A 230,686-nucleotide genomic window follows, 5' to 3' on the forward strand; every position below is an offset into this window, starting at 1 on the left:
CCCCAACCGATTTACCTGCGCGTGCCTCAAGGCCACCGGAAAACCTGGCGCAAGCACTGCCAAAGGTATGGTGCCTGTGGCCAGCCAGTCTATTTTGTTCAAAATAATTGGTATAACAATGTTTATGTTCCTAGCTATCGTGCACATGGCAACTATCAAGGCGAGGAGAGGGGTGGTTATGGCGGAGGCCGTGGTAATCATGGCAGGGGTCATGACAGGGATTAAATCACTCTGAAGGAAAATTACGTAAATACATAACGCAACAATCAATTCATCTAGATGAGAGGTTGAAAGACTGTATTGCATTGTTTTTTAAATGCCGTGATATTCCTTACTGCTATAGTAAACAATCTGTTAGTGTTGCACCGTATTCAACGTGACGCAATCATCTTGCGCCAGCCAAGATTGCCTTCGAGTTAATGTGTGGCTACGGCATTAAATGCCGCTATTCATTGCTTCCGTCGACTGCCATGGTGTTGACCCTTTGAACAGGGTAGACGCATATCAGGTTGAGAGCATTGCAAAATTGGCTAACTGCGGACTCAAACTGGGATTGTGGACTGACTATTAGTAATCGCTTCGCTACTCTAAGTAATTGATAAATTAGTCGGTTGTAACCTACTCTAATTTAAGCAAATCTGATTGCTAATCAGATTCGCACAATTAGTCTCTTTGGCTCTACCAAACTCATATAGGGGTTGGAATACTTTTTGTTCAGGGATATTGGGTGTGGTTGCTTGGAAGCGGCTTGGGTCTGATCTGATTATCAGATTCCATTATTAGGAATATAAAAAATTGGAAATGGAGCCTTACGTATATTGGTTTTTGTTAGCTTTTGGCCTGCTCGCATTAGAGATGGTTACGGGAACGTTTTACATGCTAATAGTAAGTATTGCTTTGGGCCTAGCAGGTATTGCGGCATTACTTGGGCTTAATTTACCGTTGCAAATCACGCTTAGTGCGATGGCCAGCATAATTGGCACAGTGATTCTGCGCCGCATGAAAGGCATGAGTACTGGCAAGATGATTAGCCAAAGCTTGGACATCGGCCAGTCGGTGCGGGTTATATCATGGCGTGAGGATGGTGTTGCGCGGGTGCATTACCGCGGTACAGAATGGGATGCGGAATTGGAGTCCTCCAGTTTGCAGCGCGATGGTGTGCTTTACATAAAGGCAATACAGGGCTCAAAATTAATTTTGACGCCATACAAGCCGCAACAACAATAACATTAGGAAGCAATATGGAAATCGCACTGTTTATTCTTGTAGCTGCCGTTATTTTTGTCGTCAAGGCTCTCAATGTTGTGCCACAACAGCATGCCTGGGTGGTTGAGCGCTTGGGGAAGTTTCATGCTGTGCTAGCACCTGGCTTGAACATTGTGGTTCCATTTATCGATCGTATAGCATATCGCCATATGCTCAAGGAAGTCCCGTTGGACGTCCCCAGTCAGATTTGTATAACCAAGGATAATACGCAGCTGCAAGTGGATGGTGTCCTTTATTTTCAGGTTACTGACCCTAAGTTGGCTTCTTATGGCTCTAGCGATTATCTCAGCGCTATCACTCAGCTTGCACAGACTACTTTACGCTCGGCCATTGGCAAGATGGAATTGGATAAGACTTTCGAGGAGCGAGATGATATCAACCGTGCTGTGGTCGCGGCTCTGGATGAAGCTGCAGCCAGTTGGGGAGTGAAGGTGTTGCGTTATGAAATTAAGGATTTGGTACCACCCAAGGAAATTCTGCTTGCCATGCAGGCGCAGATTACTGCGGAACGAGAAAAGCGTGCATTGATTGCGGCCTCCGAAGGGCGCAAACAAGAGCAGATTAATATTGCCACGGGCGAGCGCGAAGCTTTTATCCAGCGTTCCGAAGGCGAGAAACAGGCGGTGATTAATGCCGCTCAAGGCGAAGCAGCGGCCATAACGGCAGTCGCCACAGCTACCGCCTTGGCTATTCAGCAGGTCGCATTAGCCATCCAGTTTCCCGGAGGAATGGAAGCAGTTAACCTCAAGGTAGCGGAAAAATATGTGGAAGCGTTCGGTAATGTTGCCAAGCAAGGCAATACTCTGATTCTGCCAGGTAATATGGCAGACATGGGGACTATGGTAGCTGCGGCGATGAGTATCGTTAAGACGCAGAAGTAGAGATTCTGTTCGCCGTGGAAATGGTTGCTGGATAATATATGGGCAATACGAGTTATTTGAAATTCCTGAGTCATTATCAAAGTAGTGGTTATTAAGACTAAGGGAGATTTTGATGGATTTTTGTTTGAACGCCACTGACGGTTTTGCTCGTCGTGGAACTTTATTTTTAGCTCATGGTACCGTTGAAACCCCCGCTTTTATGCCAGTCGGCACTTATGGAACAGTGAAGGCGATGTCGCCTATGGAGTTAAGAGAAATTGGCGCCCAGATTGTGTTAGGCAACACTTTTCATTTATGGCTTCGCCCGGGCTTGGATGTGATTGAAGCGCACGGTGGCTTGCATGGCTTCATGGGCTGGGATGGTCCGATCCTAACCGATTCCGGCGGTTTCCAAGTATTTAGTTTGGGCGCGTTGCGCAAGATTACCGAGGAGGGAGTGAAGTTTCAATCTCCAGTGAATGGTGATAAATGCTTTCTGACGCCGGAAGAATCCATACGAATTCAGAAGGTACTGAATTCCGATATTGTGATGATTTTTGATGAGTGTACACCTTATCCTGCGGATGAAAACCGAGCAGCTGACTCAATGCGTCTTAGTTTGCGCTGGGCGGAACGTTCAAAACATGCGCACGAGGGCAATCCCAATGCACTCTTTGGTATTGTGCAGGGCGGCATGTTCGAAAGTCTGCGCGATGAATCGTTACGTGAGCTGGTAAATATCGGCTTTGACGGTTACGCCATAGGTGGATTGTCGGTGGGAGAGCCGAAAGAAGACATGCTGCGCATTCTGAAGCATACCTCGCCGCAGCTGCCCATCGACAAGCCACGGTACCTGATGGGCGTAGGTACACCGGAAGATTTGGTGGCTGCGGTCGCGCATGGCATAGATATGTTCGATTGTGTGATGCCCACACGTAATGCGAGAAACGGTATGCTTTTTACACGCCATGGCGATATTAAAATCAAGAACGCTAAATATCGTGTAGATACTCAACCACTTGATGAACAATGCATTTGTTATACTTGTCGTAATTTTACTCGCGCCTATTTGCATCACTTACATCGCATCGGTGAGATACTTGGTGCGCGCCTTAATACCATTCACAACTTGCATTATTACCATGAGTTGATGAGTGAAATTCGAGCTGCTATCACGATCCACCAGTTCGATGACTTCGTTATCCGGTTTAGGCAAGCCCGCGCCAGTTCGTGCTAGAATTCGCCGCTGCAAAATTTTAACTGGGAGAAGTCGTGTTGATTAGCAACGCTTATGCACAACAAACCGCTGCACTTGCGTCCGGTTCCGGCTTCATGGAATTTCTACCTGTGGTCGCAGTGTGCGCAGTATTTTATTTTCTTTTATTGCGTCCGCAACAGAAGCGCGCTAAGGAACAAAAGGCCATGCTGGCTGCCCTGCAAAAAGGTGATGAAATCATCACTGTGGGCGGAGAGTTAGGTCGTGTGTCCAAGGTGGGCGAGAACTATATCAGCTTGGATATCACCGAAAACGTTACGGTACTGATTCAGAAAAGTGCAGTTCAAACGGTGCTGCCCAAGGGAACAATCAAGTCGATTTAAGGTACTGCAATGAACCGTTACCCGCTGTGGAAATACCTGCTTGTTCTCGTTGTATTTATTTTTGGTCTGGTTTACACCCTGCCTAATTTTTATGGTGAATCTCCTGCTGTGCAAGTATTGCCCTTGCGTGCCAATCTCAAGGCGGATAGTGCATTGCTGCAGCGGGTGGGTGATGCGCTTAAAGCGGCAAATCTGAATGTGGAAGGGATTGCTTTAGATCCTACTAGTGTTAAAGCGCGCTTTAATAACACCGATAGTCAGCTTAAGGCTAAAGACATTCTGCAGGCACAGCTGGGCGATGATTACGTGGTTGCCCTCAATTTGCTGTCACGCTCGCCGCAGTGGTTAACCGCTATGAATGCACGGCCCATGTATCTTGGATTGGACTTGCGTGGCGGTGTGCATTTCTTGTTGCAGATAGACATGAAGGGTGCGCTGGATAAGGCGATGGAAGCCGCTTCCGGCGATATGCGGAGCATCCTCCGTGATCAGAATATTGCTTATTCTGGTGTCAGCCGTGATGGCAGAGTGGTGACGGTTAAGTTCCGCGATGCGGATACGCGCAGCAAAGGTGCGGTAGAACTCAAACAACGTTTCGGTGGTTTGGCCTTCAACGACAAGAATGAAGGCAACGAGATGTTCTTGCTTGCCACCTTAAAACCGGAGGAAGAAAAACGCATTCAGGAATCCGCTGTGCAGCAGAATTTGATTACTTTACGCAACCGTGTCAATGAATTAGGCGTGGCCGAGCCGATAATTCAACAGCAAGGTATAGATCGTATTGTAGTGCAACTCCCCGGTGTACTGGATACGGCACACGCGAAAGATATTCTTGGTCGCACCGCGACACTGGAAGTGCGTCTGGTGGATGATGAGCATAAGCTCAGCGAGGGCTCCACTGCACCGTTTGGTACCGAGATGTTCAAGGATCGGGACGGTTCTATGCTGCTGGTGAAGAAAAGTGTGCTGCTCACCGGCGAGCGCATCAATGATGCGCAACCCGGGTTTGACAGCCGTAGCAATGAGCCAGCAGTGCATATCAATCTAGATAGCGCGGGTACGCGTAAATTTAAAGAAGCAACGCGCGAGAATGTAGGCAAGCGTATGGCTATACTGCTTTTTGAAAAGGGTAAAGGCGAAGTGATTACTGCTCCAGTGATCCGTGAGGAAATTGGCGGCGGGAGAGTGCAAATTAGCGGCCAGATGAATACCAAGGAAGCAAACGATATATCCTTGTTGCTACGCGCTGGTGCACTGGCAGCGCCAATGGAAATCATTGAGGAGCGCACTGTTGGTCCTAGTCTTGGTGCGGACAATATTGTGCGTGGCTTCCGTTCCACTCAGATTGGTTTTGTCGCCATTGCGATTTTTATGATTTCCTATTACCTGATGTTTGGTGCGGTTTCCGTGCTGGCACTAGGCGCTAACTTATTATTACTGGTGGCACTGTTGTCCATGCTGCAAGCCACGCTGACTTTGCCTGGTATGGCCGGCATTGCGCTGACGCTGGGCATGGCGATTGATGCTAACGTTTTGATCAATGAGCGCATTCGGGAGGAGCTGCGTAATGGTAATACGCCGCAAGCATCCATCCATGCCGGATATGAGCATGCGTTCCGTACCATACTTGATTCCAACATTACCACTTTGATCGCGGGTATAGCGTTGTTCATGTTTGGCTCCGGTGCGATACGAGGTTTTGCTGTTGTATTGTGCTTGGGCATTCTTACTTCGATGTTCAGTGCGGTGTTGATATCACGTGCACTGGTTAACCTGATTTATGGGCGCAAGCTGCGGTTGACCAAGATCTCCGTAGGTTAAGTATAAAGAGGTAATAAATGGAATTTTTCAAGATCAATCGCAACATTCCGTTCATGAGCTATGGGCGGTATACCACCACAATTTCTTTGGTGACATTTATTCTGGCGGTATTTTTTATCGTAACCAAAGGGTTGAATTTCGGTGTGGATTTCACTGGTGGAACGGTGATGGAAGTGCATTACTCTCAGACTGCTGATTTGGACAAGGTGCGTAGGCAACTGACTGAGATGGGGCTGCATGATGTGTTGGTGCAAAACTTTGGTTCTAGTCATGATGTGCTGCTACAGGTATCGCTTAAGCAGAATGTAGTGGGCGCGAAATTGAGCGAGCAGATTCTCGACAAGTTGCGTCAGCAGGATGCCAGTGTGGAAATGCGCCGCGTCGAATTTGTTGGGCCGCAAGTGGGCAAAGATCTGGTGGAAAATGGTGCACTTGCGTTGTTGCTGGTCTCCATTGGTATCGCGTGCTACCTCTGGGTGCGATTCGAGTGGAAGTTTGGTCTTGCCGCGATAATCGCCAATTTGCATGACGTAATTATTATTATCGGTTTTTTTGCATTTTTTCAGTGGGATTTTTCACTCACTGTGCTGGCGGCGCTACTAGCCGTGCTGGGCTACTCGGTAAATGAATCAGTGGTAGTGTTTGATCGTATCCGGGAAAACTTCCGTAAGATGCGCAAGACGGAGGTTGCTGAAATAATCGACAATGCGATTACGCGCACTATGTCGCGTACGATCATCACCCACCTCTGCACCCAGATGATGGTGACAGCGATGCTGTTTTTGGGTGGGGAGACATTGCATTATTTTGCGCTGGCGTTGACTATTGGTATTCTGTTTAGTATTTATTCCTCGGTGCTGGTGGCTAGCCCATTGCTTATGCTGATGGGTGTTTCGCGCGAGGATTTCATTAAGACGGACAAAGTGGCTGAAGAAGTATTACCCTAGGCTGTGGAACTGCTTACTTCTTTTATAGATATTGTCCTGCATCTGGACGTTCATTTATTAGCAATCATGCAGGCATATGGCATGTGGATTTATGCCATCCTGTTTATGATTATTTTCTGCGAAACCGGGCTGGTGGTAATGCCTTTTCTACCGGGAGATTCGCTGTTGTTCGTGGTAGGTGCGCTGTGCGGAGTTGGCGCGCTGGAAATCCAGCTGGTTTTACCGTTGCTGATAGCTGCATCGTTTTCGGGGGATAGCACCAACTACTGGATCGGTCGGTTGGTAGGTATACGTTTAGTCAAGCGTGCTAATTCGTGCTTTCTCAAACATGAGCATTTGGAAAAGACGCATATGTTTTACAAGAAGCACGGAGGCAAGGCGATCCTGTTTGCCCGCTTTTTGCCCATCGTAAGAACATTTGCACCATTTGTAGCTGGCATTGGTTTGATGCGCTATCGCATTTTTATGTTATTCAGCGCGTTAGGGAGTATCGCGTGGATTAGCCTTTTCATCCTAGGAGGCTATTTTTTAGGCAATATCCCAGTGGTGAAAGATAATCTGACCCTGATGGTGGTCATTGTCATTGTTATTTCATTTTTGCCAGCATTGCGCGAGTTCATTAGGCATCGTCGTACGTATAGGGCATAGACTAACTATATTGTATCGAAAGTTGTACTTGGCCGGATTGATGGTAAAGTGAGCTATGGTTAATGTTAAGTTTGAGGAACTCAAGGCGAAAGATCATTTACCCTCCCCTAAAGGGATGGCTCTGAAAATAATTCAGCTCACCTTGAAGGAAGATGTAACAACTCAGGAGATTGCACACGCGATAAAGACTGACCCCGCATTGTCAGGGCGGTTGATTAAGATGGCCAATGTGCTCATGTCCTACCAGACAAGACCTATTGTATCCATAACAGATGCGGTCATGTCATTAGGTTTGAGCATTGTACGTAATATGGTGTTGAGTTTGTCGCTAGTGGAGGGTAGCCGTGATGGGGCTTGCCGAAAATTCGATTATCAAAATTTTTGGTCGCAATCGTTGCTGATGGCAATTGCTGCAAAAAACTTTGTAGAAGGCCGTAGAATGGGAGCAGCTGAAGAAATGTTTATTCTCGGCTTGCTGGGTCAAGTTGGTTCCTTAGGACTAGCAACGGCATATCCTCAGGAATATTCCCTCATTCTTGAAAAAGCCCAAGCAGTAGACACAAATACCACATTAATTGATCTCGAACGCACTGAATTCGGGCTTGATCATAATCAACTGAGTAAAGAAATGTTAGCAGACTGGGGTCTGCCACAAGTATTTCAGATAGCCGTTTTACATCACGAAAATCCAGCTTTGTCTGATCTTGCTGAAGGCAATCGAAGCTGGCACATTTTAAATACATTGCATATCGCAAGCTATTTTTCCAAGGCGTGTTTATCGCATGAACGACAACGGCACAAAATGGTGCAGAAATTGATTCTTAGCGCTGCCAGGCTGGGCTTGGAGGCCGATGTTTTTACTGAGTTAGGTGATAAGACGGTGCAGGAATGGCGTGAATGGAGTAAATTATTCGGCATCCACTCGACAGACATACCCCTCTTCAAGGAAATTTTGCAAGCCGCGCCACCAACTGAGCTGGAAATATTTGATATCGGGACACCGGGGATTAGTTTGGAGACATGTTATGCATTGCGTATCCTGCTGGTGGAGGACGATTATGCAACGACGTTGGTGCTGAAACTTTTGCTGACAAAGGCCGGGCATACGGTTACTACTGCAGGTGATGGGGTAGAAGCGTTAAGTATGCTCGATAAATTTATGCCCCAGCTTATCATTACAGACTGGCACATGCCTAAAATGAATGGCATTGAATTTTGCAAGGCGCTTAGATACAACGAGCTTTGGCGCAATATCCATGTGTTTGTCATGATGACCCAAGAAAATTCGGATAGGATGGAAGAGATATTTGAGGCTGGAGCCTCCGATTACTTAACCAAGCCGGTTAATTCAAAAGTGCTGGGTGCGAGGCTGTGTGTCACTCAGCGTATGGTGCAGCTGCAGGAAGAACTGAAGGTTGAACATCAGCAGTTACGCACCATTGCCGCGCAGTTGGCGGCATCAAACCAAAGATTGCAGCAAATGGCACTTACTGATGTCCTCACCGAGTTGCCTAATCGTCGTCATGCAAATGATTATCTAGAGCAGCAGTGGGCGATGGCAGAGCGCAGTGGTCGTCCCCTGTCGTGCATGATAGTAGATGTAGATTTCTTTAAGAAGGTTAACGATACTTATGGCCATAAGGTAGGGGATGATGTACTGAAACAGGTGGCGCAAATTTTACGCTCATCCGCACGCAAGCAGGATATGGTGTGCCGTTTTGGTGGGGAGGAATTTTTAGTGATTTGTCCGGATGCACAAGCGGAGCAGGCCTATCAGTATGCGGAAAGATTGCGTCAGAATGTAGCCGCGGGAAATACACATCTGAACTTGATAGTCACTATTAGTGTCGGGGTGGCCAGCAAAGCCCCAACATTGTTAAATGCTGAAATGTTACTGCAACTTGCAGATAAGCACTTGTTTATGGCTAAAGAAATGGGGCGCAATTGCACTGTTGGGAATTAATTTTTCTTGCATCCTGTAAAATTGCGATGATAATTGTTGGTATTCGTTAGTTACGCGACATAGTATTGATTAAATCTACGAGACAGCGCCAGTTAAAATAGCCATATATTGCAATTTACCTATTTGCAATATAAAGGTTTTTTTGCCAATTTCCCCTCGTGAGTTGAGTAAAGGTATTTCGTTTGTGACGCGTGCGTTCATTGAAATTTGTTGAGTGGGTGTACTAGTAATTACGGCATCACTCAACAAATTTAATATTAATCAATATTCAACACAATGTGAGGTTATTTGGCGAATTTATTAAGGTAACGTAATAAAATTAAACAACAACAATTTCTTCCGTAAATTCCAATTGTACCTTCTCGTCCTTATCTATCGTGACAATCACTTTGCCGCCATTGGATAGTTTGCCGAATAATAATTCATCTGCCAGTGCGCTACGTATGGTGTCCTGAATCAAACGTGCCATCGGGCGTGCGCCCATTAGTGGGTCGAAGCCAGTTTTGGCGAGGTAGTCTTTGAGTGCATCGGTGAAGATGACTTCAACTTTCTTCTCATGTAGTTGTTCCTCAAGCTGCATCAGGAATTTGTCTACTACGCGCAGGATGACTTCTTTATCCAGTGCGGCGAATGAAATGGTAGCATCCAATCGATTACGGAATTCTGGGGTGAATAGTCGCTTGATTTCGGCCGTCTCGTCACCACTCACTCCGCTCTTGGTGAAGCCTATCTGTGCTTTGCTTAATGCATCGGCACCTGCATTGGTGGTCATAATAATAACCACATTACGGAAATCTGCCTTGCGTCCATTGTTGTCAGTGAGTGTACCGTGATCCATCACTTGTAACAGAATATTAAAAATGTCCGGGTGTGCTTTCTCGATTTCGTCTAGTAGTAAGACGCAATGAGGCTGCTTGTTGATTGCTTCCGTGAGTAAACCACCCTGATCGAAGCCGACATAGCCAGGTGGCGCTCCAATAAGGCGTGACACCGCGTGACGTTCCATATATTCAGACATGTCAAAGCGGTTTAGCGGCATGCCCATTGCAAAGGCAAGTTGACGCGCTACTTCGGTTTTGCCAACACCGGTAGGGCCAGAGAACAAGAAGCTGCCGATGGGCTTCTGCGGATTGCCCAATCCACTCCGGGACATTTTTATGGCGCGTGCCAGCACGTCAATGGCGGCATTCTGGCCGAACACTACGGTCTTTAGGTCGCGGTCCAGCGTTTTCAACAGATTGCGATCATCCGAAGAAACGGTGCGTGAGGGTACGCGCGCAATTTTGGCAATGATGTCCTCGATTTCATGCTTGCCGATAAGTTTTTTCTGCTTTGATTTTGGCAATATGCGTTGTGCCGCACCCGCTTCATCTATTACGTCAATTGCTTTGTCAGGAAGATGTCTGTCATTGATAAAACGCGATGACAGCTCGGCCGCGCTGGTTAGTGCAGCGGCGCTGTATTTGATACCATGATGAGTCTCGAAGCGAGACTTTAACCCTTTTAGAATCTCGATGGTCTGCACGACTGAGGGCTCCGGCACATCTACTTTTTGGAAACGGCGAGATAGCGCATGATCTTTCTCGAAAATGCCGCGATATTCTTGATAGGTAGTAGCACCGATGCACTTAAGTGTGCCATTTGAAAGTGCGGGTTTGAGTAAATTGGAAGCATCCATGGTGCCGCCCGAGGCCGCGCCCGCACCTATCAAAGTGTGTATTTCATCGATGAACAGAATAGCGTGAGGTTCATCGGCTAATTCTTTGAGTACAGCTTTCAGGCGTTGCTCAAAGTCGCCGCGATATTTAGTGCCGGCCAGCAGTGCGCCCATGTCTAATGCATAGATCTGAGCATTTTTGAGAATTTCTGGCACGTTGTTTTCCTTAATTCGGCGTGCCAAGCCTTCGGCGATAGCCGTCTTCCCCACGCCAGCCTCACCGACCAGTAGTGGATTGTTTTTACGGCGGCGGCACAAGGTTTGAATAACTCGCGTCAGTTCGGTTTCGCGTCCGATTAGCGGGTCGATTTTTCCAGCTAAAGCTTGTGCGTTGAGGTCAAGCGTGTAGTCGGACAAGGCGCTCTTCTGGCTCGGCTCTTGCTCTATTTCAGAATCTGCTGATTTATTGGTACTTGATTGAGTTGTTTTATCGATTCCATGTGCAATATAGTTTGCTACATCCAAGCGAGTGATAGCACGCTGGTTCAGGAAAAACACGGCATGGGAATCTTTTTCACTAAACAGGGCAACTAAGATGTTGGCGCCGGAAACTTCTTTTTTGTTAGATGATTGCACGTGTAAAATGGCGCGCTGAATAACGCGCTGAAAGCCGACAGTGGGCTGTGTGTCTACTTCACTACTACCTGGCGCTACTGGTGTATGAGTATTAATAAAATCGGTCAGTACCGCGCGCAACTCTTCAATATCTGCCCCGCAGGCGTGCAACACATGGACCGCAGAAGAGTTATCCAGCATAGCAAGTAGCAGGTGCTCTACCGTGATAAATTGGAAGCGTTTCTGGCGTGCTTCGACGAACGCCAAGTGTAAGCTGATTTCAAGTTCTTGCGCGATCATAATTATGTTTCCTCTAATTCGCATCGTAGCGGATGTCCGTGCTGTTTGGCAAATGCCGATACCTGTTCCACCTTCGTTTCTGCGATATCCTTAGTGTAAACCCCGCATATTGCCAATCCTTCATGATGTACTTTGAGCATCAATTGGACGGCGCGTTCACGGTTCATCGAAAAAAAAGTTTGTAAAACTTCGATTACAAAATCCATTGTGGTGAACTCGTCGTTAAAGAGCAGCACCTTATATAGTTTGGGTGGTTTGATCTTGCTTTGTTCTGCTTTCAGCAGGGATGTATTTTCATATTTTGTTGCCATGGTTGTTATTGTTACATTTATTTATGATGGTATGTTCGATGATTCATGAGGTTTTTTCAAGTACTTTTGAAAACAATGTCAGCGCAAAGTAGTAATATCCCCTTTCTCCTAAATAGAAATGTCCCCTTGAGTTTGCGTTGAGTAAGCTCAGTGCCCGATTAAAACCATAGCGGCGGACACTTTGAAATGGACATGATGATGAGTCAAAAGGAAGCGAAACGTGGGCAGGTAATGGAGCTACTGTTGGCAGGTAAAATCGACCAAAAGGAAGCTGGCAAAATGCTGGCTGTCAGTGTGCGTCAAATCAAGCGTATCTTGCGACGTTACCGTACCTTAGGCTTGCCGGGACTCATCAGCAGAAGCGTGGACGAGTCTCGAATCGGCGGGTGGACGAAACAATCAGGACAACCGCGATAAAGATGATCGGCGAACACTATTGCGACTTTGGGCCGACACTCGCAGCAGAGAATTTGACCGAGCTTCATGATATACATCTTTCGGTTGAAACCGTCCGCCAGATCATGATTGCGGCGGGCTATTGGAAGCCCAAGAAAGGCGCAGCCATCTGCGTGCATCCCATGCGTGAACGCCGTGCCAGACTTGGCGAACTGGTGCAGATTGACGGCTCTCCACATGATTGGTTCGAGGGGCGAGCTGATCGATGTACGCTACTGGTGTTCATTGATGATGCGACAGGCAAACTCTTGCAGCTGCGCTTTGCGCCGACCGAGACCCCGCTTGGGGTACATGCATACCCTGCATGATCATATTGTGGCGCACGGGCTGCCTGTGGCGCTCTACAGCGACCAACACAGCATCTTCCGGATCAATGCCAAAGGGGCTGATCCGGAGTCTGAAACACAGTTTGGGCGGGCGACACGGGAACTGGGAATTGAGTGCATTCATGCCAATAGCCCGCAAGCGAAGGGGCGCGTGGAACGTGCCAACCAGACATTGCTGCAAGACAGGTTGCCCAAGGAAATGAGGCTGGCCGGAATATCTGACATCGCCGGTGCGAACAATTGGTTGCCCGGCTTTGCTGCCAGTTTCAACTGGCGCTTTGCGGTGATACCGAAAGATGCGGTTGATGCACACATCGCCTACCCAGGTAGCGCAGATGAACTCACGAATATCCTGTCCATACAGATCGCCAAAACGCTGTCAAAGAACCTCTCGTTCCAGCATGAATGCAATCTGATACAAGTAAAAATCAGCGGAACCGGATTGGCCATGCGAAGTGCCAAAGTAACCCTGCACGATCACTTTGATGGAACACGGGTGTTACGCTGGAGAAATCGAAAATACCCCTATACGACACTGACAAAAGTGCAAAGAAAAACAGCAGAAGCAGATGGTAAATCAATTAATTCTCGGATAGAAGAAGCGATCGCAAAGCGTGGTACAACAGACATCAAGGGGCACAAACCAGCAGCTGGTCACCCTTGGAGAAAAATGCACATCGGCAAGTCCGCCACTGATAGCAAAACCGTTATCCAATAACACCGATGACGAAGGGAGAAAGGGACACTTCTACTTTGCAGTGAGGGGACATTTCTATTTGGCGTTGACAGTACTTTTGAAAACAATTCAGAAAATAAAATGCATAAGTCTTGACGAAATTGCTTAAACAGGAGTAAAAAGTGCATGGGTGTTTGAATGCAAGTTACCTGCAGTACTGGTTTTGCCATGTACGCTCTTGGAATTCAAACAGTTTAACGGGAATCCACCCGGTTTTTAGCTAAGGAAGTGAAACATGGCAAACGGTACAGTTAAATGGTTTAATGATGCAAAAGGCTATGGGTTTATTACTCCGGATGATGGCAGCGAAGATTTATTTGCACATTTTTCCGCAATTACTATGAGTGGCTTTAAGTCTCTTAAAGAGGGCCAAAAAGTTACTTTTGATATTGTTCAAGGTCCTAAAGGTAAACAAGCTGCTAATATTCAGGCCCCTTAAATAGGTTCTTGGTGTAAAAAAGCCTGCTTAAGCAGGCTTTTTTATTAATTTAAAATTATGAAATAACACTAAAAATACAGATTTTTAGCAAGAGTTTATAACCGCAGAACGAATCTTCTCCCGTTTATACCGCATTTAATGTTTGCAACGGCTCAAATAGCATTGCTAATTCTTCTGTAGAAAGAGGAGCGATAGCTTCTCCGTTATCATTCAGAATGCCTTGTGCCAAGTCACGTTTTTTCCCTTGCATTGCAACAATTTTTTCTTCCACGGTGCTTTCAGTGATCAGTTTGTAGACGAAAACAGGGTTTTCCTGGCCTATCCGATGGGCGCGGTCAGTAGCCTGATTTTCTACCGCGGGGTTCCACCATGGATCATAATGAATTACGGTGTCGGCGGTGGTGAGGTTCAAGCCTACCCCACCCGCTTTGAGACTGATCAGGAAGATGGGTACTTCTCCGTTCTGAAACCGTTGTACTGGTGTGGCGCGATCGCGAGTGTCTCCGGTCAGCTTGACATAGGGCAAGTTAAATTTGACAAGTTCCAATTCGATTAATGCCAACATAGAGGTGAACTGGGAGAACAACAGGATGCTCCGTCCTTCTTCCACCATATCCGGCAGCAAAGACATAAGAAGCTCTAGTTTTGCTGAATGTGTTACCTGTTTCGCAGCAGGCAATTTAAGCAGGCGTGGATCGCAACAGGTTTGACGCAATTTAAGCAGTGCGTCGAGAATAATAATATGACTGCGATTCATGCCCTTCTTGTCGATTTCCAAGCGTATCTTTTCATGCATCGCTACCCGGATAGTTTCGTATAAGTCGCGCTGAGCGCCGGATAGTTCGCAGGAGCGTACAATTTCTGTTTTGGGTGGTAATTCTTTGGCTACCTGTGTTTTGGTGCGGCGCAGCAGGAATGGAGCGATGCGGCGTGAAAGCACAGCGCGCCGGGTATTATCACCTTGCTTTTCGATAGGCATGCGGAACAGCTTACGAAAAATTTTGTCATTGCCTAATAATCCTGGCAGTAGAAAATGAAACAGCGACCACAATTCACCAAGGTGGTTTTCCAGCGGTGTGCCAGTGAGCGCAAGCCTATGGCGCGCTTTGATTTGATGCACAATTTGAGTGGCTTGCGACTTTGGATTTTTGATGATATGACCTTCATCAAGGATCAGCAAATGAAATTCTTGCCCGATCAACACCTCTTTGTCGCGTGGCAGCAAGGGATAGGTGGTGAGCACCAAGTCATATGCCCCGATAGATTCGAAATGTTGCTTGCGTAATTGTCCCTGTAATACTAATACGCGTAAATCCGGCGCAAAACGCTCTGTCTCCCGCAGCCAGTTGAACATCAGACTGGTGGGTGCGACCACCAAGCTGGGATGGTTCATGCGCCCGGATTCTTTTTCTACCAGAAGATGAGCCAAGGCCTGCACGGTTTTACCTAACCCCATGTCGTCAGCCAGAATGCCGGCCAATTCATATTCGCGCAGAAATTGCAGCCAGTTAAGCCCTTCTTGTTGATAGCCCCGCAAAGAGGTCTTCAGACCAGCAGGCGGTGGAACCGGCTGAATTCCATTGAAATCGCGCAGCTTGCGTCCTAATTCACGTAAACGCTCGCCGCCCAGCCAGCGCAAACCGGCAACCTCTTCCAGCTCTGCCAGGCGTCCCGCCTGAACCGCAGACAATTCGATCCGCTGCAAATTATGTACTGCATCCTTATCGAAAAGCTCCACCAATACTGACAGAATGTTTTGTATGCGGGAAATCGGTAACGTCACCAAGCGGCCATCAGCAAGGCGTGCTATGAGCGGCATGTCCTCAGCGCTAAGCTGTGCCAGCGTCTGCATGCTCATTTGTTCTGGAAACTGGCGAATTAAATCCAGCAGGACGGGAAGTAGGTTGACTGGTAGACCGTCTATCTGAATCCCCAGCTCTATGCTGAACCAGTTATTGTTATCACCGTCCTCATTGACGGTGGCTGTCCAGTCTTCAATCTCGGCGAAACGAAAATTGAAGCTTGGTTCCATTTCGATTTGCCAGCCAGACGCTCGCAGATCGGGGAGGTTGGCAAGGCAAAAGTTAATCCACTCTTTATCATCCCCACCCAGAATAAAAGAACCATTGTGTTTGTTATGTAATTCGGAAAAAATTGATAAATCAACAAAGAAAAATCCCAAACCGGTGAGTTCGTGGGAATAACTTTCTTCGGCGGTAGCATCGCGATCGATGCGCAACAATTCCTCACCACTACGCTGTGCTATCGATTTTTCGGTTGACATAGCGTCAACTCGCACGCCGCCATAGTCGAATTCAAGGCGCACCAAGTCGAGTGTTGTTGGCTCATCGTGGTGGTCATCTTTAGCGTGGAAAGAGCCCAAATAAGGAGGCGGATTCAATGCTACTGTATAAAAATGTAAACATGGAATAGGGTGTCGATCGCTTACCTTTCTTTCTTGCAGCACCTTTGGCAATTGAACTTTGATACCGGGTAGTTTTTGTGTCAATTCATTGCCGATACGGCCAGCCAATGCTGATGGGATCGCTGGTGCGCTGACCAGAGCGTAAGCAATTTCGTCGGGCAGGCCGATATCCAATTCGCCGCAGACTGATTCGATTTCATTGACATACCAAGGGGGAGAAAACGGTAGCACCTGTGATGGTGGTGTGGTTTCAACATGTAGCCGTTGGTTTCCCTGTGTGTCCATGGTCCAAACAGGCTGCGTGACGCATTTTTCACCAAAGGATAGAGGCTCGGAATCAGGTATTTCCCAGAAACACCTGCCAGTGGTGATCATTTCTGTCGTCCACCGGGCCCCCTGTGCACCAGCTAAATAGCCACCTGTCGCACGCATCAGGTTTAATGCAGCGATGACTTCCTGGTCCCGCTCGGTAAAATAGGGTGGCGCCGCGCCGATAAAGATATTGGCTATGGAATTATGAAGCGTTTTTTTGCCAAACCCCCCCGCCTTGAGTAATCTGGCAGTGAAAAATGTCACCTCCACTCTAGCTGGCTTGCTATCACTTAATTTTAATACGTACAGTAAACGCTGCAACACGTTCACTGGCAGACTATCGCGGCTTAGTGTCGGCATGGCCGCACGCGACACTTCGTTTAGCCAGATGGAAATTTCATATGGCAAGTCCGTCACATTCGGCGATGCTTTATCAGCTGGCGCAGGAACTTCAAGTGGGGATTCCGCTTGAGCCTTGATCAGCGTTGCGACAACATGCTTGCAGTTGTAGCCCACCGGGCAACTGCATTCCCCGTTGACCAATACATGACCTCCCGGTTGTACTTGCAGAAGGATATTGACGTGATAGCGATTTTTATTTGAACCTGCGACAAGCGCAGTAATGAAGGCGCCGTTTTGGCTAATGCCTAGCGCCGTGACCTTGTTCTCACGATAATATTGATGTCCTCGCGTCAGATATGCGCTCGAAAAAGATGAGATTATGTCGATGGATGAAACAAGAGAGTGCACTGTATTCTAGAACCTTAAAGTTAAAAACACCGTTTTCAGCTGATTGATTTTAGTGGGGGACGTCAAGATGAATTCTTGATCTTGCCCAACCAACTTACTGTCGTTTACATGTTTTTAACTATTGCTTCACCGAATGCAGAGCACGATATTTGTTGTGCCCCTTGTGTCAGCCGTGCGAAATCATAGGTGACGGTCTTGGCGGCGATTGCCCCGTTCATGCCCTTGATAATTAGATCCGCGGCTTCCGACCAGCCGATATGGCGTAGCATCATCTCTGCTGAGAGAATCAATGAACCTGGATTTACGTAATCTTTGCCAGCATATTTCGGTGCGGTACCGTGGGTGGCTTCAAACATGGCAATGCTATCAGACAGATTGGCGCCCGGCGCGATACCGATACCGCCGACTTCTGCCGCCAGTGCATCAGATATATAGTCGCCGTTGAGATTCAAGGTAGCGATAACGTCATATTCTGCAGGACGCAACAAAATTTGCTGTAGAAACGCGTCGGCAATTACGTCTTTAATGATGATGCCTCCGCTTCCATATTTTTCGGGTAATTTCAGCCACGGCCCGCCGTCGATTTCTACCCCGCCGAATTCTCGCTTGGCGAGTTCGTAGCCCCATTTTTTGAAGCCGCCTTCGGTGAACTTCATTATGTTACCCTTGTGTACCAGGGTGACGGACTTGCGCTTATTATCTATGGCATATTGGATAGCACGACGAATTAAACGTTCACTACCTTCAATAGACACCGGTTTGATGCCGATAGCAGAGGTTTCTGGAAAACGGATTTTCGTGACGCCCATTTCATTTTGTAAAAAATGAATTAATTTTTTTGCTTCTGGTGACCCAGCTTCCCATTCGATACCCGCATAAATATCTTCAGTGTTTTCACGGAAGATCACCATGTCCACTTTTTCTGGTTCTGTCACTGGGGTAGGAACGCCTTCGAACCAGCGTACGGGACGTAGGCATACGTATAGGTCAAGAATTTGGCGCAATGCTACATTGAGCGAGCGCATTCCGCCGGAAGTAGGGGTGGTGAGCGGGCCTTTAATGGACACAACATGGTTGCGCACTGCTTCTACTGTTTCATCTGGTAGCCATGTATCGTTGCCATAGGTATTTACGGCTTTCTCGCCAGCATATACTTCCATCCATACGATTTGGCGTTTACCATTGTAAGCCTTGGCGACTGCCTCATCCACTACGTGTCGCATAACAGGGGTGATGTCCACGCCTGTACCATCACCCTCAATGAAGGGAATAATGGGTTGATCCGGTACGTTTAGTGTGTAGTCTTTGTTAACGGTAATTTTCTGGCCTTGAGACGGCACCTGGATGTGTTGGGTCATGTATTTTCGCTCCCCGATGAAAAGCTTGGGGTAATATGGATCGCTTTAATTGAGTGGAAAAGTCGGATGAGTCGCATCCTGTTGTTCAACAAACCTTATGGCGTGATTTGTCAGTTTAGCCGTGACGGTTTGCGCCCAACGCTGGCGGATTATATCGCGGTTCCTGATTTGTATCCAGCGGGACGGCTAGATGCCGACAGTGAAGGTTTGTTGTTGCTTACTGATAACGGTTTGTTGCAACACCGTATTACGGATCCACTGCACAAGTTGGCCAAGATTTATTGGGTGCAAGTGGAAGGCAAGCCCAGCGAGACGGCACTAGCGCAATTGCGGAGTGGGGTAAGATTGCCTGATTTTGTTACTTTGCCTGCTATGGCAAGATTGATGGAAGAACCGGTAAACTTATGGCAGCGCACCCCTCCGATCCGCCAGCGTAAAAATAAACCGACCAGTTGGCTGGAACTAATTATTTGCGAGGGCAAAAATCGTCAGGTACGCCGCATGACAGCCGCGGTGGGTTACCCTACCTTGCGCTTGGTCCGTTACCGGATCGGCGAGTGGGCACTGGATGGGTTGGAGTCAGGCATCTGGCGTGAGGCTGCGTTATAATGTACGCCTTTTTGATTCCTAACAGGAGGATGCCATGCCTATTTACGAATATCGTTGCAGCAGTTGTGGTGTACAAAAAGATGTCATGCAAAAGATCAGTGATACACCGTTGACCGTATGTCCTGCATGTGGCAAACCTACATTCAGCAAACAGCTTTCAGCTGCTGGCTTTCAACTCAAGGGGAGTGGTTGGTACGCCACAGACTTTAAGGGTTCGGGCAGCAAACCAGAAGCTAAATCAGAATCAGCTACTAGCACAGTGAGTTCTGCCACGTCGACTGCGGGTGGCAACGGGTGAAGAAATATTTGCTCACCGGACTATTGGTGTGGGTTCCGCTTGGCATAACCATCTGGGTTCTGAACCTAACGATTAGTACGCTAGACCAGAGTCTGCTGCTACTGCCGGTGAATTGGTATCCAGATAAATTACTTGGTATTCACATTCCCGGGTTGGGCGTGATTCTTACCGTAGTGATCGTGCTCGGTACTGGTTTGCTGGTGCACAATGTTCTCGGACAGCGTCTGTTGAGTTACTGGGAAGGTCTGCTACGCCGCATTCCTGTGGTAAGTAGCATTTATCACAGCGTGAAACAAGTTAGCGATACCTTACTGTCCAGCAACGGACTTGCCTTTCGTAAGGTGCTGCTGGTGCGGTATCCGCACCCCGAGGCATGGTCGTTGGCATTTCAGACCGCTATCCCGGGCGAGGTGACGCAACAACTTAAAGATGAGTATGTGGGAGTATTTATTCCCACCGCACCCAGCCCGGTAAACGGGTTTTATTTCTACGTACGTCGTGCTGATACCATCGAGCTCAACATTAGCGTGGACGTGGCTTTGAAATCCATTATTTCAATGGGCGTAGTGGCTACCCCCGCTATGCCTTACGCGCCAGAAAATCAACGCAATTCACCAATTTATTAGATTAACTTATTGAAAATATGCGAACTCATTACTGCGGACATCTTAACGTTTCAAATCTTGGCCAAGCTGTTTCTTTGTGTGGCTGGGCACACCGTCGCCGTGACCATGGTGGGGTGATTTTTATTGATCTTCGCGACCGCGAAGGGCTGGCCCAAGTAGTATGTGCCCCGGATCGTGCGGACATGTTCAAAATTGCTGAATCTGTGCGCAGCGAATTCGTGCTGCGTATTAGCGGACGTGTGCGGCGCCGCCCGGAAGGGAGTTCCAACAGTAATCTTGGTAGTGGTGAGATCGAAATTCTATGCCATGAAATCGAAGTGCTGAATGCTGCGCTTACGCCGCCGTTCCAGTTGGATGACGAAAATCTGTCGGAAAACGTGCGCCTGACGCATCGCGTGATTGACTTGCGGCGTCCGCAGATGCAGAAAAATCTGATGCTACGCTACAAGACGGCAATGGCGTTCCGCCGTTTCCTGGATGCAAAGGGTTTCATCGATATCGAAACGCCGATGCTGACCAAATCCACACCGGAAGGCGCGCGCGATTATCTTGTGCCATCGCGCGTTCATGCAGGCGAGTTTTTTGCGTTGCCGCAGTCGCCGCAGCTATTCAAGCAGCTGCTCATGGTGGCAGGTTTCGACCGTTACTATCAAATTACTAAATGTTTCCGTGACGAAGATTTGCGCGCAGATCGCCAACCGGAATTTACGCAGGTGGACGTTGAGACCTCATTTCTGGGCGAAGAGCAGATTATGATGCTGATGGAGGAAATGCTTCGCACCGTATTCAAAGAGGTGTTGGGTACCGTTTTACCCAATCCGTTTCCGCGTATTTCTCACGCTGAAGCGATGGAGCGCTTCGGTTCAGATAAACCCGATTTGAGAGTAACACTGGAAATCACCGATGTTACGGATGCGGTAAAAGATGTGGCATTTAAGGTATTTTCTGCGCCTGCCAATCAAGCTAACGGGCGTGTGGCAGCGTTGCGTGTGCCGGGTGGTGGCTCATTTACGCGCGGTGAGATTGATGAATACACCAAATTCGTTGGCATCTACGGTGCACGTGGCTTGGCCTATATTAAAGTCAATGACGTGACGCAGTTGAATGAAACTGGCCTGCAATCGCCTATTGTGAAGAACCTGAATGAAGACGCGCTGAAAATAATCATAGCTCGTACAGGTGCACAGAATGGCGACTTGATTTTCTTCGGGGCGGACAAGGCCAAGATAGTGAATGACGCGCTCGGCGCATTACGCACCAAGATTGGTCACGAGAAAAAATATGTCAGTGGCGCAGCATGGACCCCGCTGTGGGTGGTGGATTTCCCTATGTTTGAATACGATGATGAGGCCAAGCGTTGGAATGCTTGCCATCATCCGTTCACTGCACCCAAGGACGAACACCTTCACCTGTTGGAAAATGATCCCGGACGTTGTCTGGCGAAGGCATACGACATCGTGTTGAACGGTTGGGAACTTGGCGGTGGCTCGGTGCGTATTCATAAGGAAGAAACTCAGTCATTAGTATTCCGCGCGCTCAACATTGGTGCGGAAGAGGCGCAACTAAAATTTGGCTTCTTGCTCGATGCATTGCAATATGGCGCGCCCCCGCACGGCGGGTTGGCCTTCGGCCTGGATCGCATCGTTACGCTGATGACCGGTTCGGAATCGATCCGTGACGTGATTGCTTTCCCCAAGACCCAACGCGCACAGTGTCTGCTAACCCAAGCGCCCAGTGCCGTTGACGAAAAACAACTGAACGAGTTGCACATTCGTTTGCGTCAGAAAGTGCAAACGACGGTGGAAGTGACGAAGGAATAGTGTGGTAGTGTTGACCGTTTGTGTTGCAAAACAGGGAAGAAGTTGAAGCCATATAAGATGAGAATGGCTAGTGCACGGCTAATCCTGCATCTATTTTTCTTGTTTGCAATGCTGTTAGCATTGGCTTCAGTACAAACTTATGCTGATGTGTTTGGGTCATATAATGACCGTGAAATGCGGGTTGTCGCCGTGTCCGCGTTGCCGCTGGAAGGGCGAGAAACCTTGCATCTCATTAAGCAAGGCAGTCCATTTTTGTATGCGCGTGATGGCGTGATATTCAGTAATTTCGAAAAACGATTGCCCAAGCGTCAGCGTGGCTATTATCGTGAATTTACGGTGAAAACGCCTGGAATACGCAATCGTGGCGCACGGCGCATTGTTTGTGGCCAGCCTGTTGAGTGTTATTACAGCGCTGACCATTACCAGACTTTTCGGCGCATTGTGGAATGACATGGATAGTTTGTCACTACGCTTAAAAGATGTAAGAGAGGCGGGTGCATACCGGCTGGGTTGCCGCTTGGATGAGTTGTATGCAGCAGTTGCAGAGGTAGGTTACGTCTTGTTTGAGGTTGATCTGGCTGAGATAGAAGGCAAGGAGAACTTTATCGCTGCCCTCGCTCAAGCAGTCCGTGCGCCGGATTGGTTTGGTAGCAATTGGGATGCGCTGGCCGATACATTGAGTGGTCTTTCTTGGCAACCTGCTTGCGGTTATGTGCTGTTGTTGCGTAATGGTAATGACACCCTCGGGATGGCTGCTGAGGATCACAATATTGCTATGGAAATTTTTGCTGATACGATAGCTTTCTGGAAATCGCAAGATAAACCATTCTGGATTTTTTTCTGCTAGCGCCATTCATGCAATATAAATTACCAGTTTCGGTGTTAGTGGTGATTTATACCTTGGATTTTGAGGTGTTGCTTCTGGAACGCGCTGATCACCCAGGTTCTTGGCAATCAGTCACCGGTAGCCAAGATGAAGGTGAATCTTTGCGCGAGACAGCTGTGCGCGAAGTGTTTGAAGAGACCGGCTTGGATGCCAATCACTATGGTTTGGTGGACTGGCAGGTTCAAAATATCTATGAAATTTATGCAAAATGGCAGCATCGCTATGCACCGGGTACTCGGCACAACACCGAGCATGTATTTGGATTGGAATTACCTTGCGTGCTTCCTGTCCAATTGTCACCGCGGGAACATCTCAGTTATAAATGGTTGCCTTGGCAGGAAGCTGCGGGGCTGGTATTTTCGCCAAGTAACCGCGAAGCGATTTTGCAGCTGCCTGCAAGAGAAAAAGCGAGGGGCTGAAACGGTCCATACAAAGTGAACGAAAGATTTTCAAATGAAGGAAATTGAGAGGCAGGGTGGCATGATATCGATTGCCTACGATCATCCCGGCTGCGCCACTTCGACAGCGTGGGCGAAGAAGCCGCGCGAACCGGAACTCGGTGAAAAAACTATACTGATCGAGCGCATCAAGCGACTGTTAAAAGAACAGGATGCGGTGCTGGTGGCGCACTATTACGTACATCCAGACTTGCAGGATTTGGCTGATGCTACGGGCGGTTGTGTATCTGACTCCCTTGATATGGCCAATTTCGGCCATCAGCATCCGGCGCAAACGTTAGTGGTGGCGGGGGTGCGTTTCATGGGTGAGACAGCGAAAATCCTCAACCCGGAAAAGCGAGTGTTAATGCCTGATTTGGATGCAAACTGTTCGCTCGACCTTGGTTGTCCGGTGGAGGAGTTTACTGCTTTCTGTGACGCACATCCGGATCGTACCGTGGTGGTATATGCCAACACCAGTGCGGCGGTGAAGGCACGTGCCGACTGGGTGGTAACCAGTTCTATTGCGTTGCCCATCGTTAAGCATCTTAAGGAGCAGGGGCAGAAGATATTGTGGGCACCGGATCGTCATCTGGGCCATTACATTCAGCAACAAAGTGGCGCCGACATGTTGCTGTGGCAAGGTTCATGTGTGGTGCATGACGAGTTCAAGGCCAAGGAGTTGGCTGACCTTAAGGCGCAACACCCGGATGCCAAGGTGCTAGTTCACCCGGAATCTCCCCCGGCAGTGGTGCAGCTTGCTGATGTGGTGGGCTCCACCACGCAGCTCATTAAGGCAACACAGAATTTGGCTGCGAACAAGTTCATTGTGGCGACCGATAACGGTATCTTGCACAGGATGAAAACTTTATCGCCTGACAAGGTGTTTCTTGAAGCACCTACGGCTGGAGAGGGCGCGACTTGCACTAGCTGTAATCACTGTCCGTGGATGGCGATGAACGGGTTGCTGAATCTGGCCGAAGCGTTGGAAAAAGGGAAGAATGAGATACAGGTTGATCCGGTAATCGGGCGTCGTGCCAAGGTTTCTATCGAACGCATGCTGGATTTCGCGCGTCAAATCGGCCTTCCCACCCGAGGCATCGGTAACGCCTGACGAATGTTTGCGGCTAACAACACGCTCATTGCGTATATTTAATGATATGTGGTCTGCTGATGCGGTATTGATGAGCCACTTATGATCACACTGAACATCGTCACCTACAATATTCACAAGGGTTTATCCCATTTCAATCAGCGTATTGTGCTGCACGAAATGCGCGAGCGCTTGCGTGAACTCAACGCCGATATTGTATTCCTGCAGGAGGTGCAGGGCGAGAACAGCCGCGACATAAGACATCCCCATAGCTACGCTACTTCGCCGCAGCATGAGTTTCTGGCTGACCAGATATGGCCGCATCATGCGTATGGAAAGAATTCCGTTTATATAGACGGTCATCACGGAAATGCACTCTTGAGCCGTTACTCGATTGTGGAGTGGGATAATCTGGATATTTCCGCGCACCGCTTCGAGAGCCGAGGCCTGCTGCATTGTGTAATTGACCTGCCAAAAACCGATCAGAGTGAAATCACTCAGCCTCTGCATTGCATTTGTGTACATTTTGGTTTATTCAAACGCGGCCGCAGAGTGCAATTTAATGCGCTGATTGAGCGTATCAAGCGGATGGTGCCGGTGGATGCGCGTCTGATTGTCGCGGGTGATTTTAATGATTGGCGTAACAATGCCAGTCGTCTGTTAGCCCATGAATTGCAATTGCATGAGGTATTTGAAAAAAATCTCGGCAGGCCGGCACGCAGTTTTCCGGCGGGTATACCGCTACTGCGCATGGATCGTATTTATGTGCGGGGGCTGGAGATCAAGCGCTGTGAAGTGCATTCGTGGAGAAAAATTTCAGACCATGTAGCGCTGTCCGCGACGCTCGCTCTATGAGCAGTACGCATCTGGTTGATGGTCATATTCTGATTCTGTTGCGTAATGGGGAAGAATATTTTCCGCGCCTGATTGCGGCGATAGACGCCGCGACCCGCACGGTCTATCTGGAAACTTATATTTATGCCGCCGATAATTGCGGTCGCCAGGTCTCGCAGGCGTTGCAGCGTGCGGCCAAACGTGGCGTGAGGGTGCACTTGCTGCTGGATGGTTACGGCTCGGCCGATTTGCCGGATGCGTGGGTGGATGAGCTGCGCGGAGCGGGCGTAGAGGTGTTGTGGTATCGCCCGGAAATCGCGCGCTTTAGTTTGCGCCGCCACCGCCTGCGCCGTTTGCATCGCAAGCTGGCGTTGGTGGATGAGCATATCGCTTTTGTAAGCGGCATCAATATCATCAATGATGTGCCGGGTGGTCGAATTGTAGCGCCGCGTCTGGATTATTCGGTTGAGGTCCGGGGAGCTACGGCAGGACATATACAATTTGTAATGCGGCGTTTATGGACGCTGGTGTCATGGATAAATTTTCGGCGACAGCGCGAGCGCGTAAAACTACTGGCCCCGCACAAGAATCCTGAGCCACAAAAAGTGGCGTTCGTGTTGCGCGACAACTTGCGTCATCGTCACGATATTGAACACGCCTATCTCAAAGCCATTGCCGGGGCGCGGCGAGAGATCATCATTGCCAACGCCTATTTTCTGCCGGGAATGCGCTTCCGCCATGCTTTATTAAATGCGGCTAGACGCGGAGTGCGCGTTGTGTTGCTGTTGCAAGGGCGGGTGGAATATCGTCTGCAGCACTTTGCTACGCGTGCGCTGTATAATGAGCTATTGCGAGCAGGTATTGAAATTCACGAATACCACGCCAGTTTTATGCACGCCAAGGTGGCGGTGGTGGATGGCTATTGGGCAACCGTAGGTTCATCCAATATAGATCCATTCAGCCTGTGGCTGGCGCGCGAAGCTAACCTGGTCGTTCGCGATGCAGGGTTTGCTGAATCATTGCGTGCTGATTTGTTGCAAGAGATTGCGCATAGCGCTCGGTTAATTTCCCATTCTGTGTGGCGCAAGCATAGTATATGGATGCATTTTCTGATGCGTATTAGCTATGCAATGGTTCGTTTCTTGACTGGCGTGATTGGTTACGCACGCGGACATGATAATGTTTAGCCGCTATCTGTCTGGTAGATTGGTTGGTCTGGTACAAATCACAAAAACTCGACCACACGGATTTACGTGAACGTAAAACGCGCGATGATCCTGTTCAATCCGGTCGTTCATGTTTCAATTAGCAAGTCGTTTGCGATTTCGAAAAAGCACCGCCGCCCCCACCAGTGACATTGCCCATACGATGGCTGCCCCACTGGGTAGATCTAGCCATACTGACAGCAACAGTCCTCCAGCATAACCTGAGGAGCCTACCGCGAAGGCAATGATTATGCGTTGTCGTTTCCGTTGCAGATTGTGTGTGGCGAGTGCGGGGACGATGAGGCTGGCGAATACTAGATAAACTCCAACCAGTTGTACCGAGGCGGTTACAGCCAGCGCGAATAGCGTATAGAAACCCATGCTGCCAAATCGTTTATTAACTACGTTCCATAGTGCCAGCAACGTGGCAGTGAGAATCGCCGTTGCTATGAGCTGGTTTTTGCTCACCCACAGGATTTGCCCGACCAGCAAGTCTTTAATATGCTCGCCGGCTTTGGTGTCGTGGCTCATCAGCAGGATGCTGCCACTGGCGGCGAGTACGAACAGCAAGCCAATGCAGGCTTCTTGAACTTCTGGTAGTTTGCGTTCTATGACGGTTAGCAGCTCTGCGCCTAGCAGGGCGCTGGTGGCTGCCATTACTTGCACTGCGAGCGGATATTCGGTCAATCTCAGCAGTCCCGCGATGACCACGCCGAGCCCTGCGATCTGCGCCACGGTGATGTCAGCGAAGATAATGCCGCGCGCCAACACCTTCATGCCGAGTGGGACATGGGTGGCGAGTACCAAAAGCCCGGCAATGAAGGCGGGCAGCAAAATTTCAAGATCGACTATATTCATCTTGTGTACTCCTAAAACCTTCTTCTCCACATGCTATTGAATGGAAGATGGGAGGAGAGAATGTTAAATTTAACGAGATGTCATTCCCGCCAGCAAACGCGCGATAGTATCGTCAAACAGGCCGAACAAATCTTTCGAGCCTTCCGAGCCACCTACACTGAATGGCAAAACTACTTCAGGAATGTGTGCGCGATCGGCAATCCATTTTGATGGTTTTGGATTTTGATAGGCTGAACGAACTACCATTTTTGCCGGAGATTGTTGTAACTGTACTATCACTTTCGACAGGTGCGACACGCTGGGTTCCATACCGGGCTTGGGTTCCAGTACGGCAACTTGTTTCAGCCCCAACCATATATTCATATAAGAATATGCTTGGTGCTGTGCGACAAAGGGCTGCCCTTTTAGTGGTGCGGCTTGCTTTTCCCAGCGTGTTATTGCGGTTTGCCAAGTTTGAGTGAAGGCCTGTAGGCGGCTTACGTAGAACGCTGTGTTGGCGGGATCAAGCTCGACCAGCCGCTCCGACAGCGCTTTTGCAATAGGGAGAAAGTTGCGAGCATCGAGATGGATGTGCGGATTGCCTAGGGCATGCAGATCGCCCAAAGCGCGATCCAGGCTAACGGGGATTTCCAGCATGGTCACATAGCTTGCGGCGTTGAAGTAACCCGGTTTACCGGGGACGGCGTTGACATTCCCAGATTCGCGCAGCATGAGCGGTAGCCAAGCTAATTCTAATTCCGCGCCGGTGCACACCACCAGTTGCGCACGGCGTGCCCTGGAAATTAGACCGGGGCGTGCTTCCACATAGTGTGGGTCTTGCAACGCGTTGGTAGCGGTATAGATGTTAACCTTGTTTGCCGCCAGCTCCTTTGTCAGCGCTGCCCATTCGGGTTCGCAGGCTAGGACTTCCAGGGCTGCATGTACCGGCTTGGTGAGCGCCACTAGCAGCAAGTACATTAAAGGGAAGAATATTTTTTTCATGGTGTTGTCCTTTGGGTTTTGTCAGACAAACAAGGAAGGCATCGTGTTTTCCATTGCCTGCATAGCCTCTTTCATGGCCCTGACGGTTAATTAAAACTTGTGTACGCCGTGCGCACCCAAACTCATAATATATTGCATAAAGATTTGCGTATCGGTCAGACCTTGCCGAGAATTGTCTTGAGCCAACTGCATGCGCATGCGCGAAAATTCGCTTGGACTGTAGTCAAACATTATTGTAGTGCGGGTGGGGGTATAGCCATAGTTGCTGATAATATTGGAAGTATTCAGGAAGCCGACCTGAGCTATGCCAGAATTAAGCCGGTCATATCGCAGCCCTACACGCCAACGTGGCTTGAATTGATGAACGCCTTGTACATACCAGCCAGATTGGGTCACTGAGTAACTGTCTGGAGTTGTAAGGTTGTAAGTGAGCGTGCCGTCTTCACGACGCCGGAAATATTCACCTTGCAGCTTAAAGTTCGTTAGACGGATATTACCGTTTGGCGCGTATTTCCACACGAAATCTACTCCGGCAGTCTTGCTATTACCATTGAACAGGTTACTTACGCCACCTGTTGTACCGAGTAAATCGGGCACAGCATCAAATTGTGCGTTCTCACGTTTGGTCTGATGCAAAGAAATACCCGCGAGGAAACTGCTGCTGTCACCCACGTCAGAACCGACATGCGCGAACAGTACGCTGGAACCCACGCCATTTTTTTGCCGGCTAGTGCCCGGGTAACTGAGTCCTCGGCCGATTTCGGCACCGAGTTCAATAAAGGTATCGGTTGGCGCCAACCATCTTAATTGCATGCCGTCTTCACTTAACTGGTTGTTCCAGAATGTGCGATAAACGAGGGGCTGATCAACGAAATCCCATGCATGGGCATGTACCTCGTTCAAGTAGCCCAGATGGGAAAAAAATCGTCCAAACATTAGATTGAAGCCATCGCCCAGCGTGGTGGTCTGTACATAGGCATTCTCCACACCCAAACCGTTGTCAGGCGATAAGGCAAGTTTAGCTTCACCACGGAACTGTGGATCGATGTTGGCAATAAGGCTTAGCTCTGTTTCTTGCAGGCTGAACCCTTTGCTATACCCGTGGTTGTTGGGAGCCATGGCAAAGCCGGTGATGGGCACCGCCGGATCTTGTTTTAAGTTTTCATAGGTGCCCGTCAGGATCAGCGAGGTGGCCGGATTGTACGCGCTCACACTAGAGGCAGGAGCACGGTTGGGCTGTGGTGCGGGGGCTTGTACTTGCGCTTGCGTAATCGTGGCTTCGGCTTGGCGGCTGGCCTCGGCTTGTTGCAGACGTTGTTCAAGTTGCGTGATGCGTTGTTCGTAACTGTCTTTCAGTTGTTTGATCTGTTCGCGAATGTCGTTTAAATCTTTATCACTTGCAGCATAGACGTTCAGGGGCAAAGACAGTGCTATACATAACATTGCATGCTTAAGAGAGTCGCTATAGATTGCCATTCCATTTCGCCCGATTGTAATCTTCTACAAATTTTTTGTATTTCAGTTATTCAAGTGGAATACAGCTGCCCTAAGTGAAATTTATTCCTTCATTTATTTTTATAACCAGCTGGTATTTTATTCTACTGTATGAATCTGTCCGTGCGTTGAGCCATATAACAAAACCACAGCGATATTTAAAGAATCATCATATGCACGCTTAACCAGTGTTATTGGGTAATATTTTTGCTGATTTTCGTATCGGTTAAATAATAGGGTAGCAGCCAAAAAAAGAGAATAAGCAAATTCCTTATTTATTATTTAACGGAAATCCACCAGTTATTTTCAATCTTGCTCTGGTAGATCAAATGCAAGCAAGCGGTGAAATGGATGCTAGTAAATTTGAATTTTAGAGGTACTCAAATATGACGTTCTTCAAAAATTGGAACGGAGGTGAACCACTGTCTCATTCGAAGGCAAACGAATTGGCAATTGTTTGAGTACTTTAATATGGCAACACAACTTTTCAGGCAAGCGCAGGATGATGTCGAAGCATTGGTCATCCTGGAATAATACGCTGGCTTTCCGCCCATCAATATCCACCACGTTGTGAATCTTAGCTGGTGCCTTTGAAATCTCGTGGGCGGAAGGGTTCATCATGTTCATGCCGTAGCCGAACACTTTCTTTTTGGTGGGCCAATTGATACAGAATTGGCAGGACCAGCAACGTCAGTGCAGTTGAGGACAAAATGCCTCCAATCACAACCGTCGCGAGCGGGCGTTGCACTTCGGCACCTGTACCCATGGCGATCGCCATGGGTACAAAGCCCAGGGATGCCACCAGTGCGGTCATCAGCACCGGGCGCAAGCGGGTGAGCGCCCCCTCCTGGATTGCTGCATCAAGATGCATGCCTCCATCGCGCAAAGATCGAATGTAGGAGATCATCACCAAGCCATTGAGCACTGCAACACCTGACAGCGCAATGAAGCCCACACCCGCCGAAATAGAAAGCGGAATCCCCCGTAGCCACAGCGCCAGTATCCCGCCGGTCAAGGCAAACGGTACGCCGGTGAACACCAGCAGTCCATCCTTCACGTTATTGAACATTATAAACAACAGTATAAATACCAGCAGCAATGCGACAGGAACCACAATCTGCAGACGCTTTGCCGCTGATTGCATTTGCTCGAAGGTGCCGCCCCAGGTTGTCCAATAGCCAGCAGGTATCGGAACCTTCTGTTGAATCTCCTGTTTGGCTGCGGTGACGAACGAGCCAATATCCCGTTCTCGTACGTTAGCTGTTACCACCACGCGGCGTTTGCCGTTCTCGCGGCTGATCTGATTCGGTCCAGGCGCCACATGAATGATCGCGACGTCACTAAGTTGTATATAGTTGGAGGGGGGACGGCCAGTGGCCCCAAAGTGTTCAATGTCAGCCAGTTGCAAATAATTGGAGCGAAATTGGCCATTGGCTTGATTGTCAGGCAAACGAATCGGCAGTCGTTTAAGCGCCTCCATATCACTTCGCAGCTTTTCAGGCAGGCGCACGATAATGTCGAAGCGGCGGTCGCCCTGGAATAATACTCCGGCTTTTTGGCCGCCCATCGCAATGGCAACCGCATCTTGTATATCCCCCACACTGACGCCGTAGCGAGCGGCTTTTTCACGATTTATCTGGATAGTAAGCATTGGCAAACCTGTGGTTTGCTCAACTTTGACATCCGTTGCGCCGGGAACCTTAGCCAACACGTTTGAAATTTCTTCGGCGGTATGGTTCATCGTATCCATGTCATCGCCAAATACCTTTACGGCCACGTCGCTGCGAACGCCGGATAACAACTCGTTGAACCGCATCTGGATCGGCTGGGTGAACTCATAGTTGTTGCCGGGTACTTTGGTTACCGCTTGCCGCATGGCATCGACCAGGTCGACTTTGCTACGCCCTGGATCAGGCCACTCAGATTGCGGTTTCATCATCACGAAATTATCGGCGACGTTAGGCGGCATGGGGTCGGTGGCAATTTCGGCGGTTCCCATCTTGGCAAAAATCGTGTCAACCTCAGGAAACTGCTTGATTGTCCGCTCCAGTTCAGCTTGCATCTCGATCGCCTGCGACAGGCTGGTTCCGGGAACGCGTAGTGCATGTAGCGCGATATCGCCTTCGTTTAAGCTCGGCACGAATTCGCTACCCATGCGTGTGGCAAGCAGGCCGCTAAGTATCACGGCGACCATTGCAATAATTAATATCAACTGCTTGTTAAGCATTGCAAAATTAAGCATCGGTTGGTAGCCGCGTTTGGCCAGGATCATCAAGCGACTTTCTTTTTCGCTGACTTTGTGGCCGATGAGCACCGCCACCGCCGCAGGAATAAAAGTAACCGATAGAATCATGGCTCCCAGCAAAGCAGCCACTACAGTGAACGCCATCGGATGGAACATCTTTCCTTCCACGCCGACGAGTGCGAATATTGGCAGATAGACCACCATGATAATTAACTGGCCAAACAAGAGGGGTCTACGTGCTTCTTTGGAGGCTGTAAATACCTCATGAAAGCGCTCTTCGGGAGTTAATTCTCGGCCGACCACGGCTTGCGTATGGGCAAGCCGCCGTATGCAGCTCTCTACAATCACCACGGCACCGTCGATGATAATGCCGAAGTCCAGAGCCCCCAGGCTCATCAAGTTGGCGCTGACTTTGTTAGCGACCATGCCGGTGAAGGTGAACAGCATAGCCAACGGAATTACCAGGGCAGTGATGATGGCGGCGCGGATGTTGCCGAGAAATAGAAACAGGATCGCAATCACTAGCAGCGCTCCCTCGATCAGATTTTTTTTGACGGTGTTGATAGCCTTGTCGATCAGAATCGTACGGTTATAGACCTCATGGGCTACCACGCCTTGCGGTAGCGTGCGGTTGATTTCTCCCAGACGTTTGGCGACGGCCTGGGAGACTGTTCGGCTGTTCTGGCCGATCAGCATGTACACGGTGCCGAGCACCGCCTCGCGCCCGTTCTCGGTCGCGGCGCCGGTGCGAAGTTCCTTGCCGATGCCGACTTCGGCCACTTCTCGAATTCGGATAGGCACGCCTTGTTGGCTGTTAACAATAATATTGCCGATGTCTTCGACGGTGGCGACCTGACCCGGCGCGCGGATCAGATATTGCTCGCCGCGCTTTTCGATATAACCAGCCCCGATGTTGTTGTTGTTGCGCTCAAGGGCCGTAACCAGATCTTGCAGTGACAGACCATAGGCCACCAATCTGTCCGGGAACGGCGCCACTTGGAATTCCTTCACGTAACCGCCAATGCTGTTGATTTCGGTCACGCCGGGCACATGGCGCAGCTGCGGTTTGATGACCCAGTCCTGGATTTCGCGCAGGTCGGTGGAAGTGTAGGGTGTGCCATCGGCCTTGCGTGCACCTTCCTTGGATTCGACCGTCCACATGAAAATTTCCCCCAGGCCAGTGGAGATTGGTCCCATACTGGGTTCGATACCCGCCGGTAAGTTGCCCTTGGCCTGCTGGATGCGCTCATTGACGAGTTGGCGCGCGAAGTAGATATCGGTACCGTCCTTGAAAATCACGGTGACTTGCGATAGCCCATAGCGCGATAGCGATCGAGTCTCCTGCAGATTAGGTAGACCGGCCATTACGATTTCGATCGGAAACGTGATGCGCTGCTCGGATTCCAGCGGCGAATATCCAGGTGCTGCAGTATTAACTTGAACTTGCACATTGGTAATATCGGGAACGGCGTCGATCGGCAAATTCTGGTAACTAAAGACCCCCAACACAGCCATTCCAACCGTCATCACCAGCACCAGCCAGCGCTGATCAATGGCAAAACGAATTATTTTTTCGAACATGAAGGTCTCCTAATGGTCATGGCTTGCGCCGGCTTTGCCCAAGTCGGCCTTGATCAGGAAACTGTTCTTCGCGGCGTACCGCTCGCCTGCACTCAAACCCTTGACCACTTCAATAAACTTGCCGTCGCTACGTCCCAGTTCCAGCGGGTGCGCTTCAAAAAAAGTACCATAGCGGACGAAGACAGCCGTCCAATCGCGCACTGTCTGGATGGCATCTGCGGAGACTGCTATCGGCACCTCCACCTCATCAGCCACCAGCTCGATATTGACGGGCAGACCGGGTCGCCAGATGCCTTTGGGGTTGGGCAAAATGATATGTGCTTCTGCTGTGCGAGTCTGCTCGCCCAGCAGCGCGCCAAGATGCTCTACGCTGCCACTGCTCTGGAAATCAAAAGAGCTTGCTTTTACTATAGCCTTCTGCCCGATTTTTACGGTATTCAGATCTTTGGAGTAGATGGTCAATACCGCCCAGACTGTGGATAAATCAGCCACGACAAAGATGTTGGCATCTTCCTTAAGTACTTGGCCGACCGAAATTTGCTTCTGCATCACGATGCCATCGATGGGCGCGCGGATTTCATAGCGCGTGAGATTACTGTTGTTCGTCAGAGAGCCGCCGAGCGAAGCCAGCTTCTGTTTTACACTCTGAACGATGATTTCAGCTTCCTGCATTACGTTGCGTGCTTGTAGATAGTCCTGCTCGGCGGAAATTTTTTCTTCCCATAAGCTTTTTTCGCGCTCGAACGTAGTGCGCGCCAAGCTCAACCGTTTTTGTGCTGCTAGCAGTTCACTTCGCAGGTCGGCCAGGGCTTGGCTGGAAATCACTGCCAGGACATGGCCTTTGCGCACTGGGTCACCGGCATTCGCGCCTACCGACTCAACCACTCCGGCTAGTCGCGGCACAACATACACCACCCGATCTTCGTTGAAACTGATGTGGCCAATAAGTTGCAATGTGCTCTTGATGCGCGCCGGTCCAGAGGTCAGCATTTCGATGTTGCCTTGCTTGATCTGTTGATCGGTCATGCTCACGCGTGCTTCGATCTGCTCATAGGTAAACGAGTAAGGCTTATTGCCCAATTGAGCGTCGATCGTTACTTTGAAAGAATGCGGCTCCTCAACTACTGCATTGCCTTTTAGATAATCATTTTGCTTGACGAAGGTGATTTTCTGAGGCTTGCGACCGAGGCGTTCGAGGGTGATGGTAACTTTACTGGTGGCAGGATCGAGCGGCTTGCCGTTTTTGTAGGTATAGACGCGAAACTCAGGTTCCACGCCCTCTTCGAAGATTGTTATTTCAACCCCATAGCCGTTTTGTGTGAATAACTTTCCACCGTGTTGACCTGTCTGCGGTTCAGCTTCTGAGTGATTTTTTGAGTGATTGTCGTGTGAGTGGCCGTCATGCTCATTTTTATCCTCTTCGTGCAGCTTTGTGCCGCCTTGGCTGCTGAGAATCAGCATGGCGATTACGATGCCGATCGCCAGAACAACGGCAATGTAAATAGTTTGTTTTTTGTTTAGATTCAGTTTCATGTCGATTTCCCTATGGCGTTGTGGCGGCCAGCTTTAACGGTTATCAGAGCGGTGAACCATCGGGCGCTTCGCCAAGAACACGTTCGATTTCGGCAGCAGATCGATGCGCTTCTGCCAAGGCGCGCAGGTATTGAGATTTGGCTTGGAACAGCGTGCGCTGAGCGTCGAGCGCCTCAAGGAAGCTAAACTTACCCATAAGGAAACCTTTGGTCGCGGCATCGTAGGCACTTTGCGCACCCGGTAGAATCTCTCGCTGTAAAATTTCAATTTCTTGACGGGCAACATTAAGACGCTCGAGCGCTTGAGCGATCTCATTATTGAGACGGATCTCGGTTCCAGACAGCTCGTCCCGTGCCTTGTCGGTGCGGCGTAGCGCCTCCAAAATATTTCCTTGGTTGCGATTGAAGATCGGGATCGGCAATGACACGCCAAGAAGCGCTTGGTTGAGGCCTATTTCAGCGTTGCGTCTACCACCCAAACTAAGTGTCACGTCCGGAACGCGAAGAGTGCGTTCTACTTCCACCAGTGCCTGTCGGCGGTTCACTTCAAGCTGCGCGCGAGCCAACCCGGGTGAATTTGCCAAGCGGGCCGTTAAATCTTTCAGCGTGGGTAGTGCAGGCAGCGCCTCAACTTGGCCCTCAGCTCGTTCGAAACGAGGCGATGCATTTCCCCATATAGCCGTGAGGCGTTTGCGTGCCATTTTCAGGCTGGTGGATGCTTGACTTAGTTCGACGCGGACGCTCGCTTCGGCAACACGCGCCTTTGTTTCTTCGACCGGGGACACCTTGCCGGCCGTGACTCGTTTTGAAGCAGCAGAAGTTGCCCGTTGAGAGAGCTCGACCAATCCTTGCGTTAAAAGAGAACGTTCTTGCGCCACAAGCACATCAAAAAAAGCCACCATGACGGCTGCGCGAATTTCTGCGCGCATGGCATTCAATTCTGCCGAAGCTACATCGAGGCGCCGCTCGGCGGCGGCAATACGCGCGGGTCGCTTACCGCCGAGCTCTAACGGCTGGTTGATGTAGACTGCGGTGAGACGATTCGCGGGCCGTGTATCCTCGATTAACGCCTCAACTCGCGGGTTCGGCCGAAGGCCAGCTTGAAGGATTGATCCAGAAACTGCTTCGAGTTCCCGTCTGGCGGTAGACAGGGCTGCATTGGCGCCATAAGCCAATTCGAGAGCGGCTTTTAGCGTAAGTGGGGCGGCTGGCTCGGTAACGCGGAGTGCGTTACCCTCGACAGCCACATAATTGCTGAGGCTTCTCATTTCAAGAGCTAATGAGGGATTGAAAATTATCGCCGCCAACCCAAGCGGTAAAAGCAGTTTCATCATCCAATTCTCCTGATGAAGTAGGGAAGAAGTCCGGCGAGACCTCGAAATAGGTTAAATGTAAAAATTAACGTCTCGCCAATTTAACCCGAATATTCATAAATGTGCGCCGGCTCCCTTGCCCTTAAAAATTTGTTAAGCATTTTGTTCGTCGGATGCATGAATAACTACACCGCTCCTTCACATTGTTGCCTACCAAATGAGCGAGGTTCGCAGGGGCGAGTGGTTGTACGAGTTTTTACCATATAAATCCTGCGAGAAAAATTTCGCTTAACTCGTAAAAACTCTACGCACCACTATTCAGTTTTATGACAGGAGGTGCCTGAGCTGGAGGGCGGTAATATGAAAAACGAAAAGAAGTTTGTTTCGTTTGGCCAATAATGGTCAGAGGTATTGCATTTAATAAAGAAGTCGGCAATCTGGTATGTGATGCTCCCTGATAATCTGTCAGCAACAGGATGTAATCATTTTTATATCCCTGCGCCATGCCAATGGTTGGAAATTCCGCCTTGACATCGCTTAACTCTGGTTGGGCAGTTGCAGCGTCAGCATGGTCGAGTATGTCACCATTGAGATGGAAATGTATGCTGCCGGAATGGAAATCATCGCTGACATGTGCATGCACTAATGGCGCGATGCATTGCAGCATCGACAGTAGTGCAATCAAGCTTAAGTTTTTCCATTTTCGTGTCATATGATCAATTCTGAACAGGTCAAATAGCTGTCTTCAATGCAGTTTCGTAGTTTAGAGTCCTAATAATAGGGCGAGAGGCATAAAAATAAAATAGGTAATTTGCTTATTTATTGGTGTTTACTAAGCGAAATATACTGGCAATTTCTATTTTAGAAAAATCTGTTATTCACTTTGCAGAGTGTCAGCCGAAGTAAAGGTCCAAGTACGTGTGATATTGAGAATATCCGTGTCTTTGCGGATGTCCGGCGGGAGCGGGGAGAAAGGCGCAGCCAGTTTTACGATACGCCGTGCTGCAGCATCCAGGATGGGCTGCCGGGATGAGCGACTCACCTCCACATTTTCCACACTGCCGTCTGCACGGATGGAGACGCTGAGTTGCAGTGTGCCATAAATATTTTTCTGGCGCGCAATTTGGGGATAGTTCATGTTCCCTACACGTTCTACTTTGATGCGCCAATCTTCAATATATTTTGCGAAGCGGTATTCTTGGGTGCGCGCACCGATAAACTTTCGCCGTGGCAATTTTTGATAAGCATCAAAATCCTTGCTAATCTGTGCTTCCAGGCGTGCGATCTCCAGCCTGCGTTGCATCATGTCTAGGTTATTTGTATTGTCACTGGCACTTTGGTGTTGTTCTTGTCCTTGGGTTTTTTGTTGCGGTATGCGGTGTGTGCTTATGGCCGCCTGTGCCAGCAGGAGTTTGACTCCTTGTTCGAGCTGCTGCACGCGTTGCGCGGATTGTTCCGGCGTGAATTGTTTATCATCGGTCAAGGTAGGCAGCGGGCTTTTTGCGTGACGATCTTCAGTTGTATTACCCCCGCCGTCGAGGTTGTTTTGTGCCAAGGCATCGGCCTTAACAGGGCGCGATTTTGCTTTACTGTTTACCAGTACCACTTGCAGCGGTTGTAGGGAATCATTAATTTTGCGTGGGTCAGGCAGGGCGAAGCCGATGCCAAACAGCATAAAAGCATGCAGCACTAGCGAAAATGCCAGGGCAATGGCGATTGGCTGTTTGAACAGAACTAGCAAGCGGTGGCCTCCTCCTCAATCTTGGAGATAAAGCGGGCATTGAAATTCAGGTCAAGCAGGTCAATTTCGCCTATCTCCAGAATTACACGCGTGTTAGGTGGTAATTCCGGTAAGGATGGGATGCGGCCCACCAGTGGAATGTGGACGAATTTCACCAGATTTTCGCGTAGTACCAGCGCTTCGGCTTGCTGAATGTTTTCCTGCAGCAGCCAGCGTAAGCACCAATAGCGTTCCATATTGCGTTGGAATTCGTTGTAAAGCGTATAGGCAGTGTCGAAGTCGCGCATCACGGCGAACAGTGTTGTGTCGTTTTTAGTATAGGCGGGTGGGTCTTCGCGCAACAGGCTGATAATCTGGCGCTGGTTTACAAAGTCTATGTAGCGGCGCAACGGCGAGCTTGACCACATATATTGCGCTACGCCCAACCCTTGGTGTGGTGCCGGCACGGTACTCATTTTCACCTTGCCGTTGTTTTGCGTGCGGTAGATGCCCGCTACATCGTGCGTCGCGAGCAGTTTTCCCCATTCAGAATTTACGAAAATCATCAGCTCTGCTACCACCTTGTCAATGGGTGAGCCACGCTGCCGAGTACTGATACTGACGCGATCGTTTTCCACGTGAAAATTGTAATCCACCTGCTGAATACTATTGTCGGCGGATTTGCCACGTGTTGCTTCCAGCTTTTGCGCTAAATTCCATAATAGCGTGAGCTCTGCCGCAAAGAGAAAATCCTGCTTGCCGGCAGCCAGAGTCTCCTCATTGAATAGCGGTTCCAGCGTGTCATGGCGCAGGTTGGCGGCGATATGGATGCGCTCAATGCGGCTTTCCGTGCTGAGCACGGCCAAGGTGTCGGCATCCACTTCGAGGTACATGGAAAGCGACGGGCAAACTTTGTCGGCACTTAGGGTAAATGCCTGCACCACGCTGTCTGGTAACATGGTGATCTTGTCTCCAGGCATGTATACCGTGGACATGCGCTGCATCGCAATATCATCACCTGGTGAACCAGGCGCTATGCCCAAAGACGGGGCGGCAATGTGCACACCGATACGCCAGTTACCGTTGGCAAGTTCTCTAACCGACAAGGCATCGTCGATTTCTGTGGTAGTCGCATCATCTATGCTGAATGCAGTATCCACTGCTAGTGGCAGGTCGGGCCAGACAGCTAAATCGATCTCACCGAAACTGGTTCCATGCGGGAAATTTTCAAACAAGAAGCGCTGCAGATGATAAGCCTGCGTGGAAGGAACTGCTCCGCAGCGTTGCAACAAGTGCGCGGCCGACAAGTGCGTAGCGGTGCAGGCGGCCTCCAGCGCTTTCACCTCAAGGGTGTTGCGATCCGGTTTGTATAGTAGATACGATAATTTGTCGGTGAATTCCGGCGGCAGGGTGAAAGCGATTAGCTCGTTGGTGTAACGCGCTTGCAAGGCGGCTTGCAAGCGTTTTTTTTCGGCGCTGGCTAGCGCAGATTTGAGGGCGTCCGGTGGTGCGGCCTTATAATATCCCTTGCCTTTTTTGTAAAAATACATTGGCGAGGAATGCAGGCGAATCAAGGTGCCCGCTGCCTCGATTGAATGGGGCGTGTGGCCAAAATATTCACTGGCCAGTTCATTAAAGCCGAAATCATCCGGCGGGCTACATTCCCACAAAAATTCTACATCTATGTCTGCTGCGATGTCTTCCGCCTGCGTCATAAATTCAGTTAGCCCGGGTTGGGCAAAACGTAACAGCACGTTGGCGGCTTTGATCTTGCTGCGCTTGCCATGCGTGCTTTCTACTTGCAGCGAGGTTATGCTGTCAGTGAGTATCGATCCGACCTTGAAAGCGCCGTCTTCTTCGTAAAAAATGTTCATAGGGGATGTAGCGAAAAGAGTGTCGCGATTATACCCCAGCGCTGATCATGGCCTGGAATTTCACTTCAGTTACGAATATCAACTAAGCTTTGACCTTACCAAGCCAATTGATAGAGGTCTAGATTAGATGCACTCTGAATGGCAAAGAGAATTGTGTCCATTAAATATTCTGTGGAATTGGTTTTATGCCATGAATATGATTGCAATTATTTTTGTATGTGTGCGATATCGCACAGATTCTGCATTGTCTTACTGTTACTGTCTGCCCTAGAGTCAACTAAGTTATTAAGTAGTTAGGCTCGGTTTAAATGTGTAGCAGTGCAGTATTTTGCCTCTACATGAACTGTCTAAGTAATAACTTAATATTAAGGAGATTATCATGAAAAAAACTGTTATCAGTCTGGCGATTTTTTCCAGTTTCGCTTTGGGTGTTACATCGGCGTATGCGGTAACGGATCCAGCCGGGTGGCAAAGAGAAGGTCAAAAAATGATAGAAAATCCGAAGGATAAGAGCTTTGACGACATGTCAAATTCGATTACCAATAGCGAGTATAAGTCTTATTTTGATAAACGTTTCCAGCAATTAGGAAAAAAGAACGATGGCAGAGTTTCGCATGAACAAGTGCTATTTAGAGACTTCGCTTTTGCAGATACTAGTGGTGATGGTGCACTGAGCGTGGATGAAGCGGCAACTGTTCCGTTGATAAAAGAACACTTCGATGCAATCGATACCAATAATGATGACAAAGTAACAGGAGATGAATTAATAGCATTCATGGCGAACTGGAGAAAAACTCATGAGGGCAAGATGTTGCATTAAGTCTGGCTAGATTTGTTTTAAGCAACATTTAGCGACAAGGTGGTTTTATATGCCTTGTCGTTTCTGTATGGAATGAATTGCAGTATTAAAATTAGAGAATCTCATAAGCACGAACTTTTTTTGACTTGGTGGTCTCAAAGTTCTTGACATATTCCGAAGCTGACCCGTAGTATGCCACTCTGAGTCTGCCAAATTTGGAGTATGGGTAGGCTCCGTAAAAGCCTGTGGCGTAGAAGCTTGGCATGTCTTGATTCTATTCAACTAATCTCGCAAGTTTTATATTAAGGAGCTTCTCATGAAAAAAAGTATTATTAGTCTCGCTATTGCTTCCTGTTTTGTATTTGGCGCTTCGTTAGCGCAGGCGCAAGCAATTTCGGCGCCTAAGCCAGCAATGACACAAGATAAAGCTACCGCCTTTTCAGGGAAAGGTCTGAACACCCCATGGAATTGCTGCAAACAGTATGATGATCTTGGCATTACCGGTGAACGCGATCAGCCTGCAGAAGTTAATGCACCTGGAAAAAAGATAAACAATGTTGTTAATCGATCCGCTAAAATCGATCCTGGTTATAAAAATGATGATGGAAACCGTATGCCAGAATTCATGCGGAAAAATTCATTGTCTGCAAATAATGAGCCTACCGACTCTAAAGCGTACGGTGCAGGGAAAGATGCTGCAACCACAGGTAATGCACAGGGAACGGGCGATACTTTAGGTAAATCACATTTTGGTGCTGCTTCAGGTTTTAACCAGTGGCAAAAAAGATAATTATCGTATTATTAATATAACGTTAAGGCCAGCTTAAAGCTGGCCTTAACGTTTATTAAACAGGTATTCTTGTACTGAACAGTCTCTTAGTGGCCACTATGCCCGTACCTGTGCCATTAATTATTTGTCAGCAGGCAGATAGCTGTTAGCGAGTATCAATGTTGTAAATTCTCGGTTGGCGTTCTTGCCAAACCGTGGTAGTCCACTTTCGTTTAATCCTCCAGTCGTTTTATTATCATAAGGACAGGCCAGGATCTGGTTTGTAATTTTTGATTCTTTCCTGTTTTTGCTGCGCCTGATCTCGTCCACTTCTCCGCCGTGCTTAAGCATTCTCAAGCCTCTTCCAGTTTTATTGATCCATTCGAGCTGGACAAGGTTCGCTGATTCCCACAAGTTCAATGGCTTTTTCCGGAAGATTTAAAATCTGCTGTTTTAGTAGTCGCCACTTTTATTTCCACGGTGAAATTATTAATAAATGGAAGATACGTCACGTTAGCAGGTGGCGGCGAATGGGGGTGGAAATTTCTTTGAGTTATTGATGCGCCCTAAAGTTTCCAGTCGTATCGCCGTTACAAGTAGCTGTAAGAAGAATATTTTTTACGTAGATTAACGCCACATGATATTTCGTGAAACAACCTGATGTATGTGAAGCGAAGGTAATAAAAAGTGGGGGGTAATATTTTTTAAAACTGATAATTTTAGATTCCAATTTAGTCTATGGAACTAAGAATTTTAATCATTACGCAGCATAGACAATTAAGTGATTCAGGTTGAAGTCAAAAAAATAATTCGAATTAATTTTTGCTGTGTAATAAATAGTTACTTTTTATATAAGGCATGTGGCAAATCATGAAAAATATTTCTATATCAAAAAAATTGATACTTTTACTGGCTCTGCCGCTTATTGGGCTGATTATTTTCGCGGCCATTAATGCTCAACTAAGTTATGGGCAGTGGAGAAGTCTGACGCAAACCGAAGCATTGATGAACTTTGCTGTTGCTATAGGTGACGCTTCGCATCAGCTGCAAATTGAACGCGGTGCCACGGCTGGTTTTGTTCAGTCCAAAGGAGAGCGATTTGCCAATGATCTACCGGGATATCGCGCAGAAACGGATCAAAAGTTAGTGCTGCTCAAGAGCAGTTATACCCATCTGAATGCGACTAGTATGCCCACTTCTCTCCGCACTACGGTGGAGGCCGCAATGAGCAAACTGGATGGTCTTAAAGATAACCGCGATGCAGCTTCACAGTTCAGAATCACCGCGCCGGAGGCTGCCGGTTATTACACCAAGACCGTCGCCACTCTGCTTGAAATAATGCCGGTAATCACTGAGCAGGCCAGCGATTTGCAGGTAGCCAAACAAATGACGGCATACCTTGCTTTTCTGTACGCTAAGGAACGTACCGGACAGGAGCGCGCGTTAATGGTACCGGTATTTACAGCCAACAAAATTGAACCGGCACAGTATCGGACTTTCATTGGTCACATCTCCGCGCAGCAGACGCATCTGGATACTTTTGTTAATTATGCGACCGATGAGGCTCGCGCATTTTACAAAAGCAAGATGACTGGTTCATATGTGGATGAAGTGGAAGCCATGCGCAAGGTAGTGATAGAAAAAGTGGCTGTGGGTGATTTTGGTATTGAGCCAACCAAGTGGTTTAACAGCATTACAGCCAAAATAAATGGCATGAAAGAAGTTGAAAATATGCTTGCCGAGCGCATACGAGCATCCTCTGCTGCTGCTGCAGCCAGTGCTCGCACGGCTTTCATGGCCAGTGCGATATTCGGCTTGTTGGCTATCCTGGTGACCGTGATGGCGGGAATGTTTATCGTCAGAAGTATTGCTTCCGAATTGCATTCTTTGCGGGAAACGATTGCCCTTATTCAGAGCGACAATGATCTCACGCACCGCATCGTGGTAGAAGGCGAGAATGAAATTGCCGAGACGGGTAATTCCTTCAATCTTCTGATTGGCAGTATGCAGGTAATTATTAATAATGTGATCGAAAGTTCCAAGCAGGTTCGTCAGAGTACTACTCAGCTTTCAGCAGCCTCTCTGAAAATTACTCACAGTTCACAGTCGCAGAATGAGGCAGCAGCTTCTACAGCTGCTGCGGTGGAACAGATGACGGTGAGTATTTCGGAAGTGGCGGCGACTGCTGCAGATGTGCATAAGCTTTCCGAGCAAAGTCTGCAACAAACCAAGCAAGGTAATCAAAGCGCAGAAGTCATGATTCTCGAAATCGCCAGCATTGAAAAAGCGGTGAATCAGATTGCAGCATCGGTCGGTGATTTTGTGCAAAGCGCGCGAACCATTGCCAGTATGACTCAACAAGTTAAGGATATCGCCGACCAAACCAATCTGTTGGCGCTGAATGCGGCGATTGAAGCGGCGCGTGCGGGCGAACAAGGGCGAGGTTTTGCGGTGGTGGCGGATGAAGTTCGCAAGCTGGCTGAAAAATCTGCGCAATCGGCCCGTGAAATCGACAAGGTAACCAGCACGTTGGATGTGCAATCCGGCAATGTGGAAAAAGCCATTGAGCATGGCTTGCAGTCCTTGAAGTCTACTCAGCAGCAGATTAACACGGTATCCAGCATGCTGGTCCAGGCGGGTGCTTCGGTAACCAATGTTAGTAGTGGAGTAAGCACTATTGCAGCATCGGTGGATGAGCAAAGCAAGGGCAGCCATGAAATTGCTCGTCATGTCGAAAATATTGCGCAAATGGCGGAAGAGAACTATGCGGCGATCGAGCATGTCGGGCAGGACATATTACGGTTGGAGAAATTGGCTGAAGATATGGAAGCCGCTGTGGCTCACTTTAAGGTGTAATTTCTAAAACAATAATGCCGCGTGCTCTCGACGTATCGTCCAATTTGTAACCTCTCACCTTCTGTGGTGAGAGTGAATACGGGGAACGAAGTGTTAGGGAGAAGGGCTTACAGTAACGGGGTTAGTCATGTCTGAATTGCTTAGAAATATTGATGGACGCACCAAGCTGGCAGGTACCAACAAGTTGGAAATTTTGATGTTCACGCTTGGTTTGGACAATCGCACGGGACGTTGCGAAATATTTGGTATCAATGTGTTCAAGGTGCGTGAGGTGATGCGTGTACCGGCCATTACTCATGCGCCAGAAATGCCGGACTCAGTGGAAGGCATGGTAAGTTTGCGTGGAGTGTTGGTGCCAGTAATTGATTTGGCAAAATACACTGGCGTGCAGACTGACGTTAAACCAGGAATTATGGTGGTCACTGAATACAATGGGCACACTCAGGGCTTTTTGGTCGATGCAGTGGATACCATTTTGCGCCTCGATTGGGCCTCTATGAGGGTGCCACCAGAAATGCTTAATGCCCAAATGGGAGGATTGGTGACTGCCGTCACAGAGTTGGCCGATGGGCGGTTGGTGATGATGATGGATGTGGAAAAAGTGTTGGCTGAAACCGGACATTTTAATGATGACCTTGCACTGAAGGCTGTTAAGCCCATAGGTGTGTCTGATCGCACGGTGTTTTTTGCTGATGATTCCGCAGTGGCGCGTAAGCAGATTGTCAGCACATTAGAGGCAATGCAAGTAAATCATCTTTCTGCTATTAATGGTCGCAAGGCGTGGGAAGAATTGCAAAGGATTGCTAGTTATGCCGAATCGGCGGGGTTACCTGTAAGCGATATGGTGCAAGTTATCCTCACCGACGTAGAAATGCCTGAAATGGACGGCTACATGCTTACGCGCCTGATCAAGGAAGACAAACGCTTTGCCAACATCCCGGTGTTGATGCATTCGTCGCTCTCCAGCGAGTCCAATCAGCAACTCGGCAAGGCGGTCGGGGTGGATGAGTACGTACCCAAATTTGAACCGCATAAGCTTTCGCAGACGCTCGCTCGCCTGCTGACCAGAAACGGAAAGGACTGATTATGTCGATTGCCGAATATCAATCACAAGCAGAGAACACTTCTCTGTCGCAGAGCACGGGTAGCCTGTTCGATACTGTGGATGCCAGAACCAGTTTGGCTGGTTCTAATAAGATGGAGATACTGCTGTTTTCGTTGGGTACTCCGGAAACGTTTGGTATCAATGTATTCAAAGTCAAGGAAGTATGCCGTGCGATGGCGATCACCAAGACACCCAATATGCCAGCGGGTGTGGACGGTATTGTGTCATTACGTGGACACATTCTTCCCGTATTGACCTTGGCTAGATTCATGGGGCTTGATGGAACAATGTCGAACGACCAAAGCACCATGATGGTGGCGGAATATAGCCGTCATATTCTTGGTTTTCTAGTGCATGACGTAGATCGCATTATTAGAGTTGACTGGAATAAAGTCCGCCCGGCAGATGACATGTTTTCCGGCAACAAGGACATGATTACTGCGATCACTGAGCTGCCGGATGGCAAGCTCGTTTCGATACTGGATGTCGAGCAAGTTCTTGCCAGCGCATTTGGTGAAGATGTGGTGGGCAGCGTGGATAAGATCGAAAATGGCCATGAATTATGTATCTTTTTCGTGGATGACTCTGCAGTAGCACGTAAGAAAATAACCGAAGTCCTGGATAAGATGGGTGTCAAAAATTTGCAGGCGAATAACGGGCTGGAAGGATGGGAACGCTTGAAGGGGTTGGCAGATACCGCGCAGAGCAGTGGTACAAATCTGCATGATCAGATTCAAGTGGTGCTCGTAGATGCGGAAATGCCGGTGATGGATGGTTACGTGCTGACGCAACATATCAAGGCTGACAGGCGTTTTGATGGTATTCCGGTGGTTATGCATTCGTCTTTATCATCTGATGCCAACCGCGATATGGGAAAGCGGGTTGGAGTGGATTATTACGTGCCCAAGTTTGATGTGGCGGTATTGAGCAATACATTGCGGCCTTTGCTGGTTTGATGTATCTGAAAATGGTTAACGGGATAAGGAATAAAAGTAAAAGTTAGAAAAATGTAACACCTTGAATGGTATTAGATTTCTTCCTGTCGTTCCCCTGAAGACTAAAAGTAACTGGAGGTATATCGTGGTAGATGCAAATATGAAATTTTTGGTGGTGGACGATTTTTCCACAATGCGGCGTATTGTGCGTAACTTGCTCAAGGAGCTTGGTTTCGTCAATGTGCAAGAGGCGGAAGATGGTGTCGATGCATTAAAAAAGTTACACAGTGAGAGTTTTAATTTTGTGGTGTCGGATTGGAATATGCCTAATATGACCGGCATTGATCTGCTTATAGCTATCCGTGCTGATCCAACGCTGAAACACTTGCCGGTATTGATGGTGACCGCTGAAGCCAAGCGCGAAAACATTATTGCGGCAGCACAGGCAGGTGCCAGCGGTTATGTTGTTAAGCCGTTTACTGCCGCCACACTAGATGAAAAACTAAAGAAAATTTTCCTGACTATGCAAAAGTGAGTGATGCCATGACTAAGAAAGCAGTTGCAGGAGATTCAGATGATTTGGAAGCGTTGTTTGACAGTATTGTCTCGGCGAGTGATGGTGGAGAGGAAGAGACTGCCGTCGCCACATCGTCTTCGGCTAATAGGGGATTGACCCAAAGTGGTGATGAGAGTAGCCCATCGGACAGCGTGGTAAACAAGCTTGGGCAAATGACGCGCAAGTTTCATGACACTCTGCATGAACTTGGTTACGGCAAAGATCTTGAGAAAGTCGCATCTTTTATTCCTGATGCTCGCGACCGTTTGAGCTATGTCGTTACCATGACAGAAAAAGCTGCTGAACGAGTGCTGAATGCTACTGAGGCTGCACAACCCATTGTGGCAAAGATTGAAGTCGATTCCCAACGGTTGGCGCGGGAATGGCAGATGCTTTTTGATAAACAACTCGATACTGAGCAGTTCAAGAATTTGGTCACGCAAACCCATGCTTTTTTGATTGAAATTCCGAAACAGACCAAGGTTACCAATGCTTACCTGACGGAAATCATGATGGCACAAGACTTTCAGGACTTGACTGGACAGGTCATCAAAAAAATTGTGGATGTAACACAGAAAATGGAAAAGCAGCTGGTGGAGTTACTGGTTGAGAGCTCTCCCCCTATCGCTAACTCAGATATGCATGCCGGGCTACTGAATGGCCCGGTGATAAATTCGTCAGGACGCACCGACGTGGTGACCAATCAGAATCAAGTAGATGACTTGCTTGAAAGCATGGGGTTCTAAAATGAATGATTTCGCGGGCATGGAAGAGTTAATGCAGGATTTTTTAACAGAAGCATCTGAGCTGTTGTCTGATGTCGACAGTAAGCTGATTGACTTGGAAAAGCAGCCTCATGATCGCGACCTGCTCAATATCATCTTTCGTGGCTTTCACACCATCAAGGGTGGCGCTGGATTCTTGAATGCGACGGAGCTGGTTACGTTATGTCATCTCACAGAAAATCTGTTTGATAATCTGCGCAACGGTGAGTTAGTTCTGAATGCGGATCTAATGGACGCGATTTTTGCAGCGACAGGAGAGGTCAGGCAGATGTTTGACGCATTAGCACAATACAGGCAACCAGAAGCCGCCCCGCCTCACCTGATTTCCGCACTGCACGCCGCCTTGAATGGAGAAGCGGTTGTAACTCAGACTGTTGCACCGCAGGTGGCTGTGCTCGAATCTGCGGCTGATAATTCTCTATCTTCATCAGTGGCTAGTCAAGACTGGAATGTTTTGTATCAGGCCTTGGTGGGTACTTCACCCGTTCAAGTTCAGGCTGGATCTGATGCGGGGCTAGCTTCTCCTTCTCCAGCCGCAACACAGGCGCCTGCAGGTAACGTGGAAGCGTCATTGCCAGAAGCTCGTTCGTTTGGCCGACGTGGCAACGATATTCCAGGAAATAAAGCTCCAGCTGCCGGGCGCCGCGAAAATGAGGCGGGTAAGGACAATACAATTCGTGTTGATACTGACCGGCTGGATCAAGTGCTCAATCTTTCTGGTGAAATTGGATTGACCAAAAATCGCCTGACCCATTTACGCACTGACATTCTGCAAGGGCGATCTGACGCGGCCACATTGCTTGCATTAGATGAGTCGGTCAGTCAGCTCGATATGCTGGTGGTGAATTTGCAAAATGCGGTGATGAAGACGCGTATGCAACCTATCGGCCGCCTTTTCAATAAATATCCTCGTTTGGCGCGCGATTTGGCGCGTCAGCTGGGTAAGGATGTTGAGTTGGTGTTGTCCGGTGAAGAGACCGAGATCGATAAAACCATGATTGAGGATCTTAACGATCCGCTGGTGCACTTGATTCGCAATGCGGTGGATCACGGCGTGGAAAGTTCGGAACAGCGCGCGGCGGTGGGTAAGACAGCAAAGAGCTTAGTGCATTTAAGTGCTCAACAGGAGGGAGATCACATCATCATTAGGATAACCGATGATGGCAAGGGCATGCGTCCCGAGGTGATCCGCAACAAGGCCATCGAGAAGGGCTTGATCAATGCGGAATCTGTGAGCAGCCTGGATGATGAACAAAGCTTAGGTTTGATTTTACTCCCAGGGTTTTCAACTAAAGATGAGATTTCCAGTGTGTCCGGTCGTGGGGTTGGCATGGATGTAGTGAAAACCAACATTGAGAAATTGAGTGGCAAAATCAGTATTACATCGGTGCCGGGTAAGGGTAGTGAGTTCACCATTTCATTGCCACTTACATTGGCGATTCTGCCAGTGCTGCTACTACGCTTGTGCAATCAATCATTTGCTGTGCCGCTGTCATTGGTGCGGGAGATTTTATCGGTTCCACCGAGTGATTTGCAACAGATAGCTGGCAAAGCCACCATGGTGGTGCGCGGTGAGGTCCTGCCGGTGCTTTCATTGGCCAGTTTGATTGGCTGGGAGCAGACTGATAAACCTGAAGTGGGTGTGTTGATGCAGATTGAAAAAAACAGTTTCATCCTCTCGGCAGATGGCTTTGCCGGACACGATGATGTGGTGATCAAATCATTGGATACTTTCCGGCCAAAGGGAGTAGCAGGTGTGACGATGTCCAGCGAGGGTGAGATTATATTAATTTTGGATATCAAAGAATTGCTTGGTGAGCTATGCAGATGAGGCAGGGAATATCGGATCTGATCAAAAAGTTGCTGTGAATTAGTTTCGTCCGACCGGCTTGTTTACTGACAGGCGTTAACTGGCAAGCCCATACAATTCTTCTGAGGTTATTTAACGGCTGAGTCTAAGGCATGGAAAATTTATAAATTTCCACCGTGTTAACTATCTGTTTACCCTGCCTTCGCAGGGCTAAAAGCACGGGAATCACTTATCCAGCCAGATAAATGTTCCCATCCTCCCCGTCACACTATCGCGCCGATACGAGAAGAAATTTGCGCTGTCTGTATAGGTACACAGGCCGCCGCCGTATACACGCGTAACACCCAATGCATTCAGGCGCAGACCTGCGAGTTGATAAATGTCGGCGAACCATTTTCCTGATGTATCAGACACGAAGGCCGCCGCCGCTTGTTGATCTTTGCCAATAAACTCTGCCCGCACTTCATCGCCTACTTCGAAAGCTCGTGGGCCTATTGCAGGTCCAAGCCAGGCCATGAGCGTATTAGGAGGTACGTCCATGGCACGCACGGTGTGTTCAATGACCCCATCGCACAATCCACGCCATCCTGCATGTACTGCGCTGATTACGCTGCCTTTATCATTGCACAGCAGTACGGGCAGGCAATCTGCGGTCATTACTACACACACTGCGCCGGGGTGTGTCGATACACAGGCATCGGCCTCGGGCCAACATTCGGCCTGAGCCGCATCAGTTACTACCACACCATGCACTTGCTTCAGCCACACCGGCTCACTTGGCAGCATTGGTTCCAGCAGCATGCGATTGCGCGCTACGGCTAAAGGCGCATCGCCTACGTTGCTGCTGAGATTGAGACTGTTATAGGGGGCAGCACTGATCCCTCCATTGCGTGTGGTTTGTAGCGTTCTGATATTTTTTGGAGCCGGCCAGTCAGGGATAATGCAGTGTTCAAGCAGGTTCATTTAATGTGCTCCTGATGTTTTTTAGTAGCTGTGTTATGTCGTCTGGCATGGGGGCTTGCCATTCCAACCATTCACCCGTTGTGGGATGTTCCAGCCCAAGTTGCGTCGCATGCAACGCTTGGCGTGGGAAAACGGCTAAAAGGGGGCGTAATTGTGGTGCGCATTTCTGTGCCCCCTTGATATATACCGAGTCGCCAACCAACGGATGGCGAATAGAGGCAAGGTGAACGCGGATCTGATGGGTGCGCCCGGTTTCCAATTTGCAGCGAAGCAGGGTGCAGCCGGGGAAACGCTCCGCTATGGTGTAATGCGTAGTTGCAGGTTTGCCGTCTTCCACTATTGCCATTTTCGTACGCAGCGTAGGATGGCGGCCTATAGGTACATTTACCGTACCGGCACGTACCACTTCGCCATATACCAGCGCATAGTATTCGCGCTGTACGCTACGTGCCTGCAACTGGCGTACTAGCGCTGTCTGCGCAGTAAGTGTTTTTGCAACGACCAGCAGTCCGCTGGTATCCTTGTCCAGCCTATGCACAATGCCGGCGCGCGGTATTTCTGAAAGTTGCGGCGAATGATGGAGCAAGGCATTGAGCAGAGTGCCATTCCAATTTCCACTACCTGGATGCACCACCAGTCCTGCCAGTTTGTTGATGATGAGTATGCTGTTATCTTCAAACAAGATGTTTAGCTCGATATCCTCAGCCTGATAAGGTTGTTCGGCAGGATTCGATTGAAGTATGACTTCTATCTCTTCGCCGCCCCATACTTTTTGTTTGGAAGTGGTTGCCGCGCCATCGAGTTTAACCTGCTGCTGCGTGATCCAGTCTTGCAGACGGCTACGAGAATACTCTGGCAGCAGCTTGGCTAATACCTGATCAAGGCGCATCCCCGCGCATTCGTCGGGAACTTTGAACAAAAGTGGGGCAGTCTTCAATGTAAGCGGGTTGGGTGCAGAAAGGTTTGCGGTATAATTGGATAACATTTTTTTGGATTCTGCCATGCGCCATAGTTTAACTTTAATTCTGCTGCTCATGCTAACTGCGTGTAATATTTTCTCTCCGAAGGATGAAAAATCCGCTTCCGCGGCAGCGGATTCCGCCGAGGGAATGTACGCTCAGGCCATGGAACAGATAAATAATGCCAATTACCCTGGCGCTATAAAACTATTCGAGACTTTGCAATCTCGATATCCTTATGGCCGTTATGCGCAGCAGGCGCAGATGGAGATTGCATACTCATACTACAAGCAAAGCGAACCGGAATCAGCACTCTCTGCGGTGGAGCGCTTTATTAAGCAGTACCCAAACAGTTCGCACGTGGATTACGCCTATTACTTGAAAGGATTGGTCAATTTCGACGAAGATCTCGGTCTGTTTGGCGCGGGATTTCACCCAGACGTATCCGAGCGTAATTCCAAGGCGCCGCGTGAGGCTTTTGATGCTTTTAAGGATCTGGTTACACGTTTTCCTAACAGCAAATATGCAGCCGATTCAAAATTACGCATGCAATATTTAATTAACGCGTTGGCGCGCCATGAAACGCAAGTTGCAAGTTATTATTTACGCCGCGGAGCCTATGTGGCCGCTGTCAATCGTGCTAATGGCGTACTCATTGATTTTCCGCAGGCTCCGGCTACACGTGAGGCTCTGCAAGTTATAGTGCAGGCCTATGATGCGATGGGACTGAAAGATTTACGCGACGATTCACAGCGTGTGCTAGACAAAAACTTCGCGAAAGATGGTGTTAAGCCAGTTGTCAATCCACGCCAGTGGTGGAAGTTTTGGCAAAGCTGAACATTGGCTCTAGCATTTACATAGTTTAAGGAAGGCATCGTTAAACTGCGCGACCTTCTCCAAACTTAGAAGGCGGAGTCCTACCAAGCTTAGTATTAGTAACAGACTCTAAAAAACTTAAAAAATATGGCACGCGAAGAACCGGCATTCAAACTTAAAATTGCCAATCTTTCTTTATTTGTACTCTATATCAATACAACCGATATGGATCAACTAAAAAAACAGTTGGATATGCGTTTTAATCAAACGCAGAATTTCTTCTCCAATACGCCTGTGGCTCTTGATCTCTCTGCTATCGCGAATTTCAACCTATCGCCAGACTTTACCGGTCTGATGTCATTCATGCTGGATCATGGCATGCATGCCACGGGTGTTGTTGGGGGTTCCGCTGAACAGCGTGAAGCCGCTGTACAGGCAGGTTTGGGACTCTTTCCTGACACGATTATCAGACCCCCATTAAAGACGGCATCGATTCCCGCGACAGCCCCATGCATTACCTCTGATGCAGAAGACAATCAACCAGAACTACCAGGATTGGGATTGGCGATAGAAACTGGAGCGGGTGAACCCAATAACAATCGCATCCTAGACTCAGATACCCAACTTCAAAAACCAGTTTCCCAAGCACTGCCCACTTTCCGTCCGACTATGATTATCAACAAACCAGTTCGTACGGGTCAGAGAATCTACGCAGAAGGGGCTAATCTGGTTGTACTGGGTGTTGTCAATGCAGGAGCCGAACTGATTGCTGACGGGGATATTCACATTTACGCCCCATTACGCGGTCGGGCTATCGCGGGTGCTCAAGGTAACGAGAGTGCGCGTATTTTTATGCATAGCTTGGAGGCAGAATTAATTTCTATTGCTGGCTGTTTCAAGGTATTTGAGAACGGTATTCCCGAAAATTTGCGCGGCAAACCCGTTCAGGTGCATCTGGATTGCTCTGATTTGATTATCCAGCCCTTGCTGAGCTAAAGGAATTTTTTAGCATCCTCATTTACGGGTAAAATATACCTAATTTTGTTCAGGAATATAAACGTGTCTAAAGTTATTGTAGTTACCTCAGGGAAGGGTGGTGTAGGTAAAACCACAACCAGCGCTAGCTTCTCCAGCGGTCTCGCCTTACGGGGAAACAAAACGGTTGTCATCGATTTCGATGTGGGTTTACGTAACCTGGATCTCATTATGGGCTGCGAGCGGCGTGTGGTGTATGACATCATCAACGTCATCAATGGCGAGGTGTCCCTTAAGCAGGCACTCATCAAAGACAAGAACTGCGACAACCTATACATTCTCCCTGCATCTCAGACTCGAGACAAAGATGCACTCAACCTGGAAGGTGTTGAGCGTATTCTTAACGAGCTCAAAGAAAGTTTTGATTGTATTGTATGTGACTCCCCGGCAGGCATTGAATCAGGCGCATTCACCGCAATGTATTTTGCAGATGAAGCTTTGATCGTAACTAACCCGGAAGTTTCGTCGGTGCGAGATTCGGATCGCATTCTCGGAATTCTTGCAGCCAAATCCAAACGTGCGGTGGATGGCCTCGATCCCGTGAAAGAACACTTGCTGGTGACGCGCTATGATCCCAAGCGGGTAGAGGCGGGGGAAATGTTGTCGGTTACTGACATCCAGGAAATTTTACGTATTCCGTTGATTGGTGTGATTCCGGAATCGGAATCAGTGCTCCAAGCCTCTAATGCTGGCACCCCAGCCATCCATCTGGATAAGAGCGACGTGGCTGAAGCCTACCGAGATGTAGTGGGACGTTTCATGGGCGATGAAGGATTGCCGATGCGCTTCGTTACCGCAGAAAAAAAGAGCTTCTTTAAACGACTGCTGGGAGGCCGCTGAGATGTCCATGATTGCTGGCTTGATCAGCTACCTGCGCGGCAACGATAAAAAAACTGCCGTCGTCGCTAAAGAACGTTTACAGATTATTCTCGCCCACGAACGTGCCGGAAGAGGTGCTTCCACTCCAGACTATCTACCTGCACTCCAAGAAGAACTGATGGTTGTGATTGCAAAATACATTCATATCGATCGCGAATCTATCAATGTTCAATTAGAGAAGCACGGTGAATATGATGTACTTGAACTTAACATTACATTGCCGGACAAAATGCGCAACAACCGATGAGTATTCTCCCGGGATTTGCACTGGGGACGGCAGTAAAACAACGTACCTGATTGATCGCGAAATTCAACAAGTTTACCGGATGAATCTGCAGAGGCTGATAGTAAATAACCTCCGGCAAAGCCGGAGGTTATTGGGTGAGCTTCTCAAAAATATCTGCTGAAGCCTGTAATTTTAATTCATGCCTTCCTTCTACATGCTTCCCACGGCTAGCCAGGCTGCATCGGATATACAAAGTGTACCCGGCCGCGCCTCGATAGAAGGGGTTAGACGCCTGCTGGGTGAGTGAAGGGCTGTGAGTTCACTTTGCGGACTTGATCCACTCTATAGCTTGGACTCGAGCGATCGGGATTGGCTTTCCCGCTCCATCCGGTTGAAAGATCGAGGCCTCTCCCTCCTTTACTTCGAACCAATCTTTCCCGAAGGCGTCGATGATGTTCGGTTTATGCGTGACCAGGAGCGTGTTTTTTCCATCTGCAGGGGGTGTCGCTGCCATCTTTCTCAATGCCTCAGCTCGACGATCATTTTCGATTGGCGTGACGACGAGGCCGCCTTCAGTGATATCTGGAGTGGATGTCACTTCAGTGCCACTGATCAACCTCCCGGTTTCCACCGCCCGATTGAATTTGCTGGTGTGAACCCTGCCAATCGGAATTTGCAAGGCCTTGAAAGAAGCACCCACCTGGGTGGCCAATGCTTTGCCGCCTTCACTCAACAAGCGCTGCTTGGTAGTGTTGCCGTAATTTAGGGGGTCAGTGTCCGCCTGATCGCGATTGGTCGCTCCGTGGCGAAAGACAATGACGTAGCCACCCTGCTTCAAACGCTCGGCCAACGCCTTCACATCGACTGTCTGCGCGTGCGCGGTGGCCGATGCCAAAGCAAGAAGGACAAAGATCCTAGAAATCCATTGCACGTTTACTTTCATGCATACTCCTTGTTTTGGTGAAAAGTGGAACTCGGTGACGAAATGATAGAGCTTATGCATCATCTTATGTATCATGTAGTCCAACTGCCACTGCCTATCTAGCTTGATTTTTCCACGTAGCGTAAAGCGATGCAGGCGTTTATTGCTGCGCAATTCGTTATGGGTGAGCACGTTTAGTGCGTCAACTGGATCGTTTCTCGCAGCTGACCGATTGGGATACCCAGGAAACGAATGCTGCCGTAGTTCACTACAGTCCGGCCATCGTTAGTGAGATCAAGAATTTGATGCATTACCAAGCCCCAACCCTTCAGCGGGTAGCGCAAAGTTAGTCGGCTTCCATCGGTGCGACCTACGGCCAGTCCTGAAGCTTCGGTAAGCGTTGCCGAGTAATGACCTGGGGTGGTTTGCCACATCATCCAAGAACGTGACTGAATGGGCTCTCCTTCAAACTGCACGTTTTGCTCAAGCCTAAAGCGGCCATCAGCTTGTGTCGATCCAAGGCTTTCAACGGTAAATGGGCGAGTTTTTCCTAGAAACAGCTGCATTTCTCCTTTGCCCTCAGAACGCCCGGCGAAGACCTCGTCTGGCACAAATGCTTTTCCTTTGGTTTGGGAGTGAGCGGTTAGCGACATCAGCAGTGAAGCTACAAGAACAATTTGTTCGAAGCGCTTTTTCATTTTGTTCGCACTCTCCGCAACAGAAATCATGACAAATTATGGATGTTGAAACGGGCGCTTTCAGAATGGCTTGTTAGACATCGACCTGGAATGATGGACATCGTTAGTCATCGTCCAACGGGATACAGTCCGTGGACTTGAGTTGGATTCTGTCCTTGGATGGCCCCGATGTAGTGCTCCATCTGGAATTTCAGGCGCTCAATGCGCGCGCGATCCTGCATGAAGGCGCGGAAGCGCACCGGATAGGTAGGGTAGTTGATGACCGGTTCGAATCCCTCCGGTGGCGACATGTCCCGCCGCACTGGCCATAGTCCACGACCTTCCTGCATCTCCTTCGACAGCAGCCAACTCATGTAGAGCTTCGCTGCCGCCGGATGACGCGCAGCCTTGAAGATGGCGCCCGTCTGAGGCCAGGTGAGAAAGCTGTCGTTTTTCGGCAGGATGAGCTTGAACGGGCTGTCGGGGGGCGTGGTCAACGGGCCCGAAGCGGTAAAGGTCGCGGCCTTGTCGCCCTTGGCAACGACCAGACGCGCCGGCACCGTACCACGAATCCATTGCACATCCTGCGTCATCAGCCGGTCCATATAGCCCCAGCCGCGCTCGCTGATGATACGGTCGAACTGGTACAGCACGGCGTCGTCGTCGTGCGGATAGGTCAGGACGATCCGCCCTTTCCATTTGGGATCGAGATAGTCTAATGCGTCGCGTGGGGCTTCTGCTTCAGGGATCAGCCCGGTATTGATGATGTTGCTGAAGCAAAAAACATTGACAGCTACATATGCCCCGTCGGGATCGCGAAAATCCGGGTAGACGTGCTCCCAGCCCAAGGGCTTGTAAAACAGCAGATGTCCTTCTGCTTTCCATCGGTCGTAGTCATGCAGGGTTTGCAGGTGCGCAACGTCGCATTCGAGCTTGTCGCGCGCGAGTTGATTGTCTATCCGCGCGTCGTGATATTTGCTGAGGTCAACCAGGATGCGGATGTTCATGCCAGGAAAGCGTGTTTTGAAGGCCTGTTCGACGGCGGCCTGTGCATTGGGCAGATCCCCGCCCGCATAGACGATCAGGTCAGCGCCTTGGGCGAGGGCGGTTTTGTGTAGCTCGTCGAGCGTCCTTGTTTCCACCTCCGGGGTGAGCAGCGGCAGAAGCGGTGCTTCTCCGCTCGCCCAGCTGCCAGTAGTTTGGGCGAATGCATGGCTTGATGCCTGAAGGGCCAGCGATCCTGCGAGCGTCAATTGAATAAAATGTCGCCGGGAAAGTTTTGTCTCCGTTAATACGTCCATTGTGCGCTCCTTCGCCGTTTTAATTTAAGTAAAAACCTGCATTACACCCGAATTTAGTTGATAAATGCACTATTTAATTCTCGTTGTGCATCATCTGCATTTTTCCCGTCCAAGTACACGGGGGGGACTATAAATACATCCGTTAGCAATCTTACAGTAATGACAGCCGAGCGAAATTATTTCCTGTGAGCTGATTTTTTAATACTCTTTTGGTTGAATTAATCGTGCTTGTACGGTTGCAACAGTTTTGCTACCAAGCCACTCCAGCCGGTTTGATGCGAGGCACCTACCCCGCGACCGGTGTCGCCATGGAAATATTCATGGAACAAAATGTAGTCCCGGAATTGCGGGTCTTCCTGAAACTTGGTTTGATCGCCGAATACCGGCCGCTGCCCTGAACCATCGCGTCTGAATAAGCGCGTCAAGCGCAGTGCCAGTTCGTCGGCAACGGCATGAATAGAGAGCATGTTTCCGGAACCGGTAGGACATTCAATTTTGAATTCATCTCCGTAAAATTCGGCGAAGCGGCGCAGCGAAGTCACCAACAGATAATTGACCGGGAACCATATTGGACCGCGCCAGTTGGAATTGCCGCCGAACATCCCTGATTCCGATTCGGCCGGTTGGTAGCTGACGCTCATCGGATTATCGATGCAGTTGAAGATATAGGGCGCATCTTTATGGGCGCGTGAGAGCGACCGTATGCCATAGTCGGAAAGGAATTCGGTCTCATCCAGCATACGTCGCAGAAGGGCTTTCATACGGTGGCCGCGCAGCAACGACAGCAGGTGACGGTTACCCCGTCCCGGCTCCTGCCAGCGAGAGACGAGCGCTGCCAATTCGGGACGGTTTTTCATGAACCATTCCAGCCGCCGTTTGAAATTTGGCAGCCGATCAAGTATCTCCGGCTCCAGAATCTCCACAGCATAAAGCGGGATGAGACCCACCATGGAACGAACCTTGAGCGGCATCATCCCGCCATCAGGGGTACGCAGCTCATCGTAGAAAAATTGATCCTTCTCATCCCACAGGCCGACACCTTGATCGCCGATATTGTTCATCGACTGGGCAATGTACAGAAAGTGCTCAAAAAACTTGGTGGCAATATCCTCATAGGTGCGGTTGTGCTGCGCCAGCTCGAGCGCGATACGCATCAGGTTGAGCGCATACATGGCCATCCAGCTGGTGCCATCGGCTTGATTGATATAACCGCCGGTGGGTAGCGGCGCACTGCGGTCAAACACGCCGATGTTATCCAAACCGAGGAAACCGCCCTGAAATACGTTGTGTCCATCGATATCCTTGCGATTGACCCACCAAGTAAAGTTCAGCAGCAGCATATGCAGTTCACGCTCAAGAAAATCCAGATCACCACAGCCATCGTTTGCATCGCATTCGGCCTTGTACACCTCCCACACCGCCCATGCATGTACCGGCGGATTAACGTCGCCGAAAGCCCATTCGTAAGCGGGAATCTGCCCATTCGGATGCATGTACCAGACGCGCGTCATGAGCAGGAGTTGGTTCTTTGCGAATACCGGATCGATGTCTGCCATTGTGACGCAGTGGAAAGCCAGATCCCATGCGGCATACCAGGGATATTCCCATTTGTCCGGCATTGAAATGATGTCTGCATTGTTAAGATGCTGCCATTCGCTGTTCCGTCCGTGGTGTCGCTCCTTAGGCGGTGCGGGCATGCTCGGATCACCTTTCAGCCATATGGGAATATCGATGTAGTAGAACTGCTTGCTCCAAATCATGCCGGCAAAGGCTTGACGCTGGATCAGGCGCGCATCTTCGTCAGCAATATCAGCTTGTAGCACGGCATAAAATTCATCAGCCTCGGCCCGGCGCAAATTGAAAATAGAATCAAAATCCTTGAAGGGCTGCGTGTTCACGGCCCGGGTGAGACGCAAGCGAATCTCAATCTTCCCCTGTGCCGGTATTGTAAAAATGAAGTGCCCTGCCGCCTTGGTGCCGCTTTGCAACGGATTGACAGCCTGGGGTTTGCCATGAACGACATGCTCGTGAAAGGCATCCTTGAAATAGCCTTTATTTTCTGTGCCGTACAGGCGTTGTACGTTGGTCTCGTTATCGCAGAACAGCAATTCCGTCGCACCATCGAAGTGGCAGTAATAAGTGCCCAATTTTGGGTGCTGCAACACGATGGCATCCTGTTCAAAGACTGACATCTCCGGCTTCTCGGTTTGTCCGTCCCATGTCCACTCGTTTCTGAACCATAGCTGCGGCAAAATGTGCAGCGGTGCGTCTTCGGGGCCGCGATTGTGTGCGGTAATCCGCATCAGAATATCGTGCGGGTCGGCCTTGGCGTATTCCACGAACACATCGAAGTAGCGGTCATCGGCAAAGGCGTCGGTATCGATCAGTTCGAATTCCGGCATGTCCTTACCCCGCCGCCCGTTTTCCTCCACCAGCCATGCGTATGGATACGCCTGCTGGGGATATTTATAGAGCATCTTCAGATAAGAGTGAGTCGGTGTTGCATCCAGGTAGTAATACAGCTCTTTGACATCTTCGCCGTGATTGCCCTCACTGTTGGTCAACCCGAACAGGCGTTCTTTCAGAATCGGATCGCGCTCGTTCCACAGTGCCAGCCCCAGACATAAGTGCTGGAATTTGTCGCTGATCCCGGCGATGCCATCTTCACCCCAGCGATAGGCGCGACTGCGTGCGTGATCATGGCTGAAATATTCCCAAGCTTCACCGTGCGGGCTGTAGTCCTCACGGACCGTTCCCCATTGGCGTTCGCTCAAGTAAGGTCCCCATCTGGACCATTCCGGTTCATCTTTTTCTCGCGCGATGAGCCGTTTCTTTTCCTCGCTGAGGGGCGCGTTCTGGCTGCTCGGTTTTTTTGGCTGTAATGTGGGCGGAGTCGAGGCGGTACTCATATTCATTTCCTTTTTCCAATTGAGGCGTTATGTAAATCCAGCCATGCGCGCAGCACTTCCGCAACACTCCATGCCTGGGCAAAGCAACCGCGCGGTGTAAATGGTGGTTCGGCATCGAATATCTCGCTGACATTGCCGATACATGCCTCGCCAAGGTGCAGCCCGAGCGGCTCAAGAAAAGAACGCGCTTTGTCCGCATCTTGGTAAACACGATAGTGCGCATCCACGAACGGCCCGATGAGCCAGGCCCAAACGGTACCTTGGTGATAAGCTGCATCGCGTTGTACGGGATTGCCCCGATAATAAGCAACGTAACCAGGTTGATTGCGCGCCAAGCTGCGCAAGCCATGAGAGGTCAACAACTCGCGTGCGCAGACATCCACGACTGCCTTTTGTTGGTCCTCGTCCAACGGACTATTGGGCAACGCTACCGCGAGTATTTGGTTGGGGCGCAGGCGCGAGTCATACTTTCGTCCATTAGAATCAGGCATGCCTTCCGGTCCATCGATCACATCATACAAATAGCCTTGTTCGCCATTCCAGAAACGCTGGAAGCTTGAACGCACGTGCGCCGCCGCTTCACGATATTCGTCAGCCGATTTTATCTTGCCCAGCTGCTTGCTCAAAGCGGCCATGATAGCCAACGCGTTGTACCAAAGCGCATTCACTTCGACAGGCTTGCCGATGCGCGGCGTCACTACCCAATCACCGATCTTGACATCCATCCAGGTCAATTGCGTACCATCCTCGCCAGCAGCCAGCAAGCCATCTCGGATATCGACCTTGATGCCATAGCGTGTGCCTTTGTGATGATAGTCGATGATATCGACGAGTACCGGATAGAGTTCTTTTGCCAGTGCGATGCCGCCGCTGCGCCTAGTGTATTGATCCACTGCGTGGAAATACCACAACGTTGCATCGACCGCGTTGTACTCTGGCGTTTCGTCATGGTCGGGAAAGCGATTTGGCAACATGCCCTCGCTGATGTGCGCGGCAAACGTGCGCAAGATGCTGGCGGCCATATCAAAACGCTGTAACGCCAGGGTCAGACCGGGCAATGCGATCATGGTGTCACGACCCCAATCGCCGAACCAAGGATAACCGGCGATAACGGTTTTGCCCGCCGGATGGCCATCACGGTAACGACCGACAATAAATTGGTCGGTGGCCAATGCCATCTGTCTTATCCAGCGTGGCGCATCAGAGGGAAGCGCGGCAAACAACGCTTGCGAGGATTCGTGAATTCGCGCACTGACAACAGCAAAATTTTCCGGTGAAGCCGATTCGGTGGAGATCACCAAGGTCGCATCCTGCCCATCATCAAGGGCTAGGGTAAGACGACCGGGACAAAATAGATCTTCGCTATCGTCCAGTCCGCGCATGGTCTCCATTCGGTGTTTGAAATTCCAGTACCAGGCGGGGTCAGCAATAAACCTGGCGCCATCGCAGATAACGCGGTAGGGACGCGCGCCCTGGAATGCATGCACTTCGAAGCCATTCGTTATCCCGTGGATATCCATATCCCAACCACCATGGCTGTGGCTGTGGTAATCCCGGTATGTGCATAGTGGCATCAGTTCGAGTTCGAGCGTATCGCTCGCTCGCAACACACGAAAATGCAGATAGGTGGTGTTTTGCCCAGGTGCCATCAGCACACGTTTTTCGATCAATGCGTCTGCCAGTGCGTAATGCCACACCGGGACAGTGCCATCCAGAAAAAAAGACTCGAGGTGAAGATATCCGTGCGGCGTTACCGTACCGTCAACGAACTCGTTGCAGGAAAGATGATAGGTTTTGCCTCCATAACGCACCGTCGCATCCACTTTTGCTACCAGCAAGGTGCGTCCCGCGGGAGGTGACAACGCGGCCATGAGCAGACCATGGTAGCGGCGCGTATTCAGATCGCCTACCGTGCCGGAAGCGTATCCTCCCATGCCGTTGGTGACCAGCCATTCGCGCTCGACTGCCCGTTCAAAATTTCCACAAACGCCCCGTCCCAATTGAAATATTGTCTCGTCCATCGCTTTAATGGAAATTGATTGGATCAATTTTTAACTCCTCTGCAAAACAGGCCGGATCGGCTAAGTCAAATTTTTGAATACAGAGACTAGTCTGCCAAGACAGTGAAACTTTACAGGACGATATCGCAATGGGATAGTTACTTGACGCGAAAACAAAAACACAGGCGCATGTTCAGCCAATTGGCCGGCAATGCGGCGATGATTTAAAGCCAGTCGTGCTGGGTAGGAGAAGAAACGCCAGAGCGAATTACGCCGATATTGCGGTCATAGACGATGCACGCTGTTGCCTATCAGTAGCCCGCCGAGCAAAGCGGCGAACAGCGGTAGTCATGCCACGCGAAAACTCAGTCGCAGCTTACCCGCTACCAATAATGCTCATACGATCGCACCTCGCAAGCATGTCGATATTGACATACACTCCAACGCGTGTGTAAGCAGCTAAACAAACACTACAAATCAATTTAGCATGAGGATAACTGCAAATGAGGCCGGCGCGATGTCGAGGTAACGTCTCTATCACCTCGCCAGTTACCTCACGCTCAGGACAGCGGGCAGTGAAGCAGGTGGTTTATTGACGAAATGACGAACAAATCCAGAAAGGGCGAAGCATGACCGAACCTACCATTACCTGTCCAAGTTGCAAAACTGAGATCAAACTCACCGAATCGCTGGCAGCACCTTTGATCGCGGCTACACGTAAGCAATTTGAGCAACAACTGGCGCAGAAGGACAATGACATCGCACAGCGCGAACAGGCGATGCGCGACAAAGAAAAGCAGCTTGCAGAAGACAAGCGAAAACTCGACGATCAGGTGGCTGATCAAGTTGCGACACAGTTAAAAGCAGAACGCACTCGCGTTATTGCCGAGGAATCCAAGAAAGCTAAACTTGCCAGTGCCGTCGAACTTGATAACAAGGCACGCGAGCTGTTCGAATTGCAAGAGGTGCTTAAAACAAACAATGAAAAACTGGCCGAGGCACAGAAGGCGCAAGCCGAGCTCATCAAGAAACAGCGTGAACTCGATGATGCCAAGCGCGAACTGGAACTCACGGTAGAAAAGCGGGTGCAGGATGGATTGACCCACGTCCGCACGCAAGCCAAAAAAGAAGCCGAGGACGAACAGAAGCTCAAGGTAATGGAGAAAGAGCAGACCATTACTGCGATGCAAAAACAGATTGAAGATCTCAAGCGCCGGGCCGAGCAAGGATCACAACAATTGCAGGGCGAAGTCCAGGAACTGGAGCTTGAAAACCTGTTGCGCACCAAATTTCCTTTCGATGCCATCGAGCCAGTACCAAAGGGGGAATATGGCGGGGATGTGCTGCACCGTGTTGTCGGAGCCGGCGGCCACTCCGGCGGCACTATTTTGTGGGAGTTCAAGCGCACCAAAAACTGGAGCGATGCCTGGCTGATAAAGCTTCGCGGAGACCAGCGCACCGCGAAGGCAGAAATCGCCGTGATCGTGAGCCAGATTTTGCCAAAAGGTGTTGAAACCTTCGAAATGGTAGACGGCGTCTGGGTAACGCATCCGCGCGCCGCATTGCCGGTGGCGATGGTTTTGCGGCAGTCATTGCTGGAGCTTGCTCTTGCGCGGCAGTCCACTGAAGGTCAACAGACCAAGACCGAAATGGTCTACCAGTACCTTACCGGCCCGCGTTTCCGCCAGCGCGTTGAAGCCATCGTTGAAGCCTTTTCCACCATGCAGGAAGACCTCGACAAGGAAAGAAAAGTCATCATGAAACAATGGGCCAAGCGCGAAGAGCAAATTGAGCGCGTGATGGGGGCGACGGTGGGAATGTATGGTGACTTGCAGGGGATTGCGGGGAAATCGTTGCAGGAGATTGAGGGGTTGAGCCTTCAGGCATTGGATGCCCCGGTTGCGAACAATAGGAATGCGGCGGAATGATGACAACAGGTTTCGACAACAGCAGCAATAAGACTATCGTCCTGAACGGCGATCCTCGCAAAACTGCACCGATGTTTTGCTTGATGTTTTCGCCCGCGAGAACCAATGGACAACTATGCCACTAAGTGGCACAATTAACAAATGAAACGAGTTTTCAAAACCCGCCATTTCAGTCGCTGGATGCGAAAAACAGAGTTAACGGACAGCGCGTTATTAAATGCGGTGGAAGAAATGGTTCAGGGGCTGATCGATGCCGACCTCGGTGGCGGTGTTGTAAAGAAACGCATCGGGCTTGCAGGCCGGGGCAAGCGTGGCGGCGCCAGAACACTGGTTGCGACCAACAAGGGAAACAGGTGGTTCTTCGTCTTCGGGTTTGAGAAAAATGAGCGCGCCAACATCGCGGACGATGAACTGGAGGCGTTGCGGGACATCGCTGAACAGTTGCTGGTCAGAACAGGCCGGCAGCTTGATGAGGCAGTTGAAGCAGGTGCGTTACAGGAGATTTGCCATGACCAAAAAAACCAAAACTAAAAGCCTAGTTTTAGAAGCCGTGCATGAGACGGCCAGTGATCTGAGCCGTCTGGGTTTTATCGACAAACGCAAAATGCGCAAGTTCGACGTGCTGTGTCTTGACCCGATACCAGCCTACGACAGCGAGAAAATCCGCGCGCTACGCGACCATCTACAGTTAAGCCAATCGGTGCTTGCCGCAGTGTTGAACACCAGCCTATCGACAGTGCGTAAATGGGAAATCGGCGAGAAGCATCCGAGTGGGCCGTCACTGAAGTTGCTCAATCTCTTGGAGCGCAAAGGGCTGGAAGCTGTTCTTTAATTCGGGATGCCGTGGATAGCGGGCGCATCAAACGTAAAGACCCACATTCGAAGTCGTCTAAATTCACTTAATATCTGCCTTATTGGGGCTAGGATTTTTACTTGACTCGAAAACGGCATATCTAAAAAAACACATATAATTCAAATGCTTTTTATGTGACTGAAAAATGGCGCAGTAATTTTATGAGCAAACGAAAACTCGAATTCAACTGGATCGAAAAATACGAGCCTCCGATTCTCTCAAGGAACAAGTCATGACCGACCGACCTGATGAAAATTTAGATGGCGATCAGAAGCCTAAAAAGTCTCTACGTTCGTTAATCCTCAAGAAAGAGCCGACTAAAGTATCGTCGCTTGGAAATGTGCTGGTAGATAGATTGACTCTAGGAGTGATGCGGAAGCTTGCAAAATTACTTGATCGAGAAAAAAGCGCATCAAATATGGATATAGCACGCACACTATTCGGTGCAGTGATTTATTTCCCCGGAACGGCTGAAGGCGAAGAGGAAAGATTGCTGAATAGTGCAGAGCTTGCTCAGGTTCCAGATGCAGACATACATGCTTTCGCACAGGCATTTAATGATCGACAGGGCTGGTCAACAGATTGTGGAGATGTGTCCTCGATAAAGTTGCTCGCTGAAAAACTTCGCGAAGAACTCAAGAAGCTTTCCGACTCTATCAATAAGTCACTGAATCTCGGCAACTCATTATTTTCAGAAAGCACACGGCGCTTGATGGCGGAAAGCGCTTTAATTGCAGAGCAATTAAAGGCTTATTCTGGCGCTAGTGAAATTGCCAAGCAATACGAAATTGCCAAACAATATGAGAGGGCCATATCCCCGGAAGAGAAGCTACTAAAGTCGATGCCCGGACTTCAGGCAGCAATGAAGGCAAATGCAGATGAGGAGAAGTTTAAATCTTCAATCTGTGGGCTGAATATAGAACAATTAGCTGGAATCAATCGCTCGGCCATACCAGATTTTTCACCGACTCTGCCAAGACACGATATTTCAGAATCACTCCACAGATCAGTGGAAAACAGCCCGATGGCTAGAAGTGCAAGGACACTAACTTCCTTGGATACTAAAATTGACGAAGTTCTTGAGATAGCCCAAGGCATCGCGGAGCTTCATGGAAAAACCAATGAAGCCATTCTCTCAGGTCTATCTGATCTTTCAGATAAGCATGAAAAGACCAATAAGCATATTCAAGATGGGCTTGAAAAATTTACAAAAAAATGGCAACAGGACGAAGCATCGGCAACAACGAGTCTTAAGTGGGTTGTGCGCGGAATCTTTTTTTCTGTTTTATTTTCGGTTGTTGCTGTTACTCAAGATTACTACACCAATCGGAACAATGACCGCGAACAGCAAGCAACAAAAGCGTTGCTAATGGAACAAGTCAGTTTGGCAAATGAGGTTGCCATAAATCAGAATAAGACTGCAAAAGCCCTTGAAGGACGAGTGAAAGAACTCGAAGGCAAGTTGGCAGCACAAGCGTTACGCGAAGCTCGCGCAACGAAGAAACCACCATCGGAACAGAAATGACTAAGAAACAAAAACTCGAACTCACCTGGATGGGTAAGGAAAACCGGCCCAAGTTGGAGCCGCGCATTTTGCTGGAAGACCCGGCAAAGAGTTATCACGCGAAGCATCGGGTGGCGGATAACGACATCTTTGACAATCAGCTCATCTTCGGCGACAACTTGTTGGCGTTGAAGGCTTTGGAGGCGGAGTTTTCGGGGAAAGTGAAGTGCGTTTACATAGACCCGCCATTTAATACACAGCAGGCATTCGAACATTATGACGATGGGATTGAGCACTCTTTGTGGCTTGGCTTGGTTAGAGATCGGCTTGAAATAATTCGTAGGTTAATGGCTGACGAGGGAACGCTCTTTGTCCACATCGACGATAACGAACTCGGATATTTGATTGTTCTGCTAGATGAGATTTTCGGTCGGACAAATAGAGTATCTGTGGTGACATTCAAGCAGGGTTCTGCGACAGGGCACAAGTCGATTAATCCCGGTGTCGTGAGTACCACGAATTACATTCTCATCTACGCAAAAAATAAATCTGTGTGGGCACCGAACCGTGTGTTTACCGCTCGCGCTGAGCGAGACAAGCGGTACGGGCAGTACATCGAAAACTACGAGGATTCTTTTGAGGGCTGGCGATTTACGACGCTCGCCAGTGCCTTCGCCGCGAGCCTTAGCTTGCCAGAGCGAGGCCTCAAGAAAAGCTTGGGGGATGAGTATGAAGAAAAAATTGCGAGCTTCGTCTTGCGGAACGCTGGGCGGGTTATCCAGCTCGCGAGGCCAGATTACTCTGCTGTAAGCAGTGCCGCACGCGAGATGATTGATGCGTCAAGAGCTGCCCCTGATGTTGTGATGAAACTGGGACGAGATGGATATTCCGATATGTATTTTATCGGAGGTCAGCGCATCCTCTTTTATTCCGACAAGCTAAAACTGATTGACGGCGAGTACGTGGCCGGCGAGCCCCTCACGAGCTTGTGGGACGATATTCTGTCTAACAACTTGCACAATGAAGGCGGAGTCGAGTTCCCGAAAGGGAAGAAACCGGAAGCACTGATCAAGCGATGCTTTGACCTTGTGACAAAGCCAGGCGATATTGTCCTCGATTCTTTTTCTGGTTCCGGCACCACAGGCGCAGTCGCCCATAAAATGGGTCGCCGCTGGATCATGATCGAGTTGGGCGAGCATTGCCATACGCACATCATCCCGCGTTTGCAAAAAGTGATCGACGGTGAAGACCAAGGTGGTACCAGCAAGGCGGTGAACTGGCAAGGGGGTGGCGGCTTCCGCTATTACAGACTCGCGCCCAGCCTGTTGCGGCAGGATACTTATGGGCAGTGGGTCATCAATAAGGAATATAACGCGGAGATGCTGGCGCAAGCCTTGTGCAAGCTGGAAGGCTTCACCTATGCACCCAGCGATGCGCATTACTGGATGCACGGGCATTCCACCGAGCAGGATTTTATCTACGTCACCACGGCGAACCTGAACCACGAGCAGTTGCAGCAGGTTTCTGATGAGGTGGGGGCGGAGCGCAGTCTGTTGGTGTTATGCACCGCTTTCCGTGGGCGTGGCGATTACCCGAATCTCACCGTGAAGAAAATTCCAAAACAGGTGCTGTCGCGCTGCGAGTGGGGGCATGATGATTATTCGTTGCAGGTTGAGAATTTGCCGAAGGCGCCACCACAAATCCCTTCGACAGGCTCAGGGCGAACGGTTAATGGAGCAAGGATGCGCGGGGTGAATGTGGCACAGGGTGGATTGTTCGAGGAGGGCGAGGTATGAGTGAACTGACTACCCGCATGACCAGCCCTGTCATTCTTTATACCACCGGGGATGGCAAGGTCACGGTGGATGTCTGGTTTGCCAACGATAATTTCTGGCTGACCCAGAAGACGATAGCGGAGCTGTTCGGGGTGAAAACGCCAGCCGTGAATAAACATTTGAAGAACATTTTTACCACAGGCGAGTTGGTGGAAGATGCAGTTGTTTCCATTTTGGAAACAACTGCGGCCGACGGCAAGACCTACGCCACCCGTTTCTACAATCTTGACGCCGTGATTGCAGTGGGTTATCGAGTGAATTCGATCAAGGCCACGCATTTCCGCATCTGGGCGACGCAGACCCTGCGCGAATACATGGTCAAGGGCTTCGCTCTCAATGATGAGATGCTCAAGAACGGGCGCGCCTTTGGTCAGGATTACTTCGACGAACTGCTGGAGCGCATCCGCGAGATTCGCGCCAGCGAACGCCGCGCTTACCAGAAGATAGCCGATGTGTTCGAGCAGTGCAGCAGCGACTATCAGGGCAACAGCGAGGAGACGCAGTTGTTCTTCCAGATGGTGCAGAACAAGCTGCATTTCGCCAGCACGGGGAAAACCGCTGCCGAGATTGTGCACAGCCGTGCCGATGCGAACAAGCCCTTCATGGGCCTGACGACCTGGAAGAATGCCCCGCCCGGGAAAATCCTCAAGGGCGATGTCACCATCGCCAAGAATTATCTGAACCAGTCTGAGCTTGATAAGCTGAACCGGCTGGTTTCCCTGTTTATAGACTTTGCCGAAGTGCGTGCGCTGAATCGCCAGGTCATGACCATGAAAAACTGGCTGGAGTGGGTAGAGCGTTTCTTGAATTTCACCGATCAGCAGGTGCTGGAGAACGCCGGAAAAATTTCGCAGGAGATGGCGCGTACCAAGGCTCATGTCGAATATGACAAATTTCGCGTGCAACAAGATTTGGACTACCAGTCCGATTTCGACTTGAAGTTGGCGCGCTACTTGAAGGGCGAGGAGAAGCCATGAACCGCCACGTTAATGCTATTGCCGGGCGCTTGAGCTTGCGTGCTCCGCAACGCCACTCGTTGGAGATTCTGGATCGTATAACTGAAATCATTCCACCCAAAAAAGGGGCGGACGTTGCTGCCGCGCTGGAGATTATCCGCAGCGAATTTCCATCGGTGACCGACTTCGAGCGCGACTTCCCGTCGCTGTGCTTTGCGTTGGCTACGGGTGTGGGTAAGACGCGGCTGATGGGGGCGTTCATCAGCTACCTGCATCTGGCGCACGGCATCAATAATTTTTTCGTGTTGGCACCGAACCTGACGATCTATAACAAGCTGATCACAGATTTCAGCGACCGCACGCATCCTAAGTATGTGTTCAAGGGCATCTCGGAATTCGCCATTGATGCGCCTTCCATCATCACTGGCGATAACTACGACCAGCACGACCCGGCCAGCGGCACATTGTTCGGCGGGGTGCGGATCAATATTTTCAATATCTCAAAAATAAATTCCGAGGTGCGCGGCGGCAAAGCTCCGCGCATCAAGCGGCTGTCGGAATATATCGGCGAGAGTTACTTCGATTATCTGGCCGGGTTGCCCGATCTAGTGCTACTGATGGATGAATCGCATCGTTACCGCGCCAGTGCCGGAATCAAGGCGATCAACGAGCTGAAGCCAATCCTGGGGCTGGAGCTGACGGCTACTCCGTTCGTGGAAATCGCTAAGGGGTCGGTGCAGTTCAAGAACGTCATTTTTGATTACCCGTTGGGCAAAGCGATGGCGGATGGCTTTGTGAAAGAGCCAGCCGTGGTAACGCGCAAGAATTTCAATCCGGCGGGGATGTCGCCTGAAGAGATCGAGCGCATGAAACTGGAAGACGGTGTGCGCCTGCACGAGAGTGTGAAGGTGGAGCTGGAAACTTATGCCCGCGAAACCAGTAATCCCATCGTTAAACCTTTCCTGCTGGTGATCGCCCGCGATACGACCCATGCCGGGCAATTGCTGGCCTTGATCCAGTCGGATGGGTTTTTCGAGGGGCGTTACAAGGACAAGGTCATACAGGTGGATTCGAGCCGTACCGGTGCGGAAGAGGAGGAGATGATCGCACGGCTGCTGAAAGTAGAACATACCGATGAGCCAACGGAGATCGTGATCCACGTCAACATGCTGAAAGAAGGTTGGGATGTGACTAACCTTTACACCATCGTGCCATTGCGTGCGGCCAATGCGCGCATCCTGATCGAGCAATCCATCGGGCGCGGCCTGCGCTTGCCATATGGCAAACGCACCGGCGTGACGGCGGTAGACAGATTAAACATTATCGCGCATGACAAGTTTCAGGAAATCATCAATGAGGCGAACCGACCTGGTTCTGCCATTCACCTGAAGGAGGTGATACTAGATGACGATGTCTTCGGGCAAAAAACGGCGACCATCGTTTCGCAATCGCAACTCGCCACCAAGCTGGGGTTGAAACCAGCCGATGCGACTGGCAGCACGCAGATGGCAGGGCAGGATGTACAGCTCATCTTCATCAGGCCGGAAGAGCAGAAGGTCGCACAAATCGCTTATGAAGTGATTCGCAAACTGGAGAATCAGCCGACGACTGTGCCAACGCTGGCTCACTTGAAAAACCCGGAGATTCAGGCGGCCATCGTCAAGGCTGTGCAAGAGCAGCATCGGCCTGCGCAGATGGAGTTGGAAGGTGTGACCGAGCAACCGGATTTCGTCGCCATTGTGGCAAAAACGGTGGAGTTGGTGACGCAACAGACAATAGATATTCCACGGATTCTGGTTGTGCCCAAGGGCGAGGTGAAAGCCGGATTCAAACCGTTCATACTGAAGCTGGAGGCGCTGAAGTATCCAGCTGTCTCAGAGGAGCTATGGATCCAACACCTGCGCACAAGCCAGCTTGAAGTGGTGACGTTAGGTAATGGCGGTATTGAAGAAAAGAATATGGAAGATTATGTCGTCAGTGGTCTGGTGGACTTCGACGATGTTTCTTATGACGATCAGGCTGATCTTCTTTATGAATTAGCATCGCAAACCATTAAGCATTTTTGCTCATACTTATCCGAGGATGACGCGCGCAAGGTGTTGCGTTGCTACCAGAGACCGATTGCGCAGTTTATCCATGCACAAATGCAGGAGCATAGCTGGGAAGATTCCGTTGATTACGAAGTGGTAGTGAGTAAAGGATTCACGGAATTTAAACCCAGTGCCTACACCTATGCTGTTAATGAGCCGTCCGCTGATTACCGGGTTTCGCCTGCAGATAAGAGCAATATGTCGAAGTATGTGTTCGGCGGTTTCAGGCGTTGCTTGTACCCGGTGCAGAAGTTTGACTCGGAAGCGGAGCGCGTGTTGGCGGTTATCCTTGATCGCGATGCCGACAAGTGGTTCAAACCTGGCAAGGGACAGTTTCAGCTTTTCTACAAGCAGGGCGCAAACCATCTGGAATATCAGCCTGATTTCGTGGCCGAGACGAAAAATGCGATCTACATGCTGGAGCCGAAGGCCAGCAACCAGATGGAAGATGCCACTGTTCTAGCCAAGAAGGAAGCGGCAATCAAGTGGTGCAAGAATGCTTCGGACTACGCGGCAGCCAATGGTGGCAAACCTTGGCGCTATGTGCTGATCCCGCATACTGCGATTGCGGTGAATATGATGCTGGATGGATTGGCAGGACAGTTTGGATGCTATTAGGACTTGCGAAGTTGATGATGGCAGTTGCTTAAAACGTGAATTGTATTTTCAATGAATTTCGATTTTGCCACTCTTGATCTATTGCGCCAGAGCCATCCAGCGTGGCGTTTGTTGCGCTCGGATCACGCACCACTGGTAGCGAGTTTTTTGCAGCGAGTGTTTATCGTGCCGAATGTGCGCGTTATGGCGCAAGCTGATTTGGCAGAATCACTCGAAGACGAACTGTTTGCCTTGCGCGAGAGTCTAGGCTTAGATGCTTTTCCCAAGTCTGCACTTGAATACCTCAACGACTGGGCAAGCACTGAGAAGGGGTGGTTGCGCAAATTCTATGTTCAAGGGTCGGATGAACCGCATTTCGATCTTTCCCCACCGACAGAAAAAGCGATTACTTGGCTTGCAACGCTCACCCAGCGCAGCTTTGTTGGTACTGAGTCCCGCTTGCTTACGCTGTTCGAGTTGCTTAAGCAGATGAGTGAAGGATCTGAAACTGATCCTCAAACGCGTGTTGCTGAATTACACAAACGGCGTGATGAAATTGATAGGGAAATCGAACAAATATTATCGGGTGACATTCCGCTGTTAGATAACACCGCATTGAAAGACCGCTTCCAGCAATTCACGCAATTGGCGCGGGAGCTGCTAAGCGATTTTCGTGAGGTAGAGCATAACTTTCGTGGTTTGGATCGACGCGTGCGGGAGCGCATCGCACTGTGGCAAGGCTCTAAAGGAGCGCTACTGGAAGAAATCATGGGCGAGCGGGATGCAATTTCCGACTCGGATCAGGGACGCAGCTTTCGCGCATTCTGGGATTTTTTGATGTCCAGTCGACGGCAGGAGGAACTGTCGGTATTGCTTGAGCGCGTGTTGGCCTTGCCACCTGTCATTGAACTCAAGCCTGACAGCCGAACACGTCGTGTACATTATGATTGGCTGGAGGCTGGAGAACATACACAGCGGACCGTCGCCCAACTTTCGCAACAGTTGCGGCGGTTTCTTGACGACCAGGCTTGGTTGGAAAACCGCCGCATCATGGATATTCTGCACGGTATCGAAACTAAAGCGTTAGCAGTGCGCGAATCTCAGCCGTCAGGTGTGATGACGGATATTGCAGATACGGCTGCTGATATCGAGTTACCGATGGAACGACCACTACACACACCTTCCATCAAACCACAAATCGCCGATATCGTGCTGGAAGAGGGTGATGTCGAAATAGATGCAGGAGCTTTGTACTCGCAAGTCGTTATCGATAAGGCGCAACTGGTTAGACATATCCGACATGCTTTGCAGGATCGCTCGCAAGTCACGTTGCGTGAGCTGTGCGAAATGCAGCCGCTACAACGCGGACTGGCAGAACTGGTGGCATACCTCCAGCTTGCGGGTGACACTTTCAAGGCTGTGGTGGACGAAGAGGTGACCGATGAAATTTTCTGGCGCAGAGAAGAATTGGATGGCCAAGAACAAGTGAAACGGGCACGTTTGCCGCGCGTGATTTTTGTGAGATGAGCATGACAGAGCAAGAACTTAAACCAGAAAATACCGCTGCAACGAATGAGTTGTCAGCCTTGGTCATTGCTTTGCTCAAAGGCGTGATTTACCAAGAAGGAGAGGCCAGCCTTTGGAATGCCTTGCTTAATCTACAAGCTCGCGTGCGTGATTACGTGACTGTGTTGGGCCTGGAATTGGTGCTGGACGAGTCAGAGGGGTATGCATTCTTGCGAGCACGTTTGGAAAGTGAAGGCGAAGGTGTTGCCAAGCTACCACGACTGGTGGCGCGCCGTCCGCTGACTTTTCCTGTGAGCTTGCTACTGGCGCTTTTGCGCAAGAAGTTGGCTGAGTTCGATGCAAGTGGTGGAGACACACGCCTCGTGTTGACTCGTGATCAACTCGTCGAGTTGGTTCGCGTGTTTTTGCCCGACAGCAGTAATGAGGCGAAGCTTATCGACCAGATTGAGACGCATCTCAACAAGATTGTCGAGTTGGGATTTTTGCGCAAGCTTAAAACTGGCGCAGGACAACCCACAGCATTCGAGGTGCGTCGCATCATCAAAGCCTTTGTGGATGCGCAGTGGCTGAATGATTTCGATACGCGGCTGTCAGCGTATCAGGTACAGATCAATGCAACTTCAGCAGGTGATTCCAATGGATGAGATGCAAACATTGGGGCTGGATTTTGTCAGCGATGATGCGCTATCCGGATTCCGCTTGCACCGTTTGGAAGTGTTCAACTGGGGGACTTTCGATGCACGGGTGTGGGCGCTGAACCTCGACGGAAAAAATGCCTTACTCACTGGCGACATTGGATCGGGGAAATCCACGCTGGTGGATGCCGTTACCACACTGTTGGTTCCGGCGCATCGTATCGCTTACAACAAGGCTGCCGGTGCTGACAACAAAGAGCGCACGCTGCGCTCTTATGTGCTTGGGCATTACAAGTCCGAACGCAATGAGGTGAGTGGAACGGCCAAGCCTGTGGCACTGCGCGATCATAATAGTTACTCGGTGATTTTGGGTGTTTTTCATAACGCGGGCTATGACCAAACGGTGACGCTGGCACAGGTGTTCTGGATGAAGGATGCCCAAGCACAGCCTGCACGCTTCTTTGTCTGTAAAGAACGGGCGTTGTCCATTACGGCTGACTTTGCACATTTTGGTTCGGACATCGTTCAACTCAGGAAAAAACTGAGAGGAATGGGCGCGGAAATATTCGACAGCTTTCCTCCCTACGGGGCATGGTTTCGGCGTCGCTTTGGCATTGAAAACGAACAGGCACTGGAGTTATTCCACCAAACTGTGTCGATGAAATCGGTGGGTAACCTCACTGATTTTGTGCGCAGCCACATGCTGGAACCATTTGACGTTGCGCCGCGCATCACCGCTTTGATTGGCCACTTCGATGATCTCAACCGCGCACACGAGGCCGTGCTGAAAGCCAAGCGGCAGGTTGAGATGCTTACCCCTCTGGTTGCAGACGGAGATCGTCATGCGTCGCTGGTTGCCCTGGTCGATGAATTTCGTGCTTGCCGCGATGCGCTCAGTCCCTACTTCGCTGGATTGAAACTCGGCTTGTTGGAAAAACGCGCAGCTAACTTGCTAGAGGAATGGACACGACAAGACACCCAGGTCAAACGTGTTGAAGCCCAACGTGATGCACAGCGCGTCGAAGTGGCTGAACTCAAACGCAGCATTGCTGACAACGGCGGTGACCGTCTGGAACGGCTGACGATTGAGATCAACAAGAAGGAACAGGAGCGTGAGGTGCGTGAACGAAAGGCGCAGCGTTACGCTGAGCTGGTGCGCGCAGTTGCTGAAAGTCCCGCAGATGATGAGGACGGATTTTTGCGGCAACGACAACGATTTATTACATTGACTGAAACCACGCGGGCGCGAGATGCTGGCTTGCAAAACAATTTGACTGAGCACAGCGTGAGCTTGCGTCAAGGTAAACAAGAGCATGACGCGCTGACTGCCGAGATCAACAGTCTGAAAGCGCGACTCAGCAACATTCCATCGGAACAAATGGCCATGCGGGCAGCCTTATGCAAAGCACTCAACTTGTCTGAAGAAGAGATGCCCTTCGCCGGCGAGTTGCTCCAGGTACATGAGGACGAGCGTGACTGGGAAGGCGCGGCCGAACGGCTGTTGCGCAGCTTCGGCTTGTCCTTGCTGGTGCCGGATGAACACTATGCAGCGGTCGCTGAGTGGGTCGATAAAACGCACCTGAAAGGTCGTTTGGTTTATTTCCGTATACGTCAGAATTCTCGGAGCGAATTGTTTAGCCGGCACCGCGATTCCTTGGCGCGCAAGCTGGCGATTAAGCCTGATTCTGCCTTTTACGATTGGCTGGAACGTGAACTGGCACATAGATTCGACGTGGCCTGCTGCATCACCCAAGAGCAATTTCGCCGCGAGACGCGGGCTATCACTCGTGCAGGACAAATCAAGGCAGGGGGTGAGCGGCACGAGAAAGACGACCGCCATCGGTTGGATGATCGTAGTCGTTACGTGTTGGGCTGGACCAACGCAGCCAAGATCGCTGCGCTTGAAGATAAAGCCAAAAGTTTGGAGAAACGCCTTCGTAAGGTGGGCAGCCTTATTGGAAAGATTGAATCAGCTCGTAGGGAACTTCAAGCGTTCATCACGGTGCTTTCGAAGCTGGATATGTTTGCCGATTTTCGTGAAATTGACTGGCAGCCCCTTGTTCTAGAGGTGGCGGCATTAACCGACGAGAAGCAAAGGCTGGAATCGACTTCCGATGTGCTCAAACAACTGGCAGAGCGGTTGAGTGCGGGTGAGGCAACATTGATGACTACGGAAGGGTTGCTTGAAGAACACAAAGACAAGCGATCCAAAGTAGAGCAGAAAAAAATAGATGCCGAAGCATTGCGAATGCAAACGCAAGCAATACTTGATGAACCGGCATATGCAACTCACTCAGCGCGCTTTGAGCGTCTTGACACGATCCGAGGCGAGGCGTTGGGCGAGCATCAGCTCACGGTTGAATCTTGTGATAACCGTGAGCGAGATTTGCGGGAGTGGTTGCAGACCAAGATCGATGCAGAGGATGCAAAACTCAAACGTTTGCGCGACAAAATCATTCAAGCGATGGCAGCCTACAAAGAGGCGTTCAAATTGGAAACCTCAGAGGTGGATGCCAGCATTGAAGCTGCCTTCGAATATCGCGCCATGCTCAATGCGCTGCAGGCCGATGACTTGCCGCGTTTTGAAGCGCGCTTCAAAGAATTGCTGAACGAAAATACGATCCGCGAAGTCGCGAATTTCCAATCGCAGTTAGCGCGCGAGCGAGAAACGATCAAGGAGCGTATCGCTCGCATCAACGAATCGCTAACGGGGATTGACTACAACACGGGGCGATACATACAACTTGAAGCTCAGCCTACGCCGGATGCTGACATCCGCGATTTTCAAACTGAACTGCGCGCCTGTACTGAAGGGGCAATCACGGGTTCAGACGACAGCCAATATTCAGAAGCCAAATTTCTGCAAGTGAAGCTTATTATCGAGCGTTTTCGCGGACGTGAGGGAATCTCTGAACAAGATCGACGCTGGACAGCTAAAGTAACCGATGTGCGTAATTGGTATGTGTTCGCAGCCAGTGAACGTTGGCGCGAGGATGGTAAGGAGCACGAACATTATTCTGACTCTGGTGGCAAATCGGGCGGACAAAAAGAGAAGCTGGCTTACACCATTCTTGCCGCGAGTTTGGCCTATCAGTTCGGTCTTGAATGGGGGGCAGTACGATCTCGTTCCTTCCGGTTCGTGGTGATCGACGAAGCTTTCGGACGAGGCTCTGATGAGTCAGCGCAATATGGCTTGCGCTTGTTCGCCCAACTCAACTTGCAACTTCTGATTGTCACACCCTTGCAAAAAATTCACATCATCGAGCCTTTCGTGTCCAGCGTCGGATTTGTTCAAAACGAAGATGGTCGCGCCTCCAAGCTGCGCAATCTTTTGATCGAGGAGTATCGCGCAGAGAAGGCGAGGATTTCGGGATGAGTTGGACAAGACCGAGAGACTTCCGTATTCAGCTAGAAAAGCTATGGGAACGAGGGGATATGTTGTCCAGCCTTGTCACAGGGGAGTCACTGTTTCCGCGACGTTTAATACTCAAGTGCCCCACCTCGGCTGAGATGGCTGATCGCTTTGACGAAGTTCGTGCCTGGGTTGGAGAGATTCGAACCGTTCCGCACTGTCGGGTGGAGACGCGGGAGTTCAAGCACCGCATTTTAGGGACGAACTCTGTTCCCGCCGAGGTGTGGATCGATAGCTTCGATGTTGCCGCAACAGTCATATCCAAGCGCAAAGACGCTGCCCGATTTGTTGCTTTGATAGAGGAAACAAAGCAATTTCAGCCGAAACTGTTGGACTGGCTAGCAAGACGTCCCATGCTCGCGCTGGCTTTAGCAGATGATTGGAGTCGGTTATTGGAGATTGTCGTGTGGTTGCAGGCTCATCCTAGACCAGGCGTGTATCTGAGGCAGGTCGATATTCCAGGCGTTCACAGTAAATTCATTGAAGCGCGCCGCAACGTGCTGACTGAGTTGTTCGATATGGTTTTAGATCCCGAAACAGTTGACTTTACTGCGTCTGGCGTGAACGGATTTGCAACGCGTTACGGATTCCGTGACAAGCCGCTGCGCATTCGATTTCGTTTGCTTGATCCTAATCAAATTCCATTGACACACGTACAAGACATTACTCTTGATGCTGCGAGCTTCGCTCAGCTCAATCCTATGGTTTCACAGGTTTTTATTATTGAAAATGAGATCAATTTTTTAGCCTTCCCGCTACTAAAGGACAGTTTGGTAATTTTTGGTTCGGGGTATGGATTTGAAATGTCAAGACAGGCCAATTGGCTATTGCGCTGTCGTATTTATTATTGGGGTGATATTGATACGCACGGATTTGCAATTCTCGATCAACTTCGCAATCAGTTTGCACACGTGGAATCGTTATTGATGGATCGAGCCACTTTATTAAAATTCGAGCCACTCTGGGGTGAGGAAGAGAAGCAAACGCTGCGCGACTTGCCTAGACTAACCCTCGAAGAGCTTTCTCTTTATAACGACTTGCGTGATAACCGGATACGTAAAAATATTCGGCTTGAGCAAGAAAGAATCGGCTTCGGATGGTTCGAAACTGCATTAAAAAGGCTCTCGGATAGTCGATAAATTTTAATTCGACTGGATCAGCGGCGGCAGCACGGATGGGGTGGTCTGACTGATGAATTCGTTTAAGAGCAATCCCGGAGTTACATGTATTACAGCCAATGCTTCTGGAGCCGGTTCATCCCCCCACGAGCGTGGGAACACCGATCCAGATACAAAGGCAGTCAATGCGTCGTTGGTATCTTGCGGTTGGTTATTGAGCGCGCCAGTTGATTGGCATGAAAAGCCCGAGTAAAGCCCGCCGTTAATATTCGGCGGATTCAAGTTCGAAGTGCAGCCTAATTTAAATGTTAACAGTGTTTAGGATGCTGCTTCGTTTGCAAGATCAAATGTTGAAAACTTTTGATTTGATGTCATCAAACTTTGTACTGAGACTGTGATTGAAGTCCGCTCTAAATTGGTTAGTAACTGATTATTTTTATCAATATGTCAGTACACACTCTTTCGGTCAAGCAGCATACAAAGTCCCTGTTGCTCTTTGGTTCCTTGGTCTTTGGATTAACAGGATTACCGCAATATTTAAATAAGAAACAATACGGTTTTTTCAACAATCATTGAAACTTTTACCTTGTTTCTATACTCTGAAACTTGTATTAATCCAAGATTGTCCATTGAAAGCGCGAATCCAATAAAATCAACGGGGTGTCTAATGGTATCCATTAGAAATTTTCCTTGATGTCGTTGTACTTGGATTTGTACTTGAATATTGATAATGTTTTCGTAAACTTGCTAAGCTTGTTGATGGCATTGGGTGGTAAACGCGATTAAAGCCGTAAAACTTTAACTCGAAAGGACGGCAATTGCGGTTTTTTATTATCCTAGGCAAAGCGTACCCACATACTAAGGTAAAAATCTTTATTTCGTAAAATGGGTTGATAAGTATGCCGAGCGTCAATTTGAAAAGTGCAATCATTAAAAGAACGGGATTCTATTATTCTTCGAGAAGCAAATTACTGTTCATGGAATCAAGATGAAATGATCATCGAGAAACAAGATGATGAAGAGGTTCACATGCTTATGGAAAGTATTTCCCTGGCTAATTCGCACCATTCAAGATTCTGTGAAGGGGTAGAGCTTGATATAGTTTAGAGGCGATTCCTAAAGCTGTGTTTCACCGCAGATATCTCTCAGACTATTATCGTATTGTGCAATCGCTCACATTTCTTGCTATCGAATGCTGTCGATTGGCTATGTCACTTTGCACTTGAAGTCTCCTTCCTGGCGTGTATTAAATTTAGAGCAATAATCGTTTATGGATACCCGTGGCAAAATTTATTAGTAATTTTCTATTTGATCGCTGGTCTCTACTGTTACTCCTGACTATTACATTTGCTAATCAGCCTGCATCAGCGCAATCAATCCTTAAACAGTTAACACAACCGTTATTTAACAAAAAGAACTTATCCAACGTAACACTGTCTGCACCAAATTCAATTAATGCCTTGCTACAGGAACATTTTGAACTACCTCATGCACCACTCGTTGATGAAACATCAAAACATGTTTTTTTACGCCGAGCTAAACGTGAGATCAGTGAATTATTAGCTACTGAGGGCTATTTCTCGCCTACAGTAACACTAACCCGTAAATTGTCTGAAGACTTCGAGATTGTTGTTCAACCTGGGCCACGCACACTCGTCAGCGAAGTAACCATTGAGTTCAGGGGCGAACTCACGGCCAATACAAATGCACAACAAAAGCGGATCCAACAGTTACGTGAGGCATGGCCATTAAAAACAGGCAAACCTTTTCGTTCTCACGATTGGGAAGAAGCTAAGGCCAAGTTATTGTCAGACATTAAGCATAAAGATTATGCTGCAGCAGAGATCATAGATAGTAAGGCTATCGTAGACCGCGAAAATAAACATGCACAACTTATCGTCGTTGTTGATTCGGGACCTGCCTTTTACTTTGGGGAATTAATCGTTACCGGTCTGGAGCGTTATCAAGATACTAAAATTGAGAATTTTTCACCCTTTAAACCTGGCGATCCTTATCGCAGAGAATTACTTTTCTCATTTCAAGATTCCCTACAAAAAGTGCCCAATTTTAGCTCTGTCTCCGTGAGTATTAACCCTGACAGATCATTGCACAAAGCTGCGCCTATTCTCGTCCAACTGAGTGAAAAAAAATCAAAAAGCATAGCACTCGGTGCGGGCTACAGCTCAAACAATGGTGGGCGAGGCGAGATCAACTTTCAAAATTATAATTTTCTTGATCGCACTTTAAATCTCAACTCCACATTGCGTTTAGAACAAAAGCAGCAAACCTTTTTTGCGGGTATTGATACCTTTCCAAACCAAGACCACATTCAATACTCTTTAGGCTCACGCCTACAACTAACAGACATTGAAGGTCTGGAAACCATCAACCAAAGTACCAACTTTACAAGAAGGTATGTAACCAAAACTATTCAACGTCAACTAGGTTTAAGCTGGCAACGAGAAAAAAGAATCCCTTCTAGTGGTATCAGGGAAAACAACGAAGCACTTGTCATAGATTGGCAGTGGCGCAAAAATAAAGTCGACAATCCACTCAATATTCGACAAGGTAGTATTTCAGAAATACGCATTGGTGGTGCCAGTCAACAGGTTTTGTCTGACCAAACTTTTTTACGCACATACGCACGCCAACAATTCTGGTGGCCTATTGGCAAACGTGATGTGCTATTCATACGTGGCGAAGCAGGTTTTACAGTGGCTGAATCACGTTTTGGTATTCCACAGGAATATTTATTTCGAGCAGGAGGAATTAATTCTGTACGTGGTTATGATTTCCTGAGTTTAGGCGTCCATGAAGGGAATGCCATCGTGGGTGGACGCACAATGGCAACCGGCACCATTGAATACACTCACTGGCTATTGGACAAATGGGGTGGTGCGGTATTTACCGATATTGGTAACGCTGCGGATAGTTGGAAAAAATTTAACCCTGCAGTTGGATATGGTGCGGGCTTACGCTGGCGTAGCCCGGCTGGCCCATTGGCACTGGATTTAGCTCGAGGGCATAAAACAGGCTTGTTTCGACTTCATTTTTCTATAGCCGTTGCTTTTTGATTTTGTCAAAACAAATAACCACAAGTCCAGACACTATAAAAAAGAAACGCAGAATACTGCGCTGGATCGTTACTGCATCGCTTATTGCGACATTATGTGGCGCAGCCTTTGGTACCTGGGTATTAACCACCACACCTGGCTTGCAATGGCTACTTGCAACGGTTTCATCCATTAGCTTAGGAAATTACAAATTTTCTGGTGTAAGTGGCACGTTCAGCACTATCAAGATTCAATCAATTCATATCACCAGCAAAGATAAGCAATTCAAACTTACCGAGTTTGCATTTGACTGGCAACCGGACGCACTTTTTTCAAAGCAACTTATTGTCAAACGATTATCTGCGCGAGAAGTCGAAATACTCACGCCGCCTTCTTCAGCCCCCTTATTATTACCTGAACACATTAACCTACCATTTGCTATTTCAATAAAAAATATTGAAATTAACTCTTTAAGTTTATTATCCAATAATACAAAGAAAGCTGATTTCACTATATCAAAGTTAAAAGCAGCGCTAGAAAGTGATGGACAGCAATATCACGTGCCCCATTTAAGTCTCGATTCAGAATTTGGGTCACTTTATGCTTCCGCTAATCTAGAAGGAAATAAGCCCTTTAAACTAACCGCTCAGGCTAAGCTCGTCGGTTTAATAGAAATTGCAGAAACATCATTATCAGAGACCCGTATCAACGCAACTATTAATGGCAATTTATCTCAACTAAATTTATCCATTACTGCAGCGGGCGACGTTCTTAATGGTGACGGTGATATATTAATACAGCCCTTTGCATTATTTCCGGTTGGCAAATTGCGTTTATCTTTGGATGGATTTAATCCCCAACAATTTTCACCCAAAACACCCAAAGCTGATTTATTGCTATCCATTAACTTACAAGAAAACCATCAGTCGCAATTAGCTGGCAATTTACTGATTAAAAATAAATTAGCAAAAGCTTTAGATCAAGGAGGCTTGCCGGTACGTGATATTAAAGCGCGTCTTAAAATAACCCGGAATTCACTACAATTTGACGATCTTTTGTTACATTTGATAGACGACGGAATGATCTCTGGTAATTTTGCATGGAACACTAGCCTATCTTCCGGCTCAGCTAATTTAGACATTAAACAACTTAACCCACTTAAGTTGGATACGCGTTTGCAAGCTGCCCGGCTTAATGGTCATATCAAGCTGGGTGGCAATACGGAAAAACAACATGGCATCATTGTCCTTAAAGACGAAACACTCAATCTGAACGCCCAATTTACACATGCCGCAGCAACCATCCAATTACAAGAACTCAAGCTAACTCGCAACCAATCTACGCTGACTGGACATGGTGAATTTGGCCTTGGCGATCAACAACGGTTTAATTTTAACGGCCAGCTAGCGCATTTTAATCTCGCTGAATTTATTCAAACACCTGAATCTGATCTCAATGCGCAGCTGACCCTGACTGGTAATCTCAGTCCACAGCCAGCCGGTTTGTTAAGTTTTAAATTCGAAAAAAGCCAATTCGCTAAGCAACCAGTGGCAGGCCATGGCGATATTGATTTCGTCAACACTGGCAGAGCCAAAGCGGATGTTGAGCTTTCCATTGGTTCAAATCACCTTCGTGCGCATGGCGAAATCGGTGCACCAGATGACCGTATGTACTTAGAAATAAGGGCGCCCGTGCTGGCTCAAATAGGCTTTGGACTCGGCGGCGCACTCAATTTACAAGGTAATTTTGGTGGTTCTTTAACATCACCAGTCTTACAGTTTGATCTCACGGGCGATAAGTTTTCTCTACCTGGCGGACATTCTCTAAACCATATAACTGCGCAAGGAAATCTACAAAATACTGCCATTAAACTTAATCTACAGGCGAATAACTACCGCAAGTCCGAGAAAATGCTTGCGCAACAGTTGAACATCACCATTGCTGGTCAGCAATCTGATCATGAGATTAAAGCCAAGCTACAACTTGATGATAAAAATAAAATAACTTTACAAGCAGTCGGTGGATTACTACCAACTGATAAAATTAATCCCACATTTTATTGGGCTGGCAAGTTAACTGAACTGTCGTCAAGCGGTGCCCTACCCCTAAAGTTGCAAGCTGCTACACAACTCAAAGTCAGTACAAATCACGCATCACTAGACACCACTAAGTTATCCCTTGGCAAGGGTGAAATACGATTGAATACCACCCAGTGGACACCTGATCAATGGCATACCCAGGGTCGATTCACCGGGATTTCTTTACGCCATGGAAGTGATACTGAAGAAACTCAAGGAACGCTAGAACTTGGCGGCGACTGGGATGTGAAAGCGGCCAAGCAATTAACCGGCAGCTTACAAATTAAACGTGAAAAAGGTGACTGGATCCTACCCGGAGAATTCCCATTTTCATTGGGTTTGGAACAATTACAAGTCACCAGCCAAGTAAATAATGGCATCCTGACGGGAGAATTAGTTGCCAAAGGTAAGCACATTGGCACAACCCGGGCCAGTATCGCATTGCCACTCACGTTATCAGGCTCGGGCTGGGGCAGCTTACATGACACGGCAATTGAAGGTAAGCTTGCCATCAAAATGGATGATATTTCCCGCATTGGAGCATTACTCGGTGACAATATAAAAAGTGGGGGTCAGCTCGATTTACAAGCAAAACTAAGCGGGACGATAAAGAAACCTCTGTTCTTTGGCAATGTTCAAGGAACAGATTTAACCTTTGCGTTAATGGATCAGGGATTGCAGCTACAACAAGGCCAACTCGACGCCCATTTTGACCGCACCTCACTGCACATAAATACATTTAACTTCACATCACCTTTCGTACCCAATCCCCGCGATAACTTACTGGCGAAAGTAAATATCCCAAAGAAACCTGGAAACCTTGATATAACCGGCACGATAGGTTTGGTTGGCAATGATAGTCGTTTAAAAATTAAACTCGACCATCTCCCTTTAGCACTAAAATCACAGCACTGGATTATTGCTTCAGGAAATGGTCAAGCCAACTTCAGTGGTAAGACACTGACATTAAATAGCAACATTACTGCAGACGCTGGTTTTCTGATACGACCACCAAACAACCGACCACAGTTAGCTGATGACATTGTTATAAGCGGGCAATCATCACAAACCACACAGAAGTTCAACATCAATTTAGATTCGACCATTGATCTTGGGAAACAGTTTTATGTACGTGCGGCAGGACTTGAGGGTCAGCTAAAAGGTGCATTACATCTAAAAACAAACGACCAAAACAAGCTAACGGCGACAGGCACCATAGCGACTGAAGGCACCATAGCGACTGACAAAGCCAAATACTTGGCTTATGGGCAGCAATTAACCGTTGAGCGCGGCATCGTGAATTTTAATGGCCCTTTGGATGATCCCGGATTAAACATCCTTGCAATGCGTAAAGGACTCGCTATTGAAGCAGGCGTTGAAATTTCAGGCTCAGTTCGTCGTCCCGTCATTCGCTTGGTCTCCACACCCAATGTATCGGATGCAGAAAAACTTTCCTGGATTGTATTTGGACGCGCACTCAATTCAGGCAATATAGACACATCACTGCTACTCACTGCTGCTAAGTCAATTCTCGGCGGACAACCATCAGGCGAAGGACTCACGCAACAGTTAAGCCGAACATTAGGCGTTGATGAAATATCTTTCAGACAAGACACTAGCAGTACTAGTAATAACCCCCTCACCAGCCAAATTGGCACTGTCGGCAAGCGCATTTCTTCAAGCGCATATCTTAGCTATGAACGTGGCCTCACCACCACAAACATTGGCATTACAAAACTCACTTACAATCTCACGCCAAAAATTAAAGTTGTCACTCAAGCCGGATTAGATAGCGCGGTTGATGTGTTTTATGTGTTTAAATTTGATTGATATAAAAATTATTATTAAGGATAACTAGAGGGGCAAGTGCTCTGTCGAAATAGTAAACCGGCCAGCGTGCGTGGGTCGTAGACGGTTCATCCCCGCGAGCGCGGGGGAAACTGCCGGTGGTCTCGCGGATGGTTTTGATGATGGAGCCTATCCCCGCCAGCGCGGGGGAAACACTTCAGCGGATCGGGATACTACGCACCCATCGGGCCTATCCCCGCGAGCGCGGGGGAAACATTAACCCATCGGTCAGGCTCTTTCTAATATCGGGCCTATCCCCGCGAGCGCGGGGGAAACTTTTTGCAACCGTAGCCAAATCGTAACCAAGAGGGCCTATCCCCGCGAGCGCGGGGGAAACTTTCTACCGAATTTTGCCGCCGGAACCTGGCCGGGCCTATCCCCGCGAGCGCGGGGGAAACGTGTTGCTTGCGTCAATCGTTGCGGCTATACCGGGCCTATCCCCGCGAGCGCGGGGGAAACTCTCGCCAGCCGCTCACGGTAGACCAGGCGGAGGGCCTATCCCCGCGAGCGCGGGGGAAACGGGACGGCCACGCTTGGCACTATACGCTCCCAGGGCCTATCCCCGCGAGCGCGGGGGAAACATGGCAAGCGCCTTGTGGTAGCGGATAATGATGGGCCTATCCCCGCGAGCGCGGGGGAAACGTCTTCATGAGCTTTGACAAGTGGCTGCATAAGGGCCTATCCCCGCGAGCGCGGGGGAAACATGAGCTTATCAAGAAGGGCAAAGTGTCCTACGGGCCTATCCCCGCGAGCGCGGGGGAAACTTATGAGAAAACAAAATGAACGCTAAACAGGAGGGCCTATCCCCGCGAGCGCGGGGGAAACCAAGTTGAAAACGTACATCGCATAGCTCACAGGGGCCTATCCCCGCGAGCGCGGGGGAAACAACACGACTGGGCCTCGCATGGAGCAGACGCGTGGCCTATCCCCGCGAGCGCGGGGGAAACGCTAGCGGGCGACCTAAGCGCACACCTGAAGAGGGCCTATCCCCGCGAGCGCGGGGGAAACCAGGCCGACATCTTCTTTCATCTGCCCCATTTGGGCCTATCCCCGCGAGCGCGGGGGAAACACGCTGACGCTTTAGTAATGGGCTAGGATATCGGGCCTATCCCCGCGAGCGCGGGGGAAACGAAGTTCCAGGCCCGGTAGTTGTCTGCGTTGAGGGCCTATCCCCGCGAGCGCGGGGGAAACACCACTTGACCGGTTTGATACGCGATTATTTTGGGCCTATCCCCGCGAGCGCGGGGGAAACTGCCAAAAATGTGGAATCGCGGAAACAAGACAGGGCCTATCCCCGCGAGCGCGGGGGAAACGCTAATGGTGATGGCAAGGGGTGGAAGCAACAGGGCCTATCCCCGCGAGCGCGGGGGAAACGCAACCATGTCGCCAATGCCAATGTCAACTATGGGCCTATCCCCGCGAGCGCGGGGGAAACATAGCTGTGCATTTCGAACGGCTTGGTAGCTGGGGCCTATCCCCGCGAGCGCGGGGGAAACCACCATGAAAAAGATAGTCCATGGCTGGGTAAGGGCCTATCCCCGCGAGCGCGGGGGAAACTATCAACAAGCAGAAAAGTTCGCGCTTGGCCAGGGCCTATCCCCGCGAGCGCGGGGGAAACCTCTCCAACCACTCGTAACGTAACCATTACTGGGGCCTATCCCCGCGAGCGCGGGGGAAACTTATCAGTTGCTGGGCCGATACTATCTCGCGTGGGCCTATCCCCGCGAGCGCGGGGGAAACCGCGGTGCTGCATGCCATGGATCAAGTGCATAGGGCCTATCCCCGCGAGCGCGGGGGAAACGCCGCCAAGTTCTTTGTTGGGTCAATAGAAGGGGGCCTATCCCCGCGAGCGCGGGGGAAACCGATTGAGAAGTTGCCTGATGGCGGTTATCAGGGGCCTATCCCCGCGAGCGCGGGGGAAACATACCTAATTTGTTGAACATCTCCGCAGTGAAGGGCCTATCCCCGCGAGCGCGGGGGAAACCATTTCGTCCACGAACATACCGTCGATTCCAAGGGCCTATCCCCGCGAGCGCGGGGGAAACTGGGCCTAGTTTTGTTGCGATGGCTCCAGATAGGGCCTATCCCCGCGAGCGCGGGGGAAACGATGTAAAAAAATCCGCTAGGCGGCTGGTATTGGGCCTATCCCCGCGAGCGCGGGGGAAACTGTTGCAGGCGCCCAGCCTGTACCGGCTGGACGGGCCTATCCCCGCGAGCGCGGGGGAAACATAACTCAACAACCGCTGCAGGCGTCCTATCTGGGCCTATCCCCGCGAGCGCGGGGGAAACCCCTATCTCATGCATGTAGCGCGAATATTGATGGGCCTATCCCCGCGAGCGCGGGGGAAACTGAAATAGCGATGTTTTTCCCAGTGTCCACGACGGCCTATCCCCGCGAGCGCGGGGGAAACGGTGCCCGATTACGGGCGTCATCGCTTTTTCCGGGCCTATCCCCGCGAGCGCGGGGGAAACATTTCAAGGAACAGCGAGACTGACTATGACCAGGGCCTATCCCCGCGAGCGCGGGGGAAACCCCAGACAGCTCCATTACTCTTTGACACCACAGGGCCTATCCCCGCGAGCGCGGGGGAAACCAACGCTCAAGGCGCGGACGTTGGCTGCTAGAGGGCCTATCCCCGCGAGCGCGGGGGAAACATCAGCGAGTTTGGGCATGTTACTGATATAAAGGGCCTATCCCCGCGAGCGCGGGGGAAACGGGCGGGGAATGCTATAGCCGCGTTATTACTGGGGCCTATCCCCGCGAGCGCGGGGGAAACGCTTGATGCTTGACTGCTTGGGCTGCTTGCTAGGGCCTATCCCCGCGAGCGCGGGGGAAACAATTTTGGTCTGATGAGAATTTCGACCCGCCTGGGCCTATCCCCGCGAGCGCGGGGGAAACAATGCCACTACCCACGGTTACATATATTCTGCGGGCCTATCCCCGCGAGCGCGGGGGAAACATCAGCGAGCTTTGGGATGTGACTGATATAAAGGGCCTATCCCCGCGAGCGCGGGGGAAACAAGTTGCCGGGAGTCCTGCTGAGATTGCATAGGGGCCTATCCCCGCGAGCGCGGGGGAAACTTAGTCTTTAGCTTGTGGCAAGGCAAACATAAGGGCCTATCCCCGCGAGCGCGGGGGAAACCAACACGAGCATAACTTCCGCTTGACGCTTCAGGGCCTATCCCCGCGAGCGCGGGGGAAACGCAATAGCAGTTGTTGGGGTGCACCTGATATCGGGCCTATCCCCGCGAGCGCGGGGGAAACACCAACGAATGATCTTTACCGAGCGCCGTATCGGGCCTATCCCCGCGAGCGCGGGGGAAACCATTTCGGATAATGCATGGTCTTCTGTTACCTGGGCCTATCCCCGCGAGCGCGGGGGAAACCACTCCGTTTCACCGATTTCTCCTTAAGCTTGGGGCCTATCCCCGCGAGCGCGGGGGAAACGGCAACTCAGGCACGGCGGTGACCAGCGGAAGGGGCCTATCCCCGCGAGCGCGGGGGAAACTGGATAATGGCAAGCCGGTAGGAATGCTGCCAGGGCCTATCCCCGCGAGCGCGGGGGAAACTATTCAGAAGCAGATATATCTGCTATAGGATAGGGCCTATCCCCGCGAGCGCGGGGGAAACGCCATTCCCATGTTCATCATGTTTAGTACCGAGGGCCTATCCCCGCGAGCGCGGGGGAAACAAATACTTTTGCAATTACCGATGGTGCCGGATGGGCCTATCCCCGCGAGCGCGGGGGAAACTAATAGCCGGGAACCATTAATCAGCACCTTTCGGGCCTATCCCCGCGAGCGCGGGGGAAACGTCTACTACCACGGAATACCATTAACAGCTCAGGGCCTATCCCCGCGAGCGCGGGGGAAACAAGGCTGCTGACCATCGCAACGAGCGGCCCAAGGGCCTATCCCCGCGAGCGCGGGGGAAACGGGTGCAGTTTGGAAGTCTGACAAGCTAAGTGGGGCCTATCCCCGCGAGCGCGGGGGAAACGTATTGTTTCAACGTTCAATTTTCCAACATCGGGGCCTATCCCCGCGAGCGCGGGGGAAACACAAGGGGCATAGAGCAGATAAAGTGCATAAAGGGCCTATCCCCGCGAGCGCGGGGGAAACTCTCATAGATAACATAATAATTTATAAAAGATAAACACAAAACGCATCCGTTTTTTTAAAGAACATTTTATAGAGACCGCTTGGTCAACCACAATCCATCTATCTCAACTAGATCACGCGGAGGCAAACCTAGATTCGCAATACCAACACCACCTGTTTCATTCACATCTCGCCAAATCATTACAATGCTGCCGCGCGGTTCGGCACCATGCCAATCCGCTAGCACTTTCCATATTCGCGAGCGTATGCCCGCGTTCATGCGCGGGGAGATGTACACCGTTGGAGCCACTTCCAGCATGGTTGATGCCAGAAATCCCCGGAAACGATCTGCTACATCACGCGTCACTATCATTACTAGTGACATCCTGTTCCTCCGTGCGCAACACCAGTTTTATTTTGTCGATCATGGATGAAATTACACTTTGCTTCCGAAATACAGTGGAGGCTTCTCGTCTTACCAGTCGGTCAATGGTCGTGTCATCACCAGCCGCCACATTTTTTGCAACACTGAACGCAATTTGCAAGGTAACGGTGTCGCGATATAGATCAGCAATGTCCAGCACGAAGGCTTGCCCAGAATCTTCATGGATAAAGCCGAGTTGTGGGATTGCGGCAAGTGATTGCACGGCAATTGCTGCGGCAGCCTGCACTGCCGTTGCGGCATGATTGATCGCTTGGTTTGGAGTATCCGTTGCGTTTGGGTTGCTGCGGTCGTAATGTCGGCCATTCCATTCAATGCCATATTTATCTGCCATGAGACGATAAATGGTCTTGACCCGCGCCCCTTCGATTCCTCGTAAGGTATCCAAATCCCGATGCGGCAGAACTTCCCCCAGTCGCATGGCATACATGTGACGCGCCACACTGATGCGGCGGCGTGGGCTGCCCCACAACTCTGCTTGGCGCCGTGCCACATCGGAACGATCTGGCATTAAAGGCGGAGCGGTGTAGGTACGCACCCCGTCCACTCCGACAGCCGCCATCAAAGTGCCATGACGCGCCAACAGCCGCAGTGCGTCGTGGGTGACACTGCTGCCCGGCCCAAGCAATATCATAGATACCGCTTGATGGGGCACTTGGAGAATGTGCGGCGTGAGCGAATCTTTGCCTGCCATAAAATTCAGGCAGCCGTCGATTACGCAGAGCTCGCCGCGTTCCAGCCAAATTAAACCGTGGCGATCAGCATGGGGAATGCGGGCTGTTTCCAGCCCGAGGCGGCCTTTTAGCACGAGGAGGCAGGCCGAAGCAGCAACATGCCAAACCCAAATGCGCGATGCCGTCCCACACCTCGCGCCAGCAGGCGCGCAAAAGCTTCTGGGTTGCCTACTTGCAACTGCCCTTTGAATACTGAGTCTGGGCCAGTAACAGCGTGCGATTTGCGTTTACCGTTTTCGCCAGTGTTTGCTTTGCGCAACACACGGGTTAAACGAAACTCATCCATTTGTGCCTGGATAATTTGCGCTGCGCCATCTACGGCAAACTGCTTGGCAAGCCAGTCGCTATAAATCATGGCGCGCTGGGCAAGTCCACCCCCTGCCGCTGCCGGTATCGCATCAGCGGCGTGCAAAAAGGCATCGCGTTCGCGACCATCTTTTGCGCGAATCACCGGACGCACGCGCACTTCAAAGCCCAGTGCCTGCCCTTCTTTCCATATACTTGGAAACGGGCGTGCATCCAACGCGTCCAGCCCTAAAGCCCGTGCGACATCCGGCGTAGCCAAGCTGGCATGGTGGCGCAAAGTTTCCAGATTCTCCAAGGTGTAGGCGAGCAATCCTTGCTTGTTACCCATGTAACGAAACGGCTTTGGCGCTTGTTCGCCAAATACCTCTCTGAGCAAACTGTGCAAGGCGTAACCGTAATCACCGTCTGGCGATGACTCGCGGCGGCGAATCGCACAAGCCGCAAGTGCTTTAGCATCAGGTTGCAAACGTAATAATTGAAATGTCATGTTTGCGCTCCTTGTGGGGTGAAGCTGCCTTCCCGAACGGGTCGCCAGCCACCATGCACACCGCTCGTCCAGTTACGTTCATCGCACAAGTCAATCAGGCGATCACCCGCAAGACTGCCTTCACCGTCCGGCCATTGCATACGCAACGATTGCTTGCCATCAGTTTGCGGTAGGTGGGCGAGTTGTAATGCATGTAGCACGTTGTCGGCCTCTTGCCATCCGGCAAAAATCCGTTTGCTGGGCAGGCAGGGTTTGCGCCCAACAAATAAAGGGCGCGCGGGGTGGTCAAGCGCAACAGCAAGATCGTCCAGCGTGGGCGCATCATCCGATGGTTCAAGGCGTAGTGCGACGAGCACATTTAGGCTTGCGTGATAGTCGCGGTAGCGCAAATGGGGTCCTTTTTCATAGGTTCCATCCCCTCCTTGCCGTCCTTCTGGAACACCCCAGCTAGTCCAACCTTTATCGTCTTTCCCCAGCTGTGCGGTTTGAAAATCCGTGAGGCGTTGTATCGGCGTATTCAGTCGCGCTCCAACCAACAAGCGGTTCTGCAAACGATCATGCAATTCGCAATCCTCACGCCGCCAGCCCAGCGCGTTGGCAAACAATCCGGTCATCATGGAAAGTGCCGGGAAGTCGCGAATCACGCCAAAGTTATCGATGGTTTCGCCACCAAAGGCGATGAGTGGCGCTTCCAGCCGCAACAAAAGATGGCGCGGCATCTCAACATGCTCCCTGCCGCACAATCGCACTAGCCCATTCGCCCAGCTTGGTCAGGTTGGCGCGTTCCGCTCCGGCGATTTCAGCAGCATCTAACGCCAGAAAACGTCGCGACAGTGGCGCACCATAGGCTGCATCCATCGCGGCAATTTCCTGAGTGATACGCGACACGGCACGTTGCCGGATGGTGTCGGTATTACCCTTAACCTCCAGCGGCAACGCATCATGGAAAGCCCCCGCCAAACTGCGCGGCTGCCAATCGCCTGCTTCCACCAGCATGAATTTTGCCCAATCGAAGGGTGCGGTCGAGCCGCGTTTTGCGCCGGGGCTGACGGTCGCAATCAAATGCAACAGGTGTTGCACCACGCGCCCCGCCAGTTCGCGGCGTTCTGCTGGCGTGCTATCTGCAAAGCAATCTTTAGCTGCAATGGCTTCCAGATTTTTGACCAACTGCGGCACATCTACTACCACGTAGCCGTAGTAAAGACCGGAGGCCAGTTCGGTATCGAAAATGCCTGCTGATCCCAAATCGCCTGCTTCACGCATCAGGTCATCAACGACGGTAAAGTAGTCGTTCTCTGTCTGTTCTTTATGAACAGTGAATGAATGCGAAACATAGATAGAAGCATCGCGGTTAGCAAGAGCATCAGAAGTGATCATTCGTCCGAATAAAGCTGAAACCAGCCCACATTGCTCCATCATCACATTGAGGTTGTCTTTGAATGACTTTTCACCCTTCGGTGGTTTTTGAGCAATTTTTTCTTTAACGGCTTCAACTAAGGCTTTTTTATCGCCATGTGTCTTCGCAAGCTCAAGGCAGAAATCGGTGAGGAAGTTTATCTCACTGATGCCGAGCAGTAGCACTTCAAGAGTTTTGAATTTATCCTTTTTCTTTTTATCTTGATTTAAGCCTAAACCATCACACAACCCCTCAACTGCCGCCTGAGCCAATTCAGCAGAAATACCTGCGAGTTCCAAGCGGTCGCGTATGCTATTGAGAAAATAGGTTGACCTTTCTTCAAGCTGAAAGCCCAGTTTTGAAAGAGAGAAATGGTCATCTACATCACGCCAATGCCGTTTCAGGCACTGCGAGGAAATGCGTGTGCGCATGGCATTGCCCAGCGGCAGACGTTTCGCCAAACCATCAGCATCACGGTTCAACAAAGCAGCGGGGTAAGTGTGCAGGGTGTGAATTTGAATAAAGCGTGGCAGTGGCATGGTCAATCTCCTATCGTTAAATTAGCATTACTGTTTTTTAGCTTGAGCGGAGAAAAATCGCCCTGCGATTTTGAGGCGTATGTCTTCAGCTTTCTCCTCATCGTGTTCTTGGTTAAGAATCAATCCGCCCAACTCGTTCCAGTTTGGCTCAACGCCCTTGCTGGCGATCAGGCGCAACAGGCGCGGAAGCAGTTGGCGGAAAGCATCCCCACGGGCGGTAAGCAACTTGGTGACACGGGGTTCGGATACGCCAGCATCGCTGAGTTGCTGCCCCAAAGTCTTGTTGCTGAAATCGTGTCCAGCCAGGGCCATGCCACGCGCAATCAACGCCCAGCGTCGCCATGTTTCAGGCTTCCAATTTTCAGTATCTGGATGAAGATCGGCATAAATCAATGCTCGCGACAGTGCGGCGATTTGATGAGGACGCAACTCGCCATCGGGGTCGAGCCGTGCCAGTGCGGCACGTTCGCCGTTATCCAGCCCGTGTACGTCGCCCACAAAGCGTGCTTCTTGGGTAATGATGCGCGCTAAACGTGTGATGGGATTCTCTTTGGTTGCAGGAGCGGCATCAGGCTGACTCATTTGCGATTTCCTTGTTGAGGGTTAATTGGCTGCGGTAATGGTCGGCAAGAGAGGGAAATTCTTGATTTACAAGCACACGGAATTTGTCTAAAGCAACGGAGCGGGCACGATACCGCTGTTCGCTGCTTTGCGGCCCAGCAATGAAAGCATTTTCGAGAACGGCTTCTGCACGGTCAACCATAGAGCGTAGCCATTGCAAACGTATACTGTCTGGGTCTTCAGAATCAATTTCCGCGTTAAGCTCTTCGAAAAAGATGGCATCTTCTGCTTGCTCGAATGTCTTGGCAAAAACTCCTGCTTTATCTTTGGTGCTATCGGAAAAATCATTCTTCGCACCTCGGTTGAAAAGGGTAGCCAATGCAGTCCACAGTACGCGACGACGTAACTGACCTATTGCATGAACACGCTCCTCCGCAACCGTCGCCAGTTGTTTCTTGGTTTGCTTTTGACGAAGCATGTTACGTACTTTGCGTGAGATGGGAATGCGACGTTCGTGGTAGCCCTCTGTAACGCTCTTGTTACCCGTTGGCCCACCTCTTGACAAAGCCTGCATAACAGCAAATATCCCATCATCGCCATCAGAGTCTATCAAAGTCATCGTGGCGGGTTGCCGATACGAATTCTTGCGATACTCATTACCGAAAAGAAGCGCCGCAGCCAAGTCATAGCTAAACCCATTTGCTCGTATTTTAAGAGCCTCACCATCAATGGCGTTAATGGGTGTCCAAGAATCCCCTGTCCCACCCTTGCCATTATTTGACGCGACTCGAATTTCTTTGCTGGTTGTGGCTTTGGCATACAAGACGTGAGCATCATCGCTCACCAGTCGAATACGCCGACAAATTTCTATATAAAACGGGTCAAGGCTGGAAAATGCGAGACTGCCTGATCCATCCCATGGGAGTAGCCACAATAAGCCATTGCTGTTTTTTGTCTCAAATCCATAATCATCAACAACTGATGGGCGAGAATTTAGCAGTACAGCCAAATCACGTCCCCACCGTTGTCCAACATTACCTTTCGGTACAGCTCCCATTGCTACGCGACATCCACAGCCACCGGCCATGCGAGAAATGCCATAGTTGCCCGCGCCGGAGTAGCCTTCCTGCGTTTGTAGGCTGATTAACGCCATCACCCAATCATCCAACTCACCCCGTCGCATCCGAGCTGCTTTGAGGTCGTGATTTTTTGAAGTCACCAGCATGTCCAATTCGTCTGGCGCATACAGTGTATTTTTCCAATCGCTTATCTTGCCATCCGGCACAGGGGCCTGCATGAAAGCTGGTTTGTCATGCGGTGCAATCAGGCACCAAGCAGCGCCGTCCGTGTGTTCCGGCGTAAGCACCAGCAGCGCGTCTTTCCATTCTTGTTCTGTCTCAAAAGGCTTGTCTCGTCCAGCATGATGCAAGGCCATAGCGGCGAGTTGCACCAAAAAGGCGTGCCACGGGTGGCGTTGGTGCGGGCGTAGCGCGGAAAAGTCTCGCACCTCATCACGCGCCAGTGCCACAAACAAGCCGGGCAGGCTGTATTGCACGGGTTGCCCGCTGCCCACCAACCGGGCGCGTATTAGCGGTTCATCGAGCAGGGAGTATTGAAGCGTCACGGTAGTTCTCCAGCATCAGAAAGTTAATCATCCTTGAGGCGTTCCAGCCCAAGGCGAGTATAGCGAAATTGCGCATCGCCCAAGCGAAAGGTAAGACTTGTTTCGGTTTGGCTAATGTCGCTTGGCTCTGCATCGGGCGACAAGCCTTTGGGTAGCAGATGGTAACGAATCGGCAACTCTTTGAGAGGCTGTCCAAATGGGCTGGGCAGCTCAAGGTTAAAATTAAGTATCCGGTCTTGTGCGCCAAGGCGTGTGGCAATTTGAACATCGTTGGGAAACTCTTGCTCACCAAAAGCCTGCTCAAAATCCAGCGCCTGCAAACGCGCAATGGTTTGACGTGCGCCGGTATCGCCTTCGACTTTCTGCCCCAATTTTTGCCAAGCTTCCCCTTTCGCGACTTGTACGCAGTCCAGCTTATCGGGGTGCGTCGCAGCCTCAACCAGATAACGGTTGTCGTCAGGAATTAGCACGGATGGCTTCTCGGCAAGCAATGCTCGCGTTGCTTCCAGCACACGCAAGTCGGTATAGACTCCTCCGCCATTGTGAAACATCCCCAAACCATGTTTTGATTTTGCCAGCAACGGTTCGAGGTCGTGCCGCGCTGGCGTTAACACCCATGCTTGTGCGGATTGAAATTTCTCAGGACGTTCAGTATCTGGGCGACGATGGCGATGCAAGCGTCCCACACGCTGCAACAAGACATCCATCGGGCACAAGTCAGTTATCAGCACGTCAGCGTCTATATCCAGGCTTTGTTCCAGTGTTTGTGTGCCAACCACAATGCACGCGCCAACAGGGCGATTTCTGCCTAGTTGCGCTTCAACCGCTTTATCCATCACGGGGCGATCTTGCCGACTGAATCGGCTGTGATGAAGCGTGGGAATTCCGTTCACCGTGAACAGCCATGCTTTATCCGGGATACCTTCTTCAATCGCCATGAGCGTGGCAATCGCCGTAGGCACGGTGTTGCGAATCACCAATACTTTTGCACCCAGCTTGGCGGCATCTATCGCCAGTGTTGCAATTTTATCTGGTGCGTCAATGATGTCGTGCGTTGTCCATGTCACACGTTTTGCATTGCCTGTTCCCTCAACGGCGCGCGTTTTATTTTGATCTGAAATCGCGGGGTAAGGTATGGCACAAGCCGCTTCAAAGGTCATGGGTTTTGCCTGTGGCCGCTTCACACCAGGTGCAAGCGCAAGGTAACGATTGCGGGCACTGGAGCCAAGCGTGGCAGACAACAACAATGCTTGACCGCCATTATTGATATGCGCTTTGAGCAAGTGCTCAAGCAGCACGGTCATATATGGATCAGAGGCATGGACTTCATCCACCACCAAAAAACTGCGCGCCAACATGGCATGGCGCATGTGGGCGTGTCGTACCTGCAAAGCGCCAAGCAAGGCTTGGTCTATCGTACCGACGGCAATCGGTGCGGCAAGGAAACGCTTGGCTGATTCGGCAGCCCAACGTTGGTGGGCTTTTGCATCGTCTGGGTGGTCTGACCACAGCACTTTAAAATTGGGCAACTGCGTAACATCCCCGCCATCTGCGTTCACATAACCGGGCAAGGCTCGAATGGTGAGCGGCGGATTTTCCGGCCATAGATTTTTGATGGCAGCTTGAACACGGTCATAAACCTGCGAAGCGGCCACACGCGTTGGCAAAGCGAAATACAAGCTGTCCACCAAACAAGCACGGAACAAATGTACAAATCGCCATAACGCGGCCTCTGTTTTGCCACTGCCCGTTTCAGATTCAAGTATCACCAACGGCCCGAGATCGCCATCACTCATCTCGTCTTGAATCGGATGGGGCTTGAGAATGCCGAAGGTGGCGGCGAAATTGGGCGCGCAAGCATTCAGCTTGCTGCGCCAATTATCTGCATCAAGGCCAATGACAGCGATTGCCTTGCGCGCTCTTTCCTTGGCGGTGACGGCTCTATCCTCGCCTTTTTCAGAGAACGGGAAAAAGTTCGTATCCGATCCCAGCCAGTCGGCCAGTTGCACCAGTCCCGCGAACAGATGAGCAAACGCGTGTGCGTTAGGCAATGGCTCGCCACCTGATTCAAAAGCTTGGGGAAAAATTGCTTCAGCACGTTTGCCAATTTCTGTTAGTACGTCGGCGGGTGCGTAAGTGCCTGCCACTGCCTTCCAGATGTTTCTGTTCCAATCGCCAGGGTTGTCTTTTTTGATCGGACGCCCGTGGTGGCTGATACTTGCAATCAGAAGAGGTTCACCAGCATCACCCCATGCACAAATTTTTTCAATTAACGGAGCAATTGATTTTTGTGCGTCAGTTTCAAACAGTCTGATGGCCTCGATCCCATGTCCCGCATGAAGAGGCCAACCTTTGGGAATATCCTGTGAATTTTTCCAGCGTTTGGCTTGGAATCCGCTATTTGCTTTGCCAATATCGTGTAAGAAAACCAGCACCGATAGGCGCGCAATATCACGTTCATCCAACTCTCTGCCCGCAGCTTCTTTCATCGCTCGACGAATTGAGTGACAAGTGCTTAAACATTCAAAGCAAGCAGCCACATCAATCATGTGATCTACCAACGGATGCCAGCGGATAGCCACGCCAAGATTGTCTCGTTCGAGCTTTCCAAAAGCGCGCTGATGCATTGCCACCATTAAAATATCCATCTCAAGACACCATATTCACAACAGCCAATACAATTCCCCCGAGCATGCATCCAAAAAATACCAGCCGGTCTGGGTCAATTTTGATTTCTTTCCACATGGGTTTCTCCTTGTTGAATTAATTTGGATGTGCCCATGATAATGGGGGTAGTAGCTCATAGCGTGAGCTACTGAAATAAATTTCAGGTTTTATATTGCGCCAAAGCAGATTCAAGCAATTTGCTGACACTACCTCTCAGTGCCTTAGGTGTGATTACTTCTACTTCAGTACCGTGCTTGAGTATGTCCATCAATAGTTCGCGGTCATCGGAATAGGGGACTTCCAAGCAATAATATCCCTCTTTATCAAAACGAGATTTTTGCTCGGGATGCCATTGTTCAGTGGAAACCCATCGTGCCCGTTCTGGGGTAAATCTGAGTTTTGCCCAAGCCACCTTCGTGCCTGAGAATATGCCGTAGCCCTTTTTGAAATAATTTTGGAGTTCAGGTTGCGGCAATTCAATTGCGGGTGCCGCTATCAATTCCGCATGACGGATGGCATCAATGGAAAAACTGCGGATTCCTTCTCTCAGATGGCACCATGCGTCGACGTACCAGTTATCGCGATAGAACAGAAGTTGCTGGGGTGAAATAATGCGGGTGTTTTCTTGCCCGTTCTGGCGATTGAAGTGAGTGATCCGCAATTGTTTGCGTTGCAACGTTGCCGTGGCGATAGTCTCAAAACATTGGAGGGGCAGGGTGCGTCTGGTGGCGTGCTCCAACTTGATACGCATCTCGATTTCTTCAACACTATGATCAGCACTGCCCAGCAAGGCTTTAAGACGGGTTTGCAATGGTGCGATATGGCTGCTTAACAAACCATTGCCAAGATTGGCGAGCAAGTGTTGCATCGTCAAGAGGGCATGTACTTCTGAGGCAGTGAACCACAATCCAGGTAAGGTGGAGGATCTGTCATTGGGATTGGTTGATACATACCGATACCCTCTGGCGTCTCGATCCCACTCGATGGGCATATTCATTCGGTTACGCAGATACTCCAGATCACGCTTAAATGTAGCCAGCGAAATTCCAAGTACTTCGAGAAAGATGGAAATTGGTACGATCCGACGTGAAATCAGTAGTTGCTCAATTTTGTAAAAACGTTCTGTCCGATTCATAGACTGTTCACATAAGGTGGGCTGTGACGGGATGGTAGTTCATCTAGTGTCAATCCTAAGGTGCTTCAGGCGGATACCTGAATTGGAAAATGCTATGCCTATAAGCATAAAAGTCGTGATGATAACAAGGATTAGTATGGTGAAAGCCCAAGTGCTACGCTATACACTGTTATACAAATTTATGTTCCAACCTCAATAGGGCTGGAATTGAGTACGAAAAATTGAATCAGCTGTTTTTAGACGAATTGTCAGAATTTTTAGAGATATTCATGTAATGAGAAACGATGACGATTTTATGCGCGTCGCTCTGGCGCTGGCGAGGCAAGCCGAACTATCTGGAGAGGTTCCGGTGGGTGCTATTGTAGTGAAGGATGGCGCTATCATAGGGCGCGGAAGTAATGCGCCGATCATTCGCCAGGATCCTTCCGCGCATGCCGAGTTGCTGGCCATGCGTGAAGCGGCCCAATATATGGGCAATTATCGCCTGGTTGGCTGTGAATTATTCGTTACGCTGGAACCTTGCGTGATGTGTGTCGGCGCCATATTCCATGCACGCATTGCACGTGTAGTGTTTGGGGCAAGTGATTTTAAGACCGGTGCGTGTGGCAGTGTACTTAATTTGTTCGCTGAGCAGCGTTTGAATCATCATGCTGAAATAACTGCCGGAGTGCTTGCTGAAGAATGCGGGCAAGTATTGAGTAATTTTTTTGCTGCGCGCCGCGCGCAAAAACAAGCAAGTGGTTCCGTGAAGTAACTATTTTTAAAGGAAAAAGGAGTCGATTTTTCAAACTCAATGTTCGCTCCCTCTTTATTTTCCTACTCAATTTAATCTTTATCATCCATTTACGTAAAATTAATAAATAAAGTGCGGTACCGCACAGATAATTAATCACGATTCAACTATTCTGTAATCACTCCCGCTTCTTGCTAGTGAGTGCAGATAATTTCCCCAATAATTATTTGTAACTCGAAGTCTCCCCTGACACGCATTAAGCGGAGAGTATTTTTAAATTTCTGCTTCCGCTCTCTTCATTTTGATAGATAGCGGATTTTTTTGTGTCTTAATAATAATTTTTTTGGAATACCTGAACTCATTGCTTGTTTTTGGGGCTTAAATCAATGGCTTTGGTAGCTGGAAGCATGAAGTGATAGCCGTAAGATAATTCGCTTACGATAAATGTTATTAATTTTAATTGGAGCAACTAAAAAATGCTTTCTTCAGATACAAGCCGCATGATAGAAATGCTGAACAAGAGTCTAAAAGTGAACGTAGGATTGATCAGTTTCTGGGAATAAGCACTACGTTTATTATGATCCTGGCAAGTATGTTTATGTTGTTTGTAGTAGTGGCAACAACAACCGATTGGCTACCATGGAAAATAGACGTGGCTCACTTGCTGGAATACTGAAATGGTTTAAGCTGGGGCCATAAAAATTATGGCCTGGTATTGGATCAAAAACGTTGGGAAAATATACCTGAAAGAATACTAAAAGTTAAAACGGCGCGAAAGGTCAAGCGTTAACGCGAGTCTGTTCGCCCAGCTACTTTTTGTTTTGTTGCATCTTTATTATTTCTAATAACCCAGCTCCAATGACTGCTCGAATTATGTCTTGCTTTTATCGACACTTTTTTTCATTTTCTCCTGTTATTCAGTTGGCGGATCATCATCTGGATTCCACGGAGAAGGGTCTGGATCGTAAGGCGGTGGATCGTTAATGGGATGTGGTTTTGGGTGTATGTGTGGCTCTGGGGGTATTCTAGGTTCTTGACCGGGGTGAGGATTTGGGAAGTTTTGTGACATTATTTACTCGCTATAGACGAATATCAAACCCCATCTATTGATGGGGTCTAGGTTATTGTTTCAATGATGGCTCCGTTTATTTCCTTTTAGCTGACCGCGTATTTCTCCGTCCTTATTGGCTACGCTATGAACGTTTAGGTAGAGTTCTCCAGCTTTGTAATTAGCATATTGCCCGTCTGTTAACGATGTGCCAGATGGAATTTCCCAAACGTTGGTAGACGTTTTCTTAAGGGTGATGATAACCGGCCCATTTTTTCCTGCCGGAGCTTGATGAACATGAGCCGCTGTACCATCGATCCCCGTAGTTGTTATCGATCCACGAATTGATTTGTCACCCGCTACTTCTATTTTCCCTACACCGGACGCGGAAGTGCTTACAGTTGGTACTTCTTCGTCGCCACTCAGGGTTACATTCATTGCATCAGCAGATGCAATACCAATGCCACCAATCAAAACGCTGACTGCTAAAGTACCGATATAAAAAACGGATCGTGTTTTGTTAAGAATAATATTCATTAGATTACCTCTATTAAGATTAAACAAATTACCAATTTATGATGAGAATGAAGATTCAATCTTTCTGAGCATCATTTCGAGATGGATTATGATTCTCACTTAATAGGAAATCTGTGCGGTAGGGCACTTATAGGGTCCAAATATGGCTTATTAGGTAAAGTTTATCGCCGTTCTAATTTTTATGGACTGAACCGATTTTTGCGGACTGATGTTTGAAATAATGTTTCAAGTATTTTATAAATTTAGTTAAATTTGATATTCTTAAAACATCACAAACTGATTCGTTCACAGTCGTGTAAGGTTATATTATAAAAATTAAAATTCATATCACCACGCAGACGCTTGAGTTACTCGATGATGCAGGCATGCTGTTGCATCGTTACCTAGTTTCTACAGCTGCTAATGGAGTGGGAGAGAAATTCGGCAGCTACTGCACGCCGCGTGGCAAGCACAGCATTCGCGCTAAAATCGGCGCAAGCCAGCCGCTCAATACTGTGTTTGTCAGACGTCGTCCCACCGGCGAAATCTATACGCCGGAACTGGGGGCGCAGTATCCGGGTCGGGATTGGATACTGACGCGCATATTATGGTTGTCTGGCAGTGAGGTTGGTTTCAACCGCTTAGGTGCCTGCGACACCATGCGTCGCTATATTTATATACATGGTACGCCGGATAGTACTAAGCTCAGCGAACCTGGCTCCAAGGGCTGTGTGCGTATGCGCAATGCTGACCTTCTGGAACTGTTCGATCTCGTTCCGGTAAATACCGAAGTTTATATTGCCATCTGATCTACAGTGTATATCGGGTTGTTTGATGGGGAGCGAATGTTATAAGCAATTTTTTTAGCGTACATCTGCTTTCTTGGGATAACGGTCAACTTTTATTACGCGCGGTACGCGAAACTGTATTCATGCGTGAACAGGGCGTGTCTTCCGAGATGGAATGGGACGGGCTAGATGAAGCCTGCCACCATGCAGTGGCATTAAGTGCTACGGGTGATGCAATTGGTTGCGGACGCATTTCTCCTGAGGGCTATATTGGACGTATAGCCGTGTTGTCAGAATGGCGTGGCAAAAGGGTTGGCAGTTCACTACTGGAGTTGTTGCTTGATTATGCGCGCAGCCAGCACTATGCTCAGGTGGAACTAGGTGCTCAGATACAGGCTGTGCCATTCTACTTGCGTTTTAACTTTGCGGAAGTTGGTGAAATTTTTATGGACGCCAACATACCGCACATCAAGATGCAGTTACGCTTAAAAAATTGCTAACACCAGCCTGTCGTTCTGTGAATGTAGGGGCGTACTTTATTGAGTAACCCAGGGACAGTTTTGTTCCATTGAGAGTTCCTTCACAGGATGAACTCTCAAAAAAATACTGTCCGATTTTTTTGCTACATTCTTACTCGATTTTTAGTAGATTGGATAAGGCAATTTCATGAATCGTAGCGGCGCACCTTGCAGAGATTTCCAGTGCACAGTTTGGTCTTTGTGGCTGCTAATCTGCACCACTACCAGCATGTCATAACCGCTGTCCGGAGCGGATGATGCGTTGACTACCATGCCACTGGCCTGACCTTCCATATCCGCGCTGTAGAGCTCGTCACCCGGTAGAGGAGGGGTATCGCTTTCGATATGCGCCAGATACATGCGTCGCTTGAGTTTGCCGAGGTATTGCATCCGCGCCACAATTTCTTGGCCCGGGTAGCACCCCTTTTTAAAGTTCACGCCACCGATCAGTTCCATGTTGGCCATTTGGGGCACGAATTGCTCTTGGGTAGCTGGCATAATGACAGGAATACCATCACGGATTGTGAGCCAGTCCCAACAGGGTGATCCAACTGGACGCCCAGCGACGATGAGTTTTTGCCATAGGGCTAATGCGTGCTCGGTAGTTGTGTTGATTTGAAAGCGCTGTTCACCGAGACGAATGACGCCAGTATCATTGTGTTCAGATATCCGATTGCCTACTTCTTCCGCTCCCCAAGGTTCCACCGGAACCGAGCCTAAGTATTCCTTTAGTTGTTCCTCTGAACCCTCCCCTGCCCAACCAAAACTGATCTGTTGATCGGTCACATCCTCAATTTTTACTTTGGAGCGCAGGATATATTTGGATAGACGTTGCTGGATGTCAGCACACAAACTGAGCGGCAGTTGGAGGAAAAAAGCCTTGTCTGCGTCATCAAGTACTCCTTTGCGCCAGATAAGGAAGCTTGCCAGCATGCGTCCTTTTGGGCTGTTCAGGCTGCTGAATTGGGCATGCCATGGCGTGACTTCACGCACATCACTGCTAAGCAGGTTTTGCAGAAAGGTTTCCGCATCCTCGCCAGAAACCTTGAGTACGCCTAGCTGGCTTAAAAAACACAGTACCATGCCATTTTGTGCAGCAGCCAGTTCGCCTTGCCCAGCACCGAAATACTGCACGATGCCATCTTGTATTTCTGCTCCTTGTTCCCGCAAATAATCTTGCCAAATCGAATTCATCTTGCTGCCCATTCATAAGTTTAAAGGTGATTGCAACTTTACCACGGATAGCGGTATTTCGGATAAACTCTCGCGCCATGAAATACTTACATTACTTACCGCTGTTCCTGATGCTCGCGGCCTGTGACGGCGGTTTGTGGAATAATCCCTACCCGGTCAGCGATAAGGGCAAGTCGATTTATTATTCTGCTTTTACCGAACGGCCTAAACATCTCGATCCGGCGTCAGCATATAGCGAGAATGAATATATATTCCTTGCGCAGATCTATCAACCGCCGCTGCAATATCATTTCCTGAAACGCCCATACACGCTGGTGCCGCAGGCAGCCAGTGAAATGCCGGCAGTGAGTTATCTGGACAAAAATAACCAGCTGTTACCAGATGATGCGCCTGCCGATAAGGTGGCGTTCAGTGTTTACGAAATTCATTTGCGTACTGGTTTAAATTACCAGCCACATCCGGCTTTTGCACGCGATGCCAAAGGTGAATTGGAATATCATGCGCTTACAAGCAATGATTTACGTAATATTCATGCACTGAATGATTTCCCGCATAGCGGTACGCGTGAAGTGAAAGCGGCGGACTATGTCTATCAGATTAAACGGCTAGCCCACCCGACCATACATTCGCCCATTGCTGGACTCATGGTGGATTACATCGTCGGTCTTAAAGAGTACATCTCAACTTTGCAGCTAGCTAAAAAAAAGAGCCCCAATACTTTCCTTGATCTCCGTGACTATCCGCTGGAAGGTGTGCAGATAGTGGACGACCGCACCTACCGTATCAAAATTTACGGTAAATATCCGCAGTTTGCATATTGGTTGGCGATGACATTTTTTTCACCCATGCCAGTGGAGGCCGAGCGCTTTTATGAGCAGGATGGAATGTCCGAACGCAACCTGGTTCTGGATTGGTGGCCGGTAGGTAGTGGGCCATATTATTTATCGGAAAATGATCCCAACCAGCGTATGGTTCTGACACGCAATCCCCATTTTTCCGGCGAAGTCTATCCGATGGAAGGTGAGGCGGGAGATAAAGAAGCCGGGCTGCTGGCTGACGCGGGTAAACCTCTGCCGCTAATCAGCAAAGTTGTGTTTAGTTTGGAGAAAGAGACCATTCCCTACTGGAATAAATTTCTGCAAGGTTATTACGATGCTGCAGGCATCAGTTCCGATAGCTTTGATCAAGCGGTCCAGGTGAATGTTGGCGGCGAGACTAACGTTACAGACGAGATGAAAGTACAAGGCATTAAGCTTTCTACCTCGGTAGCCACCTCCACTTCGTATATGGGTTTCAACTGGCTCGATCCGGTTGTGGGAGGGGCGAGTGAACGTGCGACCAAGTTGCGTCGTGCTATTTCTATCGCGGTGGATTTCGAGGAGTTTATCTCCATTTTTGCTAACGGCCGTGGTATTAGCGCGCAATCACCTATTCCACCTGGTATTTTCGGCTACCGCGAAGGCAAGGCAGGCATCAACCATTATGTGTATGACTGGGTCAATGGTGCACCTCAACGTAAATCAATTAATGAGGCGAAAAAGCTGCTGGCCGAAGCTGGTTACCCGGGTGGTTTGGATGAAAAAACAAAACAGCCGTTGATTATCTATCTTGATACGACCGCCACGGGCGTTGGCAGTAAATCGCGTCTGGACTGGCTACGCAAGCAACTCGATAAACTTAATTTACAACTGGTGGCGCGCAGCACTGACTACAACCGCTTCCAGGATAAGTTACGTAAAGGTGATACGCAGATGTTTTATTTCGGCTGGAACGCTGATTATCCCGATCCGGAGAATTTTTTATTTTTGCTGCACGGTGCGCAAGGCAAGGTCGTGAAGGGCGGTGAGAACGCCTCGAATTACAATAGCCCTGAATATGATCACCTGTTTGAGAAGATGAAAAACATGGAAAACGGCCCAGCGCGCCAGGAAATAATTGATGAAATGCTGGAAATTTTGCGCCGCGATTCGCCTTGGATATGGGGGCAACATCCTAAGGATTATGTATTGCGCCATGCTTGGCTGCATAACAGCAAGCCTAATAAAATGGCAAATAACAATGTTAAATATTTGCGCATAGACGCAGCACAGCGTGATGTACTGCGTAGTAGCTGGAATCAGCCTAAGCTATGGCCATTGTGGTTGATTGGTATCGCGCTTGCCTTACTGGGCTGGTGGTTGTGGCGTGTGTTACGGCAGCGAGAAGAGGCACGATGATTATATTTTTTGCCGGGACAATAAAACCTCCGGTTTGCCGAAGATAATTTCGGATTAAGTGTTAAAGTGCAAGGTGATTTTATAAAAATGCCTGATAAAGTTTTAGCTGTTTTGAGATTAACATGCAGGTGTGCGGCAACACCTTTTTTGCCGCAATTTTAAAGAAAGGAATAATTTTGAGTTATTTTGGAAAAACAACATTTAGAGTCGTGTCGATAGCAATTTTGGCTGTTGTGCCCGTGATTAGTTACGCTTATCCTGCCGACCCTGAGGAATGCAAGGCAGCTGAAGGAGTATGGATAGATTTTAAAACTACGCCTTCTGATGGCTGGTGCCGCGGCCCGAAAGCAACGCCTTCAGGCCCTATAATGGTCTGTGCCAAAGTTAAGGGAATTGAACAGAAAATTGGTTCGGAAATGGTATGCATCCCGCGTGATGTAGCAAGACAAAAATTGTTGTTGGAGCATGACGTTCCAGCTAAAGCTAATTAAGAATAAAGAAAAACGGAAGCTGGGCTGGACGATGCTGAATCAGCGCTGCACACTAAACAAACTGGCAAACCAGGTTGATTGAAACAGAGGCAGACGATCAAGGCGGTAGCCTGTAATTGAAAAAAGTACTTGAAATAAGTACTTGGAAAAAGGTCGGTCAAGCCTCTCGGTCGGTTTAGGATGATGAGAATGTGAATAGCGCCTTGCCTGTATTAAATAATACAGCAAGTTGTTAACTTAAAATTTGCAACTTATTTTCTTTGGCGAACATAGATACGTTTATGTATCGCCTTTTATTCATTATGGTGGGTAAGTGTACCCTACAGCTCTCTCTCAATGATCGCTTATCTTATTCGCCGCATTTTATATGCTATCCCGATTTTGATCGGTGTGAACCTGCTCACTTTTTCTCTTTTTTTCGTGGTGAACACGGCAGATGATATGGCGCGGATGCAATTAGGCATGAAGCGTGTTACGCCTGAAGCGATCGAAAAGTGGAAGCAGCAGCATGGTTATGACAAACCGCTGCTATTTAATGCCCATGCAGAGGGTGTAAGAAAAATCAGCGATACGATTTTTTTCCAGAAATCGGCCAGGATGTTTGCATTTGATTTTGGTTCATCCAACGACGGGCGTAATGTTGCGCGTGAAATCCAGACCCGCATGATGCCTAGCCTCGCCATCGCGCTACCCACTTTTCTTATTGGCCTACTCATTTACATTACGTTCGCGCTGTTGATGACATTGTTCAGAGCGACTGCGCTGGATATGCTGGGGGTGTCACTATGTGTTTTGCTGATGTCCATCTCCGGTCTGTTTTACATTATTGGCGGTCAGTTCGTAGCGAGTAAATTGTGGCACTGGGTGCCGATTTCTGGTTATGCGGGCGGTATGGACAGTATCAAGTTTGTGCTGCTGCCCGTGTTGATTGGCGTAATGGGTAGTGTCGGCGCCAGTAGCCGTTGGTATCGAACGATTTTTCTGGAAGAGATCGGTAAGGACTATGTGCGAACCGCTCGCGCCAAGGGCTTGTCGGAATTGCGCGTCTTATTCCAACACGTGCTGAAAAATGCAATGATCCCGATTTTAACCGGTGTGGTGGTGGTAATACCGCTGCTTTTCATGGGTAGTTTGCTGACCGAATCTTTCTTCGGTATCCCCGGTCTGGGTAGTTACACAATAGACGCAATCAATGCGCAGGACTTCGGCGTGGTGCGTGCCATGGTATTTCTTGGTTCGATGTTGTATATCGCTGGTTTAGTTTTGACAGATATCTCGTATACCATTGTTGACCCGCGAGTGAGGTTGCAATGACCTTTATAAATATATTTCCCGTTCGCAATGAGTCACTCGATAAGCTCAAATCGAGCTTAATGTGGGAAGCAAGCCGCCCATGTTTCAATTTTATTCTATGCTCAGAACGAGCGATTTTCAGAATTCAATGTCGGGGTAAGTAATATGCCCGTTATTCTTTGGACAGATGCGATGATCTACCTGCTGCTCGCAACGGTTCTTGCTGCGGCATTGTGGATACGAAAACGTCCTCATCTTGTTCTACCTTGGCAACGCGTGGCTAAGGGTAGTGTGGGCATGGTGTCGCTGCTGCTGTTATCGTTATTCGTGTTGGTGGGGTTGCTTGACACCATGCACTACCGCGCTGCGTTGCCGGAGAAGAGCAATGGTCAGACAGTTTATTCGGCTGAGGTGTTGAGTGTCTTCGATGCACTTGCCAAAGGCATAAAAAGTCGTACCGAGAAAACATATTCTGCGCCACTGGCGGCCTATCTGTATGCCAAGGAAAGTATGGAAACGTCGGAGGGCAAGATACTTCGAGATTATCCGCGCTTGCATTACGGTGGTGCCCATCTGGCTGATCCACAGCGCGAACTTCTGGGCGATGTGCTGAAACGTATAGGGATCGGTGCTTTAGAGGGGTTGCTAATCGGCGTGTTATTGATTGCAGCCAGCAATATGTTATTCCATTTTTTCGTTAAATTCAGGACAGTCTTGTCATCGACAGGACGGGAAATCAGTACAGGTAATGGGATATCCACCTTTACGAGAGCGATGAAAAACAGGCCTTTCAGAGCATTATTGATAACGGCTTTGTTAATAGCCATGTTGCTTGGCATAACTGTCAATCTGGCCGCGAGTTACCACGTGCTGGGTACTGACAAAGTGGGGCAGGATGTACTGTATCTCGCGCTGAAAAGTATTCGCACCGGGCTTGTGATCGGCACTGTTACCACGCTGGTGATGTTGCCGTTTGCATTGCTGCTGGGTATAGCGGCAGGATACTTGCGTGGGTGGGTGGATGATGTGATTCAGTATCTTTATACCGTACTAAGTTCTATCCCCAGCGTGTTGTTGATTGCGGCTGCGGTGTTAATGATGCAGGTTTATATTGAGATGCATCCCGAGTGGTTTGAAACTTCTGCTGCACGCGCAGATTTACGCTTATTGTTTTTGTGTCTGATTCTCGGTGTGACCAGTTGGACCGGACTATGTCGCCTGTTACGGGGCGAGACACTTAAGTTGCGAGAGTTGGAATACATCCAGGCGGCGCAGGCATTCGGCGTTTCATCTTCGCGTATCCTTACTCGTCACATCGTGCCAAACGTGATGCACATCGTACTGATTGCGGTGGTGATGGATTTCAGCAGCCTGGTACTGGCCGAGGCGGTGCTGTCCTATGTCGGTGTGGGGGTTGATCCTAGTACCATGAGCTTTGGCACGTTGATAAACTCCGCGCGCCTGGAGATGGGGCGAGAGCCGATGGTGTGGTGGACGCTGGCGGCTGCGTTCGGATTCATGCTGGTGCTGGTGCTGGCCGCCAATCTGTTTGCTGATGCGGTACGCGATGCATTTGATCCGCGCTTGAATCGGACGTAGGCAGCTGCATGAAATCTGACCTCTCTCTTAACCAGCTTCGCCCCCTTCCCAGCGCTCCCTCAGAAATTGGACGAGGGGAATTTATACTGAAGGTAGATGGTTTGGTGACGCGCCTGAACAATGGTGCGCGCATTGTGGACGACATATCGTTCAGTATTAAACAGGGCGAGACCTTTGCGCTGCTTGGTGAATCCGGCTGTGGCAAATCTATGACGGCATTATCACTAATGCGTTTGCTGCCGGATGGAATACGCGTCGCCAGCGGTGATATTAAACTTGACGAAGAAGATATTTTGGCGCTGCCAGAATATGCCATGCGCAAAGTGCGTGGTGGTCAGATGGCAATGATTTTTCAGGAGCCGGGGTTGAGTTTGAACCCAGTGATGACGGTCGGCGATCAGATTGCCGAGGTATTGACATTGCATCAGCAACTGCGCGGTAAAGAAGTTCGTTCGCGTTGTGTTGAATTGCTGGAGCAGGTAGGTATTTCCGATGCCCCTCGCCGTGCGTCTGAATATCCATTCCAGCTTTCCGGTGGCATGAAACAACGTGTGATGATTGCAATGGCGCTGGCCGGACAGCCAAAGTTGCTGATCGCAGACGAACCGACTACTGCTCTGGACGTGACCATACAAGCGCAGGTGCTTAAACTTCTGCGCGATACGCAGCAGAAAACCGGTATGGCGTTGTTGCTGATAACGCATGATCTGGGCGTAGTCGCTCAAATGGCACATCAGGTTGGGGTGATGTATGCCGGACAAATTATTGAGCAGGCATCGCGTGAGCAATTGTTCGCACGTCCCGCTCATCCCTATACCCAAAAACTATTTGCCGCATTGCCGGATGCTGGACGCACTGGACAACCCTTAGCGGCCATTCCGGGCAATGTCCCCCCATTGGGTGCGCCACTTGCAGCTTGTAGATTCGCTCCGCGCTGCGATAAAGCGTGGGCATTGTGTCACGAGCAGGTGCCGGAGTGGACGCAGCTGGAAAATGGCCAGGGGGTAAGATGCCATCTGTACACATCGCAGATGGGGAGTGAGAAATTAAACTTGAAAGCACCTCTCTCCCACGCTCCGCCTACCATAGGTGGGAAAGGGACTGGGGAAGAGGGGAGGGGCACTTCACTTTTGCAAGTTGAAAACCTGCAAGTCCACTTTCCCATCCGCAAAGGCATATTGCAGCGCACGGTAGGTCACGTTAAAGCGGTAGATGGGGTGTCAATGAACATTCCAGTGGGTCGTACGCTGGCGCTGGTAGGTGAATCCGGTTGCGGTAAAACCACGGTAGGCAAGGCGCTGCTGCAACTTATTACACCTACCGCAGGCAGCGTGCGTTTTGCGGGCCACGAACTCATTGGTATCAATGCGAGGCAATTGCGCAAACATCGTGCCGGGATGCAAATGATATTCCAGGACCCCTATGCATCTTTAAACCCCAAGATGCGTGTAGCGGAGATTTTACAGGAGGGCATGGATGCACTGTCTATCGCCAAAAATAGCGATGAGCGGCAACGCCGCATAGATGAATTGCTGGAACAAGTTGGGCTGGAGAAAGCTTCCAAGTGGCGATATCCGCATGAGTTTTCCGGTGGGCAGCGGCAGCGTATTGCTATCGCCCGGGTGCTGGCAGTTAATCCGAATCTGCTGATTTGCGACGAACCGACCAGCGCGCTGGATGTTTCGGTGCAGGCGCAAATTTTAAATTTGCTTAAATCACTGCAGCAGCAATTAAGATTAAGCTACCTGTTTATTTCGCACAATCTGGCGGTGGTGGAATATCTCGCGCACGAGGTATACGTAATGTATTTGGGACGTATCGTCGAGCGCGGCACGGTAGAGGAAGTATTGCATGACCCTAAACATCCTTATACTCAGGCCTTACTGTCTGCAGTACCGAGAATAGATGGTCAGGGTATGAAAATTGTTCGTCTGCCTGGGGAAACACCCTCTCCCTCCCATCCGCCGCAGGGCTGCCACTTTCACACACGTTGCGCACAAGCCATGGCGGAATGTTGCGAAGTTTATCCAAGTGAAACCATAATTAGCGTCACGCACCGCGTACATTGTTATCTTGCGGCGAAGTAAAGTTATGTAATTTGCACTACCATAAGCATGATGCCTATACTGAATTGTCAAAAAATAGAGGTAAAGCGTAAAGTAAGAAAAGCTTAAGGATATTGAGCTATGCGTTGCGTCGTGTACATAAACTTCTTCGTCCTTTTGCTGGCCATGCCAAGTTTGCCGCGGTTCTTATCGGCACGGGATAGGTGAGGTGTTTTGTCGAGTTTTACGATGAAGATGTGTTGACCTGGATTGAGTGTTTTTATGTTGTTATTCCAGTCTTGCAGCTTTTCCACACTTACTTTGTAGAGGCGAGAAATGGTACTCAACGTGTCACCTTTACGCACCGTGTATCTAACAGTGTTCCCAAGTAACTGATTGGTAAGGGCAGGGTGTATATTAAATGCCTCGAATTCATTTTCTGTATTCTTACCATTAAGTGGTACCAGTAGCATCTGCCCGGTACTCACCTTGATTTGCGTTGGCAGGCCGTTGATGGATCGAAGTGTCTCTGGTGACAGGCCGAAGCGTGTTGCGAGTCCGTTTAAGTGCTCGCCTTTCCTGCTCTTGTAAGCCTGCCATGATACGAGTGGCAGGCTGTTGCTTGCCAGATTGGCCCGAAAGGTTTCCACCTTGTCCACGGGCAGCAATAGCACCTCGGAATTTTCTTGCAGGATAACCGGACGGTTGTGCGCGGGATTCAACGCGCGAAATTCATCCAGTGTAACGCCCGCCAACCCTGCGGCAAGCTCCATGTCAATATTTTTTGACGTACTGACAGCAACGAAATACGGTTGATCCGGAACGGGATGTAACACCAGGCCAAAGCTGGCTGGATTACTGATAATATTTTTTATTGCTTGCAGTTTCGGGACATAATTCCTTGTTTCTGATGGCATTTTCAGGCTGGCGTAATCCGCGGGCAGGCCTAGTTTGCGGTTATGTGCGAGCGCTCGCTGTACTGCGCCTTCGCCCCAGTTGTAAGCGGCAAGTGCCAATTCCCAATCGCCGAACATGCCATGCAGTTTTTGCAGGTAGTCAAGCGCGCCAAGGGTCGCACTGATGATATTGCGTCGCCCGTCATACCACCAGTTCTGCTGCATGCCAAAATGTTTGCCAGTAGATGGAATGAACTGCCAGATGCCAGAGGCGCTAGCGGTGGAATAGCCTCCTGGATTAAACGCGCTTTCGATCATGGGTAGCAGTGCGATTTCCGATGGCATTCCGCGCCGCTCAACTTCTTCCACAATAAAGTGGAGATAGCGCTGCCCGCGCTCGGTCATTCGTTGCATATAGTCCGGACGTTTTGCGTACCATTGCTCGTGGCTTGCCACCAGCGGGCTATTCAATTGGCGCAACGCGTAACCATTACGAATGCGTTGCCATAAGTCGTTTTGCGAAAGGTTAAGGTTAGAGTCGACGGTAAGTATCAGATCCGGGTCATCGGAAGCCGTGGGTGGTTGTGGTATGGCATCTTCTTGTAAGTCATCGAGCGGGCTATTCAAAAAAACTTTTTCCTCCGCATGGACCGCAGACATTGCGGAGAGCGCAATGCAAGCGGAAAAAACGAATAAGTAAAGTTTGTTTAACTGCACGGGTGGTGACCTATATAAATAAAACTATGTCGATGCAGCCGAGTGTGGAAGGGAGATTCAAGTATTTGTCGAACCAGTTTTTAACGGCAGCATCAAGGAGCAAGGGAATTTATGGGATTGCTATTCGCACGAATTGGTTATATTTGAAGCTTGTTCCCTTGCTTTAATAAACGCTTGTTCGGCTAACATTATATCGCGGCTTTGTGGTGTTTCCAGGCTGATGCGTCCAAGTGCTCCAGTGCGGTAATCCTGTAGCAGCATGAGAGCAGCTTTTTCCAGGTCTGGAACACCGCCTTTGAGCAGATAACCGCGCCGCTTTGCGACTGCTGCGACAATGCCCACCCCATCCAGACCTTCAACGGAGAATCCATAACGGTTTGCAAGCAGTTTGGGGTAGGATCCCAGTAGAATGTCGCCCAGAAAACTGGCTACTTCCTCGTCTATTATGGCATTTCGTCCTACCGCGTGGCTTGCGGCCAGCATGAAGCCGTCGCTGTCATACTCAATCTTGGGCCACATTAGCCCCGGCGTATCGATCAGCGTCATCCGTTCATTCAGGTCAAATCCCTGTTGATTTTTGGTCACCGCCGGCTCGTCTCCTACAGCTGCCACCCGACGCTTCAGCAGCGCATTTATTAGTGTGGATTTCCCTACATTGGGAATGCCCATGATCATCATGCGCAATGGCTTAAGCCTGTTATCACGATGGGGGGCAAGCATCTCGCACAAACCCGGAACTTTTGCGACATCGCCCGGTTTTTTGCAGGATAGCGCTACGGCCTTAATTCCTTTTTGCTCATTGTAGAAGTTCAGCCAAGCTGTAGTGACAGCAGGATCCGCCAGATCGGCTTTATTAAGAATTTTCAGACAGGGCCTTTGCCGATGCAAGCGCAGCTCTTTAATGACAGGATTGCTGCCTGCTTCCGGCACGCGTGCATCCAGCACTTCTATTATCATATCGATGCGCTCCATGGTTTCGGCTGCCTTTTTGCGCGCCGCAACCATGTGACCGGGAAACCACTGAATGGACATTCGTAATCAACTATCTATCTAAAGGTGTATTTTACTCTTCGTTGACTGATACGTCATGTTGTCGTTACTTTAGGTGTACTAAAGCCGGACGAGTCGGAACAAAAATGGATAAAGCACAACTAATTTCTGATGGAGGTCGAAATATTGCAGCCTTTAACCAAACGATACAAAAATGAACTGTTAGGTTTTTTATCTGCTTTGACCGCATCGTGATCACCGATACTGAGGTAAGCTGAACGAAATGGACGTTAGCATTTTGTTAAACTTGAGCCGAAGTGTCAAATGAAGTAATGAATACTGACTCAAACGTTGGGGAGTTAACCTGCAAAAGCTGATCAAGAATGAAAGCCGCGGAAACAGAGCAAATGCAAACATTGGAGCAACTACCTGAGTGTGTCAAAAAATTTCCAGGATCCTCGCGTAAAATGTGCGGCATAAAAACTTCAAATTTCACTGATTGGGTTAATAGTTAAAAATTGAATTAACACGCCACGCATTGTAATGTAGCGTTGTTTTTATCGAGTCAAAGTTCGGCAGGGTGTTTATTTAGAGGAAATCAAATGAGAACGCATACCAAAGAAACTCAAGCATCTCTTACGCCGGAGATGGCATTTCAAATTCTTAAAGAGGGAAATGAACGTTTTGCACAAAATCTCACCGTCAATCGCGATCTATTAGGGCAATTAAAAGATGCTTCAGAAGGGCAGTTCCCTTTTGCAGTAGTTTTGAGTTGCATCGATTCCAGGACATCGGCTGAACTTGTTTTTGATCAAGGTTTAGGCGATCTCTTCAGCATTCGGATAGCAGGAAACATCGTTAACGAAGATATTCTCGGCAGCATGGAGTTTGCGTGCAAAGTCGCCGGAGCGAAAATAATTGTTGTGTTAGGGCATAGCGGTTGCGGCGCGATCATGGCCGCATGCGACGATATCAAGTTTGGTAGCTTTACCGCTTTAGTTAACAAACTTAAGCTAGCAGTGGCACGTGTTCGCGAGCCAATAACCGATCGCAATTCGCAAAATTCAGAATTTGTAGAGAAGGTTGCCATGACTAATATATTCCTGACAATTGCCAACATTAAACACCGAAGTGAAGTTCTGCGAGAGATGCTGGAGAAATACCAGATAGCAATTGTGGGCGGCATGTATGACACTCAAACAGGAAAAATTGAGTTTTATCAATAACCATAATATAGCCATTCAAGGCCAGCCTAATCTTTGTTTGCGTACTAAAACCTTGCCATTCAAAAAATGGATATTACATTTGTGGTTTACATCAATAATTATCGTAAGTGTTTCTTGTTGATGAATATAATCCTTCAGGATTTTTATAAGTCAATCCTGGTTAGAAACCATATTAAGAATAATTATTCATAGGGCTCTTGCATAACACACAGCGAAAATCGAGAGTAATCAATCCACGCATTAAAAGCGTACACACTAGACGAGTAAATGCTTATGACAGAACAAAAAAATCTTCCAGCCAAGGTGTCCACTCAGGAAGTTGTGGTGCATAGAGAGCAACGCGGCCTTGTTGCGAGAGGAATGGCGGCAGTTATGAGTAGTAAAGATCCGTCACTGGCAGAAGACCTCGACGCGTTTTATCGTCAAGCACGGGCTGCCTATAATCATATTACAGAGCTTGGCGATAAATCAGGTTTTGGTATCGTCTGGACACGCAGTGACCTCGACGATCTGAAAGATGCCTTGGATGCCTTCACGCAATTGACGGATAAACAATATGGCAAAGCCTATTTCCCATTATCGCTTCTCCATAATGGTGGGCGGAGCTTCCCGGTGCACAAGGAACACGCTCAGCATTACGCAAGGCTGGCCTTCGATTGGTGTATAGCCAATCAAAATAAAAATGACCCTGAAATATGGAATGACTTGGGCAGGCTATATTGGCTCGGCGAAGTGGTCAGCACAGACTATGAGCAGGCGCTTTATTGGTATCAGAAGGCCGCAGAAGCGGAGCTTGAGCAGGCGCAATATAATCTGGGGGCAATGTATTACAACGGGCAGGGCGTCAGTCAGGATTATCAGCAGGCAAGATTATGGTATCTCAAGGCCGCAGAACAAGGACATACGCGGGCACAATATGCTCTAGGTACCCTGTACTACAACGGGCAAGGGGTTACACAGGACTATGAGCAGGCCATGTCTTGGTACCACATGGGTGCAGAGCAAGGAAATGCATGGGCGCAACAATCCCTCGGATATATGTACGAGAAAGGTCAAGGCATCACACAGAACTACGAACTTGCTTTGCCTTGGTATCGCAAAGCCGCAGAGCAGGGACATTCACGTGCGCAATTCAATTTGGCAGCTATGTACAACAGCGGTCAATTGGCTGAGCAAGATCACGAACAGGCTAAATTTTGGTATATGAAGGCCGCAGAGCAGGGACATGCGCGTGCGCAATACGAACTAGGCTTTATGTACAGCAAAGGTCAAGGCGTTATACAGGATTATCAGCAGGCCGCGTTTTGGTGTCTCAAGGCCGCTAAGCAGGGACATGTGCGGGCACAATATGCAATGGGAGCCACGTTCAGTAAAGGGCGGGGCGTGCTCCAGGATTATCAACAGGCCGCATTCTGGTATGGCAAAGCCGCAGAACAGGGGCATGTGGAGGCACAATTCAATCTAGGATTCTTGTATGAAAAAGGTCAAGGCGTTACACAGGATAACCAGCAGGCCGTGTCCTGGTATAACAAAGCCGCAGAACAGAGACACGCTTCGGCCCAATTAAATCTGGGATTCATGTACAACAACGGGCTGGGGGTTACCCAAGACGACCAGCAGGCTGTATTTTGGTTTCTAAAGGCTGCAGAGCAGGGAGATATGTGTGCGCAATACACGCTAGCAATTATGTACGGCAATGGCCAAGGCATTATACAGGACGATCAGCAGGCGGTATTTTGGTACGGCAAAGCTGCAGAGCAAGGGCATGCAGAAGCACAATTCAATCTGGGATTGATGTACAGCAAAGGCCAGGGTGTTACACGGGATGAACAGCAGGCTGCGTCTTGGTATCGCAAGGCCGGGCAGCAAGGTGAAACTAGAGCGTTGGAGCAATTGAAAGAATTAGGGATCGGTACTAGAGAGAAAATCGATCTCGCCGCGTGGGAGCAACTTAACGAATTCACTCTCAGTTGGAAAACACCTGAATGAAACCCACTTTAGATCAGGAGCTTACCCGTTTGGTGAGCGATCAGGCTAAGCTTGCAGAGCAGGTTATTTCGGCTGAATTGGAACTGGAAACAGCCAAAACAGAAACAGCACAGTTCCAGCGCCGCTATTATGAAATGGTTGGGAGATTCTACGCTCAGTTAGATGAACTGGACGCGCAAATTGCTAACGCACAGGCGGGGCTATCCCCCGATGATGCAGCTGCTCAAGTCCATGCACAAGCAGCGCAAGAGCAGGCTAGAAAGTCAGCCGAAGAAGCGGGTTTGATAGAAGCTCAACCTCCTCCCCCACTGGTTATTACGCCGCAACTTAAGCAGGCATTTAGGCGCGCTGCCATGATGATGCACCCCGACCGCGCCACCACGGAACCCGAGCGCCTGCGTCGACATGGATTGATGATAAAGGTGAACCTTGCTTACGAGCGCGGGGACCAGCAGGCCATTGAAAAACTGGTGCTGGAATTTATTCAGGATCCTGCAATGCAGGAAGAAACTGAGGATCCCGAGTTAATTGCTGATCAGGGCGTGGAATTAAAAATCTTGAAAATCATCCGTCGTACTGGACAATTACGCCGCCGCATGGATGAAATTCAGCAAGAATTGCAAGAAAAAAGACAATCGGATATTTATAAACTTAAAGCCACAATTGAAAGAGCTGAGTTGAGAGGTGGCGATCCGATGGGCGATTTGGCGGAACAGTTATTACAGGAATTGTCCGAGCGAAGAATTCGACTGGAAGAAACCGCCAAGCATGAATAGTTCATGTGGATATTTTAGAATTTATTTAATAAGTATAAGATAAACAACAAGAAATAGTTTTTTACATGTATTTGGATGTACTACATATATCCAGTTAGCATTGAATATATGTGTGCCAGCGAACAGACCGAAATTAATAAATGTAAGATACTTAACCTTAGCTTTTTTGCCATAAAATTCATCACTAATAAAATATAAGGAGTTTAGCTATGCAGAATACAATTTCAAATAAAGTAGAAGGTGCAGTGGCAGCCGCAGAAAATATGGCTCAACGGACTGGAACGGCTGTAGGCAATGTTGTGGACGCTACGAAATCCGCTGGAAAACAAGTAGGGGCAGCCGCCAGTAGCGAAATGTCCAATCTGCGGGCCGATTTAGACGATTTGATTTCTCGTATACCTAGCTTATCTGATATTGACTTAGAAGAGGCCAAGGAAAAGTTGATGACAAAAATGGCATCTGCAAAAGAAGTTGCGAAAATTGTGGCGGCCGATGCGCGCAAGCATTTTAATGATGGCGTCGATTGCTCCAGAGGATATGTAAAAGAAAACCCTTTGCAAGCAGTTGGATATGCAGCGGCAATTGGTTTTTTACTGGGCCTGTTAATTTCAAGGCGCTAATTTGATTCACTGCAGAGCACTTAAATTCTTAAGTTGAGATAAATGTCATGTTTGAAAAAATCAAAAAAGCTAAACAACTTGGCATAATTGCGCGTCATCGTATGGGCGATTACATAGAATTGGTGCCGATCTTAATGAAGATCCAATGGCATTACTTTAGCGCCCAGATAATTAGTTATGTCGTTTTGTTTGTGTTGGCATTGTTAAGCCTGATTTTTTTAGGTGTGGCTATTATCGTTAGCTACTGGGAGACCCCATATCGTGTGGCATCTGCATGGAGTGTTGTGGCTTTATATGCATTGTCAGCCTGTGGGGTTTTTCTGGTAAGCCAGAATAGAACACGTCCAATATCTCCATTTGAAACGTTACGCACCGAATTAGAGAAAGATGCACAGCTGGTAAAGGATACGATATGACAATGTCATTGTCTCTCGAAGAGCAAAAAAAAATTCTCTTGGATCGGATGGAGGAAAATCGGCGTAACTGTCGAAATAATTTTATTCAGCAATTTTCTAGTACTGAAACTGCAACGGCTTTATCTGGTAATTCGGGAGCGTTTCCACGAAGCCATACTTTTAAACTTTTAACGCATCATCCCTATCTTATTGGCATAGCATTCATTGCAGCGTTGGCAGGATCGCGTGGGTCATTGCGAAATCTTTTAAAGAAGAATCTTGCCTTCAGTAAAAATATGTTAATAAGCAAGGTGAAAATGTTGGTTGTACCCGCAATAATTCGTTTATTCCGGTCATATATTCGCTACTAATAGCATGAAGCTTTACTGATCCTAAAGCTACTTTCTATGGAAAATCTCGGACGCTACTTTATGTCAAGCGAGAAGACTAGCCGCTGTTATGTTGCCCATCGAACCCTTGTTTCATTCGCAAGATAATCTATTAACAATCAAGGAAATCCGATTGCATCGAGCGCGTGGCCCTCAGCAGTATTGCCCTCGCGAGTGCAGCCCATGTCTGTATGGTCGGCACAATGTCCGCCTATCAGGGAAGTAGATATCAATTCATTACAACAGACGCACTCGTTGCTATACGGGCTCCAGGTCTAGATCGAATGCTTTATGAAGCACACGCACAGCCAGCTCCAGGTATTTTTCATCAATAACAACAGAGATTTTAATTTCCGAAGTGGAAATCATCTGAATATTAATTCCCTCCTCCGCTAAAGTACGAAACATTTTGCTGGCGATGCCGACGTGCGAACGCATTCCGACTCCAACTACTGATACTTTGGCAGTCTTATTGTCACCCACCACATTTCGTGCACCAATGTGATGTTGTACTTGGTTTTTCAGAATATCCATCGCCTTATCGAATTCATTGCGGTGTACGGTAAAGGAAAAATCGGTGGAATCATCCACGCCGACATTCTGAATTATCATGTCCACGTCAACATTGGCTTCACTGATGGGCCCCAGTATCTGGTAAGCAATGCCCGGTTTATCCGGTACACCACGCACGGTGATTTTGGCTTCGTCACGGTTGAAGGCTATACCTGAAATAATCGCCTGTTCCATCTTATCGTCTTCCTCAAAAGTAATTAACGTACCATCGCCTTCTTCCTCGAAGCTTGATAGCACGCGCAACTTAACCTTATATTTCCCGGCAAATTCAACTGCGCGGATCTGCAATACCTTGGAGCCGAGGCTAGCCATTTCTAGCATCTCCTCGAAGGTAATGGTCTTGAGGCGGCGTGCTTCCGGCACCACGCGAGGGTCGGTCGTGTATACGCCATCAACATCGGTATAAATCTGGCATTCGTCGGCGTGAAGCGCTGCGGCAATAGCTACCCCAGTAGTATCGGAACCGCCCCGTCCCAAGGTGGTAATGTTCCCCTCTTTGTCTATGCCTTGAAATCCAGCCACTACAACCACGTATCCGTTAGCTAAATCGGTGCGAATGTTTTGCTCATCTATGCTAAGAATACGTGCCTTGGTGAATGCGCTGTCGGTGATAATTTTGACTTGCGCGCCCGTGTAGCTTTTAGCCTTCAGTCCTTCTTGAATCAGCCCCATCGACACTAACCCAACGGTCACCTGTTCGCCGGTAGAAACTACCATATCAAGCTCACGTGGATCAGGCTGAGCTTGCATTTCTTTCGCCAACCCGATAAGTCGATTGGTCTCACCGCTCATGGCGGAAACCACAACGACCAATTGATGTCCGAGTGCTTTGTATTTCGCTACGCGACGCACTACGTTTTTAATGCGTTCCGGACTGCCTACCGAAGTGCCACCATATTTCTGAACAATTAATGCCACGGATTCCTATACCCAGATTACAAAACGGAGTGAATTCTAACCTAAAACAAGAATACCACCCAAGCTCCAAATGCTTCTGGCACGACAATAAGCCATGAAACGCTGTGCCCTGGTATCTGCTTCATTTAGAAAAATTGAAGAGGATTTTCACCTTCAAGTATGTGCGTGCGCTCTGCCTGGGACATAAAAAAGGCGGCTTGCGCCGCCTTTTCGAATTAAGGTCATTCGGCTTTAATCGCGTTCACCACTAAAGGCCATCAGCAGGCTTAGCAGGTTGACGAAAATATTATAAATATTTAAATATAACGACATGGTTGCCATTACATAGTTAGTCTCGCCGCCATGTATGATCTGGCTAATGTCGTAAAGAATGTAAGCCGAGAAGAGCATCACGGCAATAGCCGAGATGGTTAGCGATAAAGCGGGAATGGCAAAAAAGATATTGGCCAGTGAAGCGACTACCAGCAAAACCAAGCCAATGAACAGGAATTTACCCATAAAGCTGAAATCTTTTTTGGTAACAGAAGCGATGGTCGCCAAGCTAAAGAAAATTAGTCCGGTTCCACCAGCAGCCATGCCCACAAGTTGGGCGCCATTTCGCAGATGCAGTGCATGTTGCAGAATTGGCCCAAGGAAAACACCCGCGACAAAAGTGAAGCCCAGCAGCATGGCAATGCCCCATACGCTGTTACGCAACGCAGAGACAGCAAATAGCATACCCATCATTACGGCGAACATCAGCAGCGGAGCCATGATGGGATTCTGTGCCATGAACGAGAAGTTAGCGGATGTGCCAATAAAGGCTCCCATAATGGTAGGAGCCATGGTGAGAGCCAGCATCATGTAAGTGTTGCGCAGGACTTTATTTTGTTCCAGCCCTAGCGTGCCTAGTTGCGAAATGGTTTGGTATTGCATGGTATTTTCTCCAGAAGGTGTGTTAACAACATACGTAAGAGTATCGAAGCGGGAGAAAAGTTGCAATGTTTGTGTTGATTAATGTGTAATAGTTGAAAGTGACTTTAAATTAGTAATGTATTTCGGGTATCATGCGCCCACTTCAGGTGCGCGCAACTTCAATATGATTTGTTTAGTTATGTTGTAACACAGTCGCATACTTAGTGATGTATTCAAACTTGGAAGCTTGGGTGAGTGGTTTAAACCAGCAGTCTTGAAAACTGCCGAACAGCAATGTTCCGTGAGTTCGAATCTCACAGCTTCCGCCAGAACTCGTTATTAACCTGTCTCAAATAATCTCTCAAACCCGCATGGCATATGGCTTTAGCGGGTTTTTTAACGCCCAAGCGGTATCAGGCGATCTCAGCGAAGCTCTGTTTTTTGTGGGTACATTTGCGGATACATGGTAATCTATCTTTTGCAATGTACCCGCAGGAGCAAAAAAATGGAAATAAAAGCAGCACTGACAGAGCTTATTGCAACGCAAGCTGAGGCTAAGGGCAAGCAGTACAAGATCGGAGACGGCGCAGGCATGTACCTACTTGTCATGCCTGATGGTGCAAAGTATTGGCGCGTGTCCTATCGTTTCGGCGGGAAGAAAAAAGCGCTTGCATTAGGCATATATCCAGACGTGACACTAGAGGATGCACGTATACGCCGTGATGAGGCGCGCAAGCTACTGACCGATGGTATAGACCCCGGCGAGGTTAAGCAGGCGCAGAAGGCTGAGAGACAGGCTCGGAAGGACGCGCAGATTGCTGACGACGCCAGACAGATTGCCGCAACCCGTTTCATTCTCGACAACGAAGGCGCGCTGGCCTTTCGTTTCGGTTCTCGCTACATCGCATTAACCCCGATTGAAACAAGCGAGCTTCGCACTTTCCTCGATGCAACCCGCGCTGTTACTCCAAAGGACACATCATGCCGCTAACAGAGATGGAGATAAAGAAGGCCAAAGCTACGAATAAGCCCTACAAGCTAACAGATGGGGGCGGACTGTTCCTGCTGGTACACACGAACGGCGGCAAGTATTGGCGGTTAAGATATCGTGTCGGCGGAAAAGAAAAGCTTCTAGCAATCGGCGTCTACCCAGACGTAACCTTATCTGAAGCACGGGAACGGCGCGAACAGGCACGCAAGCTGCTGGCGAACGGGGCAGACCCAAGCGCGGTAAAGCAAGAAGCGAAGCAAACTAACAACAAAGCTTTGCAGGTTGCCCGCGAAAATAGCTTTGTCACACTTGCCATTGAATATCACAAAGTTAAGTCTCCGATGTGGACACCCGGACACGCGAAGCAGTGGCTTGGCAACTTGGAAAAATATGCTTTGCCCGTCATCGGTAATCGCCCGATAGCTGAGATTGAGCCGATGGAATTAGTTGGCATCATGCGGACTATAGAGGAGCATGGCACATTCGAGACACGGGATCGCTTGCTTCAATCAATCGGCGCGGTATTCAAGTATGCAATCGCCACAGGCAGGGCTAAATACAATCCGGCAGAAATCCGCATGGCATTGGTTGACAGGCCAAAGGTAGAGCATTTCCACTGCATTCCAACTGAAGAACTACCCACATTCCTGCGCTCTGTAACCGCCTATCAGGAAATGGATAAAGTCTCGCCCATCGCTATATCTGCCCTACGCCTACTGATGTTGACGGCAACTCGCACAAGTGAAGTACGCTATTCGAAGTGGAAGGACTTCGACCTAGACACCAGATGTTGGGTTATTCCTGCAGAACAGGTTGGACGCAAGGGCAAGGGCGACAAGCGCAAAGATCATGCTGTGCCGCTATCCACTCAAGCGATGGCAATTTTGCGCGGATTAATACCTTTCACAGGGCAGGGGGAGTATGTATTCCCGAACCGCAACTATTCGGGCAAAGTAATCAGCGAAAACACGGTGCTGAAAATCATTGAGACCATTGGCTACAAAGGCAAGATGACTGGCCACGGTTTCAGGAGTTTGGCGCGCACTGTCCTGGGTGATATGGGGCATCGCTGGGAAGTACTAGAGGCAGTGCTATCCCATGCGCTGGTGAACCAGACGGCGGCGGCATACGTGCGGACTTCATACTTTGAGGAGAGGCGCGATATTATGCAACAGTGGGCGGATTATCTTGCCAAAGTGGAGGCAGGCGCGGAAGTGATACCGTTACGAGCATGATAATTGACGCCATGGCTGACACCTATTAGATCAACACGTCCAGCCGTCACTCTGAAAACTTGGTTCGTAGGATCGAAGACTCACGTACCTACATTATTTATCAATACCTTACAGTGTTCGTCACACTCAAGAACAGTCCTAAACAGCTACAGCAATACCCTCAAAAGTGTAAAAGTGATACGTTTTTGACTACAGTATTAAACTCATGCTAACGCAAGCGAGTGGTAATATTTAATATAGGAAGGAGTAGTTTTATCCTTCAAATGTTCTGCAAAATGACAGCACCGCCCGCGATTAAATCAGCACAAAGCATCGCCCTTGTGCATGTTATCCACTGCACCAAAATTGCATAGTTTTCCTCCACAGAAAAACCAAAGCAATACGATTGTTCATAAAAGAACTAGAAAGTGGATTGCTATGTGGATATGGAATACAAATTTGTATTACTCAAAATTGCGACGGATGGGACATAATTGTTGACGACTTTATACTCAGTACTATAATGGGCTTAACTTTGGTTATAGAGTTATCGTTCAGATCGATTACCAAATTATTCTTAAAATAAAAATCCGAAATATCCATCAAGATTATCGTGCTATCTTCAGTCAAGTATTTACATCGCACTTAATATAATTAATTGGAGTTTTTAATGATCAAACTACATTTGGAATCCCTCGATAACCTTGACTTAGAGCCAATCATTGTGAAGGCGATCGACGCAATAGATGGTTATGGATGGAGCTTCGACAAAGCAATAGAGGTCGCTGAGGAATATCGCCGATTCTTAGCTTTGTGTTTGTTATTTCCAGATGATTCCATGGTGCCATCCAACGTAGTGGATGATTTTTGGCATTTGCATATTTTGGATACACAAAAATATGCGGTCGATTGTGAAAATTTCTTTGGTTATTTTCTCCATCATTTTCCATATTTTGGAATGAGGGGAAATCATGATGAAAAAAACTTGGAAATTGCATGGTACGCAACACTTGATGCTTACAAGATGACTTTTGGTTCCACACCCTCAGCGGAACTCTGGCCACGTTCAAACCGTTGTCCTAACTGTGGGAAAAGAGCAAATAGTATGTCAGTAGATATCCGACCAACACTAAGAGATATAGGTTTGGCTATTGTTTAACAATAATGATTTACTGGTTTAGATGTTGCTACAATTGGGCTAAAGAGAGCCATTTTTGGTTTTGGGCGATTTCTGTTATATGGGTGGTTTTGATAGGCGGGTTGTGGTATGTGCTTTTTATAGCGCATCTCGTGGAATTGCCTATGGATGAAACTGGTCAGACAGTTGGCTATTTTATAGGCGGTATCGGCGTAGCAACTATCGCCATGGTGACAGCAGGTCGACGCACCCATGCACTGATGAATCAGGTAAAAAACGATCAAGCCCGCGTAATAAATGAAAATTTTACAAAATCTATTGAATTATTAGGAAATAGTGATGAAGCAGTGCGCCATGGAGGACTTTTTTCACTCCAGAGAATGATGCGTGATGAAAGCTTTTATCCAACAATTGTGAAAATTGTCACTTCTTACATACGACATAAAAGCCAACACTACTTTAGAGAAGAACTAAAAATTGTTAATAGTAATGAAGACAAAGCAATAGAACAGTTAGACGGCATGCCAATGAGAATTGATGTTGAAGCAGCCTTATCTGTACTTAAAAATCGACTACAGTACGATACTGGCGGGTTTGAAGATTTTAAAAAAAATAAACAAAATAATACATCTTTTGACCTTTCAAATTCAAAGCTTTTCAATGCGGATTTGTCCCATACTCGGTTCGTTAACTTTAACCTTTCAGATAGTCTGATTCGTAATTGCGTGCTTACTCGATCAAGTCTTGCGGGAGCTAATCTAACTAAAACGGATTTTAGCGGAACGGATTTTAGCGACACAGATTTATCTGGTGCAGACTTAAGCAGTACCATAGGACTGACTCAAAAACAGATAAACCAAGCTGTAGGAGACTCGACTACAAAGCTACCTAAAGGATTACAGAATCCAGATACTTGGTTGACGTGTAGTTAAGGAATACTATAGTATTCTTACCCTAGCGTTTTCGGTGATTCCCATGTTTTATTACTACGGCAGAAAAAAACAGATTGCTAGACATTATCCAGCACCAAATTATGGTTGTATAATTGAGCCATTCGCGGGCTCTGCCGCTTATTCTTTCCATAACGATAACTGGCGTAAGCAAGTAATTCTTATTGAAAAGGATGTGCGAGTTTCTGCAATTTGGGAATGGCTGATTAACGAAGCCACACCAAACACTATAAAAAAAATGCCTGATCTTCATCCCGGAGAAAAAAGCTCAGAGTTTCTACATATAATCCATGCTGCAACTAAAATGGCATTCAAATACAAAACCATAAAAGTTACCCCTGTTTTAGCAAGAAATTGGGAAATAAGCAAAAGAGTAATGGCAGAGAATCTGGGTAAGGTAAAGCACTGGCAAATAATATGTGGAGATTACACTTCAGCCCCCGATATTGAAGCAACGTGGTTTATTGATCCGCCATATAGGTTCGAACCCGGCATGGGATATGGGCATAGTAGTGCACGTATGGATTATGAACAATTGGCTAAATGGTGCATGGCAAGGCATGGCGAAATAATCTGTTGTGAAGGAGAAAATGGGAATTATTTGCCGTTTGTTACACTCCTAGAGTTGAAGGGTATTGCAGGAAAATCAAGCAAAGAGAAGCTTTTTTATAGGTCGCCTTATGGAGCAAGGCAACTCGAGCTGATCACGTAATTAGTTTTTATTGGGCTATGTGATGCTAAATCTCAAAAATCGGGAGTAGGCCGATACATACTCTTGATTATCGATTAATACTACCCAGCCATTACCCATTTTTTTCTTTCCGCTTATACCCATTCCGGTAACTTTCGTGTTCCTTCCCGTAGTACCGCTTATTTCCCCCCAATCATCAGTACAAAGTTCATTGCTATAAAACGCCCCGGTAATTGTGGGAAAGTTAAAGGAGTGCCCGTCCTCAACAAAATCCCACACCAGACCAAGTAACTCAGAAACCTCTCTATGATGAGCCTGCCATGTAATACCAGTCAGCATTTCAATCCGAGTTTGGCCCGCGCGAAGATTCGCGCTCGTTTTTATGTTGCCAACGGTACATTTAATTTCCAATCCTTCTGGGTAGTTTCTTAATTGTTCTTCTGAGCATGTTGCTGCTTTGGGAGGAATCAAATCAGGATGCCCTTTTTCGATAGGGTTGACAATGGCATCAATAAACGACGTTAGACTATCGCAGAATACGGAACCAATCATTGCGCTAGTTGTTTTGTAATCAATGCTTTTATATAAGGTGGATGGAAGATCAGACAAAATTTGATTTGTTTGAACTATGCCGCTGCGTATTGAATCACTGCTTACCAAAAAGCCACAATTAATTTCAAAACCAGTATTAACTATAAAGTTCGCCATGTTGCATTTCAATTTGCTGTACAAGATCACTCGGCTTAATCTTTAAAGCGCTTGCTATTTTGAACAATATTGCAAGAGTGGGCATCTTCAAACCCCTCTCTATTTGGCTCACATAAGTACGATGAATACCAGCCAAATCTGCAAGATCTTCTTGAGACAGCTGAGATAAATGCCGATATTTAATCAATGCTTGAGCAATTGATTGATTCAGTGTTCTCATAATTAATAATCCCATTATGGATACTAATGATCTACAGCCCATAGTATTCAATTTGGCATAACGATTTTCCTTGCCTCCCCAAAAATGCACAATAAGAGAGGATTTCTAAAATATCGTAAGATAAACGCAAGTGCTTCCCCCTTTGGTTTCGCGTGCTATGGATTGACTCTGTAATTAGCGACTAATGAGTGACCTGAACGTTACCCGATCTGCTCCCGGGCGTTAGGCCGTATGTGCAACCCCACTCGATATCGGGGCAGTTGGGTCAGGCTTCGATGCTTTTTCCGCCACTCCCCCTGCAAGTCGGTTTTTCCATAATATCCGCTGACTTTCTACAACGTGCCGCCTGAAAATGCTGTAGCGGTATCCCGTTTTAAGTGCCTAGTCATATACGCATCCTTTAGCTTTTGATTTTTTCGTGATGTGGTATCTTGGGTTTGTCGACGATATGCACTGACTGGAGCCCGCATGACAGAACAAACGCGAATCGGAAAACTTACAATTCACCATATTCAACATTTGATTCAGTTTGTCCCTATCCTAGAGCAGATAAAACCTGATCTTGCAGAGAAATTAATTTTGCATCCAGACAACGCTGTGGAGTTTTGGAAGCCAGGTCTAGCATGGGGTGATTATTATGATCTATCTATAACACAACATATTGCTTGTTTCTTGATGATCGCTGGTCTTGCCGACTATGTAATTGCTGCCGCCCAATCATCCGATCCTACTAGCGAAATGATGAAACTAGACGACCACCCAGACTATCAGGAATGGAATGGTGGGGCTGAGAAGCTATTCGAGTATCACAAACTTCTAGGGGCACTCTACGCATTGGTAGGATCTTTGGAATGCCTTGTTCTTTATGGCTATTACATCAATGAATACATCGCTATTTCTGCTGAACAAAACGATGATACAGCGCTCTTTAATGCAATTCGAATTGACCCAGTTGTGCTGACATGTAAAACCTCTTCTCACCGCATTAGTCGTGCTGTCGTAGAAGCTGACACTGCTTTCTTTCATGGCCTTCAAAATGCACTTAATGGGAAAACAGGAAGTCAGGCAAGTTATCTCAAAAAATTTAAATTATTGATGCAAATATTACTCGAACAAAATTTACTAAATGAACCTATTAGCGAGTTGAAAAAGTTATGCCTAGAACTCGAAGTCTATGCAGATAATCCTAGCGCTGAAAAGAATTTGGATGAGTTAATTCGTAAATTTCGCAAAAAACAAACCATTTCAAAATGACTTTTGAGATGGTCGCCCGATAACATCTTGATCCATAAAGTTCGTATCCGTCGCAGGAAACAAATGTATGCCTGCCGAAACGGAGAACTATATGTTGAAATCGTGGCGTCACAATTCAGAAAATTTAGCTAAATCGAAAGTGGTTAAGGCAGCCGACGAGGTTTCAACTGCGGCCGGCGTAGCCGAACGCGGGGGAAACTTCGACGGCTTGCAGGGTACGTCGCCTAGTAACACAGTACCCTATAACAGCAATAATGAGTATTTCAAGCTTTTAAGGTTTGGGGTTGATAGTCTTTATCTTTCCTATCAGGGTGAAATTTTCCCGCAGGTTCTGGAACGTCTAACCAAGCTTAAGCAATTAGCACAGCATCCGGAAATAGATCAGCAAGCTCTCGCGCAATACACCATTGCAGGTCATATCTTTGAAGTTAAAGATAAGGGCTCGTCGGTATTCCCATATGTCCTGGAAGACGGTGCATTTCGTATAAGCATATCCAAAGCCAGTAAACGCACTCCTATGGCCTATGTAAAGCTATCGTCGCAGTATCTGTCCAGCGTCACACCCAAAGAGGCAGAACTGCACCTGCGCTCAATTTTGGAAAAATTAGGCAAACTTACGGATTCGGCCCACGTTAGCCGCCTCGATCTGTGTGCTGATTTTGTCTCAAATGAAGATATGGAGTCTTGGGATCGTAAAGCTTGGGTAACACGCGGCAAAAATATAGCTGCCTACGCTGTTGCGGAAAAGTTCACTGGCTGGACGGTTGGTCTGGGCGGAATCATGGCGTGTCGGCTGTATAACAAACTGTTGGAAATATTTTCCAGTGGCCGTGGTGACCTTATTCCTTTGTGGCAAGCAGCGGGGTGGAAGTATGATGAATCGACTTGGCGCATTGAGTTTCAGTTTAGACGCGAAGTATTAGCACAGCACGGTCTTGTCAATCTCGATAATGTATTAGCGAATCTGAACGGCCTATGGCGTTATGCCTCAACGGAATGGCTGCGCTTAACTATCCCTAACCTGGACGACCAGACGCGCTCGCGCTGGCCTGTTCATCCACTTTGGGGACATCTATCCTCGATTGATTGGGAAACCGATGGAGGGCCTCTCACAAGGTCATTTAATGCCACAAGATTACCCGAAGATAAAAGAATATTTTCATTGGGGGCAAGTTCGATTGCCTCCTACATGGCGAAGCATGGCATCACCGATTATGGCGACGGTCTTGATCGGTTTCAATGCGACTTGTACGGATATCTTCAAACCCGTGGAGAGTTTTTGGGGTTGTCAGCGGAAAGTTTTCTTATCGAAAAAGTTCGTCTGCGTGCCAAGGAATTCAACACGATCCAAAATTGTTTAGATGCGGAATGGACGCAGTTAGAGAGGAATAAATCTGCTGTCGAATACGGCAGGGCATCGAAAGGTGGTAATGATGCAATCTAATTTACAACAAAACGCACCTGCACACGGTCAACAAAATCAAATTATTGACTACCTCATACCACGCAAGACCGTTGAAAAATTGTCCGGGCTAAGCAGGGCAACAATCTACCGCTTAATTAAATCAGGAAAGTTTCCACGACCATTATCCATCGGCACGGGATCAGTACGTTGGAGGCAGTCGGAAGTGATTGCTTGGCAACAGTCACTTAGTCAAAGCCTCTAGCAGCCGATAATTGGAGGCAAGCCAAAACATTTGGGGGTATATTTGCGGGTATATTTAATATATATAAAATTGGAACCCAATAGTGGCAAAGCTTCCAACTAACTATTCGACTGACACAGCTTTTTGCCCATGTTGAAAATCGAGCTATGGAAAGTTGTTGCTGCCAGGAGTCGGAGCAAATAAAGGCCTACCAACTCAGGGGCCATCCGACCGGGGCAATTTAGGGAGGAGTTTTGGAGTTACCTCATTTCCATCCGCACTATCAAAAAAGGTTCGCATTCAACAAAGACCATCCTGCCGTATGATTACCCGCCCAATCAATGTCCCTGTAAAAATGGAGAGAGCTTTCCAGAAACGAAATGGTTCGGACGCCATCCGGAGAGCAGTTTCTCTACAATGAAGTTATCAAGAAATCCTGAGGCTAACCCCACTACCGGGTTTGTTGCATCTAGTGCTAGGGTCAACACGTAGCGAAGACTTTTTACAGGAAGTCGCTGAATCCAGCCTTCTGAGGAAACGTCACGCATATAAGTTCGAATCAAATCCTCATCTGGGTTGACGGCTTTGAGCCAATCCTTAAATCTTGCTGCACGATCCAACAAGCTGAGAAATTCATCGAACGAACGCTCTCCTGAGTCGATTACCTCTGCCACGCTGGGTGAGTCCGGCAAAATGACTTCTGTGAACTTTCGACGCGAGTCAACATTAAGCTTTGATCTTCTAAGAAGTTCGGCGTGCCGAAGCTGAATGATCGAAGATGTGACAGCGGAAGTTACAAAATCGCCACCATAGAAAGATGCCAAAGCTAGATCAGCGCGCGCATTCAAAATGTTATTCAATAGGTAAGCAATCGTCAGAGGGTCAAGGGGTGGTACAAATTTGCTACGTTCTCTATTAATTGAATTTAGATCGATGTTTGTAAAAACATAGAGCCCTATAACAGAGTCGATTACTTCGAATTTCATATCATCTCCAATTACATAACCTCCCGGTGTGAGGGCAATGGCTTGACGCATCGCTTGTGCCGCGTACTTGGTGTCCAACACATCACTTTTAGCCGCTAGAGTAATGCCGTTTTGGAGAAAGTGATTCCCAGAAAATTTACGAATCGGAACTAGTTCTAAAAAGGCTTTGGAGAAGCGCTTTGCTTCCGCTTTAGGAATGCTTTGCCGTTCGAGTTCGTATTGCAGGCGCTCTGCCGGTGTCTTTAATTTACCTACATTCTCATGACCGGCCAGCCTCGTTGTAATGAAATTGTGGTACTGAGATACCCCGGCTGATTCTGTTTGCGTAGCGAGCATCTCCTCGCAATAAACGGCAGATACGTCGGTGCGATGTAGCAAGGTTAAGATACGACCTGTTCCTATCTGCTGGATGAGATTAAACAATGTTTCACGGTCAATAAAGAGTTGCACTTTTTGGTAGTAAAGCAATGTTTCAGCGATGCGGCCCGCTGAAATTGGCAAACCGCCTTCAGCGCGGCGTAGGACGACGTGTTCAAACATTGGGGATTGTAGGAGGGTGAATTATTGATAACCTCACATAATTACGGCAAGGCAAGATGGATAATCGAAATTTTTTTATAATTCTGTTAAGCATTTTGAATTATTTATTAAAAATAAAGTACTACGATTGAATAACCCTAATTAATTAATTGACTGGCTTATCTTTCACAAAACTGTTGAGGAATTGTCAGGTTTAATTTAAGCAGAGCAACAATTTATCGTTTAATTAAAACGGGTAAATTTCCCCGCCCGCTATCAATTGATACCGGAGCAGTGCGGTGGAGACAATCAGATATGATAGCTTAGCAGCATTCTCTTAGCGTCACTTCTGTAGAATGAAAATTTGTCACTAGCCGTGAATGTTAGGGGGCATAACTGGGGGATTTATAAAGATAGTCTTCTTAGTCTCTAGCATTCATGGACTGCGCGGTATTCTTCGACGGATACAGCCGCTGATGGCGGCGACATGTATTTGCTGATACAAATGTCAGGATCGAAATGTTGGCGGGTGGATACCAGCTTTGCTGGCAAGCGTAAGACGTTGGCAATTGGAGTATATCCCGACATATCCTTATCTCAAGCAGGTTTTCTTCGCCCTGTTTTGAGCGTGTAGCGTTCAATACCGTAAAATAAAGAACTTCTTCTATCTGTGCTTACCTCTGACAGAGGAAGTAATCTTAATAACAACGAAAAGGAATCTACATGGACGTTCAGAATGAACTGAATAACGAATTTAGAGATGCTCTAAAAGAATTGTTATCTTTCACCAAGGAAACAAGCGATCTCGTAAATGAATATAAAAAACAATCTATTCGAAATCACGAAAGAAATACGCTCTTATTTACTGCTGCTTTTAGAGAGATTTACCGTCTTGATCCTGAATCGAAGCAACGCATCCAATTATTTATTGATGAAATTCTCTCGGATAATGACGACCCTGAGTTTATCTTAAGCATCGTTAAGGACGCCCAGGAAGTTTTAAAGGCCCGTTGATCACGTAGTGTTTACCGGCGAATCCGCTTAATTTTAAAATGCAATCTTTTAAAACTGCTACCCGCTCATCATTCGTTCTTGGCTGAGCTGGTACGTCAAGTCCATCTTAAGTCGTCCTTACCGCTGTGGTTGTTAGGGAGACGCTGATTAATTCAAAATTTCGCGCGCAACAAATTGATTCTTAACCGTGCGAATTCTGAAACGCGAATTAATCAGCGCTTCCTTAGAACAAAAATGCTGAAGATTAACTCTTTGCTAGCAGAGATTGATTAGGCAGTCAGTTCATTTCAGACCAGAAAACCTTCAGGCCGCTCGGAAACCCACCTTCAAAGGTTACGTTCGCTTTCGCACATATTCTTTATCTGTCTTCAGGTAATGTTGACTTACATTCCAGGAGAATAAAATGACAAAAAAAACTTGCAATCAAGCACTCGAATTACTAGCAGCCGACCATGATAAGGTCAGAGGTGCGTTTCAAGAGTATCAAAAACTTGGACCCAGAGATTACATTTCAAAAAAAGCTCTGATAGATACAACATGCTCGGATCTTAAAAAGAATGATGTTCTTAAAAAGGATGATGTTCTTAAAAAGGATGATGTTCTTAAAAAGGAAATTCTTTATCCAGCTGTTACGCGAGGATCCCAGAAAGCACATGATACTATTTTTGGAGCAATCAATAAGTTTGCGAAGGTAAAGTTTTTTATGGATTTAATTCAATCTTTGACCCCACAGGATCATAAATATGACTCTACAGCAGCGCAATTATTTGAACATGTAGAAATTCATGCAACAGATGTAGAAAGTGAAATCTTTCCCTTGTTGGGGGTAACGTCTATGCGTTTACCCACTCTAGGACAGAGGATGGCAAAGCGAAAAGAAGAGTTATATTTGGACGAGGTGGGTTGGCAAAGTGTTTTTAACTCACGACAGTTGAAGTTTTCTTATTAATATTTCCATGTTTAAAGACGTTAGCAATATATTCAAGCAATCTGAGCTTATTGGCCTTTGTATTAAATATTAAGGAGTTCACATGAAACTCATCGCTTGTGTCACATTAACCTTGCTTACCGGTTGCGCTATGAGCGCTGACCATAAACCGCTTCAAATGAGTGAGCAAGAAAAAAAGGATCGATCTACATGCATGGATAAGGCAAAAGAAGAGATGGCTGCCAATCCCACTCGATATGGTATGGAAAGCAGCACAGTAAACGACTCCAATTTTTCTTTGCGTGAAGGCGACTTAATAAATATTTGCATGAAAGCAAAAGGTGTTTATTAAGTAGTTATGAAGTCTAAACGCACGGGGGGTAGAGGGAGATAAAAAATCGTCCCCTAGGGAAAGAGCGGAAAAGAGAGATGACATGAAGCCCTCCGCTTAATGTCACCTAGGAGTTAGAGGCACAAATAGAACTGTGAAACTATTTGCATTCCTAAGCAACAAGCGGAGAACGATTGCATAGTAACCGCCGTCTTTAAAATTATCCGTGCGGTATCAAACAGAGCTGCGCTTATTGTAATTAATTCACCAGGGCAGCAACTTGGGATCAATTGTTGCCACAACTAGCAAGGCTATTACTATTGCTGACGCTATAGAAAAGAAGAAGCCTTTTACATTAATAGCTTCAATATTTCGTTTGTTTAAGTTTTGATTAGATATCAACATAATTTTCCTCTGGAAATCAGTTTAGATTTTTAATCTCAGCAAATTCTAAACTTCTGTTAACTTCTGGATGTACCTGTGAAATCGCCTTCCGCTTAATACTTAGTCAGTGGAGACTGAAAGTGCACATAGGGGCTTGGATCTATCTGCGCTCTCTAGCAAGAAGCAGAGAACAGTTACAGAATAAGTGTGAAGGATGATGGAGTGTCTGTGCGATGAGGCACAATCGATGGGGTTTTACGTTGCCAATATTAAATAGTGATTGTCAAATACGTTACTTTGTCTGCTCCCGCAATAACATGACAGCAGTTTTCAGATTCTCAGTTTGGGACGGCTATATCTATGATTTCGGGAAGGCCGAAATTGATGGTTGCGCCATAGTGCAGTCAAGGAACCCATCGTGCCAATCCACGTAGTTTAAGTCTTTGGCGCATATTCCTACTTTTTCTTATTCGAGATGGTTTAATCGCTGGGCTTCGCCTTCCAAAAAACAAAGCGGGCATGGAGTAGGCATACTTGGGCGCTCATTAGCCATGTTCCATTCAGCCAAATACGCATCGACCTGTGCTTCTGTGCCGCTATTAAATCTAATTAGTTGTAGTAATTCTACGAGCAAATATTTAAGTGCCATGTTTATCTATCCATCTTGATTCGATAATGAGAATTATTCTAATTAGAGATGAATAAGATTGCAAGCTTAACTTGAAATATTGCGTCGTCTAAATGTAATTCTCTATATGATTCCCTGTGGCATTTATGACGCGATCCACTATTGGTATTTGGCAGAAAACCCCATAATATCCGTAACTCATCCTTGTCTATTTCTAAGTTTTAGAATATTAGTAACTTACGCAAGTCTCAGCTCCCAGTTTCAGTGTAATCTCTCAATCGATGTGCCGCTATGAACGATATCGCACAGACTAGCTTTTAAGATCGATTAGACTATTAAAAATTAAAAAGGAGTAACTTCATGAAAATTTACATATTTTTAGTTTTTATCGTTGTTTCTGCAAATGCCATCGCGCAACAAGTTCCAAGAGAAATTACTGACAAGCCCACGCCGGTCAAAATATTGCCGAAACCATCGCCGCCTCCCCAAATTCTAGGATCGGCGCATCAGTACAATCAGCTAAGAGATATGGTTCAGACTCAGGCAAATGAAATAAAAGTACTATCCAGCAAGATTGATTCGCTTGAAAAACAGATGAGCAGGATGGAGGGGCGACGACGATATTAACAATATCTGTGTGGTGCTGTCTTCTACGACAAAGGCTATACTGTTCGGGGAGTATTAAGCTACTCGAGATCGCAATCACCAGTAAAATTAAAAAAAGTCTCGAATGAAATTGCAACAAGTAAACTTCAAAATTCAAAAGACGATTTAAAACAGGAAATAATTGAACTGCCAGGTTATGCTAATAGCTATATAAAACGAGGCGAACACATGAAAATTATCGCATTAATTACATTAATCTTACTCATAGGTTGTACTCCTAAATCTGACAAAGCGCCATCTACAAAGAGTGAACAATATAAAAAGGATCTGGCAATTTGTAAACAAGATGCTGACAAAGAAATGGCTAGAACTGCTGGATCAGGTAGCACTACCTTGAACAATATGAATGCCGAGGTGCGCGAAGAGGAGCTAACTAATCTTTGCATGATGGCAAAGGATGTTTATTAATTTTTATATAAAGCTTAGGGGTGAGTGGGGAAGTTGCTTAGGGTATCCTGAATCGTAAGAAATTAACAAACAATATATTGACCAATGAATTTATATGATTCTGAAGAAGTAAAAAAACGCGTAGAGAAAGTTTGGGAACGGGTCTTTTTAAATTGTAATTCAGTATTAAGACAATCAAAGATTTACGGTTTTTATTGCCGCCAAGAAGTACCGCATCCCAATATGAATGCGCTAATAGTCCATTTGAACATTTTTTCTGCGGTAATGAATATTTTGGTAACCCAAGGAATGGAAGCTGGAGTGGATTATGCTCAATTAAAATCAATTTTAAATGCCAAAGAGCAATTAACGAAAATGGAACGGGTAGCGGTTGCTATCAATGGGAATAATAAAACAGATTATGAAAGCGCAATTTTGAATATTGAAAATGTTACTTCGCTAAGAGTTACTGATTAAAGAAAAATAACGCCCGGTTTTGGCTAATCACTGTTAGGCCGGAAACACGAGAGAGTGTGGAATGAAAGTTCACCCGTTTCCATCATTTGTGCGGGATCACACGCATTGATAATAACTAGAACACCATTAATAATTAAAATCTGCTTCCTATTCAAGCAAGTATGCTACTCATGCTGATAGTCCAAGGAAACCAATCGGTGACTGCTATCAGCATAAATCCTAGCGCCAAGACTGTCACCAATATCGTTCCTATTTCTATTGATTTCCCCCAAGCGTTGTTTCCTACAACTGGAGTTTCTAAATTATTTTTGCTTGGTAACATATTTAATACGCCCAATCTTTGTGATGTAGTTAATTATAGTTGTTTCAACTTTTAGATGAAAACATCTAAGGTGCTCATTTTTCTAAAAGATGCTCGCACAAAATATGTGCGCCTTAGGAGAAAATAAGCACATTAGCAGCAATAGTGAAATCTTGATATTCATCGCCCTTGTGAAAATCACGAAGACCGTCAAGTATTACGAATACTGCCACACAGATAATTTGGCCTAATATCCCAAAGAAATTCCATGAAGGGCCGATATGCAATTTTTCATAAATTCTACAAGATAGTGTGGATGATTAAAAATCAAAAATGGCGAAATTCAATTCGTGTACGAAGTAGCATGGCCACAAAATTTAAATGGAGAAAAAATGAGATCACCCAAATTTGCATCAATCAAACATTTAATCACTCGCATCCCTGAAGATGGGCAGCTTGGAACTGAACTTCGGGGCCTAATGCAACGCATTGAAAAGGATGCTTTCGTGGTGACAGAATTGAGAGAACATCCAGACCCTATGATGACGGCGCTCGCCATCAGTCAGGACATTGCAACCGCGCAAGACAAACTTAAAGTTACCATCGATGCGGTGCGTGATCTCTTACGTTCTAGCATTACCCAATTTCGCGAGAACGTGAAAGCTGAGCAACTTAAATCGGCAAATTTGGTGCCAAATGAGTATGCCACAGAGATTCGCTCGATTTACCGTTGTCTTGACGATGCAGGGAAAGCAAAGATGCTTGCTGACGCCTTCACCCAAAACGACGGTGCAACAGCAGCGGCTTTGATTAGCGTGCCAGCGGTGCTCACGGGTATAAACCCTGATCGAGTTGCCCAGCTCCGTCAACAATTCCTTGATTTAGTTGCGCCTGCAAAGAATGTCGACTTTATAAATAAGTTTTCGGATACGTCAGAAGAAATTCTCCGCATCGCCAGCGAAATAGCGATTGAGCCCGCATAAATTAAGAGGTGACTTAGGGGTTGTTTAATTCAATTGAACTTACCCTTGGCTAATTAGTGCCCCATTTAAACGACCGGGCACACATTATGGAACAATCCATAGTCAAAGCAGCAGCAACAAAAAAGCGGGTGGTATAGGGACTGCCTATCTCGTCCTGTGTGATCATATCCCGGTACGTAATTAATGATTCCATGCACTACGCAAAAAAATCCACCGCTTCACTTAAATCCCGCGTGCGCTTGAATGGTGGTAAGCTCTGCCATATTCGTTTGCCGTAGGATTTTGCTATCAAACGCGGGTCACAAATCATCAGTACGCCACGATCGGTCTCATCTCGGATCAAGCGTCCCGCACCTTGCTTAAGATTAATTACCGTGCGGGGCAACTGATATTCCATGAAGGCGTTACGTCCCTGACTGGTGATCTGTGCAAGGCGCGCCGCCAGTACCGGGTCATCCGGCGGAGCGAACGGCAGTTTGTCTATTACCACTAGCGAAAGAGCTTCACCGCGCACATCCACTCCTTCCCAAAATGACTGACTGCCCAATAGTATGGCGTTGCCGTGTTCGCGGAAGCGGCTCAATAGCTCATTACGCGAACCTTCGCCTTGCAACATCAAGGGATAGTTTAGCTTCTTGCGTTCGAACTCAGTCGTTAAAATTTCATGCGCGCGTTGCATGGCGCGCAGGCTGGTGAACAGCAAAAATGCCCGTCCTTTACTGGCCTCGATCAACGGAAGAGCCGCCAGCACCACCGCTTCGGTATAACCAGGATTATTCGGATCGAGCATATTTTGGGGCACATATAACAGCGCCTGCTCAGGGTAATTGAAAGGACTGTCCCAGCAGGCAGTTTGAGCCTCAAGCAACCCCATCTCGGATTGATAGTGCGAGAAATCCTGCTTAACTGTAATCGTGGCTGACGTAAAAATCCAGGCACGTGGATGACCATTAATTTGCTTGGCGAATATTTCTGCGATGGACAACGGTGTGGTGTTGAGTTGCACGGATTGGTGAAATATTTCCAGCCAGCGCACCATATCCACTTGCTCTTTATCCCGCCATTGCAAGATTTTTTGCGCCATCACCTGCCCCCGTTGCCAGCAACTCTCTAGTCCCTCGCTACGCTCTGCTTGCTTCTCCAGCAGACTGTTAACCTGCTTGAGCTTATCGCTTAACACGACCATGGCGTCCGTCCAGCCGGATAAATCTTCCATGGCGATGGCAGTCATGCGGCCCTCGCTTTGTTTAAACACCAGGCGCAAGTCACGTGCGGCTTTGTCCAACGAGTCGGTAGCAGTGGGAAGCGCGGCAAAGTCTTTAGCGGAAATCGCCGCCTCCAACCGCGCGTCTCGTGCCAGCTCGATGATTTGTGAAGTCGAAATACTCTCGCCAAAAAACAAGCTGGCGGTTTCAGGTAATTGGTGTGCTTCGTCGAAAATAACCGTATTGCAGGCTGGCAGCAATTCCGCCAGACCTTCGTCACGCAGCATCAAATCGGCGAAAAACAAATGATGGTTCACCACCACCACATCAGCCCGCATCGCCTCCTTGCGTGCCTTAAGTACAAAACAATCTTTATGATGCGGGCACTCCTGGCCCAGGCAGTTATCGCGCGTTGAAGTCACCTGCATCCAGATAAGTGCATTCTCTGGCACATCGCTCACACCACTCTTGTCGCCGGACTGGGTAATTTTCGCGTACTTCACAATTTTGGCTAGATGGCGTGCATCCTCGCGCGTGGTAAAGCGGCCATCAGATTGCGTGCGTTCGAGGTGATAATGGCACAGATAATTGGAGCGGCCCTTGAGCAATGCTATCGAAACCGGTACTTTTAGCGCATCACGCACTGTGGGTAAATCGCGTTGGAACAGTTGGTCTTGCAAATTTTTTGTGCCGGTGGAAATAATTACCTTGCCGCCTGCGAGCAGGGCAGGGACGAGATAGGCGAAAGTCTTGCCTGTGCCTGTGCCTGCCTCTGCGATCAGCTGTCCATTCACGGTAATCGCCTGTGCGATGGCTTGTGCCATTTCCACCTGTTGTGGACGCGCACGAAAATTTGGGATGTGCTCTGCCAGCGCACCATCAGGCGAAAACAGGAATGCGATTTTTTTATCTATCATTGTTAAAACAGTAGTCCAACGAGTCAAGCAGCGAATTGATTTGCATGGTATCACTGCATGAAAGCAACGGGTGACAGATAACCGGGGCAGGTCTGTTTCCGTTGCCGGTTATGGATGACACAAATGTCCCCGGTGATTTCCTGGAGCCTGATTCAGAGAACGGTAGCCCCGATGCGATTTGTACCAGATACCCTCTTAAACAGCTATTACCGTTAATTGAGAAGGTACGGAACTTCTTCGGCTTTTGCCACTCAGAACTGCTACAATCTGCGAAGTTTTGTAGCAGATCATATCGAAACCGGGGGCGACTTGGCTTCGACGTGGGTTGCAAAGCAGTGTAGGGCATACCGAGGACCCGCAACCTCGTAAATCAGCTGGAAAACCAATAGTCGCAAACGACGAAAAGTACGCTTTAGCCGCGTAAGTGGTTAGACCTCACACCCTGCTGTCCGTGGAGGGGCTCAAGGCCGCAAGGCCGCGATGAGTGAGGTCATATACACGGAATCGTGTCATGCAGGGTTACTTTGTATGGCATTAAATTTAGGTAACTCGTTCGGTAGCAGCCTGTCGGTTGGCGTCTACCGGATAAAATTAAATAACTTGACTAAGTATGTAGAACTGCCTGTAGAGTGCTTGCGGACGCGGGTTCAATTCCCGCCGCCTCCACCAATTGAGTGTTTTAAGAAGTCCAGTAACATCCTTAAACCCGCCTAAGTGCGGGTTTTTTCTTGTTTTTAGCTTCCAATACGGGGTAACATCATCCAATAGCATCCGGCTTTAAATAGGGGTAACTCTTCGGGGTAACCTCAGAACTGAAAAAGGAGTTACCCCAATGCCTTTAACTGATACCGCAATCCGCAATGCCAAGCCTGGCGCAAAGCCTGCCAAGCTATTTGATGAACGTGGTTTGTTTTTAATTGTTACCCCAGCCGGGGGTAAGTGGTGGCGCTTCCGCTACAAGTTCGATGACAAGGAAAAATTGCTGTCTCTTGGTGTGTATCCCGACGTGGGGCTGAAGGATGCTAGGCAACGACGCGATGACGCGCGCAAGCTGCTTGCTGATGGCATAGACCCCGGTGAAAATCGCAAGGCTATGAAAGCTGTAAAACAGGATCGTGCAGCAAACAGCTTTGAAGTGGTGGCGCGAGAGTGGTATGCCAAACACGCCCCCAATTGGGTAGAACATCACGGCGATCGCATTATACGGCGATTGGAGCGCGATATTTTTCCATGGATTGGCGGGCGACCGATAGCTGACGTGAACGCCCCCGAGTTGCTGGCGGCGGTGCGCCGGATTGAAAGCCGTGGCGCACTGGAAACCGCACACCGGGCGCTAGGCAATTGTGGGCAGGTTTTTCGCTATGCGGTTGCGACCGGGCGGGCAATGCGCGATCCATCCGGCGATTTGCGTGGCGCACTCCCCCCCGTGAAGGGCGAACACTTTGCTGCAGTGACTGAACCAATACAAGCAGCGGAATTACTGCGGACACTCGATGGCTATCAAGGTACGCTCACTGTTTCCTGCGCGCTTCGCCTTGCGCCCTTGGTTTTTGTGCGGCCAGGCGAACTACGCAATGCCGAATGGGCAGACATTAACCTTGATGCGGCAGAATGGCGCTACCACGTCACAAAGACCGATTCAGATCACATTGTCCCTCTGGCAATGCAAGCAGTGACGATCTTGCAGGAACTTCATGCATTGACCGGCACGGGGCGTTTCGTCTTTCCGGGGGCGCGTAGCAACGGGCGACCAATGAGCGATAACGCCATTCTTGCGGCCATGCGGCGTATGGGCATAAGCAAAGATGAGATGAGCGGGCACGGCTTTCGAGCAATGGCGCGCACCATCCTTGATGAAGTGATGGGTGTGCGCCCTGACTTGATCGAGCACCAGCTTGCCCATGCCGTGAAAGACCCGAACGGGCGAGCCTACAACCGTACGGCTCACCTTCCAGAACGGAAGAAAATGATGCAACAGTGGGCGGATTATCTGGATAAATTGAAGGCGGGAGCGGAAGTCGTACCTATTCCACAGCGGGCGGCATGATAGCAGGCAGACAGTTGGTCGCCCCGAACCCCCACTAAGGTACTTCCAGCCAAACCGGCCGCCAAGGGCAATTCGAAGCCCGATTTCGCGCTGTTTATTGGGTTTGCTAAGGGGGTTATGTAATATTGTTTGATCTATCCCGACTGCTGATATCCAAAAACACTGCGACACTGAGGGCAAACCAACAAAACCAAGAGACCCTGCAGGTTTCAAGCCTGTTAGGGACTGGAGACAAAATGAGAACAGTCTGAGAACAAAGTGAGAACACTTTTATTAAATGAATTGATTAACTTTTTCTCTTACTAATTACGTTTTTACTTTTTCCGTGTCTTGTTGGTATGTTCTTGCCCTTTCTTGGAATTCAGCGCGAGAAGGATTTCCCTTTGGCGCACCGCCCCACGTCTGGGTATTTGCAATATTCCTTAAATGTGTTAAATTAAACTTTTATTGCATATTTAAGGGAATATGATCGAAATAAAAACAGGTAACAAAAGAGAACCAATGACAGTTGAAGAGCTTGACACTGCCTTGGCTGCGCTGGAATGGAAGGTAAGTGATTTTTGCCGGGCAACAGGTCTGCATCGCAATACCCCGAGCCGCTGGCGTAATGAGGCGGTACCTATACCTGAATGGGTGCCCAAGCATTTATCACTGCTACTGGAAGTAAAGCGATTGAGTGCCCTTTATGTGGTGCCCCCAAAGATAGAGGAATAAAGCGATACCCTGGCGCTTTACCAGGGAAATAATGACGGAGCCGGGAAGTGCCGACAAACTGACCAGCCCCTGACCATATTACAAAGGACCTTGCAATATGATTGCGAACATTTTAACCCTTGCCAATATCTCCCACAAAGTTAATACACAGGTTGAACGCCTGATGATGATGCAAGACCTCACGCGATTGACTATCAAATCTGTAGAGCCAGATGGCAGCGATGCCACATTGGCTTTATTGAATGGAATACTATCGATGTTGAGTATAGACACTGAGAATATGCACCGATTTTTTGAGGATCTTGAAATCCAATTAGAAAGCGAGGTGGCTCATGCTTAAGCCAAAACGGGAGCTTACTATTAATAAAGACGAGTCTGTGATCCTGAACCATGACCGGGTCACTATTTGCCTTGGTGCAGCATATGAGCTTGATGCCTTGGCAAAGCTGCTGCCAGACGTGGTCGAAGGCAACGACAAGATGGAACATCTCGTGGTGCGTGGAATTGCAAGCCGCATCAAGTCACTGTCAGAATTATTAATGAGTGGATTGGATGAAGAAGTGAAGACCAACGCCCATTTAACGCGGATATTGAGAGTGACGGACTAAATAGTTTTGCCACGTCTAGCCCCGGGTAATTCCCTGGGGCGAACAGCCGGAAATCCCTTCACCGGCTTGGCGCTGGTACCTTTGAAGGCTGTACCTTGAAGGGAGGCATAATGTTGAGCTTGAGCAAGTAAGTGAAAATAGGATGATGCGCTGTTCACGAACAGGAGGCTGAAATTGACCACGGAGAAAACCACTCGTAGTGACTGGACACTCAATGACTGGGCTGCAGCATTGGCCAGGGATGCGCCGAATCCAGTACCGCGTGCTTGCCTGCCCTGTTTCTGGTTTTCAAGAACTGCAGCATTGGCCAGCGATGCGCCGAATCCATTACCGCTGTGGCCGGATGCCGTGATTGAGGACAAATCTCAAACCCATACGCACTTCGAAAACAATGCGGTTCACAGAGCTTGTAAAATGTATGTGATATCCGCTCAGGTTGAGTTAAAGCTACAAAACCTTGTGAAAGATATGCGCATGGTCAAAGACCAGGTTTGGTCAAAATCAAAGACGGCAGGGCAGCGCAAAAATGAGCTTAAGCTGGTAAAAGAAAAAGCTGCCGAGTTAAAGCTGTTAGTTATGGGGTTGACGTTCGAGGATCGTTTTAACTTGGATGATGAGTATTTTGGGCAGCCAGGGGATCCGCGCTTTGATCTTGCACTTGACCTCATTGAAGACCCCGCCATCTTGAATTTGGCGGGTAAATTGATTCCAGATATCGAAAACGCGGCAATGAATGTTCGAGCCAGGATCAAACATGTTGTGAAACCAGAGCGTCATGCTGACTTTATCCGATGCATCGCCCAAGCCTTAAAATCGACCAATATAAAGCCCGGTGTATTTCAGGAGGTTTCTATCGCTGTTTTTGCGGATGCCGGTGTGATGATGTCAGAGCGTGCATTGCGAGTAAAATGATGCTACTGCTAGCATAGTTGTTAAGACTTAGTCAAGTACAAATCCACATCTAAATTACATCAAATTTGTCCTAGATTGTGTGGCTCTCGCCGCGCAAAATCCTGCCCGTCAATTACATGAAGGGTCAAACAAATGAAAGTGAATCCAAGCGGAAACAACCAGCCTGAGCGTTTGCTCAGATTGAATGAAATTGTATATCTCGTGGGGCTGGGGAAATCCAGCATTTATGAGATGATGAGCAGAACCCCTCCCGCCTTTCCCCGTCCCCTAAAGTTGTCCCGCCGGGCCGTGTGCTGGCCAGCATCGGCAATTGATGCGTGGATTCAAGAGCGCATCAAAGCTGGGGGCCAATGATGAAAAATTCCTCAACTCGAAAAAGTAAGGCAAGAACAGGGCAAACTGGCAACGTACACGAACGCATCCAGTCCGAATCCAAGCAGGCAAAAAAATCCCATTCCTTTATGCCGTACGATGCCGATGAAACACCGGCCTTGGCTGCACTGCTTACTGATGCCTTTAAGGCCGTGATCGAGGCATTGCCGACCAAGTTTGAAATGGAGGGCCGCGTGTACTGGGTACGCTGTTCTATTGGTCTGGCACGGGTTGATGTATTCGACAACCCCACCACGTCGCAACCGCTGATAAGGGGAATTGTTGGAAACCAAGATGCCTTCGGGCATAACCCCGTCCATTGATCGGCTCATGAAAAACAATATAACACCCGAGTTGATCCGTTCCGCCCTGCACTTCATTTCAGCAAAACTGCCCCGCGATGAATGGGCGCGGGTGGGAATGGCGATCAAGTCAGAGTTTCCAAATTCAGCCGGCTGCAATCTGTTCACTGACTGGAGTTCAACCGATGAAGGCTATGACCCGAAGGCCACGCGTTCCACCTGGCAAAGCATTAAGGCAGGCGGTGGCGTGGGCATTGGGACGCTGTTGCACCTGGCCAAACAAAACGGCTACAACCTGCCCAAGTCAGTCCAGGCCCCAAGTACACCAGACCCGGAGATAGCGGCCCGTCTGGCCCGCGAACGGGCCGAACGACAGCAAGCCGAACAAGCCACACGACAGGCCGCCCACGCCCATGCAGCCAATGAAGCGGCGCTACTATGGGAGCAAGCCAGCGAAACCGGCGAAAGTCCCTATCTGACACGCAAAGGTGTACATCCCTACGGCGTGCGCTTTACGTCTGACGGCTGGTTACTGGTGCCCATGCGCGATGAAGCGGGAAAGCTATGGAATATGCAGCGCATCGCACCTGCAAAGCATGTAGACGGTGGCCCTGATAAGTTCTTTTTGAAGGGCGGACGCAAGTCTGGCCTATATCATGTGCTGGGGTCTGTGGCCAGCGATCTCGCCCGGCCAGCGGTAGTGCTGGTGGCGGAGGGCTACGCCACGGCCGCAAGCTTGCATGAAGCCACGGGCCGCCCGGTTATTGTGGCTTTTGACGCTGGCAATATGGCGCATGTTGTCAAGCTACTGCGCAAGCAATACACCACTGCTTTGCTGGTGATATGTGGCGATGATGACGCGCAAAACTTGTCACGCACTGGCAATAACCCCGGTCGTGACAAGGCTAGCGCGGCGGCCCGATCCGTGCAGGGGCTTTCGGTGTTTCCTTCGCCTCTGAGCGATGGTGGCAGCGACTTTAACGACTTACACCAGGGAGCGGGACTGGAAGCGGTGTGCTGTATCGTGGAGGCTGCAATAGATGTGCACCAGGCAAGCCAAACGGTGGCCCACGCTGCGCAATTGGACACGGAAAGCGGAGCCAGCCAGAACAAACGGAGCAAGCCCAGCGGAGCCGATGATGCTGGTGGTGATCGCGCCCATGATCCATTCACTGTTAGCGCTTCTGGCGTGGGGTTTACGGGTGCTGACCAAGACGGCAAACGCAAGCCCCCTGAGTGGATTTGCAGTCCCTTAAAAGTGGAAGCATTCACCCGTGACCAGGACGGCAACGGCTGGGGCTATTATTTGGTGTTTGACGATCCATTAGGCAACGAAAAACGGTGGGCAATGCCCGCCCGTATGTTGTCCGCTGATGGCGGTGAATACCGTGCCATTCTGTTGAATATGGGTTTGCGTATCGCTACAACACCCCGCTCCCGTAACCTGCTGACTTACTTTATTCAGACACGCACCCCTGAAGAATTTGCAAGCTGTACCGACCGCATTGGCTGGCATGGTCTGGCCTTTGTGTTGCCCCGCGAAACGATAGGGGATCATGCTGAACGTATTGTTTTTCAGAGCGATAACGCTGTAGAAAATACATTCAAAGTCAAGGGTACGGCTGAACGCTGGCGGGATGGGCCGGGGGCCTTGTGTGTGGGTAATTCGCGCCTTTCTTTTGCTGTGGCCAGTGCTTTTGCCGGGCCACTATTACGCCCGGCGGGCATGGAGTCCGGCGGCTTTCACTTCCGGGGCAATTCATCCAGCGGAAAAACTACGGCACTGAAACTGGCTGCGAGTGTGAACGGTGGGGCGAACTACCTGCAACGGTGGCGAGCGACCGATAACGCTTTGGAAGCTATTGCCGCTCAACATAGCGACTGCCTGCTAATTCTGGACGAACTAGCACAGATTGATCCCAAGACGGCAGGCGAATGCGCCTACATGCTAGCGAATGAACAGGGCAAAGCCCGCGCAACCCGCGCCGGGACTCCACGCACGCGGCAAAGCTGGCGGGTGCTATTCCTAAGTGCGGGTGAGGTGGGGCTGGCTGACCACATGGCAGAAGGACAAAAACGTGCCCGTACCGGGCAAGAAGTGCGTATGGCAGACATTCCAGCGGATGCCGGGGCTGGTCTGGGGGCGTTTGAGAATTTGCACGGATACGCGAGCGGAGCTGCCTTTTCGAAACGCATTACAGATCTAGCACAAGCCATGTACGGGGCACCGGGCCGCGCCTGGCTGGAATGGTTGACTACCAACGCGGACACCATTAAGGGCAGCATTCGCGCCAAGTCTAACGCCCTGGCCGCGCAGATGATCCCCAAGGATTCAAGTGGGCAGGTTGAACGCGTGGGGGCGCGCTTTGCGCTGGTGGGTGCGGCTGGTGAGATGGCCACGGCGGCGGGTCTGACCGGCTGGCCAGTGGGTGAGAGTGAGCGGGCCGCTACGGCCTGCTTTAATGCTTGGCTGGCAGCCCGTGGGGGCAACGGTAACGGCGAAGTGGTGGCCATGCTCCGAGCCGTGCGGCGCTTTCTTGAAGCCCACGGCGAAGGCCGCTTCTCTATGTGGCATCGGAGCGCAGACGATCACGCCCCCAAGACTTTGCAACGTGCTGGCGTGCGGCGTATGTTGAACGCTGACGGCAAGCCTATTAAGACCAATAACCACCACGCCATTGAATTTGGCGACAAGATGCCAGCTACCTTGGGTGAGGATGTGAGCTTTGAATATTTCATCCTTGCTGAAACATTCCGTGCAGAAGTGTGCCAAGGCTTCGATTATCAGGCCGTATGCCGTGTCTTGCTCGATCATGGCTGCCTTTCTCCTGACAAGGGCCGCCCGTTCGATTGCAGACCTCGTTTACCGGGTGTTGGGCCTGCTACCTGCTACCGGATCACGCCCGCGATATTTGATCTGGAATGTTAAGAATAGATTTAAGTTTAAATAACCCGGTTGAACTGGCTGCCAAGCTGGCAAACGGCGACCCTGACCAGCGCGTTTTGCGCTGGGCGGAAGAGGGCTTCGCGGTGTTTTTTCGGCATGGTGGCATGATCCCACTTGAACGGTGTTTGTGCTTGCCAGGGGCACAAGGATTGCGCCTAGCACAGCGTAATATCTGGCTGGTTCAAGCAGCAAAATTGTTACCTAATGTGCAAAGCCTGGTGCATGAATACGATACGTTTCTAAGCAGTGGGCCATGGCGAGCCTGGCGTGGATTGAGCGCCGCTCCTGATGGCACAAGTAAGCTGCGAATAGCATTATTTCATGCGGCAAAAGCTACCAACGGTAAGAGTCTTTCGGTGAAGCAGATGCGGCGCATCGTGGGACATAAATACACCCAGCAATGTCCCCGACAAGATTTTATTATTCAAGCTTAATGAACGCTACCAGAGGTACAAATGAAAATTAAATTTCTTCAACAGTGCGATAACGGACTAAGAATTTTTCAACCCGGGATCGTTGCCTTTCTGCCTGATGCAGAGGCTGAAATATTGATACAAAATGGCACCGCCGAACTTGTGGCGCTTCGCTCTACCACTCCCATCCGAATGAGTGTTGCAATTGACTACAACGAGGAGAATAAGCATGGCGTTTGACTTCCAATTTTTTGCAAAAAGCCTCAAGGGATTTGCTGCCGAATTGAGCCAAGTTAGAAACAACATTGAAAAGCTTGAGCGCGAGCGTGAAGATATTCTTTATGCACCTGCCTGCCGTTCTGATGTGACCGCTGGTATGACAGCATGGGCCGAGCGGCGGCGTGTGGAGTACGCAGGACGCTTGGAGAAAATCTTGAGAGCATTAATCAATGTTCCTGGGACTGCCTCTGATCCCGCTCAAGTGGACGTCCGGCTTAGAACTGCGGGTCTATCGGGAGATGGAATCCAGTTACATCACATCGACATCGATTTGGCGATGGCTGGTTTATTTGGAAACCTGCTAAAGGAGTCACTGCAAAAAACTATTGATGCCTTGCCTTGGCCAGCTAATGCTGGGCTGCCGATGTCTCAAAGGGGCAATGAAGTTGCCAATATAGATGCACAATTGATAAAGCTCAGAGCGACTGAAGCCAAGCTAGTGGATGACGCCAAGAGTGCAGGCATTAACGTCGAATAATTGTATTTTAATCACGCAAGCCGAGAGTCGGAGCTCATAGGTGCGTGCAGAGCCATACCGTTAGTTCGATTTGTTCGGTGCAGTGTGGTTTAGAAATAATGGGCTTCGACTGGTATCCGTTGTCTGCTGCAACGGGCAGTGCATTCCAGGTATGCAATCTGATCGTACCATTTGCCGTTTCTGGTGGTAGTACTCACCATTTTCTGCTTCTGATGGTAGCGCTCAGTCATACGGCGATGCGCATTCCTACTTAAGATCATCTTCAGACGTCCACGGACTAACCTGGGCGGCTTTTAATATGCTGACCATACGCAACTACCCAACCTTATTTTTAAAGCAAGCGTCGGCTTGTAGATCGGTCACGTTTTAATCAAACATAACGGCCAGTTTTATTATTTGCAGAAGTTACGATCTTTTGATTCTCCGTACTATGTTTATTCCGTTACCCACATACATTAAAGAAAAGGAAGAGTGATGCAAACAGCATTAAAAATATCATTGGAGCATCCCGAAATTGCAGAATTTTTCCGTGCCCAGGGAGCGGCTGCAGAACGCGCCCGCATCCAAGCTATTGAAGCCCAGCTTATTCCGGGCCACGAAGCGATGATCAATAGACTAAAGTATGACGGCAACTCCACCGCCGGTGATGCCGCCCAAGCGATTCTTGCAGCTGAATACATTACCCGCTTCGCAGGGCAACAACACTGTCCAGGCGATGCCGTCCAGCCAGTGCTTGCAGTGAATAAGCTAACCAACAGCGACCAGACGGAAGCACTGGCCAGCGATGCGCCGCCCTTCTTGCCATGGTTCCATCTTTGATGTTTATCTATGCTGCGTTTTATTCAGTCCCGCCGCCGGTAGGCGGGGCCTGCGGGAACTTTCTTCGCGCTGCAAATCACGCAATACCTGATTTCATACTCCCAGAAAAAGAATCACCATATTCCCACGGACGAACATGGAATAAATTGCCCTCAGTTGTCGCACGGACTGAGGGCGACTGCGGACAAATAAAATTCAATGCAATCAATATTGTCGCACTGCCCTCAGTTGTCGCAGTCCAAACACAATACCTCGATGACCCCTCATCTAGGTACTTCCACCAAACCGGGTGGCAAGGGTAATTCGAAGCCCGAAGTCGCGCTAGTGAATAAGTTTTTTTATTAGGTTAATTAGTGATCAATCCGAGCCTTTATGGTTCATTTTTTACGTTAGGTAAACCATGCAACAAAAAGAACTTGCGAAGCTACTAGGCGTATCCACCTCCATAGTTTCTCGCCATGTAAAAAGAGGCATGCCCACGGATACCATTGAACGTGCCGAAAAATGGCGCAAACGGCATCTTGAACCAGGCCGAGTAAAGGGCACACGCTTTACATCCATTCCTAATCCGGCACCCACGCCAGCAAAACTGGCCAGCCCGCCTGATGCTGAGTTCTACGTGTCGATGGCTAACGTGGAAGAAGTGGCGGACTTGATCGATAGCGCTCTGACACGTGGCAATCAAGACACGGCCGCAACTCGAATAACGCAGTTACGCGGGCTGCTGCGACAAATCCAAAACGATGCCAGCATGCGCCTATCTTTACGCGTGTGGCTGGCACTGGTTGATTACATGCTGCATGAAGAAGCAGAGATACGCCATGCTCCCGACATATGGACACCCTTAACACCTGGCGAATTTGGAGCGCGTGCCTGCCCCGAATTCCCGTGGCCCGTCCAATGTGTACTTTATGACGCCTGCGACTGGGATGACAATGCCATTCATGGTTATCCAGAATATCCCGGTGACGACGATGATGATTAAAGAAGAGGCGGCGAAATGATGCGAAGAATTCTACCGGTGAGGTAGCATAAATTTTTGAGGGGTAACTTTCGGGGTAACTCTGAAAATAAAAAAGCGTATAATGCCTGTCTATAAGGCTTGCAGCGCGTTATTCGGTAGGCGCCGCCCCACCAATCTAAAGGTCTCCAGAAACCACCGGGGATCATTGCAGCCAAGCCATTTCAGTGGTTTGGCTGTTTCTTTTTGTGCGCCCGGAAGGGCACACTTACTTTGAGGTGAAAGTCTTTTACAGGGAGATTTGATCTGATGATTTTTAGTGAAGACTCAAGAGTCAAAATCCCATGCATTCTGCATCTGGTGCGGCTTGGCTACCGCTACCTCTCGCTCAAGAATGCCGTATGGGACGAAGAGACCAATATCTTTCCAGACTTGTTTCGTGCCGCCATCGCCCGGATCAATCCCGGCATTGAGAGTGACGACATCGACCGACTGTTGACCGACGTCAAACTCCTACTGGATAACGAAGACCTCGGCAAAGCCTTCTACGAAAAGCTCACGGAGCGCTCAGGTAACTGGCTGATCGACTTCGAAAACTTCAGCAACAACAGCTTCCATGTCGTCACCGAGTTAACCTGCAAGAATGGCGACGACGAGTTCCGGCCGGACATCACCCTGCTCATCAACGGCATGCCGCTGGGCTTCATCGAGGTCAAGAAACCCAACAACCGCGAAGGCGTGCTGGCCGAGCGCAACCGCATCATCACGCGCTGCCGCAATCCCCGTTTCCGTCGCTTCATCAACATTACCCAATTGATGGTTTTCTCCAACAACATGGAGTACGAAGACGGCTCGCCGCAGCCCATCGAGGGCGCGTTCTATGCCAGCCCCTCGTATGACGCGCCGATCTTCAACTACTTCCGCGAAGAGGAGGAGCTGAATCTGGCAGACCTGCTGGCCGACGAGGATGACGCGCTTGAAAACGAGGTGCTGCGTGACAACAACCTCAACGTCATCAAGCACAGCCCTGAATTCATCAGCAATAAATCGCTGGACTCGCCGACCAACCGGATCTGCACCTCGCTGTTCAGCCGCGTCCGCTTGTCGTTCCTTCTGCAATACGCCCTAGTCTATGTGAACGAAGCCGACGGTCTGCATAAGCATGTCATGCGTTATCCCCAGATCTTCGCCACCAAGGCAATTGAACGGAAGCTGGATGCCGGTGTACGCAAGGGGATCATCTGGCACACCCAGGGCAGCGGCAAGACCGCGCTGGCCTACTACAACACACGTTTTCTCACCGACTACTTCCAGCGCCGGGGCATCATCTCCAAGTTTTACTTCATCGTGGACCGGATCGACCTACTCACCCAGGCGCAGCGGGAGTTTGCTTGTCGTGGGCTGACGGTGCACACCATCGACTCGCGCGAAGCCTTTGCCCGTGAAATTAAGGCGACCCAAGCCCTGCACAACCACTCCGGCAGGCCGGAGATCACCGTGGTTAACATCCAAAAGTTTCAGGATGACCCGGATGTGGTTCGTACCGAGGATTACGACGTCAGTATCCAGCGCGTTTATTTTCTCGATGAGGTGCACCGCAGCTACAACCCGCAGGGCAGCTTTCTTGCCAACCTGAGCCAGTCCGACCGGAACGCCGTCAAGATCGGTCTCACCGGCACGCCGCTGTTAGGTGACGACTACAACTCCCGCGCCCTGTTCGGCGACTACATCCACAAGTACTACTACAATGCCTCCATCGCTGACGGCTACACCCTGCGCTTGATCCGCGAGGAGATCACTACCAACTACAAGCTTTCACTGCAAGAGGCTCTCGCCGCAGTGGAGCTTCAGCAGGGCGATATCGACCGCAAGCTCGTCTATGCGCACCCGCGTTTTGTCGAGCCGATGCTCGATTACATCATCCGCGACTTTGAAAAAAGCCGAAGTGCGCTGAACGACGCCACCATCGGTGGCATGGTGATCTGTGACAGTGCCGAGCAGGCCCGGCAGATGTTCGAGATCTTCAATACGGTCTATGCGGCTCAGCCCCAGCCTTCCTACGTAGCGCAAGACTCGGCACAAGAGTTAATCGCAGCCCGTCAGCCTGACAGTTATGCCGCCAGAATGATGCTTGAAAACAAGGCCAAAAACGGCGCGCTGATCCTGCACGATGTTGGCAGCAAGGAGGAACGCAAAGACTGGGTAGAGGACTTCAAAGCAGGCAAGATCGACCTGCTGTTCGTCTACAACATGCTGCTCACCGGCTTTGATGCCCGGCGGCTGAAAAAGCTCTACCTCGGCCGGGTGATCCGCAAGCACAACTTGCTCCAAGCACTCACCCGTGTCAACCGCCCCTACAAGGATTTTCGCTACGGCTACGTCGTCGATTTTGCTGACATCCGCAAGGAGTTCGACGCCACCAATAAGGCCTATTTCGACGAACTGCAAGCCGAGTTGGGCGACGAAGTGGAGCATTACTCCAACCTGTTTAAGTCCTCCGAGGAGATTGCTCAGGAAATCGAGGCAATCAAGGACATCCTGTTCAGCTTCAATGTCGAAAACGCCGAGGAATTTTCACGGCAGATCAGCCAGATCCAGGATCGCGCCACGGTGCTGGCCTTGAAAAAAGCATTGGCCGATGCCCGCAGCCTCTACAACCTGATCCGCCTGCAGGCCGAATACGGACTCCTCCAGCAACTCGATTTCCAGAAACTGAATCAGCTTTACCGCGAAACCTGTAATCACCTTGACCTGCTCAACCTCAAGGAAAGCATCGAATCCAGCACCGACACCAGCAACCTGCTCAATGTCGCCCTCGAAGACGTCCTGTTCATGTTCACCAAGATCCGAGAAGAGGAACTGGTGCTGGCCGACAAGCTGAAAAACACCCTGCGCCAGACCCGCGAGGCTCTGGTTGACAACTTCGACCCGCAAGACCCCAAATTCATCACCCTCAAGGAAGAGCTGGAGCGGCTGTTCAAGAAAAAGAAGCTGAACGAAGTCACCCAGGAAGAGATGACTGCCAATATCGGCGCGCTCAACGCGATCCACGACAAGGTTAAGGAACTTAACCGGCAGAACAATCAACTACGTGCCAAGTATCTCGGAGACGCCAAATACACACGCATCCATAAACGCCTGCAAGAACGCGGGACAATCATGGAGACCGAGCGCAGCCTCTGCGATGCGCTCTCCGGCGTGAAGCAGCAAGCCGACGAGCAGGTATTGCAGAACACCCAGCTTCTGGTGAACGAAAGCTACTTCGAGCGGATGATGATGCCGCTCGTGATCGGCGAATTCCAGACCCGTAAGAAAATCAAGCTCGACCCGGACGCCGCCCACACCATCAACCATCTGGTGGTAGCCGAATACATGAATGAATTTGTCTCAGGCACCAGAACAGGAGCACGCACTTGATCACGCAGGATTTTGAAATACGCACCCGACAATTGATCGACAACCTCAAAGCGATCTGTGCCGCCTATGGACTCGGCAACGACGGCAACGAATTCAAGATCATCACCCAGGTCTTTCTCTACAAATTCCTGAACGACAAGTTCGCCTTCGAAGCTAAGAAGATCCGGCCGGCGCTAGCCCAAGCCGAAAGCTGGGAACAGGCTATCGTGAATTTGAGTACCGACGATCTGGAAATGCTGCAACTACAGATGGGCGCAGACACCGCACGCCTGAAGCCCGAGCACTTCATCGCCCACCTTTTCGGCCGCCAGAACGCGCCGGACTTTGCCAAGCTCTTCGACGTCACCCTGCGCGACATTGCCCTAACTAACAACGACATCTTCGCCGTCAAGACCGACGGCGGCGCCAAAATCACCCTGTTCGACCGGGTGAGCGAATTCATCACCGATCCATCAAAGCGCGACGCCTTCTGCCGCGCCCTCATCAACAAGCTGGTGGAATTCAGTTTCGAGCGCATCTTCACCCAGAAATACGATTTCTACGCCGCGCTGTTTGAATACCTCATCAAGGACTACAACAAGGACAGCGGCGGCAAGTACGCCGAGTACTACACCCCACACGCCGTGGCCAAGATCATGGCCGCCATCCTGGTGCCGGAGGCGGTGCGCGGCAAGGTGAGCAACGTGAGCTGCTACGATCCTTCCGCCGGTTCTGGTTCACTCTTGATGAACCTGGCTCATGCCATCGGCGAGCAGCGCTGCGCCATTTACTCGCAGGACATTTCGCAGAAGTCATCAAGCCTGTTGCGCCTGAATCTGATCCTGAACAACCTGGTTCACTCCATTCCCAACATCATCCAGGGCAACACCATGCTCCACCCCTATCACCGGGAAGGCAAGGCACTGAAGAAGTTCGACTACATCGTCTCCAATCCGCCCTTCAAGATGGATTTCAGCGATTTCAGGAATGAGCTGGACGCCAAGGAGCATCAGGAACGCTTCTTCGCCGGGGTGCCGAACATCCCCAAGCAGGCCGTCGACAAGATGGCCATCTACCAGCTCTTTTTGCAGCACATCATTTATTCGCTGAAACCTGGCGGCAAGGCGGCGGTCGTGGTGCCCACCGGCTTCATCACCGCGCAAAGCGGTATCGACAAAAAAATCCGTGAACATCTGGTGAACAAGAAAATGCTCGCCGGCGTGGTCTCCATGCCCAGCAACATCTTCGCCACCACCGGCACCAATGTCTCCATCCTGTTCATCGACGACGCCAACAAGCAAGGCGTGGTGCTGATCGATGCCTCCAACCTCGGCACCAAGATCAAGGACGGTAAGAATCAAAAGACCCTGCTCTCCGATGCCGAGGAAGACCGCATCATCGCCACCTTCAATGGCAAAGAAGCGGTGGAGGATTTTTCGGTGGTGGTGAACTACGACGACATCGCAGCCAAGAATTATTCCTTGAGCGCCGGGCAATATTTCGACGTGAAGATCGAATATTCAGACCTCACCCCTGCGCAGTTCGCCGCGAAAATGCAGAGCTTTACCAGCAATCTGGATAAGCTGTTCAAGGAATCGGCGAGGCAGGGGCAGGAGATCAGGAAGCAGTTGGCGGGGTTGAGGTATGAGTAAGTGGCAGACAAGCAAACTTGGTGACATTTCCGAGATGTGTCTCGGAAAAATGTTGGATGAGAAAAAGAATAAAGGTGAGCTTGAGCCTTACCTCGCCAATATCAATGTCAGATGGGGAGGATTCAATTTCTCTAACCTGAACAAGATGCGGTTTGAAAAAAGTGAGCAAGAGCGGTATGGCTTGAGACATGGCGATCTTGTAATTTGTGAAGGTGGCGAACCGGGACGTTGTGCTATTTGGAAAGATGAAGTGCCTGGAATGAAAATCCAGAAAGCACTTCACAGGGTGCGAGTTCGCGGTAGCCATAACAACGAATTCGTCTATTACCGACTGTTGCTTGCTGGAAGAAATGGAGAGCTCAGTAAGCATTTTATAGGTTCAACCATCAAACACCTCACCGGCGTTGGTCTCAAACAAGTCGAGTTCCCTTATCCGTCAGTCGAAGAACAGCAAAAAATCGCCGCAGCCCTCTCCGCCCTCGATTCCAAGATAGCCTGCAACAACCGCATCAATGCCGAACTGGAGGCGATGGCCAAGACACTGTATGACTACTGGTTCGTGCAGTTCGACTTCCCCGACGCTACCGGCAAACCCTACAAATCCTCCGGTGGCAAGATGGTCTACAACCCCACCCTGAAACGGGAAATTCCGGCGGGGTGGGAGTCTGGACCACTTTCAGAATGGATTGCATGTAACAAAACAGGTGATTGGGGAAAAGAGTCAATCGAAGGGAACTACACGTTACAAGTTGACTGCATACGCGGAACTGACATCAATGGCTTGAATGGAGCTGGAGGCACATCAGCACCCACTCGCTTCATACTCGAAAAAAACAGAGACAAAATCCTTGAGCCTTTTGACTTCGTTATAGAAATATCTGGCGGAAGCCCGACCCAATCAACCGGTCGAATGGCATTCGTTCTGGCTGAAACGATCAATAGATTTGTGCACCCAATAATCTGTTCAAATTTCTGCAAAGCTATCTCGCTAAAAGACAACGCCTATTTTTTTAACTTTGCCTACGAATGGCAGTCTGCATACGACAACAAAATTTTGTTTGGCTGGGAAGGAAAAACAAGCGGGATAAAAAACCTATTGTTTGATGCATTCGTTAGTAAGTATCTCGTGTGCAAGCCGCCTCAAAAACTCGCTCAGCGATTCTTAGAGTTTGTAAGTCCGTTGCAAATTAAGAAACAAAAGTTGTTGCAGGAAAATGATGAACTTGAAGCCTTAAGAGACTGGCTCCTGCCCATGCTGATGAACGGTCAGGTCACGGTGGCGTAAATGAGGGTGCCATGACCGAGCGCGACAAGAAGCCGACCCGCAACCGCAACGCCAAATTCCTGATCTTCACCGGAGAGGCTGACGAATTGCACTCTGCTGAAGATAATACAACCACTTCGGAGCGCAAAACATGAACAACCCTGCTCAATCCCTTATTGACGGGGGGGCCGGGATACCGTGTTTACCTTGCCAAGGATGGTGACACACTCATCATCTTGTTTGGCGGTGGCACCAAGCGCGGCCAGCAGAAGGATATTGATAAGGAAAGGCATTGCACCACGAACACAAGGTGCGAAAGAAGGTAAAGTCTGCCGCCAGAAAAATTTAAAAAACAAAGAGGTGATCACATGGCACTAACTCGTGATTTTAAACAAACAGTTATTGAGCGCGTTGAACGCGATCCTGAGTTTGCAAAAGCACTGCTTGATGAAGCGGCAACTTTGTTTCTGAGTGACGAACCGGAAACGGCGCGCCTCATCCTTAGTGACCTCGTGAATGCCACGGTGAGATTTGAACAGTTGGGCGTGCTGACTGACAAACCCAGCAAAAGCCTGCACCGCATGCTATCGCCCAAAGGCAACCCAAGCATGGATAACCTCGCTGCAATTTTTGGTGCTATCCGTGCGCGTTTGAAAGTTGGAATTGAAGTTCATACGGTTGAATTAGCATAGCAAGTTGCTTTTCATTTGTTGGGTACGAACTGTGCTGACTCCATTCCTGCGGGACGCCGGTTCAATTCCCGAACGTGCATTCAATCCAAGTGCATCCGAATACGCTGTGGGGTATTATTGGAGGAATGGTGCGACGGTGTCCGCAGACATTTTGGGCGTTGTGGCCGGAGGTAATGTGTCGCAAGACAACTTGAGCATTGGTCGTTGCGAGATATATTTCATCTGAACGACTTGTAAGCGATGTATCTTAGATATTCGCGGATTACCATCACAAAGGGATCATCCACATCCCAATCGAACTTGCCTTGGGGGTTTTCATCGTTGACATATTGCATCCTCAGGTGCTTCGGCTCAACCGTATAAGAAAGCATAGAGGGAAGTCTAGCGGGTAATTGTTTCTTGTCCATGATCCACCACCAATCTATAGTGAAGTTGCATGAACTTTATATCGGCTTCAGCAAAGCTTTACTTAGCCACATCACCAATCAGGCATTCAAATTGCAGCCGTGCGCGAATGACTGTAACCGTTAGCGTGGATCGATTTCCGATATGGGGAACTTACTCAGCGCCTGTACCATCTATTGGACATGCATACATCCTCTAGTGCCGCGAACCGGAAAAATTTCCATCCAGCCGTAATTGCTTGGTTTGACGCTACTTTCTCAAGTCCTACGGAGGCTCAACAGCAGGCATGGCCCCTTGTTCGCAATAGCAAAACGACATTGATCGCGGCGCCGACTGGCTCGGGCAAAACCCTGACCGCCTTTCTGGCAGCTGTCGATGCTCTGGTATGCGAAAGTAGCGAAATCGGTCTGCCTAACGAAACGCGCGTATTGTACGTCTCGCCTCTTAAGGCGCTGTCAAACGACATTCGCATCAATTTGCTCAATCCGCTGGAGGGCATCGACCGAGAATTGAAGGCACTCGGCCTACCACCGCATGGCATCCGCACTGCTGTACGGACAGGGGATACGACTCAGCCGGAGCGTAACGCGATGCGTCGGTGCGCTCCGCATATCCTGATTTCGACACCAGAGTCGCTATACGTGCTGCTCGGCTCAGATAGCGGGCGCGCGATGCTGGCCACCGTGCGGACAGTAATCGTTGATGAAATCCATGCCGTGGCTGGCAGCAAGCGCGGCAGCCATCTGGCGCTCAGCCTCGAACGCTTGGATGCGTTGTGCGCACGAGCCCCTGTCCGGATTGGTTTGTCGGCCACCCAGAAGCCGTTGTCAGCAGTGGCAGAATTCCTGGCTGGCGTGGGACGCGAATGCGCGATCGTCGATGTCGGCCACGTGCGCGAACGAGACCTCGGCATTGAATTGCCTCCGGTTCCGCTTGAGCCGATCATGTCCAACCAGGTATGGGAGCGGGTCTATGACAGATTGGCGGAGTTGACCGTCCTGCACCGCACCACGTTGGTTTTTGTCAACACCCGACGCATGGCCGAACGCATTGCACGTCACCTGGCCGATCGGCTTGGTTCGAAACACGTTGCAGCTCACCATGGCAGCCTTGCCAAGGAATATCGGCAGGACGCTGAGCAGCGTCTCAAGCGGGGAGAATTGCGGGTATTGATCGCTACCTCATCGCTGGAACTGGGGATCGATATCGGCGATGTCGATCTGGTGTGCCAGATGGGTTCGCCACGCAGTATTGCTTCGTTTTTGCAGCGCGTGGGGCGGTCTGGACACCACGTCGGTGGTCTTCCCAAAGGCAGGTTGTTTCCGACTTCACGTGACGATCTCATTGAATGTGCTGCACTGCTCGATTGCGCTCGTCGCGATGAACTGGACGCGTTACGCATTCCTGTTGCTCCGCTTGACGTGATGGCACAGCAAATTGTCGCTGAAGTGAGCAATCGCGAATGGGGAGAAGACGAGCTGTTCGACCTGATCCGCCGGGCTTCGCCCTTCGCCACACTGGAGCGCGCGCAGTATAACGCGGTTCTGCGTATGTTAATTGAAGGCTATACCGGTCGCCAAGGGGTACGTGGGTCATATCTGCATCGTGACAGCGTCACGTCCACGCTGCGTTCCCGGCGTGGAAGCAAACTGACAGCGGTCACCTCTGGCGGCACCATCCCCGATAATGCTGACTTCACTGTCATTCTTGAGCCTCAGGGGTTCAACGTGGGGACAGTCCACGAGGATTTCGCCAGCGAGAGCCTGGCGGGCGACGTTTTTCAACTTGGCAATACTTCGTATCGTATCCAGCGCATCGAGGCTGGCAAGGTACGTGTCGAGGACGCGCACGGCGCTGAGCCCAACCTGCCATTCTGGTTGGGCGAGGCCCCCGGCCGCAGTGATGAACTATCGTTTGGCGTCTCCAGGTTGCGGGGCGAGATCGACCGTCTCCTCGGGGAAAAAGATGATGGCGCGGAAGCAATTGAACATGCCGTCGATTGGCTTTTCGAGCACCTCGGCCTCGATGACAACGCCGCCCGTCAAATAGCGGAATACCTGGCCACTGCGCGTGCCGCGCTGACGGCGCTGCCGACCAGAGACACCTTGGTACTGGAGCGGTTTTTCGACGAGTCGGGTGGTATGCAGCTGGTGTTGCATTCTCCGTACGGCAGCCGCATCAATCGCGCTTGGGGTCTGGCACTGCGCAAACGCTTTTGCCGCACTTTTAATTTTGAACTGCAGGCAGCCGCGACTGAAGACGCCATTGTGCTGTCCTTGTCCGATGGACACAGCTTCGTATTGAGTGAAGTGTGGAAATATCTGCGTTCGAGTAACGCTGAGCACGTGCTGACTCAGGCCCTGCTTGAGGCACCGCTGTTCAATGTTCGATGGCGTTGGAACGTCACCACCGCGCTGGTTCTTCCCCGCTACAGCGGTGGTCGCAAGGTGGCACCGCAAATACAGCGCATGCGCAGTGACGACTTGCTGGCCGCCGTATTCCCCGACCAGGCAGCGTGCCTCGAAAACATTGTCGGCGAGCGCGAACTGCCGAGCCATCCCCTGGTCGATCAAACCTTGCAAGACTGCCTGCACGAAGCGATGGACAGCGAAGGCTGGCTGGTGCTGTTGCGGCGCATGGAAGCAGGCGAGGTTCGGCTGCTTTCGCGCGATCTCACTTCGCCGTCACCGTTGGCAATGGAAGTGCTGAGCGCCAGACCGTATGCTTTCCTGGATGACGCACCTCTGGAAGAACGCCGTACCCTTGCCGTCAGTTCCCGCCGCTGGAGCGATCCGACGTCTCCCGACGACCTGGGTACCCTCGATGCCGGCGCCATTGAAGCGGTGGCCGGTGAAGCCTGGCCGCGTGCGATCAACAGCGACGAGATGCACGAGGCATTGATGTCATTGGCATTTATCACGCCGAAGGAAGCAATGGCCAATGAAGGATGGAGTGAATGGCTGGCGGAACTGGCCGCTAGCGGTCGTGCTGCCGTTTTCGCCAGCGCTGACGGTAGCGGCCCGAATGCCTGGATCGCGCGCGAACGGTTATCCTGCCTGCAGGTCGCCTATCCGAACGGCCGTTCCGCGCCGCCAATGACGATGCCGAATGACCTTTCCGCGAGTGACGCCGAGGCATGGACGTCAAATACCGCGCTGGTGGAAATTCTGCGCGCGCGTCTCAGCGGTTTTGGACCACAATCGATTGCCGACATTGCCGCCACACTCTGCATGTCGGAAAACGCCACACTAATCGGGTTGGCACAGCTCGAAAATGAAGGGTATGTCATTCGCGGCAGCTTTACGCCTGGGGCGGTAGCCGAAGAATGGTGCGAACGACATTTGTTGGCGCGCATACACCGCTACACCATCAAGCGCTTGCGGCGCGAAATCGAGCCGGTCGAACGGCAGGATTTCATGCGGTTCTTGTTTGAATGGCAGCATTTGGCGGAGGGCGCGCAGCTTCAGGGCAGCGACGCGCTGCCGCAAATTCTGTCCCAATTGGAAGGCTATGAGGCTGCAGCCGGGAGCTGGGAGAGCGAGTTGCTGAGACTGCGAATGAAGGACTACTCGACCACATGGCTCGATGAGCTGTGCCGGGCCGGAAAAATCGTCTGGACGCGAGTGGGCGCACCTTCGTCATCTGCAGGCGGCCCGGTGCGCGGCACACCGCTGGTACTCCTGCCGCGCCGGCAGCTGGGCTTGTGGCACGCGCTGCCGGCGGTCGCAAGCGAGGTGGAGGTTTCCCCGCGCGGTGTACGTGTACTCGACGCATTGCGCCAGAACGGTGCGATGTTTTTCGATGAATTGTCGAAGGACGCGCGGCAGCTGCCGGTCGAACTCGAAAACACGTTGGGTGAACTGGTGGCCACCGGTCTGGTCAATGCAGACAGCTTCGCCGGCTTGCGTGCCATGTTGTTATCAGCCCATAAACGCGCCAAGTCTAGAAAGTGCGGCCGCCGCGGCGCGGCTCCAACGATGGAGGAAGCAGGCCGCTGGGCATTGGTACGCCGCGCGGACGCCGTCACGATCACCGAGCGTGTCAGTGAGATCAATGCCGATACGCAGGAAGGTGGCATCGAGAAAAACGATGAGGTCGTGGCCGTCGGCGAAGCGCTTAAGCGTGTCGCGCGGCAGCCGGTGACGCGCAAGCCGAAAACCGCCCCGGATACATTGGAACATATTGCCATGACGCTTCTGCGTCGTTATGGGGTGATGTTCTGGCACATGCTGGAACGGGAGCCCTCGTGGCTACCTTCCTGGCGCGAATTGCTTTCTGTGTATCACCGACTGGAGGCTCGCGGCGAGGTTCGTGGTGGTCGCTTCGTGGCCGGCCTGTCAGGAGAACAGTTCGCCCTACCTGAGGCGATTCCTCTGTTGCGCGAAATGCGCCGGCGTTCGCACGACGGCAGCTTTGTCTGCATCTCCGCAGTCGATCCGCTCAACCTGTGCGGTACCTTGCTTGCAGGCGCAAAAGTACCGGCGCTGGCTGCCAACAGGGTGCTGTTCCGCGACGGAGTGCCCGTGGGGACATCGATTGCAGGCGTGTTCAATTATCTTCCCGCGCACGACCCTGCTGAGCGTGAATTGATCCATTCGCGTCTAATATCCCCTTAGTACCTCTTTTTAGTGCGGCAGCGAGTTACTGGTTCTATCGCAGTCAGTAATCGGGCGCGCGTGTTTGCTTTTTTCTGCTGCGTGTTCCGGTTCGGAAAAACATGTTTGCATGACCTGACTCCTCTGCGAACAACCCCGGGGGTGTTTTCTAAAATCTAGATCCAAAATCATTAGAACAGGTGGATAAATCAGCGTTTCCCTAGCGTAACTGTTGTAGATTCAATTTGCGCAATTTAGGTGCCAGACGCGCCGTCGCTGCGACGATAGCCAAAGACATTACCCCGCCAAATATTACAGAGGGAACTAATCCCATCACCCGGGCAGCCAAACCTGATTCGAAAGCGCCCAACTCGTTGGACGAGCCGATAAAAATGCCGTTGATCGCAGAAACACGACCGCGCATAGCGTCTGGCGTCATTAGCTGCATAATAGTGGTACGCAGCACCATCGAGACCCCATCGCACATGCCAGAGAGCATTAGCAAGAGGGCCGCCACCCAAAAATGGCTGGTGAGGGCGAACAAAATGATGCATACACCAAACCCGGCCACAGCTGCCAACAATATCCTGCCCGCATTCTGGTTCACGGGATAGCGTGCAAGTAGGACGCCGGTGGCGATTGCGCCTATTGCAGGTGCTGCGCGCAGGATGCCTAAGCCTTCCGGACCATAATGGAAAACATCGTGGATAAATACTGGCAACATAGCGACCGCGCCGCCGAATAACACAGCGAACATGTCCAACACTTGCGCGCCCAGAATGATCTGGTTGCTGAACACAAAGCGCAGCCCCTCCGCAATGCTGGAAAATACCGGTGCGCTCACAGCTCTCGGTGGCTCTGCGATGCGCAGCATGAATAAAGAAGCGGCGGCACTGATGCTGAGGATCGAAGCCACCATGTAAGCGGTAGTAAGGCTGGCCCAACCAACCAGTATCCCGCCCAACGCAGGACCAAGCACCATCGCAGACTGAAAAACCGAACTACTGATACCGGCGGCACGCGCATAGTGCTCACGCGGCAAAGTCAGAGCAAGCAGTGCGTTGTAAGAAGGCCCGATGAAGGCGCGGGCGATGCCACCAGCGGCGATAGATGCATAGATCCACATTACCGTGTCGCCCGCTATCCCGCCGCTGGCTATAAACACGAGCACCAGCGCATTGCAACTTAGCACGATGCTTGCCAGCACACCAAACATTCGTCGGGAGTGATGGTCTACGACATAACCCGCGAATAGCGCACAACAAAAGTAGGGAATGACTTCCGCCAATCCGACCAGACCCAGCGCAAAAGGGTCGTGCGTTAATTGATAGATGTGCCAGCCGACAACCACAGCGATCATCTGGTAGGCCAGCGAAATCTGAAAGCGGAAAATTAGCAGCTTGATAAAGCTGCTGTTGCGCAATGGAGATGTCAAATGCGGCAACCAAACTTGATGGCTAGGTCGACGAGAGTGCTCCGCACTTGTTCAATGAGAGCGATTTGATTCGGCATAACTCGACTTCTATTTCTATTGTTTGGATTAGCTAAAGAATACGCCACGCACCGTGGCGATGCAATTGTAGTTGAAAATCCTACTTCCCCGATCACAACACAGCGCCGTTCGCCGAGTCACGATTGCTGTTAAACCGGTTAGGTATTTCTGCAATGTGATGTCGCCAAAAGTGTACCAAATGGTGGCTGTAGTCTCCAGTTTAAATATGACGATTAAACGATAGTTGTGTTGGTGGATTTTTGACCACATAATCTACGTATCCTGCTTAATTTTTAAGCGTAAGTAAACAAAGGTGATTACCAAGGTCGTATACGCAAAGATAAGGCGGATGCATTTTCGTGAACATCTCACCCTGAGCGAAATTCAGCGACGAACCAGTTTGTCGCCCAACCCGTTTGCTACGTGCATAGTTATAATCCATTTCATGAAATAACCACCAAAAATTTGGACGCTGATAAATCATGCTGCTAGACAATGAAAGAGAAAGTGAAAATATTGAGGATCGTCGTGGCGGTGGCGGGCTTATTAAAGGGATTGGTATTGGTAGCGTCTTTCTTGCCTTGATTGGAAGTTATTTAACCGGCATAAACCCGGCCACTTTGTTGGGCTTGATGGAGCAGACGGCCCCTGTTCAGCAGGTTAGCGCGCACAAGCCTGCAGCAAATGACAAGACAGCCGTTTTTGTGTCGAAGATTCTAGCGGAAACGGAAGATACATGGGGTGAAGCATTTGCGGCAAAGGGCAAGGAATACCGCAAGCCGAAGCTAGTGCTTTTTACCGGTAGCACAACAACTGCATGCGGCAACGGTGCCGCTGCCATGGGACCGTTTTACTGCCCGTTGGACAGCAAAATCTATATCGATCTATCGTTCTTCTCGGAACTTCAAAATCGTTTTCATGCGCCGGGTGAATTTGCTGAGGCCTATGTGCTGGCGCATGAGGTCGGCCACCACGTCCAGAACCTTCTAGGAATTTCCGCTAAGGTAAATGCCGCCAAACAGCGGGCATCAAGCAAAGCGGAGGCGAATGCTGCGAGCGTAAAACTGGAGCTACAGGCAGACTGTTATGCCGGAGTTTGGGCGCGGCGCACGGATAGTCAGAAACATATTCTCGAACCCGGTGAAATTGAGCAAGCTATTGCGGCTGCCACCGCGATTGGAGATGATACTCTCCAAAAGAAAGCACTTGGGTATGCCGTGCCTGAGACCTTTACTCACGGATCATCGACACAACGTGTCGCCTGGTTTAAGCGTGGGATGGAAACCGGCGACCCGGCTCAGTGCAATATATTTGCAGCAACTAGGCGAAGTAATTGATCTCAAGGTTAGAAGGGTGGATTCAAGCTTGAAGTGGTTGGAGAGAAATGGGGGGAAGCATCAAACCAACTAGATGCCTATTGGGTGCGAGTAGACTTCAACACGGGCGGGTGGAAGGCCGAATTTACCGCGAGCACGGTCATTCGCGCATTGCACCCATGGATAGGGTCATTAACCAAGCCCATGGCTTGCATGAAGGCTGATCAAGCTGCCCTGCCGCGCCTGCGTCGTGTTGGCTGTAAAAGTTTTATCAGGGTCAGATTCAGGAAGTAGCGGCAGCGCGCCTCTGCGACTGGAGAGGCACCAAAATCAAGGCCAACACCTGGCCAGGGAAAAATGTCAGATCAGATTGAGACTAGTTCAGATTAAGGCGTAAGGTCCTTCTTAACATTGTCCCTATATTCCGTATTTCTTACCGCGCCAATTATGCGGCATCCTTCATAGGTATCGTAAACGAGTTATTCTCAAACTGCATCGAGCTCATAATTTATTCAATCGCATCCTATGAAGTTTTTCTGCTGACAGTCACTTGTCATTTTCTGTGCTTTTGAAATTTGCTGAGCTGACATTTTTTTTGCTACGAGATTGCGATTCTCCATTGCATTTGAATCGCCCAATGCACCGCCAAGATTGAACCACATGTATGCCAGAATATAGTCCTGCGCAACCCCACGCCCATTGTCATACATGGTGCCGAGATTGTTTTGCGCACTTGCATCCCCTTGTGCGGCTGCCAATCGATACCACTTGACTGCTTCTGCGTACTCCTGCGCAACACCTTTTCCTTCGGAATACAAGTCGCCAAGATTTAATTGTGCATCTGCATGACCTTGCGCTGCTGCCAGACGATACCATTTTGCTGCTTCTGTGTAGTCCTGCGTAATACCGTGACCATATTCATACATAAAGCCAAGGCTGTATCGCGCATTTATATCCCCCTGCGCTGCAGCTAGTCGATACCAACGGAGTGCTTCACCATAATTCTGCGTTACGCCTTTCCCATCGTAATACAGGTCGCCAAGATTCAATTGTGCATCTGCATAACCTTGCGCCGCTGCCAGGCGATACCACTTCACTGCTTCTGTGTAGTCCTGCGTAACACCGTGACCATTGTCATACATCACACCAAGATCGTATTGTGCAATTGCAACCCTTTGGACTGCTACTAATCGATACAACTTGACTGCTTCTGCGTAGTCCTGGGCAACGCCCTTACCTTCGTTATACATCACACCAAGATTCAATTGTGCATCTGCATAACCTTGCGCCGCTGCCAGACGATACCACTTCACTGCTTCTGAGACCTCATCCGTAACACCCTGCCCGTTGTCATGCATCAAGCCAAGATTGTATTGGGCTTTAGCGTACCCTTGCGTTGCTGCTTGGCGATACCAACTGAGTGCTGCTGAGTAGTCCTGGGCAACGCCCTCACCTTTGTTATATAACAAGCCAAGGTTATATTGGGCCTTTGCGTACCCTTGCATTGCGGACAGACGATACCACTTCACGGCTTCTATGTAGTCTTGTTTAACACCATACCCCTTCGAATACTTCACACCGAGATTGAATTGGGCAATTGCTACTTTCTGTACTGCCGCCAGCCGCCACCACTTAAGTGCTTCGGTGTCGTCCTTTGCAACACCTTTCCCCTTGTTATACATGTCGCCGAGATTCAATTGGGCATCTGGATCCCCTTGCGCTGCTGCTTTTCTGAACCAGAGCAATGCTTGACCATAGTCCTGCTTAACGCCCTTTCCCATCAGATACATCATGCCTATAGCGTTTCGATAATCTGTATTTCCCTGAGATTCATATAAACGGTACAATTTAAAAGCTTTTTTGTAGTCGCCTTTCTTATACGCAGTATGAGCGGCATTGTAATCTTCATATTGCCCAGCCCACGTAGTACTAGTAGTCAGCAATACCGCAATAAGGATAGAAAGTAGAAGTGGTTTCATTAATTGTCTTGTCGTTTAGCAGCTGGGGGTGGCTATAGTGTAGCCCATCAAGAACTTACAAACTCTGAGATAAATTGCAATGCATAACCTTAGAACTATATTCTGCGGATTCAGTTCGAAGTGCAACAGCTAAGGTGGCTGGGTGCAGCGCATTTTTATCCCGAGTAAGTACTTCATGCGGTGATCTAACCCAGCACCGGCGTGGCTGGTTGAGTCACTCTGCCGCCCGCTGCACTTGCTCCTCGGTAATATCAGTTAACTTCATGTTCTTGGGAAACTACTGCCGGAATACTCCATGACTATTTTTAGTCCTCGCTTTCAGGAACTGTATGGATGCGCGAAATAAATTGAAGCCTGTAGCTCTGCTGCGATGCTTTCATACTCAGCAAATTATTTTGCCGTTATCGAAAATGATGGTGTGGCATTTGTATTTATGGGGACTCAATAAACTCGTTGTCAAAGTCGTTACACCATAGCTATGTTTACTGCGTATGGGTCCCGCCAACACATAGTGTGACTCTTTTTAGGCAACGTGTGACGAGAGGAGTTGATAGTATAATTACAAGCGCACTGAAAGTTCGTAAATAATCCGAGCTGGACGGTCTAGTTTTCAATTTTGAGCTACAAACTAATATAGTTTGCTAGAAAGATTGATGTTATTTTACGACACCAATAAATTGGGAACCAGCTCAATCAAATACGAGTGATGAGCTGGTAGTGGATTTGAAAGAATTGAATTTTGAAATTCAATGGATATGCTAGGAAACTATAGTGCGTTCAGCGGGCCTTTAAAACTTCCTGGGCGTCCTTAACGACGTTTAAGGTGAACTCAGGGTCGTCATTATCCGAGAGAATTTCATCAATAAATAATTGGATGCGTTGCTTCGATTCAGGATTAAGATGGTAAATCTCTCTAAAAGCAGCAGTAAATAAGAGCGTATTTCTTTCGTGATTTCGAATAGATTGTTTTTTATATTCATTTACGAGATCGCTTGTTTCCTTGGTGAAGGATAACAATTCTTTTAGAGCATCTCTAAATTCGTTATTCAGTTCATTCTGAACGTCCATGTAGGTTTCTTTCGTTGTTGTTGAGGTCACTTCCCTGTGAGGGGTAAGAATAGATAGAGGTAGGTTTTATTTTACGATATTGAATGCCACACGCTCAAATTTGGGCGAAGAGAAACCGCCCGAAGACGATTTGATTAGGAGGTGCTAAGTAAGTTCGGTAATTTATTTCGCTGTTATGTATGCCAGAATTCCAGAGTATTTTTAGCTCAAGCAAGGCGCGAGTAAGTCTATTGCCATCTTAAATCATGAAATCGCAGCCTCTAAGAAAAATCTACGCATTATTTCTTCGTTGTTGTGGTACGAGAATAGTAATGGGTCTAAGCAATCTGCAATAATTTAAGCCTCACTCTTCTCCAGTTTGCAATGGAGTAACAAATCTGCCGAAGCGGGTGTAAATACTTCAATTGCCGGAATTTGGAGTCCAACAGCACGAGTTGTTGGAGCTATCGGCAGACCTAGCTTCGCGCTTGGGATTGGCGCTGTCCTGTTTGGAACGTGCCTTATTGGAATCCATATCGCTATCGCTCATTCTAGGGAAGCGCTGATTAATTCGCGTTTAAAAATTTAACATATTTAAGAATCAATTGGTTACGCGCGAAATTCCGCGAAATTTTGAATTAATCAGCGTCTCCTTAGTACTCTTTTCGCTCATCATTTTCTTATATGAAGCTTTCATTTCTTCGGAGCTGAGTTGACCATCACCATTCGCATCCATTTCTTGAAATTTCTTTGCCCCGAAAGCTTTGGATTCGCTTTTGGTAATTATCCCGTCAGCAGCTTATGATCAAATGACCGAAGGGAATAAGGCAGCGGCCGCTTACCAACAAGACGCTTTGCGCTCGGATGCCCATAGCAAGCTCTTGAGGCTTACAGCACCCGTGGATGGGACGGTGCAACAACTGGATGTCCATACAGTCGGCGGCGTGGTGTCTGCTGCCAAGCCTTTGATGCAGATTGTTCCAAAAGAAACCCGAGTCGAAGTGGAGACCTTTCTCGAAAACAAGGATGTGGGGTTTGTTCAGGAGGGGCACACTGCCGAGATCAAGATCGATGCCTTCGAATACACCAAATACGGCACCGTCACTGGAAAGGTCATACATGTCTCGCGTGACGCCATTGCGGACGAGAAGAAGGGATCGATCTACTCAACCAAAATCACGCTGGATAAGGCGACGATTGCCGTTGAAGGTAAAGAAATGCCCTTGTCCGCTGGCATGTCAGTCAACTTGGAAATCAAGACGGGCGAGCGGCGCATTATTGAATATGTTCTGAGCCCCTTGATGCGGCATAAGCGGGAAAGTCTCAATGAGCGTTAGGCACCAAATAAATCCAGAAAATTTGATCAACACGGAAATTGATGGACAGCAAAGCAACCAAATTGGTTGCACTGTCACCTGTCTGCGAAATGTCATCGGAGCCGTGTTGATGGTTATTATGCTACCCGCGTTCGCTTTCGATCTTGCTGCACCGTTTATCGATCCGTTGCAAACTGTTCCGCTGATGATCAAGTCTGGTGTGTTGCTGCCCGGTGATAGCCAACCGGTGCCATGCCCGATCAGTAAAAATTTTTCTAGTCCGTTGGCGTTGGCAGAAGCCGTCGATCTGGCCTTGTGTAGCAACCCGCAGATCAAGGCAGTCTGGGCCGCGATAAAAGTACAGGCTGGCGCTCTAGGCGAAGCGCGCGCCGCCTATCTGCCGACCCTGCCGGGTACGACGAGTCTTCTGAAAACTCATACCAGTAATCCAGGATTGAATCTCCCTGCCACGACAACGAATGGATACGCGATCTCGGGTACCTTGGCTTGGCGCCTCTTCGATTTTGGCGGCAGAGAAGCCAACCGAGAATCAGCCAATAGCCTATTGGTCGCTGCGATTGCGAATCACGATGCATCGTTGCAAAAGGCATTATAGATCCGGCCATTAAATAGTTTGAACTTTTGGTGATTTTGCATGCCATAGTTGCATGGAAAAAATAGACGCCAGAACCCTCAAAGACGAAGCACTGCATGAACGCCGCAGGCAAGTTATCCGGCTACATAAGCGTGGTGGCACCCCCGCGCAAATAGCTCAAGTTTCGGAGTTGAGCTACCCCGCTGTAAGGAAGATCATTCGACTCTATGAAACAGGCGGCACGGCTGGAATAAAACCCGGAAAGCGAGGCCGTCGTGCAGGTGAGAACCGCAGCCTGTCCGAAGAACAAGAGCGGCTATTGCAACAGTTCATTTGCGAGAAACGCCCTGAGCAGATGAAAATGGATTTTGCGTTGTGGAATCGTGCCGCGGTAAGTCAGTTAATCAAGCAGGAGTACCATATTTCCATGCCGATCCGGACGGTAGGGCATTATCTCAAACGTTGGGGATTTACACCCCAAAAGCCAATCAAGAAAGCGTACGAACAGCGACCGGAGGCGGTAAAGCAATGGCTCGACGAGCAGTATCCGGAGATTGCCAGGCGCGCCCGTACCGAGGGCGGAGAAATTCACTGGGGTGATGAGACGGCACTGGTTAATACCGATGTACGCGGGCGTGGTTTTGCGCCTAAGGGAAAAACGCCGGTGGCCTATGCACCCGGTACGCGGCAGCGGCTATCGATGATTGCCACTGTAACCAACAAAGGCTGTGCACGTTGGCAGATTATCGACGGAAATTTCGACTCGGATCGGCTCATTGAATTCCTTGAACTACTGATCAAGGATGCGGGGAGAAAAGTGTTCTTGATTCTGGATAATTTGAGAGTGCACCACAGCAAACCCGTGAAGGCTTGGCTGGAAAAAAACAAGGAAAAAATCGAATGCTTCTATTTGCCCAGCTACAGTCCGGAATTGAATCCGGAAGAGCGGTTGAATTCAGACTTGAAGCAGGCTATCGGATCGAAAGTGCAGGTGCGTACCAAGGAGAAATTGCGTGCCGCTGCCAACGATCACATGACAATGCTGGAGAGCAACCCTAGACGCGTCGCTTCTTACTTTCAAGACCCACGCGTAAAATATGCCGCTTGAAACTATTTAATGGCCGGGTCAATAGTTGCGGTAATTCAGGCTTATTTCGATGCTCAAATGGAGAAGGCCACGTTACAAGCAAAAAAGCAGAATGAGGCGATTGCTAAAAGCACATTTGAGAGCGCGCAACGACGGGAAGTGCGTGGTGCCGTATCACGTAGTGATACGCTGCAAGCCACTACGGCTTTAGCCAAGGCATCCCTCGAAAAAAATCGCGCAATCGGTGGTTATCAGAAGGCACTATCGGTGTTGGTGTATACGCTCGGCGTGTCCCCGCAAACGCGCGTTATCCTAGCCGATGATTTGATGGATAAAGAAGTGTTGGATTCGAGAAATCTGGAAGCTTGGTTGGACATTGCCGAGAAAATACCCCCTGCGATTATGGCGGCGCGTGCCCAATGGGAATCTGCAAAACAAAGAATTATTGTGACGCGTTCAGACGGTTTGCCGACTATGGATTTCTCAGTCAGCAGTTACCAGAATGGCTACCCAAGGCAAGGTCTGCCACAAATTCAATCACGGGTAAGTAGCATTGGCATTTCTCTCTCCATTCCTTTCTTCGACGGGTTCTCGCGCACTTACAAGATACGCGGTGCTGAAGCTAAGGTAGAGCAACGTGAAGCCGAATTGCAGGATACTGAACACACCATCCTGATGGAAGTCGTCAAAGCGTATGCAGATGCAGCTTCCTTGCAGAATTTGCAGGCATCAGAAAATTGCTCAGTGCTGCGCAAGAGTCTTTGAGTACTTCGCAGCGAAAATATGGAAAAGGTGCCGCTGACATCCTGGAAATCCTCAACACACAAACTGCGCTGTCGGATGCGCAGCAGGAGCGCATTCGCAGTCTAGCAGAATGGCGTTCTGCCAGGCTGTGGCTGTTGTCCAACGTTGGGATGATGGGGCGTTCAGCGGTGGCTCCGTGGATAAAATGCAGATTCCATTACCACCCACATGAGGTCAGGTGCTTGTTGTAGTCTTACCAAAAACTGCAACGAGCTTTATTTCCTGCATCATCAGGCTGTGCGTTCGGTATCCATTTGCCATATAGTTTGGCAATCATGGTCCCGTCGACATGCCCCATCTGTTTTGCCACCCAGATTGAGTTTTCTCCGCCCGAGAGCCTCATTGAGGCATACATGTGCCCCGTGTGGTATGGCCTGCGGTAATACGCCCCGATCATTCTTATTTGCCTGTCACTAGCTCACGTGCAAAGATTTAGCGGGTTCTGGAAAATTTCAGCGCCTTTGAGGTAGGTAAACTCCATCTGCGCGCGCAGCGCTTCAATAGTCCGGGAAATAGAAAAGCAATCAAGTTCGTTCCTTACTATTTCACTCAATTGGTGCATCGCATATTTGCAGCGCATAAATTGGTGCATAGGAAAGTCCTTCTATTTTTATAACATATGACAATATATTGTTTTTATTAATTAAATTATATTGGCACGGAAACTGCTTTAAATTGACTGAGGTGTTATCGTTTTCAGTTTTAGAAAGAAGCGAATACATAAATTTTAATTGCTCATTGTTGTTCTAGGAGCTTTGTTCAACCTATTTCGCAGCACTGACCGATGAATTCGCTTATCCATAAGAGAGTCACTTACAACGCAATAACCCAGGCAATGGATTCAATGGCCCTAATTACTCTCTTTCTGATTTAGCAATTTTAGGATTGGGGCGAAACCTGATTTTTTCAAACATAGCGCTCACAGTGAAATTATGATTTCTCATAAGGGAAGCATCGTTGGATCATTTACAGGGGATTCTGATTGTCGCGATTTATGCACCAATACACATGAGGAGTAATAATTATGAAAATGGTTACTGCAATCATCAAGCCGTTCAAACTCGACGAAGTACGTGAGGCTCTGACTGCGATTGGTGTACTGGGTATCACCGTTACGGAAGTGAAAGGTTTTGGCCGGCAAAAAGGCCATACTGAGCTGTATCGCGGTGCGGAATACGTGGTGGACTTTCTGCCCAAGGTCAAGTTGGAAGTGGCTATAAAAAAGGACATGTTAGAGCTGGTGCTCGAAGCCATCGAAAAATCTGCACACACCGGCAATATTGGTGACGGCAAGATATTCGTCCACAACATTGAACAAAGCATTCGCATTCGCACCAGCGAATTTGGCGCAGAAGCCTTGTAAGGAGAACGATATGAAAAAACTGTTTGTGCTTTTTGCGTTTCTGGGTATGTTGTATGGTCTGGTAGTCCCAGCATTTGCGGAGGAGGTCGCCCCAGCAGCAGTATCGACAACAGCCACAGTCCAGACTGCTACGGCAATTGATGCAGTTAAGCCCGTCCAAGCGGTAGCCACACACGCTGTCGCGCCCACGCCCAACAAGGGTGATACGGCGTGGATGCTGACCGCCACCCTGCTGGTCATCATGATGTCCATCCCGGGTCTTGCCCTGTTCTACGGCGGCCTGGTGCGCAGCAAGAACATGTTGTCCATCCTGATGCAGGTGTTTGCCATTTTCGCGCTGATCATCGTGCTGTGGGCCATCTATGGCTATTCGCTGGCGTTCACGCAGGGCAATGCATTTATCGGCGGATTTGACAGGCTGTTCCTGAAGGGCATCTTTGATCCGGTCACCGGCAGTGTCGCCAATGCAGCAACCTTCAGTAAGGGCGTGGTGATTCCTGAATTCGCTTTCGTGGTCTTTCAGGCCACCTTCGCCGCTATCGCCGTTGCATTGATCGTGGGTGCTTTCGCTGAACGGATGAAGTTCTCCGCTGTGCTGTTGTTCTCTGCATTGTGGTTTACCTTCGCGTATTTGCCGATTGCACACATGGTGTGGTTCTGGATGGGGCCGGATGCCTACACCACTCAGGCTGCGGGGGATACTGCAACGGCAGCGGCAGGATGGCTGTTCCAGAAGGGCGCATTGGATTTTGCAGGCGGCACCGTGGTGCATATCAACGCGGCTGTTGCGGGTTTGGTCGGTGCATTCATGGTTGGCAAGCGCATCGGCTATGGTAAAGAACCAATGGCACCGCACAACATGGTCATGACCATGATAGGCGGCTCTCTGCTGTGGGTTGGCTGGTTCGGCTTCAATGCGGGCTCGGCTTTAGAGGCATCCGGTACGGCCACATTGGCCTTTGTCAATACATTGGTTGCTACTGCAGCCGCCGCACTCACATGGACGCTGGCTGAACAGTTATTGAAAGGCAAGCCATCCGTGCTGGGGGCGGTTTCCGGAGCGGTCGCTGGCCTGGTTGCCATCACTCCCGCCTGCGGCTGGGTGGGTGTAGGCGGCGGACTAATTATCGGTGCACTGGCTGGCGTGGCTTGTTTCTGGGGCGTAACCGGTCTGAAGAAATTGCTGGGGGCAGATGACGCGCTGGATGTGTTCGGCATCCACGGTATCGGTGGAATCTTGGGCGCGTTACTCACCGGCGTGTTCAACACCTGGAGCATGGGTGGCACCGGTATCGTGGATTATGTCAATAATACTATCGTTGACACTACTATCAGCGGACAGGTGTGGATACAAGCGCAAGCCGTGCTGACCACGATCATCTGGTCTGGTGTGGTTGCCTTTGTTTGCTACAAGATTGTGGATATGACCATCGGTTTGCGTGTGAAGCAAGAAGAGGAGCGCGAGGGGTTGGATACTACAAGTCACGGCGAACGGGCTTACAACTTTTAATCCATTTTATCTTGATAGTATTTCTGCTAGCTTCGTTATGAAGGTTAGAGCGCCAACTCATTGACTATAAGAAATGTTAATATATTTACTGGTTTCGAGAAAAATATAAAATGTAACATCCCGCATTGGCAATGCGTGGTATTGGTTAGTTTGATCCAGCCCTCGCCAGAATGCTGGTATTCTGGCGAGCTTAGTTGTTCAGTGTGATTCTTGCACAAGAACCTGCAATATAAATTCGCTCAGGGCTTATTGTTAGAAGCCTGGTACATCTTCATGTCATGGAGCGGCTTTCGATAACCGCGTCATCCTTATAAATTGTCGGCTGTTCCCCCACCTGCATAAAAAATCAGATAGTGGATGTTTTGTAAGAAATTCAAATGAACGCATCATGCGCACTTTCACCGATCGCTGATCACGCATCTCAATGGCCTGCATCGGGCGACCGTCTTGTATTGAAATTGCTGGAGCCAGAATCCAATCCGCAAGACGTTGTGCTGGTGCCATCACCTGTTGCACTGGAGGGGCCACTGGTATCCTGCCTGATGGTCAGTCGCGGTCGACTGTTGCCGGCGCGTCATGCTATTGAGTGTTTCCGTCGGCAGACCTACCGGCGGCGTGAACTGGTAATCATCGATGACAACCCGGCATCTGAGCTGAGGGAGTTTCTGGCGGTTATGGATGACCCGCTGATCCGACACGTGATGTTGCCGGCAAGCCAAGGAAGTCTAGGTAGCCTGCGCAATCGCGCGCTGGCCGAATCGCGCGGCGACCTGGTGTGCCAGTGGGATGACGATGATCTGTATGATGCGCGCCGCATCGCCTGGCAGGTGGAGGCTCTGCAGACGAGCGGGGCGCAAGCCTGCTTCTTGCGTCGATGGACCTTGTGGTGGCCGGCTGAGCGTCGCATTGCAGTGTCCGGCGAGCGCATATGGGAAGGCAGCATGCTGGCGCAGCGTACGGCAGTGCCGACCTATCCGGACCAGCGGCGAGGCGAGGACAGCGTGCTCACCGGGCAGATCATTGCAGACAAGCGCGTGGTGCTGATGAATGCGCCAGAGCTGTACTGCTATACCATTCACGGCGGTAATACTTTCCACTACCAGCATTTTCTGGGCATCTACAACGCTGCCAGTGAGTTTGCGGGCCGTCATGCTTATGCAAACTACTTGCAACTGCTTGGTCGTCGGTTGCCGATCCTGAATTACGCTGTTGCGTTGGAGCAGGCGGGCAACTTGGCCGCTTATCGGCGTCCGCAGCCAGTACCACTGCCCGATCGATTTATCGACCCGTCGCGGCAGCGCTCCGGACGCACACCGTCATGCAGCGAGCCGCGAGTATCAATCGTCGTGCGCAGCATGGGCCGTAACTGTCTGGCTGATGCCCTGAGTTCGCTGGCCGCGCAGTCCTATAGCAAGCTCGAAGTGGTGGTGGTGGATGCCACCGGTGGGCGTCATCCGCCATTGCCGGCAACAATTGCGGCAGATGTGCGATTTCGATTGGTGTGTGCTGGACGTCCACTGAAGCGCTCGGCGGCGGCAAATTTCGGTCTCGAAGCGGCCACTGGCGAATACCTCGGTTTCCTGGATGACGACGACCTGTTTGATCCCGAACACGTTGCGCTGTTGGTTCGCCGCATACTCGAGCCGGATCATCCAGACTTGGTATATGCCGGTCTGTGGTTGGTTGATCGTTATCACCGTCTTTGCCGAAGACAGTGCAATCCGTTCAATACGCTGATGTTTCAGTTCTTCAATCTGATCCCGGCAATCTCGGTGCTGTTTCACCGTCGTGTGATTGAACTTGGCTGCCGTTTCGATGAGAGCCTGGAAGTCTTCGAGGACTGGGATTTCTGGCTCCAGCTCGCGCCACATGTGCGCATAGAGCGCATCGAAGTGCCGACGCAGTACTACTTCATCGAGGCCGGAACATCCGGCTGCAGCATCGGCTTGAACGCCGATTCGGCACGTGCCGGACACTACTCGAAACGCGTGCGTCAGCGCTGGCAGCCCTGTAGTTCGACGCTGTGGCGCGAGTACACCGCACTGGTGCATGATCTGCTTGCGCGCTTTCACGATGGGGAGCGTGCTGAACTGCGTCCGGCAATGCGGGCGCTGCTGGGGCGCTATCCGGAGGAGCCGAATATTGAATTCCATCTTGGGCGCAGCTATCTCGCGGAAGGCCATGTTTTTAGTGCGCGCCGGCTTTATGAATCGGCCGTTTCGCATAATCGCAGCTGCCCGGAATTCATACTGTCGCTGGCACGGCTTTGGGAGGCACAGGGTTCGCTAGAGGACGCACTGTCATGCTTGGAAGAAGCGCGTCCAGCGCTGTCAAAGCAGATGCAGGTGGTGGATGCCGAAATCACCCGTTTGCGACGTCTGATCATCAGCCGCCAGACTTTTCCTGGAAATGGTGCGGGTGGTGGACGCATTGGCCGAAACGAGCTTTGTTCCTGTGGCAGCGGTGCACGTTACAAACATTGTTGCGGACATCAAAGTGCACGGCTTGAGCTGGCGGCTGCAAACCAGTCGTTGCAGGCGGAATGCGACCGGCTACAGGTGGCCGGTATCGAGCAGTACCGATGTGGCGAGCTGCCAGCCGCCGGCGAATATCTGGCAGCGGCCAATGCGCTGCTATCGGGCCAGCCGATGGTAAATCATGCGTTGGCGCTGTTGGCCTATGATCAGGGTGCGCTTGACGAGGCTGCGCGTTATGCCGATGTTGCCCTAGCGGCTACCACCGATCCGGTTATCACGAACTTTCATCGCCAATTGAATTACCGACGGCGCCGCATCGCCGAAGCGCAACTGTTGCGCGAAGCACTGCGTGTTTCTGGACGTCTTTTGTCATCAGATGGCGTGCGTCTTGCGCTGGAATCTGCGCAGGCTATGCTGGTGCTGCGCTGCAATGTGCATCTGCCGCTTGTTGAAGTTGATTTCAATGGTTGGCAGGGCAGGGTACATTTCTTCCAGAGCGATATAGAGGGACTGCCGGATGTCGCGCTTTCGACGTGGCCGGAACAGGGCGGTGTGCTGGTGATTGATGGGGTGCCCGAGGTTCTACCTCCCCTCCTGGATTCGCAACTGTGCACACAGGTACTGATGCGAGTTACCCGGGATTGTCCAGCCATGCTGTTCGAAATCGCTCATGCAGTGCCTGGCGGAATTGGCCTCGTCTATCCCGACGATATCACTGCGCGACAGGTCGGTTTACCTGGTTTTGTTTTGCGGCCGACGCTGCCGCCAGCTGCATTTGAGATCGCGCGCCCGTCGCCCGGGATTCCTTTTCGGGTAGGGCTGCGCGGTAGTTGTGAGGTTGATGGCCTGCATCCGCTTGATGCAGTACTGATCCGTCGTCTGCTGGCCAGCAGACTGTCGGTAAGTGTGCATGGTGGCACGCCTCTGCTGCGACATTTTCCGCCATCTGCGCTGCCGTCGGGGCTGCAGTTGCATGGCTTCGATGCTTCGCAGGAAGATTTTTTCGCCAACATCGACTGCCTGGTGCTTCGACGCGCACCGCTGGCAAGTGGTGAGGCAGCGCTTGGCTTCGTTGCTGGCGCGCTGGCAGCAGGTTGTCCGCTGATTTGCGCGGATGGGCTGCCGGGTGCCGAGTTGATCATGGATGGTCGTAATGGCTTTCTAGTCGCCGCCGGAGATGAGACTACTATCTGCGAGCGCATTGCGCTGCTGCGCCAGGATGCGAAACTCATGCAATCCATTTCCGAAGAGGCTCGTGCGACTGCTCGCCGGTATTGGGCAGTACAGGATTTGGGGCGCTGGACGTGCGTTCACATGGGTCTGGAGGTCTGATGCGCGGCATAAAACTGATTTCCTGGTCGGGCACATCGGGTTATGCGCTGTCGGCGCTAGATTATCTGCGCGGTCTGGTGGCGCAGCAGGTATCGGTTGAATGGATGCCGCTGTGTTCCGGGCCAGATGGCTACATGCCATGGCGCGCAGATCTTGGCATGGATGCACTCGATTTTTTTCCAGCATTGTCGAATGATCCGATACATGCCGATCTGCGGCAGCTTGTCGAGCGCTGTTGCAGGCCTTGCGATTACGATACGGTACTGGTGCATTTGCCACCGGAATATTGGCCGGTGTATTTCGAACCGGGGCGGCGCAATGTCGGTTTCACCGCATGGGAAACCGATCGTTTGCCGCCGCACTGGCCTTCGCTGCTCAATCTGGCCGAGCGCGTGCTGGTGCTCAGCAGCATGAACCGCGAGGTGTGCGAGCGTTGTGGCGTTGTGGTGCCGGTGCGTGTGGTGCCACCTATGCTGCGCGAGGTGCCGCCGCCGGTGTCGGACGAGCATCGTAGACAGATACGTGCCGGGCTTGGCATTGGTCCGCACACCACGGTATTCTATTCGATCAACACTTGGGAGCCGCGCAAGGGCGTTTACGACCTTCTGAGCGCCTTTGCGTGCGCTTTTTCCGATGCGGATGACGTGTTGTTGCTGTTAAAGACCTCGCCACGAGGTATCGGTGCGCCGCCGTCCTACACTGCTGCGCCGGTGGCGGAGTTGCTTGCGAAATGGCATCAGCGCGCCGCGCGCGGTCGCGACGCCCGCCTGCCGTCGATCCGTGTAATCGGGGATAACCTGTCTGGCGAACAGATCGAAGACCTGCACCGCGCCGGCGACGTGTTTGTTTCGCTGACACGCGGTGAAGGTTGGGGCATGGGCGGCTGCGAGGCACTGGTGCGCAGCCGCCCGGTACTGATGACCGGATGGAGCGGTCAGCTCGATTACCTCGGTAGTGAGTGGCCGTGGTTGGTGAATTATCGGCTGACGCAGGTGACGCCATGGCCGCAGCAGGCCAGTTTCCTTGCTTCGCAGCGATGGGCGCAGGCCGACCTGGCGCATGCTGCTGAATTGATGCGCGGTCTGCACCGTGATCTGCCAACCGCCATGACGCACGCCACGCAGGCTGCCGAAGCGCTGCGTCAGAGGCTATCGATGGGGCGAATGACCGAACATTTACTGGCGAGTCTGGATGACTGAAATACCGCGCATCTTCCATTTTGTATTCGGGCTGCGATCGCAGGACGAGCCATTTCATCTGCTGCACTACCTGTGTCTGGAATCATGCCGGCAGGTCAATCAGCCCGAGGCAATCCACTTCCACTATCTTAACGAGCCTTGGGGGTATTGGTGGGATCGGATCCAGCCGCACCTGGTGCTGCATCGTGTCGATCCGGAGCCATTCGTTCGTGATACCACCCGCTATGCCAACACGCCGGAGGGACGCATCATCCGCCAGCGCAACCTCGATTACGCTCATGAATCAGACTTCATTCGCATGAAGGTGCTGCAGACTTGGGGCGGGGTGTATGCGGACATGGACACGCTATTCCTACAGCCGATGCCGGACGAATTCTATCGCGAGCAGTTTGTTATCGGTGCGGAGCAGGATGAGTTAGCGGAGCACGATCCGATGAAACGCTCGCTGTGTAATGCGCTAATGCTGGCGCGGCCGGAATCAGCCTATTTGGCGCGCTGGCTGGAGAATATGTACCGGGTGTTCGACGGCACCTGGAGTCGTCACTCCTGCCAGGAGGCGACGCGAGTACGGCAGCAGATACCGGATGCAGTGCGCGTGCTGCCCAAGCGCTGCTTCCACCGGCACGGCGCCGACCCGGTGGGCGTGCATACTCTGTTTGAGGGGCTTGACGAGGATTTTTCAGGCATGTATTCAATGCATTTGTGGGCGCACCTGTGGTGGGATGAATGGCGCACCGATTTCACCATTGTGCATGGTGGCATGATTGATGAGGACTACGTACGTTACGCCGAGACCACTTACGCGGTGGCGGCGCGAAAGTTTCTGGACTGAAGCAGGGAAACGGGCTGTACCTGCGGCCCGGGGGATCGTTCATCCTGCTTCTGCAGATGGATTGAGCTCGTTGCTGCTCAGGAATGTTTTATCATTCGTTTGCCTTGCTGCCAGAGTAAAAAAACTCCCAGCGCGCCCGCAAGAATGGACGCAAGGAACACTCCGATTTTTGCAGCCGCGAAGTCCGGGGCATGCGGAAATGCCTTCGCAGCGATGTAAAGCGACATCGTAAATCCAATGCCGGCAAGTGCAGCGGCGCCGATCATCTGCCGCCAGGAATAGGCATCGGGTTTGACGGCCCATCCCATTCGAACCGCGATCGCGGCTGCCGCGACCATGCCAAGCGGCTTACCCACGACCAGCCCCAGCATGATGGCAAGGATCAAGAACTCTCGTCCGTCGACGACTTCCATGGAAAGAACGAGGCCCGCATTGGCGAGCGCAAATAAGGGTAGCACCAAGTAGCTGGACCACGGTTCCACCGCCCGTAGTAGCTTGTCGGCCGGGGATTCGATCCGGTCGTGAATGGCATCGAGGGCGCGCATTGATGACTCCGATGGCCCGTGTCGCAGGACTCTCTCTTCCGAACTGCGCAGTTCGGCGTGGAGTACCGATTCGGCCTGTGCCATTAATGCCGTTAGATTCGCGGGGGGGCGGGTTGGCGTAAGGACTGCAACGATCACTCCTGCGAGGGTGGCGTGCAGCCCGGCGGCATGCAGGAATATCCATAAAAGGATCCCCAGTAGCGCGTAGGGAAGCGCGCGGTAGACGCCACCACGGTTGAGCAGAACCAACAGCCCGGTAATAATAACTGCGGCGGCTGCATTGAACGGATCGATGTGCCCGGAATAGAACGCCGTAACGAGCACAATGGCAACAAGATCATCAACCACCACTGCCGCCGTCAGGAATACCCTGAGTTCGACGGGCACGCGTCTTCCCAGTAGGGCAATCAGGGCCACAGCAAAGGCGGTATCCGTGGTAGTCGGGATTGCCCATCCACTGGCCAGTGGTCCAGCCGGTACCAGCAGTAGATAAATGATTGCAGGGACTGTCATGCCCCCGAGAGCTGCAGCCAACGGCAGCGCCGCCGCGCGCCGCGCAGCAAGGCGGCCGACCGTTAATTCGCGCTTGATCTCCAGCCCAACAACCAAGAAGAAGATCGTCAGCAAACAATCGTTGATCCATTCGCGCAACGGTAGCCGAAACGCCACGTCTCCCTCCGTCAGACCGATTGGAATGTTCCACAATGCTTCGAACATAGGACCGAGCGGCGAATTTACTGTAACAACGGCCAGGATCGTCATCGCCAGGAGCAGCAAACCAGTCGACGGAGCCCATCGCGCAAAGTCCAGAGCTATAGTCTGCACCCGGTGACCGAGCGATCCAAGAATGGCTTCGGCCAGTGTATTTTCGTCCCATGGCCCTTCGTAGCGCCGACTATTGATGAAAAAAGTTGGTGATACGGGCGCGCCGCTACGTTTGCTGCTGGCGATATCCGCCTCGACTTTCGCTTGCGCTCGGTTCCAAGCCTCTTGCGTGGATGCGTCACGCGGAGGCAGGTCAAGTTGGGTAGCTAAGGTTTCAAAATCAATGTGCTCGAGCGAGGGCCCGAGTTTCATCAGTGCATCGTGCGTTTCCCAATATCGATTTGTGGTTTCGTGAGCGTATTCGGCCAGCTCGGCGGCTTGACGTGCCTTGTTATTGCCGAGAATAGGTCGATGGCGGAACACATAGCGCATCCGTCCGTCAAATCGATCCCGCAAATTGGCAACAACATCATGTGCGGCCTGACAGTACGAACAGTTGTAGCTGCCGTATTCCACGAGCGTGATTTCAGCACTGGGATCACCCAGCGTGTGGTCAGATCCACTATGTACCGGTGGATCCAGTTTGCTGATATGCGTGTTGCTCACTTCGTTGACCTCCAAATTTCAAGTGGACGTGAATCCGACGGGCACATGGCTAACGTCGCAAAATGGCTTTGTCTCGCTTTCACTGCAAGAGCAGAGGCACGATTGGTTTGCATCACTTGCGTGGCGACACGTCCACTCCTGGTTTTGATTTCAAAATGGTCGCGCACTTGCAATGGAAGCTGGTATCTTGGTTAGAACGCTGCTCTTGATATGCTTCCGAATGTGATGCAGGTAAGGCCAGTCGTCGATCGCGGCGCTGAAAGAGAGTTACCTTTTAGAGTCTGACCTGTTTGTCTCAGGAAAATGTCGTGAACGCACATTGTTTTTACCGCTTTTCTTGACCTCATACATTAATTCATCGGCAGCTTTAAGCATTGCAGGGAACGAACGATCAGCTTCGCTGAACCATGCTATCCCGATGCTACCCTTTACTGGCGGGAAGCCTTGAAGAGCGGTGTCTACTGCAGTGGAAATTTTCCGACCTGCCTCGACAGCTGCTTCGTATCCAATTTCTAAGAGCAGAACGGCAAATTCGTCACCACCCAATCGCGCGACTCGATCGCTAGAGCGCGAGATACTGCGTAGCGCTATGGCTGTCGCTCGAAGTGCCGCGTCCCCCGCATCATGGCCTTTGGTGTCGTTAAGCTGTTTAAAGTCGTCCAAATCCAGAATAATAACGGCCAATGGGTGTGCATAGCGCTTCGTGCGCTCAACTTCGGAGGCCCCAGCCTCGAGAAAGGCACGTCTGTTATAAAGCCCAGTCAGGGCATCTCGGGTCGCGCGTTCATGTTCTCTTTCAAATTGCAGACGAACCTGATTGGCAAGAAGAGCTACCAAACTGTAGGTCATTAAGTGGGTTAATGCGTTTACCCATGGAATCCACTGGGCGCTGTATTGTCGCTCTGAAGCAATATCGCCCACGAGAGATATCGTAGATGCAAGAACAGCCATAAACAAACCATTCCTTTTCCCACCTATCCATGTAATTACAAGTACCGGCAGCACTGCTAAGGATACAAAATCGAACTCGGCGTAAGTTACTATCCGAAACGCAATCATAAGAAAAAATACACTGACACAGATTGACCATACAATCCAGAGGCGCCAACCGGTCCATAAGGTACCGAGGAGGAAATTAGAAATCCTTACCTTTTTCATATTTATTGAGCCGATCATCAAATAGTGAGCGGTTCACTCTGTTCATTATTATAAGGTTAGGTGAGTTGGACAAATTCAGGCAGGACGGTTTCAAGTTTTAAATTGGCCGACTATAGACCCCCCTGCATGATGCGATATTATTTGACGCAGCTTTCCAAATTTACAATATCTCTACTACTAAATAACCGAGCAGCGCCATTTGTGAGGTATGGAACAGTGTCCGGTATTATCACATTTAGCATCTATTTGTACTAGGCTACCAGCCTAATATAATTATTAAACAATGTGATATAGATCAATCACACAGTGGTCCAAGGCTGGGTTCTTCGAGGCGCTGTGGAAGGCCGGTCTTGCCGAGTACGACGACCTTGAGAGCATCGCCTGGCGATGGCAAAGCATTGATGGGGCGATGTTCAAGGCGCCCCTGGCCCAAGAGGCGGTGGGACGAAACCCGACGGATCGGGGGAAAAAAGGCAGCAAGCGCCACCTGCTGGTGGACGGACGTGGCGTCCCCTTATCGCTCGTCGTGACAGGGGTCAACGCGCACGACGTGACGCAGCTTGTGGCGGTATTGGGTGCCATCGTGGTCAAGTGCCCATCGCCGCACAAGCGGCGCTCCAGGCATCTGTGCGCCCACGCTGGATATCGAGGCAAGAACGCCATGAGCATCATCCTGGCCTACGGCTACATCGCTCATGGTGGGCCGTAAAAGCGAGGCTGATCAGAAAAAACGCGATTCGAAGAAGAAGGCCCGCCGCTGGGTGGTGGAGGCCTGCCATGGCTGGTTCAACAGATTCAGAAAGTTACTGGTGCGCTACGAGAAGTTGGAACACACCTTCCTGGCTCTCAATCACCTTGCCGCAACCATTATCGCCCTGCGCAAGATTATGCTGCCGGTTAATATTATTTACGGATAAGTCCTAAATGTCCGTAGTAACATAAAAGGAAAGGATATTCATAAAATATATCATTATTACAATGATTTTATGAATGTTTTATAAAATATGGTGTGCATAAATAAAATTAATAATTAAGACCTCCTTAAGTTTATTCCATCTAAGCCGATGTAATGCCTAACCGAAGATTAACTTTTAATTAGGCGACTGTTTAAAAAATAATTAATTTAATTGCTCAGGAAAGTCAAGTGGTCTGGAAGTCTAGCTACCTTTGGCGAAGCTTTGGAATAGTTGAGTATTCTCAAAGTCAGGCATCAATAAAATTTGCATCGAGCGTAGTGTGAGGTATCAAGTTGGAGCCCCTTATTGACAATAAAAACGAGTATATAAGTGGCGGCGCACGAGATTTGCGTCGTCACGGCATTCACGGAGTTGCCGATGAAAAGTTCAGTGCGCAAATGGAGTTTGATGTATTTGAAGATCAATTCGTCGCATCGGCGTCGCAATCGAAGAGAAGCGAGTTGCAATGAACGCACGTCTGACTCTCGCCGTCTTGCTACCCTTCGTCGCTTGTGCCGTGCAATGGCTTCTTTGGGATATCCTCAAGCCTTACGTCTGGTTTCTCTTTATTCCCACAGTATTTCTCAGCGCCTGGGTCGGTGGTCTGCTCGGCGGTCTAGCTGCGACAGTCATTGGCACACTCCTGGCTTGGTATATCTTTATACCCCCTGCCTTTTCGTTTCCGCTGGACAATCCCGCATCTCTCTTTTCCATCGTAATTTTTATTTTTACTGGCTTTCTCTTCAGCTTCTTTTTCGATCAGCTGCAGCGCTCAAAGCACCGAGCCAACGAGGCCTTATCTATGGCCGAGTCAGCCAACGAAAAGACCTTCCAGCTTTACCAGAAGCTGAAAGAAGCGCAACGACTGGCCAGCGTTGGTAACTGGGCCTGGGATATCCAGAGCGATACGCATGTCTGGTCGGAGGAGATTTATCGCATCTACGGTCGCGACCCGGCCTTGCCTCCGGCCATTTACCCGGAGGTTCAGAAGTACTTCACCCCAGAAAGTTGGGCAACTCTTTCCGCCGCCGTGGAGAAGGGCCTGGCGGAAGGCGTTCCCTACGAATGTGATGCGGAGGTGGTGCGCCCCCCTGGCTGCCCCCGCCGCTGGATTGCTGCTCGTGGCGAAGCAATCCGCGATGCCGATGGAAACATCGTGAACTTGCAGGGCACGGTGCAGGACATTACCGAGCGCAAACTGGCTGAAGAAGAAATCTCTCGTCTCAACGTCGACCTGGAACAGCGCGTGGCCGAACGCACCGCCGAACTGACCGCTGCCAATCGCGAATTAGATACCTTTGCTTATGCTGTCGCGCACGATCTACGCGCGCCGCTGCGGGCTATGAGTGGTTTCAGCCAGGCCTTACGAGAGGATTACGGCGGCCAGTTACAGGGCGAAGCACTGGTTTTCCTGGATCAGATCAACCTCGCCAGCCGCAAGATGAACGACTTGGTCGACGGTCTGCTCACCCTTTCGCGCAGTACGCGCGGCGGATTACAATATGATTTGGTGGACATCTCCGCCCTGTCAAAACGCTTGCTGGTCGAACTGGCGCAAAGCGACCCCGAACGGCAGGTGACGGTGGAGGTGGAAGCCGAACTTCAGGCGCGCGGTGATGCGCGTATGATCGAAGTGATAATGCGTAACTTACTGGGCAATGCTTGGAAATACACAGCACACGTCGCGGAGCCGAGTATCCGCATGTACGCCGAAGAACGGGATAATGCACGCCTCTTCTGCGTTGCCGACAATGGTGCCGGTTTCGACATGGCTCACGCCAACCGCTTATTCAAGCCCTTTCAGCGCCTGCATCGTCAGGACGAGTTTCCCGGTATCGGTATCGGCTTGGCTACCGTACAGCGTATTGTGAACCGCCATGCTGGAGCTATTGAGGCACGAGGAGAGCCGGGCAAGGGCGCGATATTTTGTTTTACGTTGTCAGACACGCCCGCGGATTCGGCACAAGATAAAAAGGAGATTTAATAATGAATACTAAAACCATCCTGCTGGTGGAAGATAATTCCCAGGACGAAATGCTTACCCTGCGCGCATTACGCCGCGCCAATCTGGCTAACCGCATAGACGTAGTACGGGATGGTCAGCAGGCGTTGGATTATCTATTTCGAGAAGGCGAATTTACCGACCGCGAAGCTTTCTGCCTCCCCACCATAGTTCTGCTCGATATTAGTCTGCCGCGTTTATCCGGCTTGGAAGTGCTGGCACGGTTGCGCGCAGACAGTCGCACCGAACTGCTACCGGTGGTCATCCTGACTTCCTCCGACGAAGAGCATGACCGTCTGAAGAGCTACGAAAACCGTGCCAACAGTTTTGTCAGGAAGCCGGTGGATTTCGCCGACTTTGCCGAGACCGTCGTGCGCTTGGGTGTCTACTGGCTGGCGACCAACGAACCGCCGTCAGGAAGATAAAGATCATGATAGACAGTCCACTGAAAGTCCTTATCATTGAGGACGTTCCCGCCGATTTCCTGTTGCTTGAGCGCAACCTGCGCAAAAATGGGGTCGCGGCCGAGTGGCGGCGTATCGGAAACGACGCGGAACTGAAAGACGCGCTGCAAACCACATGGGATGTGGTGCTCACAGACTTCCATGTGCCAGGCATGGATTTCCGCACGACCTTGTTATGTATCCAAGCGCATGATCCCGATCTGCCGGTGATTATGGTGTCTGGCAGCGTCGGCGAGGAAACAGCGGTCGAGTTGCTGCGCCTGGGCATAGTAGACTTCATCCTCAAGGATCATTTGGCTCGTCTACCTAGCGCCATCCGACGGGCTCTCGTCGAAGCCAATGAACGCCGAGCCCGCCAAGCTGCCGAAATTGCGTTGCACAAGCTTGCTCAGGCTGTAGAACAAAGTCCGGAGGGTATAGCCATCACCGACCTTGATGCCAATATCGAATATGTGAATGAGTCTTACTTGCGCATCACTGGTTATAGTCGCGAAGAGGTTATCGGTCAAAATCCAAGCATGCTGCATTCAGACAAGACCCCAAAGAGCACTTACGATGCGTTATGGAAGAGCATGGCTGAGGGCAGAATATGGCAGGGAGAGTTCTACAATAAACGCAAGGACGGCAGCGAGTTTATCGCGCACACCATTATCAGCCCTATCCGCCAGCCCAATGGGTGTATTACGCATTACGTCGAGATTAAAGAAGACATTACAGAAAAAAAACTTGCTGAGGCTGAAATTCACCGTCTGGCCTATTATGATACGCTTACCGGTCTGCCCAATCGCGCTCTGCTGTTAGAACGCATGGCACAAACACTGGCTATGAACCGTCGAGTTGGCCATCACAGCGCGCTAATATCGTTCAACATCGATCGTTTCAAAACCGTAAACGATGCGGGTGGTCAGACGCTGGGCGATACGCTACTCAAGGCCGTGGGCGAACGGCTGACTCACAATCTACGGGAAGGAGATGTCGTAGCACGCATCGCAGGAGACGAGTTTGGAATCTTGCTGAGCGACCTCGCACTCCAGCAACACTCTGCCGTACATCTCGCCCTGCATGTATCTGAAAAAATACATGCCAGCCTGCACGAACCCTTCCGCCTCGGTGATGAATGCATCACTATCACTGTCTGCCTCGGCATCGCGCTTTTTCCGGAAAGCAATGAAGATTCGCCGCTGGACATCTTGCGCCGCGCTAATACTGCCCTTCACCACTCAAAGACAAAAGGAAGTGGACAGACCGCGTTTTTTGAAGGTAGCCTGGATGAAATCGCAAAACAACGCTTCAATATCGAGCGCGAATTGCGTCAGGCCATCACGTCCGGCGAGTTGCGCGTGTTTTTGCAAACGCAAGTGGATGCAACAGGTAAGACCGTCGGCGCGGAAGCACTGGTGCGCTGGCAACATCCGCAGCGAGGGCTGATACCGCCGAGCGCATTCATTCCTATTGCAGAGGAATCAAATCTCATTATTGAGATAGGCATATGGGTATTCACCGAAGTATGCCGCTTGGTGGCGCGTGAGGACATGGTGGCCTGCCCGATGCGGATCGCGATCAATATTAGTCCGCGTCATTTCCGCCAATCTAATTTTGTCGATCAGATTAAACATGGCCTCGCCAGCACTGGGGCAGATCCGACGCACCTCACCCTGGAAGTAACGGAGGGGGTGGTGATCGACAACATCAATGATGTGATTGCCAAAATGAGCGAGTTGAGCTCGATGGGAATTCACTTCTCCATGGATGACTTTGGCACCGGTTATTCCTCTCTATCGTACCTCAAGCGCTTGCCCATCCACGAAATTAAGATCGACAAGACTTTCGTGCAAGACATGACAACCAACGCGAACGACGCGTCACTAGTGGAAATCATCCTGTCCGTGGCCCAACATATGCACCTCAGGGTAGTGGCGGAAGGAGTGGAGACAGCTGAGCAGGCCGCGTTTCTCAATCAGCGTGGGCTGGTTATTCATCAAGGCTATCTGTTTGGCAAACCGGAGCCAGCTGAGATTTGGATGGCGAGAATTAAAGAATAATCCTTTCCATGATGATTCATAAGAACTACTAGGTTAAATTTGAACCCATAAATTATGAATGACCGTTGCTATAGGAGGTCGAAAGTTGAGAGTAACAAGTCCATATTTATGATTTAAAGAATGCATTGCTTCATGAACGATAAGGCCAGCATATGCTGGCCTTATCGTTCATGCTTCTTATGAATATTCAAATTAAGATACATACACGTTAATGGTCGGAATCCTTAGGGGCGTCAGAACTATTTTCCTCAGATATACCTGATTGTCCTGACATATCAGATCTTGATGTTTCAGAGGCCTCGGATTTATCCAACCCTGATGTGTCAGATTGTCCAGGCATATTCGATCCTGATGTGTCAGATGGTACCGACATATCTGACCTTGATTGATCAGAATCTCCAGACCGATCAGACATGGATGTATCAGAATCTGCATACACTAACGTAGCAGCTAATGTGAAACAAGAAACTATAGCAAGATTAATAATAGTCTTTTTCATGAAATTCTCCTTGAGATGAAATGTGCGAAAATATCTCGGTAAGGTTAGCCACGCCTTGCTTATATAGGCTCTTATTGAGTCTACTCAAATTTCCAGTGGGCAAACTCTATTAGCACATTAGATGAGGGTGTTTGGGCTGTCTGTGCGGTATCACACGCTAACAAATATGAAGCTTGAGAAAAAAGGACAGAACTTTTGATAGGCTAAAAGGAGGTGTCAAATGAGGCAGGGAATCTCTGATGCGGTATACCGTTCAAATTACGGTATTTGTTAAGACGGATCGATTGATCTACTTGAATTTTTTTATGCGGCTATTAGATATCTAAATTTCATCAATGATAAGTCCTTGCGGCGCCTACTTTGCCGCGGAATACCCAATAAGAGTAGCCGGAGTAAATTAAAATTAACGGAAGCAAAACTGCGGATCCTGTTAAAAGAAATGAAAGACTGTTGTCGGGAGCGGCTGCATACCAAATCGTGACCGATGGTGGCACTATATATGGATAAAAGCTGAAACACAGGCCGATGAACGAGAGTATGAAAAGCCCGAGCGAAGCTAGGAACGGTATTAAATCCCGTTTCTTTATCAGGCCCCAATACAGACCCAGAGCGCACAGGGCAACAAGAATAGGAACGGGGGCGACGTAGAGCAATTGTGGCCATGAAAACCATCGCATCATGAAACGCTCATTGAGAAACGGCGTCCACAGGCTAACGACACCGATCAGCGCCAATGTCAACGGACCGGCAATCCAGGCAAAGCGATAGGCCGCACGCTGGACATCACCTTCGGTTTTGTAGATCAGCCATGTTGCACCCAACAGGGCGTAACCCACTACAAGAGCCACGCCTGTCATGAGGCTAAAGGGCGTTAACCAACCCCACCATCCGCCCGCGTAGGCCCGGCCAATGACCGGGATGCCTTGAACAAGCGCCCCCAGCGTAATGCCTTGCGCAAAAGCCGCCAAGGTCGAACCGCTGGCAAATGCCCAGTCCCAAAGATACTGGCCGCGTTTGGTTTTCCAGCGGTACTCGAAGGCGACACCGCGAAACACCAAAGAGAGCAGTATGGCAATGATAGGCACGTAGAGAGCCGGCATGATGACCGCGTAAGCAAGCGGAAAAACCGCAAACAAACCGCCGCCACCGAGCACCAGCCACGTCTGGTTGCCATCCCACACGGGCGCGACTGAGTTCATCATCTGATCACGATCTGCTTCGTCTTTGGCGAAAGGAAACAGGATGCCGATACCCAGGTCAAAGCCGTCGAGGATGACATAGGCGAGGACTGCGAAGGCAATGATGCCGGCCCAGATTAAGGGAAGATCAAGTGTCATGCGGATGCCCCTGTCTGGTTCGATCCAGCACACTAGCAGGCACGAGTGTTGGTGCCGGCATGAGGCCCGCGGCGCGAATGGGTTGATCTGGCGAAAGACCAGGTTCTCCATCCTTCGGTGGCTTGCTCATGAGACGCACAACATAGAACACCCCGGCGCCAAACAACATAAAGTAAATCATAATAAAGGCTATCAGTGTGACACCCACCGCCGTCGCGTTAATCGAAGACGCTGATTGCGCTGTCATCAGCAGGCCATAGACTGTATAAGGCTGACGCCCCGCTTCAGTCGTGATCCAGCCAGCTAAAACTGCGATAAACCCAGCAGGGCCCATCAACAACGCAGCCCGATACATCCATGGCGTTTCATAAAAGCGACGGCGACTACGAAGATAGAGACTCCAAGCCCCCATGGCTAGCATTGCAAAGCCGATGCCAAGCATGATTCGAAAACTCCAGAACACAATATTGACAGAGGGGCGCTTATTTTTTGGCCATTCTTTCAGGCCCTTCACCACACCGTTCCAGTCATGAGTCAAGATGAAGCTACCAAGTTTTGGAATGATGATTGAGTAATCGACCCGTTCCTTTTCAGGATTCGGCAAACCAATTAAAATCAGTGGTGCACCCGCTTGGGTCTCAAAGTGACCTTCCATGGCGGCGATCTTGGCAGGTTGATACTTGAGCGTATTCAAGCCATGCAGGTCACCAGCAATGATCTGCATGGGGGCGATAATAACCACCATCCACATTGCCATGGAGAACATGATACGTGCACCCGCATTCGCATTATTTTTTAACAGATGGTATGCACCCACTGCACTCACAACAAATGCGGTAGTAAGATAAGCGGCGAGTAGCATGTGCACGAGACGATACGGGAAAGATGGGTTGAAAATCACTACCCACCAATCGGTAACGATGAATTGACCGGCAGTGTTGATAGCGTAGCCGCTCGGGGTATGCATCCAACTGTTGGCAGCCAGAATCCAGAACGCTGATACGATGGTACCGAGCGCTACCATAACGGTGGCAAAGAAATGCAATTTCGAGCTAATCCGGTTCGAGCCAAACAGCATGATTCCAAGGAATCCGGCCTCCAGAAAAAAGGCAGACAATACCTCATAAGCCATCAATGGGCCCAGTACTGGGCCGGTCTTGTCCGAGAATACACTCCAATTGGTTCCGAACTGATAGCTCATTACAATTCCAGAAACTACTCCCATGCCAAAAACAACGGCAAAGATTTTTTTCCAATAGTCGAACAGACTTAAGTAAACATTTCGGCCTGTAGTTATCCACAAGCCATTCAACACGGCAAGATAGCTGGCAAGACCGATCGAGAAGGCTGGAAAAATGATATGAAAACTGATGGTGAATGCGAACTGAATGCGCGCCAAAAGGAGGGCATCGAATTGTTCCATAGAATACATAGTTATTTTTATAAGTGGTTTCGCTCTTTGCCAATGAAATAGCTATACCAACGGTACACTCACTATATCAACAATGGGCTCAATCAATAATAAATGCCCGTTGGCTTCACCATCACCTATTATGTTGCTCACAACCATTTTAAGGCCCGCTCTACGCCAATCAAGCAAGTGCAGGCAAAGCAATCTCAGGTCTTAAGAAATGCCAGCAGATCAGCGTTGAGCTGATTTTTGTGTGTGTCAGTGAGTCCGTGGGGTGCGCCGGCGTAAATCTTCAGGGTCGCGTTCTTAACAAGCTTCGATGAGCAGAGAGCTGAGGCACCAATAGGCACGATCTGGTCGTCGTCGCCATGAAGGATCAGCGTCGGCACGTCAAACTTTTTGAGGTCCTCGGTAAAATCCGTCTCGGAAAACGCCTTGATACAGTCGAAGGTGTTTTTGTGACCGGCCTGCATTCCCTGGAGCCAGAACGAATCGATCATGCCCTGCGAAACCTTGGCGTCAGGTCTGTTGGCTCCGAAGAATGGGCCGCTAGCGAGATCCTTGTAGAGCTGCGAGCGGTCGGCGATAGAGCCCTGGCGAATCTCGTCGAACTTCTCAATCGGCAAGCCGCCGGGATTATCTGTCGTTTTCAGCATTAGCGGCGGGACGGCTGAGATCAACGCAGCTTTGGCCACCCGTTTCGTGCCATGGCGCCCGATATAGCGGGCCACTTCGCCACCACCCGCAGAGAAACCGATCAGTATGGCACTCTTCAGATCGAGCATTTCGATGAGCTCCGAGAGATCGTCGGCATAGGTGTCCATCTCGTTGCCATTCCAGGGCTGACTCGACCGCCCATGACCGCGACGGTCATGGGCAATACAACGATAACCATTGGAGGCCAAAAAAACCATCTGCGCCTCCCAGCTATCCGCACTGAGGGGCCAGCCATGGCTGAACACCACGGGTTGTCCCGTGCCCCAATCCTTGTAGTAGATTTGCGTACCGTCTTTCGTAGTGATCGTATTCATTGTTTGCCTCCTTAGTTTATCGACGAGGTCGTCGACACTTCTCATGTCCTTAGAATGCTGGCTTTCAGTGGCCGCGCAACCAGATGTTATGCCAATGTTCGAACCGATTTTTCTCGATCCCATTGGCGTGTTTTTGCCGCAGCAATAAATGCGTTCGTGTCATTAGTATCCACGACGCCTGCGTCTTGTCCGACATTCGCTATTTTTAAAAGTACCTGACCGCCTTGGTCGACGGCGATTGCCTTGAGATGACCGAAAGCATCTCGTACAAAATCGATCGCGGCGCTTTCTATCGACAGCGCTTTCGCACCTTTGTCAGAGAGGATGATGGCGACTGCGTCGAATAGCACCGAAGGCGTGCCAGCCAGCTGCCCATCAGCCCCTAGCATCGAACCATCAGCAAGCTTCGTGCCGCCCACCTTGGGCGCAACAATCTTCACGTTAGCACCCGCATCCATTGCGGCTTTTTTAATGTTCTTGATGACAGCGCCGTCTGAACCATCCGCGATCAGGATACCAATCGCGCGCCCCATGAGCGTGTCTTTCATCTTGCCAATAATCTGCAATGCGGGCGAAGGCTCCATTTCTCGCACGGGCGCTGCGGCCTCCGGTGCATCAGGCATTTTGTCAAATGCAAGACCTGTGGCAACCCGTTTGGCGAGATCGTCATCAATATGCCGCAGGTGACCGACCATCGCCTCACGCACGTGCACATGTTCGACCTTGGAGAGCTCAAACACTAATGCCGAGGCGATGTGCGCCTGCTCATACGCGGTTTGGCTGAGATAGAACTGCCGTGCCTGGCTGTAGTGGTCGGCGAAGCTCTCGGCACGGATGCGGGTTTTCTCGCCACTTTCAGTTACTGTGGCGCTATGAAAGCCCTTGATCGGCGTTTCGCGTGGCGAGTTCTCAGACAAGGAGTTGGGCTCATACGCAACGCGGCCCACCGGTTGCGCCATTTGCATGTGCCCGTCACGTTGATGGTTGGAGAAGGGGCATTTGGGCGCGTTGACCGGAATTTGATGAAAGTTGGGCGAACCCAGGCGCGAAAGTTGCGTATCGAGATAGGAGAATAAACGGCCTTGCAATAGTGGATCATTCGAGAAATCGATGCCTGGCACAACATGAGAAGGACAGTAAGCAACCTGTTCAGTTTCAGCGAAAAAATTGTTCGGCCAGCGATCCAGCACCATGCGCCCGATCACTTTCAAGGGCACCAGTTCTTCGGGAATCAGCTTGGTCGCATCCAGATGATCGAACGGGAATCTGTCCGCTTCTTCCTGTGTGAAAAGTTGAACCGAAAATTCCCACTCGGGGAAATGGCCGGCTTCGATGGCCTCGAACATATCGCGGCGATGAAAGTCTTGATCAGCGCCGGAAATCTTGACGGTCTCATCCCAAATGGTTGACTGCAAACCGAGCTTGGGACGCCAGTGGAATTTGACGAAGGTTGATTTACCAGCGTCGTTAATCAGCCGGAAACTATGCACACCAAAGCCTTCAATCATGCGCAGCGAACGCGGTAGTGTGCGATCAGACATAATCCACATCACCATATGCATGGATTCAGGCGTGAGCGAAATAAAATCCCAGAACGTGTCGTGTGCAGTCGCCGATTGTGGAAAGCCACGGTCGGGTTCCATCTTTACGGCGTGGACGAGGTCGGGGAATTTAATGGCATCCTGGATAAAGAAAACTGGAATGTTGTTGCCAACCAAATCCCAGTTGCCTTCTTTGGTATAAAACTTGACGGCAAACCCGCGTACGTCACGTGGGGTGTCGACCGAACCTGCTCCGCCTGCGACGGTCGATATGCGAGTGAAGACGGGCGTCTTTTCACCTACTTCGGTGAGAATCCTGGCAGTGGTGTATTGCTCTAATGAGGCGGTCAGCTCAAAAAATCCATGTACACCCGTTCCTCGGGCGTGAACAATACGTTCTGGAATACGTTCGTGATCGAAATGAGTAATTTTTTCGCGAAGGATAAAATCCTCCAGAAGAGTAGGTCCGCGTAAATTAGCCCTGAGCGAATTCTGATTATCGGAAAGTCCGACGCCTTGGTTCGTGGTAAGAGTGGGGTGCTCTCCACCCGCAATCTGGTGTAGCTCGCCGCCGGCAGCCAGTTGTGAATCTCCGTTCGAGGCCGAACCTTTATTATGTTTGGGTTTTTCAGAGTTATTCGTTTTCTTTTCCATACTCAAGATTAATCTCCTTGGTGAGTAACGCCAGCCTACCGGCTTTTAACGTGGGTTTATGTGGCGGTTGTTGGCATTAACCAGTTTTTTTGACAACATTACCAACTTTTAAAACTATAAGCTGGCAAAGTAAGTGTGTCTGTACGATGGCGTACACTAGTCAAATTTTTATCTGACAAGCAAAGAGTTAACAACAGAATAAAAAATTTATCGCATTTAGTTTTGTTATCAGAAAGTGCTGAGATATTGAATAGTCGGACGATACAGTTGTGCTGGCTGGAAAATAACTGATTTCCTATCCCATTCAGTTGGATCATCTTTACGGTGATCTTGGCTTCATTCAACGTCGAGTTAAATGTAACTGCCTTGGCAATCAATCACGTCGCCAAGCAAGTCGAAGTGCGTAGGTGACTTGGGTGAAAAAACACATTGCCTGAGGCAGTAGATACATGCTGATGTAGGTAAAGTAGCTGGTTTCTGTTGATAGTAATTCGGCTAGGGAGAAAAGCTGCCGGTTTGATCAATTCGAATTGCTGGATCCATCGCTCCGATATCAAGCTTGGTTTGAATCCGGTAAGCTACTTGACCTGGGATATTCTGTAGCAGTCCACCAACAAACCGGATGCCCTCAATCAGGCCGATAGTTGCAATTACTTTAAATTCGGCCTCTCCATATGCTGGTACTTCAGGTAACACATTGGTTGCACCTGCTACGACCTCGGAATCATTTAAGAATACTTTGTAGCTCATGCCACGCAGACTTAGTTTTGTTGCATTGGGATTCACTACGCGCATGCCGATCTCAAACTCTGGTATGAGGCTCTGAGATGTGAGTGGCTTAAAAGAAGTGACACCGACTGACGGCGTCTCAAAGTTCGGGCGCAGTGACGTGCAACCTGTACCAAGACAAACCCAGAGACAGAAGAGGATCAGGAATGATACAGAATTCTTGCTGTGGGGACGTGTCAGCGTTTTTGTATAAAGTTGTTTCATACTATTCACCATAAGGATAGGTTAATTGCACAAGCTAAATTAGCTGTGCGCATGGCTCAGACCGCCGCGCATCTGACTGGCCATGTTTCCGCCCGTCTACCGGTGCGCCAATGAGTTTTGTTATCACTTTCAATCGGTGTGCATGGGAATCTGAATTGCCATTATGCCTACTTAACGCCTGCTTGACGTAGGCTCAGGTTAAACTGAATATGGATTAGAGGTATATTAAAAAAATAAACCTCACCTACAGGCTGCTAACATATGCGTCATGAGCACACCAAATTCAACAAAATCACAACAATGGCTGCTGTATTGTCGCCCCGGCTTTGAACGAGACTGCCTGCAGGAAACGCAAGCATCGCCACTCGAAGCCAGTGTCAACAGCGGCTTTCTTATCCTCCAGGGCAAACCGCGCCTGCATTATGACCAACTTACCTTTACCCGCCAGTTGATCACCCTGCTAGCCGAAGTGAGCGAGCTGCCCGATCGCGACCGCCTTACTCCCCTATTTGCAGCCATACCCGATACACCCGCTCAATTCAGTGCACTGTGGCTGGAAACGCCTGATACCAACGATGGCAAAACCCTGTCCGGTTTTATTAAGCGCTTTCAACCCCTGCTGGAAGAAAAGCTGCGCGCCAGCGGGCGTATGGCTGAAGACCCCAGTCTGCCCCGCCTGCATATCTTTTTCCCTGACAAGAATCGTGCACTGATTGGTACAAGTGATCCGCGCAACAGCAACACCGCAGCTATGGGTATCCTGCGAATGAAGATGCCCTATGAAGCGCCCAGTCGTTCTGTACTGAAGCTGGCCGAAGCTTTTGAGGTGTTTTTATCGGAAGACGAAAAAATACAATGGATAAGGCCGGGTATGCGCGCAGTAGATCTGGGTGCAGCTCCCGGTGGCTGGACTTGGCACCTTGTTAGTTTAGGCATGCAAGTGGAGGCAGTTGATAACGGCCCGCTCAAAGGCGTGGTGGCCGATCACCCCTCGGTTAAACACCTGCGCCTGGATGGCTTCCGCTATCGCCCCAAACACGCGGTAGACTGGCTGGTATGCGACATGATAGAGCAACCGGGGCGAGTGGCCGCGCTGGTCGCTGACTGGATCGCCAGCGGCTCAACCAGCCGTGCCTTCTTTAACCTTAAGTTGCCGATGAAAAAACGCGTGGAAGCCTTGAACGAAGCGCTCGCCAGCATCCGCGAGGTAATGGATAAAAAAGGCTTCAAGTATCGCTTGAAAGCGAAGCAGCTATACCATGACCGTGAAGAAGTGACTGTGTTTCTGGCCAGGATTAAACGCTAAAAAAACTTTTACAAAGTCCTGCTTGTAGGAGCAGTACTAAAAACGATGCAAAGTTCAATCTTATTTTGCCAAGTTAGCAATAAACTTTGACAGAGACTGGATTTCAGCATCATTTGCGCCTAAGCCTTTTGCCGGCATTTCTCCAAATTCCCAACCAAATGAACCGCCCATGGTAATGCTAGTAGCGATTTTATTTGCTGCATCTTTATCACCTTTGTATTTTTCGGAAATTTCCATAAAAGACGGAGCAACGCTACTTTTATCAATGGCGTGACATGTACCACATTTAGCCTTGCCTTCTACAGGCATATCTACTGCCAGTGTGTGGCCTGAAGTAATCAAGCCTGCAGTCACAGCCATGCTTACGATAATAGAATTCATTTTTTCTCCGTTTAAAAATGTTTAGTTTAAATCATACACTGAGCATTTTATACAAATCCCTATTGGCATATACACTCTCATCGAGAAATCATCTGAGAGGAATTAATTGCCGATGGTTTGGAAGTCAGGATTTTCCCTAGCAGTCTATCGGACTTCAGAATTTGCACCAAGATGCGCCGATCAGACCTGATATCTTTCCTAGTTAATCTACCCCCTCAATTATTTCCCAAATATGCCGCTATTTATATTCAAAATGATCATTAGATTTACTATTCAACACCTTGCCAAGAAAGATCATAATTGAGGTAAGTGACTTGGCAGCTTTGCATGGAATCACCGACTGCCGCGCATTGGACTGTTAAAAATATTGGTATATGCGTGACGTTCACTCAAAATAAATAAAAACATCTTGGAAACATCAAATGGCTATCTTTGAAATTGAAATCCAAGAAATTCCTCATGGTCATGGTTTATCCTTCAAGAAGGGCGTCGCGGATGGTTTGTTTAAATGCAGTGACAATGAGCAGAAAGTTCCCAAGAGCCATTTGAAAAGCTATGAACGTGGGTTAAAAATTGGTGCTGAGTTAGCGTAGTAATCGGCCCCGTGCCGCAAATCGCGCCGAAGAAACACGTCGCTCTCCGAATGTGGCAAAGTGGAATGAGGTGCCACGGAAGACCGGAATAGCAATGGTGCATATTGCCCGAGGGTTAGCGTGGTCATGGGTGACGTCATCGACATTGGTGAATTGGCTTGGCGTTGTTGGGACGCTTGGCCGATATCCCGTTTAAGAGAGTGAGCTTGACGACGTACCCGATGTGGCACCACATTCCAAAACGAATGATGGAGATAATCATGGTGCAACGCAAGCAAAAAATCAGTATCAAACCCGGCAAATCCAGAGAGCCTTTAACGATCACCCATCCCCATGCGGCTGGAGTCGATATCGGTAGTTCGTCCCATTACGTATCTGTGCCGCCGGACAGGGACGACGAGCCTGTCCGGGAGTTTTCGAGCTTTACGGTTGACCTCAACGCCTTGGCCGACTGGCTCGACGCTTGCGGGGTGGACACGGTCGCGATGGAATCCACGGGCGTGTACTGGATCCCTTTGTTCGAGCTTCTGGAATCGCGCGGCTTCAAAGTGTTTCTGGTCAATGCGCGCCACGTCAAAAATGTCTCGGGCCGCAAGTCTGACGTGCTGGACTGCCAATGGTTGCAGCAACTCATGACCTACGGTTTGCTTCGCGGCGCATTTCGTCCTACCGAAGCCGTGTGCGTATTGCGCTCTCTATGGCGCCAGCGCGGGATGCTTTTGAGAAGCCAGGGCACGCATGTGCAGCGCATGCAAAAGGCGCTCACGCAGATGAACATCCAGCTCACCAACGTCATCTCGGACGTGGTCGGCGAGACGGGGCAAAAGATTCTGCGCGCCATTGTCGCTGGCGAGCGCGACGGTCAAGTGCTGGCCGCAATGAAGAATGTGCGCATTCGCGCTACCGCTGACGAAATCGCAAAAAGCCTGCAAGGCAACTGGCGCGCAGAGCATCTGTTTGCGCTCAAGCAAGCGCTGGATATGTTCGATTTCATCGGCACACAGCTAGCCGAGTGCGACCGTGAGATCGAGGGGCAATTGCAAAGCCTGCAAGTTCATGACGGCGAACCAGCGAAGGGAAAGAAGCGTGGTCGCGCCCGCAACGCGCCGAAGTTTGATCTGCGCACGCAATTGTTCAGGATGTGCGGAGTTGATCTTACGCGCATCGACGGCATCGACGTCACCACCGCGCTTGCGGTGATCTCCGAGACCGGGGCGGACATGTCGCGCTTCCCCACGGCAGGGCACTTCGCGAGTTGGCTGGGGCTATGCCCCGGCACCAAGATTACCGGAGGCAAAGTGATGAGCGGCAAGACCAAGCGCGTAGCCAACCGGGCGGCCCAAGCCTTGAGATTGGCCGCAGCAGCATTGCGCAGCAGCCAGTCGGCGCTGGGCGCATATTTCCGCAGGATGTGCGGGCGCATGGACAAACCTAAAGCCGTAACCGCCGCCGCGCACAAGTTGGCACGCCTGATTTACACCATGCTTACCAAGGGAGAAGAATATACCGACCAAGGGCAGGACTACTACGAAGAACGCTATCGCGAAAGAGTGTTGCGGCAACTAGCCCAGCGCGCTGAAAAAATGGGGATGAAACTCGTCGTCAATGAACAGCCCGCTTAACTCTACTTTTTAAAATCAGTTGGTTGGGAGGTGTTTCTTAAGAGAACGTGAAATCGCACAATGTAGTGGTCTAATTTACATGGACAACTCGATAGATAGAAAATCCGCCATCAGAGGAGTACTCAATGACAAAGCATCGAAATTGATGGCATGAAGCACGATCCTCTGAGCACTTCTACCCTCGGTAGTGCCACTACCGACCCTTTTGATCGTAGACGTTTTCTGTCAGCGTAAGACGGCAAGCTTAACCCAGAAATTGCTCCAGTTCAGACTGGCGCCACAGCTCTGGAGCGACTAACCTTAAGCCATGGTGATTCCCACTGGCGCATTTGCAACGCGGCAAAAACCCTCGCCTACAGCCTTTTCACATAGGCGGGTGGTTTCCTACTCGATATTGCTGAATTCATTTGGCGGCGGCCTGAATTGACTTTTCTGATCTCCCATTAATACCTTCTGCCGTTCCTTAAGTGCTGACAGCATGGTTTTAACGAGTTCACATGTAACATATTGTTGTCCGTCAAGGCTTCAAGCATATAGATAGTTTATGTCAGGATAAACGCTTTAACCAAATATGAGATGGTTCTGGTTTGCCAAATAAATATCCCTGATAAAACATTTCAGCTCTTGCTTTAAGAAAAGCAACCTGCTCATGGGTTTCTACCCCTTCAGCCACAACATCCAGTTTCATATGCTTCGCTATTGCCAGGATTGATTCAATCAACGCTGCATCATCTGAGTCGGTTGGCGCATCCTGAACAAATGTTTTATCAATTTTTAGTTCATGAATGGGAAGACGCTTAAGGTAGGTCAGCGAAGAATAACCAGTACCAAAATCATCAATCGAAAAGTGAATACCCAAAGACGTCAGCTCAATCATCTTGGCGACAACATCACTAACGTTATCAATCATTAACCCTTCTGTGATTTCAAAAATAAGACAGCTGGCATCAGCACCCGTATTAGCCAGGATCCTCCTGACCGAAGTGACAAATCCGGGTTGGCGAAAATGTCTTGGGCTAATGTTTACCGACAGCTTGATCGAACGACCTACTATTCCATCTAGTGCTATTATTTTGCATACCTCTGTCAGCACCCAAACCCCAATATCTACAATTAAATCGGTTTCTTCAGCAATGGGAATAAAAGATACAGGAGGGATCAGACCACGCTCAGAATGCTGCCAACGTACCAATGCTTCAGCACCAACGATGATGCCTGAAGCGTTCACCTTAGATTGAAGATACAGCTTTAACTCCCCATCCAAGATGGCCTTACGAAGTTCACGTTCAATTTGGAAGCAATGCTCCGCCATATTTGTCATGGATTGATCAATGACTATGCTCTGATTACCTCCATTTTTTTTGGCACGATGCATCGCGGTATTCACACGGCGCAGTACATCACCTATCGTGTCATCAGAGTTCTGCGGAAATAAGGCAATCCCAAGGCTGCTGGTAATGGAAATTTCATCTGAACCCACATGAAAAGGAAATTTGAGGGCAATGTGAATCTTATCAGCTAAACCTTGAGCATGGGAGGCTATGATTTTTGAATATTTTTCAGTACGCTGTACTAAAATTGCGAATTCATCAACAGACAGTCTGGCCAATATATCTCCTGTCTCAAGTACCGTTGAGAGACGATCTGCCACCGCGCGCAACAAAATATCTCCAGTGAAATACCCGCGCGCATTATTCAGCGTTTTGAAACGATCCAGATTAAAAATTATTAATGCACTTTCATGTCCGCTCTGCTTACATGTAGACAAGGATTGATTCAACTTTTCTATCAAAAGTAAACGATTGGGTAACCCGGTTAATGTATCGTAATAAGCCAGATATTCAAGATCGTTCCTGGCTTTCTCTTTCGCTTCATAATCCTGAAAAAGCAGGCAAACCAGCATCGTTGCAGTAGGATAGAACACTAGCATTATCAACCCTGCCTCATTAATAATTTTTAGGCCAATCTGATCTGGCAAAAGCATGAATATTGCCAGCATGACAATATGTACCAGAAACCCAAACCCCAGCAGAGGGAGAGCACCCAGATAATTTCTGGAACGCTTTCTAATGTAATGAAACAGGACCCCCATTCCAGCTGATGCAATGACAACAGCAATTCCAACTAAAGTTCCTACGCCACCTAACCAAATTCGATAGGCACCCGTGATAAATACGCTGATAAGTGCCACCAGAGGACCTCCAATGAGTCCTGCCACGGCCAATATAATTGATCGTCCGTCCAAAATTATCCCAGGCGCATATTGAATGGGAGACATCATGCCGAATACCCCGACAGCTCCAAAAAGGAAGCCAATAAGCGCCGTGTGAGTCAACGCACGTTTCCCAGCGCGAGATATGATTACTTGAAAGACAGCTGCAAGAGCAACTAATAAGGCGATATTTTGAATAAGTTCAAAAAAAATCATGACTATAGTTTGACGATGAGTTAGCGGAGTAATCAGGCAGAGCCAGAAAATCAGACCGAAAACCTTTCATAAAAATTAATCTAACATCAACTGCCTAACGGGAGAATTTTGATAGGAAACTATTTTGCACGAATGTATAGATTCTTATGATTCGATCCAGATGTTTGCCTTTGTTCAGTCACGAAGAGATCAGTCTTTGCTTTGACAAGATCAGAGAGCTTCTTGTAGCCGTAAAGCCTGGAATCAAAGTCGGGTTGTAATTTTGTAAGGTAGCTGCCGAATGCACCTAGGCCTGCCCAACCTGCATCGTCAATTGACTTCTCAAGTGCAGCTAGAACGAATTTTTTAGGAAATTCAAATTTTGGCTCAGTTACCGCAGTGGATATCTGAGATGACACAGATTTTTGTCCATTCTTAACTACCGGCAGATGGCCCACCGATTCGGCTGCTATGTTTGGCCGCAGGATTTCAGTGAACACGAACTTATGACAGGCATTGCGGAATGCTTCCGGTGTTTTATTTTCCCCAAAACCAAGAACCGTAAGTCCTTCTTCACGCAATCGCATTGCAAGTCCTGTGAAATCACTGTCGCTTGTTATCAGGCAAAAACCATCAAACTTTCTCGTATACAGCAAATCCATAGCATCAATAATAAGCGTACTATCTGTGGCATTTTTTCCGGTCGTATAAGCAAATTGTTGAACCGGCTTAATAGCGTATTGCTGTAGCACCTTTTTCCAAGAAGAGCTTGTTGAAGCAGTGAAGTCTCCGTATATACGCTTCACGGTTGCTTCACCAAATCTTGCGATTTCCGCGAGAAGCCCTTCTATTACTACAGCTTGAGCGTTATCAGCGTCAATTAAAACTGCTAATCGAAGAGTTCGTTCTTCAATCTCAATTTTTTCTACTGAACGTGGGGATACCAAGATGACTCCAGTTTTTTGCGTATTCATACGAACCCCAACTGGCTAACGGCGTCACTATTCACGCTGAAATGATCGCATATCGCCGTCCCAATCAAGATCACACATTGTTTAAATCGACAAGAATCAATTTTTCTTTAGAGTTATGAAGGAAAGAGGGCTGAGAATTGCCTTCCAAGCCTTCAGCATAAGAGCAGGTAACTGGCTGAAGTCTAGGTCTGTAAGATATATCTACAAAAGTTTATAACTGAGCAGAGCGTTAGGGAATATTTGGATCATCAGCACTGAGGGACAACTTGCAAATCTACTACCACATCATAAATCGAATTTTAGAGCTAAATTCCACCGTTTGTTTAAGCCGACACCATAGTTATTTCAATCTTTGTAATCTAAAATTCATTAGAAAGTTGATTGTTTTTATAGTCATCCATTAACTGGCCAAAAGATGCCAACACCTCTACGCTAGGTTCGCTTCAACCGCCATTTCTTAAGATCATTATTCAGATCGCCAAAATCAGCTTGGCTTTTACCATCTTTTTTTGAATTTCCCCTTCTACTTCCAATTTTTTATTTTCGGTGATTTTTCCGGTTATTTCCTTTATTTTATCTGTTATTTCATTGATACGACCCTTAACTTTATCTTTGTTCATACAGATTTCTTTGAAAATGAATGAAATATGATTCGAACTACGACCACAACAGCAGAGTTAGATAATGCACAAAATTTTATATCCAGTCAGTGCAGTAGGGAACTTAAGAAAGATCATTTGATAATTTTTTTAAATTACCTTTTGATCATGAGTAGCAGTTGCCAATCAGCATTGAAATTTTTTAGGAAAAAGCACAGTGATTTTCTGTTCTGACAGATATGAAGCTATTTAGTATTAATCTCTCCGGGTTCAATTCCCCGTCCCTTGGGGCGAAGGCTGGCTGAAAGCCAGCAGCATGGAGAGCGGTGTTAATACCCCGCTGCTTGCGACGGGGTGCTTGATTAAAATTTTTTAAATTAAGTATTGCATGGATGTCGCGGTAATTATTGGCTGCTTAAAAGTCATGTATTTCCGCCCCTGTCACTACATAGCGCTGTACTAACTTACTGCCTTCGTCGGGGATTGAGGTATGGTTTACGGTCGTAGCGTTTCTATGTTTTTGCACCTCAAATTGAGCTATATTTATTTGTTACCCACTATGTGCCATATCGCACAGATCAGCTTCAAGATGCTTTGTTATTCTTACTATAGGAGTTAGCCAAACAATGTGGTCTTGGTAAAATTCTTTAAGCGACATAACATCATGTCAACTGATCAATCATTCACAAGTATATAAATGGAGTTACAAATGGAACGGCTGAACGCTTACCCAGCACACGGTAACCATGCGCGCGCATGCATGCCAATTGCTTTGCCCCTGTTCTATCAGCCATCCGACCGACCCGCCGCAGCGCTCGCCGCGAGGGCTGAAGGGAACAGGCATCTATAGCGCCATATGCCGCAATATAACCGCGCATTAGGAACTGATGAGGAATGCGCCGGGCGCGTAGCTAGTCGCTGCTGCGACTCGGCACCGCGGGCGCGTCGCCAGGCGCCGGCTTCTGCGCGCGCGATCCATGCCGGTTGGCGTAAACCCAAGTGTATTCCGCGCCGAACAGGAAGATCTGCGCGGAGTAGTAGACCCATGTGATCAGCACCACGAGCGAGCCCGCTGCCCCGAATCCGGACGCCAGGCTACTTTTTCCCAGATACAACCCGATCAGCACTTTACCAATGGTAAACAGCAACGCAGTCACCGCGGCGCCGGTCCAGACGTCGCGCCATGGGATATTTGCGCGCGGCATGATTTTGTAGATCATCGCGAAAAGTAGTGTGAAGATGCCGAACGAGACCGCGAAGTTGAGGATCTCGAGGAAGACATCCCAGCCGTCGAACCAGCCGCCCCACCACTTGCCCAAGGCCGCGAGCGCCGCGCTCACGACGAGTGATACCACCAGCAGGAAGCCCAGGCTGAGCACGAGCCCGAATGACAGCAAGCGCGTGCGCAACAGGTGCCAGATGCCCGACACCTCCTTCGGCGCCGGCACTCGCCAGATACGGTCCAGCGCGTCTTGCAGCTCCCCGAAAATTGCGGTCGCACCGAGCAGCAAGATGGCGATGCCGACAATGGTCGCGACCACGCCCTTGGCCGGTTCGCGCGCGGCTTTGAGCATTCCTTCCACAGCCACCGCGCCTTCCTCACCCATTATTCCGCGCAACTGCGCGACGATCTCTCCCTGCGCAGCTTCCTGCCCGAACACCATTCCCGCCACCGCGATCACGATGATGAGCAGCGGCGCGAGCGAAAAAAGCGTGTAGTAGGAAAGGGCGGCGCCCATGCTCGGGGCGTAGTCATCCACCCAGGCTTTGACGGCCGCCTTGATCATCTGCAACTGTTGGCTTAACCAGCTTCCCTGCGGCACCGCGGCCGCTGACTCCTGCGCAGCGCTCACCGGCTGCGGTATGACGAGCGGAGACGCGCATGGGTTTCGCTTGGGGACCGTGGCGGCGCCCAGCGCGCCGAGCAATGGCAGCAGCATCTGCGCCGTTTTCAGCACGCTCGTAAGGCCACCGCGAGCCACGGGACGGGAGGACGGCGCTCGCAACTTTGCGCTGCGCGTAATGGCAAGGTATCCGGCCGCCGCGACGCCGATGACCAGCCCGGCGATCACGTAAGGCGACTTCACCAGCTGGCGCACCCTGAAGTTCAACGTGTGAACCTGCGCGACGATGCCCGCCTTGGAGGCGGCAACCCGCGTCTCGGCTGACTCTAGCGCCGCCGATGAGTTATTCATGGCTCTGTGTGGGCGCGGACTTCAAGCCAAGCTGGCGCCGTGTCGCGTAAAACAGAAGATCCCTGCTGCGCTTGATGGCGAGGAACACGAGGCCGCCGGCGCCAGCGAAACTCAGCAGCGCGGCAATCAACAGCGACCAAGCCCAGCCGAGGATATCGTTTTCCACCAAGGCTATGACTGCGCAGGCGATCAGCGCAAGCCAGCCGGTAATCAACAGAACTGCCGCGCCGACACCGAACCCGAGCATCAGCGCGAGTCCGATGCCGGCCTTTTTTCCTTCCAGCACGGCGAGTTGGAGGAAATTGTCCAGCCAGCCGCGCACGGAATCGATGAGCGAGTGGATGGACGCCGCAATCGACGTCGGCGAAGCGTTGGCGTACTCTGGTGACTTGTCCATCGCCGACACGCTGGGTAAGAAGCCCCGACGCGAGCTCATCGAAGGATAATACGGCTAAGCAGAAAACCCGCAGCCACGGCAATCCCGAGTGCCTTCAGTGGGTTGGCCGAAACGTAACTGCACGTACCCGCAACCAGTTTCTTCTGCGTAGCGTTTACACTTTCGCCTTGTTCGGCCAGCCAGTCGGCAGTCGGTGCGACAGCGTCAGCGGCCTTGTCCAGCGCCTGATGAGCCATAGCCGAGACTTGATCGATCGCAGGCTTGGCTTTGCGTGCCGCCTCGTTTGCTGCTCCGGCAATCGAATTAACGGCGGCGTAGGCGCTCGAGGATGCCTTGTTTAAGATGCCTTCGTTGCTACCCAACATGCCAGAAGTCGAGGGAGTGTTGCCGCGTGAGGCGATTCCCATGTGATTCTCCAAATGAAAAAATAAAATCGAAGACGATGTTACGATTCAAAAGATACGCAGAGAGCCAACGACCGTCTGTTCGTTAGCGTACGGAGACAATCTCATGCGGATGCAAAATTGTCTCCTGGTCTCCGCGCGCTTAAATGGACAGGCTGGATTTGGCTTGTGCTCGTGGCAACGATCAGATTGTTTGTCAACTTTTTCGACTGGAAACGACTGCGCGGTCCGATCTATTTGCCGACACGCGGCGCCATGTCGCTCGCTTTCACGCTCGCATCATTAGGCCGGGCTCATGAGCCCGGTAGGTTGGGCTGAATAAAATGAAGCTCAACATTTCACCGATCACCATAACCAACTACTCCATCACCTGTTTTCTCACCCACAATCCGACCCATTAGGTCTTTGGCGGACTCACAGTTAAGGAGTGGCCTTTGACCGAGGTGATCGAAGTTCAGTTTGCACTTAGCATTTATTTAACCAAAAAACGGAGAAGCCTTGATGCCTACCACTTCGCAGCAGCCGTACCATCCGATCATCTATGTGCGAGGTTTTGCTGCCACGCAGGGCGAGATCGAGGAAACCGTGGCCGATCCTTATATGGGCTTCAACATCGGCTCGACCAAGGCACGTATGGCTTGGACCGGCGACGTGAAGCGATTCTTCTTCCAGGCGCCACTTGTGCGCCTGATGATGGACCACGACTATACGGACGTATTCGTGGACGGCGAGGACCTCGTGGCGGCAGAGCGCCCTGACTGTTTGATCCCGTACCGCAGTATCATCATCTACCGCTACTACGATGAGGCAAGCAAGGACTTTGGCACGGGTGACGCCACCTATAGAACAATTTGTGAAGGGACTGGACAGGCTGATCCTTCGCCTGCGCGACAAGATCTGCGCCAACCCAAAGAATGCGGTGACGCCCGCAGATTTCTGCGTGCATCTCGTGGCGCATTCCATGGGCGGGCTGATCTGCCGCGCATTTTTGCAGAACACGCAGCTGGGCAGCGTGCCAGTGCGCAAAGCGGTGGACAAGCTTTTCACCTACGCCGCGCCGTACAACGGCATCGACATGCGCATCGTGCGCAACGTGCCAGGCACATCCACTCGCGAACTCAAGGGTGAGGCAGGTATTGCATTTGATATCCCCATCGCACAAAAGACTAGTCCCGGAGTGAAAGGTATGTTGCGTATTGAAGCGCGGTCATGGGCCTGAGTCTTCTCGCGTGAAGTTTGACTTTTTCTTGAATTGGTTCAGTCTGGAGAGTCAGGTTTGGTCTCATATCTGCTTCCCGCTTCGTACCAGCCATGGCTACGCTTGACCAGATACACGACGGATAACATTACTGGTACTTCAATCAACACGCCGACCACGGTCGCAAGTGCCGCACCGGATTCGAAGCCGAACAGGCTGATGGCGGCAGCGACTGCCAATTCAAAGAAGTTACTCGCACCAATCAGTGCTGAAGGACCCGCTACGCAGTGCGCTTCACCGAAGCGGCGATTCAACCAATATGCTAATCCGGAATTGAAATAAACCTGAATGATGATGGGCACGGCGAGCATGAAGATAATGAGTGGTTGCTCGACGATGGCTTTGCCTTGAAAGGCAAATAACAATACCAGTGTGAGCAACAAAGCGGAGATGGAGAGCGGGTTTAGCTTGGACAGGGTATGCTGCAGCGCTGCGATCCCGCCGCGTGCCAATAGGAACTTGCGCCATATCTGTGCCACCAAAACGGGCAGCACGATGTATAGCACTACCGACACTAGCAGCGTATCCCAAGGCACGATGATGGATGAGATACCCAGCAATAGCGCCACCAGCGGCGCAAAAGCGAACACCATGATGGCGTCGTTGAGTGCGACTTGACTCAGAGTGAATAGCGGCTCACCGTTCACCAACCGGCTCCACACGAACACCATTGCGGTGCAGGGCGCGGCGGCAAGCAGTATGAGGCCTGCAATGTAGCTGTCGAGCTGCTCCGCTGGCAGATACGGTGCGAACAATTGCCGGATGAACAACCAGCCCAGTAACGCCATGGAAAAGGGTTTGACCGCCCAATTGACAAATAGCGTGACACCGATGCCGCGCCAGTATTTGCGCACTTCATGTAAGGCCATGAAATCTATGCGCAACAGCATGGGAATAATCATGACCCAGATCAGCAGTCCAACGGAGATGTTGACCTTGGCGATTTCCAATTTACCCAGCCAGTGAAACGGTGCGGGGATCAATTGCCCTAACACTACCCCGACGATGATGCAGAGAAAAACCCAAACTGTCAGGTAGCGTTCAAAAATGCTCATGTGTTAATCCCTTAATGCGTACGATTTTGGCGAGCTTTTCTGTCAAATTGTCAGCACGTAACAGCAGCACGTTGTAATGCTTTTACTCATGAACAGGCTCTTTCTGGGAGGGGAGTTTATTCAGAAGCTAGTTTCAGTAAATGCGCTACGCCGAATAGGCTTCTCCTTGAACGAAGTAGCACCTTCTTAAACAACGATGTTGGCAATCTTGTCCATTTTGGTTTTTAGAGCCGCCTTGTCATGCTTCAACACATCCAGATTCAGTGCGAAAAATGCTTCGATGCGGGCACGCAGGATACGGTAAGTCTCCATGAACGCCGCATCAATCTCTTCATCCGTGCCCGTGGCATGCGCCGGGTCTTCCACGCCCCAGTGGGTGCGCAGCACTGGGCCGAGGTAGGCCGGGCAAGTTTCTCTCGCTGCACTGGCACAAGCGGTGATGACTATGTCGGGCGCGGTGGGTAGATTGTCCCAGGACTTGCTATAATAGCCTCCGGTGGAGATGCCTGCGCTCGCCAGCAATGCCAGCGAACGTGGATGCACTTTGCCGGTGGGCTTGCTGCCCGCGCTCATGGCACGCCAACCAGCCGGAGCAAGATGATTAAAGATTGCCTCGCCGAGGATGGAACGGCAGGAGTTACCAGTGCAGAGAAAGAGTACGTTCATGTTCAGGGTTGCGATTAAGTCGGGGGAATTGGTAGGAGTACGCTTGCGGAACAGACGGGTGTCGTCCGCAAATCAATACACTGCTGAGGATTGCCGGAACAGCATTCCTCGGTTAGGTAAGCAATAAGATCCAGCATCAAGGGGATATTGGCGCGATAACGCTGGTAGCGACCTTCCTGTTGGACTGTTAGCAGGCGTGCCTGCGTCAATGCTTTCAGATGGAAGGAAAGATTGGTGGGCGGCAGTTCAAGGGTTGTCGCAATTTCGCCCGCCACCATACCGTCCGGCACTTTTTTGACCAACAGCCGAAACACGTCCAATCGCACGCCGGAAGAAAGCGATTCGAATACTGAAGTTGCAGTAAGTTTGTCCATATAACAATACTACAACTATATTTGAAATGTTGCAATATAATTTGCTTGGATTCGAGATTGGATTGAAATAAGGAAATGATAATAAACCCCTTAGAATCTAGGGTAACGCTATAAATTCAAACTCCATACTGTGTTGATATGGCGCGCCTTGTGTGGCTTAGGATTTTGGAGTTATAGAAGCGTCCAAGGATATTACATGCAGGGCTAAGGTGTGTTGACGATACCAATTGATAAAGTCTGTGTCAGATAGCGCGCGGCTGTATAGAAAGCCCTGCACCAGATCACAACCGAGATCGCGTAACAGATCGAATGTTTCCTGATCTTCCACCCCTTCAGCTATTGTGGTCAGATTGAAATTTTTGGCCAGATCAATAATGGTACGGACGAGATTTTTGTCCTCGCGTGAATTATGTATGTTCCGAATGAAAAGGATATCGATCTTCAGTTCCTGCACTGGGAAGCGCTTAAGGTACGCCAGCGATGAATAGCCGGTGCCGAAGTCGTCAATTGATAGGCGAATGCCCAGCTCTCTCAGTCTTGATAACATTGTAAGGGAGGATTCATAATCATCGATTACCAAACTCTCCGTGATCTCCAGCGTAAGGTGTGATGCGGGTACCCCCCAAATATCGAGTGCTTGCTGGACTATTTGCGGAAGTTCCTTGTCTTTGAGCATTTTGGGCGGAAGATTGACGCTTATGCCTACATCAATGCTCATCTTCAAGAAAGTGGCTGTATGGCGGAGTGCCGTGTTAAGTATCCATAGGGTCAAAGTATTAATCAGACCGGTTTTCTCTGCAATGTCGATCAATGTGGCCGGGTTGATTACACGTTGCCCTGGCGCTGTCCAACGTATTAGAGCCTCCATGGAGACACAGCGTCCGGTCTGGATATTAATCTGTGGCTGGTAGTGAACATGCAACTCGTTTGCTTTAATGGCTTTGCCAAGTTCAATGTCAAGACCGCTATAAGTTTCTGTCTTAATGCGATCTTCAGGCTGATAGACGTGGTATCCCTGTTCATTGGTTGCGGCGATGTCTGATGCGATGTCGGCATACATCAATAATTGACCTGCATCACGGCCCAGTTCTGGAAAATTGGCAATGCCGATATGTGGGCGCAGCATTACTGGGTAATCATCGGCAATGAAGGATTTATGTAATTCAGAAAGAATCTTGATTGCTGCCAGTATGCTTTGAGCATTATTCGCAAGGTCGGGCAAAACAAGACATATCTCTTCATCAGAAAAGTGTGCGTAGCGATCAGCGTCACGTAACAGATTATCAAGAAGCTGATCGGTGTAATGGTTGATTGATTGGGTGGATGTGTCGCCAATGATGGCATCCAGCCGTTTGGCTCGCCTCAACTTCATGATTAGCACAGCTGTCGCGCTGGTTTCGGCTTTATCGATTTCAAAACGCAGGAAATTGACCAGTTGATTGTGGGTTAACTGATGTCGTGTCGCCGTGGTATTGGATTGATGCGACGGAGGAGGGTTGTGGCCGATCATGCCAGGTAATATTCTCGGGCATCGAGATCGAAAGCGCCAGTTGGCAGGCCGCGCAGAATATGAACTGCCGCCATCGTTTCGGACTGATACAGTAAATCCAGCGTCGCGGGGTTGGCCGCCGGGCTTTTGTCTGGGCCACTAATAATAAGCACCCGTGGTTTCAGTCGGCGTACCTTGCTCTGGCTTATGACGACTGCGACTTCGCCAGAAGACAGTTCAACCAAGGAGCCAACCGGAAAAATGCCGATTGTTTGGATGAATTGTTCGACCATGGAGTCAAGATAATACTCGCCGCTCATCGTGCTTATACTTTTCAATGCGTCATAGGCTGACACGGCTTTGGTATGAAAACGTGCATTGGTCAGTGCGGTAAATGAATTAACGATTGCAGCCATGCGTCCGAACAGGCTGATATTACCTTTAGATAGTCCTGCGGGGTAGCCGCTCCCGTTTTCTCGTTCATGGTGTTGGGCGATACCTTCCAGAATGTCGGTATGCAGATTAGGCGTCTCTTTAAGTATTTCAAGGCCCAAACCTACGTGGCTTTTGACTATTTCAAATTCTTCCAAACTCAGCCGCTCATTTTTTTGCAACAGTTCGCTCGGTAATTTTATATTTCCAATATCAAGCAGCAATCCGGTGATGCCCAGGCGCTCGAGAAAGTCTTTAGGCAAGCCTATATGTCGACCCAGCGCAATCAGATAAACGGCTGTCTGAAGCCCGTACTCATAGCTGGCATTGTCCTGTTGACGTAATCGCATGATCAACATCAACGCATTAGGATTTCGCACCATGCTGTCCACTACTTCCTGAATCACAGTCTCTACTTCTTCGATCTCGAGGTTTTTGTCAGAGCGTATGTCCTCAACAAGGCCATGAAGTACTTTTTCTGTGAGTGTATAAGCCTTGCCAGCTGGAGCAAGCTCTTCCTCGACTGGTCTGACATCGTTGTACATTGTTAACTCGACGTTGGCAGGAATAAATTCAGGTCGCTGGGTAGTTACAACGTGTACTTCCGGTGCCGTAGGATGTTGCTCGGAATCGAAAGCCTTCTTTTGAGCATAAGATTTATCTTTAAAATCTGATTTTATTTTAAAGAAATCTTTTATTTTGCTGGAAAATGAGGCCAGCAATCCTTCTTTAATCTGCGTTTCCGGAGTCGCGGGTAGGTCTTTATTTAAGTTTTTTGGGATTGTCTCGGTGTGAGTTAAATGGCTCAATTCTGTCGGTTCGAACACCGTATCTTTAATATTTAGGGCGACAGGAGCTTGTAAGTCAGCTGGCTTTTCCTTGATTGATTCAGGTGCCGAATGGTCGGCGATAGAGGTTTGAATAGTGCTGTCGTAAGTCTCGCTAAAGCTTGTGGAAGATGGTGCGATGGAAGCGCGTCTGTCTGACTCCACTTTTTCCTTAGAGACAGATCTCGCTGTTTGCAGCCCTTGTGTTGATCTGTCCCATTCGATTACAACAAATTGACAGTACTCTTGCAATTGCTCAATATCTTTATTATTTTCGATCAGGAAACCTTGAAGCAGAAAGGGCGTGTCAAGCCACGGCCGATCAATATCAGAAACGAACATGCCGATCTTGAGTTTGCTGGAAGGAATCTCTGTTTTCATGCGGATAAGTGTAACGCACATTCTTCCTGAAAAACACCTCAGTCCTACTCCAATGACGAATGCCTTTGGACAGTCGTTCTCAGTTTTGGTGACCTATAAATTGTCCGGATTTAATGCCGCCAGCTCATCAATCTGTACTACCGAATAATTGGCTTGCTCATTCATAGTGCGTCCACATGCGTAGAACGCGAACGGTTCTTTCTTTTGTAAAGATTTCATACACGATATGGTGCTGAATATTGATGCGGCGTGAGTAAGCACCGGCAAGATCTCCGACTAATTTTTCGAAAGGCGGTGGATTTTGAAATGGATCATTGGCAAGGACTGCTAACAACTCTTGTGCCTTTGTCTTGAGACCGCTTGCAGCAAGCTTCTTTGCATCTTTGAGTGATTGCTTGGCATAGACAACCTCCCAACTCACCACTTAAGCTCCTTTGCACTTTTTGCTAGAGGCTCATTCATACCTGTCTTTATGGATTCGCGCATGCCAGGCACGGCAAGCAAGTACAAAGTTTCTTGTATCGCACTCCAATCCTCTGCGGAGAGCAGCACAGCACTGCTACGTTTCCCGGAAATGATAATTGGTTGATGAGACGCTGCTGTCTCATCAATCAATCTATACAAATTCGCGCGAGCGTCACTGGCGGTAAGAGTGTGCATTTTGGTTTTCTTTAAATAAAAATAAACCTAAAAAGTACGTAAATACGTACGATACGTCAAGCAATATTAACCGATTACGAACTGCCACGTCGAACAGGGAGGTGGCCATGTAACGCAACACACACCGCCAACTTGCCGGACTTGACAGGTATGGGCGCACTCGCCCTGCAAAAGGGTGAAATCAGGTAAAAACGCATTAAAAATGGCAGGTTGAGCGGAACATGACCCGATGGCGCCGCTACGATCAGAGAGATATTTCTATAACAAGCAGATTCACAGCAGCCTCACCGGGCTTGTACAACAAACGGGTTAGATTGTGGCTCGCTTCGCGATCACAATCTAACCTTGCTCGCTAGAGGTCATTATTTTCCACCTTCACCCAATAAGAACAGACAAGGCGTATCGCCAAATGAATTTGAGAAGTATGGGCGGTACGGAGCGTACTGCGTATATGCCTTGTATGGCTTGTACTGCTTGTATGCTTTGTACGTCTCGTATTCTGTCGAACTCATGGCTTCCTTAGTTGCACAGGAGGCGTTTCCTTCGTGATCTCGGATGAAGCCTTTCACAAACCATCCGAGGTGTTTGCCATTGAAGCCGTAAACGTGATACCCGCCACTGCTATCTTTCTCAAGGTACGCGACTGGTTTGCCGCCCCAAAGATAGATCGTCAACTCGTCATCGACGGCGATGTAAGCATCTGCTTTGCCAATACCATTGAATAACGTCACTTCGTCCTCGGCATGTGCTACCGTTGAAAGGGCGATGACAAAAAACATAGTCAAAAGATGGAGAAGACGGAGCATTTTGATGACCTCTAACGTTTGAATTCACCGGCCTGCTCGGCTTTTAGCGCAGGCCCGGTGGAATGATGGGTTGGGCACTCAGAGCGGAAAGGCAGACTGTTCATTGAACGGGAACTTTGTCTTTACCAACTCCACGATCGCAGCACCGATCTTTTTCCCTAGCTGCTGCGTGAGAGAGTGGACGGTGATTTCAAAGGAGTCATCAAGTACGCGCCACTTCTTCATCCAAGCTTCAGGGAGTGGCACACCAGGCGGTTGAATTGCGGGCGTAAGCCTGTGGACCATCCAGCTCACTTCGCAATATCGGTTCAGAAACATTGCGAACTGCATTTCCTCGAAACGGGGCAAAACCGGGAGAGGTTCTAGCCCCTTCATCCACCCCTGTGCACCGGCGAGCGACAAGCGCGCGCCATGAACCTCAAAGTCAAAAAGGTCATCCCACTTGGAAAGTTCGTCTCGGGTCTCTTGTGTGAGGCCACTCTCACTCCCGGTCATTTTTCGGCGGACTTTAAATTCGGTGCCCTTGCGCAGCTTCTTCATGGCGACGATATCAAGGGGCATGCCGGGAGTTACACCTTCGATGCTGTAGAAGTTTGTGACCTTCTGGAGAGCAGCCGAAGTCAAGACAAGGTTGTCAAATGTATTTCGAAGTAATGTATAGGCGTGATAGGGATAGCCACAAATTGCGACCCGCTCCGCGCCGCATAACGACTGGAAACTATGAGCAAGACGCGGGACAAATATTGCGTAGAACTCGGAAAGAGGCGCTGTGACTTTCGGGCGACAGACCGTGTTGATTAGCTCAACCGTTTCGAGAAAGAAGCATTTGAAAGCATCGGACAACGCGAGGTAGCTCTTGTACTGAAGGATTGCCTGCTGGTGTTTCTGCTCCTCGTCGAAAAGAAGATGCGCACGACCGTAAGGGACGCCATCACTTTTTGAAATGGCATCAAGCCGTTTTACGAATTCTTCGGGAGATAGCGCCATTGCCTATGATGCCCAACGTAATCGAGTTCGACTGGAGAGGGTGCGGCTTGAATGTAGCAAGAGCAGCAAAGCGTTCATAACCAATTCCCTTCCAGAAAAATCCGTAATGATTTTATTTCGCACATTATCATAAAACCCTGTTGTTCATGAAGCGCGACGATTCGTGTTACCGCCACTGCGCAGTTATTTCCTTCGCTCGGGGCAAGCTGTCGAGATCACCGATTCAAGTAGTATGGGTGCCGTGCATAAACCTCGGAGAAGAAAAAAACTGTAGGCCGTAAGGCTGGTTTTCAAGCACATCTATAATTCCCAACGCAGTAAACCAAAGCCGGCGATAACGCGTATGAATGTCATTTCGGTGGAACTAATGGAAGATGCGGTAGATCGCATGCAATAAGTTAAGCATTGTCAGCAAGGCGTACTGACGTTAAAGTTCCGCACATACAAATATAAAGAGTCCTCTAAAAAATGCGGTCATTCACTTGCCGGAAGGGGAAATTCAGGATAATGGGTATCCACTTCACGCACGTAACAGATCGATGCACCAAAATGACAAGACGCCGTTCGGCCTGAGCTTGTCGAAGGCCAGTGTTGGCGCGGAACCAGCGGTTCGACAAGCTCACCGCGAACGGTAACTGGTTTGCTGAAACGTAATACTATGTGCGTCAAGGAGATATCCATTTTCAGGATTTATAGAGGTTGCCCTGAGAACAAGAAGGGACGGTAATGGTTATATTGACTTTGCTAGTGATGCTGGGCGTCATGGTTTTGTTGGCGTTCTTTCGGTCCTCCATATGGGGGTGGTTGTTGGCGATGGTAGTCTTTGTTTTCATCGCTGCTATCCAAAGCAAACTTTCTGCTGATCTGTTTCAAATTGCTATCATCGTGCTGGCCGTGGTTGTTGCAGTACTGGGTGTTCCTTTTCTGCGTCGCCTGTTGGTGAGCAGTCAAATTCTAAAAATTTTCCGCAAGACACTTCCACATATCTCGCAAACTGAGCAGGAGGCGCTCGATGCGGGTACGGTTTGGTGGGATGGCGATCTCTTTAGTGGCCACCCTGACTGGCGCAAGTTGTTGAATTACCCCAAGCCGACGCTCAGTGCAGCAGAGCAATCCTTTCTCGATAACGAAACCGAAACTCTGTGCGCCATGCTGGATGACTGGGATATTACTCATGTGCGTCAGGATTTGCCGCCGCAGGTATGGCAGTACATCAAAGACAATGGGTTCTTCGGCATGATTATTCCCAAGGAATACGGCGGGTTGGAATTTTCTGCCCTTGCGCATTCCGCCGTGGTGGCCAAGCTTGCTTCGCGTAGCATTACTGCATCCGTAACCGTGATGGTGCCGAATTCATTGGGTCCGGCAGAGTTACTTGTGCGTTATGGCACGTCTGAGCAAAAAGAAAAATATCTGTGCAGATTGGCACAGGGCAAAGAGGTACCCTGTTTTGCGCTGACCGGGCCATCCGCCGGCTCTGATGCAGGATCAATTCCTGATTATGGCATCGTGTGCTACGGCGAATTCAACGGGCAGTCAAACGTGCTCGGCATGCGGGTAACGTGGGAAAAACGTTACATCACGCTGGCACCGGTCGCGACGCTGCTTGGTCTCGCTTTTAAGTTATATGATCCGGATCACCTGCTTAGCGAACAAACAAAACGCGGCATCACCCTTGCGCTGATTCCTGCAGATACGCCCGGCGTGCAGGTCGGGCGTCGTCATTTCCCACTTAATTCGGCATTTCAGAACGGCCCCACTTCGGGCCAGGGGGTGTTCATCCCGATGGAATATATTATTGGTGGCATGGATCGTATCGGGCAGGGCTGGCGCATGCTGATGGAATGTTTGGCAGCGGGGCGATCGATTTCGCTGCCGGCCTGTGCCATCGGCGGGGTGAAACTGGCGGTGCGAACTTGTGGCGCATATAGCCGAGTACGCAAGCAGTTCAAGCTACCGATCGGTAAATTTGAAGGCGTGGAAGAAGCGCTGGCGCGAATGGGCGGGAATGCCTATTTGATGGATGCGGCACGCGTACTAACGGCAGCAGCGGTGGACATGGGCGAGAGGCCGTCTGTGATTTCTGCCAGCGTTAAATATCATTGCACCGAGCGTGCGCGCACGGTTGTCAATGATGCCATGGACGTGCATGGTGGTAAGGGGATTTGCCTGGGGCCGAGCAATTACTTGGGGCGTTCTCACCAGCAGAATCCCATCGCCATTACCGTGGAAGGCGCGAATATCTTGACGCGCAGCCTGCTCATTTTTGGGCAGGGCGCGATCCGTTCTCATCCTTATGTACTTAAGGAAATCCAGGCGGCGCAAGATAGTGATAAGCAACGTGCACTACGAAATTTTGATGCTGCTCTGCTTGGCCACATCAGTTTGAGCCTGAGCAATGCGCTACGCGCGTGCTTTTTTGGTCTTACCGGTGGGCGTGGTCTTTCGGTGCCGGCAGGTGAGGAAACACTGCGTTATTACCAGCAATTGACGCGCTGTTCCGCTGCATTCGCATTGGCGGCAGATGTGTCCATGCTGATGCTGGGCGGAAATCTCAAACGGAGCGAGAAAATTTCTGCCCGGCTGGGCGATGTGCTGAGCCAACTGTATCTGTGCTCGGCCACGCTCAAACGCTTCGAGGATGATGGCCGTCCAGCTGAAGATCTGCCGTTGCTGCACTGGGCGATACAGGATGCTTTGTACAGGATTCAGATTGCGTTTGATGGCGTGCTGCAAAACTTTCCCTGTCGTCTTTCTGCACTGCTTTTGCGTGTGCTTATATTCCCGAGGGGAAAATATCTGGCGCCACCTTCCGATGAGCTGGGGCATCAAGTGTCAGTGCTGTTATTGCAACCGGGCGCTACGCGTGACCGCCTGACAGCGGGCATGTATTTGCCCAGTGATGAGAATGATGCGGTCGGTGCACTGGAAGCTGCGTTACACAGCACGTTGCGGTGCGAACCCTTGCAAGCAAGAGTGGATGCGGCGCACAAGGCCGGGCAGCTCAAGGTTATGAATGAGTTGATGCGCATTGCAGAAGCACATCATAAAGGGTTCATCAATGCCGAAGAAGCACATCTGCTGGAGCGTGACTATGAGCTACAACGCAAGGTCATCATGGTGGATGATTTTGCGCCAGAACAAGTGAGGGCAGAGTCGAGTATTATTTGAGCGATAGTGAGGGGTAATCATGCCGGACAACCAAGACCACATTATCACGCCTGAACAGGCAGTCACCTTGCATGGGTTGTTTGTCGAGCGTGTGAAACGCACGCCTGATGCTATTGCTTATCGCTATTTCGATACGAATGAAAATACTTGGCTGTCGATGACATGGGCGCAGGCGCGCGATCAAACGGCGCGCTGGCAGGCGGCGCTGATGCGTGAGGGATTAGCAGTGGGTGACCGAGTCGGCATCATGTTGCGCAACTGCCCGCAATGGGTATTGTTTGATCAGGCGGCGTTATCGCTCGGCCTTGTGGTGGTGCCGTTATACACTGAGGACAGGCAGGATAGCGTAGCCTATATCATCAACGATGCGGGCGTGAAGGTACTGTTGTTCGAGAACGCAGAACAATGGCAAGAGTTGCGTAGCGTGTGCGCACAGCTTCCCTGCATACAGCGCATGATTAGTCTGGACAGGGTAGCAGGGCATAATGAAGCGCGTTTGCTATGTGCGGAGGAGTGGCTGCCCGCGCATGCGGTTTTGGTTGAGGAACGAGGGCGCGAGCGCGATGCGCTGGCCACGATCATGTACACCTCGGGTACCACGGGTCGCCCCAAGGGAGTAATGCTGTCGCATCGCAATATTTTGTTTGACGCCCATGCAGCCTTGCAGACCTGTCCCGTTGCCGGAATGGATACTATGCTGTCTTTTTTGCCGCTTTCTCACGCCTTCGAACGTACGGTGGGTTATTACATCTGTGTGATGGCTGGCGTCACGGTTGCCTATGCGCGTTCCGTTCAGTTGTTGTCGGAGGATTTACAAATCATTCGCCCAACTATTTTGGTTTCTGTGCCTCGCATTTTTGAGCGTGTGTACGGGGCGATTAGCGCCAAGCTGGAGGAGGCATCGCCGTTGCGGCGCAAGCTATTCGCTTTGGCAGTCAATGTAGGTTGGCGCTGCTTTGAACACGAACAGGGGCGTGCTGGCTGGCATCCATCCTTATTGCTATGGCCGTTGCTTAATCACTTGGTAGCCAGCAAGGTAATGGCGCGTTTAGGTGGACGACTTCGCCTGACTTTGTGTGGGGGAGCGGCTTTGCAGCCGGAAATCTCACGCGTATTTATTGCACTCGGCTTACCTATTTTGCAAGGCTATGGTTTGACCGAAACCAGTCCTATCGTTTGCGCTAATCGCTTGAATAGCAATTTTCCGTCCAGTGTTGGGCTTCCTTTACCGGGAGTAGAGGTGCGCATCGACGAACAGGGTGCGTTACTGGTTAAAGGGCAGAATGTGATGTTAGGTTACTGGAATAATGCCGAGGCGACACGCGCCATGATAGATGAGGATGGCTGGCTGAACAGTGGCGATATTGCCTCCATTAGCGAGTCAGGGCATATCACCATCACGGGGCGTCTGAAGGAAATTATCGTGATGTCCAACGGCGAGAAAATTTCTCCGGCAGACATGGAACAGGCCATTCTGCGTGACCGTTTGTTCGATCTGGTGATGGTGCATGGTGAAGGGCACCCCTATCTGACTGCGCTGGCAGTAGTGAATCCGGCAGGCTGGGCACACTTAGCGCAAGAGGTCGGGGTGCAGGCGGACATGCCGGAATCGTTGCATGACCGCCGTATCGAGCAACAGGTGTTGCAGCGTATCGCTGATCAGATAAAGGAATTCCCCGGTTATGCCAAGGTACACGGGGTATTACTGTTGACCGAGCCGTGGAGTGTTGATAACGGCCTGATGACGCCCACCCTGAAGGTTAAACGTGGATCTGTGGTGGAGCGCTTTGCAAAAGAAATTGAACAGCTTTATCAAGGACACTGAATATGGATGAACCAGCGTTGACCTTCTTACCGCAACGTGAGCCTACATTGCGTATGGTGGCCATGCCATCCGACAGTAATTATACAGGCGACGTTTTTGGCGGTTGGGTAATGGCGCAAGTTGACATTGCCGGAAGCATTCCCGCTCTCATTCGTGCGCGCGGACGCGTGGTGACGGTGGCGGTGAATTCATTTGTGTTCAAGCAGCCGTTGTTCATGGGCGATGTGGTGAGCTTTTATGCTGAGCTTGTGAAGGTAGGGCGCACCTCTATCACTGTCAAGGTCGAGGTATATGTGCAGCGCGATCCGGTTAAGCCGATCTGTGCCAAGGTAACCGAGGCTATGTTGACCTATGTGGCGGTGGGAGAGGACCGCAGGCCGCGTATTGTGCCACCTGACGAATGAGTGCATTATTTTGCTGCACGGATAGAGAGTTAGACTTGGTTGGTCAAATAGCTTTTACAGCGTGAGCATGAAAGGGAAGGCTCATGCCTTCTTTATTGTTTTGGAAATGAAATATGCCTAAGAATTTTATTATACGTAAGGTCGCTGTATTGGGCGCAGGGGTAATGGGCGCGCAGATTGCCGCGCATTTGATCAACGCCAATGTGGAAACGCTGCTGTTCGAGTTGCCTGCGAAAGAAGGTGATCCTAATGCCAACGTAACCAAAGCACTGGAAGGTTTGAAGAAGCTCGAACCCAGTCCATTGGCATCACCTGCCAAACTGACCTATCTCCAGCCTGCAAATTACGAGCAGCACCTTGGATTGCTGCGGGGTTGTGATCTTGTGATTGAGGCAATTGCCGAGCGCATCGACTGGAAGTCAGATCTTTACCGCAAGGTCGCCCCCTATCTTGGCGCAGATTGCATTTTCGCCAGTAACACTTCCGGGCTGTCTATCAACGAGCTGGCTCAAGCATTTCCAGAAGCGCAGCGCCATCGATTCTGCGGAATTCACTTCTTTAACCCGCCGCGCTACATGCATCTGGTCGAGTTGATTCCCTGCGCCAGCACCGACGCTACGCTGCTGGACAGACTGGAAGAGTTTCTTGTCTCCACTCTGGGCAAGGGCGTGGTGCGCGCCAAGGACACACCCAACTTTATTGCCAACCGCATAGGTGTATTTTCTCTGCTGGCCACGCTGCATCATGCGCACCGGCTGGGGTTGGGCTTCGATACCGTGGATGCCTTAACCGGCCGCTATCTGGGGCGACCCAAGAGCGCTACTTTCCGCACTCTGGACGTGGTTGGGCTGGATGTGTTCGCACACGTGGTCGACACCATGCGCAATAATCTTGCAGACGATCCCTGGTATACGCATTTTGCGCTGCCGGACTGGTTGGACAAGCTGATAGAGGAGGGCGCGCTGGGGCAAAAAACCAAACGCGGCGTGTATCAGAAAGTGGGTAATAAAATTCATGTTTTCGATCTGGATTTGCAGACTTATCGCTTGTCGGAAGACAAGTTGGATGATGCGGTGAAGGACATACTACGTGAACGCGATTGGGCGAAAAAGCTTGCCGCTCTGCATGCCAGCGCGCGTCCGCAAGCACAATTCCTGTGGGTGGTGTTTTGTGACTTATTTCACTATTGCGCGGTACATCTGGAAGGCATCGCCAACAATGCGCGCGATCTGGATTTTGCCGTGCGCTGGGGTTTCGGTTGGGACAGTGGGCCGTTCGAAATCTGGCAGATGGCAGGCTGGCAAAAGGTAGTCGGTTGGGTTAACGAGGATATTGCAGCGGGCAGGACAATGTCGTCAGCACCTCTGCCAGGCTGGGTGACTGATGCAACCCGTAATGAGGTGCATAGTGCGCAAGGCTCATACTCGCCCGGCAGTAATCAATATCAAGCGCGCTCGACGTTACCAGTGTACGACCGGCAGGAGTTTCCAGACCGATTGCCGGGTGAGGCAATGCAATATGGCGAAACGATTTTCGAGACCGAAGCGGTACGTATGTGGCATACCGATAACGATATCGCCATCCTGAGTTTCAAAACCAAGATGCATATCATCAGCAGTGAATTGCTGGACGATATTTTGCGCGTGCTGGACGAAGCCGAGGAAAACTGGCTTGCACTCATTATTTGGCAGACAGAACCACCATTTTCTGCCGGTGCCAATTTGCTGCAATTGATGCAAGGGGTGCAGGAAGTTGGCGAAGAACAATCCGGTGGGTTTTTTGGCAAGTTTAAAGGCGCGGTGCAGCGCGTCAAATATACCGTGGCGGGCGGTGGTGGGCTAAGTGAAATCGTCAATGCGGCAACCGGCAATGTACCCCGTGTAGAAGATGTAATTGTTAAATTTCAGCGGGTGTCGCAGCGCCTGAAATATGCGCAGGTGCCTACTATCGCGGCGGTAGATGGCCTCGCGCTGGGTGGTGGCTGCGAAATTTCGATTCATTGCACGCGCATTGTTGCTGTGCTGGAAAGTTATATCGGGCTGGTAGAAACAGGCGTCGGCCTGCTGCCTTCTGGAGGCGGCTGCAAGGAAATGACGCAGCGCGCGGCGGCGGAAGCAAAAGGCGGCGATATTTTTCCGTTCCTACGCCGCTATTTTCAGAATATCGCCATGGGCGAAGTATCCAAGAGCGCAGAGCTGGCGCGCGAGATGGGCTATTTGCGAGCCTCGGATCGTATCGTTATGAACCACTTCGAATTGCTGCATGTGGCCAAGCAAGAAGCGTTGGCGCTGGTAGCCACGGCCTATCGCCCGCCCCTGATACAGCGTCAGATTCCGGTAGCGGGCAGGGTAGGCATTGCTTCCTTCAAGGCGTCTATGGTGAATATGCTGGAAGGGGGTTTCATCTCGGAGCATGATTACGCTATTGGCAGTCGCGTGGCCGAGGTAATGTGTGGGGGTGACGTGGAAGTTGGTAGCATGGTCGATGAGCAATGGTTACTTGATCTGGAACGGCGCAATTTCCTTGAGCTGCTGGCAATGGACAAGACGCAGGAACGTATTGAGTACATGCTAAGAAATAGCAAACCATTGCGAAACTAAAGGACACCTCTAAAAATCCAACTTTCGTCACAATACGGCGTTACTCGAAAAAAATTATCGCTTACATATAAACAATATGCCGCGCTCAAATTTTTTACTCGTGCCTTGTCTTGTTTAGAAACTTGAATTTTTAGAGGTGTCCTAACCCCCGCCCTTTAGGACAGAGGCGATCTTCAAAAGGAGTAATTCATGTCTAAGCAAATTCAGGAAGCTTATATCGTTGCCGCCACTCGCACCCCGGTGGGTAAGGCGCCGCGAGGCATGTTCCGCAACACTCGGCCTGACGATCTGCTGGCGCATGTGTTGAAAAGTGTGATGAGACAATGTCCCTCACTTGACCCTGCCGCAGTGGGTGATGTCATTGCCGGTTGTGCCATGCCGGAAGCTGAACAGGGCATGAATGTGGCGCGAATTGCATTGCTGCTGGCAGGTTTGCCCAATTCTGTGCCTGGTCTGACCGTTAACCGCTTCTGTTCTTCTGGGTTGCAGGCTGTGGCCCTTGCGGCAGACCGAATTCGTCTTGGCGAAGCTGATGTGATGATTGCGGCAGGTACCGAGAGCATGAGTATGGTGCCGATGATGGGAAATAAAATTGCGATGAATCCAGAAATTTTCGCGCACGATGAGAATATCGCTATTGCTTATGGCATGGGAGTGACTGCGGAGAAGGTGGCAGAACGCTGGCAGATAAGCCGCGAAGCACAGGATGCTTTCGCCTGTGAGAGTCACCGACGCGCCTTGCAAGCTATTGCGAATAATGAATTTAAAGATGAAATTACACCGTATCAAATTCAGCGTCATGTGCCGGATTTATTACGTCGCGAAGCGACTGTGCATACAAGCATGGCGGAGCAGGACGAGGGCCCGCGTGCAGACACTTCGATGGAAGCGCTGGCTAAACTCAAAACCGTGTTTGCGCAGAATGGTTCAGTTACTGCCGGCAATAGTTCGCAGATGTCGGATGGTGCGGGTGCAGTGTTGCTGGTCAGCGAGACCGCGTTGAAGCGCTACAACCTGACGCCCATAGGAAAATTTCTCGGTTTTGCTGTGGCGGGCGTTCCGCCGGAAATTATGGGCATCGGCCCGAAGGAAGCCATTCCGCGTGTGCTGCGTCAAGTCGGTTTGCAATTGGATGACATCGATTGGATTGAACTCAACGAAGCTTTTGCCGCGCAATCGCTGGCGGTAATAAGGGAAGTCGCCCTAGACCCCGTCAAAGTAAATCCACTGGGTGGGGCGATAGCGTTGGGTCACCCGCTGGGTGCCACCGGTGCGATCCGTACTGCTACCTTGCTGCATGGATTGCGCAGGCGCAAACAAAAATATGGCATGGTCACCATGTGTATTGGTACCGGCATGGGCGCTGCCGGAATTTTCGAGGCATTTTAGTTTAGAAATTTCGTAAATTAGCATGCTCTCGTTTGTTTTTTTGTAGTAATGGATAGGAATATTTTCTCCAACGAGATATGAATAACAACACAGTTCCTTCGAAATTTCCCTATCGGCTAAAATCCTGCGCAATCGCATTTATGAAACATCCTGGCTGGGAAAGTGAAATTATTCCGTGAGTATTGAAGCTGCCAAAGAACTGAACAGCGATTGCCATTCGGCCATCCTGGATCGTGACGCGCTGGAACGTACCCTGCATGAGCAGGGCGAGGTTTGGCACCAGCGTGTCAATGAGCGTTGCCCCCACCTATTTGCTGCTGCTCCCTTGTTTATTTCTAGTGGAGAAATGGAGCAAATGCACGCAGTCATCGAGGCCGTCCAACAGGTTGTAGAGCTATCTGCATGGCGCGATGCCGTGTTGCAACACGCACCGGCCGTCGCTCGATATGAACCTCGCGCCAAAGGTGTATTCTTCGGCTACGATTTTCATCTTAATGTCGAAGGTGCGCATCTCATTGAGATCAATACTAATGCGGGGGGTGCGTTGTTTAACGCGTTACAACTGCATAGTCAGCGTGATGTAGTTGCGCCGGGCAAGCCTGCCGCGATTGAGAATTTGGAGCAGGTCTTTCTCGACATGTTTCGCAATGAATGGCGCCTGGAACGGGGTGATGCGCCGCTGCAAACCATCGTCATCGTGGATGAACAGCCACTAGAACAATATTTTTATCCAGAGTTTGTACTGATGCAGCAATTGTTTGAACGCGCGGGTATTGCAGCGTTCATTGCCGATCCAGAGGAGCTGGAGGCGCGTACGGACGGCCTGTATCTCCGTGAACGTAAGATCGATTTGATTTACAACCGGCTGACCGACTTTTCCTTACAAAAGTACAGTGCCATAAGCACTGCCTATCAGAGTAATCAAGTGGTGCTCACGCCGCATCCTCATGTATATGCGTTGTATGCTGACAAACGCAATCTTGTCCTGCTTACTGCGCCCGACAGCCTGCGTGCGATGGGTGTGGCAGAGACGACCATCGCCGCTTTAATGAGGGGTATACCTCAGACCAGGTTGGTGGACGCGCAGGATCATGAACATTGGCGGCAGCAACGTAAGCAGTGGTTCTTCAAACCCGCCACCGGTTATGGCGGTAAGGGTACCTATCGTGGCGCCAATATTACTAACCGGGTGTTCGCTGAAATCATGCAGGGCGGTTATATAGCGCAGCGCATGGCTATTCCCGGCGAACGTATGATTTGCCTGGAAGGTGCGGAACCGGTTGCGCTTAAATCGGATGTGCGCTGCTATGTATATGATGGCCAAGTGCAGCTTATCGCAGCGCGGCTCTATCAAGGGCAAACTACCAATTTCCGCACAGCGGGCGGCGGTTTTGCACCAGTCCGTGTCGTCAATTAGAATGTGCGCATGACACTTTATGCCTTTATCGCAGTTGGCCTGGGCGGAGCCATCGGCTCATGGTTGAGGTGGGGGCTGGGTGCGTGGCTTAATCCCGCGCTGCCAGAACTAGCGCTTGGTACACTGTGCGCAAACCTGATCGGAGGTTATATCATTGGCCTTGCTGTGGCCTTTTTCATGCAGCAACCGGAGCTGTCGCCCGAATGGCGCTTGTTCATTATTACCGGCTTTCTCGGTGGGTTAACGACCTTTTCCACTTTCTCTGCCGAAACCGTCACCTTGCTTGTACGCGGGCAATATGCCTGGAGTGTCGCAATTATTGCCGCCCATCTCGGCGGTTCATTGCTGATGACTGTGCTGGGTATGCAGACCTTCAAGTGGTTGCATCAATAAAAGGCAATAAGCATAGCGTCCGCATTTATTCAGGAAAGAGAGCGTCCCAGTTTTTGTCGGTTCCTACGATGTCAATCTTTTCGCCGCGCAAGTGGGTGGCAGATGGCCTGAATTTCGAGTAGCTTGGCGGGCTCGATGACCATGGAGAGGTGAGTACGTTGAGTAGTTTCATGAAGTACGACTTTATTGAAGTCATGCTTTTTCAAATAGGGCAAATTGAGAAGACTCTGAATCAACAATAGGCTCTGCCGCACAAGCAAACTTCTTTCAAAAATTCGATTATTTGCAGATGGGATTTTCTGGTACACCTCGTGGAGGTGACCGTTATATAAACCAGAAACCTCATATTTGTATGTCGGAATTTCTTACACTCACACCTTGAAATCTTCGACTAATAACTGTCACCTGCGCCACAAACTGTTAATACTTTGTAAGTACGGAAGTTTAAATTTTATATTTTTTTCTGGCATGAATGATGCTCTAACTATTTTGAATGAAGCTTAATAATTGACAAGGACAGAAAGATAGGAATTGGCAAATGCAGTAATCGTGTCTGAACCTATTTGTTCTGTCCGGTGTCAAGCACGAACGAGTGCGGGCTATGTAAATGTAAGCTAGGGAATCAAGGGAAAAATACAATGCTTCAGGTGCTGGTAGGTGGGATGCGAAGGATGATAAAACGAATTGCTGGTACTTTGGGGCTAAAGTATGGCTATTCCAAGCGCATTCAGTGCGGCTTCTTGCGCAGGAACCGTGGTCTATCCACAATTTCTATGAGAGCAGCAAGTTCGAGGAACCGCTTTCTTGGACAGGCTCCATTGCGGATTGTAGCCATGCTCTTCATTTTGCTTATTTCACTTGCCGATGCGCAGACCATCACCTCTACCTCTGGTGCAACTTTTTCGTTCTCTACTGAGAAAACAAAATATTCCTGTTCAAACGAGAGCTATACAGATAACTTTGTAATTCCTATAAAAACTTACAATTGGACTCAGTGCAACTATACTAAAAATGCAGGGATAAACGTTACAGATCCCGATTGCCACGGCAATGAATCCAACGGCGGCCACTGTTCTAGGTTCATAATAATACGCCCAATTTGCCTGGCAACAGGTTATTACTCAAACGGCACAACATCTAGTAATGGTGGAAATTCTGCTTTATATGGAAATTTTAGTCAGGA

General features: G+C 49.7%; 194 protein-coding genes, 1 tRNA gene, 1 other RNA gene, 4 pseudogenes and 1 CRISPR repeat array (1 of these 201 running past the window's edge). Of the genes and pseudogenes, 126 read left to right on the plus strand and 74 right to left on the minus strand.

What is annotated here, in order from left to right; translation table 11 throughout:
• The first annotated feature begins 876 nt into the window (after window positions 1-876).
• The 8 genes from MKZ32_RS04990 (at window position 877) to MKZ32_RS05025 (ending at window position 9,104) form a co-directional block, all read left to right on the plus strand.
• Window positions 877-1,227, plus strand: a complete 351-nt coding sequence (locus MKZ32_RS04990; RefSeq protein ID WP_239796249.1) for an NfeD family protein — start codon at window positions 877-879, stop codon at window positions 1,225-1,227.
• Window positions 1,228-1,241: 14 nt separating this feature from the next.
• Entirely contained in the window at window positions 1,242-2,147 is a 906-nt protein-coding gene (locus tag MKZ32_RS04995; RefSeq protein WP_239796250.1) for an SPFH domain-containing protein, read from the plus strand.
• Between the two features lie 112 nt (window positions 2,148-2,259).
• Complete coding sequence (gene tgt, locus MKZ32_RS05000; protein ID WP_239796251.1) at window positions 2,260-3,363, plus strand: tRNA guanosine(34) transglycosylase Tgt; 1,104 nt, start codon at window positions 2,260-2,262, stop codon at window positions 3,361-3,363.
• A gap of 35 nt (window positions 3,364-3,398) precedes the next feature.
• On the plus strand, window positions 3,399-3,725 hold the full coding sequence (yajC, locus tag MKZ32_RS05005) for a preprotein translocase subunit YajC (RefSeq protein WP_239796252.1): 327 nt from the start codon (window positions 3,399-3,401) through the stop codon (window positions 3,723-3,725).
• A gap of 9 nt (window positions 3,726-3,734) precedes the next feature.
• Window positions 3,735-5,546, plus strand: coding sequence for a protein translocase subunit SecD (gene secD, locus MKZ32_RS05010; protein WP_239796253.1), 1,812 nt, complete (start codon window positions 3,735-3,737; stop codon window positions 5,544-5,546).
• A gap of 17 nt (window positions 5,547-5,563) precedes the next feature.
• Window positions 5,564-6,493 carry a protein translocase subunit SecF gene (gene secF / locus MKZ32_RS05015; RefSeq protein ID WP_239796254.1) on the plus strand — a complete coding sequence of 310 codons (930 nt, stop codon included), beginning with the start codon at window positions 5,564-5,566 and terminating at the stop codon, window positions 6,491-6,493.
• 3 nt (window positions 6,494-6,496) lie between these two features.
• A complete protein-coding gene (locus MKZ32_RS05020) occupies window positions 6,497-7,141 on the plus strand; it encodes a DedA family protein (RefSeq protein WP_239796255.1) in 645 nt (214 codons plus the stop codon).
• Window positions 7,142-7,196: 55 nt separating this feature from the next.
• Window positions 7,197-9,104: a GGDEF domain-containing response regulator gene (locus tag MKZ32_RS05025; RefSeq protein WP_239796256.1), complete on the plus strand. Its 1,908-nt coding sequence runs from the start codon at window positions 7,197-7,199 to the stop codon at window positions 9,102-9,104.
• A gap of 319 nt (window positions 9,105-9,423) precedes the next feature.
• Here MKZ32_RS05025 and clpA read toward each other — a convergent pair whose 3' ends face one another.
• Window positions 9,424-11,676 (minus strand): ATP-dependent Clp protease ATP-binding subunit ClpA, encoded by a 2,253-nt coding sequence (clpA, locus tag MKZ32_RS05030; protein WP_239796257.1) that lies wholly within the window; start codon window positions 11,674-11,676, stop codon window positions 9,424-9,426.
• Between the two features lie 2 nt (window positions 11,677-11,678).
• Entirely contained in the window at window positions 11,679-11,987 is a 309-nt protein-coding gene (gene clpS / locus MKZ32_RS05035) for an ATP-dependent Clp protease adapter ClpS (protein WP_239796258.1), read from the minus strand.
• Window positions 11,988-12,185: 198 nt separating this feature from the next.
• Here clpS and MKZ32_RS05040 point away from each other — a divergent pair.
• Window positions 12,186-13,487: pseudogene (locus tag MKZ32_RS05040) on the plus strand (ISNCY family transposase).
• Between the two features lie 253 nt (window positions 13,488-13,740).
• On the plus strand, window positions 13,741-13,944 hold the full coding sequence (locus MKZ32_RS05045; RefSeq protein ID WP_173055488.1) for a cold-shock protein: 204 nt from the start codon (window positions 13,741-13,743) through the stop codon (window positions 13,942-13,944).
• 124 nt (window positions 13,945-14,068) lie between these two features.
• On the opposite strand, the gene MKZ32_RS05050 is transcribed toward MKZ32_RS05045, so the two are convergent.
• Entirely contained in the window at window positions 14,069-17,431 is a 3,363-nt protein-coding gene (locus MKZ32_RS05050) for a DEAD/DEAH box helicase (protein ID WP_239796259.1), read from the minus strand.
• A 104-nt stretch (window positions 17,432-17,535) separates the two neighbouring features.
• The gene (icd, locus tag MKZ32_RS05055; RefSeq protein WP_239796260.1) at window positions 17,536-18,789 is read right to left on the minus strand and encodes an NADP-dependent isocitrate dehydrogenase; all 1,254 of its coding nucleotides are present in this window, start codon (window positions 18,787-18,789) and stop codon (window positions 17,536-17,538) included.
• Window positions 18,790-18,855: 66 nt separating this feature from the next.
• Between icd and MKZ32_RS05060 the strand changes: the two genes are divergently transcribed.
• The 10 genes from MKZ32_RS05060 to clsB all read left to right on the plus strand — a co-directional run bounded on the left by MKZ32_RS05060 (window position 18,856) and on the right by clsB (window position 26,579).
• Window positions 18,856-19,398 carry a pseudouridine synthase gene (locus MKZ32_RS05060; protein ID WP_239796261.1) on the plus strand — a complete coding sequence of 181 codons (543 nt, stop codon included), beginning with the start codon at window positions 18,856-18,858 and terminating at the stop codon, window positions 19,396-19,398.
• Between the two features lie 34 nt (window positions 19,399-19,432).
• A complete protein-coding gene (locus MKZ32_RS05065; RefSeq protein WP_239796262.1) occupies window positions 19,433-19,696 on the plus strand; it encodes an FmdB family zinc ribbon protein in 264 nt (87 codons plus the stop codon).
• Window positions 19,693-20,322, plus strand: a complete 630-nt coding sequence (locus MKZ32_RS05070; protein WP_173055498.1) for a DUF502 domain-containing protein — start codon at window positions 19,693-19,695, stop codon at window positions 20,320-20,322. The genes MKZ32_RS05065 and MKZ32_RS05070 overlap by 4 nt, the downstream gene beginning before the upstream one ends.
• Window positions 20,323-20,339: 17 nt before the next feature.
• The gene (aspS, locus tag MKZ32_RS05075; RefSeq protein ID WP_239796263.1) at window positions 20,340-22,142 is read left to right on the plus strand and encodes an aspartate--tRNA ligase; all 1,803 of its coding nucleotides are present in this window, start codon (window positions 20,340-20,342) and stop codon (window positions 22,140-22,142) included.
• Between the two features lie 63 nt (window positions 22,143-22,205).
• The gene (locus MKZ32_RS05080; RefSeq protein ID WP_239796264.1) at window positions 22,206-22,592 is read left to right on the plus strand and encodes a guanyl-specific ribonuclease; all 387 of its coding nucleotides are present in this window, start codon (window positions 22,206-22,208) and stop codon (window positions 22,590-22,592) included.
• Window position 22,593: 1 nt separating this feature from the next.
• Complete coding sequence (locus tag MKZ32_RS05085; protein WP_239796265.1) at window positions 22,594-22,989, plus strand: barstar family protein; 396 nt, start codon at window positions 22,594-22,596, stop codon at window positions 22,987-22,989.
• Window positions 22,990-22,997: 8 nt separating this feature from the next.
• Window positions 22,998-23,447, plus strand: coding sequence for a dihydroneopterin triphosphate diphosphatase (gene nudB, locus MKZ32_RS05090; protein ID WP_239796266.1), 450 nt, complete (start codon window positions 22,998-23,000; stop codon window positions 23,445-23,447).
• Window positions 23,448-23,481: 34 nt separating this feature from the next.
• A complete protein-coding gene (gene nadA / locus MKZ32_RS05095; protein ID WP_239796267.1) occupies window positions 23,482-24,579 on the plus strand; it encodes a quinolinate synthase NadA in 1,098 nt (365 codons plus the stop codon).
• Window positions 24,580-24,660: 81 nt separating this feature from the next.
• Window positions 24,661-25,413, plus strand: a complete 753-nt coding sequence (locus MKZ32_RS05100) for an endonuclease/exonuclease/phosphatase family protein (protein WP_239796268.1) — start codon at window positions 24,661-24,663, stop codon at window positions 25,411-25,413.
• The gene (gene clsB / locus MKZ32_RS05105) at window positions 25,410-26,579 is read left to right on the plus strand and encodes a cardiolipin synthase ClsB (RefSeq protein ID WP_239796269.1); all 1,170 of its coding nucleotides are present in this window, start codon (window positions 25,410-25,412) and stop codon (window positions 26,577-26,579) included. The genes MKZ32_RS05100 and clsB overlap by 4 nt, the downstream gene beginning before the upstream one ends.
• 114 nt (window positions 26,580-26,693) lie before the next feature.
• Here the strand turns inward: clsB and MKZ32_RS05110 are convergent, their stop codons facing one another.
• The 10 genes from MKZ32_RS05110 to MKZ32_RS05155 all read right to left on the minus strand — a co-directional run bounded on the left by MKZ32_RS05110 (window position 26,694) and on the right by MKZ32_RS05155 (window position 40,195).
• Window positions 26,694-27,455: a metal ABC transporter permease gene (locus tag MKZ32_RS05110; protein ID WP_239796270.1), complete on the minus strand. Its 762-nt coding sequence runs from the start codon at window positions 27,453-27,455 to the stop codon at window positions 26,694-26,696.
• A gap of 69 nt (window positions 27,456-27,524) precedes the next feature.
• Window positions 27,525-28,436 (minus strand): metal ABC transporter substrate-binding protein, encoded by a 912-nt coding sequence (locus tag MKZ32_RS05115; RefSeq protein ID WP_239796271.1) that lies wholly within the window; start codon window positions 28,434-28,436, stop codon window positions 27,525-27,527.
• Window positions 28,437-28,526: 90 nt separating this feature from the next.
• The gene (locus MKZ32_RS05120) at window positions 28,527-29,912 is read right to left on the minus strand and encodes a carbohydrate porin (RefSeq protein ID WP_239796272.1); all 1,386 of its coding nucleotides are present in this window, start codon (window positions 29,910-29,912) and stop codon (window positions 28,527-28,529) included.
• Window positions 29,913-30,326: 414 nt separating this feature from the next.
• Window positions 30,327-30,551 (minus strand): hypothetical protein, encoded by a 225-nt coding sequence (locus MKZ32_RS05125; RefSeq protein WP_239798182.1) that lies wholly within the window; start codon window positions 30,549-30,551, stop codon window positions 30,327-30,329.
• Window positions 30,508-33,756: an efflux RND transporter permease subunit gene (locus MKZ32_RS05130; RefSeq protein WP_239796273.1), complete on the minus strand. Its 3,249-nt coding sequence runs from the start codon at window positions 33,754-33,756 to the stop codon at window positions 30,508-30,510. Before MKZ32_RS05130 ends, MKZ32_RS05125 begins: the two co-directional genes overlap by 44 nt.
• Before the next feature lie 9 nt (window positions 33,757-33,765).
• Window positions 33,766-35,289: an efflux RND transporter periplasmic adaptor subunit gene (locus tag MKZ32_RS05135; RefSeq protein ID WP_239796274.1), complete on the minus strand. Its 1,524-nt coding sequence runs from the start codon at window positions 35,287-35,289 to the stop codon at window positions 33,766-33,768.
• A 43-nt stretch (window positions 35,290-35,332) separates the two neighbouring features.
• Complete coding sequence (locus tag MKZ32_RS05140; RefSeq protein ID WP_239796275.1) at window positions 35,333-36,622, minus strand: TolC family protein; 1,290 nt, start codon at window positions 36,620-36,622, stop codon at window positions 35,333-35,335.
• A gap of 283 nt (window positions 36,623-36,905) precedes the next feature.
• Window positions 36,906-37,313, minus strand: a complete 408-nt coding sequence (locus MKZ32_RS05145; protein WP_239796276.1) for a hypothetical protein — start codon at window positions 37,311-37,313, stop codon at window positions 36,906-36,908.
• 162 nt (window positions 37,314-37,475) lie between these two features.
• Window positions 37,476-38,342 carry an energy transducer TonB gene (locus MKZ32_RS05150; RefSeq protein WP_239796277.1) on the minus strand — a complete coding sequence of 289 codons (867 nt, stop codon included), beginning with the start codon at window positions 38,340-38,342 and terminating at the stop codon, window positions 37,476-37,478.
• Window positions 38,336-40,195: a ribonuclease catalytic domain-containing protein gene (locus tag MKZ32_RS05155; protein WP_239796278.1), complete on the minus strand. Its 1,860-nt coding sequence runs from the start codon at window positions 40,193-40,195 to the stop codon at window positions 38,336-38,338. Before MKZ32_RS05155 ends, MKZ32_RS05150 begins: the two co-directional genes overlap by 7 nt.
• Before the next feature lie 379 nt (window positions 40,196-40,574).
• Between MKZ32_RS05155 and MKZ32_RS05160 the strand changes: the two genes are divergently transcribed.
• Both MKZ32_RS05160 and MKZ32_RS05165 read left to right on the plus strand, forming a co-directional pair.
• Window positions 40,575-41,015: an EF-hand domain-containing protein gene (locus MKZ32_RS05160; RefSeq protein ID WP_239796279.1), complete on the plus strand. Its 441-nt coding sequence runs from the start codon at window positions 40,575-40,577 to the stop codon at window positions 41,013-41,015.
• A gap of 295 nt (window positions 41,016-41,310) precedes the next feature.
• On the plus strand, window positions 41,311-41,784 hold the full coding sequence (locus MKZ32_RS05165) for a hypothetical protein (RefSeq protein ID WP_239796280.1): 474 nt from the start codon (window positions 41,311-41,313) through the stop codon (window positions 41,782-41,784).
• Between the two features lie 120 nt (window positions 41,785-41,904).
• Here the strand turns inward: MKZ32_RS05165 and MKZ32_RS05170 are convergent, their stop codons facing one another.
• Window positions 41,905-42,183 (minus strand): hypothetical protein, encoded by a 279-nt coding sequence (locus MKZ32_RS05170; protein WP_239796281.1) that lies wholly within the window; start codon window positions 42,181-42,183, stop codon window positions 41,905-41,907.
• A 450-nt stretch (window positions 42,184-42,633) separates the two neighbouring features.
• Here MKZ32_RS05170 and MKZ32_RS05175 point away from each other — a divergent pair, with 450 nt between their 5' ends.
• From MKZ32_RS05175 to MKZ32_RS05200, 6 genes are all read left to right on the plus strand, one after another.
• Window positions 42,634-44,619: a methyl-accepting chemotaxis protein gene (locus MKZ32_RS05175; RefSeq protein ID WP_239796282.1), complete on the plus strand. Its 1,986-nt coding sequence runs from the start codon at window positions 42,634-42,636 to the stop codon at window positions 44,617-44,619.
• Window positions 44,620-44,746: 127 nt separating this feature from the next.
• The gene (locus tag MKZ32_RS05180; protein ID WP_239796283.1) at window positions 44,747-45,703 is read left to right on the plus strand and encodes a chemotaxis protein; all 957 of its coding nucleotides are present in this window, start codon (window positions 44,747-44,749) and stop codon (window positions 45,701-45,703) included.
• 2 nt (window positions 45,704-45,705) lie between these two features.
• Window positions 45,706-46,680: a chemotaxis protein gene (locus MKZ32_RS05185; protein WP_239796284.1), complete on the plus strand. Its 975-nt coding sequence runs from the start codon at window positions 45,706-45,708 to the stop codon at window positions 46,678-46,680.
• 139 nt (window positions 46,681-46,819) lie between these two features.
• Window positions 46,820-47,194, plus strand: a complete 375-nt coding sequence (cheY, locus tag MKZ32_RS05190; protein ID WP_420887756.1) for a chemotaxis response regulator CheY — start codon at window positions 46,820-46,822, stop codon at window positions 47,192-47,194.
• An 8-nt stretch (window positions 47,195-47,202) separates the two neighbouring features.
• A complete protein-coding gene (gene cheZ, locus MKZ32_RS05195; protein WP_239796285.1) occupies window positions 47,203-47,961 on the plus strand; it encodes a protein phosphatase CheZ in 759 nt (252 codons plus the stop codon).
• Between the two features lies 1 nt (window position 47,962).
• Window positions 47,963-49,831 (plus strand): chemotaxis protein CheA, encoded by a 1,869-nt coding sequence (locus MKZ32_RS05200; RefSeq protein ID WP_239796286.1) that lies wholly within the window; start codon window positions 47,963-47,965, stop codon window positions 49,829-49,831.
• Between the two features lie 204 nt (window positions 49,832-50,035).
• Here the strand turns inward: MKZ32_RS05200 and pgeF are convergent, their stop codons facing one another.
• The gene (pgeF, locus tag MKZ32_RS05205) at window positions 50,036-50,773 is read right to left on the minus strand and encodes a peptidoglycan editing factor PgeF (RefSeq protein ID WP_239796287.1); all 738 of its coding nucleotides are present in this window, start codon (window positions 50,771-50,773) and stop codon (window positions 50,036-50,038) included.
• Window positions 50,760-51,809 carry a 23S rRNA pseudouridine(1911/1915/1917) synthase RluD gene (rluD, locus tag MKZ32_RS05210; RefSeq protein WP_239796288.1) on the minus strand — a complete coding sequence of 350 codons (1,050 nt, stop codon included), beginning with the start codon at window positions 51,807-51,809 and terminating at the stop codon, window positions 50,760-50,762. The genes pgeF and rluD overlap by 14 nt, the downstream gene beginning before the upstream one ends.
• Between rluD and MKZ32_RS05215 the strand changes: the two genes are divergently transcribed.
• The 4 genes from MKZ32_RS05215 to minE all read left to right on the plus strand — a co-directional run bounded on the left by MKZ32_RS05215 (window position 51,808) and on the right by minE (window position 54,709).
• Complete coding sequence (locus MKZ32_RS05215; RefSeq protein WP_239796289.1) at window positions 51,808-52,569, plus strand: outer membrane protein assembly factor BamD; 762 nt, start codon at window positions 51,808-51,810, stop codon at window positions 52,567-52,569. The genes rluD and MKZ32_RS05215 overlap by 2 nt on opposite strands.
• A gap of 126 nt (window positions 52,570-52,695) precedes the next feature.
• A complete protein-coding gene (gene minC / locus MKZ32_RS05220) occupies window positions 52,696-53,544 on the plus strand; it encodes a septum site-determining protein MinC (protein ID WP_239796290.1) in 849 nt (282 codons plus the stop codon).
• A gap of 63 nt (window positions 53,545-53,607) precedes the next feature.
• Window positions 53,608-54,423 (plus strand): septum site-determining protein MinD, encoded by an 816-nt coding sequence (minD, locus tag MKZ32_RS05225; protein WP_239796291.1) that lies wholly within the window; start codon window positions 53,608-53,610, stop codon window positions 54,421-54,423.
• A gap of 1 nt (window position 54,424) precedes the next feature.
• Complete coding sequence (gene minE / locus MKZ32_RS05230) at window positions 54,425-54,709, plus strand: cell division topological specificity factor MinE (protein ID WP_239796292.1); 285 nt, start codon at window positions 54,425-54,427, stop codon at window positions 54,707-54,709.
• A gap of 298 nt (window positions 54,710-55,007) precedes the next feature.
• Here minE and MKZ32_RS05235 read toward each other — a convergent pair whose 3' ends face one another.
• The 5 genes from MKZ32_RS05235 to MKZ32_RS05255 all read right to left on the minus strand — a co-directional run bounded on the left by MKZ32_RS05235 (window position 55,008) and on the right by MKZ32_RS05255 (window position 62,545).
• The gene (locus tag MKZ32_RS05235; RefSeq protein WP_239796293.1) at window positions 55,008-55,631 is read right to left on the minus strand and encodes a histidine phosphatase family protein; all 624 of its coding nucleotides are present in this window, start codon (window positions 55,629-55,631) and stop codon (window positions 55,008-55,010) included.
• A gap of 173 nt (window positions 55,632-55,804) precedes the next feature.
• The gene (locus tag MKZ32_RS05240) at window positions 55,805-56,308 is read right to left on the minus strand and encodes a DUF3833 family protein (RefSeq protein WP_239796294.1); all 504 of its coding nucleotides are present in this window, start codon (window positions 56,306-56,308) and stop codon (window positions 55,805-55,807) included.
• Between the two features lie 107 nt (window positions 56,309-56,415).
• Window positions 56,416-57,588, minus strand: coding sequence for an ABC transporter substrate-binding protein (locus MKZ32_RS05245; protein WP_239796295.1), 1,173 nt, complete (start codon window positions 57,586-57,588; stop codon window positions 56,416-56,418).
• 218 nt (window positions 57,589-57,806) lie between these two features.
• Window positions 57,807-60,497 carry an MGH1-like glycoside hydrolase domain-containing protein gene (locus MKZ32_RS05250; RefSeq protein WP_239796296.1) on the minus strand — a complete coding sequence of 897 codons (2,691 nt, stop codon included), beginning with the start codon at window positions 60,495-60,497 and terminating at the stop codon, window positions 57,807-57,809.
• Window positions 60,498-60,499: 2 nt separating this feature from the next.
• Window positions 60,500-62,545, minus strand: coding sequence for an amylo-alpha-1,6-glucosidase (locus MKZ32_RS05255; protein WP_239796297.1), 2,046 nt, complete (start codon window positions 62,543-62,545; stop codon window positions 60,500-60,502).
• A gap of 581 nt (window positions 62,546-63,126) precedes the next feature.
• Between MKZ32_RS05255 and MKZ32_RS05260 the strand changes: the two genes are divergently transcribed.
• The 11 genes from MKZ32_RS05260 to MKZ32_RS05310 all read left to right on the plus strand — a co-directional run bounded on the left by MKZ32_RS05260 (window position 63,127) and on the right by MKZ32_RS05310 (window position 78,973).
• Window positions 63,127-64,425 carry a DUF2130 domain-containing protein gene (locus MKZ32_RS05260; protein ID WP_239796298.1) on the plus strand — a complete coding sequence of 433 codons (1,299 nt, stop codon included), beginning with the start codon at window positions 63,127-63,129 and terminating at the stop codon, window positions 64,423-64,425.
• A 141-nt stretch (window positions 64,426-64,566) separates the two neighbouring features.
• On the plus strand, window positions 64,567-64,956 hold the full coding sequence (locus tag MKZ32_RS05265; RefSeq protein WP_239796299.1) for a type II toxin-antitoxin system RelE/ParE family toxin: 390 nt from the start codon (window positions 64,567-64,569) through the stop codon (window positions 64,954-64,956).
• Complete coding sequence (locus MKZ32_RS05270) at window positions 64,934-65,257, plus strand: helix-turn-helix domain-containing protein (protein WP_239796300.1); 324 nt, start codon at window positions 64,934-64,936, stop codon at window positions 65,255-65,257. The genes MKZ32_RS05265 and MKZ32_RS05270 overlap by 23 nt, the downstream gene beginning before the upstream one ends.
• Window positions 65,258-65,510: 253 nt before the next feature.
• Window positions 65,511-66,803 carry a hypothetical protein gene (locus tag MKZ32_RS05275; protein ID WP_239796301.1) on the plus strand — a complete coding sequence of 431 codons (1,293 nt, stop codon included), beginning with the start codon at window positions 65,511-65,513 and terminating at the stop codon, window positions 66,801-66,803.
• Window positions 66,800-68,578, plus strand: coding sequence for a site-specific DNA-methyltransferase (locus MKZ32_RS05280; RefSeq protein ID WP_239796302.1), 1,779 nt, complete (start codon window positions 66,800-66,802; stop codon window positions 68,576-68,578). The genes MKZ32_RS05275 and MKZ32_RS05280 overlap by 4 nt, the downstream gene beginning before the upstream one ends.
• Complete coding sequence (locus tag MKZ32_RS05285) at window positions 68,575-69,594, plus strand: virulence RhuM family protein (protein WP_239796303.1); 1,020 nt, start codon at window positions 68,575-68,577, stop codon at window positions 69,592-69,594. The genes MKZ32_RS05280 and MKZ32_RS05285 overlap by 4 nt, the downstream gene beginning before the upstream one ends.
• Window positions 69,591-72,281 (plus strand): DEAD/DEAH box helicase, encoded by a 2,691-nt coding sequence (locus MKZ32_RS05290; protein WP_239796304.1) that lies wholly within the window; start codon window positions 69,591-69,593, stop codon window positions 72,279-72,281. The genes MKZ32_RS05285 and MKZ32_RS05290 overlap by 4 nt, the downstream gene beginning before the upstream one ends.
• Window positions 72,282-72,332: 51 nt before the next feature.
• Window positions 72,333-73,787, plus strand: a complete 1,455-nt coding sequence (locus MKZ32_RS05295; RefSeq protein ID WP_239796305.1) for a DUF3375 domain-containing protein — start codon at window positions 72,333-72,335, stop codon at window positions 73,785-73,787.
• 2 nt (window positions 73,788-73,789) lie between these two features.
• The gene (locus MKZ32_RS05300) at window positions 73,790-74,431 is read left to right on the plus strand and encodes a DUF4194 domain-containing protein (RefSeq protein ID WP_239796306.1); all 642 of its coding nucleotides are present in this window, start codon (window positions 73,790-73,792) and stop codon (window positions 74,429-74,431) included.
• Window positions 74,400-77,798 (plus strand): ATP-binding protein, encoded by a 3,399-nt coding sequence (locus MKZ32_RS05305; RefSeq protein WP_239796307.1) that lies wholly within the window; start codon window positions 74,400-74,402, stop codon window positions 77,796-77,798. The genes MKZ32_RS05300 and MKZ32_RS05305 overlap by 32 nt, the downstream gene beginning before the upstream one ends.
• Window positions 77,795-78,973 carry a Wadjet anti-phage system protein JetD domain-containing protein gene (locus MKZ32_RS05310; protein WP_239796308.1) on the plus strand — a complete coding sequence of 393 codons (1,179 nt, stop codon included), beginning with the start codon at window positions 77,795-77,797 and terminating at the stop codon, window positions 78,971-78,973. Before MKZ32_RS05305 ends, MKZ32_RS05310 begins: the two co-directional genes overlap by 4 nt.
• Window positions 78,974-78,976: 3 nt before the next feature.
• Here the strand turns inward: MKZ32_RS05310 and MKZ32_RS05315 are convergent, their stop codons facing one another.
• Window positions 78,977-79,234, minus strand: a complete 258-nt coding sequence (locus tag MKZ32_RS05315; protein WP_239796309.1) for a hypothetical protein — start codon at window positions 79,232-79,234, stop codon at window positions 78,977-78,979.
• Window positions 79,235-80,232: 998 nt separating this feature from the next.
• Between MKZ32_RS05315 and MKZ32_RS05320 the strand changes: the two genes are divergently transcribed.
• On the plus strand, window positions 80,233-82,026 hold the full coding sequence (locus MKZ32_RS05320; protein WP_239796310.1) for an autotransporter assembly complex protein TamA: 1,794 nt from the start codon (window positions 80,233-80,235) through the stop codon (window positions 82,024-82,026).
• Between the two features lie 2 nt (window positions 82,027-82,028).
• Entirely contained in the window at window positions 82,029-85,913 is a 3,885-nt protein-coding gene (locus MKZ32_RS05325) for a translocation/assembly module TamB domain-containing protein (RefSeq protein ID WP_239796311.1), read from the plus strand.
• Window positions 85,914-85,995: 82 nt separating this feature from the next.
• Window positions 85,996-90,050: direct repeats of the CRISPR family, unit length 29 nt; unit sequence GGGCCTATCCCCGCGAGCGCGGGGGAAAC.
• Between the two features lie 67 nt (window positions 90,051-90,117).
• On the opposite strand, the gene cas2e is transcribed toward MKZ32_RS05325, so the two are convergent.
• The 9 genes from cas2e to MKZ32_RS05370 form a co-directional block, all read right to left on the minus strand.
• Window positions 90,118-90,414, minus strand: coding sequence for a type I-E CRISPR-associated endoribonuclease Cas2e (gene cas2e, locus MKZ32_RS05330; RefSeq protein ID WP_239188054.1), 297 nt, complete (start codon window positions 90,412-90,414; stop codon window positions 90,118-90,120).
• The gene (cas1e, locus tag MKZ32_RS05335; RefSeq protein ID WP_239796312.1) at window positions 90,386-91,279 is read right to left on the minus strand and encodes a type I-E CRISPR-associated endonuclease Cas1e; all 894 of its coding nucleotides are present in this window, start codon (window positions 91,277-91,279) and stop codon (window positions 90,386-90,388) included. Before cas1e ends, cas2e begins: the two co-directional genes overlap by 29 nt.
• Complete coding sequence (gene cas6e, locus MKZ32_RS05340) at window positions 91,273-91,998, minus strand: type I-E CRISPR-associated protein Cas6/Cse3/CasE (protein ID WP_239796313.1); 726 nt, start codon at window positions 91,996-91,998, stop codon at window positions 91,273-91,275. The genes cas1e and cas6e overlap by 7 nt, the downstream gene beginning before the upstream one ends.
• Window positions 91,995-92,717 (minus strand): type I-E CRISPR-associated protein Cas5/CasD, encoded by a 723-nt coding sequence (gene cas5e, locus MKZ32_RS05345; protein WP_239796314.1) that lies wholly within the window; start codon window positions 92,715-92,717, stop codon window positions 91,995-91,997. Before cas5e ends, cas6e begins: the two co-directional genes overlap by 4 nt.
• Before the next feature lies 1 nt (window position 92,718).
• Entirely contained in the window at window positions 92,719-93,933 is a 1,215-nt protein-coding gene (gene cas7e, locus MKZ32_RS05350; RefSeq protein ID WP_239796315.1) for a type I-E CRISPR-associated protein Cas7/Cse4/CasC, read from the minus strand.
• Between the two features lie 27 nt (window positions 93,934-93,960).
• Window positions 93,961-94,515, minus strand: a complete 555-nt coding sequence (casB, locus tag MKZ32_RS05355) for a type I-E CRISPR-associated protein Cse2/CasB (protein WP_239796316.1) — start codon at window positions 94,513-94,515, stop codon at window positions 93,961-93,963.
• A complete protein-coding gene (gene casA, locus MKZ32_RS05360; protein ID WP_239796317.1) occupies window positions 94,502-96,118 on the minus strand; it encodes a type I-E CRISPR-associated protein Cse1/CasA in 1,617 nt (538 codons plus the stop codon). Before casA ends, casB begins: the two co-directional genes overlap by 14 nt.
• Window positions 96,119-96,141: 23 nt before the next feature.
• Window positions 96,142-98,766 (minus strand): CRISPR-associated helicase Cas3', encoded by a 2,625-nt coding sequence (gene cas3, locus MKZ32_RS05365; RefSeq protein WP_239796318.1) that lies wholly within the window; start codon window positions 98,764-98,766, stop codon window positions 96,142-96,144.
• A gap of 179 nt (window positions 98,767-98,945) precedes the next feature.
• The gene (locus MKZ32_RS05370) at window positions 98,946-99,920 is read right to left on the minus strand and encodes a helix-turn-helix transcriptional regulator (RefSeq protein WP_239796319.1); all 975 of its coding nucleotides are present in this window, start codon (window positions 99,918-99,920) and stop codon (window positions 98,946-98,948) included.
• A gap of 274 nt (window positions 99,921-100,194) precedes the next feature.
• Between MKZ32_RS05370 and tadA the strand changes: the two genes are divergently transcribed.
• A complete protein-coding gene (gene tadA / locus MKZ32_RS05375) occupies window positions 100,195-100,674 on the plus strand; it encodes a tRNA adenosine(34) deaminase TadA (RefSeq protein WP_239796320.1) in 480 nt (159 codons plus the stop codon).
• Between the two features lie 1,108 nt (window positions 100,675-101,782).
• Here tadA and MKZ32_RS05380 read toward each other — a convergent pair.
• Window positions 101,783-102,238 carry a CHRD domain-containing protein gene (locus tag MKZ32_RS05380; RefSeq protein WP_239796321.1) on the minus strand — a complete coding sequence of 152 codons (456 nt, stop codon included), beginning with the start codon at window positions 102,236-102,238 and terminating at the stop codon, window positions 101,783-101,785.
• 308 nt (window positions 102,239-102,546) lie between these two features.
• Here MKZ32_RS05380 and MKZ32_RS05385 point away from each other — a divergent pair, with 308 nt between their 5' ends.
• Entirely contained in the window at window positions 102,547-103,026 is a 480-nt protein-coding gene (locus MKZ32_RS05385) for a L,D-transpeptidase (protein ID WP_239798103.1), read from the plus strand.
• A 122-nt stretch (window positions 103,027-103,148) separates the two neighbouring features.
• On the plus strand, window positions 103,149-103,505 hold the full coding sequence (locus MKZ32_RS05390) for a GNAT family N-acetyltransferase (RefSeq protein ID WP_239796322.1): 357 nt from the start codon (window positions 103,149-103,151) through the stop codon (window positions 103,503-103,505).
• Between the two features lie 141 nt (window positions 103,506-103,646).
• On the opposite strand, the gene ygfZ is transcribed toward MKZ32_RS05390, so the two are convergent.
• Window positions 103,647-104,717, minus strand: a complete 1,071-nt coding sequence (gene ygfZ / locus MKZ32_RS05395) for a CAF17-like 4Fe-4S cluster assembly/insertion protein YgfZ (protein ID WP_239796323.1) — start codon at window positions 104,715-104,717, stop codon at window positions 103,647-103,649.
• Window positions 104,718-104,794: 77 nt separating this feature from the next.
• On the opposite strand from ygfZ, the gene MKZ32_RS05400 reads away from it, so the two are divergent.
• The 5 genes from MKZ32_RS05400 (at window position 104,795) to MKZ32_RS05420 (ending at window position 112,403) form a co-directional block, all read left to right on the plus strand.
• Window positions 104,795-106,933 (plus strand): ABC transporter substrate-binding protein, encoded by a 2,139-nt coding sequence (locus MKZ32_RS05400; protein WP_239796324.1) that lies wholly within the window; start codon window positions 104,795-104,797, stop codon window positions 106,931-106,933.
• Between the two features lie 122 nt (window positions 106,934-107,055).
• A complete protein-coding gene (locus MKZ32_RS05405; RefSeq protein WP_239796325.1) occupies window positions 107,056-107,424 on the plus strand; it encodes a hypothetical protein in 369 nt (122 codons plus the stop codon).
• A 336-nt stretch (window positions 107,425-107,760) separates the two neighbouring features.
• Window positions 107,761-108,738 carry an ABC transporter permease gene (locus tag MKZ32_RS05410; RefSeq protein WP_239796326.1) on the plus strand — a complete coding sequence of 326 codons (978 nt, stop codon included), beginning with the start codon at window positions 107,761-107,763 and terminating at the stop codon, window positions 108,736-108,738.
• A 144-nt stretch (window positions 108,739-108,882) separates the two neighbouring features.
• On the plus strand, window positions 108,883-110,316 hold the full coding sequence (locus MKZ32_RS05415) for an ABC transporter permease (RefSeq protein WP_239796327.1): 1,434 nt from the start codon (window positions 108,883-108,885) through the stop codon (window positions 110,314-110,316).
• Between the two features lie 8 nt (window positions 110,317-110,324).
• Window positions 110,325-112,403 (plus strand): ABC transporter ATP-binding protein, encoded by a 2,079-nt coding sequence (locus MKZ32_RS05420; RefSeq protein ID WP_239796328.1) that lies wholly within the window; start codon window positions 110,325-110,327, stop codon window positions 112,401-112,403.
• An 83-nt stretch (window positions 112,404-112,486) separates the two neighbouring features.
• On the opposite strand, the gene MKZ32_RS05425 is transcribed toward MKZ32_RS05420, so the two are convergent.
• Window positions 112,487-113,884 (minus strand): transglycosylase SLT domain-containing protein, encoded by a 1,398-nt coding sequence (locus MKZ32_RS05425; protein WP_239796329.1) that lies wholly within the window; start codon window positions 113,882-113,884, stop codon window positions 112,487-112,489.
• Window positions 113,885-114,094: 210 nt separating this feature from the next.
• Window positions 114,095-115,006, minus strand: coding sequence for a ribosome biogenesis GTPase YlqF (gene ylqF, locus MKZ32_RS05430; protein ID WP_239796330.1), 912 nt, complete (start codon window positions 115,004-115,006; stop codon window positions 114,095-114,097).
• Window positions 115,007-115,566: 560 nt separating this feature from the next.
• On the opposite strand from ylqF, the gene MKZ32_RS05435 reads away from it, so the two are divergent.
• The 6 genes from MKZ32_RS05435 to MKZ32_RS05460 all read left to right on the plus strand — a co-directional run bounded on the left by MKZ32_RS05435 (window position 115,567) and on the right by MKZ32_RS05460 (window position 120,341).
• Window positions 115,567-116,190: a carbonic anhydrase family protein gene (locus MKZ32_RS05435; RefSeq protein ID WP_275584316.1), complete on the plus strand. Its 624-nt coding sequence runs from the start codon at window positions 115,567-115,569 to the stop codon at window positions 116,188-116,190.
• A 273-nt stretch (window positions 116,191-116,463) separates the two neighbouring features.
• Window positions 116,464-118,179 (plus strand): SEL1-like repeat protein, encoded by a 1,716-nt coding sequence (locus MKZ32_RS05440; RefSeq protein ID WP_239796332.1) that lies wholly within the window; start codon window positions 116,464-116,466, stop codon window positions 118,177-118,179.
• A complete protein-coding gene (locus MKZ32_RS05445; RefSeq protein ID WP_239796333.1) occupies window positions 118,176-118,955 on the plus strand; it encodes a J domain-containing protein in 780 nt (259 codons plus the stop codon). The genes MKZ32_RS05440 and MKZ32_RS05445 overlap by 4 nt, the downstream gene beginning before the upstream one ends.
• 209 nt (window positions 118,956-119,164) lie before the next feature.
• Entirely contained in the window at window positions 119,165-119,575 is a 411-nt protein-coding gene (locus MKZ32_RS05450) for an ElaB/YgaM/YqjD family protein (protein ID WP_239796334.1), read from the plus strand.
• 47 nt (window positions 119,576-119,622) lie between these two features.
• A complete protein-coding gene (locus MKZ32_RS05455; RefSeq protein WP_239796335.1) occupies window positions 119,623-119,991 on the plus strand; it encodes a phage holin family protein in 369 nt (122 codons plus the stop codon).
• Window positions 119,988-120,341: a hypothetical protein gene (locus MKZ32_RS05460; RefSeq protein WP_239796336.1), complete on the plus strand. Its 354-nt coding sequence runs from the start codon at window positions 119,988-119,990 to the stop codon at window positions 120,339-120,341. Before MKZ32_RS05455 ends, MKZ32_RS05460 begins: the two co-directional genes overlap by 4 nt.
• Window positions 120,342-120,617: 276 nt before the next feature.
• Here the strand turns inward: MKZ32_RS05460 and MKZ32_RS05465 are convergent, their stop codons facing one another.
• Window positions 120,618-121,850: an aspartate kinase gene (locus tag MKZ32_RS05465; protein ID WP_239796337.1), complete on the minus strand. Its 1,233-nt coding sequence runs from the start codon at window positions 121,848-121,850 to the stop codon at window positions 120,618-120,620.
• A 231-nt stretch (window positions 121,851-122,081) separates the two neighbouring features.
• Complete coding sequence (locus MKZ32_RS05470; protein ID WP_239796338.1) at window positions 122,082-122,765, minus strand: Bax inhibitor-1/YccA family protein; 684 nt, start codon at window positions 122,763-122,765, stop codon at window positions 122,082-122,084.
• A gap of 220 nt (window positions 122,766-122,985) precedes the next feature.
• On the opposite strand from MKZ32_RS05470, the gene MKZ32_RS05475 reads away from it, so the two are divergent.
• From MKZ32_RS05475 to MKZ32_RS05500, 6 genes are all read left to right on the plus strand, one after another.
• A tRNA-Ser gene (locus tag MKZ32_RS05475) sits at window positions 122,986-123,073 on the plus strand.
• A gap of 176 nt (window positions 123,074-123,249) precedes the next feature.
• A complete protein-coding gene (locus MKZ32_RS05480) occupies window positions 123,250-123,735 on the plus strand; it encodes an Arm DNA-binding domain-containing protein (protein ID WP_239796339.1) in 486 nt (161 codons plus the stop codon).
• Window positions 123,726-124,970: a tyrosine-type recombinase/integrase gene (locus tag MKZ32_RS05485; protein ID WP_239796340.1), complete on the plus strand. Its 1,245-nt coding sequence runs from the start codon at window positions 123,726-123,728 to the stop codon at window positions 124,968-124,970. The genes MKZ32_RS05480 and MKZ32_RS05485 overlap by 10 nt, the downstream gene beginning before the upstream one ends.
• Before the next feature lie 649 nt (window positions 124,971-125,619).
• A complete protein-coding gene (locus tag MKZ32_RS05490; RefSeq protein WP_239796341.1) occupies window positions 125,620-126,108 on the plus strand; it encodes a glycine-rich domain-containing protein in 489 nt (162 codons plus the stop codon).
• A gap of 143 nt (window positions 126,109-126,251) precedes the next feature.
• Window positions 126,252-127,019, plus strand: coding sequence for a pentapeptide repeat-containing protein (locus MKZ32_RS05495; protein WP_239796342.1), 768 nt, complete (start codon window positions 126,252-126,254; stop codon window positions 127,017-127,019).
• A gap of 43 nt (window positions 127,020-127,062) precedes the next feature.
• Entirely contained in the window at window positions 127,063-127,749 is a 687-nt protein-coding gene (locus tag MKZ32_RS05500) for a DNA adenine methylase (protein WP_239796343.1), read from the plus strand.
• Window positions 127,750-127,764: 15 nt separating this feature from the next.
• Here MKZ32_RS05500 and MKZ32_RS05505 read toward each other — a convergent pair whose 3' ends face one another.
• Window positions 127,765-128,436 carry a hypothetical protein gene (locus MKZ32_RS05505; RefSeq protein ID WP_239796344.1) on the minus strand — a complete coding sequence of 224 codons (672 nt, stop codon included), beginning with the start codon at window positions 128,434-128,436 and terminating at the stop codon, window positions 127,765-127,767.
• A complete protein-coding gene (locus MKZ32_RS05510; protein WP_239796345.1) occupies window positions 128,417-128,656 on the minus strand; it encodes a helix-turn-helix domain-containing protein in 240 nt (79 codons plus the stop codon). The genes MKZ32_RS05505 and MKZ32_RS05510 overlap by 20 nt, the downstream gene beginning before the upstream one ends.
• A 468-nt stretch (window positions 128,657-129,124) precedes the next feature.
• Here MKZ32_RS05510 and MKZ32_RS05515 point away from each other — a divergent pair, with 468 nt between their 5' ends.
• The 3 genes from MKZ32_RS05515 to MKZ32_RS15650 all read left to right on the plus strand — a co-directional run bounded on the left by MKZ32_RS05515 (window position 129,125) and on the right by MKZ32_RS15650 (window position 131,577).
• Window positions 129,125-129,910 carry a hypothetical protein gene (locus MKZ32_RS05515; protein WP_239796346.1) on the plus strand — a complete coding sequence of 262 codons (786 nt, stop codon included), beginning with the start codon at window positions 129,125-129,127 and terminating at the stop codon, window positions 129,908-129,910.
• 91 nt (window positions 129,911-130,001) lie between these two features.
• Entirely contained in the window at window positions 130,002-131,354 is a 1,353-nt protein-coding gene (locus tag MKZ32_RS05520; RefSeq protein WP_239796347.1) for a replication initiation factor, read from the plus strand.
• Window positions 131,344-131,577, plus strand: a complete 234-nt coding sequence (locus MKZ32_RS15650; RefSeq protein ID WP_420887758.1) for a helix-turn-helix transcriptional regulator — start codon at window positions 131,344-131,346, stop codon at window positions 131,575-131,577. Before MKZ32_RS05520 ends, MKZ32_RS15650 begins: the two co-directional genes overlap by 11 nt.
• 317 nt (window positions 131,578-131,894) lie before the next feature.
• Here the strand turns inward: MKZ32_RS15650 and MKZ32_RS05525 are convergent, their stop codons facing one another.
• Window positions 131,895-133,082, minus strand: coding sequence for a hypothetical protein (locus tag MKZ32_RS05525; protein ID WP_239796348.1), 1,188 nt, complete (start codon window positions 133,080-133,082; stop codon window positions 131,895-131,897).
• A 183-nt stretch (window positions 133,083-133,265) separates the two neighbouring features.
• Between MKZ32_RS05525 and MKZ32_RS15655 the strand changes: the two genes are divergently transcribed.
• The 5 genes and pseudogenes from MKZ32_RS15655 (at window position 133,266) to MKZ32_RS05540 (ending at window position 135,355) form a co-directional block, all read left to right on the plus strand.
• Window positions 133,266-133,388, plus strand: a complete 123-nt coding sequence (locus MKZ32_RS15655; RefSeq protein WP_420887759.1) for a helix-turn-helix transcriptional regulator — start codon at window positions 133,266-133,268, stop codon at window positions 133,386-133,388.
• A gap of 151 nt (window positions 133,389-133,539) precedes the next feature.
• A pseudogene (locus MKZ32_RS15560) lies at window positions 133,540-133,695 on the plus strand (Arm DNA-binding domain-containing protein); the annotation flags it as partial.
• An 89-nt stretch (window positions 133,696-133,784) separates the two neighbouring features.
• Complete coding sequence (locus tag MKZ32_RS05530; RefSeq protein ID WP_239796349.1) at window positions 133,785-134,075, plus strand: hypothetical protein; 291 nt, start codon at window positions 133,785-133,787, stop codon at window positions 134,073-134,075.
• Window positions 134,076-134,478: 403 nt separating this feature from the next.
• Window positions 134,479-135,024, plus strand: coding sequence for a hypothetical protein (locus MKZ32_RS05535; protein ID WP_239796350.1), 546 nt, complete (start codon window positions 134,479-134,481; stop codon window positions 135,022-135,024).
• A gap of 82 nt (window positions 135,025-135,106) precedes the next feature.
• A complete protein-coding gene (locus tag MKZ32_RS05540; RefSeq protein ID WP_239796351.1) occupies window positions 135,107-135,355 on the plus strand; it encodes a hypothetical protein in 249 nt (82 codons plus the stop codon).
• 829 nt (window positions 135,356-136,184) lie between these two features.
• Here MKZ32_RS05540 and MKZ32_RS05545 read toward each other — a convergent pair.
• Window positions 136,185-136,367 (minus strand): hypothetical protein, encoded by a 183-nt coding sequence (locus MKZ32_RS05545; protein WP_239796352.1) that lies wholly within the window; start codon window positions 136,365-136,367, stop codon window positions 136,185-136,187.
• 339 nt (window positions 136,368-136,706) lie between these two features.
• Between MKZ32_RS05545 and MKZ32_RS05550 the strand changes: the two genes are divergently transcribed.
• The 4 genes from MKZ32_RS05550 (at window position 136,707) to MKZ32_RS05565 (ending at window position 139,160) form a co-directional block, all read left to right on the plus strand.
• Window positions 136,707-136,973 (plus strand): hypothetical protein, encoded by a 267-nt coding sequence (locus MKZ32_RS05550; RefSeq protein ID WP_239796353.1) that lies wholly within the window; start codon window positions 136,707-136,709, stop codon window positions 136,971-136,973.
• A gap of 207 nt (window positions 136,974-137,180) precedes the next feature.
• Window positions 137,181-137,420, plus strand: a complete 240-nt coding sequence (locus MKZ32_RS05555) for a hypothetical protein (RefSeq protein ID WP_239796354.1) — start codon at window positions 137,181-137,183, stop codon at window positions 137,418-137,420.
• Window positions 137,421-137,504: 84 nt separating this feature from the next.
• On the plus strand, window positions 137,505-137,876 hold the full coding sequence (locus MKZ32_RS05560) for a hypothetical protein (RefSeq protein ID WP_239796355.1): 372 nt from the start codon (window positions 137,505-137,507) through the stop codon (window positions 137,874-137,876).
• A 693-nt stretch (window positions 137,877-138,569) separates the two neighbouring features.
• Window positions 138,570-139,160 (plus strand): hypothetical protein, encoded by a 591-nt coding sequence (locus tag MKZ32_RS05565; protein ID WP_239796356.1) that lies wholly within the window; start codon window positions 138,570-138,572, stop codon window positions 139,158-139,160.
• Window positions 139,161-139,356: 196 nt separating this feature from the next.
• Here the strand turns inward: MKZ32_RS05565 and MKZ32_RS05570 are convergent, their stop codons facing one another.
• Entirely contained in the window at window positions 139,357-141,282 is a 1,926-nt protein-coding gene (locus tag MKZ32_RS05570; RefSeq protein WP_239796357.1) for a DNA repair helicase YoaA, read from the minus strand.
• A 300-nt stretch (window positions 141,283-141,582) separates the two neighbouring features.
• Here MKZ32_RS05570 and ssrA point away from each other — a divergent pair.
• From ssrA to MKZ32_RS05660, 20 genes are all read left to right on the plus strand, one after another.
• Window positions 141,583-141,951, plus strand: a transfer-messenger RNA (tmRNA) gene (ssrA, locus tag MKZ32_RS05575).
• A gap of 163 nt (window positions 141,952-142,114) precedes the next feature.
• Window positions 142,115-143,329 carry a tyrosine-type recombinase/integrase gene (locus MKZ32_RS05580; protein WP_239796358.1) on the plus strand — a complete coding sequence of 405 codons (1,215 nt, stop codon included), beginning with the start codon at window positions 142,115-142,117 and terminating at the stop codon, window positions 143,327-143,329.
• A 501-nt stretch (window positions 143,330-143,830) separates the two neighbouring features.
• Window positions 143,831-144,043, plus strand: a complete 213-nt coding sequence (locus MKZ32_RS05585; protein ID WP_239796359.1) for a helix-turn-helix transcriptional regulator — start codon at window positions 143,831-143,833, stop codon at window positions 144,041-144,043.
• Between the two features lie 97 nt (window positions 144,044-144,140).
• Window positions 144,141-144,383 carry a hypothetical protein gene (locus MKZ32_RS05590; RefSeq protein WP_239796360.1) on the plus strand — a complete coding sequence of 81 codons (243 nt, stop codon included), beginning with the start codon at window positions 144,141-144,143 and terminating at the stop codon, window positions 144,381-144,383.
• Entirely contained in the window at window positions 144,376-144,651 is a 276-nt protein-coding gene (locus tag MKZ32_RS05595; RefSeq protein ID WP_239796361.1) for a hypothetical protein, read from the plus strand. Before MKZ32_RS05590 ends, MKZ32_RS05595 begins: the two co-directional genes overlap by 8 nt.
• Window positions 144,652-144,954: 303 nt before the next feature.
• Window positions 144,955-145,563 carry a hypothetical protein gene (locus tag MKZ32_RS05600; RefSeq protein ID WP_239796362.1) on the plus strand — a complete coding sequence of 203 codons (609 nt, stop codon included), beginning with the start codon at window positions 144,955-144,957 and terminating at the stop codon, window positions 145,561-145,563.
• A gap of 132 nt (window positions 145,564-145,695) precedes the next feature.
• Window positions 145,696-145,917: a helix-turn-helix transcriptional regulator gene (locus MKZ32_RS15660; RefSeq protein WP_420887720.1), complete on the plus strand. Its 222-nt coding sequence runs from the start codon at window positions 145,696-145,698 to the stop codon at window positions 145,915-145,917.
• Window positions 145,914-146,258 carry a hypothetical protein gene (locus MKZ32_RS05605; RefSeq protein ID WP_239796363.1) on the plus strand — a complete coding sequence of 115 codons (345 nt, stop codon included), beginning with the start codon at window positions 145,914-145,916 and terminating at the stop codon, window positions 146,256-146,258. The genes MKZ32_RS15660 and MKZ32_RS05605 overlap by 4 nt, the downstream gene beginning before the upstream one ends.
• Window positions 146,259-146,265: 7 nt before the next feature.
• Window positions 146,266-149,166, plus strand: coding sequence for a DUF927 domain-containing protein (locus MKZ32_RS05610; RefSeq protein ID WP_239796364.1), 2,901 nt, complete (start codon window positions 146,266-146,268; stop codon window positions 149,164-149,166).
• Entirely contained in the window at window positions 149,160-149,618 is a 459-nt protein-coding gene (locus tag MKZ32_RS05615) for a hypothetical protein (RefSeq protein ID WP_239796365.1), read from the plus strand. Before MKZ32_RS05610 ends, MKZ32_RS05615 begins: the two co-directional genes overlap by 7 nt.
• 21 nt (window positions 149,619-149,639) lie before the next feature.
• Window positions 149,640-149,837, plus strand: coding sequence for a hypothetical protein (locus tag MKZ32_RS05620; RefSeq protein WP_239796366.1), 198 nt, complete (start codon window positions 149,640-149,642; stop codon window positions 149,835-149,837).
• Entirely contained in the window at window positions 149,827-150,354 is a 528-nt protein-coding gene (locus MKZ32_RS05625; protein ID WP_239796367.1) for a hypothetical protein, read from the plus strand. Before MKZ32_RS05620 ends, MKZ32_RS05625 begins: the two co-directional genes overlap by 11 nt.
• A 98-nt stretch (window positions 150,355-150,452) precedes the next feature.
• Window positions 150,453-150,608, plus strand: coding sequence for a hypothetical protein (locus tag MKZ32_RS05630; protein ID WP_239796368.1), 156 nt, complete (start codon window positions 150,453-150,455; stop codon window positions 150,606-150,608).
• 220 nt (window positions 150,609-150,828) lie between these two features.
• Window positions 150,829-151,173 carry a hypothetical protein gene (locus MKZ32_RS05635; RefSeq protein WP_239796369.1) on the plus strand — a complete coding sequence of 115 codons (345 nt, stop codon included), beginning with the start codon at window positions 150,829-150,831 and terminating at the stop codon, window positions 151,171-151,173.
• Window positions 151,174-151,573: 400 nt separating this feature from the next.
• Window positions 151,574-152,158, plus strand: coding sequence for a hypothetical protein (locus tag MKZ32_RS05640; RefSeq protein ID WP_239796370.1), 585 nt, complete (start codon window positions 151,574-151,576; stop codon window positions 152,156-152,158).
• Window positions 152,159-152,443: 285 nt separating this feature from the next.
• Window positions 152,444-155,551 (plus strand): type I restriction endonuclease subunit R, encoded by a 3,108-nt coding sequence (locus MKZ32_RS05645; protein WP_275584255.1) that lies wholly within the window; start codon window positions 152,444-152,446, stop codon window positions 155,549-155,551.
• Entirely contained in the window at window positions 155,548-157,182 is a 1,635-nt protein-coding gene (locus MKZ32_RS05650) for an HsdM family class I SAM-dependent methyltransferase (protein WP_239796372.1), read from the plus strand. Before MKZ32_RS05645 ends, MKZ32_RS05650 begins: the two co-directional genes overlap by 4 nt.
• Window positions 157,175-158,467, plus strand: a complete 1,293-nt coding sequence (locus tag MKZ32_RS05655; protein WP_239796373.1) for a restriction endonuclease subunit S — start codon at window positions 157,175-157,177, stop codon at window positions 158,465-158,467. Before MKZ32_RS05650 ends, MKZ32_RS05655 begins: the two co-directional genes overlap by 8 nt.
• 11 nt (window positions 158,468-158,478) lie before the next feature.
• Window positions 158,479-158,601, plus strand: a complete 123-nt coding sequence (locus tag MKZ32_RS15415; RefSeq protein ID WP_275584256.1) for a hypothetical protein — start codon at window positions 158,479-158,481, stop codon at window positions 158,599-158,601.
• A gap of 213 nt (window positions 158,602-158,814) precedes the next feature.
• Window positions 158,815-159,138: a helix-turn-helix domain-containing transcriptional regulator gene (locus MKZ32_RS05660; protein ID WP_239796374.1), complete on the plus strand. Its 324-nt coding sequence runs from the start codon at window positions 158,815-158,817 to the stop codon at window positions 159,136-159,138.
• A 218-nt stretch (window positions 159,139-159,356) separates the two neighbouring features.
• Here the strand turns inward: MKZ32_RS05660 and MKZ32_RS05665 are convergent, their stop codons facing one another.
• Window positions 159,357-159,545 carry a hypothetical protein gene (locus MKZ32_RS05665; RefSeq protein WP_239796375.1) on the minus strand — a complete coding sequence of 63 codons (189 nt, stop codon included), beginning with the start codon at window positions 159,543-159,545 and terminating at the stop codon, window positions 159,357-159,359.
• A 180-nt stretch (window positions 159,546-159,725) separates the two neighbouring features.
• Between MKZ32_RS05665 and MKZ32_RS05670 the strand changes: the two genes are divergently transcribed.
• Entirely contained in the window at window positions 159,726-164,159 is a 4,434-nt protein-coding gene (locus tag MKZ32_RS05670; RefSeq protein WP_275584317.1) for a DEAD/DEAH box helicase, read from the plus strand.
• Window positions 164,160-164,358: 199 nt separating this feature from the next.
• Here the strand turns inward: MKZ32_RS05670 and MKZ32_RS05675 are convergent, their stop codons facing one another.
• Window positions 164,359-165,561, minus strand: a complete 1,203-nt coding sequence (locus MKZ32_RS05675) for an MFS transporter (protein WP_239796377.1) — start codon at window positions 165,559-165,561, stop codon at window positions 164,359-164,361.
• Between the two features lie 551 nt (window positions 165,562-166,112).
• Here MKZ32_RS05675 and ypfJ point away from each other — a divergent pair.
• A complete protein-coding gene (gene ypfJ, locus MKZ32_RS05680; RefSeq protein ID WP_239796378.1) occupies window positions 166,113-166,967 on the plus strand; it encodes a KPN_02809 family neutral zinc metallopeptidase in 855 nt (284 codons plus the stop codon).
• Between the two features lie 491 nt (window positions 166,968-167,458).
• Here the strand turns inward: ypfJ and MKZ32_RS15420 are convergent, their stop codons facing one another.
• The 3 genes from MKZ32_RS15420 to MKZ32_RS15665 all read right to left on the minus strand — a co-directional run bounded on the left by MKZ32_RS15420 (window position 167,459) and on the right by MKZ32_RS15665 (window position 170,759).
• Window positions 167,459-168,925, minus strand: coding sequence for a tetratricopeptide repeat protein (locus tag MKZ32_RS15420; protein WP_275584257.1), 1,467 nt, complete (start codon window positions 168,923-168,925; stop codon window positions 167,459-167,461).
• Window positions 168,926-169,702: 777 nt separating this feature from the next.
• Window positions 169,703-169,993 (minus strand): hypothetical protein, encoded by a 291-nt coding sequence (locus tag MKZ32_RS05695; protein ID WP_239796379.1) that lies wholly within the window; start codon window positions 169,991-169,993, stop codon window positions 169,703-169,705.
• Window positions 169,994-170,573: 580 nt separating this feature from the next.
• A complete protein-coding gene (locus tag MKZ32_RS15665) occupies window positions 170,574-170,759 on the minus strand; it encodes an EF-hand domain-containing protein (protein ID WP_420887760.1) in 186 nt (61 codons plus the stop codon).
• Window positions 170,760-170,781: 22 nt separating this feature from the next.
• Between MKZ32_RS15665 and MKZ32_RS05700 the strand changes: the two genes are divergently transcribed.
• From MKZ32_RS05700 to MKZ32_RS05740, 10 genes are all read left to right on the plus strand, one after another.
• Window positions 170,782-171,309: an HlyD family type I secretion periplasmic adaptor subunit gene (locus MKZ32_RS05700; RefSeq protein ID WP_239796380.1), complete on the plus strand. Its 528-nt coding sequence runs from the start codon at window positions 170,782-170,784 to the stop codon at window positions 171,307-171,309.
• On the plus strand, window positions 171,299-171,904 hold the full coding sequence (locus tag MKZ32_RS05705) for a TolC family protein (RefSeq protein ID WP_239796381.1): 606 nt from the start codon (window positions 171,299-171,301) through the stop codon (window positions 171,902-171,904). Before MKZ32_RS05700 ends, MKZ32_RS05705 begins: the two co-directional genes overlap by 11 nt.
• Window positions 171,905-171,956: 52 nt before the next feature.
• Window positions 171,957-172,991, plus strand: coding sequence for an IS630 family transposase (locus tag MKZ32_RS05710; RefSeq protein ID WP_239796382.1), 1,035 nt, complete (start codon window positions 171,957-171,959; stop codon window positions 172,989-172,991).
• A 9-nt stretch (window positions 172,992-173,000) separates the two neighbouring features.
• Window positions 173,001-173,735, plus strand: a complete 735-nt coding sequence (locus MKZ32_RS05715; protein WP_275584258.1) for a TolC family protein — start codon at window positions 173,001-173,003, stop codon at window positions 173,733-173,735.
• Entirely contained in the window at window positions 173,732-173,965 is a 234-nt protein-coding gene (locus MKZ32_RS15425) for a hypothetical protein (protein WP_275584259.1), read from the plus strand. Before MKZ32_RS05715 ends, MKZ32_RS15425 begins: the two co-directional genes overlap by 4 nt.
• A gap of 833 nt (window positions 173,966-174,798) precedes the next feature.
• Window positions 174,799-175,137 carry a P-II family nitrogen regulator gene (locus tag MKZ32_RS05720; RefSeq protein ID WP_239796383.1) on the plus strand — a complete coding sequence of 113 codons (339 nt, stop codon included), beginning with the start codon at window positions 174,799-174,801 and terminating at the stop codon, window positions 175,135-175,137.
• Between the two features lie 10 nt (window positions 175,138-175,147).
• Window positions 175,148-176,647, plus strand: coding sequence for an ammonium transporter (locus MKZ32_RS05725; RefSeq protein ID WP_275584260.1), 1,500 nt, complete (start codon window positions 175,148-175,150; stop codon window positions 176,645-176,647).
• 377 nt (window positions 176,648-177,024) lie between these two features.
• Window positions 177,025-180,456, plus strand: coding sequence for a glycosyltransferase (locus MKZ32_RS05730; protein WP_239796384.1), 3,432 nt, complete (start codon window positions 177,025-177,027; stop codon window positions 180,454-180,456).
• On the plus strand, window positions 180,456-181,655 hold the full coding sequence (locus tag MKZ32_RS05735; protein WP_239796385.1) for a glycosyltransferase family protein: 1,200 nt from the start codon (window positions 180,456-180,458) through the stop codon (window positions 181,653-181,655). The genes MKZ32_RS05730 and MKZ32_RS05735 overlap by 1 nt, the downstream gene beginning before the upstream one ends.
• Window positions 181,648-182,487, plus strand: a complete 840-nt coding sequence (locus tag MKZ32_RS05740; RefSeq protein WP_239796386.1) for a glycosyltransferase — start codon at window positions 181,648-181,650, stop codon at window positions 182,485-182,487. The genes MKZ32_RS05735 and MKZ32_RS05740 overlap by 8 nt, the downstream gene beginning before the upstream one ends.
• A gap of 77 nt (window positions 182,488-182,564) precedes the next feature.
• On the opposite strand, the gene nhaA is transcribed toward MKZ32_RS05740, so the two are convergent.
• The 3 genes and pseudogenes from nhaA to MKZ32_RS05750 all read right to left on the minus strand — a co-directional run bounded on the left by nhaA (window position 182,565) and on the right by MKZ32_RS05750 (window position 185,354).
• Window positions 182,565-184,403: a Na+/H+ antiporter NhaA gene (gene nhaA, locus MKZ32_RS05745; RefSeq protein WP_239796387.1), complete on the minus strand. Its 1,839-nt coding sequence runs from the start codon at window positions 184,401-184,403 to the stop codon at window positions 182,565-182,567.
• Between the two features lie 18 nt (window positions 184,404-184,421).
• Window positions 184,422-184,529, minus strand: a pseudogene (locus tag MKZ32_RS15670) (CDGSH iron-sulfur domain-containing protein); the annotation flags it as partial.
• Window positions 184,530-184,670: 141 nt separating this feature from the next.
• Complete coding sequence (locus MKZ32_RS05750) at window positions 184,671-185,354, minus strand: GGDEF domain-containing protein (RefSeq protein WP_239796388.1); 684 nt, start codon at window positions 185,352-185,354, stop codon at window positions 184,671-184,673.
• Between the two features lie 514 nt (window positions 185,355-185,868).
• Here MKZ32_RS05750 and MKZ32_RS05755 point away from each other — a divergent pair.
• From MKZ32_RS05755 to MKZ32_RS05770, 4 genes and pseudogenes are all read left to right on the plus strand, one after another.
• Window positions 185,869-186,478 (plus strand): annotated as a pseudogene (locus tag MKZ32_RS05755) (IS5 family transposase); the annotation flags it as partial.
• 505 nt (window positions 186,479-186,983) lie between these two features.
• A complete protein-coding gene (locus tag MKZ32_RS05760) occupies window positions 186,984-188,501 on the plus strand; it encodes a sensor histidine kinase (RefSeq protein WP_239796389.1) in 1,518 nt (505 codons plus the stop codon).
• Between the two features lie 2 nt (window positions 188,502-188,503).
• Window positions 188,504-188,944: a response regulator gene (locus MKZ32_RS05765; RefSeq protein WP_239796390.1), complete on the plus strand. Its 441-nt coding sequence runs from the start codon at window positions 188,504-188,506 to the stop codon at window positions 188,942-188,944.
• 5 nt (window positions 188,945-188,949) lie between these two features.
• Window positions 188,950-191,025 (plus strand): putative bifunctional diguanylate cyclase/phosphodiesterase, encoded by a 2,076-nt coding sequence (locus tag MKZ32_RS05770; RefSeq protein WP_239796391.1) that lies wholly within the window; start codon window positions 188,950-188,952, stop codon window positions 191,023-191,025.
• Between the two features lie 208 nt (window positions 191,026-191,233).
• Here MKZ32_RS05770 and MKZ32_RS05775 read toward each other — a convergent pair whose 3' ends face one another.
• From MKZ32_RS05775 to MKZ32_RS05800, 6 genes are all read right to left on the minus strand, one after another.
• On the minus strand, window positions 191,234-191,524 hold the full coding sequence (locus tag MKZ32_RS05775) for a hypothetical protein (protein WP_239796392.1): 291 nt from the start codon (window positions 191,522-191,524) through the stop codon (window positions 191,234-191,236).
• Window positions 191,525-191,856: 332 nt separating this feature from the next.
• Window positions 191,857-192,861 carry a cytochrome d ubiquinol oxidase subunit II gene (gene cydB / locus MKZ32_RS05780; protein ID WP_239796393.1) on the minus strand — a complete coding sequence of 335 codons (1,005 nt, stop codon included), beginning with the start codon at window positions 192,859-192,861 and terminating at the stop codon, window positions 191,857-191,859.
• Window positions 192,851-194,284: a cytochrome ubiquinol oxidase subunit I gene (locus MKZ32_RS05785; RefSeq protein ID WP_239796394.1), complete on the minus strand. Its 1,434-nt coding sequence runs from the start codon at window positions 194,282-194,284 to the stop codon at window positions 192,851-192,853. Before MKZ32_RS05785 ends, cydB begins: the two co-directional genes overlap by 11 nt.
• Before the next feature lie 194 nt (window positions 194,285-194,478).
• Window positions 194,479-195,303, minus strand: a complete 825-nt coding sequence (locus MKZ32_RS05790; protein WP_239796395.1) for an alpha/beta fold hydrolase — start codon at window positions 195,301-195,303, stop codon at window positions 194,479-194,481.
• Window positions 195,304-195,389: 86 nt separating this feature from the next.
• Complete coding sequence (locus MKZ32_RS05795; RefSeq protein WP_239798105.1) at window positions 195,390-197,498, minus strand: catalase; 2,109 nt, start codon at window positions 197,496-197,498, stop codon at window positions 195,390-195,392.
• 495 nt (window positions 197,499-197,993) lie between these two features.
• Window positions 197,994-198,491, minus strand: a complete 498-nt coding sequence (locus MKZ32_RS05800; RefSeq protein ID WP_239796396.1) for an LEA/WHy family protein — start codon at window positions 198,489-198,491, stop codon at window positions 197,994-197,996.
• A 268-nt stretch (window positions 198,492-198,759) separates the two neighbouring features.
• Between MKZ32_RS05800 and rlmM the strand changes: the two genes are divergently transcribed.
• On the plus strand, window positions 198,760-199,797 hold the full coding sequence (gene rlmM / locus MKZ32_RS05805) for a 23S rRNA (cytidine(2498)-2'-O)-methyltransferase RlmM (protein WP_239796397.1): 1,038 nt from the start codon (window positions 198,760-198,762) through the stop codon (window positions 199,795-199,797).
• A gap of 60 nt (window positions 199,798-199,857) precedes the next feature.
• Here rlmM and MKZ32_RS05810 read toward each other — a convergent pair whose 3' ends face one another.
• Window positions 199,858-200,178, minus strand: a complete 321-nt coding sequence (locus tag MKZ32_RS05810) for a c-type cytochrome (protein ID WP_239796398.1) — start codon at window positions 200,176-200,178, stop codon at window positions 199,858-199,860.
• A 422-nt stretch (window positions 200,179-200,600) separates the two neighbouring features.
• Between MKZ32_RS05810 and MKZ32_RS05815 the strand changes: the two genes are divergently transcribed.
• A complete protein-coding gene (locus tag MKZ32_RS05815) occupies window positions 200,601-200,771 on the plus strand; it encodes a hypothetical protein (protein ID WP_239796399.1) in 171 nt (56 codons plus the stop codon).
• 260 nt (window positions 200,772-201,031) lie between these two features.
• Window positions 201,032-202,393, plus strand: a complete 1,362-nt coding sequence (locus tag MKZ32_RS05820; RefSeq protein ID WP_239795878.1) for an IS110 family RNA-guided transposase — start codon at window positions 201,032-201,034, stop codon at window positions 202,391-202,393.
• 547 nt (window positions 202,394-202,940) lie between these two features.
• On the opposite strand, the gene MKZ32_RS05825 is transcribed toward MKZ32_RS05820, so the two are convergent.
• The 3 genes from MKZ32_RS05825 to MKZ32_RS05835 form a co-directional block, all read right to left on the minus strand.
• On the minus strand, window positions 202,941-204,821 hold the full coding sequence (locus tag MKZ32_RS05825; protein ID WP_239796400.1) for a putative bifunctional diguanylate cyclase/phosphodiesterase: 1,881 nt from the start codon (window positions 204,819-204,821) through the stop codon (window positions 202,941-202,943).
• A 119-nt stretch (window positions 204,822-204,940) separates the two neighbouring features.
• On the minus strand, window positions 204,941-205,774 hold the full coding sequence (locus MKZ32_RS05830; RefSeq protein WP_239796401.1) for an NYN domain-containing protein: 834 nt from the start codon (window positions 205,772-205,774) through the stop codon (window positions 204,941-204,943).
• A 470-nt stretch (window positions 205,775-206,244) separates the two neighbouring features.
• Window positions 206,245-206,394, minus strand: coding sequence for a CsbD family protein (locus tag MKZ32_RS05835; RefSeq protein ID WP_239796402.1), 150 nt, complete (start codon window positions 206,392-206,394; stop codon window positions 206,245-206,247).
• A gap of 688 nt (window positions 206,395-207,082) precedes the next feature.
• Between MKZ32_RS05835 and MKZ32_RS05840 the strand changes: the two genes are divergently transcribed.
• A complete protein-coding gene (locus tag MKZ32_RS05840) occupies window positions 207,083-207,223 on the plus strand; it encodes a hypothetical protein (RefSeq protein WP_239796403.1) in 141 nt (46 codons plus the stop codon).
• A 61-nt stretch (window positions 207,224-207,284) separates the two neighbouring features.
• On the opposite strand, the gene MKZ32_RS05845 is transcribed toward MKZ32_RS05840, so the two are convergent.
• Genes MKZ32_RS05845 through MKZ32_RS05855 form a run of 3 tightly spaced genes read right to left on the minus strand, consistent with a single transcriptional unit; the run spans window position 207,285 to window position 209,372 of the window.
• Window positions 207,285-208,568 carry a YihY/virulence factor BrkB family protein gene (locus MKZ32_RS05845; RefSeq protein ID WP_239796404.1) on the minus strand — a complete coding sequence of 428 codons (1,284 nt, stop codon included), beginning with the start codon at window positions 208,566-208,568 and terminating at the stop codon, window positions 207,285-207,287.
• Complete coding sequence (locus tag MKZ32_RS05850) at window positions 208,561-208,965, minus strand: phage holin family protein (RefSeq protein ID WP_239796405.1); 405 nt, start codon at window positions 208,963-208,965, stop codon at window positions 208,561-208,563. Before MKZ32_RS05850 ends, MKZ32_RS05845 begins: the two co-directional genes overlap by 8 nt.
• Before the next feature lie 35 nt (window positions 208,966-209,000).
• Window positions 209,001-209,372 carry a hypothetical protein gene (locus MKZ32_RS05855; protein ID WP_239796406.1) on the minus strand — a complete coding sequence of 124 codons (372 nt, stop codon included), beginning with the start codon at window positions 209,370-209,372 and terminating at the stop codon, window positions 209,001-209,003.
• 498 nt (window positions 209,373-209,870) lie between these two features.
• On the opposite strand from MKZ32_RS05855, the gene MKZ32_RS05860 reads away from it, so the two are divergent.
• On the plus strand, window positions 209,871-210,497 hold the full coding sequence (locus tag MKZ32_RS05860) for a hypothetical protein (protein ID WP_239796407.1): 627 nt from the start codon (window positions 209,871-209,873) through the stop codon (window positions 210,495-210,497).
• A 129-nt stretch (window positions 210,498-210,626) separates the two neighbouring features.
• Here the strand turns inward: MKZ32_RS05860 and arsB are convergent, their stop codons facing one another.
• From arsB to MKZ32_RS05910, 10 genes are all read right to left on the minus strand, one after another.
• Window positions 210,627-211,682 carry an ACR3 family arsenite efflux transporter gene (gene arsB, locus MKZ32_RS05865; RefSeq protein WP_239796408.1) on the minus strand — a complete coding sequence of 352 codons (1,056 nt, stop codon included), beginning with the start codon at window positions 211,680-211,682 and terminating at the stop codon, window positions 210,627-210,629.
• Between the two features lie 186 nt (window positions 211,683-211,868).
• Window positions 211,869-212,348, minus strand: a complete 480-nt coding sequence (locus tag MKZ32_RS05870) for an arsenate reductase ArsC (protein WP_239796409.1) — start codon at window positions 212,346-212,348, stop codon at window positions 211,869-211,871.
• Window positions 212,349-212,362: 14 nt separating this feature from the next.
• Window positions 212,363-212,722: an ArsR/SmtB family transcription factor gene (locus MKZ32_RS05875; protein ID WP_239796410.1), complete on the minus strand. Its 360-nt coding sequence runs from the start codon at window positions 212,720-212,722 to the stop codon at window positions 212,363-212,365.
• A gap of 157 nt (window positions 212,723-212,879) precedes the next feature.
• Entirely contained in the window at window positions 212,880-214,232 is a 1,353-nt protein-coding gene (locus MKZ32_RS05880) for a putative bifunctional diguanylate cyclase/phosphodiesterase (RefSeq protein WP_239796411.1), read from the minus strand.
• Window positions 214,229-215,851 carry a cyclic di-GMP phosphodiesterase gene (locus MKZ32_RS05885; protein WP_239796412.1) on the minus strand — a complete coding sequence of 541 codons (1,623 nt, stop codon included), beginning with the start codon at window positions 215,849-215,851 and terminating at the stop codon, window positions 214,229-214,231. Before MKZ32_RS05885 ends, MKZ32_RS05880 begins: the two co-directional genes overlap by 4 nt.
• A 157-nt stretch (window positions 215,852-216,008) precedes the next feature.
• The gene (locus MKZ32_RS05890) at window positions 216,009-216,275 is read right to left on the minus strand and encodes a Txe/YoeB family addiction module toxin (protein ID WP_239796413.1); all 267 of its coding nucleotides are present in this window, start codon (window positions 216,273-216,275) and stop codon (window positions 216,009-216,011) included.
• Window positions 216,269-216,511 carry a type II toxin-antitoxin system Phd/YefM family antitoxin gene (locus MKZ32_RS05895; RefSeq protein WP_239796414.1) on the minus strand — a complete coding sequence of 81 codons (243 nt, stop codon included), beginning with the start codon at window positions 216,509-216,511 and terminating at the stop codon, window positions 216,269-216,271. Before MKZ32_RS05895 ends, MKZ32_RS05890 begins: the two co-directional genes overlap by 7 nt.
• A 362-nt stretch (window positions 216,512-216,873) precedes the next feature.
• Window positions 216,874-217,290: a 4-fold beta flower protein gene (locus MKZ32_RS05900; RefSeq protein ID WP_239796415.1), complete on the minus strand. Its 417-nt coding sequence runs from the start codon at window positions 217,288-217,290 to the stop codon at window positions 216,874-216,876.
• Between the two features lie 105 nt (window positions 217,291-217,395).
• Entirely contained in the window at window positions 217,396-218,304 is a 909-nt protein-coding gene (locus MKZ32_RS05905) for a hypothetical protein (RefSeq protein WP_239796416.1), read from the minus strand.
• 474 nt (window positions 218,305-218,778) lie between these two features.
• Window positions 218,779-218,973 carry a hypothetical protein gene (locus MKZ32_RS05910; RefSeq protein WP_239796417.1) on the minus strand — a complete coding sequence of 65 codons (195 nt, stop codon included), beginning with the start codon at window positions 218,971-218,973 and terminating at the stop codon, window positions 218,779-218,781.
• A gap of 57 nt (window positions 218,974-219,030) precedes the next feature.
• Here MKZ32_RS05910 and MKZ32_RS05915 point away from each other — a divergent pair, with 57 nt between their 5' ends.
• The 8 genes from MKZ32_RS05915 to MKZ32_RS05950 all read left to right on the plus strand — a co-directional run.
• Complete coding sequence (locus tag MKZ32_RS05915; protein WP_239796418.1) at window positions 219,031-221,475, plus strand: acyl-CoA dehydrogenase; 2,445 nt, start codon at window positions 219,031-219,033, stop codon at window positions 221,473-221,475.
• Window positions 221,476-221,494: 19 nt separating this feature from the next.
• The gene (locus tag MKZ32_RS05920) at window positions 221,495-223,300 is read left to right on the plus strand and encodes an AMP-dependent synthetase/ligase (RefSeq protein ID WP_239796419.1); all 1,806 of its coding nucleotides are present in this window, start codon (window positions 221,495-221,497) and stop codon (window positions 223,298-223,300) included.
• Between the two features lie 2 nt (window positions 223,301-223,302).
• On the plus strand, window positions 223,303-223,704 hold the full coding sequence (locus MKZ32_RS05925) for an acyl-CoA thioesterase (RefSeq protein WP_239796420.1): 402 nt from the start codon (window positions 223,303-223,305) through the stop codon (window positions 223,702-223,704).
• A gap of 113 nt (window positions 223,705-223,817) precedes the next feature.
• Window positions 223,818-226,304, plus strand: coding sequence for a 3-hydroxyacyl-CoA dehydrogenase/enoyl-CoA hydratase family protein (locus tag MKZ32_RS05930; RefSeq protein WP_239796421.1), 2,487 nt, complete (start codon window positions 223,818-223,820; stop codon window positions 226,302-226,304).
• Window positions 226,305-226,493: 189 nt separating this feature from the next.
• The gene (locus MKZ32_RS05935) at window positions 226,494-227,693 is read left to right on the plus strand and encodes an acetyl-CoA C-acyltransferase (protein WP_239796422.1); all 1,200 of its coding nucleotides are present in this window, start codon (window positions 226,494-226,496) and stop codon (window positions 227,691-227,693) included.
• A gap of 175 nt (window positions 227,694-227,868) precedes the next feature.
• Window positions 227,869-229,110 (plus strand): ATP-grasp domain-containing protein, encoded by a 1,242-nt coding sequence (locus MKZ32_RS05940; protein WP_239796423.1) that lies wholly within the window; start codon window positions 227,869-227,871, stop codon window positions 229,108-229,110.
• A gap of 9 nt (window positions 229,111-229,119) precedes the next feature.
• Window positions 229,120-229,503: a fluoride efflux transporter CrcB gene (crcB, locus tag MKZ32_RS05945; protein ID WP_239796424.1), complete on the plus strand. Its 384-nt coding sequence runs from the start codon at window positions 229,120-229,122 to the stop codon at window positions 229,501-229,503.
• Between the two features lie 638 nt (window positions 229,504-230,141).
• Window positions 230,142-230,686, plus strand: the 5' portion of a protein-coding gene (locus MKZ32_RS05950; protein WP_239796425.1) for a DUF6531 domain-containing protein. The gene runs 760 nt beyond the window's last position; only the first 545 of its 1,305 coding nucleotides appear in the window; its start codon is at window positions 230,142-230,144; the stop codon falls past the right edge of the window.

The organism is Candidatus Nitrotoga arctica (assembly GCF_918378365.1).
GTDB classification, from domain to species: Bacteria; Pseudomonadota; Gammaproteobacteria; order Burkholderiales; family Gallionellaceae; genus Nitrotoga; species Nitrotoga arctica.

Excerpts from the sequence above, each read along its gene's own strand:
- MKZ32_RS15660 (WP_420887720.1), top strand. The coding sequence starts at position 145,696 with ATGAAAGTGAATCCAAGCGGAAACAACCAGCCTGAGCGTTTGCTCAGA.
- MKZ32_RS05265 (WP_239796299.1), top strand. The coding sequence starts at position 64,567 with ATGAAACGAGTTTTCAAAACCCGCCATTTCAGTCGCTGGATGCGAAAA.
- MKZ32_RS05885 (WP_239796412.1), bottom strand. The coding sequence starts at position 215,851 with ATGAAAACAGAGATTCCTTCCAGCAAACTCAAGATCGGCATGTTCGTT.
- MKZ32_RS05800 (WP_239796396.1), bottom strand. The coding sequence starts at position 198,491 with ATGAAACAACTTTATACAAAAACGCTGACACGTCCCCACAGCAAGAAT.
- MKZ32_RS05060 (WP_239796261.1), top strand. The coding sequence starts at position 18,856 with ATGAGTCGCATCCTGTTGTTCAACAAACCTTATGGCGTGATTTGTCAG.
- MKZ32_RS05295 (WP_239796305.1), top strand. The coding sequence starts at position 72,333 with ATGAATTTCGATTTTGCCACTCTTGATCTATTGCGCCAGAGCCATCCA.
- MKZ32_RS05270 (WP_239796300.1), top strand. The coding sequence starts at position 64,934 with ATGACCAAAAAAACCAAAACTAAAAGCCTAGTTTTAGAAGCCGTGCAT.
- MKZ32_RS05700 (WP_239796380.1), top strand. The coding sequence starts at position 170,782 with ATGACCGAAGGGAATAAGGCAGCGGCCGCTTACCAACAAGACGCTTTG.
- minC (WP_239796290.1), top strand. The coding sequence starts at position 52,696 with ATGGCACGCGAAGAACCGGCATTCAAACTTAAAATTGCCAATCTTTCT.
- MKZ32_RS05595 (WP_239796361.1), top strand. The coding sequence starts at position 144,376 with ATGCTTAAGCCAAAACGGGAGCTTACTATTAATAAAGACGAGTCTGTG.
- MKZ32_RS05900 (WP_239796415.1), bottom strand. The coding sequence starts at position 217,290 with ATGTTTTTTGTCATCGCCCTTTCAACGGTAGCACATGCCGAGGACGAA.
- MKZ32_RS05480 (WP_239796339.1), top strand. The coding sequence starts at position 123,250 with ATGGAAATAAAAGCAGCACTGACAGAGCTTATTGCAACGCAAGCTGAG.
- MKZ32_RS05515 (WP_239796346.1), top strand. The coding sequence starts at position 129,125 with ATGACAGAACAAACGCGAATCGGAAAACTTACAATTCACCATATTCAA.
- cas5e (WP_239796314.1), bottom strand. The coding sequence starts at position 92,717 with ATGCCGCGCCATCTTTTGTTGCGGCTGGAAGCGCCACTCATCGCCTTT.
- MKZ32_RS05130 (WP_239796273.1), bottom strand. The coding sequence starts at position 33,756 with ATGTTCGAAAAAATAATTCGTTTTGCCATTGATCAGCGCTGGCTGGTG.
- MKZ32_RS05460 (WP_239796336.1), top strand. The coding sequence starts at position 119,988 with ATGACAATGTCATTGTCTCTCGAAGAGCAAAAAAAAATTCTCTTGGAT.
- MKZ32_RS05820 (WP_239795878.1), top strand. The coding sequence starts at position 201,032 with ATGGTGCAACGCAAGCAAAAAATCAGTATCAAACCCGGCAAATCCAGA.
- MKZ32_RS05825 (WP_239796400.1), bottom strand. The coding sequence starts at position 204,821 with ATGATTTTTTTTGAACTTATTCAAAATATCGCCTTATTAGTTGCTCTT.
- MKZ32_RS05615 (WP_239796365.1), top strand. The coding sequence starts at position 149,160 with ATGTTAAGAATAGATTTAAGTTTAAATAACCCGGTTGAACTGGCTGCC.
- ygfZ (WP_239796323.1), bottom strand. The coding sequence starts at position 104,717 with ATGAATTCGATTTGGCAAGATTATTTGCGGGAACAAGGAGCAGAAATA.
- casB (WP_239796316.1), bottom strand. The coding sequence starts at position 94,515 with ATGAGTCAGCCTGATGCCGCTCCTGCAACCAAAGAGAATCCCATCACA.
- MKZ32_RS05505 (WP_239796344.1), bottom strand. The coding sequence starts at position 128,436 with ATGGCGAACTTTATAGTTAATACTGGTTTTGAAATTAATTGTGGCTTT.
- MKZ32_RS05920 (WP_239796419.1), top strand. The coding sequence starts at position 221,495 with ATGCCGGACAACCAAGACCACATTATCACGCCTGAACAGGCAGTCACC.
- MKZ32_RS05590 (WP_239796360.1), top strand. The coding sequence starts at position 144,141 with ATGATTGCGAACATTTTAACCCTTGCCAATATCTCCCACAAAGTTAAT.
- MKZ32_RS05185 (WP_239796284.1), top strand. The coding sequence starts at position 45,706 with ATGTCGATTGCCGAATATCAATCACAAGCAGAGAACACTTCTCTGTCG.
- MKZ32_RS05200 (WP_239796286.1), top strand. The coding sequence starts at position 47,963 with ATGAATGATTTCGCGGGCATGGAAGAGTTAATGCAGGATTTTTTAACA.
- MKZ32_RS05670 (WP_275584317.1), top strand. The coding sequence starts at position 159,726 with ATGCATACATCCTCTAGTGCCGCGAACCGGAAAAATTTCCATCCAGCC.
- MKZ32_RS05895 (WP_239796414.1), bottom strand. The coding sequence starts at position 216,511 with ATGCACACTCTTACCGCCAGTGACGCTCGCGCGAATTTGTATAGATTG.
- MKZ32_RS05710 (WP_239796382.1), top strand. The coding sequence starts at position 171,957 with ATGGAAAAAATAGACGCCAGAACCCTCAAAGACGAAGCACTGCATGAA.
- MKZ32_RS05080 (WP_239796264.1), top strand. The coding sequence starts at position 22,206 with ATGGCTAGTGCACGGCTAATCCTGCATCTATTTTTCTTGTTTGCAATG.
- MKZ32_RS05310 (WP_239796308.1), top strand. The coding sequence starts at position 77,795 with ATGAGTTGGACAAGACCGAGAGACTTCCGTATTCAGCTAGAAAAGCTA.
- MKZ32_RS05565 (WP_239796356.1), top strand. The coding sequence starts at position 138,570 with ATGAGATCACCCAAATTTGCATCAATCAAACATTTAATCACTCGCATC.
- MKZ32_RS05730 (WP_239796384.1), top strand. The coding sequence starts at position 177,025 with ATGAACGCATCATGCGCACTTTCACCGATCGCTGATCACGCATCTCAA.
- MKZ32_RS05935 (WP_239796422.1), top strand. The coding sequence starts at position 226,494 with ATGTCTAAGCAAATTCAGGAAGCTTATATCGTTGCCGCCACTCGCACC.
- cas7e (WP_239796315.1), bottom strand. The coding sequence starts at position 93,933 with ATGCCACTGCCACGCTTTATTCAAATTCACACCCTGCACACTTACCCC.
- MKZ32_RS05880 (WP_239796411.1), bottom strand. The coding sequence starts at position 214,232 with ATGATCGGCCACAACCCTCCTCCGTCGCATCAATCCAATACCACGGCG.
- MKZ32_RS05585 (WP_239796359.1), top strand. The coding sequence starts at position 143,831 with ATGACAGTTGAAGAGCTTGACACTGCCTTGGCTGCGCTGGAATGGAAG.
- arsB (WP_239796408.1), bottom strand. The coding sequence starts at position 211,682 with ATGAGCATTTTTGAACGCTACCTGACAGTTTGGGTTTTTCTCTGCATC.
- MKZ32_RS05555 (WP_239796354.1), top strand. The coding sequence starts at position 137,181 with ATGAAAATTATCGCATTAATTACATTAATCTTACTCATAGGTTGTACT.
- MKZ32_RS05850 (WP_239796405.1), bottom strand. The coding sequence starts at position 208,965 with ATGGACAAGTCACCAGAGTACGCCAACGCTTCGCCGACGTCGATTGCG.
- MKZ32_RS04995 (WP_239796250.1), top strand. The coding sequence starts at position 1,242 with ATGGAAATCGCACTGTTTATTCTTGTAGCTGCCGTTATTTTTGTCGTC.
- MKZ32_RS05300 (WP_239796306.1), top strand. The coding sequence starts at position 73,790 with ATGACAGAGCAAGAACTTAAACCAGAAAATACCGCTGCAACGAATGAG.
- MKZ32_RS05275 (WP_239796301.1), top strand. The coding sequence starts at position 65,511 with ATGACCGACCGACCTGATGAAAATTTAGATGGCGATCAGAAGCCTAAA.
- MKZ32_RS05840 (WP_239796403.1), top strand. The coding sequence starts at position 207,083 with ATGGAACGGCTGAACGCTTACCCAGCACACGGTAACCATGCGCGCGCA.
- rlmM (WP_239796397.1), top strand. The coding sequence starts at position 198,760 with ATGAGCACACCAAATTCAACAAAATCACAACAATGGCTGCTGTATTGT.
- icd (WP_239796260.1), bottom strand. The coding sequence starts at position 18,789 with ATGACCCAACACATCCAGGTGCCGTCTCAAGGCCAGAAAATTACCGTT.
- MKZ32_RS05665 (WP_239796375.1), bottom strand. The coding sequence starts at position 159,545 with ATGGACAAGAAACAATTACCCGCTAGACTTCCCTCTATGCTTTCTTAT.
- MKZ32_RS05875 (WP_239796410.1), bottom strand. The coding sequence starts at position 212,722 with ATGGACAAACTTACTGCAACTTCAGTATTCGAATCGCTTTCTTCCGGC.
- MKZ32_RS04990 (WP_239796249.1), top strand. The coding sequence starts at position 877 with ATGCTAATAGTAAGTATTGCTTTGGGCCTAGCAGGTATTGCGGCATTA.
- MKZ32_RS05855 (WP_239796406.1), bottom strand. The coding sequence starts at position 209,372 with ATGGGAATCGCCTCACGCGGCAACACTCCCTCGACTTCTGGCATGTTG.
- ypfJ (WP_239796378.1), top strand. The coding sequence starts at position 166,113 with ATGCTGCTAGACAATGAAAGAGAAAGTGAAAATATTGAGGATCGTCGT.
- MKZ32_RS05215 (WP_239796289.1), top strand. The coding sequence starts at position 51,808 with ATGCTAACTGCGTGTAATATTTTCTCTCCGAAGGATGAAAAATCCGCT.
- MKZ32_RS05620 (WP_239796366.1), top strand. The coding sequence starts at position 149,640 with ATGAAAATTAAATTTCTTCAACAGTGCGATAACGGACTAAGAATTTTT.
- MKZ32_RS05305 (WP_239796307.1), top strand. The coding sequence starts at position 74,400 with ATGCAACTTCAGCAGGTGATTCCAATGGATGAGATGCAAACATTGGGG.
- MKZ32_RS05750 (WP_239796388.1), bottom strand. The coding sequence starts at position 185,354 with ATGGCTGTTCTTGCATCTACGATATCTCTCGTGGGCGATATTGCTTCA.
- MKZ32_RS05135 (WP_239796274.1), bottom strand. The coding sequence starts at position 35,289 with ATGAAACTGAATCTAAACAAAAAACAAACTATTTACATTGCCGTTGTT.
- MKZ32_RS05140 (WP_239796275.1), bottom strand. The coding sequence starts at position 36,622 with ATGATGAAACTGCTTTTACCGCTTGGGTTGGCGGCGATAATTTTCAAT.
- MKZ32_RS05500 (WP_239796343.1), top strand. The coding sequence starts at position 127,063 with ATGTTTTATTACTACGGCAGAAAAAAACAGATTGCTAGACATTATCCA.
- MKZ32_RS05560 (WP_239796355.1), top strand. The coding sequence starts at position 137,505 with ATGAATTTATATGATTCTGAAGAAGTAAAAAAACGCGTAGAGAAAGTT.
- nadA (WP_239796267.1), top strand. The coding sequence starts at position 23,482 with ATGAAGGAAATTGAGAGGCAGGGTGGCATGATATCGATTGCCTACGAT.
- MKZ32_RS05420 (WP_239796328.1), top strand. The coding sequence starts at position 110,325 with ATGAAATCTGACCTCTCTCTTAACCAGCTTCGCCCCCTTCCCAGCGCT.
- cas6e (WP_239796313.1), bottom strand. The coding sequence starts at position 91,998 with ATGACATTTCAATTATTACGTTTGCAACCTGATGCTAAAGCACTTGCG.
- MKZ32_RS05845 (WP_239796404.1), bottom strand. The coding sequence starts at position 208,568 with ATGAATAACTCATCGGCGGCGCTAGAGTCAGCCGAGACGCGGGTTGCC.
- MKZ32_RS05790 (WP_239796395.1), bottom strand. The coding sequence starts at position 195,303 with ATGAATACGATCACTACGAAAGACGGTACGCAAATCTACTACAAGGAT.
- MKZ32_RS05740 (WP_239796386.1), top strand. The coding sequence starts at position 181,648 with ATGACTGAAATACCGCGCATCTTCCATTTTGTATTCGGGCTGCGATCG.
- MKZ32_RS05245 (WP_239796295.1), bottom strand. The coding sequence starts at position 57,588 with ATGGACGTATTAACGGAGACAAAACTTTCCCGGCGACATTTTATTCAA.
- MKZ32_RS05235 (WP_239796293.1), bottom strand. The coding sequence starts at position 55,631 with ATGAAAGTAAACGTGCAATGGATTTCTAGGATCTTTGTCCTTCTTGCT.
- MKZ32_RS05640 (WP_239796370.1), top strand. The coding sequence starts at position 151,574 with ATGCAACAAAAAGAACTTGCGAAGCTACTAGGCGTATCCACCTCCATA.
- MKZ32_RS05125 (WP_239798182.1), bottom strand. The coding sequence starts at position 30,551 with ATGATGAACCCTTCCGCCCACGAGATTTCAAAGGCACCAGCTAAGATT.
- MKZ32_RS15420 (WP_275584257.1), bottom strand. The coding sequence starts at position 168,925 with ATGAAACCACTTCTACTTTCTATCCTTATTGCGGTATTGCTGACTACT.
- MKZ32_RS05725 (WP_275584260.1), top strand. The coding sequence starts at position 175,148 with ATGAAAAAACTGTTTGTGCTTTTTGCGTTTCTGGGTATGTTGTATGGT.
- MKZ32_RS05815 (WP_239796399.1), top strand. The coding sequence starts at position 200,601 with ATGGCTATCTTTGAAATTGAAATCCAAGAAATTCCTCATGGTCATGGT.
- MKZ32_RS05835 (WP_239796402.1), bottom strand. The coding sequence starts at position 206,394 with ATGAACAAAGATAAAGTTAAGGGTCGTATCAATGAAATAACAGATAAA.
- MKZ32_RS05635 (WP_239796369.1), top strand. The coding sequence starts at position 150,829 with ATGCAAACAGCATTAAAAATATCATTGGAGCATCCCGAAATTGCAGAA.
- MKZ32_RS05490 (WP_239796341.1), top strand. The coding sequence starts at position 125,620 with ATGATCAAACTACATTTGGAATCCCTCGATAACCTTGACTTAGAGCCA.
- MKZ32_RS05100 (WP_239796268.1), top strand. The coding sequence starts at position 24,661 with ATGATCACACTGAACATCGTCACCTACAATATTCACAAGGGTTTATCC.
- MKZ32_RS05085 (WP_239796265.1), top strand. The coding sequence starts at position 22,594 with ATGGATAGTTTGTCACTACGCTTAAAAGATGTAAGAGAGGCGGGTGCA.
- MKZ32_RS05760 (WP_239796389.1), top strand. The coding sequence starts at position 186,984 with ATGAACGCACGTCTGACTCTCGCCGTCTTGCTACCCTTCGTCGCTTGT.
- MKZ32_RS05370 (WP_239796319.1), bottom strand. The coding sequence starts at position 99,920 with ATGAATCGGACAGAACGTTTTTACAAAATTGAGCAACTACTGATTTCA.
- MKZ32_RS05870 (WP_239796409.1), bottom strand. The coding sequence starts at position 212,348 with ATGAACGTACTCTTTCTCTGCACTGGTAACTCCTGCCGTTCCATCCTC.
- tadA (WP_239796320.1), top strand. The coding sequence starts at position 100,195 with ATGAGAAACGATGACGATTTTATGCGCGTCGCTCTGGCGCTGGCGAGG.
- clsB (WP_239796269.1), top strand. The coding sequence starts at position 25,410 with ATGAGCAGTACGCATCTGGTTGATGGTCATATTCTGATTCTGTTGCGT.
- MKZ32_RS05240 (WP_239796294.1), bottom strand. The coding sequence starts at position 56,308 with ATGAAAAAGCGCTTCGAACAAATTGTTCTTGTAGCTTCACTGCTGATG.
- cydB (WP_239796393.1), bottom strand. The coding sequence starts at position 192,861 with ATGACACTTGATCTTCCCTTAATCTGGGCCGGCATCATTGCCTTCGCA.
- MKZ32_RS05115 (WP_239796271.1), bottom strand. The coding sequence starts at position 28,436 with ATGAAAAAAATATTCTTCCCTTTAATGTACTTGCTGCTAGTGGCGCTC.
- MKZ32_RS05695 (WP_239796379.1), bottom strand. The coding sequence starts at position 169,993 with ATGGACGTTCAGAATGAACTGAATAACGAATTTAGAGATGCTCTAAAA.
- clpS (WP_239796258.1), bottom strand. The coding sequence starts at position 11,987 with ATGGCAACAAAATATGAAAATACATCCCTGCTGAAAGCAGAACAAAGC.
- cheY (WP_420887756.1), top strand. The coding sequence starts at position 46,820 with ATGAAATTTTTGGTGGTGGACGATTTTTCCACAATGCGGCGTATTGTG.
- secD (WP_239796253.1), top strand. The coding sequence starts at position 3,735 with ATGAACCGTTACCCGCTGTGGAAATACCTGCTTGTTCTCGTTGTATTT.
- minE (WP_239796292.1), top strand. The coding sequence starts at position 54,425 with ATGTCCATGATTGCTGGCTTGATCAGCTACCTGCGCGGCAACGATAAA.
- MKZ32_RS05810 (WP_239796398.1), bottom strand. The coding sequence starts at position 200,178 with ATGAATTCTATTATCGTAAGCATGGCTGTGACTGCAGGCTTGATTACT.
- MKZ32_RS05165 (WP_239796280.1), top strand. The coding sequence starts at position 41,311 with ATGAAAAAAAGTATTATTAGTCTCGCTATTGCTTCCTGTTTTGTATTT.
- MKZ32_RS05550 (WP_239796353.1), top strand. The coding sequence starts at position 136,707 with ATGAAAATTTACATATTTTTAGTTTTTATCGTTGTTTCTGCAAATGCC.
- MKZ32_RS05545 (WP_239796352.1), bottom strand. The coding sequence starts at position 136,367 with ATGGCACTTAAATATTTGCTCGTAGAATTACTACAACTAATTAGATTT.
- MKZ32_RS05400 (WP_239796324.1), top strand. The coding sequence starts at position 104,795 with ATGAAATACTTACATTACTTACCGCTGTTCCTGATGCTCGCGGCCTGT.
- MKZ32_RS05520 (WP_239796347.1), top strand. The coding sequence starts at position 130,002 with ATGTTGAAATCGTGGCGTCACAATTCAGAAAATTTAGCTAAATCGAAA.
- MKZ32_RS05525 (WP_239796348.1), bottom strand. The coding sequence starts at position 133,082 with ATGTTTGAACACGTCGTCCTACGCCGCGCTGAAGGCGGTTTGCCAATT.
- MKZ32_RS05580 (WP_239796358.1), top strand. The coding sequence starts at position 142,115 with ATGCCTTTAACTGATACCGCAATCCGCAATGCCAAGCCTGGCGCAAAG.
- nudB (WP_239796266.1), top strand. The coding sequence starts at position 22,998 with ATGCAATATAAATTACCAGTTTCGGTGTTAGTGGTGATTTATACCTTG.
- cas2e (WP_239188054.1), bottom strand. The coding sequence starts at position 90,414 with ATGTCACTAGTAATGATAGTGACGCGTGATGTAGCAGATCGTTTCCGG.
- MKZ32_RS05925 (WP_239796420.1), top strand. The coding sequence starts at position 223,303 with ATGGATGAACCAGCGTTGACCTTCTTACCGCAACGTGAGCCTACATTG.
- MKZ32_RS05155 (WP_239796278.1), bottom strand. The coding sequence starts at position 40,195 with ATGAACATTTTTTACGAAGAAGACGGCGCTTTCAAGGTCGGATCGATA.
- MKZ32_RS05495 (WP_239796342.1), top strand. The coding sequence starts at position 126,252 with ATGGATGAAACTGGTCAGACAGTTGGCTATTTTATAGGCGGTATCGGC.
- MKZ32_RS05510 (WP_239796345.1), bottom strand. The coding sequence starts at position 128,656 with ATGAGAACACTGAATCAATCAATTGCTCAAGCATTGATTAAATATCGG.
- MKZ32_RS05285 (WP_239796303.1), top strand. The coding sequence starts at position 68,575 with ATGAGTGAACTGACTACCCGCATGACCAGCCCTGTCATTCTTTATACC.
- MKZ32_RS05045 (WP_173055488.1), top strand. The coding sequence starts at position 13,741 with ATGGCAAACGGTACAGTTAAATGGTTTAATGATGCAAAAGGCTATGGG.
- MKZ32_RS05290 (WP_239796304.1), top strand. The coding sequence starts at position 69,591 with ATGAACCGCCACGTTAATGCTATTGCCGGGCGCTTGAGCTTGCGTGCT.
- MKZ32_RS05380 (WP_239796321.1), bottom strand. The coding sequence starts at position 102,238 with ATGAATATTATTCTTAACAAAACACGATCCGTTTTTTATATCGGTACT.
- rluD (WP_239796288.1), bottom strand. The coding sequence starts at position 51,809 with ATGAGCAGCAGAATTAAAGTTAAACTATGGCGCATGGCAGAATCCAAA.
- MKZ32_RS05540 (WP_239796351.1), top strand. The coding sequence starts at position 135,107 with ATGAAACTCATCGCTTGTGTCACATTAACCTTGCTTACCGGTTGCGCT.
- MKZ32_RS05785 (WP_239796394.1), bottom strand. The coding sequence starts at position 194,284 with ATGGAACAATTCGATGCCCTCCTTTTGGCGCGCATTCAGTTCGCATTC.
- MKZ32_RS05410 (WP_239796326.1), top strand. The coding sequence starts at position 107,761 with ATGATCGCTTATCTTATTCGCCGCATTTTATATGCTATCCCGATTTTG.
- MKZ32_RS05250 (WP_239796296.1), bottom strand. The coding sequence starts at position 60,497 with ATGAGTACCGCCTCGACTCCGCCCACATTACAGCCAAAAAAACCGAGC.
- MKZ32_RS05450 (WP_239796334.1), top strand. The coding sequence starts at position 119,165 with ATGCAGAATACAATTTCAAATAAAGTAGAAGGTGCAGTGGCAGCCGCA.
- MKZ32_RS05415 (WP_239796327.1), top strand. The coding sequence starts at position 108,883 with ATGCCCGTTATTCTTTGGACAGATGCGATGATCTACCTGCTGCTCGCA.
- MKZ32_RS05625 (WP_239796367.1), top strand. The coding sequence starts at position 149,827 with ATGGCGTTTGACTTCCAATTTTTTGCAAAAAGCCTCAAGGGATTTGCT.
- MKZ32_RS15415 (WP_275584256.1), top strand. The coding sequence starts at position 158,479 with ATGACCGAGCGCGACAAGAAGCCGACCCGCAACCGCAACGCCAAATTC.
- MKZ32_RS05610 (WP_239796364.1), top strand. The coding sequence starts at position 146,266 with ATGAAAAACAATATAACACCCGAGTTGATCCGTTCCGCCCTGCACTTC.
- cheZ (WP_239796285.1), top strand. The coding sequence starts at position 47,203 with ATGACTAAGAAAGCAGTTGCAGGAGATTCAGATGATTTGGAAGCGTTG.
- tgt (WP_239796251.1), top strand. The coding sequence starts at position 2,260 with ATGGATTTTTGTTTGAACGCCACTGACGGTTTTGCTCGTCGTGGAACT.
- MKZ32_RS05905 (WP_239796416.1), bottom strand. The coding sequence starts at position 218,304 with ATGGCGCTATCTCCCGAAGAATTCGTAAAACGGCTTGATGCCATTTCA.
- MKZ32_RS05025 (WP_239796256.1), top strand. The coding sequence starts at position 7,197 with ATGGTTAATGTTAAGTTTGAGGAACTCAAGGCGAAAGATCATTTACCC.
- MKZ32_RS05645 (WP_275584255.1), top strand. The coding sequence starts at position 152,444 with ATGATTTTTAGTGAAGACTCAAGAGTCAAAATCCCATGCATTCTGCAT.
- MKZ32_RS05445 (WP_239796333.1), top strand. The coding sequence starts at position 118,176 with ATGAAACCCACTTTAGATCAGGAGCTTACCCGTTTGGTGAGCGATCAG.
- MKZ32_RS05795 (WP_239798105.1), bottom strand. The coding sequence starts at position 197,498 with ATGGAAAAGAAAACGAATAACTCTGAAAAACCCAAACATAATAAAGGT.
- MKZ32_RS05770 (WP_239796391.1), top strand. The coding sequence starts at position 188,950 with ATGATAGACAGTCCACTGAAAGTCCTTATCATTGAGGACGTTCCCGCC.
- MKZ32_RS05260 (WP_239796298.1), top strand. The coding sequence starts at position 63,127 with ATGACCGAACCTACCATTACCTGTCCAAGTTGCAAAACTGAGATCAAA.
- crcB (WP_239796424.1), top strand. The coding sequence starts at position 229,120 with ATGACACTTTATGCCTTTATCGCAGTTGGCCTGGGCGGAGCCATCGGC.
- MKZ32_RS05145 (WP_239796276.1), bottom strand. The coding sequence starts at position 37,313 with ATGACACGAAAATGGAAAAACTTAAGCTTGATTGCACTACTGTCGATG.
- pgeF (WP_239796287.1), bottom strand. The coding sequence starts at position 50,773 with ATGAACCTGCTTGAACACTGCATTATCCCTGACTGGCCGGCTCCAAAA.
- MKZ32_RS05715 (WP_275584258.1), top strand. The coding sequence starts at position 173,001 with ATGGCCGGGTCAATAGTTGCGGTAATTCAGGCTTATTTCGATGCTCAA.
- MKZ32_RS05180 (WP_239796283.1), top strand. The coding sequence starts at position 44,747 with ATGTCTGAATTGCTTAGAAATATTGATGGACGCACCAAGCTGGCAGGT.
- MKZ32_RS05660 (WP_239796374.1), top strand. The coding sequence starts at position 158,815 with ATGGCACTAACTCGTGATTTTAAACAAACAGTTATTGAGCGCGTTGAA.
- MKZ32_RS05535 (WP_239796350.1), top strand. The coding sequence starts at position 134,479 with ATGACAAAAAAAACTTGCAATCAAGCACTCGAATTACTAGCAGCCGAC.
- MKZ32_RS05530 (WP_239796349.1), top strand. The coding sequence starts at position 133,785 with ATGGACGTTCAGAATGAACTGAATAACGAATTTAGAGATGCTCTAAAA.
- cas3 (WP_239796318.1), bottom strand. The coding sequence starts at position 98,766 with ATGGATATTTTAATGGTGGCAATGCATCAGCGCGCTTTTGGAAAGCTC.
- MKZ32_RS05705 (WP_239796381.1), top strand. The coding sequence starts at position 171,299 with ATGAGCGTTAGGCACCAAATAAATCCAGAAAATTTGATCAACACGGAA.
- MKZ32_RS05110 (WP_239796270.1), bottom strand. The coding sequence starts at position 27,455 with ATGAATATAGTCGATCTTGAAATTTTGCTGCCCGCCTTCATTGCCGGG.
- MKZ32_RS05765 (WP_239796390.1), top strand. The coding sequence starts at position 188,504 with ATGAATACTAAAACCATCCTGCTGGTGGAAGATAATTCCCAGGACGAA.
- MKZ32_RS05160 (WP_239796279.1), top strand. The coding sequence starts at position 40,575 with ATGAAAAAAACTGTTATCAGTCTGGCGATTTTTTCCAGTTTCGCTTTG.
- ylqF (WP_239796330.1), bottom strand. The coding sequence starts at position 115,006 with ATGTCCATTCAGTGGTTTCCCGGTCACATGGTTGCGGCGCGCAAAAAG.
- MKZ32_RS05860 (WP_239796407.1), top strand. The coding sequence starts at position 209,871 with ATGCCTACCACTTCGCAGCAGCCGTACCATCCGATCATCTATGTGCGA.
- MKZ32_RS05605 (WP_239796363.1), top strand. The coding sequence starts at position 145,914 with ATGATGAAAAATTCCTCAACTCGAAAAAGTAAGGCAAGAACAGGGCAA.
- MKZ32_RS15650 (WP_420887758.1), top strand. The coding sequence starts at position 131,344 with ATGCAATCTAATTTACAACAAAACGCACCTGCACACGGTCAACAAAAT.
- MKZ32_RS05065 (WP_239796262.1), top strand. The coding sequence starts at position 19,433 with ATGCCTATTTACGAATATCGTTGCAGCAGTTGTGGTGTACAAAAAGAT.
- secF (WP_239796254.1), top strand. The coding sequence starts at position 5,564 with ATGGAATTTTTCAAGATCAATCGCAACATTCCGTTCATGAGCTATGGG.
- MKZ32_RS05915 (WP_239796418.1), top strand. The coding sequence starts at position 219,031 with ATGGTTATATTGACTTTGCTAGTGATGCTGGGCGTCATGGTTTTGTTG.
- MKZ32_RS05775 (WP_239796392.1), bottom strand. The coding sequence starts at position 191,524 with ATGAAAAAGACTATTATTAATCTTGCTATAGTTTCTTGTTTCACATTA.
- clpA (WP_239796257.1), bottom strand. The coding sequence starts at position 11,676 with ATGATCGCGCAAGAACTTGAAATCAGCTTACACTTGGCGTTCGTCGAA.
- MKZ32_RS05435 (WP_275584316.1), top strand. The coding sequence starts at position 115,567 with ATGAGAACGCATACCAAAGAAACTCAAGCATCTCTTACGCCGGAGATG.
- MKZ32_RS05175 (WP_239796282.1), top strand. The coding sequence starts at position 42,634 with ATGAAAAATATTTCTATATCAAAAAAATTGATACTTTTACTGGCTCTG.
- MKZ32_RS05930 (WP_239796421.1), top strand. The coding sequence starts at position 223,818 with ATGCCTAAGAATTTTATTATACGTAAGGTCGCTGTATTGGGCGCAGGG.
- aspS (WP_239796263.1), top strand. The coding sequence starts at position 20,340 with ATGCGAACTCATTACTGCGGACATCTTAACGTTTCAAATCTTGGCCAA.
- MKZ32_RS05655 (WP_239796373.1), top strand. The coding sequence starts at position 157,175 with ATGAGTAAGTGGCAGACAAGCAAACTTGGTGACATTTCCGAGATGTGT.
- MKZ32_RS05440 (WP_239796332.1), top strand. The coding sequence starts at position 116,464 with ATGACAGAACAAAAAAATCTTCCAGCCAAGGTGTCCACTCAGGAAGTT.
- MKZ32_RS05720 (WP_239796383.1), top strand. The coding sequence starts at position 174,799 with ATGAAAATGGTTACTGCAATCATCAAGCCGTTCAAACTCGACGAAGTA.
- MKZ32_RS05570 (WP_239796357.1), bottom strand. The coding sequence starts at position 141,282 with ATGATAGATAAAAAAATCGCATTCCTGTTTTCGCCTGATGGTGCGCTG.
- MKZ32_RS05735 (WP_239796385.1), top strand. The coding sequence starts at position 180,456 with ATGCGCGGCATAAAACTGATTTCCTGGTCGGGCACATCGGGTTATGCG.
- MKZ32_RS05630 (WP_239796368.1), top strand. The coding sequence starts at position 150,453 with ATGGGCTTCGACTGGTATCCGTTGTCTGCTGCAACGGGCAGTGCATTC.
- MKZ32_RS05405 (WP_239796325.1), top strand. The coding sequence starts at position 107,056 with ATGCAGGTGTGCGGCAACACCTTTTTTGCCGCAATTTTAAAGAAAGGA.
- MKZ32_RS05390 (WP_239796322.1), top strand. The coding sequence starts at position 103,149 with ATGCGTGAACAGGGCGTGTCTTCCGAGATGGAATGGGACGGGCTAGAT.
- MKZ32_RS05120 (WP_239796272.1), bottom strand. The coding sequence starts at position 29,912 with ATGGCAATCTATAGCGACTCTCTTAAGCATGCAATGTTATGTATAGCA.
- MKZ32_RS05470 (WP_239796338.1), bottom strand. The coding sequence starts at position 122,765 with ATGCAATACCAAACCATTTCGCAACTAGGCACGCTAGGGCTGGAACAA.
- MKZ32_RS05455 (WP_239796335.1), top strand. The coding sequence starts at position 119,623 with ATGTTTGAAAAAATCAAAAAAGCTAAACAACTTGGCATAATTGCGCGT.
- MKZ32_RS05830 (WP_239796401.1), bottom strand. The coding sequence starts at position 205,774 with ATGAATACGCAAAAAACTGGAGTCATCTTGGTATCCCCACGTTCAGTA.
- MKZ32_RS05280 (WP_239796302.1), top strand. The coding sequence starts at position 66,800 with ATGACTAAGAAACAAAAACTCGAACTCACCTGGATGGGTAAGGAAAAC.
- MKZ32_RS05485 (WP_239796340.1), top strand. The coding sequence starts at position 123,726 with ATGCCGCTAACAGAGATGGAGATAAAGAAGGCCAAAGCTACGAATAAG.